Origin of the sequence: Flavobacterium sp. ZB4R12, from assembly GCF_048276375.1 — a bacterium.
Classification (GTDB): domain Bacteria; phylum Bacteroidota; class Bacteroidia; order Flavobacteriales; family Flavobacteriaceae; genus Flavobacterium; species Flavobacterium gawalongense.
In genome coordinates, this window is record NZ_JBLNKS010000003.1 from 1 (window position 1) to 230,686 (window position 230,686).

The 230,686-nt window shown below is 33.7% G+C and carries 200 protein-coding genes, 5 tRNA genes, 3 pseudogenes and 1 riboswitch (1 of these 209 cut by a window edge); of the genes and pseudogenes, 127 read left to right on the plus strand and 81 right to left on the minus strand.

Annotated features, from left to right (window positions below):
• The first annotated feature begins 374 nt into the window (after window positions 1-374).
• Window positions 375-629, plus strand: coding sequence for a helix-turn-helix domain-containing protein (locus ACNO7W_RS02525; protein ID WP_417936902.1), 255 nt, complete (start codon window positions 375-377; stop codon window positions 627-629).
• Between the two features lie 127 nt (window positions 630-756).
• Here the strand turns inward: ACNO7W_RS02525 and ahcY are convergent, their stop codons facing one another.
• Window positions 757-2,073 carry an adenosylhomocysteinase gene (ahcY, locus tag ACNO7W_RS02530; RefSeq protein ID WP_417936903.1) on the minus strand — a complete coding sequence of 439 codons (1,317 nt, stop codon included), beginning with the start codon at window positions 2,071-2,073 and terminating at the stop codon, window positions 757-759.
• A gap of 233 nt (window positions 2,074-2,306) precedes the next feature.
• Here ahcY and ACNO7W_RS02535 point away from each other — a divergent pair, with 233 nt between their 5' ends.
• The 6 genes from ACNO7W_RS02535 (at window position 2,307) to ACNO7W_RS02560 (ending at window position 9,590) form a co-directional block, all read left to right on the plus strand.
• A complete protein-coding gene (locus tag ACNO7W_RS02535; RefSeq protein WP_417936904.1) occupies window positions 2,307-2,978 on the plus strand; it encodes a 4'-phosphopantetheinyl transferase family protein in 672 nt (223 codons plus the stop codon).
• A 149-nt stretch (window positions 2,979-3,127) separates the two neighbouring features.
• On the plus strand, window positions 3,128-3,841 hold the full coding sequence (locus ACNO7W_RS02540; protein WP_417936905.1) for a geranylgeranylglyceryl/heptaprenylglyceryl phosphate synthase: 714 nt from the start codon (window positions 3,128-3,130) through the stop codon (window positions 3,839-3,841).
• Between the two features lie 131 nt (window positions 3,842-3,972).
• Window positions 3,973-4,608 carry a nicotinamide riboside transporter PnuC gene (gene pnuC, locus ACNO7W_RS02545; RefSeq protein ID WP_417936906.1) on the plus strand — a complete coding sequence of 212 codons (636 nt, stop codon included), beginning with the start codon at window positions 3,973-3,975 and terminating at the stop codon, window positions 4,606-4,608.
• Complete coding sequence (locus ACNO7W_RS02550) at window positions 4,557-6,683, plus strand: DUF4301 family protein (protein ID WP_417936907.1); 2,127 nt, start codon at window positions 4,557-4,559, stop codon at window positions 6,681-6,683. The genes pnuC and ACNO7W_RS02550 overlap by 52 nt, the downstream gene beginning before the upstream one ends.
• Window positions 6,684-6,685: 2 nt before the next feature.
• Window positions 6,686-7,090, plus strand: a complete 405-nt coding sequence (gene arfB / locus ACNO7W_RS02555) for an alternative ribosome rescue aminoacyl-tRNA hydrolase ArfB (protein WP_417936908.1) — start codon at window positions 6,686-6,688, stop codon at window positions 7,088-7,090.
• 298 nt (window positions 7,091-7,388) lie between these two features.
• Window positions 7,389-9,590 carry a TonB-dependent receptor gene (locus tag ACNO7W_RS02560; protein WP_417936909.1) on the plus strand — a complete coding sequence of 734 codons (2,202 nt, stop codon included), beginning with the start codon at window positions 7,389-7,391 and terminating at the stop codon, window positions 9,588-9,590.
• Window positions 9,591-9,650: 60 nt separating this feature from the next.
• Here the strand turns inward: ACNO7W_RS02560 and ACNO7W_RS02565 are convergent, their stop codons facing one another.
• Entirely contained in the window at window positions 9,651-10,064 is a 414-nt protein-coding gene (locus ACNO7W_RS02565; protein ID WP_143385916.1) for a Rieske (2Fe-2S) protein, read from the minus strand.
• A gap of 161 nt (window positions 10,065-10,225) precedes the next feature.
• Here ACNO7W_RS02565 and greA point away from each other — a divergent pair, with 161 nt between their 5' ends.
• From greA to ACNO7W_RS02580, 3 genes are all read left to right on the plus strand, one after another.
• Window positions 10,226-10,702, plus strand: a complete 477-nt coding sequence (greA, locus tag ACNO7W_RS02570) for a transcription elongation factor GreA (RefSeq protein WP_039108693.1) — start codon at window positions 10,226-10,228, stop codon at window positions 10,700-10,702.
• 107 nt (window positions 10,703-10,809) lie between these two features.
• A complete protein-coding gene (locus tag ACNO7W_RS02575) occupies window positions 10,810-11,199 on the plus strand; it encodes an HIT family protein (protein WP_144064461.1) in 390 nt (129 codons plus the stop codon).
• 95 nt (window positions 11,200-11,294) lie between these two features.
• Window positions 11,295-12,467: a transglutaminase domain-containing protein gene (locus ACNO7W_RS02580; RefSeq protein WP_417936910.1), complete on the plus strand. Its 1,173-nt coding sequence runs from the start codon at window positions 11,295-11,297 to the stop codon at window positions 12,465-12,467.
• Here the strand turns inward: ACNO7W_RS02580 and ACNO7W_RS02585 are convergent.
• Window positions 12,459-13,613, minus strand: a complete 1,155-nt coding sequence (locus ACNO7W_RS02585) for a HAMP domain-containing sensor histidine kinase (RefSeq protein WP_314896158.1) — start codon at window positions 13,611-13,613, stop codon at window positions 12,459-12,461. The genes ACNO7W_RS02580 and ACNO7W_RS02585 overlap by 9 nt on opposite strands.
• 187 nt (window positions 13,614-13,800) lie before the next feature.
• Here ACNO7W_RS02585 and ACNO7W_RS02590 point away from each other — a divergent pair, with 187 nt between their 5' ends.
• From ACNO7W_RS02590 to ACNO7W_RS02605, 4 genes are all read left to right on the plus strand, one after another.
• Complete coding sequence (locus ACNO7W_RS02590) at window positions 13,801-14,676, plus strand: flavin reductase family protein (protein ID WP_143385920.1); 876 nt, start codon at window positions 13,801-13,803, stop codon at window positions 14,674-14,676.
• 27 nt (window positions 14,677-14,703) lie between these two features.
• The gene (locus ACNO7W_RS02595; protein WP_143385921.1) at window positions 14,704-15,081 is read left to right on the plus strand and encodes a DUF3127 domain-containing protein; all 378 of its coding nucleotides are present in this window, start codon (window positions 14,704-14,706) and stop codon (window positions 15,079-15,081) included.
• Window positions 15,082-15,161: 80 nt separating this feature from the next.
• Window positions 15,162-15,806, plus strand: coding sequence for a leucyl/phenylalanyl-tRNA--protein transferase (aat, locus tag ACNO7W_RS02600; protein ID WP_143385922.1), 645 nt, complete (start codon window positions 15,162-15,164; stop codon window positions 15,804-15,806).
• 71 nt (window positions 15,807-15,877) lie between these two features.
• Entirely contained in the window at window positions 15,878-16,672 is a 795-nt protein-coding gene (locus ACNO7W_RS02605) for an MOSC domain-containing protein (RefSeq protein WP_417936911.1), read from the plus strand.
• Here the strand turns inward: ACNO7W_RS02605 and ACNO7W_RS02610 are convergent.
• The 10 genes from ACNO7W_RS02610 to ACNO7W_RS02655 form a co-directional block, all read right to left on the minus strand.
• Complete coding sequence (locus ACNO7W_RS02610; protein ID WP_417936912.1) at window positions 16,669-17,379, minus strand: HesA/MoeB/ThiF family protein; 711 nt, start codon at window positions 17,377-17,379, stop codon at window positions 16,669-16,671. The genes ACNO7W_RS02605 and ACNO7W_RS02610 overlap by 4 nt on opposite strands.
• An 18-nt stretch (window positions 17,380-17,397) precedes the next feature.
• The gene (thiH, locus tag ACNO7W_RS02615; protein ID WP_417936913.1) at window positions 17,398-18,519 is read right to left on the minus strand and encodes a 2-iminoacetate synthase ThiH; all 1,122 of its coding nucleotides are present in this window, start codon (window positions 18,517-18,519) and stop codon (window positions 17,398-17,400) included.
• A gap of 94 nt (window positions 18,520-18,613) precedes the next feature.
• Complete coding sequence (locus ACNO7W_RS02620; protein WP_417936914.1) at window positions 18,614-19,384, minus strand: thiazole synthase; 771 nt, start codon at window positions 19,382-19,384, stop codon at window positions 18,614-18,616.
• The gene (locus ACNO7W_RS02625) at window positions 19,371-20,003 is read right to left on the minus strand and encodes a thiamine phosphate synthase (protein ID WP_417936915.1); all 633 of its coding nucleotides are present in this window, start codon (window positions 20,001-20,003) and stop codon (window positions 19,371-19,373) included. Before ACNO7W_RS02625 ends, ACNO7W_RS02620 begins: the two co-directional genes overlap by 14 nt.
• On the minus strand, window positions 19,996-20,751 hold the full coding sequence (locus ACNO7W_RS02630; RefSeq protein ID WP_417936916.1) for a hydroxymethylpyrimidine/phosphomethylpyrimidine kinase: 756 nt from the start codon (window positions 20,749-20,751) through the stop codon (window positions 19,996-19,998). The genes ACNO7W_RS02625 and ACNO7W_RS02630 overlap by 8 nt, the downstream gene beginning before the upstream one ends.
• Window positions 20,724-21,323, minus strand: a complete 600-nt coding sequence (locus ACNO7W_RS02635) for a thiamine phosphate synthase (protein WP_144064463.1) — start codon at window positions 21,321-21,323, stop codon at window positions 20,724-20,726. The genes ACNO7W_RS02630 and ACNO7W_RS02635 overlap by 28 nt, the downstream gene beginning before the upstream one ends.
• Window positions 21,324-21,344: 21 nt before the next feature.
• Window positions 21,345-23,168 carry a phosphomethylpyrimidine synthase ThiC gene (gene thiC, locus ACNO7W_RS02640; protein ID WP_143385930.1) on the minus strand — a complete coding sequence of 608 codons (1,824 nt, stop codon included), beginning with the start codon at window positions 23,166-23,168 and terminating at the stop codon, window positions 21,345-21,347.
• A 155-nt stretch (window positions 23,169-23,323) separates the two neighbouring features.
• Window positions 23,324-23,530 carry a sulfur carrier protein ThiS gene (gene thiS / locus ACNO7W_RS02645; RefSeq protein ID WP_143385931.1) on the minus strand — a complete coding sequence of 69 codons (207 nt, stop codon included), beginning with the start codon at window positions 23,528-23,530 and terminating at the stop codon, window positions 23,324-23,326.
• Window positions 23,531-23,593: 63 nt separating this feature from the next.
• A riboswitch (TPP riboswitch) is annotated at window positions 23,594-23,689 on the minus strand.
• 120 nt (window positions 23,690-23,809) lie between these two features.
• Entirely contained in the window at window positions 23,810-24,370 is a 561-nt protein-coding gene (locus ACNO7W_RS02650) for a DNA-3-methyladenine glycosylase I (RefSeq protein ID WP_314896147.1), read from the minus strand.
• 2 nt (window positions 24,371-24,372) lie between these two features.
• Entirely contained in the window at window positions 24,373-25,020 is a 648-nt protein-coding gene (locus tag ACNO7W_RS02655) for a queuosine precursor transporter (RefSeq protein WP_314896146.1), read from the minus strand.
• Window positions 25,021-25,162: 142 nt separating this feature from the next.
• Between ACNO7W_RS02655 and ACNO7W_RS02660 the strand changes: the two genes are divergently transcribed.
• Entirely contained in the window at window positions 25,163-27,238 is a 2,076-nt protein-coding gene (locus ACNO7W_RS02660) for a M3 family metallopeptidase (RefSeq protein ID WP_417936917.1), read from the plus strand.
• A gap of 229 nt (window positions 27,239-27,467) precedes the next feature.
• On the opposite strand, the gene tsf is transcribed toward ACNO7W_RS02660, so the two are convergent.
• The 4 genes from tsf to rplM all read right to left on the minus strand — a co-directional run bounded on the left by tsf (window position 27,468) and on the right by rplM (window position 30,283).
• The gene (gene tsf / locus ACNO7W_RS02665) at window positions 27,468-28,292 is read right to left on the minus strand and encodes a translation elongation factor Ts (RefSeq protein ID WP_417936918.1); all 825 of its coding nucleotides are present in this window, start codon (window positions 28,290-28,292) and stop codon (window positions 27,468-27,470) included.
• A gap of 132 nt (window positions 28,293-28,424) precedes the next feature.
• A complete protein-coding gene (rpsB, locus tag ACNO7W_RS02670; protein WP_417936919.1) occupies window positions 28,425-29,222 on the minus strand; it encodes a 30S ribosomal protein S2 in 798 nt (265 codons plus the stop codon).
• A gap of 219 nt (window positions 29,223-29,441) precedes the next feature.
• On the minus strand, window positions 29,442-29,828 hold the full coding sequence (gene rpsI / locus ACNO7W_RS02675) for a 30S ribosomal protein S9 (RefSeq protein WP_035669712.1): 387 nt from the start codon (window positions 29,826-29,828) through the stop codon (window positions 29,442-29,444).
• Window positions 29,828-30,283 carry a 50S ribosomal protein L13 gene (gene rplM / locus ACNO7W_RS02680; RefSeq protein ID WP_035669714.1) on the minus strand — a complete coding sequence of 152 codons (456 nt, stop codon included), beginning with the start codon at window positions 30,281-30,283 and terminating at the stop codon, window positions 29,828-29,830. The genes rpsI and rplM overlap by 1 nt, the downstream gene beginning before the upstream one ends.
• Window positions 30,284-30,628: 345 nt before the next feature.
• On the opposite strand from rplM, the gene ACNO7W_RS02685 reads away from it, so the two are divergent.
• Window positions 30,629-31,654, plus strand: coding sequence for a LacI family DNA-binding transcriptional regulator (locus ACNO7W_RS02685; protein WP_417936920.1), 1,026 nt, complete (start codon window positions 30,629-30,631; stop codon window positions 31,652-31,654).
• Window positions 31,655-31,773: 119 nt separating this feature from the next.
• Here ACNO7W_RS02685 and polA read toward each other — a convergent pair whose 3' ends face one another.
• The gene (gene polA, locus ACNO7W_RS02690; RefSeq protein ID WP_417936921.1) at window positions 31,774-34,614 is read right to left on the minus strand and encodes a DNA polymerase I; all 2,841 of its coding nucleotides are present in this window, start codon (window positions 34,612-34,614) and stop codon (window positions 31,774-31,776) included.
• 257 nt (window positions 34,615-34,871) lie between these two features.
• Between polA and ACNO7W_RS02695 the strand changes: the two genes are divergently transcribed.
• Entirely contained in the window at window positions 34,872-36,107 is a 1,236-nt protein-coding gene (locus ACNO7W_RS02695) for a metallophosphoesterase (protein WP_417936922.1), read from the plus strand.
• Between the two features lie 73 nt (window positions 36,108-36,180).
• Window positions 36,181-36,477 carry a thioredoxin family protein gene (locus ACNO7W_RS02700; protein WP_143385951.1) on the plus strand — a complete coding sequence of 99 codons (297 nt, stop codon included), beginning with the start codon at window positions 36,181-36,183 and terminating at the stop codon, window positions 36,475-36,477.
• Between the two features lie 13 nt (window positions 36,478-36,490).
• Here the strand turns inward: ACNO7W_RS02700 and ACNO7W_RS02705 are convergent, their stop codons facing one another.
• Entirely contained in the window at window positions 36,491-37,132 is a 642-nt protein-coding gene (locus ACNO7W_RS02705; RefSeq protein WP_417936923.1) for a polysaccharide deacetylase family protein, read from the minus strand.
• A gap of 76 nt (window positions 37,133-37,208) precedes the next feature.
• Window positions 37,209-40,484, minus strand: coding sequence for a DUF2723 domain-containing protein (locus ACNO7W_RS02710; RefSeq protein ID WP_417936924.1), 3,276 nt, complete (start codon window positions 40,482-40,484; stop codon window positions 37,209-37,211).
• 246 nt (window positions 40,485-40,730) lie between these two features.
• On the opposite strand from ACNO7W_RS02710, the gene ACNO7W_RS02715 reads away from it, so the two are divergent.
• Window positions 40,731-40,801: transfer RNA gene (locus ACNO7W_RS02715), tRNA-Gln, on the plus strand.
• A gap of 118 nt (window positions 40,802-40,919) precedes the next feature.
• Here the strand turns inward: ACNO7W_RS02715 and ACNO7W_RS02720 are convergent.
• Entirely contained in the window at window positions 40,920-41,744 is an 825-nt protein-coding gene (locus tag ACNO7W_RS02720) for a universal stress protein (protein WP_417936925.1), read from the minus strand.
• Between the two features lie 175 nt (window positions 41,745-41,919).
• Between ACNO7W_RS02720 and rimP the strand changes: the two genes are divergently transcribed.
• From rimP to ACNO7W_RS02745, 5 genes are all read left to right on the plus strand, one after another.
• Entirely contained in the window at window positions 41,920-42,384 is a 465-nt protein-coding gene (rimP, locus tag ACNO7W_RS02725) for a ribosome assembly cofactor RimP (RefSeq protein WP_417936926.1), read from the plus strand.
• A gap of 13 nt (window positions 42,385-42,397) precedes the next feature.
• A complete protein-coding gene (gene nusA, locus ACNO7W_RS02730; RefSeq protein ID WP_143385956.1) occupies window positions 42,398-43,651 on the plus strand; it encodes a transcription termination factor NusA in 1,254 nt (417 codons plus the stop codon).
• 100 nt (window positions 43,652-43,751) lie between these two features.
• The gene (gene infB, locus ACNO7W_RS02735; RefSeq protein WP_143385957.1) at window positions 43,752-46,649 is read left to right on the plus strand and encodes a translation initiation factor IF-2; all 2,898 of its coding nucleotides are present in this window, start codon (window positions 43,752-43,754) and stop codon (window positions 46,647-46,649) included.
• Window positions 46,650-46,832: 183 nt separating this feature from the next.
• Window positions 46,833-47,114 (plus strand): hypothetical protein, encoded by a 282-nt coding sequence (locus tag ACNO7W_RS02740; RefSeq protein WP_417936927.1) that lies wholly within the window; start codon window positions 46,833-46,835, stop codon window positions 47,112-47,114.
• Window positions 47,115-47,237: 123 nt separating this feature from the next.
• Window positions 47,238-47,489, plus strand: a complete 252-nt coding sequence (locus tag ACNO7W_RS02745; RefSeq protein ID WP_417936928.1) for a hypothetical protein — start codon at window positions 47,238-47,240, stop codon at window positions 47,487-47,489.
• A gap of 376 nt (window positions 47,490-47,865) precedes the next feature.
• On the opposite strand, the gene ACNO7W_RS02750 is transcribed toward ACNO7W_RS02745, so the two are convergent.
• Window positions 47,866-48,255, minus strand: a complete 390-nt coding sequence (locus ACNO7W_RS02750) for an SPOR domain-containing protein (RefSeq protein ID WP_417936929.1) — start codon at window positions 48,253-48,255, stop codon at window positions 47,866-47,868.
• A gap of 219 nt (window positions 48,256-48,474) precedes the next feature.
• On the opposite strand from ACNO7W_RS02750, the gene ACNO7W_RS02755 reads away from it, so the two are divergent.
• The 10 genes from ACNO7W_RS02755 to queG all read left to right on the plus strand — a co-directional run bounded on the left by ACNO7W_RS02755 (window position 48,475) and on the right by queG (window position 62,063).
• Window positions 48,475-49,806: a cytochrome c3 family protein gene (locus tag ACNO7W_RS02755; protein ID WP_417936930.1), complete on the plus strand. Its 1,332-nt coding sequence runs from the start codon at window positions 48,475-48,477 to the stop codon at window positions 49,804-49,806.
• 29 nt (window positions 49,807-49,835) lie between these two features.
• Window positions 49,836-52,892, plus strand: a complete 3,057-nt coding sequence (locus tag ACNO7W_RS02760) for a TAT-variant-translocated molybdopterin oxidoreductase (protein WP_417936931.1) — start codon at window positions 49,836-49,838, stop codon at window positions 52,890-52,892.
• A 38-nt stretch (window positions 52,893-52,930) separates the two neighbouring features.
• The gene (nrfD, locus tag ACNO7W_RS02765) at window positions 52,931-54,334 is read left to right on the plus strand and encodes an NrfD/PsrC family molybdoenzyme membrane anchor subunit (protein WP_073204459.1); all 1,404 of its coding nucleotides are present in this window, start codon (window positions 52,931-52,933) and stop codon (window positions 54,332-54,334) included.
• Window positions 54,327-54,851, plus strand: a complete 525-nt coding sequence (locus tag ACNO7W_RS02770) for a DUF3341 domain-containing protein (RefSeq protein WP_417936932.1) — start codon at window positions 54,327-54,329, stop codon at window positions 54,849-54,851. Before nrfD ends, ACNO7W_RS02770 begins: the two co-directional genes overlap by 8 nt.
• A gap of 8 nt (window positions 54,852-54,859) precedes the next feature.
• The gene (locus ACNO7W_RS02775; RefSeq protein WP_143385964.1) at window positions 54,860-55,405 is read left to right on the plus strand and encodes a c-type cytochrome; all 546 of its coding nucleotides are present in this window, start codon (window positions 54,860-54,862) and stop codon (window positions 55,403-55,405) included.
• Between the two features lie 27 nt (window positions 55,406-55,432).
• A complete protein-coding gene (locus ACNO7W_RS02780; RefSeq protein WP_417936933.1) occupies window positions 55,433-56,785 on the plus strand; it encodes a quinol:cytochrome C oxidoreductase in 1,353 nt (450 codons plus the stop codon).
• 19 nt (window positions 56,786-56,804) lie between these two features.
• Window positions 56,805-57,959 carry a cytochrome c oxidase subunit II gene (locus tag ACNO7W_RS02785; protein WP_417936934.1) on the plus strand — a complete coding sequence of 385 codons (1,155 nt, stop codon included), beginning with the start codon at window positions 56,805-56,807 and terminating at the stop codon, window positions 57,957-57,959.
• A gap of 28 nt (window positions 57,960-57,987) precedes the next feature.
• Complete coding sequence (locus tag ACNO7W_RS02790) at window positions 57,988-59,784, plus strand: cytochrome c oxidase subunit I (RefSeq protein WP_143385967.1); 1,797 nt, start codon at window positions 57,988-57,990, stop codon at window positions 59,782-59,784.
• A 151-nt stretch (window positions 59,785-59,935) separates the two neighbouring features.
• Window positions 59,936-60,958 carry a Holliday junction branch migration DNA helicase RuvB gene (gene ruvB, locus ACNO7W_RS02795; RefSeq protein WP_417936935.1) on the plus strand — a complete coding sequence of 341 codons (1,023 nt, stop codon included), beginning with the start codon at window positions 59,936-59,938 and terminating at the stop codon, window positions 60,956-60,958.
• A 181-nt stretch (window positions 60,959-61,139) separates the two neighbouring features.
• Complete coding sequence (gene queG, locus ACNO7W_RS02800; protein ID WP_143385968.1) at window positions 61,140-62,063, plus strand: tRNA epoxyqueuosine(34) reductase QueG; 924 nt, start codon at window positions 61,140-61,142, stop codon at window positions 62,061-62,063.
• Between the two features lie 40 nt (window positions 62,064-62,103).
• Here the strand turns inward: queG and ACNO7W_RS02805 are convergent, their stop codons facing one another.
• From ACNO7W_RS02805 to ACNO7W_RS02830, 6 genes are all read right to left on the minus strand, one after another.
• Window positions 62,104-63,129, minus strand: a complete 1,026-nt coding sequence (locus ACNO7W_RS02805; RefSeq protein ID WP_417936936.1) for a LacI family DNA-binding transcriptional regulator — start codon at window positions 63,127-63,129, stop codon at window positions 62,104-62,106.
• A 240-nt stretch (window positions 63,130-63,369) separates the two neighbouring features.
• Window positions 63,370-64,389 carry a LacI family DNA-binding transcriptional regulator gene (locus ACNO7W_RS02810; protein ID WP_417936937.1) on the minus strand — a complete coding sequence of 340 codons (1,020 nt, stop codon included), beginning with the start codon at window positions 64,387-64,389 and terminating at the stop codon, window positions 63,370-63,372.
• A 141-nt stretch (window positions 64,390-64,530) separates the two neighbouring features.
• Window positions 64,531-66,279 (minus strand): glycoside hydrolase family 13 protein, encoded by a 1,749-nt coding sequence (locus tag ACNO7W_RS02815; RefSeq protein WP_417936938.1) that lies wholly within the window; start codon window positions 66,277-66,279, stop codon window positions 64,531-64,533.
• A 26-nt stretch (window positions 66,280-66,305) separates the two neighbouring features.
• Complete coding sequence (locus tag ACNO7W_RS02820; RefSeq protein WP_417936939.1) at window positions 66,306-67,223, minus strand: carbohydrate kinase family protein; 918 nt, start codon at window positions 67,221-67,223, stop codon at window positions 66,306-66,308.
• Entirely contained in the window at window positions 67,216-68,547 is a 1,332-nt protein-coding gene (locus ACNO7W_RS02825) for a sugar porter family MFS transporter (protein WP_417936940.1), read from the minus strand. The genes ACNO7W_RS02820 and ACNO7W_RS02825 overlap by 8 nt, the downstream gene beginning before the upstream one ends.
• Before the next feature lie 62 nt (window positions 68,548-68,609).
• Entirely contained in the window at window positions 68,610-70,199 is a 1,590-nt protein-coding gene (locus tag ACNO7W_RS02830; RefSeq protein ID WP_417936941.1) for a glycoside hydrolase family 32 protein, read from the minus strand.
• Between the two features lie 196 nt (window positions 70,200-70,395).
• Here ACNO7W_RS02830 and ACNO7W_RS02835 point away from each other — a divergent pair, with 196 nt between their 5' ends.
• The 20 genes from ACNO7W_RS02835 to ACNO7W_RS02930 all read left to right on the plus strand — a co-directional run bounded on the left by ACNO7W_RS02835 (window position 70,396) and on the right by ACNO7W_RS02930 (window position 108,468).
• Entirely contained in the window at window positions 70,396-72,402 is a 2,007-nt protein-coding gene (locus ACNO7W_RS02835; RefSeq protein WP_417936942.1) for a glycosyl hydrolase family 95 catalytic domain-containing protein, read from the plus strand.
• A 1,025-nt stretch (window positions 72,403-73,427) separates the two neighbouring features.
• Window positions 73,428-76,400, plus strand: a complete 2,973-nt coding sequence (locus tag ACNO7W_RS02840) for a SusC/RagA family TonB-linked outer membrane protein (RefSeq protein ID WP_417936943.1) — start codon at window positions 73,428-73,430, stop codon at window positions 76,398-76,400.
• 11 nt (window positions 76,401-76,411) lie between these two features.
• Entirely contained in the window at window positions 76,412-77,926 is a 1,515-nt protein-coding gene (locus ACNO7W_RS02845) for a RagB/SusD family nutrient uptake outer membrane protein (RefSeq protein WP_417936944.1), read from the plus strand.
• Between the two features lie 299 nt (window positions 77,927-78,225).
• Complete coding sequence (locus ACNO7W_RS02850; protein ID WP_417936945.1) at window positions 78,226-81,543, plus strand: VCBS repeat-containing protein; 3,318 nt, start codon at window positions 78,226-78,228, stop codon at window positions 81,541-81,543.
• Window positions 81,536-84,823 carry a VCBS repeat-containing protein gene (locus ACNO7W_RS02855; RefSeq protein ID WP_417936946.1) on the plus strand — a complete coding sequence of 1,096 codons (3,288 nt, stop codon included), beginning with the start codon at window positions 81,536-81,538 and terminating at the stop codon, window positions 84,821-84,823. Before ACNO7W_RS02850 ends, ACNO7W_RS02855 begins: the two co-directional genes overlap by 8 nt.
• Window positions 84,820-86,145: a vanadium-dependent haloperoxidase gene (locus ACNO7W_RS02860; protein WP_417936947.1), complete on the plus strand. Its 1,326-nt coding sequence runs from the start codon at window positions 84,820-84,822 to the stop codon at window positions 86,143-86,145. The genes ACNO7W_RS02855 and ACNO7W_RS02860 overlap by 4 nt, the downstream gene beginning before the upstream one ends.
• A 2-nt stretch (window positions 86,146-86,147) precedes the next feature.
• Window positions 86,148-87,065, plus strand: coding sequence for a hypothetical protein (locus ACNO7W_RS02865; RefSeq protein ID WP_417936948.1), 918 nt, complete (start codon window positions 86,148-86,150; stop codon window positions 87,063-87,065).
• A gap of 145 nt (window positions 87,066-87,210) precedes the next feature.
• Window positions 87,211-88,512 carry an MFS transporter gene (locus ACNO7W_RS02870; protein ID WP_417936949.1) on the plus strand — a complete coding sequence of 434 codons (1,302 nt, stop codon included), beginning with the start codon at window positions 87,211-87,213 and terminating at the stop codon, window positions 88,510-88,512.
• Window positions 88,513-88,518: 6 nt separating this feature from the next.
• Window positions 88,519-89,697, plus strand: coding sequence for a fructofuranosidase/invertase (locus ACNO7W_RS02875; protein WP_417936950.1), 1,179 nt, complete (start codon window positions 88,519-88,521; stop codon window positions 89,695-89,697).
• 1 nt (window position 89,698) lies between these two features.
• Window positions 89,699-90,673, plus strand: a complete 975-nt coding sequence (locus ACNO7W_RS02880) for a carbohydrate kinase family protein (protein ID WP_417936951.1) — start codon at window positions 89,699-89,701, stop codon at window positions 90,671-90,673.
• Between the two features lie 4 nt (window positions 90,674-90,677).
• Window positions 90,678-91,892: an MFS transporter gene (locus ACNO7W_RS02885; protein ID WP_417936952.1), complete on the plus strand. Its 1,215-nt coding sequence runs from the start codon at window positions 90,678-90,680 to the stop codon at window positions 91,890-91,892.
• Window positions 91,889-93,757, plus strand: a complete 1,869-nt coding sequence (locus ACNO7W_RS02890) for a trehalase family glycosidase (protein WP_417936953.1) — start codon at window positions 91,889-91,891, stop codon at window positions 93,755-93,757. Before ACNO7W_RS02885 ends, ACNO7W_RS02890 begins: the two co-directional genes overlap by 4 nt.
• Before the next feature lie 74 nt (window positions 93,758-93,831).
• Entirely contained in the window at window positions 93,832-94,257 is a 426-nt protein-coding gene (locus ACNO7W_RS02895) for a CBS domain-containing protein (RefSeq protein ID WP_417936954.1), read from the plus strand.
• Between the two features lie 160 nt (window positions 94,258-94,417).
• A complete protein-coding gene (locus tag ACNO7W_RS02900) occupies window positions 94,418-96,706 on the plus strand; it encodes an NADP-dependent malic enzyme (protein ID WP_417936955.1) in 2,289 nt (762 codons plus the stop codon).
• 91 nt (window positions 96,707-96,797) lie between these two features.
• Entirely contained in the window at window positions 96,798-97,379 is a 582-nt protein-coding gene (gene ruvA / locus ACNO7W_RS02905) for a Holliday junction branch migration protein RuvA (RefSeq protein WP_417936956.1), read from the plus strand.
• A gap of 23 nt (window positions 97,380-97,402) precedes the next feature.
• Window positions 97,403-104,545, plus strand: coding sequence for a cell surface protein SprA (gene sprA / locus ACNO7W_RS02910; protein ID WP_417936957.1), 7,143 nt, complete (start codon window positions 97,403-97,405; stop codon window positions 104,543-104,545).
• 93 nt (window positions 104,546-104,638) lie between these two features.
• Window positions 104,639-105,019, plus strand: coding sequence for a glycine cleavage system protein GcvH (gcvH, locus tag ACNO7W_RS02915; RefSeq protein ID WP_039108788.1), 381 nt, complete (start codon window positions 104,639-104,641; stop codon window positions 105,017-105,019).
• On the plus strand, window positions 105,012-105,395 hold the full coding sequence (locus ACNO7W_RS02920) for a VanZ family protein (protein ID WP_417936958.1): 384 nt from the start codon (window positions 105,012-105,014) through the stop codon (window positions 105,393-105,395). Before gcvH ends, ACNO7W_RS02920 begins: the two co-directional genes overlap by 8 nt.
• A gap of 187 nt (window positions 105,396-105,582) precedes the next feature.
• Window positions 105,583-106,326, plus strand: a complete 744-nt coding sequence (gene deoC / locus ACNO7W_RS02925) for a deoxyribose-phosphate aldolase (RefSeq protein ID WP_417936959.1) — start codon at window positions 105,583-105,585, stop codon at window positions 106,324-106,326.
• Between the two features lie 18 nt (window positions 106,327-106,344).
• Complete coding sequence (locus ACNO7W_RS02930; RefSeq protein WP_417936960.1) at window positions 106,345-108,468, plus strand: gliding motility protein RemB; 2,124 nt, start codon at window positions 106,345-106,347, stop codon at window positions 108,466-108,468.
• A gap of 148 nt (window positions 108,469-108,616) precedes the next feature.
• Here the strand turns inward: ACNO7W_RS02930 and ACNO7W_RS02935 are convergent, their stop codons facing one another.
• Together ACNO7W_RS02935 and ACNO7W_RS02940 are read right to left on the minus strand one after the other, a co-directional pair.
• Window positions 108,617-108,877 (minus strand): Txe/YoeB family addiction module toxin, encoded by a 261-nt coding sequence (locus tag ACNO7W_RS02935; RefSeq protein WP_417936961.1) that lies wholly within the window; start codon window positions 108,875-108,877, stop codon window positions 108,617-108,619.
• Window positions 108,868-109,083, minus strand: a complete 216-nt coding sequence (locus tag ACNO7W_RS02940; protein WP_417936962.1) for a DUF2683 family protein — start codon at window positions 109,081-109,083, stop codon at window positions 108,868-108,870. Before ACNO7W_RS02940 ends, ACNO7W_RS02935 begins: the two co-directional genes overlap by 10 nt.
• 147 nt (window positions 109,084-109,230) lie before the next feature.
• Between ACNO7W_RS02940 and cyoE the strand changes: the two genes are divergently transcribed.
• The 8 genes from cyoE (at window position 109,231) to ACNO7W_RS02980 (ending at window position 114,337) form a co-directional block, all read left to right on the plus strand.
• Window positions 109,231-110,133, plus strand: a complete 903-nt coding sequence (gene cyoE / locus ACNO7W_RS02945) for a heme o synthase (RefSeq protein WP_417936963.1) — start codon at window positions 109,231-109,233, stop codon at window positions 110,131-110,133.
• A gap of 2 nt (window positions 110,134-110,135) precedes the next feature.
• Complete coding sequence (locus ACNO7W_RS02950) at window positions 110,136-110,723, plus strand: cytochrome c oxidase subunit 3 (protein ID WP_417936964.1); 588 nt, start codon at window positions 110,136-110,138, stop codon at window positions 110,721-110,723.
• A 42-nt stretch (window positions 110,724-110,765) separates the two neighbouring features.
• Window positions 110,766-111,743 carry a cytochrome c oxidase subunit 3 gene (locus ACNO7W_RS02955; RefSeq protein WP_143385995.1) on the plus strand — a complete coding sequence of 326 codons (978 nt, stop codon included), beginning with the start codon at window positions 110,766-110,768 and terminating at the stop codon, window positions 111,741-111,743.
• 20 nt (window positions 111,744-111,763) lie between these two features.
• Window positions 111,764-112,114, plus strand: coding sequence for a cytochrome C oxidase subunit IV family protein (locus ACNO7W_RS02960; protein WP_143385996.1), 351 nt, complete (start codon window positions 111,764-111,766; stop codon window positions 112,112-112,114).
• 77 nt (window positions 112,115-112,191) lie between these two features.
• Window positions 112,192-112,833, plus strand: a complete 642-nt coding sequence (locus tag ACNO7W_RS02965; protein ID WP_143385997.1) for a hypothetical protein — start codon at window positions 112,192-112,194, stop codon at window positions 112,831-112,833.
• 10 nt (window positions 112,834-112,843) lie between these two features.
• The gene (locus ACNO7W_RS02970) at window positions 112,844-113,530 is read left to right on the plus strand and encodes an SCO family protein (protein ID WP_417936965.1); all 687 of its coding nucleotides are present in this window, start codon (window positions 112,844-112,846) and stop codon (window positions 113,528-113,530) included.
• Between the two features lie 2 nt (window positions 113,531-113,532).
• A complete protein-coding gene (locus tag ACNO7W_RS02975) occupies window positions 113,533-114,072 on the plus strand; it encodes a DUF420 domain-containing protein (protein WP_417936966.1) in 540 nt (179 codons plus the stop codon).
• A 52-nt stretch (window positions 114,073-114,124) separates the two neighbouring features.
• Window positions 114,125-114,337 carry a hypothetical protein gene (locus ACNO7W_RS02980; RefSeq protein ID WP_143386000.1) on the plus strand — a complete coding sequence of 71 codons (213 nt, stop codon included), beginning with the start codon at window positions 114,125-114,127 and terminating at the stop codon, window positions 114,335-114,337.
• A gap of 84 nt (window positions 114,338-114,421) precedes the next feature.
• Here ACNO7W_RS02980 and ACNO7W_RS02985 read toward each other — a convergent pair whose 3' ends face one another.
• Window positions 114,422-115,843 carry a DUF4403 family protein gene (locus ACNO7W_RS02985; RefSeq protein WP_417936967.1) on the minus strand — a complete coding sequence of 474 codons (1,422 nt, stop codon included), beginning with the start codon at window positions 115,841-115,843 and terminating at the stop codon, window positions 114,422-114,424.
• A 194-nt stretch (window positions 115,844-116,037) separates the two neighbouring features.
• Here ACNO7W_RS02985 and ACNO7W_RS02990 point away from each other — a divergent pair, with 194 nt between their 5' ends.
• From ACNO7W_RS02990 to tsaB, 3 genes are all read left to right on the plus strand, one after another.
• Window positions 116,038-117,411: a TolC family protein gene (locus ACNO7W_RS02990; RefSeq protein ID WP_417936968.1), complete on the plus strand. Its 1,374-nt coding sequence runs from the start codon at window positions 116,038-116,040 to the stop codon at window positions 117,409-117,411.
• A 6-nt stretch (window positions 117,412-117,417) separates the two neighbouring features.
• Window positions 117,418-118,722, plus strand: a complete 1,305-nt coding sequence (locus tag ACNO7W_RS02995; protein ID WP_417936969.1) for an efflux RND transporter periplasmic adaptor subunit — start codon at window positions 117,418-117,420, stop codon at window positions 118,720-118,722.
• Window positions 118,723-118,807: 85 nt separating this feature from the next.
• A complete protein-coding gene (gene tsaB / locus ACNO7W_RS03000; protein WP_417936970.1) occupies window positions 118,808-119,476 on the plus strand; it encodes a tRNA (adenosine(37)-N6)-threonylcarbamoyltransferase complex dimerization subunit type 1 TsaB in 669 nt (222 codons plus the stop codon).
• 10 nt (window positions 119,477-119,486) lie between these two features.
• Here tsaB and ACNO7W_RS03005 read toward each other — a convergent pair whose 3' ends face one another.
• The 4 genes from ACNO7W_RS03005 to ACNO7W_RS03020 form a co-directional block, all read right to left on the minus strand.
• Window positions 119,487-120,314 (minus strand): mechanosensitive ion channel family protein, encoded by an 828-nt coding sequence (locus ACNO7W_RS03005; RefSeq protein WP_417936971.1) that lies wholly within the window; start codon window positions 120,312-120,314, stop codon window positions 119,487-119,489.
• Between the two features lie 81 nt (window positions 120,315-120,395).
• Complete coding sequence (locus ACNO7W_RS03010; RefSeq protein ID WP_417936972.1) at window positions 120,396-120,992, minus strand: hypothetical protein; 597 nt, start codon at window positions 120,990-120,992, stop codon at window positions 120,396-120,398.
• Window positions 120,993-121,594: 602 nt separating this feature from the next.
• A complete protein-coding gene (locus tag ACNO7W_RS03015; RefSeq protein WP_143386006.1) occupies window positions 121,595-121,795 on the minus strand; it encodes a dodecin family protein in 201 nt (66 codons plus the stop codon).
• A gap of 114 nt (window positions 121,796-121,909) precedes the next feature.
• Window positions 121,910-122,809 carry a NifU family protein gene (locus ACNO7W_RS03020; RefSeq protein WP_143386007.1) on the minus strand — a complete coding sequence of 300 codons (900 nt, stop codon included), beginning with the start codon at window positions 122,807-122,809 and terminating at the stop codon, window positions 121,910-121,912.
• 153 nt (window positions 122,810-122,962) lie between these two features.
• On the opposite strand from ACNO7W_RS03020, the gene ACNO7W_RS03025 reads away from it, so the two are divergent.
• The 3 genes from ACNO7W_RS03025 to ACNO7W_RS03035 all read left to right on the plus strand — a co-directional run bounded on the left by ACNO7W_RS03025 (window position 122,963) and on the right by ACNO7W_RS03035 (window position 124,823).
• The gene (locus tag ACNO7W_RS03025) at window positions 122,963-123,961 is read left to right on the plus strand and encodes a type IX secretion system membrane protein PorP/SprF (protein WP_417936973.1); all 999 of its coding nucleotides are present in this window, start codon (window positions 122,963-122,965) and stop codon (window positions 123,959-123,961) included.
• 12 nt (window positions 123,962-123,973) lie between these two features.
• The gene (locus tag ACNO7W_RS03030) at window positions 123,974-124,489 is read left to right on the plus strand and encodes a gamma carbonic anhydrase family protein (protein WP_143386009.1); all 516 of its coding nucleotides are present in this window, start codon (window positions 123,974-123,976) and stop codon (window positions 124,487-124,489) included.
• Between the two features lie 154 nt (window positions 124,490-124,643).
• Window positions 124,644-124,823, plus strand: a complete 180-nt coding sequence (locus ACNO7W_RS03035; protein ID WP_417936974.1) for a hypothetical protein — start codon at window positions 124,644-124,646, stop codon at window positions 124,821-124,823.
• Between the two features lies 1 nt (window position 124,824).
• Here the strand turns inward: ACNO7W_RS03035 and murI are convergent, their stop codons facing one another.
• The 8 genes from murI to ACNO7W_RS03075 all read right to left on the minus strand — a co-directional run bounded on the left by murI (window position 124,825) and on the right by ACNO7W_RS03075 (window position 133,173).
• Window positions 124,825-125,601: a glutamate racemase gene (murI, locus tag ACNO7W_RS03040; protein ID WP_417936975.1), complete on the minus strand. Its 777-nt coding sequence runs from the start codon at window positions 125,599-125,601 to the stop codon at window positions 124,825-124,827.
• Window positions 125,602-125,715: 114 nt separating this feature from the next.
• Window positions 125,716-126,216 (minus strand): OmpH family outer membrane protein, encoded by a 501-nt coding sequence (locus ACNO7W_RS03045; RefSeq protein WP_143386011.1) that lies wholly within the window; start codon window positions 126,214-126,216, stop codon window positions 125,716-125,718.
• Window positions 126,217-126,236: 20 nt separating this feature from the next.
• Window positions 126,237-127,259 (minus strand): OmpH family outer membrane protein, encoded by a 1,023-nt coding sequence (locus tag ACNO7W_RS03050; RefSeq protein WP_143386012.1) that lies wholly within the window; start codon window positions 127,257-127,259, stop codon window positions 126,237-126,239.
• A 38-nt stretch (window positions 127,260-127,297) separates the two neighbouring features.
• Window positions 127,298-130,042: a BamA/OMP85 family outer membrane protein gene (locus ACNO7W_RS03055; RefSeq protein ID WP_417936976.1), complete on the minus strand. Its 2,745-nt coding sequence runs from the start codon at window positions 130,040-130,042 to the stop codon at window positions 127,298-127,300.
• Entirely contained in the window at window positions 129,975-130,715 is a 741-nt protein-coding gene (locus ACNO7W_RS03060; protein WP_417936977.1) for an isoprenyl transferase, read from the minus strand. The genes ACNO7W_RS03055 and ACNO7W_RS03060 overlap by 68 nt, the downstream gene beginning before the upstream one ends.
• 4 nt (window positions 130,716-130,719) lie before the next feature.
• Window positions 130,720-131,403: a DUF6089 family protein gene (locus ACNO7W_RS03065; protein ID WP_417936978.1), complete on the minus strand. Its 684-nt coding sequence runs from the start codon at window positions 131,401-131,403 to the stop codon at window positions 130,720-130,722.
• Between the two features lie 156 nt (window positions 131,404-131,559).
• Window positions 131,560-132,444, minus strand: a complete 885-nt coding sequence (locus ACNO7W_RS03070) for an NAD kinase (protein ID WP_417936979.1) — start codon at window positions 132,442-132,444, stop codon at window positions 131,560-131,562.
• Between the two features lie 69 nt (window positions 132,445-132,513).
• Window positions 132,514-133,173: a CBS domain-containing protein gene (locus ACNO7W_RS03075; RefSeq protein WP_143386016.1), complete on the minus strand. Its 660-nt coding sequence runs from the start codon at window positions 133,171-133,173 to the stop codon at window positions 132,514-132,516.
• Window positions 133,174-133,286: 113 nt separating this feature from the next.
• On the opposite strand from ACNO7W_RS03075, the gene ACNO7W_RS03080 reads away from it, so the two are divergent.
• The 12 genes from ACNO7W_RS03080 to ACNO7W_RS03135 all read left to right on the plus strand — a co-directional run bounded on the left by ACNO7W_RS03080 (window position 133,287) and on the right by ACNO7W_RS03135 (window position 143,362).
• On the plus strand, window positions 133,287-134,000 hold the full coding sequence (locus ACNO7W_RS03080) for a pyridoxine 5'-phosphate synthase (protein ID WP_144064471.1): 714 nt from the start codon (window positions 133,287-133,289) through the stop codon (window positions 133,998-134,000).
• A gap of 130 nt (window positions 134,001-134,130) precedes the next feature.
• Window positions 134,131-134,889: an alpha/beta fold hydrolase gene (locus tag ACNO7W_RS03085; protein WP_417936980.1), complete on the plus strand. Its 759-nt coding sequence runs from the start codon at window positions 134,131-134,133 to the stop codon at window positions 134,887-134,889.
• 54 nt (window positions 134,890-134,943) lie between these two features.
• Entirely contained in the window at window positions 134,944-135,288 is a 345-nt protein-coding gene (locus ACNO7W_RS03090; RefSeq protein ID WP_143386019.1) for a phage holin family protein, read from the plus strand.
• A 108-nt stretch (window positions 135,289-135,396) separates the two neighbouring features.
• Window positions 135,397-135,747, plus strand: coding sequence for a hypothetical protein (locus ACNO7W_RS03095; RefSeq protein ID WP_417936981.1), 351 nt, complete (start codon window positions 135,397-135,399; stop codon window positions 135,745-135,747).
• A 379-nt stretch (window positions 135,748-136,126) separates the two neighbouring features.
• Entirely contained in the window at window positions 136,127-137,029 is a 903-nt protein-coding gene (locus ACNO7W_RS03100) for a DUF3347 domain-containing protein (RefSeq protein WP_417936982.1), read from the plus strand.
• 148 nt (window positions 137,030-137,177) lie between these two features.
• Window positions 137,178-137,471 (plus strand): heavy metal-binding domain-containing protein, encoded by a 294-nt coding sequence (locus ACNO7W_RS03105; RefSeq protein WP_143386022.1) that lies wholly within the window; start codon window positions 137,178-137,180, stop codon window positions 137,469-137,471.
• 298 nt (window positions 137,472-137,769) lie between these two features.
• Window positions 137,770-138,288: a helix-turn-helix domain-containing protein gene (locus ACNO7W_RS03110; protein WP_417936983.1), complete on the plus strand. Its 519-nt coding sequence runs from the start codon at window positions 137,770-137,772 to the stop codon at window positions 138,286-138,288.
• A gap of 106 nt (window positions 138,289-138,394) precedes the next feature.
• On the plus strand, window positions 138,395-138,856 hold the full coding sequence (locus ACNO7W_RS03115) for a heavy metal-binding domain-containing protein (RefSeq protein ID WP_417936984.1): 462 nt from the start codon (window positions 138,395-138,397) through the stop codon (window positions 138,854-138,856).
• Window positions 138,857-138,915: 59 nt separating this feature from the next.
• Entirely contained in the window at window positions 138,916-141,450 is a 2,535-nt protein-coding gene (locus ACNO7W_RS03120; protein ID WP_417936985.1) for a heavy metal translocating P-type ATPase, read from the plus strand.
• 222 nt (window positions 141,451-141,672) lie between these two features.
• Window positions 141,673-142,074: a hypothetical protein gene (locus tag ACNO7W_RS03125; RefSeq protein ID WP_417936986.1), complete on the plus strand. Its 402-nt coding sequence runs from the start codon at window positions 141,673-141,675 to the stop codon at window positions 142,072-142,074.
• Window positions 142,075-142,842: 768 nt separating this feature from the next.
• Window positions 142,843-143,061, plus strand: a complete 219-nt coding sequence (locus ACNO7W_RS03130) for a hypothetical protein (protein WP_417936987.1) — start codon at window positions 142,843-142,845, stop codon at window positions 143,059-143,061.
• Window positions 143,062-143,065: 4 nt separating this feature from the next.
• Window positions 143,066-143,362 carry a type II toxin-antitoxin system RelE/ParE family toxin gene (locus ACNO7W_RS03135; RefSeq protein ID WP_417936988.1) on the plus strand — a complete coding sequence of 99 codons (297 nt, stop codon included), beginning with the start codon at window positions 143,066-143,068 and terminating at the stop codon, window positions 143,360-143,362.
• Between the two features lie 287 nt (window positions 143,363-143,649).
• Here ACNO7W_RS03135 and ACNO7W_RS03140 read toward each other — a convergent pair whose 3' ends face one another.
• Both ACNO7W_RS03140 and ACNO7W_RS03145 read right to left on the minus strand, forming a co-directional pair.
• Window positions 143,650-144,207 (minus strand): hypothetical protein, encoded by a 558-nt coding sequence (locus ACNO7W_RS03140; protein ID WP_417936989.1) that lies wholly within the window; start codon window positions 144,205-144,207, stop codon window positions 143,650-143,652.
• 117 nt (window positions 144,208-144,324) lie between these two features.
• On the minus strand, window positions 144,325-144,945 hold the full coding sequence (locus ACNO7W_RS03145; RefSeq protein WP_417936990.1) for a c-type cytochrome: 621 nt from the start codon (window positions 144,943-144,945) through the stop codon (window positions 144,325-144,327).
• Window positions 144,946-145,475: 530 nt separating this feature from the next.
• On the opposite strand from ACNO7W_RS03145, the pseudogene ACNO7W_RS03150 reads away from it, so the two are divergent.
• Window positions 145,476-145,709, plus strand: a pseudogene (locus ACNO7W_RS03150) (copper oxidase); the annotation flags it as partial.
• A gap of 485 nt (window positions 145,710-146,194) precedes the next feature.
• Here ACNO7W_RS03150 and ACNO7W_RS03155 read toward each other — a convergent pair.
• The gene (locus tag ACNO7W_RS03155) at window positions 146,195-146,986 is read right to left on the minus strand and encodes an APH(3') family aminoglycoside O-phosphotransferase (RefSeq protein WP_417936991.1); all 792 of its coding nucleotides are present in this window, start codon (window positions 146,984-146,986) and stop codon (window positions 146,195-146,197) included.
• 69 nt (window positions 146,987-147,055) lie between these two features.
• On the minus strand, window positions 147,056-147,223 hold the full coding sequence (locus ACNO7W_RS03160; RefSeq protein WP_417936992.1) for a hypothetical protein: 168 nt from the start codon (window positions 147,221-147,223) through the stop codon (window positions 147,056-147,058).
• 767 nt (window positions 147,224-147,990) lie between these two features.
• Between ACNO7W_RS03160 and ACNO7W_RS03165 the strand changes: the two genes are divergently transcribed.
• The 8 genes and pseudogenes from ACNO7W_RS03165 (at window position 147,991) to serB (ending at window position 154,691) form a co-directional block, all read left to right on the plus strand.
• Complete coding sequence (locus ACNO7W_RS03165; RefSeq protein ID WP_417936993.1) at window positions 147,991-149,316, plus strand: trigger factor; 1,326 nt, start codon at window positions 147,991-147,993, stop codon at window positions 149,314-149,316.
• Between the two features lie 128 nt (window positions 149,317-149,444).
• Complete coding sequence (gene clpP / locus ACNO7W_RS03170) at window positions 149,445-150,119, plus strand: ATP-dependent Clp endopeptidase proteolytic subunit ClpP (RefSeq protein ID WP_417936994.1); 675 nt, start codon at window positions 149,445-149,447, stop codon at window positions 150,117-150,119.
• A gap of 148 nt (window positions 150,120-150,267) precedes the next feature.
• Window positions 150,268-151,500 carry an ATP-dependent Clp protease ATP-binding subunit ClpX gene (clpX, locus tag ACNO7W_RS03175; RefSeq protein ID WP_073204209.1) on the plus strand — a complete coding sequence of 411 codons (1,233 nt, stop codon included), beginning with the start codon at window positions 150,268-150,270 and terminating at the stop codon, window positions 151,498-151,500.
• 200 nt (window positions 151,501-151,700) lie between these two features.
• On the plus strand, window positions 151,701-152,114 hold the full coding sequence (locus ACNO7W_RS03180; RefSeq protein WP_143386035.1) for a VOC family protein: 414 nt from the start codon (window positions 151,701-151,703) through the stop codon (window positions 152,112-152,114).
• Window positions 152,115-152,142: 28 nt separating this feature from the next.
• The gene (locus tag ACNO7W_RS03185; protein WP_417936995.1) at window positions 152,143-152,583 is read left to right on the plus strand and encodes an SRPBCC family protein; all 441 of its coding nucleotides are present in this window, start codon (window positions 152,143-152,145) and stop codon (window positions 152,581-152,583) included.
• Between the two features lie 24 nt (window positions 152,584-152,607).
• On the plus strand, window positions 152,608-153,042 hold the full coding sequence (locus tag ACNO7W_RS03190; protein WP_417936996.1) for a VOC family protein: 435 nt from the start codon (window positions 152,608-152,610) through the stop codon (window positions 153,040-153,042).
• Between the two features lie 25 nt (window positions 153,043-153,067).
• Window positions 153,068-153,219 (plus strand): annotated as a pseudogene (locus tag ACNO7W_RS03195) (ATP-dependent Clp protease ATP-binding subunit ClpX); the annotation flags it as partial.
• Window positions 153,220-153,452: 233 nt separating this feature from the next.
• A complete protein-coding gene (serB, locus tag ACNO7W_RS03200) occupies window positions 153,453-154,691 on the plus strand; it encodes a phosphoserine phosphatase SerB (RefSeq protein WP_417936997.1) in 1,239 nt (412 codons plus the stop codon).
• A gap of 60 nt (window positions 154,692-154,751) precedes the next feature.
• Here the strand turns inward: serB and ACNO7W_RS03205 are convergent, their stop codons facing one another.
• Entirely contained in the window at window positions 154,752-154,901 is a 150-nt protein-coding gene (locus ACNO7W_RS03205) for a hypothetical protein (protein WP_185963065.1), read from the minus strand.
• A 12-nt stretch (window positions 154,902-154,913) separates the two neighbouring features.
• On the minus strand, window positions 154,914-156,437 hold the full coding sequence (locus tag ACNO7W_RS03210) for a GH3 auxin-responsive promoter family protein (protein WP_417936998.1): 1,524 nt from the start codon (window positions 156,435-156,437) through the stop codon (window positions 154,914-154,916).
• A gap of 94 nt (window positions 156,438-156,531) precedes the next feature.
• Between ACNO7W_RS03210 and ACNO7W_RS03215 the strand changes: the two genes are divergently transcribed.
• Window positions 156,532-157,326, plus strand: a complete 795-nt coding sequence (locus tag ACNO7W_RS03215) for a DUF2797 domain-containing protein (RefSeq protein ID WP_417936999.1) — start codon at window positions 156,532-156,534, stop codon at window positions 157,324-157,326.
• Between the two features lie 55 nt (window positions 157,327-157,381).
• Here ACNO7W_RS03215 and ACNO7W_RS03220 read toward each other — a convergent pair whose 3' ends face one another.
• On the minus strand, window positions 157,382-159,997 hold the full coding sequence (locus ACNO7W_RS03220) for an AsmA-like C-terminal region-containing protein (protein WP_417937000.1): 2,616 nt from the start codon (window positions 159,995-159,997) through the stop codon (window positions 157,382-157,384).
• Window positions 159,998-160,184: 187 nt separating this feature from the next.
• Window positions 160,185-161,945, minus strand: a complete 1,761-nt coding sequence (sppA, locus tag ACNO7W_RS03225; protein WP_417937001.1) for a signal peptide peptidase SppA — start codon at window positions 161,943-161,945, stop codon at window positions 160,185-160,187.
• A gap of 136 nt (window positions 161,946-162,081) precedes the next feature.
• On the opposite strand from sppA, the gene folK reads away from it, so the two are divergent.
• Complete coding sequence (gene folK, locus ACNO7W_RS03230; RefSeq protein WP_417937002.1) at window positions 162,082-163,215, plus strand: 2-amino-4-hydroxy-6-hydroxymethyldihydropteridine diphosphokinase; 1,134 nt, start codon at window positions 162,082-162,084, stop codon at window positions 163,213-163,215.
• A 9-nt stretch (window positions 163,216-163,224) separates the two neighbouring features.
• Here folK and ACNO7W_RS03235 read toward each other — a convergent pair whose 3' ends face one another.
• The 3 genes from ACNO7W_RS03235 to ACNO7W_RS03245 form a co-directional block, all read right to left on the minus strand.
• Entirely contained in the window at window positions 163,225-165,363 is a 2,139-nt protein-coding gene (locus ACNO7W_RS03235) for a T9SS type B sorting domain-containing protein (RefSeq protein WP_417937003.1), read from the minus strand.
• A gap of 55 nt (window positions 165,364-165,418) precedes the next feature.
• On the minus strand, window positions 165,419-165,955 hold the full coding sequence (locus ACNO7W_RS03240) for an RNA methyltransferase (RefSeq protein ID WP_417937004.1): 537 nt from the start codon (window positions 165,953-165,955) through the stop codon (window positions 165,419-165,421).
• Between the two features lie 74 nt (window positions 165,956-166,029).
• Complete coding sequence (locus tag ACNO7W_RS03245; RefSeq protein ID WP_417937005.1) at window positions 166,030-166,467, minus strand: DUF1573 domain-containing protein; 438 nt, start codon at window positions 166,465-166,467, stop codon at window positions 166,030-166,032.
• Between the two features lie 151 nt (window positions 166,468-166,618).
• Here ACNO7W_RS03245 and mutS point away from each other — a divergent pair, with 151 nt between their 5' ends.
• From mutS to ACNO7W_RS03270, 5 genes are all read left to right on the plus strand, one after another.
• Entirely contained in the window at window positions 166,619-169,225 is a 2,607-nt protein-coding gene (gene mutS, locus ACNO7W_RS03250; RefSeq protein ID WP_417937006.1) for a DNA mismatch repair protein MutS, read from the plus strand.
• A gap of 148 nt (window positions 169,226-169,373) precedes the next feature.
• Window positions 169,374-169,449: transfer RNA gene (locus ACNO7W_RS03255), tRNA-Gly, on the plus strand.
• 12 nt (window positions 169,450-169,461) lie between these two features.
• Window positions 169,462-169,547, plus strand: a tRNA-Leu gene (locus ACNO7W_RS03260).
• A gap of 55 nt (window positions 169,548-169,602) precedes the next feature.
• Entirely contained in the window at window positions 169,603-169,884 is a 282-nt protein-coding gene (locus tag ACNO7W_RS03265) for a GIY-YIG nuclease family protein (protein ID WP_417937007.1), read from the plus strand.
• Between the two features lie 217 nt (window positions 169,885-170,101).
• A complete protein-coding gene (locus ACNO7W_RS03270) occupies window positions 170,102-170,449 on the plus strand; it encodes a DUF1508 domain-containing protein (protein WP_143386069.1) in 348 nt (115 codons plus the stop codon).
• A 168-nt stretch (window positions 170,450-170,617) separates the two neighbouring features.
• Here the strand turns inward: ACNO7W_RS03270 and ACNO7W_RS03275 are convergent, their stop codons facing one another.
• Together ACNO7W_RS03275 and ACNO7W_RS03280 are read right to left on the minus strand one after the other, a co-directional pair.
• On the minus strand, window positions 170,618-170,842 hold the full coding sequence (locus tag ACNO7W_RS03275) for a hypothetical protein (RefSeq protein ID WP_143386047.1): 225 nt from the start codon (window positions 170,840-170,842) through the stop codon (window positions 170,618-170,620).
• A 331-nt stretch (window positions 170,843-171,173) separates the two neighbouring features.
• Window positions 171,174-172,418: a 3-deoxy-D-manno-octulosonic acid transferase gene (locus tag ACNO7W_RS03280; protein WP_417937051.1), complete on the minus strand. Its 1,245-nt coding sequence runs from the start codon at window positions 172,416-172,418 to the stop codon at window positions 171,174-171,176.
• 232 nt (window positions 172,419-172,650) lie between these two features.
• Here ACNO7W_RS03280 and ACNO7W_RS03285 point away from each other — a divergent pair, with 232 nt between their 5' ends.
• Window positions 172,651-173,781, plus strand: coding sequence for a DegT/DnrJ/EryC1/StrS family aminotransferase (locus ACNO7W_RS03285; RefSeq protein ID WP_417937008.1), 1,131 nt, complete (start codon window positions 172,651-172,653; stop codon window positions 173,779-173,781).
• Window positions 173,782-173,854: 73 nt separating this feature from the next.
• Window positions 173,855-174,868 (plus strand): UDP-glucose 4-epimerase GalE, encoded by a 1,014-nt coding sequence (galE, locus tag ACNO7W_RS03290; protein WP_417937009.1) that lies wholly within the window; start codon window positions 173,855-173,857, stop codon window positions 174,866-174,868.
• Between the two features lie 33 nt (window positions 174,869-174,901).
• Here galE and ACNO7W_RS03295 read toward each other — a convergent pair whose 3' ends face one another.
• The 4 genes from ACNO7W_RS03295 to ACNO7W_RS03310 form a co-directional block, all read right to left on the minus strand.
• The gene (locus tag ACNO7W_RS03295; protein WP_143386050.1) at window positions 174,902-175,153 is read right to left on the minus strand and encodes a hypothetical protein; all 252 of its coding nucleotides are present in this window, start codon (window positions 175,151-175,153) and stop codon (window positions 174,902-174,904) included.
• A gap of 137 nt (window positions 175,154-175,290) precedes the next feature.
• Complete coding sequence (fabD, locus tag ACNO7W_RS03300) at window positions 175,291-176,166, minus strand: ACP S-malonyltransferase (RefSeq protein ID WP_143386051.1); 876 nt, start codon at window positions 176,164-176,166, stop codon at window positions 175,291-175,293.
• A 269-nt stretch (window positions 176,167-176,435) separates the two neighbouring features.
• Window positions 176,436-176,765 (minus strand): DUF6370 family protein, encoded by a 330-nt coding sequence (locus ACNO7W_RS03305; RefSeq protein ID WP_417937010.1) that lies wholly within the window; start codon window positions 176,763-176,765, stop codon window positions 176,436-176,438.
• A 57-nt stretch (window positions 176,766-176,822) separates the two neighbouring features.
• The gene (locus tag ACNO7W_RS03310; RefSeq protein WP_417937011.1) at window positions 176,823-177,185 is read right to left on the minus strand and encodes a DUF983 domain-containing protein; all 363 of its coding nucleotides are present in this window, start codon (window positions 177,183-177,185) and stop codon (window positions 176,823-176,825) included.
• Window positions 177,186-177,276: 91 nt separating this feature from the next.
• Between ACNO7W_RS03310 and ACNO7W_RS03315 the strand changes: the two genes are divergently transcribed.
• On the plus strand, window positions 177,277-178,140 hold the full coding sequence (locus ACNO7W_RS03315) for a helix-turn-helix domain-containing protein (RefSeq protein ID WP_143386054.1): 864 nt from the start codon (window positions 177,277-177,279) through the stop codon (window positions 178,138-178,140).
• A gap of 140 nt (window positions 178,141-178,280) precedes the next feature.
• Here the strand turns inward: ACNO7W_RS03315 and purT are convergent, their stop codons facing one another.
• A complete protein-coding gene (gene purT, locus ACNO7W_RS03320; protein ID WP_417937012.1) occupies window positions 178,281-179,441 on the minus strand; it encodes a formate-dependent phosphoribosylglycinamide formyltransferase in 1,161 nt (386 codons plus the stop codon).
• 259 nt (window positions 179,442-179,700) lie between these two features.
• Between purT and ACNO7W_RS03325 the strand changes: the two genes are divergently transcribed.
• A complete protein-coding gene (locus ACNO7W_RS03325; RefSeq protein WP_143386056.1) occupies window positions 179,701-180,831 on the plus strand; it encodes an ATP-binding protein in 1,131 nt (376 codons plus the stop codon).
• 208 nt (window positions 180,832-181,039) lie between these two features.
• Here the strand turns inward: ACNO7W_RS03325 and ACNO7W_RS03330 are convergent, their stop codons facing one another.
• Window positions 181,040-182,242, minus strand: a complete 1,203-nt coding sequence (locus tag ACNO7W_RS03330; RefSeq protein ID WP_417937013.1) for a pyridoxal phosphate-dependent aminotransferase — start codon at window positions 182,240-182,242, stop codon at window positions 181,040-181,042.
• A 62-nt stretch (window positions 182,243-182,304) separates the two neighbouring features.
• Entirely contained in the window at window positions 182,305-183,399 is a 1,095-nt protein-coding gene (locus ACNO7W_RS03335; protein ID WP_143386058.1) for a fatty acid desaturase family protein, read from the minus strand.
• 107 nt (window positions 183,400-183,506) lie between these two features.
• Between ACNO7W_RS03335 and rsmG the strand changes: the two genes are divergently transcribed.
• Complete coding sequence (gene rsmG / locus ACNO7W_RS03340; RefSeq protein ID WP_417937014.1) at window positions 183,507-184,136, plus strand: 16S rRNA (guanine(527)-N(7))-methyltransferase RsmG; 630 nt, start codon at window positions 183,507-183,509, stop codon at window positions 184,134-184,136.
• Between the two features lie 195 nt (window positions 184,137-184,331).
• Here rsmG and pruA read toward each other — a convergent pair whose 3' ends face one another.
• The 9 genes from pruA to ACNO7W_RS03385 form a co-directional block, all read right to left on the minus strand.
• Window positions 184,332-185,960, minus strand: coding sequence for an L-glutamate gamma-semialdehyde dehydrogenase (gene pruA, locus ACNO7W_RS03345; protein ID WP_417937015.1), 1,629 nt, complete (start codon window positions 185,958-185,960; stop codon window positions 184,332-184,334).
• A 324-nt stretch (window positions 185,961-186,284) separates the two neighbouring features.
• On the minus strand, window positions 186,285-186,671 hold the full coding sequence (gene apaG, locus ACNO7W_RS03350) for a Co2+/Mg2+ efflux protein ApaG (RefSeq protein WP_417937016.1): 387 nt from the start codon (window positions 186,669-186,671) through the stop codon (window positions 186,285-186,287).
• 80 nt (window positions 186,672-186,751) lie between these two features.
• On the minus strand, window positions 186,752-188,005 hold the full coding sequence (locus ACNO7W_RS03355) for a DUF5103 domain-containing protein (protein ID WP_417937017.1): 1,254 nt from the start codon (window positions 188,003-188,005) through the stop codon (window positions 186,752-186,754).
• 92 nt (window positions 188,006-188,097) lie between these two features.
• A complete protein-coding gene (locus ACNO7W_RS03360) occupies window positions 188,098-188,931 on the minus strand; it encodes a class I SAM-dependent methyltransferase (RefSeq protein ID WP_417937018.1) in 834 nt (277 codons plus the stop codon).
• 259 nt (window positions 188,932-189,190) lie between these two features.
• Window positions 189,191-189,556 (minus strand): GxxExxY protein, encoded by a 366-nt coding sequence (locus ACNO7W_RS03365; RefSeq protein ID WP_417937052.1) that lies wholly within the window; start codon window positions 189,554-189,556, stop codon window positions 189,191-189,193.
• 101 nt (window positions 189,557-189,657) lie between these two features.
• Entirely contained in the window at window positions 189,658-190,476 is an 819-nt protein-coding gene (gene map / locus ACNO7W_RS03370; RefSeq protein WP_417937019.1) for a type I methionyl aminopeptidase, read from the minus strand.
• 152 nt (window positions 190,477-190,628) lie between these two features.
• Complete coding sequence (gpmI, locus tag ACNO7W_RS03375; protein WP_417937020.1) at window positions 190,629-192,146, minus strand: 2,3-bisphosphoglycerate-independent phosphoglycerate mutase; 1,518 nt, start codon at window positions 192,144-192,146, stop codon at window positions 190,629-190,631.
• A gap of 141 nt (window positions 192,147-192,287) precedes the next feature.
• Window positions 192,288-194,705 (minus strand): DUF5916 domain-containing protein, encoded by a 2,418-nt coding sequence (locus tag ACNO7W_RS03380; protein ID WP_417937021.1) that lies wholly within the window; start codon window positions 194,703-194,705, stop codon window positions 192,288-192,290.
• Window positions 194,706-194,899: 194 nt separating this feature from the next.
• Window positions 194,900-197,293, minus strand: a complete 2,394-nt coding sequence (locus ACNO7W_RS03385; RefSeq protein WP_417937022.1) for a DUF5916 domain-containing protein — start codon at window positions 197,291-197,293, stop codon at window positions 194,900-194,902.
• Window positions 197,294-197,481: 188 nt separating this feature from the next.
• On the opposite strand from ACNO7W_RS03385, the gene ACNO7W_RS03390 reads away from it, so the two are divergent.
• The gene (locus ACNO7W_RS03390; RefSeq protein WP_417937023.1) at window positions 197,482-198,204 is read left to right on the plus strand and encodes a murein L,D-transpeptidase catalytic domain family protein; all 723 of its coding nucleotides are present in this window, start codon (window positions 197,482-197,484) and stop codon (window positions 198,202-198,204) included.
• On the opposite strand, the gene ACNO7W_RS03395 is transcribed toward ACNO7W_RS03390, so the two are convergent.
• Both ACNO7W_RS03395 and ACNO7W_RS03400 read right to left on the minus strand, forming a co-directional pair.
• A complete protein-coding gene (locus ACNO7W_RS03395) occupies window positions 198,193-199,779 on the minus strand; it encodes a L,D-transpeptidase family protein (RefSeq protein WP_417937024.1) in 1,587 nt (528 codons plus the stop codon). The genes ACNO7W_RS03390 and ACNO7W_RS03395 overlap by 12 nt on opposite strands.
• On the minus strand, window positions 199,772-200,218 hold the full coding sequence (locus ACNO7W_RS03400) for a GNAT family N-acetyltransferase (RefSeq protein WP_417937025.1): 447 nt from the start codon (window positions 200,216-200,218) through the stop codon (window positions 199,772-199,774). The genes ACNO7W_RS03395 and ACNO7W_RS03400 overlap by 8 nt, the downstream gene beginning before the upstream one ends.
• 173 nt (window positions 200,219-200,391) lie before the next feature.
• On the opposite strand from ACNO7W_RS03400, the gene ACNO7W_RS03405 reads away from it, so the two are divergent.
• Window positions 200,392-200,464, plus strand: a tRNA-Gly gene (locus tag ACNO7W_RS03405).
• A gap of 46 nt (window positions 200,465-200,510) precedes the next feature.
• A tRNA-Gly gene (locus ACNO7W_RS03410) sits at window positions 200,511-200,583 on the plus strand.
• A 59-nt stretch (window positions 200,584-200,642) separates the two neighbouring features.
• Here the strand turns inward: ACNO7W_RS03410 and pepE are convergent.
• On the minus strand, window positions 200,643-201,350 hold the full coding sequence (pepE, locus tag ACNO7W_RS03415; protein WP_417937026.1) for a dipeptidase PepE: 708 nt from the start codon (window positions 201,348-201,350) through the stop codon (window positions 200,643-200,645).
• 169 nt (window positions 201,351-201,519) lie between these two features.
• Here pepE and ACNO7W_RS03420 point away from each other — a divergent pair, with 169 nt between their 5' ends.
• From ACNO7W_RS03420 to ACNO7W_RS03450, 7 genes are all read left to right on the plus strand, one after another.
• Complete coding sequence (locus ACNO7W_RS03420) at window positions 201,520-202,287, plus strand: hypothetical protein (protein ID WP_417937027.1); 768 nt, start codon at window positions 201,520-201,522, stop codon at window positions 202,285-202,287.
• A 1-nt stretch (window position 202,288) separates the two neighbouring features.
• The gene (locus ACNO7W_RS03425; RefSeq protein ID WP_417937028.1) at window positions 202,289-203,002 is read left to right on the plus strand and encodes a carboxypeptidase-like regulatory domain-containing protein; all 714 of its coding nucleotides are present in this window, start codon (window positions 202,289-202,291) and stop codon (window positions 203,000-203,002) included.
• Complete coding sequence (locus ACNO7W_RS03430; RefSeq protein ID WP_417937029.1) at window positions 202,992-203,744, plus strand: hypothetical protein; 753 nt, start codon at window positions 202,992-202,994, stop codon at window positions 203,742-203,744. Before ACNO7W_RS03425 ends, ACNO7W_RS03430 begins: the two co-directional genes overlap by 11 nt.
• A gap of 126 nt (window positions 203,745-203,870) precedes the next feature.
• The gene (locus ACNO7W_RS03435) at window positions 203,871-204,374 is read left to right on the plus strand and encodes a DUF6702 family protein (RefSeq protein WP_417937030.1); all 504 of its coding nucleotides are present in this window, start codon (window positions 203,871-203,873) and stop codon (window positions 204,372-204,374) included.
• A 65-nt stretch (window positions 204,375-204,439) separates the two neighbouring features.
• Entirely contained in the window at window positions 204,440-206,683 is a 2,244-nt protein-coding gene (locus ACNO7W_RS03440) for a M1 family metallopeptidase (RefSeq protein ID WP_417937031.1), read from the plus strand.
• Window positions 206,684-206,791: 108 nt separating this feature from the next.
• On the plus strand, window positions 206,792-207,193 hold the full coding sequence (locus tag ACNO7W_RS03445; protein WP_417937032.1) for a Sec-independent protein translocase subunit TatA/TatB: 402 nt from the start codon (window positions 206,792-206,794) through the stop codon (window positions 207,191-207,193).
• Window positions 207,193-207,765, plus strand: a complete 573-nt coding sequence (locus tag ACNO7W_RS03450) for a phosphatase PAP2 family protein (protein ID WP_143388326.1) — start codon at window positions 207,193-207,195, stop codon at window positions 207,763-207,765. Before ACNO7W_RS03445 ends, ACNO7W_RS03450 begins: the two co-directional genes overlap by 1 nt.
• Before the next feature lie 210 nt (window positions 207,766-207,975).
• On the opposite strand, the gene ACNO7W_RS03455 is transcribed toward ACNO7W_RS03450, so the two are convergent.
• Window positions 207,976-208,617, minus strand: coding sequence for an O-methyltransferase (locus tag ACNO7W_RS03455; RefSeq protein WP_417937033.1), 642 nt, complete (start codon window positions 208,615-208,617; stop codon window positions 207,976-207,978).
• 81 nt (window positions 208,618-208,698) lie between these two features.
• Here ACNO7W_RS03455 and rlmN point away from each other — a divergent pair, with 81 nt between their 5' ends.
• Entirely contained in the window at window positions 208,699-209,742 is a 1,044-nt protein-coding gene (gene rlmN, locus ACNO7W_RS03460; RefSeq protein WP_417937034.1) for a 23S rRNA (adenine(2503)-C(2))-methyltransferase RlmN, read from the plus strand.
• 66 nt (window positions 209,743-209,808) lie between these two features.
• Here the strand turns inward: rlmN and ACNO7W_RS03465 are convergent, their stop codons facing one another.
• Window positions 209,809-210,690 (minus strand): hypothetical protein, encoded by an 882-nt coding sequence (locus ACNO7W_RS03465; RefSeq protein ID WP_417937035.1) that lies wholly within the window; start codon window positions 210,688-210,690, stop codon window positions 209,809-209,811.
• A 324-nt stretch (window positions 210,691-211,014) separates the two neighbouring features.
• Here ACNO7W_RS03465 and ACNO7W_RS03470 point away from each other — a divergent pair, with 324 nt between their 5' ends.
• The 3 genes and pseudogenes from ACNO7W_RS03470 (at window position 211,015) to dnaG (ending at window position 214,550) form a co-directional block, all read left to right on the plus strand.
• Complete coding sequence (locus ACNO7W_RS03470) at window positions 211,015-211,992, plus strand: polyprenyl synthetase family protein (protein WP_143388322.1); 978 nt, start codon at window positions 211,015-211,017, stop codon at window positions 211,990-211,992.
• Window positions 211,993-212,139: 147 nt separating this feature from the next.
• Window positions 212,140-212,439, plus strand: a pseudogene (locus ACNO7W_RS03475) (RNA polymerase sigma factor); the annotation flags it as partial.
• Window positions 212,440-212,573: 134 nt separating this feature from the next.
• The gene (gene dnaG / locus ACNO7W_RS03480) at window positions 212,574-214,550 is read left to right on the plus strand and encodes a DNA primase (protein WP_417937053.1); all 1,977 of its coding nucleotides are present in this window, start codon (window positions 212,574-212,576) and stop codon (window positions 214,548-214,550) included.
• On the opposite strand, the gene ACNO7W_RS03485 is transcribed toward dnaG, so the two are convergent.
• Complete coding sequence (locus ACNO7W_RS03485) at window positions 214,547-215,176, minus strand: response regulator transcription factor (protein WP_039108911.1); 630 nt, start codon at window positions 215,174-215,176, stop codon at window positions 214,547-214,549. The genes dnaG and ACNO7W_RS03485 overlap by 4 nt on opposite strands.
• Before the next feature lie 106 nt (window positions 215,177-215,282).
• Window positions 215,283-216,074: an NAD(+) synthase gene (gene nadE / locus ACNO7W_RS03490; RefSeq protein ID WP_417937036.1), complete on the minus strand. Its 792-nt coding sequence runs from the start codon at window positions 216,072-216,074 to the stop codon at window positions 215,283-215,285.
• A 100-nt stretch (window positions 216,075-216,174) separates the two neighbouring features.
• Between nadE and gldB the strand changes: the two genes are divergently transcribed.
• Both gldB and gldC read left to right on the plus strand, forming a co-directional pair.
• On the plus strand, window positions 216,175-217,131 hold the full coding sequence (gene gldB / locus ACNO7W_RS03495) for a gliding motility lipoprotein GldB (protein ID WP_417937037.1): 957 nt from the start codon (window positions 216,175-216,177) through the stop codon (window positions 217,129-217,131).
• Window positions 217,131-217,466: a gliding motility protein GldC gene (gldC, locus tag ACNO7W_RS03500; RefSeq protein ID WP_143388319.1), complete on the plus strand. Its 336-nt coding sequence runs from the start codon at window positions 217,131-217,133 to the stop codon at window positions 217,464-217,466. Before gldB ends, gldC begins: the two co-directional genes overlap by 1 nt.
• An 86-nt stretch (window positions 217,467-217,552) precedes the next feature.
• On the opposite strand, the gene yihA is transcribed toward gldC, so the two are convergent.
• Together yihA and ACNO7W_RS03510 are read right to left on the minus strand one after the other, a co-directional pair.
• A complete protein-coding gene (gene yihA, locus ACNO7W_RS03505; protein WP_143388318.1) occupies window positions 217,553-218,173 on the minus strand; it encodes a ribosome biogenesis GTP-binding protein YihA/YsxC in 621 nt (206 codons plus the stop codon).
• 32 nt (window positions 218,174-218,205) lie between these two features.
• Entirely contained in the window at window positions 218,206-218,979 is a 774-nt protein-coding gene (locus tag ACNO7W_RS03510; RefSeq protein WP_314896331.1) for an alpha/beta hydrolase, read from the minus strand.
• Between the two features lie 380 nt (window positions 218,980-219,359).
• On the opposite strand from ACNO7W_RS03510, the gene mraZ reads away from it, so the two are divergent.
• The 10 genes from mraZ to murC form a co-directional block, all read left to right on the plus strand.
• A complete protein-coding gene (mraZ, locus tag ACNO7W_RS03515; RefSeq protein WP_417937038.1) occupies window positions 219,360-219,833 on the plus strand; it encodes a division/cell wall cluster transcriptional repressor MraZ in 474 nt (157 codons plus the stop codon).
• Window positions 219,808-220,716, plus strand: coding sequence for a 16S rRNA (cytosine(1402)-N(4))-methyltransferase RsmH (gene rsmH, locus ACNO7W_RS03520; protein WP_417937039.1), 909 nt, complete (start codon window positions 219,808-219,810; stop codon window positions 220,714-220,716). Before mraZ ends, rsmH begins: the two co-directional genes overlap by 26 nt.
• A gap of 104 nt (window positions 220,717-220,820) precedes the next feature.
• A complete protein-coding gene (locus ACNO7W_RS03525; protein ID WP_417937040.1) occupies window positions 220,821-221,168 on the plus strand; it encodes an FtsL-like putative cell division protein in 348 nt (115 codons plus the stop codon).
• Complete coding sequence (locus ACNO7W_RS03530) at window positions 221,159-223,162, plus strand: penicillin-binding protein (protein ID WP_417937041.1); 2,004 nt, start codon at window positions 221,159-221,161, stop codon at window positions 223,160-223,162. Before ACNO7W_RS03525 ends, ACNO7W_RS03530 begins: the two co-directional genes overlap by 10 nt.
• On the plus strand, window positions 223,159-224,622 hold the full coding sequence (locus ACNO7W_RS03535; RefSeq protein ID WP_417937042.1) for a UDP-N-acetylmuramoyl-L-alanyl-D-glutamate--2,6-diaminopimelate ligase: 1,464 nt from the start codon (window positions 223,159-223,161) through the stop codon (window positions 224,620-224,622). The genes ACNO7W_RS03530 and ACNO7W_RS03535 overlap by 4 nt, the downstream gene beginning before the upstream one ends.
• Window positions 224,623-224,628: 6 nt before the next feature.
• On the plus strand, window positions 224,629-225,858 hold the full coding sequence (gene mraY, locus ACNO7W_RS03540; protein WP_144064759.1) for a phospho-N-acetylmuramoyl-pentapeptide-transferase: 1,230 nt from the start codon (window positions 224,629-224,631) through the stop codon (window positions 225,856-225,858).
• A 1-nt stretch (window position 225,859) separates the two neighbouring features.
• Window positions 225,860-227,191 (plus strand): UDP-N-acetylmuramoyl-L-alanine--D-glutamate ligase, encoded by a 1,332-nt coding sequence (gene murD, locus ACNO7W_RS03545; protein WP_417937043.1) that lies wholly within the window; start codon window positions 225,860-225,862, stop codon window positions 227,189-227,191.
• Between the two features lie 77 nt (window positions 227,192-227,268).
• The gene (locus ACNO7W_RS03550; RefSeq protein WP_417937044.1) at window positions 227,269-228,558 is read left to right on the plus strand and encodes an FtsW/RodA/SpoVE family cell cycle protein; all 1,290 of its coding nucleotides are present in this window, start codon (window positions 227,269-227,271) and stop codon (window positions 228,556-228,558) included.
• 58 nt (window positions 228,559-228,616) lie between these two features.
• Window positions 228,617-229,705, plus strand: coding sequence for an undecaprenyldiphospho-muramoylpentapeptide beta-N-acetylglucosaminyltransferase (gene murG, locus ACNO7W_RS03555; RefSeq protein ID WP_417937045.1), 1,089 nt, complete (start codon window positions 228,617-228,619; stop codon window positions 229,703-229,705).
• 142 nt (window positions 229,706-229,847) lie between these two features.
• Window positions 229,848-230,686 carry the 5' portion of a UDP-N-acetylmuramate--L-alanine ligase gene (gene murC / locus ACNO7W_RS03560; RefSeq protein ID WP_417937046.1) on the plus strand. The gene runs 511 nt beyond the window's last position, so 839 of the gene's 1,350 nt are visible here — the first part of the coding sequence; it begins with the start codon at window positions 229,848-229,850; its stop codon lies beyond the right edge, outside the window.

Here is a 230,686-nt window from a genome sequence, read left to right on the forward strand (position 1 = left end):
CGTAAAAAAATGAAAAAATAACTAAAAAAAATATCTAATTTTAACCACAGAAAACATCATTAAAAAAGTGGTACACTTTGTACCGGAATAGGTGGTACAGTTTCGCCGGAATACCTAGTAAATCTTGAATTTCAACATAAGAGGAAAAGGGGCTTCGATGTGGATTAAAAAACTTTTCTATTGCTTTGTTAATATATTCTTCAGATGTGCTTTTTGAAAATAAACCCATTATATTTTGTTTTATTCTAGATTGTAGGACGCATTATTCTACGTTATTTTCTTTTTTATTATTTTCAAATATAATAAAAATTCTATTATGTAGTGTACTTTATTTTAGAGTACCACAAAAAATACAAATTTTTGAGATTTGGGGTATGGAAAATTCTTTAGAAAATCTCAAATTACCTGAACTGGAAGCGATAGCATTACGATTGAAAGAATTGCGAAAATTGAAAGGTTATTCCAATTATGAACACATTGCCTTTGAGTTAGGAATGAGTAGATCTGCCTATTGGAGATTAGAAACAGGAGCAAATTTTGAGTTAAAAACCCTTGTTAAAATTTGTAGATTATTAGAAGTAAGTTTAGAAGATTTTTTTAAAGGAATAAATATTCCTAGTTCAAAATAATAGTTTATAAAGAATATAATGATGGTTTAAATATAAATTATTTGACTTTTTACCAAACAAAAAACCCTCGCATTTCTGCAAGGGTTCTAAATCTGAAATCATAAATCGCTAATCAGCAATCTAAAATCTAGTATCTGTAATATTCCGGTTTGAATGGACCTTCAACTGGAACACCAATATAATCAGCTTGATCAACACGTAACGTTTCCAATTCAACACCTAATTTAGCCAAGTGCAACATAGCCACTTTTTCATCAAGGTGTTTTGGTAACATATACACGTCATTATTGTATGCCGCGCTGTTTTTCCACAATTCGATTTGAGCTAAAGTTTGGTTAGTAAATGAGTTACTCATTACAAAACTTGGGTGACCTGTAGCGCAACCAAGGTTTACCAAACGACCTTCAGCAAGGATAAGAATGTCTTTTCCAGCGATAGTATATTTGTCAACTTGTGGCTTGATTTCGATTTTTGATGAACCGTGGTTTTCGTTCAACCAAGCCATATCAATTTCGTTGTCAAAATGTCCGATGTTACAAACGATAGTTTTATCTTTCATTTTTTCGAAATGAGAACCCAAAACGATATCTTTATTTCCAGTAGTAGTAATGATAATATCAGCAGTAGCAATAACCGTGTCTAATTTCTTCACTTCAAAACCGTCCATTGCAGCTTGAAGCGCACAAATTGGGTCAATTTCAGTAACAGTAACAATAGAACCAGCACCTCTAAAAGAAGCCGCAGTTCCTTTGCCTACATCACCGTATCCACAAACGATTACTCTTTTTCCGGCTAGCATCAAGTCAGTTGCACGACGAACAGCATCTACAGCAGATTCTTTACAACCGTATTTGTTATCAAATTTCGATTTAGTAACCGAGTCATTTACGTTAATTGCAGGCATTGGTAAGGTTCCCGCTTTTACTCTTTCGTACAATCTGTGAACACCAGTTGTAGTCTCTTCAGACAATCCTTTGATTCCAGCAACCAATTCCGGGTAACGGTCAATAACCATATTTGTTAAATCTCCACCGTCATCAAGAATCATGTTCAATGGTTTTCTGTCTTCACCAAAGAATAATGTTTGCTCAATACACCAGTCAAAATCCACTTCGTTCAAACCCTTCCAAGCATAAACTTGAATTCCTGCAGCAGCAATCGCAGCAGCAGCCTGATCTTGAGTAGAGAAAATGTTACAAGAACTCCAAGTCACCTCAGCACCAAGAGCGATTAAAGTTTCAATCAAAACCGCAGTCTGGATTGTCATGTGCAAACATCCGGCAATACGAGCACCAGCAAGTGGTTGTTCGTCTTTGTATTCCGCACGAAGCGCCATTAAGCCTGGCATTTCAGCTTCTGCTAGTTCAATTTCTTTTCTTCCCCAAGCCGCTAGAGAAATGTCTTTTACTTTGAAAGCCACAAAAGGCATAGTTGTAGTACTCATTTATAGTATATTTGTAATTGTAAAATTTTTTGCAAATTTACGGAATAACTTTAGAATTTAACTGTTTTCTAAAAGATTTATGAATTGTTTAATTGGCTAATCTTTTGAACATTAACGAAATAATTTTTTTTCTGGAGCTATTTCCCGCTTTTTGTTGCAATCTTTTTATTTTTAAAGAAAAAATAAAAAGGATTTCCACGACAATCGGGGCTAAAAATCAAGACCATAACACGATGCCACTTTACAAAACGATACATGTCAATTCAACTACCCAAATCATGGTTTGGAAAGTAACCGAAACCTTCCAGGAATTGTTCGGGCAAGTGGTCTTAAACGATACCAATCGCATCCGGCTCGACGGAATGAAATCTGAAATGCACCAACGCGCTTTCCTCAGTATTCGCAAATTATTGCAGGAAACGGGCCACACGGATTTGGATTTGTATTATGACGAATTCGGGAAACCGCATATCAATGGAGATAAACATATTTCGATAACGCATTCCCATGAGTTTTCGGCCATTATCATTAGTGACGAAACCGTAGGAATCGACATCGAATTGCAAAGAGAAAAAATCATCCGAATCGCAGATAAATTCTGTGACTCGGAATTTCAATTTTTATCCCGAAGCTTCGGGACTGAAAAAAAGGAGGAATATATTCGGAAACTGACCGTGATTTGGGGCGCCAAAGAAGCCATTTTCAAAATCCGAAACGAAAAAGGAATCAGTTTCAAAGACCATATTAAAGTCAATGCTTTCGATTTAGAAGTTAAACAAACTATTGCTGAACTTCACTTTGATAGTTTAGTAAAAGATTTCAAGGTTTATTTTGAAGAAATAGACCCGAGCGATAGCGAACAGGCGAAGCAAAATTTCACTTTGGTTTATGCCTTTGAAAATTAGTGTTTATTTGTTTCAACAATGCCCCCGCAAACTTGTCATTTCGACGAAGGAGAAAACCCACACTAAGAGATTCCTCCTTCGTCGGAATGACAAACAAGTATCAAGCCACAGTAGTCAGTTAAATAATCCGCGTCATCTGCGTGCCAAAAATGACAAACATTTATAACGAAATCATCCAATCGAAAGTCGAAAGTCAAAAACTGCTAGCCATTCTTCTCGATCCTGATAAAGTAGTTTGGGAGAATTTAGCCGTTTTAATTTCAAAAATCAATCAATCACCAGCCACCCATATTTTCATTGGCGGAAGCCTTGTTACAACTAATATTCTAGATGAATTAATTGTACAGATTAAACAAAATTGTGATTTGCCAATCGTTCTTTTTCCAGGAAACCCATCTCAGATTTCAGATAAAGCAAATGCGATTTTATTTCTGTCGCTAATCTCAGGAAGAAACCCAGATTATTTAATCGAACATCAGGTAAATGCGGTTCCAATTTTGAAACAAACAGATTTAGAAGTAATCTCGACCGGTTATATTTTAATCGAAAGTGGCAATGAAACCGCGGTTGAACGCGTTAGTAAAACCAAACCATTGGATCGGAATGATATTGATTATGTAATTCAAACCGCACAAGCCGGTGAAATGCTCGGTAATAAATTGATTTATCTTGAAGCGGGAAGTGGTGCAAAACAAGCTGTTCCTCTCGAAATGATTAAAAAAGTTGCTCAAAATATTGAAATTCCATTAGTTGTTGGAGGCGGAATTGTAAATTTGCAAGGGATTCAAAAGGCGTATCATGCAGGAGCTGATTTGGTAGTTATAGGAACTGCCTTTGAAAACGACATTAATTTTTTTGATTAATGAAGTTTTTTAAAAATCAAAAAAGAAAATGCATAAAACAAGAACTCCTATTTCTACGTCCAGGCTCCCTCTCCTCTGGAGAGGGTTGGGGAGAGGTTCTTTTAATTCTGAAATCAACAATCTAAAATTTAATGATAGAATACTTTTTTTCTCAATACAAAGATTACCCAACATTAGATATTGTTTTGGAAATTGTAGCAGTAATTTTTGGGCTATTCAGTGTTTGGTATGCTAAAAAAGACAATATTTTAGTTTTCCCAACAGGATTAGTAAGTACATTTATTTATGTTTACCTACTATGGAAATGGACTTTATGGGGCGATATGATGATTAATGGGTATTATTTTGTGATGAGTATTTATGGATGGTACCATTGGACAAGGAAAAAAGGCGACACCGTTGAATTTCCAATTTCAAAAATTTCCAATTATGAAAAACGAATTGCCATAATTATCTTTATATTTACGGTCACATTTGTGGTTTCGGTTTATCATTATTTCGGTAAATTCACTACTTGGTATGCTTATGTTGATACCTTTATAACAGGTATTTTCTTTATTGGAATGTGGTTAATGGCAAAAAGGAAAATTGAAAATTGGATATTTTGGATTATTGGAGATGTAATTTCCATTCCCTTGTATTTTATAAAAGGTTTTACTTTTACAAGTTTTCAGTATCTAGTATTTACAATTGTTGCCGTTTACGGCTATTTAGAATGGAAGAAAACCTTAGACAGTTCCCAAAAAATGGAACTACAGAAATCATAAAAATTGCTCTTTTTGGCCCCGAAAGTACGGGCAAAACTACATTAGCAAAACAACTCGCCGAATATTATAAAACGGAATGGGTTCCTGAGTTCGCACGAGATTATCTTCAAGAAAAATGGAATGAAAATCAACTTATTTGTGATGTTGATGACATGCTGCCTATTGCGTATGGTCAAACCCAATTGGAAAATAAAAGTGTTTTAATCGCTAATAAATATCTCTTTTGTGACACTAATTTAATGGTGACCAAGGTTTTTTCGGAAGTGTATTATAACTATTGTGATCCATTATTAGACCAAGCGGCTCTTGAACACGAATACGATTTATTTTTTCTGACTGATATTGACGTTCCTTGGGAAAAAGATGATTTAAGAGATAGCCCTGAAAAAAGAGAATCTATGTTTGCGGTTTTTAAGCAATCCTTAATTGATAATAAAAAACCATTTATAACGCTTTCGGGAGACAAGAATTTACGATTAAACAAAGCCATTTCTATCATTGATGATTTGACAGAAGCTAAGAAAATGGGTTTTTCTTCTGTTGATTTTGTACAAATTTATGAAAATGAAATTCCATTAGAAAACATCAAACAACAATTGAGTTTTTTTAGAAATGGAATAGCAAAGAGTAATCTGGTAGGATCCGCAACTTTGTTTAACGGCATTTTAAAATTATCTGAAAATGATTTTCAAGAAAAAGCGACGTTTTTTGATGAAAACAAATCAAATTTAAAATTGGAAAAATTCGTTCCTGCATCGGGAGCGGCAAGTAGAATGTTTAAGTTTTTGATTGCTTTTTTGAAAGACTTTGATGTTGAAAATGAAAGTATTAATGCTTATATAAACAGAAAAAAAGATACAGAACTATCTATTTTTATAGTGGGCTTAGAAAAATTCCCGTTTTTTAAGGCAATTGATGAAAAGTTGAGAGAAGAATTTCCTGACTTTGATTCGCTCAATAGAGATTATAAAAACTATTATTTTATAAAGTTACTTTTAGCTAAAGATTTCTTTGATTTTTCAAGCAAACCTAAGGGAGTACTTCCTTTTCATAAATACATGACCCATATCGCAACGGCTTTAGAAGAACATTTGTATGAATGTGCTTATTATTCGAGTTCAAATAATAATTCCCATTTGCATTTTACGGTTTCAGAAGTCCATCAAAATCAATTTGAAAGTATAATTGATACTATAAAAGGTTCGATTGAAAAACAATCTGGGACAACCATTACTACCAGTTATTCATATCAAAATAAGAATACAGATACTCTTGCAGTGGATTTTGAAAACAAACCATTTAGGGATGAAAATGGACGATTGTTTTTTAGACCGGGAGGTCATGGCGCTTTGATAGATAATTTGAATAATCAGGATGCCGATATTGTTTTTATAAAAAATATTGATAACGTAATTCAAAATCACATTCAAAAAATTGCTTTATATAAAAAAGCATTAGCAGGAATTTTAATAGAAGTACAACAACAATTATTTAAGTATTTGTACGCAATAGATGCTAAAGAAAACCAACAAGAAAATAGTGATGAGATCTTACTTTTTTTGGCCGAAAAATTAAACATTAAAATTTCAGACGATTTTTACAAACTGGATTTAGAAAATAAAATCAACAGACTTAGAGTTGTTTTAAACAAACCTATCAGAGTTTGTGGAATGGTCAAAAATGAAGGCGAACCCGGTGGTGGGCCATTCTGGGTAAAAGATGAAAAAGGCGCAGTTTCATTGCAAATTGTAGAAAGTTCTCAAGTGGATTTATCGAATGAAAATCAAAAGAAAATCCTTGATAGCGCTACTCATTTTAATCCTGTTGATTTAGTTTGTGGGCTTAAAAATTATAAAAAAGAGAAGTTTGACTTAACTCAGTTTGTTGATCGTAATAGTGGTTTTATAGTGGAGAAAACTACATTTGGAAGGGATATTAAATCATATGAACTACCTGGTTTATGGAATGGTGCTATGGCAAACTGGATTACCATTTTTGTTCAAGTACCTTTAATTACATTCAATCCGGTAAAAAGTGTAAATGATTTACTAAAATCGGCACACCAGCCTCAATAAAATTGGAAAAAGAAAAAATCATATCAGAGTTAAGTTTCAAAGCCGTTCGCAGTAGCGGTGCTGGCGGACAAAATGTAAACAAAGTTTCCTCTAAGGTAGTTTTGACTTTTGATTTGAAAAATTCTCAAGCCTTGACGGAAGAGGAAAAATTGTTGCTGGAAACCAAATTGTCTTCAAGGTTAACAACAGATTTAGTTTTGATTTTGAACTGTGACGAAGATCGAAGTCAACTTAAAAATAAAGAAATTGTAACTAAACGATTTTTAGAACTCATAAAAAATGGCTTAATTGTTCCAAAAGAGCGTAAACCCACCAAGATTCCGAAGTCAGTTATTCGAAAGCGAATAAAGGATAAAAAGAACGTATCTGAAATTAAGAAAGCCCGTAGGAAACCAGATTTAAATTAATTGTATTTTTTCGGTTCTAATTGTTTTTTTAAATCTAACGGTCAAACAGTCTAAATATCTAAAAATCTTTTCTAAATTTGTCTCGTCTCAAAGGGGTGCTTAAAATCTGAATTTATTTCAGATTCTGAATCAAGTTCAGAATAAAGCTGAGATTATACCCAAAGAACCTGGACAAGTAATGTTGTCAAGGGAAAAATGACAAAAAAACAGCGTACACACTGCTTTATTTGTCATGGAAAACAAGCTTTATTAATTAAACAAAGAATAATTCCCCCTTTTATTCGTAATCTTTTTACGGATGAATACTATTTCAGTCTCAAAGTCTCAAAGTTCCAAAGTCTCAAACTTCAAGAATCTGACATATTATATGTCTTTTGTCTTTCTTCTTGCATCTTTTATCTCTTTTTCTCAAGTCAAAGACACCACCAAAGTAAACCTACTCGATGAAGTCCTGGTTTCAGCTGTTCGAGTTACTTCAAAAACACCGGTTAGTTTTAGTAATTTGGATAAAAAAGAAATCAAGTTCAGAAACTTAGGTCAGGATATTCCTATTTTGATGAATTATTTACCGTCAGTTGTCACTACTTCTGATGCTGGAAATGGAGTAGGATATACCGGAATCCGCGTTCGTGGTAGCGATGCAACAAGAGTAAATGTCACTATCAATGGAATTCCTTATAATGATTCGGAAAGCCATGGGGCCTATTGGGTGGATATGCCAGATTTTGCCTCTTCGGTGGAGAGTTTGCAACTGCAACGCGGCGTAGGGACTTCAACCAATGGAGCAGGTGCTTTTGGAGCCAGTTTGAATATGTTGACGGATAGTTATGCTAAAGAAAGCAATGGCGAAATTTCTAATTCTTTTGGGAGTTTCAATACTAGAAAGCATACTGTAAAATTCAGCACGGGATTAATTAATGACCATTTTGAATTAGCTGGACGTTTGTCTGCTTTGAAATCAGATGGTTATATTGACAGAGCAAGTTCTGATTTGAAATCTTATTTTCTTCAAGGAACCTATGTTGGTAAAACCACATTAATCAAAGCTCTGGCTTTTGGTGGAAAAGAAAAAACGTATCAATCGTGGAATGGGATTGATGAAGCTACTTTAAATAGCGATAGAACGTTTAATTCAGCTGGAATTTTTACGGATGAGTTTGGTAATACTAGATATTATGACAATGAAACGGATAATTACCAACAAGATCATTATCAATTGCATTGGAATGAAAAAGTGTCCAAAAATTGGGATACTAATTTAGCTTTTCATTACACCAAAGGAAAAGGGTATTATGAAAATTATAAAGAAGATGCTGATTTTGCTGATTATGGATTACAGCCAGTTGGGGCAATAACTACAACCGATTTAATTCGTCAAAAATGGTTGGATAATGATTTTTACGGAACTACATTTTCTGCGAATTATGCAGATGAAAAACTGGATGTTATCTTTGGAGGCGGTTACAACAAATATGAAGGCGATCATTTTGGAAAAGTCATTTGGGCACGATATGCTTCTCAAAGTGAATTGGGAGATCATTATTATGATGATTTTGCAACCAAAACCGATGGAAATGTTTTTGCAAAAGCAAATTATCAAATAACAGAGAAAATAAGCTTATTTGGAGATTTGCAGTTTAGAAGTGTTCAGTACAAAGCTAATAGTTACGAAACAGGTTTAGTAAATGATACTTTTAATTTTTTCAATCCAAAAGCAGGATTGAATTTTGATATCAATGCTAAAAGCAAGTTGTATTTCTCGTATGCCAGAGCCAATCGTGAACCAAACAGAACCGATTATGAAAACGGAAGTCCAAGACCGGAAAAACTAGATGATTTTGAGTTAGGATTGCGTCACGCTTCTGCAAAAGTAAAATGGAACGCTAATATTTATTACATGGGGTACAAAGACCAATTGATTCTAACAGGGGAATTGGATGATGTAGGAAGTCCTATTAGAAAAAATAGTGGAGATAGTTACCGTTTAGGACTTGAGATTGATGCCGCTATTGCAGTTTTAGATAATTTAATTATTCGTCCTAATGTTACTATAAGTACAAATAAAAATAAAGATTTTTACTTTAAAAGAGATGGTGTTTTATCGTCTTTAGGAGATACAAACATCGCTTATTCTCCGAATTTTATTGCGGGTAATATTGTGACTTTTATGCCAATAAATAATCTTCAGGTATCTTTGTTGTCTAAGATTGTTGGAGATCAATATATGGGGAATATAGATTCTGAAGCGTCTAAATTAAAAGCCTATTATGTAAATGATATAAATGTTTCTTATGAATTTAAGCCTAAGGCAATTTTCAAATCAGTATTGTTGTCTGGCTTAGTAAATAATATTTTTGACTATAAGTATGTGTCTAATGGTTATTTCTATACCTATGATGATGATTATTCTAATCCACCGGCAATTACAACAATCGAAGGAGCTGGCTATTATCCTCAAGCTGGAATTAACTTTCTTGTAGGGTTAACATTGAAGTTTTAGATTATAAGAGTTCTCTATTTTTAAAGCCTGGAAGTTGAAAATTTTCAGGCTTTTTTTAATTTAATTATATACCCGCAATACGTTTCCGTTCACTTCCACACGGTATTGTTTTAAGGGATATTGTAAACTTCCTTGTCCCGTAAATAAACTATATTCTTTGCTGTCACAGGGACAAACTACATTTATTCCCTTTATAGTCATGGTAGAGCAGCTACTTAAGGCCTGATTGGGACAAGCGGCATCGAATGCATTATAGCCACTTCCTGTATTGAATACAAATATGCCTTTGGCGCCTACTCCCGAATAATAAATAGCATTACTTGGATACTGAAGATTAGAATAAGCGGGTAAATTCATGTTGATATCTAGAGTAAAACTATAATTTGGGAGGTATGGATTTTTATTGTCAAAACCATTGTCGCTACAACTAAATAAAAAAGAAATAATAAGGAAAAGTAGGATGTATTTTTTCATTTTAAAATATAGTAAAAGAATTAGCGAAACAAATTTAATTTATTTAACTTTGAATTATATATGATTAACATATATTTATAGGCTAAAAAAATTAATAGTATCTTTGTGGAAAGAAATCCCGTCCTGATGGGATTTTTTCTATTTATATAAATGACGAAATTATGAGCACAGTATCTTATTACACCGCAGAAGGATTAAAGAAGTTAAGAGAAGAATTAGATTATTTGAAAAGTGTAATGCGTCCAAAAGCATCTGCAGATATAGCTGAGGCAAGAGATAAAGGTGATTTGTCTGAAAATGCAGAATATGATGCAGCCAAAGAAGCACAAGGAATGCTGGAAATGCGAATTGCTAAACTGGAAGAAGTGCATTCTAATGCTCGATTAATCGATGAAACTCATCTTGATCTTTCTAAAGTGTTGGTTTTGTCCAATGTGAAAATCAAAAACCAAACCAATGGAATGGAAATGAAATACACGTTGGTTGCCGAAAGTGAAGCGGATTTGAAAACAGGAAAAATCTCTGTAACCTCGCCAATTGGTAAAGGTTTACTAGGGAAATCTGTTGGTGAATTTGCTGAGATTACAGTTCCTAATGGTGTTTTGAAATTCGAAATTCTAGAAATTTCCCGCGACTAAAGTCAGTATTCAGTGTTCAGTCACGGTGTTCAGTTTTTTAGTAAACGATTGACATCTGTCATCTAAATGTCGATTATCTTAAAATCTATTATCTAAAAGTCTTACTCATGAGTTCTATTTTTAAAAAAATCATAAACGGAGAAATCCCGTGTTATAAAATCGCTGAGGATGATAATTTTTTGGCGTTTTTGGATGTAAATCCAAATGCAAAAGGACATACCCTTTGTGTTCCGAAACAAGAAATCGATAAAATTTTTGATATTGATGATGATTTGTATATTGGACTAATGCAGTTCTCAAAAAAAATAGCCATAGCATTGGAAAAAACAATTCCTTGTAAAAGAATTGGAATGGCAGTTATTGGCCTTGAAGTGCCTCATGCACACGTTCATCTGATTCCTTTGAATGAAATGGATGAAATGCGTTTTCAAAATAAAGTCTCAATGTCTAAAGAAGAATTTGAAGCATTAGCAATACGTATTAAAACCAATTTATAATAGTTGCACAAATAAAATAAATTGGTACGGTTTTCGTTTAGAAAGGGAATAGGTGAAAACCCATTCCCTTTTAATTTTTGAGCCTACCCTGTAAGATGAAAAACATTTATTTAATTCTTTCTTTCTTTTTTACCCTTTTAAGTTTCGGTCAGGTTAATGCAGGATATGCTTTGATTGACAAGAAAATGTCTACTATTTCCACAAGTTCTACTAATTCTACGGAGGCGATTGCCAATTATATAAATGCTAATTTTAAAACAGATGCCGATAAAATTCGTGCTGTTTTTTATTGGATCGCATCAAATATCAGCTACGATGTTGCTAATATGTTTACTGTAAACTTTAATGAAACTCCGCAAGAACAAATAATGAAAACCTTAAAAACAAAGAAAGGTGTTTGTATTCATTATGCTGAGGTTTTTAATGATATTTCGAATAAAATTGGAATACAATCATACATAATAGAAGGCTATACAAAGCAATATGGGAAAGTGGCAAACTTGGCTCATGCCTGGTGTGCTGCAAAAATTGATGATAAGTGGTATTTGTTTGACCCTACTTGGGGTTCAGGTTATGTAAACAATGGGAAATTTTTAAAAAAATTAAATGAGAATTATTTTAAGGCAGAACCCACAAAATTGATTTCTTCTCATATTCCTTTTGATTATTTATGGCAGTTTCTAAATTATCCAATTACCAATAATGAGTTTTATGCAGGTATAACTCAAATTAATAAATCGAAAAAATATTTCAGTTTTGAGAGTGAAATTTCCAAATACAATACCTTATCAGAAATCGATAAATTATTTGAGTCTGCTGTAAGGATAGAAAAAAATGGAGTTAAAAATGCCATGATTTTAGAACGTCTGGAAGGTAAAAAGAAAGAGATGACTTATTTACGACAAAACTCGAAGGTTGAAAAATTGAATTCAATAGTCAACAATTACAATGAGGCTGTCGACTTATTAAACGACTTTGTTCATTATAGAAATAATAAGTTTAAACCCATTTTATCTGATGATGAAATTAGCAGCATGATTCAAGCACCAATTGAAAAATTAGCCAAATGCCAAGACGCTATTTACACCATCGGTTCGATTGGAACGGAGAATTCCTCTAATTTAACTTCGTTAAAAAAATCTGTCAATGATGTTTTGGGGCAAGCAAAAGAACATGAGTTATTTGTACAGGAATATTTGAGTAAGTCAAAAAACGTCAGAAAAACGATGTTTACTAAGGTTTTTTGGTTTGGAGTTCCGTTAAACTAAATTGCTTTTTTTAAAACTGACTTGCATTGTTGTTCCTTTTCCTATTTCGGAATTCAGTACTTTTATGGTTCCTTTGTGATATTCTTCCACAATTCTTTTGGTTAAAGAAAGACCTAAGCCCCAACCCCGTTTTTTAGTCGTAAATCCGGGTTCAAATATAGTTTTGAATTGTTTTTTTTGAATTCCGCCTCCAGAATCTATAATGTTTATATTAACAGTATTGCCTTCTTGCTCAATTTCTAAAGCTAATTTTCCTCTTCCTTTCATGGCATCGATAGCATTTTTGACCAGATTTTCTATCGTCCAGCTGTGTAGAGTTGGATTCAGAGAAACCATAATAGGTGACTTTGGTGCTTTGAATGAAAATTCAATTTGTTTTGAAAATCGAGATTGCAAATAATCATAAGACTGAAGCGTTTCTTTTACAATATCTTTGTTTTCTAATTTTGGTTCTGAACCTATTTTTGAAAAACGATCTGTTATGGTTTGTAAACGCTCAATGTCTTTTTCAATTTCGAAAGTAGTGCTTTCATCTACATTTTCGGATTTCAAGAGTTCTACCCAGCCTATCAAGGAAGAAAGCGGTGTTCCTATTTGGTGTGCGGTCTCTTTTGCCATTCCTGCCCAAAGTTTGTTTTGCGTGGCCATTTTGGTACTTCGATAGAAATTATAAACTAAGCCGCCAAATAGCACTATAATGAGCAATAAAGCAATCGGGTAATATTTTAGTTTGTTCAGTAATGCCGAATTACCATAATATAGTTTTTGAAATTTTCCCGGCACATATTCAATTACAATAGGCTCGTTTTCATTTTTTAAATCGTGTAAAAATGCATTAGCCTTAGGTTTATTTTTCACAATGGCATCATCAATATTTACGGTATTTATGATGCTGTCATTTTCTGTAAGTATTATGGGAATTGAGGTATTATTACTGAAAATTTGAAGCGGAAGTTCTACATCAGTATTCTCACCTGCATTGATGAGCGTCTTTTGTGCTTTTGCCCAAAGATTCATTTTTAATCGTTCTTCATTTTTGAAGATTTGAAAAAAAGTGTAGGTGTTCCAGAGAATTAATGAAATTATTAAAAAAGAAGCAAAAATAATAATCCAACGGGTTGTATTTTTTCTTTCTGAAAATTGCATAAATTAAAATTTGAGGTATAAATATAACGAAATATCAGCATTATTATTTTAGTTTTATGCAAAGAATTGTTTTAGTAAAAACTATTCAATTTATTTGTTCTTAAATCTTTGATCGTCCTTTTTAAATTTAAACCATTTACTTACTTTTGTGAGTTAAGAAACGTATTTATGTACAAAGAAGAAAAGCATGATTAGTATTGATCCTAAAAGTATTGAAACAGTAAAGTTGCAAGGCTATTTGCAAAGCTCTGTTGGGCCAAGGCCTATAGCTTTTGCAAGTACTATTGGAACTAATGGAATTCCTAATTTATCGCCTTTCAGTTTCTTTAATGTGTTCAGTGCCAATCCTCCAATTCTTATTTTTTCACCGGCAAGACGGGTTCGTGATAATTCGATTAAACACACTTTAATCAATGCCGAAGCAACTCGTGAAGTGGTAATTAATGTGGTGAATTATGATATGGTGCAACAAACTTCTCTAGCAAGTACGGAGTATGCAGATGGGGTAAATGAGTTTATAAAATCGGGTTTGACGCCGATTCCTTCTGATATTGTAAAACCCTTCAGAGTGAAAGAATCGCCAGTTCAATTTGAATGCAAAGTCACTCAGATTATTCCTTTGGGAAGTGAAGGAGGAGCGGGAAATTTAATACTTTGTGAAGTGTTGAGAATTCATATTGCTGAAGCAGTTTTAGACGAAAATGGAGCAATTGATCAGTATAAAATAGATTTAGTTTCAAGATTAGGCGGTAACTGGTATTCCAGATCAAACCAAGGACTTTTTGAAGTGCCAAAACCACTATCAACATTAGGAATTGGAGTAGATGCTGTTCCAAGTTTTATAAAAGAAAGCCCTGTTTTTGATGGAAATGATTTAGGTATGTTAGGTAATATTGAAGCCTTGCCTACAATGGAAGAAGTTAGTATATTTGTAAAACAGAATTTTGCTGTAAAAGGCGTTTTAAGTTCTGATGATCAGGAAAAAGTGCACTTAGAGGCTAAAAAATATTTGGATGACAATGATGTTTTATCTGCTTGGAAAGTGCTTTTAGCAAAAAAATAACTTAAATAACAATAAAAAATAACGAAGATGGAAGTTACAGGAAAAATTAAAATGCTTGGGGATGCTAAAAATGTAGGAAGCGGTAGTTTCTTAAAAAGAGAGCTTGTAGTAACAACAGAGGAACAATATCCACAACATATTTTAGTGGAATTTGTACAAGATAAATGTGATTTGTTGAATAGTTTTAAAGTGGGTGAAGCGGTAAAAGTTTCTATTAATTTAAGAGGACGCGAATGGGTTGATCCACAAGGAGTGACTAAATATTTCAATGCTATCCAAGGATGGAGAGTGGAAAGATTAGCTGCTGATGCACCTAATGCACAAACGCCTCCAATGCCAGCTGCTGAAGCATTTGCTCCAGCTACAAATTTAAACGAAGAAGAAGCAGACGATTTACCATTTTAATCATTTGATTTTCTATTGATATAGTGATTCAAACCCGACAGATATTCCAAATAACTGTCGGGTTTATTTTTTAATAAAGAATGTATTATTTATCAGCTCCTTTAATTTTTCCGCCTGTTTCCGAAGCGAATGCCGATGGGATTCTCGCTGTTGGAGGGGACTTATCGCCAGAGCGTTTGCAACTTGCTTACAAAAGTGGAATTTTTCCATGGTTTGAAGAAGGGGAGCCCATAATGTGGTGGTCACCTAATCCCAGAATGGTGTTGTTTCTGGATGAGTTGATTGTTTCCAAAAGTATGCGTAACATTCTTAATAGAAATATTTTCAAAGTTACCTTTAATCTGAATTTCAGAGCCGTAATTTCGAATTGTCAAAACATAAAGCGCGATGGACAAAACGGGACTTGGATTACCAATGATATGATTGAAGCTTATTGTAAATTGCACGAATTAGGAATTGCCAAATCAGTAGAAGTTTGGCAAGGTGATGAGTTGGTAGGCGGTTTGTATGGTGTCGATTTAGAGCATGTTTTCTGTGGAGAAAGTATGTTTTCTACAGTTTCAAATGCTTCAAAAGTGGCTTTTATTGCTTTGGTAAACCAATTAAAGGCAGCCAATTATAAATTGTTAGATTGTCAGGTTTATAATCCTCATCTCGAAAGTTTGGGCTGCAGGGAAATTGACAGAGAAGAATTCATGAGTATTTTGAATGTTTCTAAAAAGTAAGTCCCGCTATCTTTTTTGATTCTTGAATTTGAAAAACAAGTATTTTATAGCCAATTAAATTTTAAAATGTAATGGACAATACTCCTTTTATTAGCGAAATCTACATCTATCCCATCAAAAGCTTAGGAGGAATCAGTTGTCAAAGTGCAAGGGCTGAAGAAATGGGTTTTGAGAATGACAGACGATGGATGCTAATTGATGAAAATAATCAATTTATAAGCCAAAGAAAGCATCCTATTCTAAGTCAGTTTCAGCCTCAAATTTTAGAAGACAAAATTGAGATAACCTACCAAGATAAAAAACATACTTTTTTGATTAATGAAAGCATAAATAATCCAATTTTAGTGTCTGTTTGGGATGATCAAAGCGAAGTTTTCGAGGTTAATAAAACTACTTCAGATTGGTTTAGTGAATGCCTCGGTTTTGCCTGTAAATTGGTAAAAATTATTGAAATTGGAGATAGAAAACATAAGAGCAAGGCATTGAATGTCACTTTCAATGTTAGCTTAGCCGATGGTTATCCGTATTTATTAGTAGGTAGCGAAAGTTTAGACCACTTAAATGAAAAATTAGAAGAAAAGATTACCGTTGCAAGATTTAGACCCAATATTGTTATTAGCAGCAAGCGTGCCCATGAAGAGGATCACTTTGGGATTATCAAATTAGGGGATGTTACGTTCAAAAATGTAAAACCTTGTGCCAGATGCATAATGGTCAATAATGATCCAATGAAAAGTATTGTGCTAAAAGAACCATTAAAGACATTAAGTACTTACCGAAAAGTGGATAAGAATGTTCTTTTTGGAACCAATTTAGTGTGTGTCGAAAAAGGTGTTGTTAATGTTGGGGATGTTTTAAGTTTTTAAAATCTAAGTTTGTTAAAACTCCAATCTAAGCTATTAAATAGTACCAATTCATTTTCTAAAGTAGGTAAATCCATAATTAGTTTCAAAGTTTCATGTGCCATCATCGTGCCGATAATTCCGGGAAGCGTACCCAATACGCCATTCAAATTACAATTGGGAACATCTTTTGGATTCGGCGGTTCTGGGAATAAATCACGAAGATTTTTATTTCCATTGTGATTGAAAACTGCCATTTGCCCTTCAAATTTCAAAATGCTGCCGTAAATCAATGATTTTCCTAAGGCCACACAAGTATCATTTACTAAATAGCGGGTAGCAAAATTATCGCAACCGTCAACAATTACATCAAAATTCATGATGATTTGTGCGGCATTTTCAATAGTTAATTTTTCTTCAAAAGCGATAATATCAATCAATGGATTTAAAGTTTCCAAAACCGATTTTGCCGTAATTGCTTTTGATTTACCAACGTGTTCCTCCGTATATAAAATTTGGCGGTGAAGGTTGTGTAATTCTATTTTATCAAAATCTACAATTCCAATAGTTCCAATTCCAGCCGTTGCTATATATTGCAAAATAGGACAACCCAGTCCGCCAGCACCAATTACTAAAACTTTAGCTTTTTTGAGTTTTTCTTGTCCTGAATCACCTATTTCCGGTAACATCATTTGTCGGTTATACCGTAAAAAATCTTGAATAATACTCATATTCTTCAATCTAAAATGTTAATCTATATTTGTATAACTTCTATCCCAATCCTTCCAAACGGGTTCGTATCCTCTACTGGAAATAACTTTTGCAATCTCCGAAGCCGATCGTTCATCACTGATTTCAAATTGCTCCAATGATTGTGGATCAACGACATAACCGCCAGGGTTAGTTTTAGAACCAGCACTCATACTGGTAATGCCGATTGGAATAATATTATCACGAAATTTTTCGTTTTCACGGGTTGACATGGAGATTTCTAAATCTTCGTTCCACAAGCGGTAGGCGCAAATGAGTTGGGTCAAATCAGTATCATCCATGATAAAGTTGGGCTCAATAACTCCTTCTGCCGGTCTTAATCTGGGGAAAGAAACCGCATATTTAGTTTGCCAATACGTTTTTTGTAAATAATCCAAATGCAAGGCGTTGAAAAAACTGTCTGTGCGCCAATCTTCCAATCCTAATAAAACACCCAATCCAATTTTATGAATACCTGCAGTTCCTACTCGGTCCGGTGTTTCTAAACGAAAATCGAAATTGGATTTTTTTCCTTTTGTATGGTATTGTTTATAAACATCACGATGATACGTTTCCTGATATACTAAAATCGAATAGATTCCAGCGTTATGCAATTGTTCGTACTCTTCTGTTGACAATGGTTGCACTTCGGCTGAAATGGTGGAAAAGTCATTTTTTATTTGAGCAATTGTCTTTAGAAAATAATGAATGTTTACGGTATGATTTGCTTCGCCAGTCACCAGTAAAACATGATCAAACCCTGCTTTTTTTAATACTTCAATTTCTAGTGTAATTTCACTTTCGGTAAGTGTTTTTCGTTTGATTTTGTTATCCAAACTAAAACCGCAATAGGTGCAAATGTTTTGACATTCATTGCTTAAATACAAAGGAGCATACATTTGAATCGTTTTGCCAAATCTTTTTTTGGTTAATTCATGCGCCAGTTGTGCCATTTGCTCTAAATAGGGTTGGGCAGCAGGTGAAATTAATGCCAAAAAATCATCGAGATTGCGTTTGCTTTTGGCCAATGCATATTCGACTTCCAGTGCTGTTGTGCTGTATATTTTGGATTTAATGGTGTCCCAATCGTAGTTGTCAAAAACCGATTTAAATGTTTTCATCGTTTAAGTTGGTTGTTTAGTAATCGTCATTTTTATTATTCGGTTTCGGCTCCCTCTCCTTTGGAGAGTCCCGAGGCTTCGGGAGGGGAGAGGATTACTCATATAAAAACGCAGTCAAAGGACTTGAAGCCATTGCTCGGTTTGCCTTTTGTGCTAATTGTGCTTCATAGGCTTTTCGACCTGCAATGACAGCTTCTCTAAAAGCCTCTGCCATCAATTTTGGATTTCCCGCAACCGCAATGGCAGTGTTTACTAAAACCGCATCTGCGCCGAGTTCCATCGCTTTTGCAGCATCAGATGGAGCGCCAATTCCTGCATCGATAATTACAGGAACTCTACTTTGTTCGATAATGATTTCTAAAAAATCGATAGTTTTTAATCCTTTGTTGCTGCCAATGGGCGAGCCCAAAGGCATTACTGCTGAAGTTCCGGCATCTTCCAAACGTTTACATAAAACCGGATCTGCATGGATGTAAGGCAAAACGATAAATCCTAATTTGGCTAATGCTTCCGTTGCTTTCAGCGTTTCTATTGCATCAGGCATTAAATATTTTGGATCAGGATGAATTTCGAGTTTGAGCCAATTGGTTTCTAATGCTTCCCGAGCCAATTGTGCTGCAAAAATGGCTTCTTTGGCATTTCTTGCGCCAGAAGTATTGGGTAATAAATTAATTTGCGGATGTTTAAGATGTGATAAAATGGCATCCGTTTCGGTTTCCAAATCGACACGTTTTAGCGCTACGGTTACTAACTCGCTCCCGGATGCTAAAATGGCTTCTTCCATTTGTTGATTGGAACCGAATTTTCCTGTGCCTAAAAACAAGCGAGAGGCAAAGGTTTTATCTCCTATTTTAAATGGTAACATATAATTTGTCGTTAAGTTGAGTGATAAGTTGAGATGGATTTTCGCTTTGTGTAATCAAACCAGAAACGGCTATACCGTGAATTCCGGTTTCCATAAGGCTTTCGACATTTTCCAGTGTGATGCCACCAATGGCATAAATGGGAACTTTGATGTTTTTTATTTTCATTTGTTCGATAATCGAAAGATACCCTTCAAGTCCCAAAATCGGACTTAAATTTTGTTTGGTAGCTGTAAATTGGAATGGACCCAAACCAATATAATCACAATTTTCTTCTGTTCTTTGAAGTACATCATCAAAAGCATTTGCAGTGCCTCCAATGATTTTTGTTTTTCCTAAAATGGGTCTTGCTTCTTCAATGTTCATGTCACTCAAACCTAAATGGACTCCATCAGCATCCAATTGTTGTGCTAAATAGACGTTGTCATTGATGATAAAAGTGGCTAAATATTCTTTGCATAACATTTTTACGGCTTCCGCCAAAGTGAAAACTTCAAACGCATTTTGGTTTTTGAATCGCAATTGGATCCAATCGCAACCATTGTCCAGTGCTTTGTGAATGTTGTATAATTGTTCTTCGACTGTATTTCCCTGTGAAATGTACTGTAACTTGTTATACATGATGATATCCTAATTTAGTTTGGTTAGATTGTAAGTAGGTTTCTATATATTTTTTGGCATTACTGCAAGCTGTTTTCAGGTCCTGTTCCAAAGCTATATTCGCGGTAATGGCTGATGATAATACGCAACCGGAGCCATGCTTTTCGAAAATCAGAGTGTTATTTGGTGTAAGCTTGAAAATCTTATTTTCCAGATATAAATAATCAACACCTATTTTGTCTGGATTATGACCTCCTTTTAGTAAAATAGAACAATGTTTTGATAATTCTTGAGCAATTACATCTGGGTTTTTTTCTACTGAAGAGAATTGTAAAATCTCATTGTAATTGGGTGTTATCAAATCAATTTCTTCCAATATTTCAATCAAAATAGCTTGATTTTCGATGTTCATAAAATTGAATTCGGTAGTAGATTTCAAAACCGTATCCCAAACAATTTTTGTTTTTGGGGAAAGTCTTTTTACAGTAAAAACAATTTCTTTTAAATAATCCAATGAAGGAACAATTCCAATTTTTACTGCCTTGAGGGTATAGTTTTGAAACAATTTGTCCAATGATTTCAAAACAAAAGTCAAGTCTGTCCATTGCATTTCGTAGAATACATTTTCCGTTTGAATGGTGTTGCCAGTATTAATGGCAAAACCAGACACACGATGCTGTTCGAATGTTTTTGCATCTGCCAAAACTCCCGCACCTCCTGTGGGATCGAAACCGGCGATGGTTAATACAAATGGACGATTTGCTGACATAGTTTATAATTTTCTATAGTGTTACTGCTGTTCCAAATGGTACCTAAAAGCGCCACATCATCAAAGCCATATTCCAATGCAGCTTTGATTCTCTCAGATGTAATTCCTCCTAATGCAACCAATGCAGTTTTGTTGTTCTTCCTTTGTTTCAATTCCATTCTAAAATCAAGATTCGAAGCGTAATTTGGTTTAGAAATACTTTCGAAAACCGGCCCAAAAAAGGCATAATCAAATGCATCGGATAGTTTTTCAAAATCAGCCATACAGTGAATGGAAGTAGAGAGTTTAAATCCTTTTTCTTTCCATTTTTTCAGGCTTTCTTCTGATGTTTCAGTTCTCATTTTTTCTGTAAAATGAATGCGATGTATTCCGAATTCTTTTGCTAAATGATGATGACTGTGTAATGAAAGTTGGTTTCTAAACTCTAGTCCAATTGCAGAAACAAAAACTTCCATTTCGAATTCAGTAAATTCAGATTTTCGAATATGAAATAACTCCATCCCGTTCTCAAAAAGAGCATGGATAGTGTTGATTTCGTTTGTTATTGCAATTGGATTTGAGATTAGTATCATAATTTTTACTCTTCTCTCTTTTTAGCTATAAATCTCTTTCCCACTTTCTACAAATTCTTGTGATTTCTCTTTCATACCTTTTTCGGCTTCGGCAACATCACGAATTTCTTGTGAGATCTTCATAGAACAAAATTTTGGTCCACACATGGAACAAAAATGAGCCACTTTTGCACCATCAGCCGGTAATGTTTCATCGTGAAATTCACGAGCTGTATCTGGATCTAAAGACAAGTTGAATTGGTCTTCCCAACGGAATTCAAAGCGTGCTTTGCTCAAGGCATTGTCACGGTATTGTGATCCAGGATGACCTTTGGCCAAGTCAGCGGCATGAGCCGAAATCTTATAAGTGATAACACCGTCTTTAACGTCTTTTTTGTTGGGTAAGCCAAGGTGTTCTTTTGGTGTCACGTAGCATAACATCGCGCATCCGTACCAGCCAATCATCGCAGCGCCAATAGCGGAAGTGATGTGGTCATAACCCGGGGCAATATCTGTTGTTAATGGTCCTAAAGTATAAAAAGGAGCTTCATCACAATGTTCTAATTGTTTGTCCATGTTTTCTTTAATCATGTGCATTGGAACGTGACCAGGACCTTCAATAAATACTTGAACGTCGTGTTTCCAAGCTATTTTTGTGAGTTCGCCAAGTGTTTCCAATTCGGCAAACTGAGCGGCGTCATTCGCATCGGCAATAGAACCTGGGCGTAAACCATCTCCTAATGAGAAAGCTACGTCATACTGTTTCATGATTTCGCAAATCTCCTCGAAATGGGTGTAAAGGAAGTTTTCTTTGTGGTGAAACAAACACCATTTTGCCATGATAGAACCACCACGGGAAACGATTCCGGTAACGCGATTGGCAGTTAAATGGATGTAACGTAATAAAACGCCCGCATGGATTGTAAAATAAGATACCCCTTGTTCTGCTTGTTCAATCAACGTATCGCGAAACACTTCCCAAGTTAAATCTTCGGCAACGCCATTTACTTTTTCCAAAGCTTGGTAAATAGGCACGGTTCCGATTGGCACAGGAGAATTTCGGATGATCCATTCCCTGGTTTCGTGAATGTTTTTACCTGTTGATAAATCCATAATCGTATCAGCTCCCCAACGGCAAGCCCAAACTGCTTTTTCTACTTCTTCTTCTATAGTTGAAGTTACGGCGCTGTTCCCTATGTTAGCATTAATTTTTACCAAGAAGTTACGTCCCACAATCATCGGTTCGCTTTCTGGATGGTTGATGTTGTTTGGAATAATGGCACGACCTCTGGCTACTTCACTACGGACAAACTCCGGTGTGATTTTAGATTTTGGCGTATTAGCTCCAAAACTGTTTCCGCCATGTTGGCATTGCATCGCCTTGGTTTGTTCGTTTATTAACTCCAAGCGTTGGTTTTCACGAATGGCAATGTATTCCATTTCGGGCGTTATGATTCCTTGTTTTGCATAATACAATTGAGATACATTAGCTCCTTTTTTGGCACGCATGGGTTTGTGCAAATATTCAAAACGCAACTCGTTTAGTTTTTCGTCATTCAGACGTTTTTTTCCGTATTCAGAAGAGATTTCAGTCAGTTCTTCAACGTCATTACGGTCTAAAATCCATTGTTCGCGAATGCGGGGTAATCCTTTTCGAATGTCAATTTCGATATTTGGGTCGGTGAATGGACCTGAAGTATCATAAACAGTTACAGGTGGATTTTTTTCTATTCTTCCGTTGGATAATTTAGTATCTGCCAATGCAATTTCACGCATCGCTACTTTTATCGGGTGAATGGCTCCGTCTACGTAAATTTTTGTAGAGTTTGGAAACGGGGTTCTTGAGATTTTTTCTTCGTTATTCATTTGTTTGAATTTTTTCCTCTCCCCTCCCGAAACTTCGGGACTCTCCGAAGGAGAGGGAGACAAGATGGATATAGTTATTAGTTGTTTTTTATAATCTAAAATCTACTTCAGATAGCTATCGGAACTGAACACTAAGACTGAACACTGCAAACTAATCAACCTCCTTGAGTTGCAGAGATGATGAGAATGTCGTCGGTTTCTTTTATAGGATGGGAATTCCAGTTGGATTTTGGAATAACGGAATTGTTAATGGCTACGGCAATTCCATTTTGTTTGATGGGAATTTCCAAGTCAAGAAGTGCTTGAACAGTTAGACTGTCAGTTGCAAATTGTTTCGTTTGATTGTTGATTTTGAGCTCCATTCCTTTTGAATTTAGTATACAGTTATACTTTAGGAATGGCTACATGGGTACATAAATGTACTAGGGAGTCATCTTACTTTTCCCTACGCTAGTATGAACTAGATCAGGTTCAGAGGGTAATTCTCAGCCTACAATTTGTAGACACCCCTAAAGTGTGAAGCAAATGTAATTTATTATTTAATAGGTTGTATGTTAAATGTTTGAAATTTTTCAGTCACAGTTTGCAGTTGTCACTTGCGGTATTCTTGAAAACTGAACACTGCGACTGCAAACTGAATACTAATTCCTCTTCCAGCAATCTTCTACATGATCGTCAACCATTCCTGTCGCTTGCATATGCGCATAAACCACTGTAGAACCTACAAATTTGAATCCCCTTTTTTTTAAATCTTTGCTGATTTCATCCGAAAGCGGAGTAGTCGCAGGAACTTCTTTTAAGGACTGTCGGTTGTTTTGAATTGGTTTTCCATCGGTAAATTTCCAAATATATTTGCTAAAACTGCCAAATTCATCCTGTACTTTCATAAAGGCAACCGCATTGGAAACAGCGGCGCGAATTTTTAACTGATTCCGAATAATTCCTGCATCTTGTAGCAATTCCTGAATTTTATCTTCAGAATAGGATGCTACTTTTTTATAATCGAAATTATCAAAAGCTAATTTGAAGTTCTCTCTTTTCTTTAGGATAGTGTACCAGCTTAAACCCGCCTGAAAAGTTTCTAAAACCAGAAATTCAAACAATTTTTGATCTTCATACACGGGAACTCCCCATTCTTCGTCATGGTATTTTCGATATAAATCATCTTTTTCGCACCAAGCACATCGTTTTTTTTCTTCCATGATTATTTATTATGAATGTATTTTTCAATTAATGAATGCCCTAAATAAATTAACGGCGTTAGTAAAATAGCAATAATCAACTTTACAAAATATCCAGTAAATGCAGAAGCAATATAAACTTCGGCAGTCATTTTTCCGGTCATCCAGAAGGCAATCCCTAATACAATAAAACTATCAAATAATTGCGAAATAACAGTTGATCCGGTGCTTCGTAACCAAATCATTTTATTGCCGGTTTTGTTTTTAAAAAAGTGAAAAATACTTACGTCAATTAATTGTGAAACTAAAAAAGCTGTAATGCTGCCAACAATTATCCACATGCTTTGTCCAAATACACCATTGAATTGCGCATCGGTTACCAAATTTGTTCCTTTTACAGCGGGTATTTTTAAAGCAAAGAAAAGTAATATAAAACAATAAGCAATTAAACTTGCGGTTATCAATGACAATTTTTTAACCCCTTTTTCTCCAAAATATTCGTTGATTAAATCCGTTGTTACAAATACTATTGGCCATGGCAATATGCCAATACTCATCAAATAAGGACCTACGTAAATAAGTTTCCCTCCTATTAATTCAGCTACAACAGCATTGGTTATGAAAATTCCAGCCAGAATAACATAGACGGTGTCTTTTTTGGATTGAAACATAAAATAATTTTCAATAAAGATATAAATTTATGGTAAAAATCGTTTTAAGAATATCTTTTTCAACTTCAATAAAGCATTGTCAATTTCTGTATATTTGATATCGAATAATTTGAATATGTAAAATATTATAATTTTAATTTCTATGATTTCAATTATGCCAATTGCAGCTCAAAATAACAATCCATTACTCAAGGATTGGATTGGAGAAAACCATGGGGCGCCAGCTTTTAATGACTATAAAATTGTTGATTTTAAGCCAGCATTAGAATTTGCTATACAAGAAAAACTCAATGAGATTAATGCTATTGCAAATAATACTAAACCCGCCAGCTTTCAAAATACGATTGTAGCGATGGAACGTGCAGGAAAAAGACTTTCAAGAGTTATGGCGGTTTACGGGATTTATAGCTCTAATATGAATAGCCCGGAATTTGAACCTGTTGAAACAGAGTTTGAACCAAAATTGGCAAATCTTGCAGATAAAATAACTCAAAACACTAAACTCTTCAAGCGTATTGCTTTGGTTTACAATTCTAAAAACAAAACAAGATTAACCAAGGAACAACAACGTCTTGTAAAGGTTTATTATGAAGATTTTGTTCGTAAAGGAGCTAAATTAGACGCGAAAACTAAAGCTAAAGTGGCTGAAATCAATCAAAAATTAGCAGGATTTTTTACAAAATTCAATCAAAATTTGCTTTCAGAAGAAAATAATCAATATTTGGAACTAAAAAATGAATCTGATTTTGATGGTTTGTCTGCCGAATTAAAAAATGCAGCTATTGCGAAATCTAAAGAAAGAAAACTTACAAGTTTAGGTTGTATTGAAAATACGCGTTCCTCTGTAGAGCCTTTTTTAACTTATGCAGCGAATAGAGAATTAAGAGAAAAAGCTTGGGAAATGTTCATCAATAGAGGTGATAATGGAAATGCTCAGGATAATAATTCCTTAATTGTTGAAATTTTGAAACTTCGTTCTGAAAGAGCTAAACTTTTAGGATTTGCTTCTCATGCGAATTGGAAATTATCCAATACAATGGCAAAGACTCCTGAAAAGGCTATGGAACTAATGCTTGCTATTTGGAAACCAGCCGTTGCACAAGTAAAAATTGAAGTTGCCGATATGCAAAAAATTGTAGATTCAGAAGGAAGCAAGTTCAAAATTTCTCCTTGGGATTATCGTTGTTATGCCGAAAAAGTTAGAAAAGAAAAATACGATTTAGATCAAAATGAAGTTAAAGAATATTTGCAATTAGACAAACTAAGAGAAGGAATGTTTTGGGTTGCAGGCGAATTATTTGACTTAAAATTTGTTCCGGCTAATAACATACAAGTGTATCAACCAGATGTAAAAGTTTGGGAAGTGCTGAATAAAACAACAGGGAAACATGTTGGTCTATGGTATTTTGATCCTTATGCAAGAAAAGGAAAACGTTCTGGAGCTTGGATGAATGAGTACAGAAGCCAAGAAAAGTTTAATGGAGATATACCAACAATAGTTTCCAATAATGCCAATTTCATCAAAGGAAAAGTAGGGGAACCCGTTTTAATTTCTTGGGATGATGCCAGCACGCTTTTTCATGAATTCGGTCATGCTTTACACGGATTATGCTCTAATGTGAATTATCCGCTTTTGTCAGGAACTAATGTGGCAAGAGATTATGTTGAGTTTCCATCACAAATTTTAGAACGTTGGCTCTCTACTCCAGAAGTTCTGAAAACCTATGCTTTGAATTACAAAACGAATGAGCCAATACCAGAATCATTGTTGGCTAAAATTAATAAAGCGGACACATTTAATGAAGGATTTAAAACGGTAGAATTAATTTCAAGTGCTTTAATTGATATGAAACTGCACATGACTAATGATAAAGTTGACCCAGATGCTTTTGAAAAAACAACTTTGGCAGCATTAAATATGCCGGAAGAAATAGTTATGCGTCATCGAACTCCACAATTTGGACATATATTTTCAAGCGATGAATATTCAGCCGGTTATTATAGTTATTTATGGGCAGATGTTATTTGTGCCGATGCTTATGAAGCGTTTACAGAAGCAAAAGGACCTTATGACAAAGAAGTTGCTAAACGACTTTTGAAATATGTTTTCAGTTCAGGAAATACTACTGACCAAGGTGATGCCTATAGAGCATTTCGTGGTCGCGATGCCAAGGTTGATGCTTTAATGCGAACAAAAAATTTCCCTATGGTGAAGTAGTTTTTAAAATTTGATCCAATAAAAAACGGCATCTCGATTACGAGATGCCGTTTTTTATATCTTTATTCGTGATTCGTAAATCCAGATGGCGTTGAAGTGTAAGCCTTTAATATGCTTTTATATAGCACAGATTTTCAATTTATGTACACAATCAATTTTAAACAGATATAGAAAAAAATCCCATTTCAAATTACTTTGAAATGGGATTTTATATTGAGTTTAGAATAAATTATCCTAAAGCAGCTCTTTTGAAACCTGTAACGATAAGATCTTTATCTAAAGATTTAGCATAAGTAGCAACACTCATTTTATTATCTTTAATGTAATCTTGGTTTACTAAAGTGTTGTCTTTAAAGAAACGAGCCAATTTACCTTTAGCGATATTGTCTAACATTGCTTCTGGTTTTCCTTCTTGACGTAGGATATCTTTAGCAATTTCTATTTCTTTAGAGATAGTTTCAGCGTCAACACCACTTTCGTCTAATGCGATAGGTGACATAGCTGCAGCTTGCATGGCGATGTTTCTTGCTACTTCATCAGCACCTTCAATTTTTGCAGATAGACCAACTAAAGTAGCGATTTTGTTTCCAGAGTGAATGTAAGACCCGATGAAAGCACCTTCTAATTTTTCGAAAGTTCTTATTTCTAGTTTTTCACCGATAACTCCAGTTTGCTCTATTAATTTATCAGCAACAGTAACTCCGTTGAAATCAGCTGCTAAAAATGCTTCTTTATTGTCAAAATTCAATGCCAAATTAGCCATATCAGTAGCCATTTTTACAAAGTTTTCATTCATACCTACGAAGTCAGTCTCACAGTTCAATGTGATAACAACACCAGCAGTTTTGTCAGCATTTACAACAGCAATTGCAGCACCTTCAGTGGATTCTCTATCTGAACGGTTAGCAGCTACTTTTTGTCCTTTTTTACGTAAGTTTTCGATAGCTAAATCAAAATCTCCGTCTGCTTCAACCAAAGCTTTTTTGCAGTCCATCATTCCTGCACCAGTGATTGTTCTTAATTTATTTACGTCTGCAGCAGTAATTGTTGCCATGTTGTATTATTTTTTAAGGTTAAAAGTAAAAAATTCCAAGTTTCAAATCCAATTTCCAATTTTATTAAATTATCAACTTTAGGTTTCTAATTTTTTATGGAGAGGAATTAAAACTTGGAATTAAATGTTTATTTATTCTTCAGTTGCAGTTGGAGCAGCTGCTTCTACAGCAGGAGCTACTTCTGCAGCTTCAGCAGCAGGAGCAACAACTTCAGCAGTAGCTTCACCTTCTTTGTCAGAACCTCTATCAGAAAGTCCTTCAACAATTGCAGCTGTAACTAAAGATAAAATTTTATCAATTGATTTAGAAGCATCATCGTTAGATGGGATTACGTATTCAACCTCTCTTGGGTCAGAATTGGTATCCACCATTGCGAAAACTGGAATGTTTAATTTTTGAGCTTCTTTTATTGCGATGTGTTCCGCTTTGATATCAACTACGAACAATGCAGCTGGTAGTCTAGACATGTCAGCGATTGAACCTAAATTTTTCTCTAATTTAGCACGAAGACGATCCACTTGTAAACGCTCTTTCTTAGAAAGGGTCATGAATGTACCATCTTTCTTCATTTTATCAATAGTAGCCATTTTTTTAACAGCTTTACGGATAGTTACGAAGTTAGTTAGCATTCCACCAGGCCATCTTTCAGTGATGTAAGGCATGTTTGCAGCTTTTGCTTTTTCAGCAACGATATCTTTTGCTTGTTTTTTGGTAGCAACGAATAATATTTTTCTACCTGATGCAGCGATTTTTTTCAAAGCTTCATTAGCTTCTTCAATTTTTGCTGCAGTTTTATATAGATTGATAATGTGAATACCATTACGCTCCATATAAATGTAAGGAGCCATGTTTGGATCCCATTTTCTAGTCATGTGTCCGAAGTGAACACCTGCTTCTAGTAATTCTTTTACTTCTACTTTGTTTGCCATTTTGTTCTAGTTTACGTTCTGTTGATTAGCAATGCATAAATGGCGATTTCTCGGCTTTATACATTTAGATGCTAAACTATTTCCTACCTCAGTAGGAGAGCAACAACAACTTTGTTTTTTAAATTTTTATGCTGAATTCGTTTCAGCATCTTTTCAGTTTAAGCTGATAATAAAACCAGCGTATGAACATGAGAATCTGAAACAAGTTCAGATTGAATATTAACGTTTAGAGAATTGGAATCTCTTACGAGCTTTCTTCTGACCGAATTTCTTACGTTCAACCATTCTTGGATCTCTTGTCAATAAACCTTCTGGTTTCAATATCCCTCTGTTTTCAGCATTTACTTCACACATAACACGTGCTAATGCCATTCTTACAGCTTCTGCTTGACCAGTTGAACCACCACCGTAAACGTTAACTTTTACGTCAAAGTTGCTTACATTTTCTGTCATAGACATAGGTTGTAATACTTTGTATTGTAAAGTTGCAGTTGGGAAGTATGTTTCGAATGCTTTTTTGTTTACAGTGATTACTCCTGTTCCTTCCGAAACATAAACACGTGCAACAGCGGTTTTTCTTCTACCGATTTTGTGAATAACTCCCATTACTTAAGATCGTTAAGGTTAACTGTTTTAGGTTTTTGAGCGCCTTGTTTGTGCTCTGATCCTACAACAACATTTAAATTTCTAAAAAGTTCAGCACCTAATTTATTTTTAGGTAACATCCCTTTTATTGCTTTTTCAACTAGTAATGCAGGGTTTTTTGATTGCAATACTTTAGCAGTTAAAGTTCTTTGACCTCCTGGGTAACCAGTGTGACGGATGTATGTTTTTTCATCCATTTTGTTACCTGTAAGGTTAATTTTTTCTGAGTTGATAACGATTACGTTATCTCCGCAGTCCACGTGTGGTGTGTAACTTGGTTTGTACTTACCTCTCAAAATCATAGCGACTTTTGAAGCAAGACGACCTAAGTTGTGACCATCAGCATCTACAACAATCCACTCTTTTGTAACGGTGGCTTTGCTTGCTGATTGTGTCTTGTAGCTTAATGCGTCCATAATATTTTTTTAATTAAACATTCCATCCCCAATAAAGGGGTTGCAAAAGTACAATTAATTATTTTAAATACAAATACCTTAAATGATTATTTTTTCCTTGTTTTTACTCTGATAATCAAATGTATATTTAGATTAAATTTATGATATGTTTTTTTGAATTATACTTATAATAGGTCTTTCAATAATTGTATTACATTTGTTGTCAAATAAAATTTGTATATTACACTTTTGTAAACGCAGTTTTTACATAATAAAGTAACTGTTTTGTAAAAGAAACACAATTATAAATCTATTTTTAAATTGTCATGTTTTTTATAATCATTAAAAAGCAATAAATTCCGACCTATGAAAGCTAAAGCAACTCTAAAACAAATTGCAAAAGAACTGAATGTTTCTGTTTCTACAGTTTCAAAAGCACTTAATGATAGTCCTGAAATTAGTGAATTAACAAAAATTAAAATTAAAGAATACGCAAAACTCAAAAATTATAAACCAAACGTTATTGGTCTGAATCTTAAAAATAGAAAAACAAAAACTATTGGTGTTATAATTCCCAATATTCTGAATTCTTTTTTTGCAAAAGTATTTAGCGGAATTGAAAAAATTGCTGACAAAAAAGGATATAATGTAATAATGTGTATCTCTAATGAATCATTAGAAAAAGAAGCACATACTCTTGAAATGTTGAGTAATGGAACTATTGACGGATTTATTTTGTCTGTTTCAGAAGAAGCGCAAAAACTTCATGAATACAATCATTTCAAAGAAATTATTAATGATGGTACTCCTATAGTTATGTTCGATAGAATTGCTGAAGGCGTAGAATGTGATAAAGTTGTAGTTGATGATTTCGATTCGGCTTTAAATTCTACACAGCGTTTAATAGATTTAGGTTGCAAAAACATTGCTTTATTTTCTTCTGTAGATAATTTAAGTGTCGGTAAATTAAGAGCTGAAGGGTATCTTAAAGCATTAGAAAAAAATAATATTGCGGTGAATCCGAATTTAATTATTCGTACAGATTCCGAGGATGATTTGAAAGATAAAATTGAGAAGATTTTTGACAATAACACAATTGACGGAATCTTTGCTCTGGAAGAAAATGACTCAGTAGCGGCATTACGTATTGCTATTAAAAAAGGGTTTAAAGTGCCGGAAGAAATTTCTATTATAGGATTTGCAGATGGAATCCTTGCTTCCAGAAGATTGTCGCCAAGTTTAACCACTGTAAGTCAGCATGGTATAGAAATAGGGGAAGTCGCTGCCAAATTGCTTATTAACAGATTAGAATCAAAAGAGGAGAATCTCCCTTATGAAACAGTTGTAATCAAAACAAAATTGAAAGAAAGAGAGTCAACGAGGAAATTGTAATACCTTAAAATAAGTTGACGAATTTAAAAGCCATTCAAAATTTTGAATGGCTTTTTTTTGTCTTTTAAACTAATAGTTTTCAATCCAAATAGTTGTATTTGATTTTAAAAAAACAGATTCTAATGCGCTTCCAGCCAATCTTTACCGGCTCCTAAATCGACATCCAAAGGCACATCAAGTTTAAACGCATGTTCCATTTCGTATTTTATCATCGGCTGGATTTTTTCAAGTTCAGAATTATGAACATCGAAAACAAGCTCATCATGTACCTGTAATAGCATTTTACTTTTCCAGTTCTCGGAAGTTAGTTTTTTATGAATGCTAATCATCGCAATTTTGATGATATCAGCAGCACTTCCTTGTATTGGAGCGTTTACCGCATTTCTTTCGGAAGCACCACGGACCACAGCATTGGCTGAATTGATATCTTTTAAATAGCGACGACGGCCTAAAATGGTTTGTACAAAACCGTTTTCTCGGGCATATTCAATTTGTTCTTGAATATAGGATTTCAATCTAGGATACGTTTTGTAATAGGCTTCAATCAAAGCGGCACTTTCAGAACGGGAAAGTGAAGTTTGATTACTCAATCCAAAAGCCGAAACGCCATATATAATTCCAAAGTTTACCGTTTTGGCATGACTTCTTTGTTCGCGTGTCACTTCTTCCAACGGAACGTTAAATACTTTTGAAGCGGTCGATTTATGAATGTCTTCGTGATTCTGAAAGGCGGCAATCATGTTTTCTTCACCGCTCAATGCAGCAATAATTCGCAATTCTATTTGGGAATAATCGGCAGAAACGATAGTGTAATTTTCATCTCTTGCCACAAATGCTTTTCTGATTTGTCGGCCACGTTCAGTACGAATCGGAATGTTCTGTAAGTTTGGATTATTGGAACTCAAACGTCCGGTTGCGGCCACAGTTTGCATGTAATCGGTATGTATTCGATTCGTAATTTTGTCTACTTGGTTTGGCAAAGCATCAACATAGGTGTTTTGCAGTTTTATTAATTGACGCCAGTCGAGAATGTCTTTAACAATTGGATAGTCGGTAGCTAAATAGCTTAAAATTTCTTCTCCTGTGGCATATTGACCGGTTTTGGTTTTCTTTTGCTTTAATCCTCCAATTTTCAATTTATCGAATAAAACATCACCCAATTGTTTCGGAGAAGCCAGATTAAATTTCTCACCGGCAGTTTCGTAAATAGATGCTTCCAAAATCTTAATATCATCGTCTAATGTTTTGGATAAAGATTTTAAGAAATCGGTATCTACGCGAATTCCTTCCTTTTCCATGTCAGCCAAGACTTTTACCAGCGGAATTTCAATTTCTTCAAAAAGTTTCTTAGTCTCTGTTTTGTCTAATTCCAAAGTGAATATTTCTTTGAGTTGCAAAGTGACATCGGCATCTTCAACGGCATATTCTTTAATTTCTTCCAATTCAATGTCACGCATTGATTTCTGGTTTTTTCCTTTTTTTCCAATTAAAGTCTCGATGGATTTAGGAGAATATTTCAAATAGGTTTCCGCTAAAATATCCATGTTATGACGCATATCTGGATTGATCAGATAATGTGCAATCATCGTGTCAAATAATTTTCCTTTTACTGTTATATTGTAATTAGAAAGAATTTTTAAATCGTATTTTAAATTCTGTCCAATTTTTTCAATAGCTTCATTTTCGAAAAAAGGAATGAATTTTTCGATTAAAGTTTGTGCTTCTTCTTGGTTTTCCGGAAAAGGAACATAAAATCCTTTTCCTTTTTCATATGAAAATGAGATTCCAACCAATTCCGCATGCAAAGCATCTAATCCTGTTGTTTCGGTATCAAAACAAACTGAAGATTGGTTTTGTAAATTTTGTAACAATAATTTCAGTCCTAAATCGCCTTGAATAATCTGATAGGAATGTTCGGTGTTCTCTAACGAATTATAATATTGATGACGCGCTTCTTCTGAGGTGTCATCTGGTATAGCACTCCCAAAAAGATCAAATTGCTCTTCGTTTTTGGGTTGTGGTTTTTTATATAATTTAGCCTCATCAACTGGTTTATTTGCTGTTGCAGTCCCGCCTTTTTTAAATATCGCATCAAATTGTTCCGCCATTCTTCGAAATTCCAGTTCGTTGAAAAGGGCATCTGTTTTTTCGACATCAGGAGTCGATAATTCATAATCTGTTTCATCGAAAACAACTGGGCAGTCCAGTAAAATAGTCGCTAAAGTTTTAGATAATAATCCTTTCTCTTTATTGGCTTCAATGTTTTCTTTCATTTTTCCTTTTAACTTGTCAGTATTTGCCAAAAGGTTTTCCATGGTGCCGAATTCCTTTAATAATTTCTTGGCGGTAACTTCACCCACACCCGGTAAGCCTGGGATGTTATCGGCGGTGTCACCCATCATTCCTAAAAAATCAATTACCTGATCCGGTCTTTCGATTTCGAATTTTTCCAATACTTCAGGAACGCCCCAAATTTCTATTCCATTACCCATTCGGGCGGGTTTGTACATAAAAATATTTTCGGAGACCAGTTGCGCAAAATCCTTATCAGGTGTAACCATAAAGACTTTATAATTTTGTTTTTCAGCTTGTTTAGCAATCGTTCCTATTAAATCATCAGCTTCATAACCTTTCACTTCTATAATAGGAATATGCATCGCTTTGAGCAAATCTTGTATGTATGGAATAGCAATTTTTATAGCTTCGGGAGTTGCATCACGATGGGCCTTATATTCGGGGAATATGTCATTTCTCAATTGACTTCCGCCATTGTCAAAAGCAACTGCTAGATGATCTGGTTTTTCTCTTTTTATTACGTCCATCAATGAATTCATGAATCCCATGATGGCCGAGGTATCCATTCCTTTAGAATTGATTCGAGGATTTTTTATAAAAGCATAATAACCACGAAAGATTAAAGCATAAGCATCTAAAAGGAACAGGCGTTTTTGTTGTGACATGATTGAGATTTTGTATAGTTTTCAAAAGTACAAAACTTGTCAGATAAAGAATAGGCAGTTTGAAATATTTCTTATAATTCATGTCTGAACTTATTTTGTGAAGTCTAAAAATTGCATTCAAACAATTTACTATTATTACAATTGTGACGATCTTCTTGTAGATTAAAAAACAATGCCTGTTTTGAATCCGTTAAATTTTAATTAATACCAATCCGTTTTAACTAATTGTTTTGTTATTTTGTCTAAAACTTTACAAAATGATTCTTCGCATACTATTATTATGTTTTGTCCTTCTTATCATAGAACTTTATGCATTTCAAGCATTACGTACCTTAATAAAGATGAAATGGGTTTTGTTCTCTTACCAGATTATCAGTTTGCTGCTTTTAGTATTTATTATTTATTCTTTCATGCAATTTGACCGCTCTGTCGGACAAACCAAGATGACTATGTTTACAATGGGTTTGGTGCTATTAGTTTATGTTCCCAAAATGGTTTTGACCCTTGTATTGCTTGGAGAAGATGTTTTTAGAATTGGAGCTGGGTCAGTAAATTATTTTATGGAGAAGAATGACAATGTAACTTTCTTTGCTTCAAGAAGGAAGTTTGTCAGTCAGATTGGGTTAGGATTGGCAGCAGTTCCATTCTTATCATTAATATACGGAGTTACTGTAGGTAAATACAATTATAAAGTAATCAAACAACGAATCTTTTTTCCGGATTTACCCGATGCTTTTGATGGTTTTACAATTACTCAAATATCAGATGTTCATAGTGGAAGTTTCGATAATCCAGACAAAATAAATTATGCGATAGATTTAGTGAACGAACAAAATTCAGATATGATTTTGTTTACCGGAGATATTGTAAATACTGATGCAAAGGAAATGCATCCTTGGATAGAAACGTTCAACAGAATAAAAAAACATGAGTATGGGAAGTATTCGGTTTTAGGGAATCACGATTATGGGGAGTATATAACATGGCCTACAGAAAAGGATAAAGAGGATAATTTTCAAGCCATAAAAAATTTATATGGACAAATTGATTTTAAATTGTTGCTAAACGAACACACTTTTATTGAAAAAGGGGATGCTAAAATAGCATTAATTGGTGTAGAAAATTGGGGTCATAATTTTAAGAAAGCAGGAGATATAAACAAAGCTTCTCAACATGTGAAGAAAGAAGATTTTAAAATTTTGATGAGTCATGATCCTTCTCATTGGGAACATGAAGTGCAGCATCATGATAAACATTTTCACTTAACGCTTTCAGGCCATACACACGGAATGCAATTTGGTATAGAAATTCCAGGATATTTCAAATGGAGCTTAGCGCAATACGTTTATAAGCAATGGGCTGGTTTATATGAAAATGTAGGCCGGTATGTATATGTAAATAGAGGATTTGGCTTTCATGCTTATCCAGGAAGAGTCGGAATAATGCCTGAAATTACAGTCATCGAACTAAAAAAGGGTAAGGATGTGGCTTAATTCGTTTAAAATGTTACATTTGTATAATAATTATCTCTTTTTAGTAAATTTAGAAAATTAAATTTTTGGTTTTATGTCAAAATTTGGAGAACTTATAAATACACAAATCCCTGTGTTGATTGACTTTTATACAGATTGGAATGAATCTTCCGTTTCTATGCATCCTGTAATAAGAGATGTTGCGGCTGCTCTTGGCGATAAAGCAAAAGTAATAAAAATAGATGTTGATAAAAATCAGGAACTAGCCGAAGCTTTGCGAATAAAAGGTCTTCCTACCCTTATGATTTATAAAGAGGGCTTAATGATTTGGAGACAATCCGGAGAGTTAGATGCTAATACTATAATTAGCATAGTTCAGGAACAGTTGTAGTGATTGCTCTTTTTTATTCTATAACATCACAAATAAAGTTGTTTTCTTTTAGATAAGCTAAAGTTCTAGGGAGTACATATTCTAAGTTTTTGAAGGCTTTTATACTGTCATGAAAAACAATTATACTTCCTGATTCTATATTTGATAACACATTTTCCAAACAATCTTCTTTAGATAAGTTTTGATCAAAATCAGCGCTTAGGACATCCCACATTATTATTTTGTACCCTAATTTGCTTATTTCTTTAGCTTGGGTAGTTTTTATTTTTCCATAAGGTGGACGGAAGAATTTAGATTTTAGGTTGATACCAGATTGCTGAATGATTTCCTCACAGCGTTTGAAATTTTCCAAATAGGCTTCAGTTGTAGTTTTCCAGCCGTTCAGATGATTGAATGTGTGATTTCCAATCGCATGGCCTTCAGTGATTACTTTTTTAAATATTTTGTTATTTTTATTAATGTTATCTCCTATGCAGAAAAAAGTTGCTTTTGCGTTGTGTGTTTTTAATTGATCCAAAACCCATTCAGTGATTTCCGGTATTGGTCCGTCATCAAAGGTGAGGTATACTTTGTTTTCGGTATTGGGAATGTCCCAAGTATAATTTGAAAATATTTTTTTTATAATCCGATTTGTTTTTATCCAATAAAGGTTCATTTGTTTTTTTATTTAAAAGTAAAAAAAAATAGCGACATTTTTCAATATCGCTACATTTTCTGATTGTCAAATTAAATTACTCTTTTTCGCGACCAAAACGTTCAAACATTTTAATATACGTATTGAAAATTATTTTATTTTTATTGTAAAAAGTTGAATCACCACTTTCTTTCATTACTAGAAGCAAACCTCTGTAACGTTCTATATCTGTTATTATATCCACAGCAATATCAGTTTGATCTACAGCATTGAGATTAATGTAGTAATTTAAATTTTCTTTGTATTTAGTCATTAATTTTTCAAGAAGTTCCTGAGCTTTAGCTTTTTCTCCAATAGCATAATATCCTTTAGCAAATGGTTCAACCAAAGAATAATACCCAAATTTATCCAAAGGCATTTTTGTCATGGCCAAATCGATAATGTTTTTAGCTTTGTCTTTCTTTCCCTCAACGATTAACTGATTCATTAATCGGGCAAGATTCATTCGGTAAGTGATGCTGTTTCTTCTGGTTTCTGGGTCGTGATAAATCGTCGGGCTTTCACTATTTCCCCAATCCCATTTCATAACGTTTGAGTACATTTTGTCAGCATCAATCTGTCCCATTTCCATTTGGTTGTCGTCTTTGCCCATTTTGGTTTTTATAGGAACTAATTTATAAACCATTCCGTCTAACTGAAGATAATCTTTCATCCATAAATAATCTTCATTATCAAAGGCGCCACCACTAAAGTAAATAGGTCTTTTCCAGTTGTTATTAGCTACAATATCAAGCATCATCAATCTGTTTTTGTACAATGCATTTCCTTTGATATCGATATCTATATAAGGGACAATTGAATCATTGTATTTAGCAGAAACAACTTTGTTCTTGATGATAGTGTTTCTGTCAACAGGAATTCTCACTTTATTTGTTGGATAAAAATGAATGGTTTGTCCGTTTTGCATTTCAACAGTAGATTTTGGGTTTTTAATAAAACTTATAAAGTCTTTTACGTCCCATCTGCTTTCTACTTTTGGTATATGCGCTACATAATCCAGTTTGTCGCCTACATATTGATCGTGTGTGAATGAAATAGGCAAAGGATCTGATTCGTATGTTTTGGTTTTCATTTGATCGATATACCAATCGGTCATGAAAAGACTTGTATTTACGATTTTAACGTCAGTTCTTATTTTTTCAATTTCCTGAGCGTACCAAAGCGGGAAAGTGTCATTATCTCCAATGGTAAAAAGTATTGCATTTGGATCGCAAGAAGTAAGATATGCTTTTGCCATTGCAACAGCGGTATATTTATCAGAACGATCATGATCATCCCAGTTTTGAGAAGCCATAAGAACAGGAGCGGCTAATAAACTGGCTCCTATAAGTAGTGGTCCGGCTATTTTTGGAGCCAAATAGTTGCAGGCACTTTCGTACAGCGCATAAACCCCAAATCCTATCCAGATGGCAAATACATAGAAGGAGCCTACTAAAGCATAATCTCTTTCACGAGGTTCAAAAGGTCTTTCGTTTAAGTAAATTTTTAGTGCCAGGCCTGTGAATAAAAACAAGGCTAATAAAACATAAAAACTCTTTAAATCTTTATTGGCATGATACATCAAGCCAATAAGTCCGAGTATAAAAGGCAAAAAGAAATAGACATTTCGGCCTTTATTATTCAATACATCTGATGGTAAATTATCTTGTGAGCCTAAATGCAGGCTGTCAATAAATTTTATGCCGCTAATCCAATTTCCGTCTAAATTATCGTATTTCCCTTGTACATCGCTTTGGCGTCCAACAAAATTCCACATCAAATACCTCCAATACATATAACCAAATTGGTATTCGAACATAAAACTAAAATTGTCTACCGTTGTTGGCTTTTCTATGATGAGGTAATCCCCGTAACTTTTCAAGAAAGATACGTAACCGCCATGGTCTATTTGTTTTTGAGCGTAAGCTTGTCTAAATTCAGTCACTGTTTTTTCGACTTCATTTCTCAACTGCGCTATGGCCTTATTGTAATCCTCTTCGCTTAGTTGGCTTGGGTCAATGCCATATTTGCCCAAGTCATCTTCGTAAGGATAATCTGGATTTATTTTAAATTGTGGAGGATTTGTGAAATTCATATAGTTCTCTATATGCTCTGTACTCCACATTCTAGGCAAAATAGTTTTTTGATTGTCATCGCTATTTTGTTCCGCATTTTTGAAATTATTTACAATAACATATTTTCCTGTTTTGTAATCTCTTTCATAGTTTGGAGCTTTGTCTAAATAAGGATTTTCTTTATCTAAACCAGCAAAGGTTTCTGTATATTGAGGTCCATAGAACAACGGATTAACGCCATATTGTTCTCTGTTATAATAGGCTAAAACCTCACGTGCATCGGAAGGTTTGTTTTCATTTATTACGGTATTCGCATTTGCTCTAATAGGTAACATCATCCAAGTGGAGAAGCCAATTAAAATGAATAATATGCAAAGAATTATAGTATTGTAGAAAATCAAACCTTTTTGTTTGGTGTATTTTAAACCAAAGTAAAAGAAAGCGATGAAGAGTAGTGCAACAAAAATAGTCCCTGAGTCAAACGGTAATCCTAAATTGTTGACCATAAAAACTTCGGTTTTACCAAAGAAAGCCATTGTCAAAGGAAGCAATAGTTTGAATATAAACAATAAAATGGCGATAACTACAATATTTGCAATGATGAAACTTTTGACGGTAACAATTTTATAATGTTTGAAAAAATAAAGAAAACCAATGGCTGGGATTGTTAATAAAGCCATGAAATGCACTCCAAACGAAAGTCCTATAACTAGAGAAATGATCAATAACCATTTATTCCCTCTAGGGGTCTCCATGTCTTGTTCCCAACGTAAACCCAACCAAAAGAGCAACGCAATTAATAAAGAAGCCATGGCATAAACTTCGGCTTCAACGGCATTGAACCAAAAGCTATCAGAAAAAGTATAGGCCAATGTGCCTACAAATGAACTGCCTAAAATAACAATATCATTATTTTTATTTGTTTCGGAAAATCGAGAAATTAGTTTTTTTAATAAAATTGTTGAAGACCAATACATAAATAATATAGTAAAGGCACTAGAGAAAACGGACGTCATATTGACCATTAGGGCAACATGTTGGTCATCTGAAGCAAATATGGCAAAAAAGGCGCCAATCATTTGAAATAAAGGTGCTCCCGGGGGATGTCCTACCTCTAATTTTGCTGCTGTGGCAATATATTCTCCACAATCCCAGAAACTCATTGTGGGTTCAACTGTGAGTGTGTATGTTGTTAATGCGATTCCAAATGTAAACCAACCTATAATCGTATTCCATTTATTGAAATTGAATGTTGCCATATTTCAGTACTAAATTGTAGTTAAATTTTGAGTTACAAAGAAAATGTTTTTTTATGTAACGATGCGAGCATTAACAAAATTTTCTAAAAAACAAATGAAGTGAAGCAACAGCTTGGTTTTTAGTCTTTTCCTAAATTTTAAAGGGTGTTTGGAATCTTTAATGAATTTTTTTTGAATAAAAAGCGCTTAAAAATTTGTACAAATTAAAATTTGTATTAAATTTGCACTCGCTTAACAAAGCAATGCTGGTCTATGGTGTAATGGTAACACAACTGTTTTTGGTGCAGTCTTTCAAGGTTCGAGTCCTTGTAGACCAACGTAAAGCCTCTCAATTTTTGAGAGGCTTTTTTTATTTGAAAATTTTTGAAAGATTTTTTTTGAATTCTAAGAAGTGTTTTGGGAATTTAATTTGAGGTTGATTTTTGTAACTGAAAATTAAATTTTAAAAGTAATTACTGGTTTTACAGTATGATTTACTAAGTCCTCACTAATGCTTCCATTAAAAAAATGCGCTAATCCAGTTCTGCCATGTGTGCAAAGGCCTATTAAATCCGCATTAATTGTATTTGAAAAATTGAGTATTCCGTTTTCAATATTGACATCATTAAAAATATGGAAGGAGTAATTTTGAATGTCAAAATCAGCAATAAAATCATTCATGACCTTTTCGGCAACAAGGGTTGTTTTGAAGCTATTGGGAGTGCAAATCATTACTAAAAACAGATTCGCATCAAAGATTTTGGTAAATTCAATCATTTTTTTGAATGGTTTTTTTATTTCTTTCGAAAAGTCAGATGCAAAAACGAAATTTCTAGCTTCAAATTTGCCGATATCTTTTTTAATAACTAAAACGGGTATGTCTGAAAGGCGTACTACTTTTTCGGTATTGGAGCCAATTAGCATTTCTTCAATTCCAGAAGATCCGTGGGAGCCCATAATAATTAAATCAATTTTGTTTTTTTTGCAGAATGATAATATGCCATCCGAAGCTCTTTCAAATTGTACCGTTTCACTGACTGAAATCCCATTTAAATAGGGGCGTTCTTTGATTTTTTGAAAGGTTTCGTTTGCTTTTTTTATAAATAGCATTACTTCTGGAATACCGCTTCCGCCAGAAATAGCGTCGCTCATTTGGCCTGGGAGTTCCAACATGTGCAGTAAGAATATTTCGCAATTATTTTTTTTGGCAATTTGTGCGGCTACTTTCAAGGCATCTTCAGCATGTTCTGAAAAATCGGTTGGTACTAAAATTCGTTTCATAATTAAAAAGTTTAAATTATGTAAAAAACAGTTATTTTAATGCTAGATTAAAGATAAGAAATATTTTAACAGCAATCGATTATTTTAATTAATAAAAAAAAACACTATATTTGCACCGTTATTTATTAAAATCTAGATAATGAGGGGACTAAATGTCCCCTCTTTTTATAAAAATATGACATTTAAAGAAAAAGTAAATACGTTATTGACAGAATGCCTTTTGGAAAAGTCATCAATTTTTTTGATAGACCTTACTATCACTGATGCTTTCAAGGTTATTGTGACTTTAGATGGTGATAATGGAGTTGCACTTCAGGATTGCATCGATGTGAGTCGTTTTATAGATAATAATTTGGATCGCGAGGAACAAGATTATTCTTTAGAAGTAGCTTCGGTAGGAGTTGGGTCGCCATTGAAATTAGTAAGACAATACAAGAAAAATATAGGACGAACATTGATTGTAAAGACTGGGGCAGAAATAATTGAAGCGGAATTAGTGGAAGCTAATGATGATTTTGTAATTTTGTCATGGAAAGCAAGAGAGCCTAAAAAGATAGGAAAAGGAAAGGAAACAGTTCAAAAAGAACTTAAACTGCCTTACGGAGACATTAAAGAAGCAATTGTTACAGTAACATTTTAATTAAAGAATTCGCATGGAAAATTTAGCATTAATCGATTCATTCTCAGAGTTTAAAGATGATAAACTTATTGATCGTGTAACGCTTATGGCAATTTTAGAAGATGTATTTAGAAATGCATTGAAAAAAAAATACGGTTCAGACGATAATTTCGATATTATTATAAATCCTGACAAGGGAGATATGGAAATTTGGAGAAGAAGAGTAATCGTTGCAGACGAGGATCTAGATTTTGAAAACGAAGAGATTACTTTGACAGAAGCGAGAAAAATCGAAGCCGATTTTGAAATTGGTGAAGAAGTTTCTGAGGAAGTAAAATTGATTGATTTAGGAAGAAGAGCCATTTTGGCCTTGCGTCAAAACTTAATTTCAAAAATTCATGAGCATGACAATACGAATCTTTACAAGCAATTTAAAGATTTAATTGGTGATATTTACACCGCGGAAGTGCATCATGTACGACCTAGAGTTGTTATTTTGGTAGATGATGAAGGAAATGAAATTATTTTGCCAAAAGAAAAACAAATACCTTCTGATTTTTTCCGCAAAGGAGATAATGTTCGAGGTATAATAGAAAGCGTTGAATTGAAAGGAAATAAACCTCAAATTATTATGTCTAGAACTTCTGAGAAGTTTTTAGAAAAATTATTTGAACAAGAAATTCCTGAAGTATTTGACGGTTTGATTATGGTTAAAAAAGTGGTAAGAATACCAGGCGAAAAAGCAAAAGTAGCCGTAGATTCTTATGATGATAGAATTGATCCAGTTGGAGCTTGTGTAGGTATGAAAGGTTCTCGTATTCATGGAATTGTTCGTGAATTAGGAAATGAAAATATTGATGTTATCAATTATACCAGTAATATTCAATTGTACATCACAAGAGCGTTAAGTCCAGCAAAAGTTTCTTCGATTAAAATCAATGAAGACACTAAAAGAGCAGAGGTTTTCTTGAAGCTTGAAGAAGTTTCGAAAGCAATTGGTCGCGGTGGACACAATATTAAATTAGCAGGTTTATTGACGGGCTATGAATTAGATGTTATCCGTGAAGGGGATGTTGCAGGTGCAACTGCTGATGAGGATGATGTTGAATTAACTGAGTTTTCAGATGAAATTGAAGACTGGGTTATTGAAGAGTTTGCAAAAATTGGTTTAGATACTGCAAAAAGTATTTTAAAACAAGATGTTGAAGATTTAGTAAGAAGAACAGACCTAGAAGAGGAAACGATTCTGGATGTAATGAGAATATTGAAAGAAGAATTTGACAGTTAGTCATTTCTTCTGGCAAAATAAATATTCCACTTTCATATTCCTTTTCTTTGGAGAGGGTTAGAGTGAGGAACAACAAAAAAGGTAATAATAAAAAGGTTTTATGTCTGAAGAGAGAATTATTAGAATAAACAAAGTTTTAAGGGAATTGAATATTTCTTTGGAAAGAGCTGTGGATTATCTAAAAGATAAGGGAATTGCCATTGAAGCAAATCCAAACACAAAAATTTCTGATGATGTATACAATGTCTTGTGCGGTCAGTTTGCAGGTGACAAAGGGAATAAAGAAGCTTCGAAAGAAGTAGGGGAAGAGAAGAAAAAAGAAAAAGAAGCTTTGCGTTTAGAACGAGAGAAAGAAATTGAAGACAAACGTAAAATAGAGGAAGAGCGTCTAAAACAACAAGAAGTTATAAAAGCGAGAGCAGTTATAGCAGGTCCTGTTCAAGTTGGTAAGATTGATCTTAATCCAAAAAAAGCTATCGTTGTCCCGCCTGTAAAAGCTGTTGAAAAAATAGAGATTCCAGCGGCCAAAGTACCTGAGGTAAAATCTGTTCAAAAAGAAGTTTCAGCTGAAAAACCGTCACCAGAAAAACCTTTACAAGAAAAAGTTGTTTCAGACAAAAAAGAGGTAAAACCTGTTGTTGGGATAAAAGAGGTGAAAACAGAGGCTGTCAAAGAAGTCGCTGCTGAACCAAAAGTGGTTGTAAAAACCGAAGCAGTTAAAACGGATGAAGCGCCTGTTGATGAAACCATCACAACACAATATCAAAAACTATCTGGAACTACTTTAACGGGTCAAATAATTGATTTATCTCAATTCAACAAGCCGAAAAAGAAAAAGGAAGAACCTAAAATCACTCCGAATAAACCGGGTGCTCCAGGTTCGGCTGCAGCCAATGCAAATAAAAATAAACGTAAAAGGATTGCTCCTAAACCGGGTGCTCCTAGACCGCCTGCAACACCGGGAGTTCCTGGTGCGCCAAATCCTAACAAGATTACACCAAATGTAGGTGGCGGTGGATTCAACGCAAATAGAAGTGCAAGACCTGGTTTTGTAAAAGGAAACAGACCTGCAATTGTTGCAAAAGTGGAGCCTACAGAAGAGGAAGTTAAAAATCAAATTAGAGAGACTTTAGAAAAACTACAAGGAAAAGGTGGGAAATCTAAAGCAGCTAAATACAGAAGAGATAAAAGAGACACGCACCGTCAGAAATCTGATGATGAGCAAAGAGCTATTGATGAAGGAAGTAAAACCATTAAGGTTACTGAATTCGTAACAGTAGGTGAAATTGCTATCATGATGGATGTGCCAATTACTAAAGTTATCGGTACTTGTATGTCACTTGGAATCATGGTTACCATGAACCAACGTCTTGATGCAGAAACGTTGACTATTGTTGCCGATGAATTTGGTTATGAAGTAGAGTTTATTACTGTAGATATCGAAGAAGCAATTCAAGTTGTTGAAGATAGAGAAGAAGACTTAGTTTTTAGAGCACCTATTGTTACGGTAATGGGTCACGTCGATCACGGTAAAACATCGTTATTGGATTATATTCGTAAAGAAAACGTAATCGCAGGTGAATCTGGAGGAATAACACAACACATTGGTGCCTACGGAGTAACTTTAGATAACGGTCAAAAAATTGCATTCTTAGATACACCGGGTCACGAGGCATTTACAGCTATGCGTGCGCGTGGTGCTCAAGTTACGGATATTGCTATTATTGTGATTGCTGCTGATGATGACATCATGCCGCAAACTAAAGAAGCAATTAGCCATGCTCAAGCAGCTGGAGTCCCTATTATATTTGCTATCAATAAAATTGATAAGCCAAACGCTAATCCTGAAAAAGTAAAAGAAAGATTAGCGGGTATGAATTTACTTGTTGAAGATTGGGGTGGAAAAATTCAATCACATGATATTTCTGCAAAAGTAGGTACAGGGGTTAAAGAATTACTAGAAAAAGTATTGTTAGAAGCAGAACTTTTAGATTTGAAATCAAATCCAAATAAAGCGGCTTCCGGAACTGTTGTTGAAGCATTCCTAGATAAAGGAAAAGGATATGTTTCTACGATATTAGTTCAAAACGGAACTTTGAAAATTGGAGATTATATGTTGGCTGGTAAGCATCATGGTAAAATTAAAGCCATGCATGATGAAAGAGGGAATATAGTAACTGTTGCGGGTCCTTCGACTCCGGTTTCAGTTCTAGGTCTTGATGGAGCAGCAACGGCGGGGGATAAATTCAATATTTTTGAAGATGAAAAAGAAGCGAAACAAATTGCCTCGAAACGTTCTCAATTAATGCGTGAACAATCCGTACGTACACAACGTCATATTACATTGGATGAAATTGGACGTAGAATCGCATTGGGTCAATTTAAAGAATTGAATATTATCCTTAAAGGAGATGTTGATGGTTCTGTTGAAGCATTGTCGGATTCGTTCTCTAAATTATCTACTGAAGAAATTCAAATCAATATTATACATAAAGGTGTTGGTGCTATTACAGAAACTGACGTAATGTTGGCTTCTGCATCAGATGCAATTATCATCGGATTTAATGTTCGTCCTGCTGGAAATGCAAGACAATTAGCGGACAAAGAAGAAATCGATATCCGTTACTACTCTATCATTTATGCAGCTATCGATGACTTGAAAGATGCAATGGAAGGAATGTTGGCTCCGGAAATGAAAGAAGAAATTCTGGGTACTGCTGAGATTAGAGAGATATTCAAAATTTCTAAAGTTGGTTCAATTGCTGGAAGTATGGTTATGGATGGTAAAATTGTTAAAAACGCCAAAATGAGAATTATCAGAGAAGGTGTAGTTGTATTTACAGGAGAATTGTTAGCGTTGAAACGTTTCAAAGACGATGTGAAAGAAGTAGCTAAAGGATACGATTGTGGTATTCAAGTAAAAGGTTATAATGACATCGAGGAAAGAGATGTTATTGAATCGTACCATGAAGTAGCGGTTAAAAAGAAATTGAAATAATATTTTCAATATTTTATAATTAAAATCCCGATTTTGTCGGGTTTTTTTTATTTTTATAGCATACTAAAAATTAATTTCCATGAATAAACTAGTTACATTATTTTTTATTGCAGTTAGCGCTGTTGTGTTTTCTCAAAATAAAACGAATATCATAAAATATCTCTGAAAGATAAAAATGATAAAGTGTCAGGTTTTAATTTCTATGTAGAAAATGTTTACGATGGAAGACAGTTTAAGGAAAATATCGGAACTGTTCAAAAAAGTGGATTCAATAGAAAAGTCTTAGCGAATTTTGAAAAACCTTTGGTAGAAGAATTTTTTGATTACCTCTCCGTAATTTGTCCAAAACAGGAAAACAAACCTATAATTTCTATTCGAATTAATGACCTATATGTTTCGGAACTTACTCGTGCAATGTCTGAAACAGCATATGCGACTTTAGTAATTGATATTAATAGAATCTAAAGGGGGTGTTGATTATATTGTTGGAACATACACCGCTTCCACAGAAAGTGATGGTATGGATGTTACCAATAAACACGATGAGAGATTTAAAAAAAAGTTTTGCAGGAATGTTTAACTAATTACATGAAAACAAGTAATAATGATAAAATTGCCATGATTTTTGATACTAATCAAAATGCTAAAAGTAAAACGATCACCGTGTTTCCTTCAAAAGGCATTTATTTGACCTATGCAGATGTTTTAAATGGTAAGCCACTTGATGATAGTAATTTTGAAATTAAGAATATAAAGGAAAGATTTCATTTGCTTAATATAACCACTGATTCAGAAGAATTGAATTATTACGGATTCAGTGACGGTGAGGTTTTTATATAAATGTCTCAAAGTATTCTAGTGCAAAATATTATGCTAAAATCGAAATAATTGGAGGTAAATATTATGTAGAAAATGTAGTTTACAATCCTAATGATACCATTGCTATGGGGGCGATGTTTGGGTTAATTGGTGTTGCAATTGCTTCCGTAGCAAGTGACTCATCAGTGCCAATGCTTATTGATTGTTATTCGGGGCGGCCTTCTTTATTTATCAAATAATGAAATGAAAGTTATGTTGATGCCCTATCCAGTACTTTTAAAAGATTTTAAAAGCAGTAAGAAAAGCAGTGAAGATATAAAAGCTATTCTTAAAAGATATTACCAAGAAACGATAGTTCAATAAACAAAAAAGACACCTGATTGGGTGTCTTTTTTTGTTATTTGTTAGGTTTTATCAAATGCACGTTATTGTATTTTTTTCTAATCTCAATTAGATTTCTTTCTGCTTCAATACGCGTTTTAAAATTTCCAATCCAAACTTTATAATTAGGGGTGTTGAATAGAATTGTCCCGTCTATGTCGCTAAACTCTTGTTTGAATTCGGTCAATATGTTTTTTGCCTTTTCGCTTTCTCCGCTAAAAATTTGAACTTTATACAGGTCATTTACAGTGTTTGAAATGTTTGTTTTTCTTTTTTCATTTAACAATTGTTCAAATTTAGGGTCTTGACTTACCGTGATATTTCGATCTTGTGCATTTATATAGCTTGTCGTAAGGCATAAAGTAACAGCGTAAAAAAAGGCTTTTCGGGATGTTAAAATTCTCATAATGTGATAGTTTTTATGCAAAAGTACTATTTATGGAATGAAATGAAATAATAAATATTATTTAGAATTAGTATAAATTGAATTTAAGACTATTTTAAGGTTTTGAGAATAGTTCTTAAGTCGTATTTTTGTCGCAGTTTTTAAAATAAAGGTTCGGTTTTTTCTAAAGTGTTTGTAGAAAAAACTGTGCCAATTTTTAGTAGATAATCATTATACTATATGAAAAAGGTGGGTAACCATAATTCGATCTCGAGGAAATTATTTTTCAGCTTAGCTTTGATGCTAACGTTTTCCTTAACTTCATTTGCGCAAGTTGCGGCTCCGGCGGCAACTGAAGCTACTGCGGCTCCAGCTGCGACAACAGGTGGGGATCCTGTAAAAGGTAAAGAGCTATTTAATGCAAATTGTGCGGCATGTCATAAATTAGACGCCAGATCTACAGGGCCTGCTCTTAGAGGTGTGTCTGGTAAATATGAAATGTCTTGGATTTACAAATGGGTGAACAATAGTTCTGATTTGATAAAGTCTGGAGATGCTGATGCTGTGAAAGTTTTTGAAGAAAACAATAAGGCGGTAATGACTGCTTTTCCACAATTGTCAAATGGGGATGTTGATAACATTATTGCATATACTTCTGAACCAAAAGCGGAAGCTCCGGTAGCGGCAGGTGCTGTTGCGGCTCCGGGCACTGCAGGTACTGAAAGCGGCGGTATTTCAAATAATATTATTCTAGGTGCTCTTGCTCTTGTTATGGCAATGCTTGTTGTGATGTTGTTTTTGGTAAACAATGTTTTACGAAAAGTTGCTAAATCAAATGGTATAGAAGTTGCTCCGAAAGAACCTTCAACTCCTATCTGGAAAGCTTTTGTAAGAAATCAATTTTTAGTATTGGTTACTTCGATTTTCTTGTTGTTAGCGAGTGCTTATTTTGTATATGGATATTTAATGCAGATTGGTGTAGACCAGAATTATCAGCCTATTCAGCCTATACATTTCTCGCATAAAATTCATGCCGGTGATAATGAAATAAATTGTAAATATTGTCACTCTGCTGCACGTGTAAGTAAAAATGCTGGTATTCCTTCGTTGAATGTTTGTATGAACTGTCATAAAAATATTTCAGAAGTTGCTGAAACTACTGCTACTCCAGAATACAGCAAAGCATTCTATGATGAGCAAATCCAAAAATTATATACAGCAGTGGGATGGGATAAAACAAGTCAGACTTATACTGGAAAAACACAGCCTGTGAAATGGGTTCGAATTCATAATTTGCCTGATTTTGTTTATTTTAATCACTCACAACACGTTACGGTTGCTGGAATTGAATGTCAGACTTGTCACGGTCCTGTTCAGGAATATGAAATTCAAAAACAATTTGCTCCATTGACAATGGGTTGGTGTATAGATTGTCACAGAAAAACAGATGTTAAAATGGAAGGCAATGAGTATTATGCTAAAATCCATGAACAACTTTCTAAAAAATATGGTGTAGAAAAATTGACTGCTGCACAAATGGGAGGTTTAGAATGTGGTAAATGTCACTATTAATCAAATTATTAAGATTTTAATATTTATATATGTCATCAAACAAAAAATACTGGAAAAGTGTTGAAGAACTAGACGGAAATAGTTCTATTGTTGAGGCGCTTAAAAACAACGAATTTGTTGAAGAAATTCCAACTGATGAATTTTTAGGGAATAATGATGCATTGTCATCTTCTTCTACAACACGTCGTGATTTTTTAAAGTACGTTGGATTTAGTACTGCGGCAGCTACGCTTGCGGCTTGCGAAGGACCTGTGCACAAGTCAATACCTTACGTGTTACAACCAGAGCAAATTATTCCTGGAGTAGCAGATTATTACGCAACTTCTGTTTTTGACGGTTTTGATTTTGCAAACCTTTTAGTTAAAACACGTGAAGGGCGTCCTATTAAAATAGATAATAATACTATTACTGGAGCAAAATTTACTGCCAATGCAAGAATTCATGCGTCTATCTTATCATTATATGATAACATGCGTTTGAAGGAGCCGAAAATGGATGGTAAAGATGTAACTTGGTCTGTTGTTGATTCAAAAATTAAGTCAAGTATTGATGATGCCAAAGCAAAAGGCGGTCAAATTGTCTTATTAACAAATACATTAGCAAGTCCTTCAACTGAAAAGTTGATTACTGATTTTATTGCTAAAAATCCAAACTCAAAACATGTAGTTTATGATGCTGTTTCTTCGTCAGAAGCACTTGATGCATTTGAAGCTGTTTACGGTGAAAGAGCTTTGGTAGATTATGATTTTTCAAAAGCTTCTCTTATAGTTTCTATTGGTGCAGATTTTCTAGGAGATTGGCAAGGTGGAGGATATGATTCTGGTTATGCTCAAGGCAGAATTCCGAAAAACGGAAAAATGTCTCGTCATTTTCAATTAGAAGCTAACATGACTTTGTCTGGTGCTGCTGCTGATAAGCGAGTGCCTATGTCAACCGCTAATCAAAAACAAGCATTAGTACACATATATAATATTGTGACCGGTTCGTCTGCTGCGGTAAATTTAGATGGTAAATTTAAAGCAGAGGTAACAAAAGCAGCTCAACAATTAAAAGCTGCCGGTTCAAAAGGAGTATTGGTTTCTGGTATTCAGGATAAAAATGCTCAATTATTAGTTTTAGCTATCAACCAAGTGTTGGCAAGTGAAGCTTTTAGTACTTCTGGAGCAAGACAAATAAGAAAAGGGTCTAACGAAAAAGTGGCTCAATTAATTATGGATATGAAAGCGGGAAGTGTTCATACTTTAATTATGAGTGGAGTTAATCCAGTTTATACTTTATCTGATAGTACTTCTTTTGTTGAAGGACTTAAAAAAGTAAAAACATCGGTGTCATTTTCTTTAAAAGAAGATGAAACAGCTTTAGTAAGTACGATAGCAGCTGCAGTTCCTCATTATTTAGAATCATGGAATGATGTAAGTATCACAAAAGGAACTTACGGAATAACGCAACCTACAATTCGTCCTCTTTTCAAGACTAAACAATTTCAAGATGTTTTATTGTCTTTAAGTGGTATTTCAGGGACATTCTATGATTATATTAAAGCTAATGCTTCAACAATAATCTCGGGTTCTTCTTGGAATAAAGTATTGCATGATGGAGTTTTTGTTGGTGTTATACCAACAATATCTGCGGGTTCTGCGGATTATAGTGCCGCTGCAAGTGCTTTAGCGAAATCAAAAGCGACTGAAGGATTAGAACTTGTTTTGTATACTAAAACAGGTATGGGAGATGGACAGCAAGCTAATAACCCTTGGTTGCAAGAGTTTCCAGATCCAATTACAAGGGTTTCTTGGGATAATTATGTTACCGTTTCGAATGCTGATGCTAAGAAATACGAATTGTCTAATGAAATTGTTGCTAATGGTGGTTTAAACGGAAGTTATGCTACTATAACTACTGCAGATGGAGCTAAATTAGAAAATGTTCCAGTAATTGTTCAGCCAGGACAAGCTGTTGGGACTGTTGGTCTAGCTTTAGGGTATGGTCGTAAAGCGGCTTTGAAAGAAGAAATGATGGTAGGTTTAAATGCCTATTCTTTATATAAAGGGTTCAATAATGTACAGTCTGTTACATTGGTGAAAGCTGGAGGAGAACATGAGTTTGCTTGTGTTCAAGGTCAGAAAACATTGATGGGAAGAGGAGATATTATTAAAGAAACTTCTTTGGAGATATTCAATACAAAAGATGCTAAAGAGTGGAACGAACAACCAATGGTATCTTTAGATCACAAAGAAGTAGAAGCAACTAAAGTTGATTTATGGGATTCTTTTGATCGTTCTATTGGGCATCATTTTAATCTTTCTATCGATTTGAATGCTTGTACCGGTTGTGGTGCTTGTGTAATTGCTTGTCATGCAGAAAACAACGTTCCAGTTGTTGGAAAATCAGAAGTTAGAAGAAGTCGTGACATGCACTGGTTGCGTATCGATAGATATTATTCTTCTGAAAATACATTTGAAGGCGATAACGAAAGAAAAGAAAATATAGCTGGTTTATCAAGTTCATTATCTACATTTAATGAAATGGAAAAAGCGGGTGATAACCCACAAGTTTCTTTTCAACCTGTAATGTGTCAGCATTGTAATCATGCACCTTGTGAAACGGTTTGTCCGGTTGCTGCAACTTCACACGGTCGTCAAGGTCAAAATCACATGGCTTATAACAGATGTGTTGGTACACGTTACTGTGCAAACAACTGTCCTTACAAAGTGCGTCGTTTTAACTGGTTTTTGTACAACAAAAACAGTGAATTCGACTACCACATGAATGACGATTTAGGGCGTATGGTATTAAATCCGGATGTTAATGTTCGTTCTCGTGGAGTTATGGAAAAATGTTCTATGTGTATTCAAATGACACAGGCAACAATTTTAAAAGCAAAAAGAGAAGGAAGAGCAATCGTAGATGGTGAATTCCAAACTGCATGTTCAAATGCTTGTTCTACAGGAGCAATGATATTTGGGGATGTAAATGATGAAGAAGCAGAAGTAACTAAATTAGCTGCTGATGATAGAATGTATCATTTGTTGGAGCATGTTGGAACAAAACCAAATGTGATTTATCACGTTAAAGTTAGAAATACCTAGTACAAAAAATAATTAATTAAGAATCAATATAAAGGATTATGTCGTCTCACTACGAAGCAACCATTAGAAAACCTTTAGTTATAGGTGATAAATCTTATCACGATGTAACTGTAGATGTAGCTGCACCTGTTGAGGGTAAAGCAAACAAACATTGGTGGATTGTATTTTCAATCGCATTAATAGCCTTCCTTTGGGGATTAGGCTGTATAATTTACACCGTATCTACAGGTATTGGAACATGGGGATTAAATAAAACAGTTGGTTGGGCTTGGGATATCACGAACTTTGTTTGGTGGGTTGGTATTGGTCACGCAGGGACCCTAATTTCTGCCGTATTATTACTTTTCCGTCAACGCTGGAGAATGGCTATTAACCGTTCTGCAGAAGCAATGACAATTTTCTCGGTTATTCAAGCAGGTTTATTTCCAATTATTCACATGGGGCGTCCATGGTTAGCATATTGGGTTTTACCAATTCCGAATCAATTTGGTTCTCTTTGGGTAAACTTTAACTCGCCGTTACTTTGGGATGTATTTGCAATTTCAACTTACCTTTCTGTTTCATTAGTTTTCTGGTGGACTGGTTTGTTGCCTGATTTTGCCATGTTACGTGATAGAGCAATTACTCCTTTTAATAAAAGAGTTTATTCAATATTAAGTTTTGGGTGGAGCGGTAGAGCAAAAGACTGGCAACGTTTTGAAGAGGTTTCTTTGGTTCTTGCAGGTTTAGCGACTCCTCTTGTACTTTCTGTACACACGATTGTATCTATGGACTTTGCTACTTCAGTTATCCCTGGATGGCATACTACAATCTTTCCTCCATATTTTGTTGCTGGAGCCGTTTTCTCAGGATTCGCAATGGTAAATACCTTGCTTATCATTATGAGAAAAGTTTCTAATCTTGAAGCTTATATTACTATACAACACATAGAATTGATGAATATTGTAATTATGATTACAGGTTCTATCGTGGGGGTTGCTTATATTACAGAGCTTTTCATTGCTTGGTATTCTGGTGTAGAATACGAACAATATGCTTTCTTAAACAGAGCTACCGGACCTTATTGGTGGGCATATTGGTCAATGATGACTTGTAATGTATTTTCACCACAATTTATGTGGTTCAAAAAATTGAGAACAAGTATTATGTTTTCTTTTATAATTTCAATTGTTGTAAATATTGGAATGTGGTTTGAAAGATTTGTAATTATTGTAACTTCTTTACATAGAGATTACTTACCATCTTCTTGGACAATGTTTTCACCTACATTCGTTGATATCGGTATTTTTATTGGAACAATAGGTTTCTTCTTTGTTTTGTTTTTATTATATTCTAGAACATTCCCGGTAATTGCTCAAGCGGAAGTAAAAACAATATTAAAAGGGACTGGAGATAATTATAAAAGAGAAAGAGAAGCAAATAAAGATTTACATCATGAGTAATAAAGTAATATACGCCATATACAATGACGATGATATATTGATGGATGCCGTTAAAAAAACACGTGCAGCACATCATCATATTGAAGAAGTTTTTACTCCTTTTCCTGTTCACGGACTGGATAAAGCGATGGGACTTGCTCCTACAAGATTAGCCATTTGTGCTTTTATCTATGGATTGTTAGGGTTATCATTTGGAACTTGGATGATGAACTATATAATGATTCAAGATTGGCCTCAAGATATTGGTGGAAAACCGAGTTTTAGTTATATTGAAAATATGCCGGCATTCGTGCCAATTATGTTTGAAGAGACTGTTTTCTTTGCTGCGCATTTAATGGTTATTACTTTTTATATGAGAAGTAAGTTATGGCCATTTAAACAAGCTGAGAATCCAGATGTGAGAACAACAGATGATCATTTTTTGATGGAAGTTGCTATTAATGATAATGAAGAAGAGTTAGTTTCATTTTTCAAAAACACAGGAGCAGTAGAAGTTAAAGTAATAGAAAAGCAGTAATCATAGCTATGAAAAGGATATATAAAATAACACTTTTATTTGGTTTAACGATATTAGTTTCGTCTTGTCATAATAATGCAGCGCCAAACTATCAGTATTTTCCAAACATGTATGAGTCAGTTGGGTATGAAACTTATTCTGAATCGGATGCATTTAACAATGGTAAAGAAGGTCAACTTCCTGTATCAGGAACTATAAACAGAGGATTTGATGTTTATGAATATGAAAATTCTACTGCTGGTTACGAATTAGCAAAAGCTAATCTTAAGTCACCATTAGATTCATTGAGTAACAACTCTGAAGAAGGGAAAGCACTTTTTGAAATTTATTGTATAAGTTGTCACGGTGCAACTGGTAACGGTAAAGGTAAATTAGTTGAAAGAGAAAAATTCCTTGGAGTACCAAGCTATGCTGACAGGCCAATTACAGAAGGAAGTGTCTTTCACGTAATAACATATGGTTTAAATGCAATGGGATCACACGCTAATCAATTGAGTGCCCATGAACGATGGTTAGTTACTGACTATGTTCTAAAACTAAAAAGCGAATTATAATTGTTGAACAAACTGATCGTAATAGATATGTATACATTTTCAAGTAAATTAAAAACTTTTTCTTTCATCTTAATGGCTGTTGGTCTTTTAGGAATTGGATATGGTTTTTTAACTGCACCAAAAGATATTCAGGAAGTTGAAAATCTGCTTGCTGCTGATAGTCATGGAGGTCATGGTGAAGTTCAGCATGAAGTTTCAAATTCTTCTCACAAGGAAAATGAAGTGGCAGCGGAACACAAAGAAACTACTGATGCTAAAGAAGCTACTGAACACAAAGAGCATTTAACACATGTTTTACACCAACTGCAAAATAAGCCATGGGCCGCATTATATGTTGCTTGTATTTTCTTCTTGCTTATTTCAATGGGTGTGTTAGCTTTTTATGCTATACAACAAGTAGCCCAAGCTGGATGGTCTCCGGTTTTGTTTAGAGTAATGCAAGGTATAACTGCGTATTTACCGGTAGGTTCAGTTTTATTTTTTATTTTCTTGGTGTTATGTGGTTTGCATTTTAATCATTTGTTTATTTGGTTAGATCCTGAAGTTGTAGCACATGATAAAATAATTCAAACTAAATCTGGGTATTTAAATTTTCCTTTCTGGATTGTTAGAGCCGCTATATTTTTATTTGGTTGGAATCTATACCGTTATTATTCCAGAAAAAATTGTTTGGCACAAGATGAAGCTACAGATAATAATTTGTACAAAAAGAATTTTAAAATATCTGCAGGATTTTTAGTTTTCTTCATCGTGTCAGAATCTATTATGTCTTGGGATTGGATTATGTCGATTGATCCTCATTGGTTCAGTACATTATTTGGATGGTATGTTTTTGCCAGTTTTTTTGTCAGCGGTATCACTATGATTACTATGGTGACATTGTATTTAAAATCAAGAGGGTATTTAGATCATGTTAATACAAGTCATATTCATGATTTGGCTAAATTTATGTTTGGAATAAGTGTTTTTTGGACTTACTTGTGGTTTTCACAATTCATGTTAATATGGTATGCGAATATTCCAGAAGAGGTAACTTATTTTATAACAAGAATACAATTGTATAACCTTCCTTTCTTTGGTGCTGTTGTGATGAACTTCTTGTTTCCAATTTTGATTTTGATAAATACAGATTTCAAAAGAATTACATGGGTACTAGTTATGGCTGGTATTGTAATATTACTGGGGCATTATATAGATTTCTTTAATATGATAATGCCAGGGACAGTAGGAGACAGATGGTTTATCGGAATTTCAGAAATCGCATCCGTTCTTTTCTTTCTAGGATTATTTATTTATGTTGTTTTTACAGCATTGACTAAAGCTCCTTTGTTGCCAAAAAGAAATCCATTTATAGAAGAAAGTAAACATTTTCATTATTAATATTTAAAGAAAAAAACAGATGACAAGTTTGTTGGTAATTATAGTTTTAGTTTTATTAGCTGTTGCTTTGTGGCAATTGACGAAAATATTCGACCTTACGCAAGTAGGTTCAAGTTCGGACAGTTCTCAAGTAGCTACTGATAATGATAATAATGTACAAGGTTATTTAATGTTTGGTTTCTTGGCATTTATTTATATTTTTACAATCTATGGATTGTTTAAATGGAGTCCACTTGTTCTTCATACGCCTGCTTCTGAGCATGGAGCGCTTGTAGATAATCTTATGAACATTACTTGGGTTTTAATTTTTATTGTTCAAGCAATTACTCAAGTTCTTTTACATTATTTTGCGTTTAAATACAGAGGTAAAAAAGATCAAAAAGCATTATATTTCGCAGACAACAACAAACTAGAAGCAATCTGGAGTGTTATTCCGGCCGTTGTTCTTGCGGGTTTAATTCTTTATGGTTTGTATGCTTGGACAAACATAATGTTTGTTGATGAAGAAGAAGACACTGTAGTTATAGAATTGTATGCACAACAATTTAACTGGAAAGCCAGATACTCAGGTAATGATAATGTATTAGGTAAAGCGAATGTTAGGTTTATTGAAGGTGCCAATTCAGTTGGTGTTGATTTATCTGATCCATATTCACAAGACGACATTGTTGTAACGGAGTTGCATATCCCTAAAGGGAAAAAAGTTCATTTTAAAATGCGTTCTCAGGATGTTCTACATTCTGCTTATATGCCCCATTTTAGAGCGCAGATGAATTGTGTTCCTGGAATGGTTACTGAATTTGCTTTTACGCCAATTTACACAACAGCTGAATATAGAGAATTGCCTTTCATGGTAGAAAAAGTAGCTAAAATAAATACGCTAAGAGCAAAAAAAAGCACTGAATTGGTAGCCAAAGGAGAAACAGCACTTGATCCTTATACTTTTGACTACTTGTTGTTATGTAATAAAATTTGTGGTGCATCTCATTACAATATGCAAATGAAAATTATTGTAGATACTCCGGAGGATTATAAAAAATGGTTAAGTGATAAAGCAACTTTAGTGCAAGAAGTAAAAACTGCCAATGCACCGGCTCCCGTTGAAGGAGGAACAGGTAAAGATTCTACAAGTACCAAAGACACCGCAGCTGTTGCTAAAATAGCTATGAAATAATTATTAAGAAAAATTTAAAGTAACATATATGTCAGCAGAAGGTCACGATCACGGACACGATCACGAACACGAACACCACCATAAAGACACTTTCATTACTAAATATATCTTTAGTATTGATCACAAAATGATTGCCAAACAATACCTTTTAACGGGTATTATTATGGGGGTTATTGGTGTTGGGATGTCTATGCTTTTTAGAATGCAATTGGCATGGCCAGAAGAATCATTCAAAATATTTAATATATTACTAGGTGATAAATTTGCTCCAAATGGAGTTATGGCAAATGATATTTATTTGGCATTAGTTACAATTCATGGAACAATAATGGTTTTCTTCGTTCTTACCGCCGGATTGAGTGGAACTTTTAGTAATTTATTGATTCCTCTTCAGATTGGTGCACGAGATATGGCATCTGGTTTTATGAATATGATTTCTTATTGGTTATTCTTTTTATCAAGTGTAATCATGGTTTGTTCATTATTCGTAGAAGCTGGACCAGCATCAGCTGGTTGGACTATTTATCCGCCTTTGAGTGCCCTTCCACAAGCAATTCCTGGTTCAGGGATGGGTATGACATTATGGTTAGTTTCTATGGCTATATTTATTGCATCTTCATTAATGGGATCTTTAAACTATGTAGTTACAGTAATCAATCTTAGAACTAAAGGAATGTCTATGACAAGATTGCCTCTTACTATTTGGGCTTTCTTCGTGACTGCAATTATTGGTATTGTTTCTTTTCCAGTTTTATTGTCAGCTGCTTTATTATTGATTTTTGACAGAAGTTTTGGAACATCATTCTTCTTATCCGATATTTATATCGCTGGTGAAGTATTGCATTATCAGGGTGGTTCTCCAGTTTTGTTTGAACACTTATTTTGGTTCTTAGGACATCCTGAAGTTTATATTGTATTGTTACCTGCTTTAGGTATTACATCTGAAGTTATTGCTACTAATTCTCGTAAACCAATTTTTGGTTACAGAGCGATGATTATGTCAATTTTGGCAATCGCATTCTTATCAACAATTGTTTGGGGTCATCACATGTTCATCTCGGGTATGAATCCATTTTTAGGATCTGTATTTACATTTACAACTTTGTTAATTGCTATCCCTTCTGCAGTAAAAGCGTTTAATTATATTACAACACTTTGGAAAGGAAATTTACAATTGAACCCAGCGATGTTGTTTTCAATTGGTTTAGTTTCTACTTTTATAACAGGTGGTTTGACAGGTATTATCCTTGGAGATAGTACATTGGATATCAATGTTCACGATACGTATTTTGTTGTAGCTCACTTCCACTTAGTAATGGGTATTTCTGCTCTTTATGGTATGTTTGCTGGTATTTATCACTGGTTTCCAAAAATGTACGGTAGAATGCTTAATAAAAATCTGGGGTATGTTCACTTTTGGGTAACTGCAGTTTGTGCTTATGGTGTGTTTTTTCCAATGCACTTTATTGGATTAGCCGGTTTGCCAAGACGTTATTACACGAACACAAACTTTCCATTATTTGATGATTTGCAAAATGTAAATGTTCTGATAACTACATTTGCTTTGATTGGTGGAGCTTTTCAATTGGTATTTTTATACAACTTTTTCAGTAGTATTTTCTACGGTAAAAGAACGGTTCAAAATCCTTGGAAATCTAATACACTTGAATGGACCGCACCTGTAGAGCACATTCACGGTAACTGGCCAGGAGAAATTCCTGAAGTACACCGTTGGCCTTATGATTACAGTAATCCAGCACATGATGTTGATTTTGTACCTCAAAATGTTCCAATGAAAGAAGGTGAAGAAGTTTTACATCACTAATCTTAAATATAATATAAAGCCTTTGCGAAAGTAGAGGCTTTTTTTGTTTTCCAGAGATATGAAAATTATTAATTTATTTTTTCATTAATAATTTTGATAAAGTCTTCAGACGGAATTCCGCCAAACTAAATACTTTCTTTATCTTTGTTAAATGAATGAAAATTTAGATCCAACAACAAACGGTTATAATGCAGAAGAGCTTGATCTTGAGAAAAGATTAAGGCCGCTTTCATTCGATGATTTTGCCGGTCAAGACCAAATATTAGAAAATTTAAAGGTTTTTGTTCAGGCTGCAAATCAAAGAAATGAAGCACTTGATCACACCCTTTTTCATGGCCCTCCAGGTTTAGGAAAAACAACTTTAGCGAACATTCTTGCCAATGAGTTGCAAGTAGGCATAAAAATTACTTCAGGACCTGTTTTAGACAAACCGGGAGATTTAGCTGGCTTGTTGACCAATCTCGAAGAAAGAGATGTGTTATTCATTGACGAAATACATCGTTTAAGTCCCATAGTTGAAGAATATTTGTATTCTGCGATGGAAGACTTCAAGATTGATATAATGATTGAATCGGGGCCAAATGCAAGAACTGTTCAAATTAATCTAAATCCATTTACTTTAATTGGTGCGACAACTCGTTCTGGTCTGTTGACAGCGCCCATGAGAGCTCGTTTTGGAATATCATCGCGTCTGCAATATTATACAACAGAGTTGTTAACTACAATCGTGGAACGAAGTGCAACTATTTTTAAAATGCCTATCACAATGGAAGCTGCAATCGAAATTGCGGGTAGAAGTAGAGGAACACCACGTATTGCCAATGCATTATTGCGCCGTGTTCGTGATTTTGCGCAAATAAAAGGAAATGGTAAAATTGACATTGAAATTGCCCGTTATGCGTTAAAAGCACTTAATGTAGATGCCCATGGATTAGATGAAATGGACAATAAAATACTAACTACAATTATTGAAAAATTTAAAGGCGGACCAGTAGGCCTATCAACTTTGGCGACAGCCGTATCCGAAAGTAGCGAAACTATCGAAGAAGTATATGAGCCGTTCCTCATACAAGAAGGGTTTATCATGAGAACGCCTAGGGGAAGAGAAGTCACTGACAAAGCCTATAAACATCTAGGAAAATTAAATACAAATATTCAAGGCGGATTGTTTTAATTTTAGGAGCTATTTACTTCGTCAGTTCGCTACGCTCGTGTCCTGCTATTCGCTATATCTATCTCGTTAAAAAACGAGATAGGATGCCGCTTCAAACGAAGTTCACTGAACTCCTATAAAAATAGAAGCTAAGTGAAGTAATCAGGGCTAGTTTGAATAAACCATTAATTTCAACTTTTCTATCATAATTCAAAAATCTAAATACACCCAGTTCATCAAATCCGAAGCTAAACGCCTCGGTTTTTTGTCTTGTGGTATTTCTAAAGCCCAGTTTTTAGAGGAGGAAGCGCCACGGTTAGAAAATTGGCTTAATAAAAATAGAAATGGTGAAATGTCATACATGGAAAATCATTTTGATAAGCGATTAAACCCAACTTTACTGGTCGATGATGCTAAAAGTGTTGTTTCTCTTCTATTAAATTATTATCCGGAACAATTTCAAAATACGGATTCTTATAAAATTTCAAAATATGCTTATGGGCAGGATTACCATTTTGTAATTAAGGAAAAACTTAAAGAATTTTTATTTTCTATTCAATCAACTATCGGTGAAGTTTCTGGCCGTGCTTTTGTTGATTCGGCTCCAGTACTCGATAAAGCTTGGGCTGCAAAAAGTGGTTTGGGATGGATTGGTAAAAACAGTAATTTGTTGACTCAAAAAGTAGGTTCTTTTTACTTTATTGCCGAGCTAATTATCGACTTAGATTTAGAATATGATAATCCTACAACAGATCATTGCGGAACTTGTACTGCTTGTATTGACGCTTGCCCAACCGAAGCGATTGTAGGGCCGCATATTGTTGACGGCAGTAAATGCATTTCCTATTTTACTATAGAACTTAAAGAGAATATTCCTCAAGAAATGAAAGGTAGCTTTGATGATTGGGCTTTTGGGTGTGATGTATGTCAGGATGTTTGCCCATGGAATAAGTTTTCAAAAGTTCATAATGAGCCATTATTTAATCCAAATCCGGAATTGCTTTCCATGTCCAAAAAAGATTGGAGAGAAATTACTGAAGAAACATTTAGAGTTGTGTTTAAAAATTCGCCTCTTAAAAGAGCAAAATTTCAGGGAATTAAACGAAATATTGATTTTTTAGAATAATTTTTATGTTTTATAATCAGCTGATTTTAAGTTAAGCTAATTAAATTTTTATAGAAGATTCTCTAATAATAATGCTTGTGTCTAATTCAATAGTTCTTGGTGTAAATGGAATGCCTTCTTTATGACAATTCATTTCTTCCAATAATAAGTTGAAAGACTCGATTCCCATTTCATGGCTTGGCTGATCCACTGTACTTAATTTAGGGGTTAGTACTTGTGACATAAACCAATTGCTGAAACCGATTACTGCAACTTGCTGAGGAACTTTAATTTTGTTATCATTAAAGTAAGATAATACACCAACTGCAACCAAATCAGTAATTGCAAATATACCATCAACATCAGGATGGTCTTTTATGATTTGTTTTGCAAAATCGATTCCTTCTTGAAAAGTGACGGTTTCGCATGTGTAAACTAATTTAGCGTCAAAAGGGATATTGTTTTTTTCTAAAGCTTTTTTATATCCAATATAACGGTCAATAGCATTTTGAGGATTTAAAGGGCCGCGAATATGAACAATTTTTTTGCAGCCGTTATCAATCAAATGTTGAACAGCATTAAATGCTGCTTTTTGGTCATCGATGATTACTTTTGAACAGGTAATTAATTTGTTGATTTTATCAAACATGACAAAAGGAATGTTCCTGTTGATGATTTCTTTTAAATGATCGTCATTATTTGACTCATTTGAAAGTGAAATAATAATTCCATCAACTCTTTTTTTGATCAAAAGTTCTACCTGTTTTTTCTCTAAAGCTAATGATTCATTTGATTGTAAAATAATAACGAGATAGCCATTTTTTTCAGCTTCATCAATTATGGCATTTACCACATTAGAGAAAAAGTGATGCACTACTTCAGGAATAATTAAACCAATAGTTTTTGATTCTTTTGTTCTTAAATTTACGGCAAAACTGTTGGGAGTATAGTGTAGATTTTGGGCAAGATCAATTACAGCTTGTTTAGTTTTTGCACTAACATCTGGATAGTTTTTCAAAGCTTTTGAAACAGTTGTTATTGAAATCCCTAATTTCGTTGCAATTTCTTTAAGAGTAATGTCTTTCATGAATCGGATTTCTACGTATTTAATTTTAGAAAAATATTTTTTCAGAAACGGTTTCTCTTTAAGACTTGATGAGTCTTTATTTTAATTTATGTTTATGAAAAACGGCTATACTTTCATATATTCTTTACAAGATATTAATTTTTATCTTATTTCTATTTTTTTTACCAAAATAAACTAATTAATATTTATAAGTTAAATTAAATAAATTAGGGTTTACTGTTTTATTAAATAGTTGAAATTTTAAGTTGACTCTCTTTCAATTATGCTTGTTTCTAATTCAATTGACTGAAAAACTACAGGTGAATTATTCTTTTTTAAATTAATTTCATCGAATAAAACAGAAGCGGATTTTCTTCCAATTTCAAACCCAGGTTGGTCAATTGTTGAAAGTTTAGGACTTATTACACTTGACATAAACCAATTGCTGAAGCCAAAAACAGCAATTTGTTTTGGAATAGGAATACCGACGTCATTCAAATATTTAATAATTCCTATCGCAACTAAATCAGTAACTGCAAAAATCGCATCGATTTCCGGGTGTTCATTAACAACCTTTATGGCATTTTTATAACCATCTTCAAAATCCATATTGTTTTCACATACAAAAACCAAGGATGGATCATAGATAATGTTATTATCCTCCAATGCTTTTTTGTAACCTAAAAATCGGTCAATAGAATTTTGAGGTAAATAGGAGCCTCTAAAATGAGCAATTTTTTTATATCCCTTTTTTATAAGATAACAAACGGCATCGTAAGCTGCTTTCCTATCATTAATAGTTACTTTAGAACAGTTAACAAGCTTTGCAATTTTATCAAAAAGTACTAGTGGAGTATTGTGAGAAATGATAGTTTTTAAATGTTCAAAATCGCCGGTTTCATTAGATAAGGACATTAAAATCCCATCAACTCTTTTATTTAATAATAGATCAATTTGTTTCTTTTCAAGCTCAACTTTTTCGTTAGACTGTAAAATAATAACCATGTAATCTCTTTTCTCCGCTTCTTCAAGAATTCCGTCAATTACACTTGAAAAAAAATCATGAACAAGGGTAGGGATTATCAAACCTATAGTCTTAGACTCTTTAGTTCTTAAATTTACAGCAAAACTGTTTGGAGTATAATTTAGTTGGTTTGCTAAATCTATAACTGCCTTTTTTGTTTTTTCACTAACATCTGAGTACCCTTTCAAAGATTTTGAAACGGTTGTTATAGAAATTCCCAGTTGAGAGGCAATTTGTTTGAGAGTGGGATTATTCATATTTCGATACTCTAAATAGTAAAAGCCGAATAAAAAACTGTTTCTTGAAAAACGAATTTACAATTTATTTGTTGTAATTCAATTTTCAAGAAACAGTTTAATTAGAAATTATCTATTTTGGTCTAATTTGTTGTTTTTTAATTATTGTTTGAGCTCTATTATGATGGCTTCGTAAGGGCGTAAAATATTGTTTTCCAATTTTTTAATTCCAGTGTAATTGTCTAAAATTATTTTAGATTTAGCAGTGGAAATCCCAATGTTGTAAGTGCTGTTTTTATCCGTAAAATTTAATAATACCAATAATTTTTTACCATCTAGTTCTCTTGTATAGGCATATACATTTGGATTTTCTTTGTCTAATAACGTGTATTTCCCATAAACAAGCGTTGGCTCATTTTTGCGTAATTGCACTAATTTTCTAAAATAATTCAAGACTGAATTGGGGTCTTTTTCTTGCACTTCGGCATTAATGGTTTCGTAATTTGGGTTTACTTTCAACCATGGTGTTCCAGTGGTAAAACCTGCGTTTTGAGCTGTATCCCATTGAAAAGGCGTTCTTCCGTTTTCTCTGGATGTTTGTTTTTGACCTTCTAGAAAGGCTTGTAAATCGCCACCTCTATTTTTTAAACCAATGTATTTGTTGCGCGTATCCACATCGGTATAATCATCAATTGAATTGAAACGAATGTTAACCATTCCTAGTTCGTCGCCATAATAGTAATAAGGCGTTCCTCGCATTGTCATTATAAAGGTAGAAAGCATTTTTGAAGAAATTGCTCGGAATTTTGGGGTGTCATTGCCAAACTTACTGACCATTCTTGGTTGATCGTGATTGGCCAGAAAAATAGATAACCATCCTTTGTCTTTAAAGGTTTTGTCATATCGTGAAAAAATATCTTTGTATTTTACAAGACCAAAATCATTTAAATGTTTACCAATATCAACACTTTCAAAATGGTAGGCCATGTTTAATTCTTTTCGGTCCGGGTCTACAAATAGCAAAGCATCTTCAGGCGAACTTCCGGCACCTTCGGCAACGGTCATGATGTCATATTTGCTAAAAACTTCTCTATTCATTTCTTGTAAATAGTCATGTAAATGAGGCCCGACTCCATAGTATTTTATGATGTTTTTTTCATATCCTTTTGGTAATTCTGGCCAAGTTGTGTCTTTAGAAGCAAACTGAAAAGCGTCCATTCTAAATCCATCAATGCCTTTGTCTAACCAAAATCTCATGATATCATACACCTCATTTCTAACTTTTGGATTTTCCCAATTTAAATCGGGTTGCTTTTGAGAAAAATAATGAAGGTAATAAGAGTCAGTTTGCGCATCATATTTCCAAGCCTCACTATTTACATCAAAAAAGCTCCATCTATAAGGTGGTTTTCCTTTTTCGGCTGGCCACCAATGGTAATAGTCTCTATATTTATTATCTCTGGAACTTCTGGATTGTTTGAACCATTCATGTTCGTCACTACTGTGATTTACCACTAAATCCATGATGAGTTTGATATCTCGTTTGTGCATCTCTTTTAACAAAAGATCAAAATCTTCCATTGTTCCAAAATCCTTCATGATTTCACGATAATCGCTAATATCATAACCATTATCATCATTTGGAGATGTGTAAATGGGATTGAGCCAAACCGCATCTATCCCTAAGCTTTTTACATAATCCAGTTTAGAAATGATTCCTTTTAAATCTCCAATTCCATCGCCATCACTATCTTTGAAACTTCTAGGATATATTTGATATACAACGGCTTCTTTCCACCATTTGGGATCATTTTTTTGAGTTATTTTTACAGACATGTTTTGTGCGATTGTGCTTTCAGCTGCGAATAGCATCAGAGCTGAAAATAAGCATGATTTGATAATAGGGTTCATTGTTGTATGTGTTAATGGCATCTGGATTATTTGGTGTTATTTCTTACGGAATTCATGAATGCGCTAATCTCTTTTTCTGTTATTTTTGGGTTTGCACCCTCATTTTTTGCTACCAAAGCACCCATGGCACAAGCAAAATCAATAGCATTTTGGGGTTCGTCATTGCTTAACAATTTGCAAAGTAATGCGGCTAAAAAGGAATCTCCTGATCCCACAGTATCGACAACATCAATTTTATAACCACTATTGTAATACATTTTTTCATTGTAATACAAAACAGCTCCATGTCTTCCTTTGGTTACACAGATGTGTTTTGTATTTGTGTATTCAGCAATAAAAAGTATATTTTGTTCCAATGAATAATACGGTGAGTTAAGAAAAGCACTTATTTCATATAATTCATCATCATTAAATTTTATAAAATCAGATTGTAGCATTAATCTAATAAGTACTTCTTTTGTATAAAACGGTGCACGTAAATTGACATCAAATATTTTGTATTTCGCGTAATTTATTAACTCTAATAAAGTGTTGAACGAAATTAAATCTCTGCAAACAAGACTCCCATAAACAAATGCATCAGCTTTCTTTACTACACTTTCAACTTCTGGATTGCATTCTATTTTGTCCCAAGCCACAGGATAATTGATGGTGTAGGATGCAGAACCTTTTTTGTCTAATTGAACCAATACTTCACCGGTTGAAAAAGATTGGTCGATTTGAATGGTGTTTGTAGGCACACCATTTTCTTTGATAAAATTTAATAGCTCTTTGCCTATTTCATCATTACCGATGCGACTTATTATTTGAGCATTTACTCCTAGAGAAGCTAGGCGGAGCGCGACATTCAATGGTGCACCGCCAATTTTTTTATGTGTAGGAAAAACATCAAACAACACTTCTCCAAAACAAACAACACTGAGTTTTTTTTTGATATTATTCATGGTTAAGCATTTTATGTTCTAATTCTTCTAGTGATAATCCTTTGGTTTCGGGCATCATGAATAATACAAATACCAGTTGTAAAACCATCATAAAGGCAAAAAAGGCAAATATTGGCCAAGGATTTTCTTTGAACAAGTCAATCACAACGGGACCTGCTAGTGTAATCAAAGCCGCAAATATCCAGTGAATTCCTGTGCCAAATGATTGTCCGTTGGCACGAACATTATTGGGGAATATTTCTGAGATAAAAACCCAAATTACAGCTCCTTGTCCTATGGCATGTGAGGCAATAAACAATAAGATAGAGACCATTAAAATAATAGCACCTAAATTATTGTGAAATGCTAAAGCGACCATTCCTAAACTAACAATATATCCAATTGAACCTATTATCATTAGTTGTTTTCTTCCCAGAACATCTATTAAGCGCATGCCCACAATGGTAAAAATTAGATTTGTTAATCCAATTAGAATGGAATTAAGCAAAGATTCTTTGGAGGCTAATCCTGCCATTTCCAATATCTCAGGAGCATAATACAAGATGAAATTGATGCCTGATAATTGATTGAAAAAAGCAAGCAGAAAAGCTAATATTACCGGTAGTTTATATTTGTTTGAAAAAATAGTTTCTTTTACAGAAGCATCAACGACATCTTTTTTAATTTCATTAAAACTTTCTAATGCTTCCTCTTTTTCGTAGATCATTTCCAATACTTTCAAACCGGCGACATCATCTCTCTTTTTTAATATTAACCAACGCGGGCTGTCCGGAATTTGTAAAACTACAATGCTATAGATGAATGCAGGAACAGCTACAATTCCTATCATCCAACGCCAGTCATTTACTCCTCCAAAACCTTCGAACAAATAATTGGAGAAGAAAGCAATCAAGATTCCAAATACGATATTGAATTGAAATAAGGCGACTAGCTTTCCTCTGTTTTTTGCACTGGAAATTTCAGAAATATAAATTGGTGCCGCTACTGAAGAAGCTCCAACACCTATTCCCCCTATAAAGCGGAAGAATGAAAATGTATAAGGATCTGGTGCTAATGCAGAACCTAACGCCGATACTAAAAATAAGATGCCAATCCAAAAAAGGGTCTTTTTTCGGCCTAATTTATCACAAGGAATTCCACCGAATAAAGCGCCAAAAACGGTTCCCCATAATGCCATAGACATGATAAAAATTCCATGAAATAATGGCGTGGTGTGCCATAATTCTTTGATTGGCAAATTCGCACCGGATATTACTACGGTATCAAAGCCAAATAAAAATCCCGCTACAGCTACGGTAAGAGACCAATTTCGGACGTTATTCATTTTTTATAGTTTTTTGGTTATTTGTTTTGGTTGTTTTTGATTTTCTAGGAAAGGATATTAATTTACCAAATTCCTTTTATCTTGTTTATTGTAATGTTTTTAATTTCCTGCTCTTCATTTGATTGAATGCTTAAATTGGTATAAGGTTTTTTTGGAAAAATTTGTTCTGTAAAACTATAAATACCGCCATTTAAGAAAATTTCAATCGAGGACCAGTCTAAAAGAATACGATATTCTACAGTTTTCGAAATAATATTGGGAATTGAAGTTTTGTGAACCTCTTTTCCGAAATTTTCTTCGAAATTTACAAATCCAGAATGGCGTCTGTCGATGGAAAAAATGTTTTTTGTGGCATTGTAATCAATTACTAAAGAGTCTTTTACTGTATTTGAAAATATCAATTTTAGATTTTTTGACTTCGCCTTAAATTTTATCTCCGATTGATTAAGATTATCGTAAATTAAAGTGATAGTCTGATTTGCTGGGATGACCAATACATCTTTTGAGAATTCAGAAATCACTTGTTTTTTAAGTTGTTCAACTGCAGCGTTTTTTAGGACATAATCGCCTCTTAGCTTTTCAAGGGAAAGTTCTCTGGGTACCGTCATGGCACTTCTCCAGTTTTTTGTGGGCGTATTTCGAGCATAATGCCAATTACTCATCCATCCTATAAATATGCGTTTGTTTTTTGGTGCATCATTATAAGTTACTCCTGCATAATTATCTGCGCCGTAATCAACCCATTTAATCTCTTTTTGCTTGGTTTTAAAACTTTTCCCATCAAAATCACCAATGAAATATTGTGTTCCTGAACCGCCATTGGGTGCGCCAGGATTGATACTGATAAGTAAAACCCATTTTTCTTCATTGGAATTGGCTACTTTTAACTTGAAAATATCGGGACATTCCCAAACGCCGCCATGTGCTCCGATGCCTTTGCCAAATTCGCTCTCGAATGTCCAATTTATTAGGTTTTTTGAAGTGTAAAATTGAGCATGATCACCAGCTACTAAAACCAAATTCCAAAGATTTGTTACTGAGTTCCAAAAAACTTTGGGGTCTCTAAAATCTTTTATGCCAACATTTCCTATGATTGGATTTCCTTCATATTTCAACCAAGTATTTCCTTCGTCTAAACTGTAGGCTAATCCTTGTGTTTGAAAATTTGTTTTTCCTGATTTTTCGCCTTCCATATCATGATAGGTGAAAATAGCAATCATTGGCGGGTTTGCTAAAGTTCCTAAACCAGAAGTGTTTTTTAAGTCCACTACAGCACTTCCGGAAAATATCATTCCAAGTTTATCAGGGAATAAGGCAATGTTTTTTTGTTGCCAATGAATTAAATCGGTACTGGTTGCATGCCCCCAATGCATCGGTCCCCAAACAATGTCTTCCGGATAATATTGGTAAAACAAATGATAGACTCCTTTATAATATACCATGCCGTTAGGATCATTCATCCAGTTTTTTTCTGGAGAAAAATGAAATTGTGGACGAAAGGGCTCTTTATATATTTTTGAAGAATCAATTTCTATTTTTTCAGAAGAATGAATTGTAATGACATCATTACTTTCTTCTTTTTTACAAGAAAAAAAGGATAATACGATTGCGAGGGAAAGAAAGATAAATAGGATTTTACTTGCGAACTTCATTTAAAAAAGGATTTATTTTTATATTATCTCCATAAAAATAGAATTCTTTTTTTAATTATTCAGTCTGTAATAATTAAAAACGTTTTCGTTATATCGAAAACGTTTTCGATTTATATTTAATGTACTATGTCTAAATATTTAATTTTTTAAGGAATTAATTATATAAGTTTGAAAATATTATTAAAAAATTAAAATTATGATTTCAAATTTTAAAGGTTTGTTCTTGCTATTTTTAGTAGGTCCTGTTGTCTTCGGACAAACAAAATCAGATGAGTGGCATTTATATGCAAACTCCAGAGAAAATTATTATGGAGTTGCTATGGCAAATGGTCAAATAGGAATTGTTACGGATGACACGCCATTAAAAACAAAAGAAATTATCCTAAATGGAGTTTACGATGGCAGTCCTGAAAATGGAATTAGTAGAATTGTAAGAGGAATAGAATTTTTGAATCTTCATTTGACTATAAATAATCAAGAAATAAAATCAGATAATATAGATAACTGGAGCCAAGTGGTCTCCATGAAAGAAGGAACAAGTACAACTTCATTCAATTTCAAGGATTTTGCAAGCATTAATTATACGATTTTGGCCAATAGAGCAATTCCTTTTTCTGCAATGGCTATTGTTGAAATTATGCCTAATAAAGACATCGAAATAATGGCTAATAATTATATGATTGTTCCAGATGAATTGAAGGACGCTAAAAGTCAATTTCGAGTTTTAAAAGACAATCAGTATTTGATGCCTGTTTTTGGAACAACTGCCAGAACATTGACTGGGAAATATACTGTTGCGGCTTCGACGACTTTTCTTTTTGACGGGCAAAGTGAATCCCTGAAACAAACTGGTAACGAAGTTGGGTTTACCAAAAAATTATTGAAAGGAAAAAAATACCGATTTGCTGTAGCGGGAGGGATTTGCACGTCAAAAGATGTTACGGATCCTTTGAATGAATCCGAAAGACAACCTATATATGCATTGCAAGAGGGAATTGATAAATTACTGAATCGTCATAAACAAGCTTGGGCTGAATTATGGAATACGGGTGATATTCAAATCGAAGGGGATCTGGATGCACAGCAACGCGTTCGTTTTGCGTTGTATAATTTGTATTCCTACATCCGTCCGGAAACCAGACAAAGTATTGCGCCTATGGGATTGTCTTCACAAGGGTATAATGGTCATATTTTTTGGGACGCTGAACTTTGGATGTATCCAACACTTTTGGCCTTGCAACCTGATATGGCAAAATCATGTTTGGATTACCGTTCGGATAGATTACAAAAAGCGAAACAAAAAGCATTTATTTATGGCTACAAAGGAGCGATGTATCCTTGGGAATCTGATGATACAGGGGAAGAGGCGACACCTACTTGGGCGCTTACCGGGATTTTTGAGCAACATATTACGGCTGATGTTTCGATTGCGTTTTGGAATTATTATGCCTACACACAGGATAAATCATGGTTGAAAAAAGAATGGAACGTATTAAAAGAGACAGCTGATTTCTGGGTGAGTAGAGTGGTTAAAAATCAGGATGGAAGTTTTTCTATTTTAAATGTGGTAGGGGCTGATGAATATGCGCAACATATAGATGACAATGCCTTTACGAATGCCTCGGCTATTGAATCGCTGAAAAATACGATTAAGGCGGCAACAATATTAAATGAACCTGTCAATCCTAAATGGAAGGAAGTGTCTGATAAATTGGTAATTCATGTCGAAAATGGTATTACCCAAAATTATAAAGGATATCAAGGGCAAATTATTAAACAAGCGGATGTTAATTTACTGGCGTATCCTTTACACGTAATCACGGATAAAGATCAAATAAAAAGAGATTTGGAATACTATGCCGAAAAAATTGATAAAAAAGATGGCCCTGCAATGGCTTCAGGAGTTTTGTCAGTTTTATATGCGCGATTAGGAGATAAAGAAAAAGCCTACAGTTATTTTGTAAAATCGTATTTGCCAAATAGCCGTCCTCCTTTTGGTGTGTTTTCGGAATCAGCCAATAGTAATAATCCTTATTTTGCCACTGGTGCCGGTGCGATGCTTCAAGCTGTTATTTATGGTTTTGGTGGTGTGGAGCAAACTGATCTTGGATTGAAATACAATAAAGGGCTGCTGCCAAAAAAATGGAAGTCTTTAAAGATAATTGGTTTAGGATTAGACAATAAAACTATCACGATAGAATAATAACATAATATGGACAGTCCGCAATATGTTCCAAAGGATAAAATAGGACACACAGATTGTACAGATTGAACGGATTTTGCACAGATTTAAATAACAGTTTGATTCACCAAGTAAAAAAATCCGTGTAAATCGGTATAATCTGTACAATCTGTGGGCTAATATTTATCTTTATAAATGTACAAACGACGAAAATTGTATTCGAAATGATTTTAGTCCGCATTACGGATAGTCATATAACATAAAACTAATACTTTCTGCCATGAATACACTTTTTAATCTGTTTGAGATTATTAAAAGGGTTGTATTCGTGGCTTTTTTATAGAAATTACCCAAAAAACAGTTATCTCATTTTTTTACATAAAAATTATTATAAAAAATAGAGTAATACCATTTAGACTTTAAATTTACTGTGATAAATCAATTTAACTGTGCGCGTCAGTTCGAGTATTTTATTAAAAAATGCGATAGCTTTTTTTAATAAAATGTATCGAGAACCCTAACATTGTAAGCTTCTCGATACAATTTTGAATAGTAAAGCTGTCGCATTACTATTCAAAATCACTCGAAGAGACGTGGTGTTTTTTTATTCCAGTAAAATCAAAAGTAAAATGGTAAAATCCAAAAATGCTTAGATTTTAATAAAGTATTCCATAAAAGACAAGTTGAATCATGATATTTCAATTTAAGATTAGTTTGTTGAATAAGCACATAAAAGGCTCTTGAGTTAAAGAATCTTCAATGATTTTTGTCAAAATACATTTTTATTGATGAATACTCAAATCTTTAATCTGAGAAATTAATCCAAATTGCTGTAATGTGTTTTTTTCGCCTCTTTTTTTAAATTTTATATAATTTTTATATTAATATTTTAAAGTATTAATTTTTAAAATCGAAAACGTTTTCGGCTCAACGAAAACGTTATAGTTAGTAATTTTCTTAAAATTATCATAAAATTAGTATTATGTTTACGACATATTTTAAAACAAACCATTAAAACAAATTATTAACCAACTTATTTATTACGTATGAAAAATAGTCTACTAAAAGGCTTGATGGTGTTTCTAACGATACTATGTACTAGTTTGACCTACTCGCAAGATGTGTCCGGTACTGTATCTGATTCTAGCGGTCCGCTTCCAGGGGCTTCTATATTAGTTAAAGGAACAACAAATGGAGCACAAACAGATCTCGATGGAAATTTTACTATCAAAAATGTTGGCTCAAACGCAGTTTTGATTTTTAGTTACATTGGTCTTAAAAGTCAAGAAGTAAATGTAGCAGGAAAAAGCTCAGTTAAAGTAATCTTAAAAGAAGACTCAGCTGAATTAAAAGAAGTAGTAGTTATTGGCTACGGAACTGTTAGAAAGAAAGATGCAACTGGTGCCGTTGATCAAATTGGAGCGAAAGATTTTGATAACGTATCTTCTCCTTCTCCAGCTCAATTATTAAGAGGTAAAGTTGCAGGTGTACAAGTAACTCAGTCAAGTGGGGAGCCAGGAGCTGGCGTTGCTATTAGAGTTCGTGGAAATTCTTCTATTCGTTCAGGAAACGGTCCATTAATTGTTATTGATGGTGTGCCATTAGATGGTGGAAATGTTTCTGCTGGTGGGGATAACTTATTAGGTGCTTCTTCAGCAAAAAATCCATTAAACTTTGTAAATCAAAATGATATAGAAAGTATCAGTGTATTGAAAGATGCATCTTCTACAGCTATCTATGGTTCTCGTGGTGCAAATGGGGTTATTGTAATCACTACCAAAAAAGGAAAATCTAAAGAACCTCAATTAACTTACAGTTCGTCAGTTCAATTTAGTAAAATGTCAGGTAAATTTGACGTTATGAGCGCAGATGAATTTGTAGCAGCAGGTGGTGATGACAAGGGTTCAAGAGCTTACAATTGGAAAGATGCAGTTTTGCGCAATGGATTTTCAATGAACCATGATTTGTCTTTTAGTAAAACAACTGAAAATTCAAACACAAGAATCTCTTTTGGAGCTTCTAATACAGATGGTATTGTAAAAAATACAGGGCTGGATAAATATTCTGCCTCTTTTTACAATTCTAACGATTTCTTTGGTGGTGCTTTAAAAGTAGAGTCAAGAATTATATATGCTTCTTTGAAAGATGAAACTACTATTTTATCTAATGACGCAGGTTTTATTGGAAATATAATTGGTACTGCTTTGTATTGGAATCCTACGTTGCCTATTTATAATACTAATGGGACATATAATGTAATAAGCAATACCTATTTGAATCCGGTACAATTATTAAATTCGTATAAAGATTATACTAACACAAATAAATTGTTAGGGAGTATCAATACGACTTGGAAAATCAATAGTAAATTGAAATACCAATTCTTATTTGGTATAGAAAGTTCTACTTCGACTAGAAAAAGTCAATTATTGCCAACAATGCGTATTTTGGATGTAGCTACTGCAGCTGTTCCTGGCTCTACAGATGTAAAGTATGGTCAAGCTAATATCGCTAGTCAAAATAAGTTTAACAAAACTTTTGAGCATACTTTAAATTACAACAATGATTTTGGTGATAATTTTAACTTAGATGCATTAGTTGGGTATTCTTATTATGACTATACTGCTGATGGAAGTGGTGCTAGAGGAAAAGGATATGATAATGCGCAAATTAATCTTATCGACAATATTGAGGGTGGTCTTCAAAATGAATTTAGAGTTTCGTCTTATAGAAACAGAGTGGAATTGCAATCTTATTTTGGTAGAGTAAATGCTACTTTGTACAAGAAATTAATTCTTACGGGAACTTTACGTTCTGATGGATCTACTAAATTAGGGGTAAATAACAAATACGATTATTTCCCATCTGCCGGTATAGCTTATAAAGTTATAGACAACAAAGAGGGTTTGGTCAACAGTTTCAAAATTAGAGGTAATTATGGTATTACAGGAAATCAAGAATTTGCTCCAAACTCTGCAATTGCAAGAGGTTCTTATGGTATTAATGGTACTTTAGGTGTGGATAGCAATGCTAATGCTGATTTGAAATGGGAAACTACTAAATCATATGGTGTAGGAACTGATTTTGAGTTGTTGAACAATAAATTGACTGGGTCTTTAGATTATTTCCAAAGAGATACCAAGGATTTAATTTTCCCTGTACCGGCAGCTGCAACACAACCGGGTCCACCTTCACCACGTTTCAAAAACTTGCCAGGTAACTTAATCAATAAAGGTGTTGAGGTTGCTTTGAGCTACAAAGTGATTGATAAAGAAGATTTAACTTGGGATATCTCAGGAAATGCATCTTTCTTAGAAAATAAAATGACAAATTTTGCTGGGTTTGTATCTACTGGTGGATTAAATGGTCAAGGATTGTCAGGTGCTTATGCACAGGTTATTACTAATGATAAACCAATTTATTCTTATTATATGTATGAGTGGAGAGGATATGATTCTACTGGGAACTCTATTTATGCTGATGCAGCCGGTAATGATACTGGTTTAGGTACAGCGGCTAAAAAGATATTAGATAAACAACCATTACCAAAAATAAATGTTGGTTTCTCTACGAATCTTACTTTCAAAGGTTTTGATGCCAGTGCTTCTTTCTATGGTGCATTTGGTCATTATATTTATAACAATACAACTAATGCCTATTTCTTTAAAGGTGCTTTCCTTGGAGGTAGAAATGTAACTCAAGAAGCTGCTACGTCTGCACAAGCACAAGGTGATCCAAATTCACCTTCCACTAAATACTTAGAAAAAGGTGATTTCTTGAGAATGGGGAACCTAACTTTTGGTTATACAGTTAAAGGAGATGTTTTAGAGAGATTTAAAATTAAATCAGCTCGTTTTTATGTAAACGGTTCTAATTTATTTGTAATTACAAGTTATTCAGGATCAGATCCTGAGGTAGATACTGATAAATCATTAAATGGTGTGCCATCTGCAGGTATGGAATATTTATCATACCCAAGAGAGAAAAGTGTGGCTGTTGGACTTAACGTAACATTTTAATTAAAAAAACAATGAAAAGAATAAATATTATAAAAAGCATCTTGTTTGTCAGTACAGTTGTGCTAGGAGTAAGCTGTACCAATCTGGATGAGGAAGTATTAGATGGAGTTGTTATTTCTAATACTGGGGGTGGTACTGTAAATACTGCATCTTTATTAGTTAAAGCTTATGAAGGTTTACGAGAATTTCAAGGTCAGGGTCAAATGTTTGCTTTGGATGAAATGTCAACGGATGCTTTAGTTGGACCTACCCGTGGGGGTGACTGGGATGACAATGCAACATGGAGACAAATCCATACGCATACATGGGCACCAGATCACAATGAAGTTAGAGGAGCTTGGAACTCATTATTATCAAATGTTTACAACTGTAATTTAGTTGTAGAAAATGGTACGGCATCTGAGGTTGTTCAAGCCCGTTTTTTAAGAGCATTTTATTATTATAATGTGATAGATTTGTTTGGTCAGGCACCATATAGAGAAGCGGGTTCTTCATTAGAAGCAGATCCAAAAGTATGGACTAGACAAGAAGCAACTGCTTTTGTTATAAGTGAGTTAGAAGCTATTGTTGGTACTTTGCCAGCTCGTGTAGCTGGTGATGCAAGTATCGCAAACAAAGATGCCGCTAATTTTTTATTGGCTAAAATGTACTTAAACAAAGGAGTATTTAATGCGGCTGATCCAGCAGGTCCTTATGTTTTTGATGCTGCTGATATGACTAAAGTAGTAACTTATGTTAATGCAATAAGTAGCTCTTTGGCAACAGATTATTGGGATAATTTTAAGCCTGATAATAATACTTCTCCGGAAATACTATTTTCATCTAAGAATTTAAGAGGTGGACAAGGTGGAAATATACAATCAAGATGGAGAATGGGTATGCACTACAATCAAACTCCTGATGGATGGAATGGTTTCGCTACTGTTGCGGAATATTATAACAAATTTGATCCAAGTGATAAACGTATCAAAAATTCGGATCCTGCTATTATAGCTGCTTTTGGTAACCCAGTAGGATTTCAAATAGGTCAAATGTACAAACCAGGAGGAGTGACTCCATTGCAAGACAGAAATGCTAATCCTTTAGTTTATACCGCTGCTTTAACATTAATTACAAGTGGGGCTACTCTAGAAACTGCCGGTATTAGAGGTCAAAAATACGTTCCAGATGCTGCTAATTTAGGCACACCAGAAAACGATTATGAATTCATGCGTTATTCTGATGCTTTATTGATGAAAGCAGAAGCTATAGCTAGAGGTGGAGCAGGTAGTATCGGTACTATTATGGCTGATATTGCTGTTAGAACTGGTAAAGCTGCTTCAGCAGCGACTTTAGATGGAATCTATCTTGAAAGATCAAAAGAATTATGGTGGGAAGGATGGAGAAGAAATGATATGATTCGTTTTGGTAAATTCTTGGCAGCAAGAGAACTAAAACCATATGTGTCTGATAATAGATATTTATTGTATCCTATACCGGCTGATGCTTTGTTCAATGCAAATTTATCGCAAAATCCAGGTTACTAAGGATTGTTTACAATTAATTATGTTTTGAGTTAGTTATAAAGAGGGTATTTATTACCCTCTTTATTTTTTTACACGAGTCTATTTCCTTATTTGTTTATCATTTATTGATGAATAAAAATATTTTTAAATGACAAACAAAAGAAAGTTATAAGCCTTTTCTTACTCCTCTTAATTAGTAGTTGAAATTCGTTCTTTTTTAACGTATTTCTATTCGCTTTATTGGTTTATTTATTTTTTTATATAGTGAATATTACATAAATTGGCATCCTCTAATTACCTAATCAAATAGTATTTTAAATATGTTTAACCGTATTATTTTATTCTTCCCTTTTCTCCTTTTTTTTACTAATTGTTCCAAAGAAAACTTAGAAAATAAAGACTCTCTATTCTCCAAACTTGATGCTTCGCACACAGGAATTAATTTTGTTAATGAAGTTAAGAATGGTGTGGATATGAATGTATTCAAGTACAGGAATTTTTATAATGGAGGGGGAGTTGCTATAGGAGACATCAATAATGATGGACTTTCTGATGTATATTTCACTTCTAATCTTGGCACCAATAAACTCTATCTGAATAAAGGAAATTTTAAATTTCAGGATATTTCTAAAAAAGCAGGTATTGAAGGAACTAAATCCTGGTCAACAGGTGTGGTGATGGTCGATATTAATGCAGATGGTTTACTTGATATTTATGTGTGTAATGCCGGAAATAGTAAGGGTGATCAACAAAAAAATGAACTTTTTATCAATAATGGTAATGATACCTTTACTGAGAAAGCAGATGAATACAATCTTGCCGATACTGGTATAACTACGCATGCTGCTTTTTTTGATTATGATAAAGACGGTGATTTAGATTGTTATATTTTAAATAACAGTTTTATTCCGGTTAGTAGTCTTAATTATTCCAATAAAAGAGAATTACGGGATAAAGACTGGGATGTAGCCGATATCCTTAAAGGTGGAGGCGATAAACTCTTACGCAATGACAACGGAAAATTCGTTGACGTGAGTGCGGCATCCGGTATTTATGGAAGTCTTATAGGTTTTGGTTTAGGTGTTACCGTGGGAGATGTAAATGGCGATTTATATCCAGATATTTATATTTCAAATGATTTTTATGAAAGAGATTATTTATATATTAATAATAAAAACGGAACTTTTGCTGAGCAAATCCAAGGCTGGACATCTCATATCAGTCAGTCTTCTATGGGGGCAGATATGGCAGATATCAATAATGACGGTAAAGCTGATATATTTGTAACTGATATGTTGCCTGAACATGATGAACGTTTGAAAACTACCACAAATTTTGAAAACTATGATTTATATCTTAGAAAAATAAATTTGGATTTTTTCAATCAGTACATGCAAAACACTTTGCAACTCAATAATGGTAACAATCAATTCCTAGAAATAGCCAATCATGCCGGAGTTTCCAAAACCGACTGGAGTTGGGGAGCTTTGCTATTTGATATGGATAATGATGGATACAAAGATATATATGTGTGCAACGGAATTTACCATGATTTAACCAATCAGGATTTTGTTGATTTTTTTGCCAATGAATTCATGCAAAAAATGGTAGTTACAGGCAAGAAAGAAGAAATCGAAACGATTATCAACAAAATGCCAAGCACAGCAATTCCTAACTATGCTTTCAAAAATAATAAAAACCTGACATTTACTAATGAAGCCCAAAAATGGGGATTGGATACGCCAAGTTTTTCTAACGGTGCCGCTTATGGAGATTTGGATAATGATGGCGATTTAGATTTGATTGTCAATAATGTGAATATGGAAGCTTTTGTTTACCAAAATAATTCAGAGAAAAATAAAAAAAATCATTTCGTAAAAGTAAAATTAAAAGGAGACAAACAAAATAAATTCGGTGTGGGAAGTGTCGTTGAATTATTTTCGGGTAACGAAATTATTAGACAAGAGTTAATTCCTTCCAGAGGTTTTCAATCTTCTATTGATTATGTGATGACTTTTGGAATTGGAACCAAAAAAATTGATTCGCTACACGTAATTTGGCCAAATGATAAATTTCAGACTCTTAAAAAAATTGCTAACAATTGCACAATCAATTTGAATATTGCAGATGCTAAATTGAATTATGTGCCTAAAAAGGATATCTCAAAACCATTATTTTCTGAAAAGAAAACACCTTTTTTAGCACACAAAGAAAACGATTATATCGATTTTGATTATGAAGGGTTAATCTCAAAAATGCTTTCGCAGGAGGGTCCATCATTAGCTGTTGCTGATATAAATGGCGACGGAAATGAAGATGTTTTTATTGGCGGAGCCAAAGGGCAAGCCGGTAAAATATATTTAAATAAAGGGAATGGTAATTTTTCAGTTACTGACCAAAAAGACTTAGATGCAGATACTAATTTTGAAGATACTGCAGCCAGTTTTTTTGATGCTGATAATGATGGAGATCAAGATCTATTAGTCGGTTCAGGTGGAAATGAAAAATCCGATCAGGCGAATTATAAAAATCGCTTGTATTTGAACAACGGAAAAGGAGTTTTTGTAAAAAGCAAAACCAATATGCCAACAACTAATAATAACGTTTCTGTAATCGCGCCAAATGATTTTGATAATGATGGTGATATTGATGTGTTTATTGGAAGCCGAAGTGTTCCAGGTGTTTATGGAATTGATCCTAAACATTTGTTATTGGAAAATGACGGAAAAGGAAATTTCACAAACGTAACTGATAAAAAAGCATTCAAAATTAACTCGGTTGGAATGATAACCGATGCGGTTTGGGAAGATATTGATAATGATTCCAAAAAAGATTTAATCTTGGTAGGAGATTGGACAGCACCAATGATTTTCAAAAATACTGGAAGAAGATTGACAGAATTCAAATCGAATCTTACGGATTATCACGGTTTTTGGAATACTGTTAGTTGTGTGGATTTGAATAATGATGGTAAGAAAGATTTGGTTCTTGGAAATAAAGGAACGAATACATCGTACAAAGCAACAAATGCAAATCCAATGAAATTGTTTACCAATGATTTTGATAATAACGGAACCATTGAACAAATAGCAACCCGGTCCATTGATGGGAAGGATTTACCAATCAATCTGAAACAAGAATTGGCCAAACAAATTCCATCCATTAAGAAGAAAAATTTGAGTTATGCCGATTATTCCAAGAAAACATTTCAGGAATTATTTGCTAAGGAAGTGGTTGAAAATTCTATTCAAAAGACAGTGAATATTCAAGAAAGTGTAATTGCTATTAATAAAGGAAATGGCAAATTTGAAATAAAACTGCTTCCGAAAGAAGTTCAGTTTTCCTGTGTGAATACTATTTGTACTATGGATGTGAATAATGATGGGATTTTGGATTTAATCTTGGGTGGCAACCAATACGAATTCAAACCACAATTCTCCAGATTGGACGCGAATTATGGCAGTGTACTTTTAGGAAATAAAAAAGGTGCTTTTTCTTGGACACCTTACAACAAGTCAGGTTTCTTCATAAAGGGAGAGGTGAAACAGCTAAAAACAATAAAAGACAAGAATAAAACTGTTTCAATTATAGCCGTTGTAAATGATAATACCACTAAAATATTTAAACGCAATGAATAATTTTTTTAGAATAGGACTGGCTTCATTGCTGTTTATTGGTTGTTCCAAAAAACAAAACCAATTGTTTGAAAAGCTTTCTTCGGAGGAAAGCAATATTACGTTCAATAACCAATTATTAGAATCCAAAAACATCTCCATTTTAGATTATCTCTATTATTATAATGGAGGAGGTGTTGCTCTTGGCGACATCAATAATGATGGTTTGGTTGATGTTTATTTTACTTCAAATCAAGGTAAAAATAAATTGTATTTGAATAAAGGCAATAATAAGTTTGAGGATATAACCGCAAAAGCAGGAGTTGATGGTCAAAGTGATTGGAATACTGGAACCGTAATGGCCGATGTAAATGGGGATGGGTTTTTAGATATTTATGTGTGTGCAGTTGTTGGTATCAATGGTTTTGAGGGGCATAATGAATTATTTATCAATAATAAGGACAATACGTTTACAGAAAGTGCTGCAGAATATGGTTTAGATCTTGATAATTATAGTACTTCAGTTGCTTTTCTGGACTATGATTTAGATGGGGATTTAGATATGTATTTGTTAAATCACGCAGTGCACTCTGAGCTATCCTTTGGGGCAGCCAGTATCCGAAATAATAGAAACTATGAATGTGGTGACAAATTATTTAGAAACGATGACGGGAAATTTGTAGATGTTAGTGTGCAAGCAGGAATTTTTGGTGGAGCCAATGGATACGGTTTAGGTTTGGCGGTATCTGATTTTAATTTGGATGGTTACCCAGATATTTATGTGGGCAATGATTTTCATGAAGACGATTACTATTACCTAAATAATGGAGATGGCACTTTTACGGAAAGTTTAAAACAATACTTCGGGCATACAAGTAGATTCTCGATGGGTGTTGATGTTACCGATGTTAATCATGATGGGTTTCCGGATATCCTTAGCTTAGACATGCTTCCAGAAGACGAGAAAGTCTTGAAATCTTCATTGGGGGATGATAACGCTCAAATGCTAAAAATGAGAACCGAAAAATTAGGCTATCATTATCAGTACACCAGAAATACGTTGCAATTGAATCAAGCAGGAAATCATTTTACCGAAATCGCTTTGTTGAGTGGTGTAGCGGCAACAGATTGGAGTTGGAGTACCTTATTTGCGGATTATGATCAAGATGGGGAACAGGATATATTTGTTTGTAACGGAATTCCGAAGCGTCCAAATGATTTGGATTATGTGAAATACTATTCAAATGATCAAATAAAAAGCAAAATCAACACCACAAAGTTATTGGATAAAGAAGCTTTGAAGCGGATGCCAAAGGGAAGCGTGACGAATTATGTTTTTCAAGGTTCATCTGATTTGCAATTTAAAAACAGATCGAATGATTGGATAGAAAATGATTCCATTATTTCAAATGGAAGCGGGTATGCCGATATTGATAATGACGGAGATTTGGATGTTATTACCAATAATTTAAACAGCGTAGCATCAGTATATATAAATGCAACCAATAAAAATTCTAATTATTTAAAATTGAAATTGCAGTTTGCTGGAAAAAATACTTTCGGAATTGGTGCCAAAGTAATTTCGTATGCCAAAGGTAAAAAACAATTCAAAGAACTACAAACCACAAGAGGATTTGAATCCTCATCAGAGCCGATGATTCATTTTGGTTATGGAAAAATTGGCAAAGTAGATTCTTTAGTAGTTATTTGGCCTGACAAAACATACCAAACATTGAAGAATGTTAAAACGTGTCAAACGCTTACCATAAAAGCGAACAAGGACAGGAAAGCTTTTGATTACAAAAAATTACATCCTGCCGTTTTACCAATTTTCAAAAAAGTGGAAACGGGATTAGGAATTGATTTTACACATCAGGAAAATGATTATATTGATTTTGTTTTCCAAAAATTAATTCCATACCAACGTTCTGATCGTGGACCTGCAACTGCAATTGGGGATTTGAATGGCGATGGAAAAGAGGATGTTTTCTTTGGGGGTTCCAAAGGTAAAAAAGCTGCAATTTACTTTCAAAATCAAAGTGGATTTGCTAAAAAAGAATTTGCTGAAATCGAAAAGGATTCCGTTTTTGAAGACGCTTCGGCTGTAATAGGAGATTTCAATAATGACAAAATCAATGATTTATATGTAGCTTCCGGTGGAGGTGAAAACGCATCTAATTTACAAGACCGACTCTATTTAAATAAAAACAATCAATTTCTAAAAACAACTTTACCAAAACTGACCCAAAACGCATCGGCTGTCAAGACTTTCGATTATGATAAAGATGGTGATTTAGATATTTTCGTTGCAAATAATTCTGTGAATAACAGATTTGGAAGTATGCCGGATTGCTATTTATTGAACAACAATAAAGGAACATTCACTATCGCTGAAAGTAAAACGTTTTCAAAAATCGGAATGGTTACGGATGCAGTTTTTACTGATTTTAACAAAGATGGAAAAACAGATTTAATAGTGGTTGGAGAATGGATGAAACCTACTTTTTTTGCGAATAAAAACGGTAAATTCACGAATGTAACCGAAACTATTTTTCCGGAAAAAAGCAATGGATTATGGCAGTCAGTAATTCCTTTTGACATTGACCATGATGGAGATGCCGATTATTTGGTTGGAAACTGGGGAATGAATTCCAAATTTAAAGCGTCGCGGGATTTTCCGATGAAGATGTATTATGATGATTTTGATGCCAACGGATCTTATGAAACCATTGTGGCAATAGAAAAAAAAGGACAATATTACACCACATTAGGTCTTGACGAATTAGCAGAGCAATTCAGTGGGATGCTAAAAAAGAAATTCAACAGTTATAAATCTTTTGCAGGAAAAACACTTGAAGAAGTTTTTGATCCAAAAATGCTTGAGAAAGGAAAATTGTTTGAAGTTCACAATTTAAAATCTGGTTATTTAAGAAATGATAATGGAAAATTTACTTTTGTTCCTTTTTCGAATAAAATGCAAGTGGCTCCAATTACTTGTTTTGTGAAATCCAATTTTGATTCAGATGCCAAGGAGGAAGTTTTTGCAGCAGGTAATTATTTTGGAGTTTCCCCTTATCACAGTAGATTTGACGGATTTTCAGGTGCTTTAATCAAAAATGAAAAAACAATATTTTTAGGAAATCAAATCGGGATTGATTTGACTCAAAAAGCAGTCAGACATTTGGATCTAATCAATTTCAATGGTAAAAAATATGTATTGATTACCATAAATAATAAAAAGGCGGAGTTGTATGAAATGCCTTCAATAAAGAAAAAAGGAACCTACAAATTAATAAAAAAATGAAAACGAAAATTTTAAGTATTGCGGTGATTTGCCTTCTTTTTATTTCTTGTAAAAAGGATAAATCTATTATAGTTACTACCAATGAATATCATGCGGCAATAGATAATGTGACTCAAATTATGATTCACGATATATTTTCGCCTCCGGTTGCGAGTAGAATTTTTGTCTACCCGAATATTGCGGCTTATGAAGTAATAGCCCAAAACAGTAAAACCTATGCAAGTCTCCAAAATCAACTGAACGGATTGGATTCTATACCAAAATTAGATTCAAAGAGTGGTGTGAATCAACCAATAGCTGCATTGATTGCACACATGGAAGTAACCAAGCAATTGGTTTTTTCTGAAGAATTAGTGGAAAAATTCAGAGATAGTTTGTATCAAAAATGGAGTGATGAAAATGAAGTAGAGTTTGAAGCTTCCAAAGAATATGGACTTAAAGTGGCTGAACGTATCAAAAAATGGATGGGAAAGGATAATTACAAACAAACCCGAACCATGTCTAAATTTTCTGTTTACGCAAATCAACCGGGAAGATGGCAGCCAACTCCTCCAGCCTATATGGATGCCGTAGAGCCGCATTGGGGAGAAATCAGGACTTTGGTTTTGGATTCGGCTTCGCAGTTTAAGCCAGTGCCTGCTTTGTCATTTTCTTTAGAAAAAAAATCACCGTTTTTTAAAGAAGTACAAGAAGTGTATGACATAAGCAAAGAGATGATTAAAAAAGGAGACAATTCAGAGGAAATTAAAATTGCCCAATTCTGGGATTGTAATCCCTATGTGTCAGTGAGTCAGGGTCACATGATGTTTGCCAAAAAGAAAATCACACCAGGAGGGCATTGGATGGGAATTGTACAAATTGCCTGTAGAAAATCGAATGCCGATTTTGCAAAAACAGTTTTTGCCTACACCAAAACGTCGATTGGAATTTTTGAAGGGTTTATTAGTTGTTGGGATGAAAAATTTAGAAGTAATGTGGTGCGTCCGGAAACCGTAATCAACCAAAATATTGATGAAAACTGGAAGCCTTTATTACAAACACCACCATTTCCTGAATATTCTAGTGGTCACTCTGTAGTTTCTAATAGTTCTGCAACTGTTTTGACATCTGTTTTTGGCGATAATTTTGCTTTTGTAGACGATACTGAGCTGCAATTTGGATTGCCGAAAAGAACATTCACTTCTTTTGATGCTGCAGCTAAAGAGGCGGCAATGAGCCGTTTTTACGGTGGAATTCATTACAAAGCAGCAATTATTAATGGAATTGGTCAAGGAAAGAATATAGGCGATTTTATTGTAAAAAAATTAAAGATGATTAAATAACAATGACAGTTAGAAAAAAAATTATAATAGGATTTGGTGTGTTTTTCTCATTGTTTTTAGTTTGGTATTTACTTATAAAAGAGAGTGACTATGTTATTTCATTTGAAGTTAAAACTGCTACAGGAACCGTTTTTCAAGGTGTTCAAGAATGGTCTTCAATACAACTGAAAAATAATAAAGAAAATTATGTCATTCTTGAGAAGAGAAATTTTGATTTCATTAAACAAGAAATGAAAAAGGGGAATGCTCATATGGAATATACTTGGGATATTCAATCGATAAACGACTCGGTTACAAAAGTAAGTGTTGGAATAAAAGATTTGAATCATAGTTTGTACAATAAAATTACAGCACCTTTTTTAAATACACCTTTCAAAGAAGAACAAATTAAAAAAATAACAGATTTTAAGGATGGATTGAATAATCATCTGAAAAATTTTAAGGTCAAAATTGATGGAGAGGGGATTTCAGAAGAGACATTTGTAGCTTACCTAAGTTTAAAAAGCGTATTGCAGGAAAAAGCACAAACGATGATTGCAAATGATGCAATTATAACCGGTTTTTTACAACAAAATAATATTAAGATAATAGGAAGACCTTATTTAGAAATTCAAAGTTGGGATCTTGATACAGAAACAATCAATTTTAATTATTGTTTTCCAATTGATAAGAGCACCAAAATTATCGAAAATGAGATTGTTAAATTCAAAACATTGCCGTCTATTAAAGGCTTGGAAGCTACCTGTTATGGGGATTTTAGAACTTCGGACAGAGCATGGTTTGCATTACGAGATTATGCAAAAAAACATGATTATAAATTAGAGAATAAAATATTGGAACATTTTCTGGCAAACCCTTTTAATGGAGGGGATGAATTGGAATGGGAAACCAAAATAATTATTCCTTTTTCATCAAAATAAATAATTTTTTACATCTGTTATTTTAACATTTCGAAAACGTTTTCGGTTATTCCGAAAACGTTTTTGTTTTAATTCCTTTCTGAATTGGGAATTTAAAAATTAAATTTAAAAAAAATTAACAAACCACCAATGCATCAACCAAAGAATGGGAAGTAAAATAAAATTAAATTTTTGGCAAATATGGAATATGAATGTCGGTTTTTTTGGCATTCAATATAGTTTTGGATTACAACAAAGTGCTGTAAATCCAATATATGATTTTTTAGGGGCAAGTCCTGACCAAATTCCAATACTTAATCTTGCGGGTCCTGTTACAGGATTATTAATACAACCTTTGATTGGGGCATTAAGCGACAAGACGTGGCACCCAAGATGGGGAAGACGCAAGCCCTATTTTTTCATAGGTGCTTTATTGTGTAGTATTTGTTTGTTATTATTCCCTTTCAGTAGTTCGTTATGGATGGCAGCGGGTTTACTTTGGATTCTAGACGCCGGTAATAATACTGCAATGGAACCTTACAGAGCTTTTATTGCTGATAAATTAGATGATGAACAACAACCTGTTGGTTTCCAGATGCAAAGTTTTTTTACCGGTTTGGGACAAACATTGGCTAATTTATCATTGTTTATTTTTCCAATGATTTTTATAGGAAAAACGGGTTCATTGCCCACATGGGTTTATGCTTCGTTTTTTTTAGGAGCATTTTGCTCCATAGGTTCTATATGGTGGAGCATCAGAACTACAAGTGAAATACCCCCGTCAGAAGAAGAATTAGCTCATTTAAGAGCTGAAAAACGAGGTTTGTTTGAGCCAATTGTAGAAATATTTTCAGCAATCGGGGATATGCCAAAAGTGATGTGGCAATTAGCTTTGGTTTATTTATTTCAGTGGTATGCTTTATTTTGTTATTGGCAAAACTCTTCTAAAAGTATTGCTTTGTCTGTTTGGAACGCTACACCTAAAAGCGACCCGGCGGCATATGAAACAGCGGTTGGATGGACAGGATTAGTTAATGGATGGTACAATATTGTAACTTTTTTGACCGCATTTGCATTAGTAGGGTTTGCCAGAAAATACAGTGCGAAAAATGTTCATGCTTTTTGTTTATTATTAGCGGCAATTGGTTTTTTGACGTTTCCGCATATACAAGATAAAAATTTGTTGTTTTTTGCAATAACAGGTTTTGGTATTGGTTGGGCAAGTATGATGGGGATACCTTATCTGATGGTTGTTTCGGATATACCAAAAGAACGATATGGCGTTTATATGGGAATCATTAACATGATGATTGTTATTCCAATGATCATCCAAAATTTATCATTTGGTTATATTCTTAAACATTTTTTAAATAATGATCCTCGATTAGCAATAAGCTTTGCTGGTGTTCTCTTACTCATCAGTGCCTTTTTTACACTCTTGATTAAAAGTAAAAAAGCTACAAATTAATACAATATGAATAGTGATTTAAATTACACAAAGGCAATAGAATTGCTTCAAAAAGTATCTTCCTCAGAAGGGTTTCTGGCAAGTGCTCAAAATATTTCCAATTACAAAAGAGTCTGGGCACGTGATGGTGTGATTTGTGGATTAGCTGCTTTAGCTTCCGGAGAGGATGATTTGATTGAGACTTTTCGGAAGACATTAGAAACATTGGCTAATAATCAACATTATAATGGAACTATTCCATCAAATGTAATGACGAATGGTGACATTGTTGAAGTGAGTTATGGAGGTTTAGCAGGAAGAGTGGATGCCGTAACTTGGTTTATTATTGGGATTTGCCAATATGCTTTTTATCAAAAGGATTCCACTTTCGTTAAAAAATACGAAAACAATATCTTGAAATGTTTGCAACTTTTGGAAGCTTGGGAATTCAATAATAAAGGACTTTTATACGTTCCGCTTTCAGGAAACTGGGCGGATGAATACATTACCGACGGTTATGTTTTATACGATCAATTGCTTCGAATTTGGGCGTTGAAAAGTTATAATCATTTTGCAAAAGACAATTCGATTGCGGCTAAAATTGAAAAAATAACCGAACAGATCGAAATTAATTTTACTCCAAATTCAATTGGAGAGAAATACCACGAAAGAGCGTACAATGAAGTGAACATTCAAAAATACATGCCTTGTTCTTTTTCGCCTGCAGGATACAAAATACAGTTTGATGCTTTTGCGAATTCGCTGGCTTTGTATTTGAATATTGGCGGTCAAAATTTTCAAAAAAGTATTTTAGAACACGCCATAAATCTTTCAAATGAAAGGCCTTTAAAATTAATTCCCGCTTTTTGGCCACCAATAAAAGAAAGTGATTTAGATTGGAATCTGCTTAGAAATAATTGTAAATACGAATTTAGGAATTATCCAAATGAGTTTCACAATGGCGGAAGCTGGTCTATGGTCAATGGATTTTTCGGATTGGCTTTGCTTTCCAAAGAAAAAGGAAATGAAGCTTCACAACTATTGAATGCCATAAATGAGGCCAATGCTATTGAAAATTTCAGTTTTTACGAAAATTTCAATAGTGAAACCAAAGCGCCAAATGGAGTCCCATTTTGTGCTTGGAGTGGTGCTGCGACAGTGATGTTGCATCAAAGTATACATACAAACTTTAAATTTTTAGTTTAAATTGGAAAAAACAATAGACATAATATGCGCAGGAGAAGTATTGATTGATTTCATTGGCCATGAAGTAAATACTTCGATAAATAGAACGAAAGATTACCACCGTTTTCTGGGTGGCTCACCTACAAATGTAGCGGTGAATGCCACAAGATTGGGATTGAAATCCGTATTAGTAGCCACTTGCGGTCAGGATGGTTTGGGAGAATATATTGTTCGGAAATTAAAATTAAATAATGTAATTACTTCCCAAATCAGAAGATCAGATACGGAACCAACCTCCGTTATTTTTGTGTCGAAATCTACTGGTACGCCAGATTTTATTCCTTACAGAGAAGCAGATTATCAAATAAAACAAAGTCAAATTCCAGAGGAGTTACTGGAAAGTGCCAAGATTTTTCACACCACTTGTTTTGCTTTAAGCAAAAATCCGGCTCGAACAACGATTTTGGAAAGTGCCAAAAAAGCAAAAGCATTGGGATTACAAACGAGTATAGATATTAATTTTTCGGAAAGAATATGGCCTGATAGAGAAGAAGCGAAACAAGTTTTAAGAGAATATTTGTCAACTGATCCTCTTGTCAAACTGAGTGAGGATGATTGCTATAGACTTTTTTCGGAATCCAAAACTGAAGATTTCATCTTTGAATATTTCCATGAATTAGGGGCTTCAACAATTTGTCTGACAAAAGGGAAAGATGGCGTAGTGTTATCTGATAAAAATTTTGGAATGTTTCATCAAAAAGCCACACATATTGAGGATATAAAAGATACAACTGGAGCTGGAGATGCTTTTTGGACCGGTTTTTTATATGCGCAATTATTGCATAAAGATTTTGAAGAAACCATTACGATAGCTCAAAAATTAGCGGTACTGAAACTTCAGAATGTGGGAAGATTACCGGAAGGAATAAATATTCAAGAATATTTAAAAACTGATTATAATTCAAACCGAATCAAATTAACAGATTCTAAGAGCTAGAAAAATGAAAAAAAATGCCGTCAAAATTGCGATGTATCTGAATTATTTTGTGTTTGCAATATTATTAAATAGTGTTGGGATTGTTATACTAAAATCGCAAACAAATTATGGGGTAGATGAATTGCAAGCCAGTGTTTTGGAAGCATTCAAGGATTTGCCTATTGCGATAGTTTCTTTTTTGATAGCGTCATTTTTGCCAAGAATAGGGTACAAAAGAGCCATGTTGATTGGATTGGCATTGGTTTCAGTAGCTTGTGTAAACATGTATTTTGGTAATTCGTTTGATACCGCAAAAATACTTTTTGCAACTGTTGGTGTTTCCTTTGCTTTGATAAAAGTCTCCATTTATTCCCTAATTGGAACAGTTACAGAAAATCAGCAGGAGCATAATAGCTTGATGAGTAGTATTGAAGGGGTTTTTATGATAGGAATTGCGTTGGCTTACTTTTTATTTCCCGCTTTCAATTCAGAAACAAATCCTGATTCATGGTTAAATGTGTATTGGCTGTTGGCTGGAATTTCAGTAGTATCATTTGGATTTTTGTTTTTCACCAAATTTGAAAACCAAACTGAAATTCCCGGAGTTGACTTAGCGGATGATTTCAAACAAATGTTCAAATTATTTGCCAAGTTTCTTACTATCGTTTTTGTAATAAGTGCTTTCTTGTTTGTAATGATTGAGCAAGGGATCATGTCTTGGCTGCCAACTTTTAATAGTAAAGTATTGCATCTTCCTGAGAATATCAGCATCATGATGGCGAGTATATTGGCAATTACTTTAGCTGTTGGAAGACTTTTAGCGGGTGTGATTACTAAAAAAATAAATTGGATTTGGGTACTCAGTTTTTGTATCGTAATGGCTATGTTAATTGTTGTTTTTCTACTTCCAAAAACAGTTGGATTAGAGGTGAAAGAAATCAATTCTCTTAGTGATATTCCATTGATAGGATTTGCATTTCCATTAGTTGGACTTTTTATAGCACCTATTTATCCACTTTTAAATTCGGTTGTTTTAAGCGCTTTGCCCAAAAAAATGCACAGTTCAATGACGGGTTTAATAGTCGTTTTTTCCGCTCTTGGCGGTACAATTGGTTCAAGAATAATTGGTTATCTGTTCAAAAATGAAGGGCCTGAAAATGCATTTTTCTATACTTTAATTCCAATGTCGTTACTGCTTGTTTCATTCTTTATTCTAAAAAAACTTACTTCTAAAATATGAATTTCTTAATTAACATAGACAAGGTATTCCATGAACTACTGCTTCAGGAAGATACCGATAAGGATAAAAAAATCACTAAGGATGATAATGGACCTAAAAAGTTTGCTTTAGTTGATCAAAACACAAAACAAGAAATTGTTATTGAGGGAACGTATCATTTGTCAAACTTGCTTCAAGAATTGGCTTTATTAAAAGAAAATAAAGTGGATAAAGGTGAGATTGATTTAAGTCGTATCCAAGAAAATCCTGTAGAACGAATTTCAAGAAAAATTAGAGATGATTATTGGGATGAACTGACCAGAACTATTGATAAAAAAGGTTTAGAACAAATTCTTAAGGACGAAAAAACTACTAACGAAGTTCCTACTCTTTATGTTTCAGCTAAAGATAAACAGGGTGTTGCCTATTTTCAGGAATTGGAAAAAGAACTTCAAAATTTTAAAGTAGGGATTTTGCCGGAAAATTTTTCGATGGAATATGTGGATACATTAAATACAAAGCCGGGTATTTTGGCTTTAGCCTTAGAGCAAAAAATTTACAGCTTGCAAGGAGTACCTTTTGTAGTTCCCGGCGGAAGATTTAACGAAATGTATGGCTGGGATAGTTATTTTATTGGAGTTGGTTTGATTATAGATAATCAACTGGATAAAGCTATGGCTATTGCCGAAAACTTTAAATATCAAATCATACATTACGGTAAAATTCTAAATGCAAATAGAAGTTATTATTTAACAAGAACGCAGCCACCTTTATATTCTTCATTATTAATTGAAATTGTAAAAAAGAAAGTAGTACCTAGTTTAGAATGGTTGAGAAGTCATTTAGAAACAGTTATTTTGGAATATAATACGGTTTGGATGGTTCAAGGAAACCGATTAACGCCAACGGGTTTAAATCGATACAAAGCCGATGGAGTTGGAATGCCCTTCGAAGTGGAGCCTGGACATTTTGATGATGTTTTAGAGCCGTATGCTAAAAAATACAATTTGCCAATCCGAGAGTTTGAAAAACAATATTTAAACCGAACTCTTGTTGATGCGGAGCTTGACGTCTATTTTGTTCATGATCGTAGCTTGAGAGAAAGTGGTCATGACACAACCGATAGACTTATAAATACGTGTGCCAATTTAAACTCGGTGGATGTCAATAGTTTTCTTTATAAATACGAAAAGGACATTGCGTATTTGATAAAGGAGTATTTTAATAATAATTTCCAAGTTGGAGATGTAACCTATACGTCGGAAGAATGGGACCAGAAAGCACTTTTTAGAAAAGAGAAAATTGATGAATTGTGTTGGAATGAAGAATTAAGCATGTATTTTGATTATGATTTTGTGAATAAGAGACAATTCCCATTTGAAGCAGCAACTACATTTTTTCCTTTATGGGCTGGGTTGTGTAATGAACACCAAGCTAAAAAATTAATAGAAATAGCATTGCCGCAATTTATAAAAACGGGTGGAATTACAGGAAGTACAAAAGCCAGTACTGACAGTTTTTCAAAAGATGCACCACAACGACAATGGGATTATCCATTTGGTTGGGCGCCACATCAAATGTTATTGTGGGAGGGTTTAATTAACTATAAATTTTTCAATAAGGCTCAGGAAATGGTCTACAGATGGCTATGGTTAATCACTAAAAATGCGGTGGAATATAATGGAACTATTCCTGAAAAATTTGATTTAGAAATTAGTTCGCACAAAGTTTTTGCGGAATATGGCAACGTAGGAACTGAATTTGATTATATAGCCAAGGAAGGGTTTGGTTGGGTAAACGCATCGTATCAATATGGTTTGCAAATATTGAGTGATAATTTAAAACAAGAACTAAATAAGCTGACTTCGCCTGATGAATTGTTTTAATGTAAAATAAATAAATAAATTTACCATTTGAATACTATTTTTTTTAACTTTATGGTAAATTAAACTTATCTATTATGACTGTTAATCAAATATTAAGCACAAAAGGAAAGGAAGTTTATTCCATACTTTCCACTAACACTGTATACGAAGCATTGACAGTGATGAGCGAAAAAAACATTGGGGCGATTCTTATCATCGAAGATGGAATTTTAAAAGGAGTTTTGTCTGAGAGAGATTATGCCAGAAAAATTGTTTTGAAGGCCAAATCTTCAAAGAAAGCTTTGGTTCATGAAATTATGGAAACAGATGTAGTTACAGTAAAGCCTTCCGATAATTTAGATTATTGTATGGAATTAATGAGTACTAAAAGAGTGAGACATTTACCTGTTTTAGAAAACGATACAGTTATAGGAATTATTTCTATAAGTGATGTTGTGAAAGCCATAATCGAAATCCAAAAAGATACGATTCAACATTTAAACTCTTACATTACACAATAAAGTTAAATTGTCCAACAAATAAAAATAGCTGCGAATTTTTGCAGCTATTTTTATTTGTATCTGCTGGGACTAGTCTATTTTTTATAAAAGAAGTAGGATAAAAGCTGACTTTTTAAACCAAGTCTTCTATCTTTGCAAACTAGAATAAAATCTAAAAACAATGGACAAAAATAGCAAAAGAAGAGAAGCATTATTATACCACGCAAAGCCAACTCCAGGTAAAATTCAAGTAGTTCCCACTAAGAAATATGCAACACAAAGAGATTTGTCTTTGGCCTATTCTCCAGGTGTGGCTGAACCATGTTTAGAAATTGCAAAAGATGTAAACAATGTTTATAAGTATACAGCAAAAGGGAATTTAGTAGCAGTAATTACGAACGGTACCGCGGTATTAGGACTTGGTGATATTGGTCCTGAAGCATCTAAACCAGTAATGGAAGGTAAAGGATTATTATTTAAGATTTTTGCCGATATTGATGTATTTGACATCGAAATTGGAACTAAAGATATTGAGGAATTTATCCAGACAGTTAAAAATATAGCACCAACTTTTGGTGGAATTAATTTAGAAGATATTAAAGCGCCGGAGTCTTTCGAGATAGAAAGAAGATTAGTGGAAGAATTGAATATTCCAGTAATGCATGATGATCAACATGGAACTGCCATTATATCATCGGCCGCTTTATTGAATGCATTAGAACTGGCTGATAAAAAATCAGAGGATGTAAAAATGGTGGTTTCCGGAGCGGGTTCTGCCGCTCTTGCCTGTGCCGATTTGTATGTTTTGTTAGGAGTAAAAGTTGAAAATATATTGATGTTTAACAGTAAAGGAGTTTTGACGAAAGACAATCCTTCTCTTTCTGCTTTGCAACAAAAATATGCCAAAGACATAAAGCCAATGAGTCTTGAGGAAGCGTTAGTTGGTGCGGATATCTTTTTAGGTCTTTCAACTGGAGGGATTATGTCTCCACAAATGTTGATGGGAATGGCAGAAAATCCAATCGTTTTTGCAATGGCAAATCCAGATCCGGAAATAGATTATAATCTTGCTACTGCAACTCGAAAAGATGTTATCATGGCCACAGGACGTTCTGATTTTCCTAATCAGGTAAATAATGTTCTTGGATTTCCATATATCTTTAGAGGGGCGCTTGATGTTCGTGCAACCAAAATAAATGAAGCTATGAAGATGGCTGCTGTGAAAGCACTAGCTTTATTGACAAAAGAATCCGTTCCTGAACAAGTAAATGTTGCTTATGGAGCAACTAAATTGGTTTTTGGAAAAGAATATATTATTCCTAAACCATTCGATCCAAGATTGATAACTATTGTGGCACCTGCTGTTGCAAAAGCGGCTATGGATTCAGGAGTAGCGTTAAATCCTATCACTGATTGGAAAAAGTATGAAGAGGAACTTTTAGACCGATTGGGGAATGACAACAAGATGGTTCGATTGATTACCAATAGAGCTAAAATGGATCCAAAAAGAATCGTTTTTGCGGAAGCAGATCATTTAGATGTTCTTAAAGCAGCTCAAATTGTATTGGAAGAAGGGATTGGTTTTCCAATTTTATTGGGAAATAAAGAAATTATTTTGGAATTAAAAGAAGAATTAGGTTTTGATGCCGATGTTCAAATTATAGATCCAAAAATTAAAGAAGAGGAGCCTAGAAGAAATAAGTTTGCCAAAACCTATTGGAAATCCAGACAAAGACGTGGGATTTCTTTATTGGATGCTCAGAAATTAATGCGTGAAAGAAACTATTTTGCCGCCATGATGGTCAATGAAGGTGAAGCAGATGCGCTTGTCACAGGACATTCCAGAAGTTACCCATCTGTTGTAAAACCAATGTTGCAACTTATTGAAAAAGCTCATGGCGCTTCTCTAGTTGCCACTACAAATATGATGATGACCAGTCGTGGTCCCATGTTTTTATCGGATACCGCCATAAATATAAATCCTTCTGCAGATGATTTAGCTAAAATTGCTATTATGACTGCAAAAACTGCCAGAATGTTCGGAGTGGAGCCAGTAATTGCGATGATATCGTATTCTAATTTTGGTTCTTCTACAAATGAAAGTGCCGCTAAGGTGAGAGAAGCGGTGGCTTATTTGCATAAAAATCATCCTGATATGGTGATTGACGGAGAAATTCAAGCTGATTTTGCTTTGAATCCAGAGATGTTGAAGGCAAAGTTTCCGTTTTCTAAACTAGCAGGTAAAAAAGTAAATACCTTGATTTTTCCTAATCTGGAATCGGCTAATATTACCTATAAACTTTTGAAAGAATTGAATAAGGTAGATTCAATAGGACCTATCATGTTAGGAATGGGGAAACCAGTTCACATATTTCAACTTGGCGCAAGCGTAGAAGAAATGGTAAATATGGCCGCTATTGCAGTGATTGATGCACAAGAAAAAGAGAAGAAAAAGAATAATGTAAATTAGATAGTTCTTTGACGAAAAGAGCATTTAAACAGATGATTTTAGCAAAATTATGTGCTAATTTTATTATATTTGGTGACATATATTATAAAAAATGATTGCACATATACAGGGGAAATTAGTAGAAAAGACACCAACACAGGTAGTTATTGATTGTGGAGGTGTAGGATATCATGTAAATATATCCTTACATACCTACTCTTTACTCCCCAATGCTGACTTTATAAAATTGTATACGCATCTTCAAATAAAAGAAGATGCGCATACTTTATTTGGTTTTGTAGAAAAATCAGAAAGGGAGATTTTTAAATTATTATTATCAGTTTCTGGTATTGGGGCTAGCATTGCCAGAACTATGTTGTCATCATTAGACCCAAAGCAAATTACAAATGCTATCGCATCAGGGGATGTTGTTACGATTCAATCTATAAAAGGAATTGGTAGCAAAACGGCGCAAAGAGTACTACTTGATTTGAAAGAGAAAGTGTTGAAATTGTATGATTTAGATGAAGTTTCTATGTCGCAAAGCAATACAAATCGAGATGAAGCGTTATCTGCTTTGGAGGTACTAGGTTTTGTTCGAAAAACTTCAGAACGAATCGTAGAAAAAATTGTAAAAGAGGATCCAGATGCTTCTGTTGAATCGATTATTAAGAAAGCTTTAAAGAACTTATAAAAGGTACTCAAAACACAGATTATATGCATAAAATTTGTATTTTTTTGCTAGTCATATTTTGTGGTTTTGTATCGCAAGCTCAGGTAACACCAGCCGTTCAGGATACAATTGTAACTGGTTTCTCTACAGGGAAAGTCCAGTTAAAAGATCCTCAAAGTGTTCTCTCCGCTTACACATATGACCCTGTTACCGATAGGTATATTTATACCAATTCTGTAGATGGGTTTTCTATTAACTATCCTATTATTTTAACTCCAAAAGAGTATGAAAGCTTGGTCTTGAAAGAATCTATGCGAGATTATTTCAAGAAGAAAGTAGATGCCATAGACGGGAAAAAAGAAGGTAGTGAAGCAGCTAAAAAAGATTTATTGCCAAGATATTATGTAAAATCAGGACTTTTCGAGTCCATTTTTGGAAGTAATACCATCGATGTAAAACCAACTGGATCTATAGAACTGGATTTGGGAATGCGCTACACAAAACAAGACAATCCTTCATTCTCACCCAGAAACAGATCTAATCTCTCATTTGATTTTAATCAAAGGATAAGCATGAGTTTGATGGGGAAAGTGGGAACACGACTCAATGTAAATGCTAATTACGATACCCAGTCAACATTTGCTTTTCAAAATCTTATGAAGTTAGAATACGCACCTTCAGAAGATGATATTATTCGAAAAATTGAAGTGGGGAATGTAAGCATGCCTTTGAATAGCTCGCTGATTAGGGGAGCACAGAGTTTATTTGGTGTAAAAACACAATTACAATTTGGTAAAACTACTGTCACAGGTATATTTTCGGAACAAAAATCCCAAACCAAAAGTTTAATTGCTCAAGGAGGCGGAACAATTCAGGACTTCGATATGTATGCGCTGGATTATGATAATGACAGACACTTTTTCTTGTCTCAATATTTTAGAAACAAATATGATGCGTCTTTAAAAAATTATCCTTTTATTGATAGTAGAGTTCAGATTTCAAGATTGGAGATTTGGGTTACCAACAAGCAAAATCGTGTAAATACGACCAATAATAATCTAAGAAATATTATTGCGCTTCAGGATTTAGGGGAGGGGCAATTAACAGGTTTAGCAGATAATGAAGTAGTTGTGTTAGATCCTATACCGGGAGATTTTTTTAAAGATCAAATGAAGGATTATCCATCTGATAATTCAAATAACAGATATGATCCAAAATTAATTGATAATGGAGGTTTGCTGAATAATAATATCCGTGAAATTGTAACTTCAAGTTCAGGTTTTACTGGAGTTACCGTAAATGAAGGACAGGACTATTCTAAATTGGAAAATGCCAGAAAATTGAACCCTAATGAATATACTTTTAATAGTCAATTAGGGTATATTTCATTGCAACAACGACTAGCTAATGATGAGGTTTTAGCCGTTGCGTATCAATATACAATTGGAGATAAAGTGTATCAAGTGGGTGAATTTGGTAATGACGGAGTAGATGCAACCGTTGTAACGGGGACTAATCAATCAAATCAGGCAATTATTACACAGAGTTTGATATTGAAAATGCTGAAAAGCAATTTGACCAATGTCAAAAATCCTGTTTGGAACCTGATGATGAAAAATATTTATCAGATTCCAGGTGCTTATCAAGTGAAACAAGAAGACTTCAGATTTAATATTTTATATACGGATCCATCACCTCTAAATTATATTAATATTGTCGCACCGTTACCACAACCGGAAGATTTGGTAACCAGTACCCCTTTGCTGAAAGTGTTTAATTTGGATAAACTCAATTATAATAATGACCCTCAGGCAGGTGGTGATGGTTTTTTTGATTTTATGCAAGGCTTAACCATAGACGCTCAAAATGGGAGAATTATATTTACCACCAAAGAGCCATTTGGAGAACTCTTGTTTGAAAAATTAAGAAGTGATCAGACTGAGAGATATAATGGCGACCCTATTGCAGATTATAATGAGAACCAAAAGAAATACGTGTTCAGAAACATGTATCGTAACACACAATCTGGTGCGTTACAAGACAGTGAAAAGAATAAATTCTTATTAAGGGGGAAATACAAATCCACGGGTGGTGACGGAATACCAATTGGTGCTTTCAATGTTCCCAGGGGTTCAGTTGTGGTTACAGCTGGAGGTCGGGTTTTAGTAGAAGGAGTCGATTATAGTGTGAATTATCAATTGGGGAGAGTTCAAATTCTCGATCCATCTCTTCAGGCTTCAAATACACCTATTGAAGTTTCTTTAGAAAACAATTCTATTTTTGGTCAGCAAACCAGAAGGTTTATGGGTGTAAATGTAGAACATAAAATTTCTGATAATTTTTTGGTTGGAGCGACTTTTTTAAAAATGACTGAAAGACCATTTACCCAAAAATCCAGTTTTGGTCAGGAATCTGTAAATAATACTATTTTTGGATTTAATTCCAATTTTTCTACTGAAGTTCCCTTCTTAACCCGATTAGTAAATAAATTGCCTAATCTAGATACTGATGTGCCTTCTAATCTTTCAGTAAGAGGAGAAATTGCATTTTTGAAACCGGATTCTCCAAAAGCAGATCGTTTTGAAGGGGAATCAACTATATACGTAGATGATTTTGAAGGTTCACAATCGACCATCGACATGCGTTCTCCGTATTCTTGGAGTTTGTCATCGACTCCGGAGAAAAATGCCAGAAGCACTTATGATTTTAATGCCAGTGCTAACGATTTGAGTTATGGTTTTAAAAGAGCCAAGTTGGCATGGTACTCCATAGATCCTGTATTTTATACTCAAAAACCATCTGGAATTTCAAATGAAGAATTATCTTTCAATACTACCAGAAGAATTTTCAGCGAAGAATTATATCCCTTAACGGATATTGCACAAGGACAATCTCAAGTTGTTAATACATTGGATTTAAGTTATTATCCTTCTGATAGAGGTCCGTATAATAATAGTTTGAATGTGTTTACAAACCCGACAGATAATTTTGGAGGGATTATGAGATCTTTAAATTCTACTAATTTCGAACAAGGAAATGTAGAATATATTCAATTTTGGATATTAGATCCTTATGTTGGAAGCGGTGAAATACCCCAATCCAACACAGGTAAAATTTACTTCAATTTAGGTGAAGTGTCTGAAGATGTTTTGAAAGATGGTAGAAAACAATATGAAAATGGACTTGGTCCGGATCAAATACTGGCAAATCCACAGTCGATATGGGGAGATGTACCCGCATCACAATCCTTAATTTATGCTTTTGATACCAATGCAGATAATAGAACCAATCAGGATGTAGGTTTAGATGGTTTGGCTAATGCCAAAGAAGGTGCGATTTACAGTAATTTTGCGTCTGAATCGGATCCAGCGGCAGATGATTATACCTATTATTTGAATGCTTCAGGAAATGTTTTGGACCGATATAAAATGTACAATGGTATAGATGGAAATTCTGCCGTTGATATTAATGATCCCAATAGAGGGGCTTCTACCGTTCCTGATGTGGAAGATATTAATAGAGATAATACTATGAATACGATCAATGCGTATTATGAATACAGTATTGATGTTAAACCTAATATGAGTATTGGACAAAATTACATTACTGATATAAGAAGTACTCAAGTCACATTGGCAAACGGGGCGATTACTGACGCTAGATGGATTCAGTTTAAAATACCTGTTTCGCAACCCGAAAATACTATTGGAAATATTTCCGATTTTAGATCAATTCGTTTCATGAGAATGTTTATGACGGGTTTTAATGATCAGGTAACGGTTCGTTTTGGAGCTTTAGATTTAGTAAGAGGAGAATGGAGAAGATATGCCAATACACTTGATTTTAATGATACAAATATTGCTGATGACAAAACTACTTTAGATGTATTAGCAGTAAATGTTCAGGAAAATAATGAGAGATGTCCTGTGAATTATATCACTCCACCAGGAGTGGTTAGGGAACAATTGTATAACAATAATACCGTTATTAATCAGAATGAACAATCGCTTTCTTTAAGAGTATCAGGAGACGGATTGGAACCGGAAGATTCAAGAGCTGTTTTTAAAAATGTGAATATAGACATGCGTCAGTTCAAAAAATTAAAAATGTTCTTACACGCGGAATCTTTGCCAAATGAGATTGCGCTTCGTGATAATCAAATGGTAGGTTTTATTCGTTTTGGAAATGATTTTACACAAAATTTTTATCAAATAGAGATTCCCTTAAAAGTTACTGTTCCTTCTTCTGGATCTAGTTCTGATTGTGCTGCTTTAAGTGCCGAAGCTGTTTGGCCTGAAGATAATGAAATAGATTTGTCATTGGCATTATTGACCAAATTGAAGATTCTGGCTATGAGCATTGATCCAAGTACACTTCCACTGGATGGAATTTATTATCAAAATGAAGAAGAGCTTGATCCGTCTTTGGCAAACAAAAATAATAAGTTGAGATTAGGTATAAAAGGAAATCCTAATTTTGGTTTAGCACGAACATTAATGGTTGGTGTAAAAAGTAATGAAACCCATCAAGACATTAAAGGTGAAGTATGGTTCAATGAGCTACGTTTAGCTGATATGGATAATCAGGGCGGGATGGCAGCCGTGTTGAATGTAGATTCGAATTTCGCTGATTTTGCCACGGTTTCTGCCACAGGTAAAAAAAGTACGATTGGTTTTGGAGCATTAGAAGAAGGTCCAAATGAAAGAAATCGTGAGGACACTAAACAATATAATATAGTAACTAATGTCAATTTAGGGAAATTATTGCCTCCAAAATGGGGGGTTAATTTACCGTTCAATTATGCCATTGGTGAAGAAACAATTACTCCGGAATATGACCCTTTTAATCAAGACATCAAATTAAAACAGTTATTGGATAATACGACTGACCAAGCCGAAAAAGATAATATTGAAAGGAGAGCGATTGATTATACGAAACGTCAAAGCATCAATTTTATCGGGGTTAGAAAAGAAAGAAGTCCAGAGCAAAAACAACGTGTTTATGATCCGGAAAATTTCACTTTTTCGCAGTCTTTTAATCAGGTAGAACGTCATGATTTTGAAATAGAGGATTATGTAGATCAACAGGCAAATTCATCTGTTGATTATGCGTATAGTTTTCAGCCAAAACCTGTCGAGCCGTTCAAGAAAACAGCTTTCATGAAGAAAAGTGATTATTGGAAATTACTGAGTGATTTCAACTTTAATTATCTGCCTTCCAATATTTCTTTTAATGCCAATATTATCAGACAGTACAACCGTCAGCAATTTAGACAAGTTGATGTGGAAGGAATAGGTCTTGATCCATTATACAGAAGAAATTTTGCGTTTAATTACCAGTATGGGTTTAATTATAATTTGACAAAATCGTTAAAATTAAATTATACAGCTTCTTCCAGTAATATTGTGAAAAGCTATTTGAACGAAAACAATGAACCTATTGATAGTTTCACAATATGGGATAGTTATTGGGATATGGGAGATCCTAATCAACACATGCAGCAATTGGTTGTGAATTATGAAATACCCATTAATAAAATTCCGCTGTTTAGTTTTATAAAAGCGAATTATTCTTATACAGGTGATTACAGCTGGCAACGTGCGTCTAATGCATTGTCTCAAATAGAAATTGAAGGGAATAGCTATAATTTAGGGAATACTGTTCAAAATGCAAGCTCAAATAATTTGAATGCAACATTTAATATGGATGCACTTTATAAGTATTTGGGGCTAACAAAAAACACAAACAAATCTGCACCTAAACCTAAGGCACCCGCTCCAAAACCTGGGGAAAAAGTTGTGAATACTAATACACAACAAATTGTAAAAAGCAATGAATTTGTAGATGGGTTGAGAGGTATTTTAACCAGCATTAAGAATGTCCAAATGAATTACACTGAAAATAGTGGTACAATTTTGCCAGGATATACACCGGGTGTAGGATTCTTGGGTTCATCAAGACCTTCTTTAGGATTTATTTTTGGAAGCCAAGATGACGTTCGATATGAAGCGGCTAAGAACGGATGGCTTACCAATTATCCTGATTTTAATCAAAATTACTCACAAGTTACCAATAGGTTATTTAAAGCTACAGCTAATGTGGATTTGTTACCTGATTTAAAAATTGATTTGTCATTGGACAGAGCCTATTCCAAAAATTTTTCTGAGCAATATGATGTTACTAATGGGGAATATAATCCACGATCTCCATACAGTTATGGTCTTTTCTCAATTTCTACAGTTTTAATTAAAACATCTTTCTCAACAAGTGATGAAAATGAATCTGTTGCTTTTGAGGATTTTAGAAATAATAGACTTGCAGTTGCTAATCGATTGGCAACACAACGCGGGATAGATATCAACAATCCTGCAAATCTTGATGCTGAAGGTTATCCTTTAGGTTATGGTAAAAATAACCAAGCGGTATTGCTGCCTGCTTTTTTAGCAGCTTATTCAGGAACTAATGCATCGGATGTTTCACTTGGAATTTTTAGAAATTTTCCAATACCAAACTGGGCTGTAAAATATAATGGATTGATGCGTTATGCTTTTTTCAAAAAGAATTTCAAACGCTTTTCCATGCAACACAATTATAGAGCTTCCTATACGATTAATGCGTTTAGGTCTAATTTTGAATATGATAAAACACCAAACGGCGTGGATGCAAGCGGTAATTTTTTCAACAGAACGATTATGTCAAACATCAATTTAGTGGAGCAATTCAGTCCGCTTATAAGAATGGATTTCGAATTAAAAAGTTCATTAAAAGTGCTTACCGAAATAAAGAAAGACAGAGCGTTATCGATGAGTTTTGACAATAATTTATTGACGGAAGTAAAAGGAATCGAATATGTTGTAGGACTCGGTTACCGATTTAAAGATGTGATTTTCTCTTCTAGATTGGCGGATAATCCAACAGGAATTATAAAAAGTGACATTAACTTGAAGGGAGATCTTTCGTATCGAAATAATCAAACGATTGTTCGGTATTTAGATTATGATAACAATCAGTTGGCGGGAGGACAAAATATTTGGTCTTTAAAAATTACTGCGGATTATGCATTCAGTAAAAATTTGACAGCAATTTTCTATTATGATCATTCATTTTCGAAAGCGGTAATATCAACTTCTTTTCCTTTAACAAATATTAGATCTGGATTTACGCTACGTTATAATTTTGGGAATTAATTTTTTTAAAATCTAAACAAGATTTGAATTGAGATTGTTACATTTGTCACCTAAAATTCAATTATCAATTAATAATTATCAATTAGTATTTATATGAACATACCAGCAAATTTAAAGTACACTAAAGATCACGAATGGGTTAGTATTGAAGGCGATATCGCAACAGTAGGAATTACTGATTTTGCACAAAAAGAATTAGGGGATATCGTGTATGTTGAGGTGGAAACTTTAGACCAGACTTTAGAAAAAGATGAAGTTTTTGGAACTGTTGAAGCGGTTAAAACTGTTTCTGATTTGTTTCTTCCATTGTCAGGTGAGATTGTCGAGTTTAATGATGCATTAGAAAACACACCGGAAAGTGTAAATTCAGACCCTTATGGAGCGGGATGGATGATAAAAATAAAGATTGCAAACGAAGCTGAAATAGATTCGTTGCTTTCGAGTGAATCTTACAAAGAGCTTATTGGTGCATAAACAATTCTATTTTTGGGCAGCTTTATCTTGGACAGGATTAATAGTCTTTTTTTGTTTAATTAAATCAAGCGATATTCCTGCTATTCAGATTACGAATTTAGATAAAGTTGTTCATTCCTCTTTTCATTTGGTGTTTACATCGCTTTGGTTTTTATTTTTTAAGAAGCAAATGAATAGTTCAGATGTCTTTAAGCCTTTGATAATATCATTTATGTTTTCCATTTTTTTTGGAATAGCAATTGAAATAGCACAAGCATTATTTACTACAACTAGAAAAGGAGATTTGTTTGATGTTTTAGCAAATTTATCTGGAGCGATTCTCGCTGTTTGTATAATTTTGTTTCTTAATAAATACACTAGCTTAAATAAAGCATGATACAGATTATGGTCCCACTTCGGTGGGATTTTTTATATATAAAAAATGATTTTATTTTTTTTACATTCAAGAATTTATAAAATAAGATTGCATCTTTACGAAGTAGTTATTAATAGTAATTTAAATGTGAATTTAAAATGTATTTTTGCTAATTGGACTTTAATGGTATCATAAAATCACAAGAAAAATGAATATTAAGCAATATTTAGATTCTACTTATTTAAAAACAGCAACACAAGCAGGTCTAAGTGAAGCTGACAATATTATTGTTACTAAAAAATTCATTCAGGAAGCCATCGATGAGCATTTTAAACTTATTATGATTCGGTCTGACATGGTTTCTACAGCAAAAAAAATGATTGTTGATGCCAATTCGAATTTACAAATAGGGACAGTGATTGATTTTCCTGAAGGGAAGTCTAGTGTAGATGAAAAAATTGCTGAAGCAATTCAAGCGATTGAAGACGGAGCTGATGATTTGGATTTCGTTTGTAATTACGAAGCATTCAAAAACGGGGATGTTGATTTGGTTAAAGATGAAGTGCTAAAATGCACGCTATTAGGACTTGAAAATAATAAGGTTGTAAAATGGATTATTGAAGTGGCAGCACTCGATGATAAACAGATTATACAATTGTCTGCTTTGATAAAAAACAGTGTTATTTCAAATTTCACCGAAGAATCGTACCAGTCGGTTTTTGTAAAGTCATCAACAGGGTTTTATAAAACAGAGGATAATTTACCAAATGGCGCTACTATTCCAACCATTATTATGATGTTGGAAAATGCTTCGCCACTTCCGGTAAAAGCAGCTGGAGGAGTAAGGACTTATGAAGAAGCTGTGGAGATGATTCGATTGGGTGTAAAACGTATTGGAACTTCGGGAGCAAAAGCAATTGCGAATGGGCAAAATTCACAAACTGATTACTAAATTCACAAAGAAAACAGCATGAAAAAAGGTTTGTCAACGTTACTTTTATCATTTTATTCATTTTTTATTTATTCGCAAGGAATAAATAATAGTACAGTACAATCGGGTATGTCAGCCGAACGATTTCCTGTTTTTTTGAATTGTGAAAACTTACAATCTAAAGAATTAGAAAATTGTTTTTATTATCAAGTGCAAAATTTTGTATTTCAAAATTTTGAAGTTCCTGAAAACCTTAAGCAAAACAACTTCAAAGGAAGTGTAGAGGTGCTTTTTGAAGTAGATAGTAATGGTGTTTTCAAAGTGATTTATGTAAATGCCATCGATGAGGATTTATTAAAAGAAACTAAACGAGTTTTTGGTGTTTTCCCTAAAATTAAACCAGCAACTTATAATGGGAAACCAACGTATTCTAAATACACAATTGCAATTGCTATTCCATTGAAAAGTCCGGAGCAATTGGCTTCGGAAGCCAATGCTCGAGCAGAAATTTTGCCAAATGAAACAAAACAGCTTACGGAATTAGATAGTATAGTCTATAAAAAGTTCAACAATCCGCAGTTTGAAAGTCATTTGAATATTCCTTTTTCGCACAGTTACTATGCTCAGTTTGACGCTTCTTTAAATCAAGTGGGCAGCAACAATCATACGGCATCAAAACCGTATACTTATGTAGAAGTTTCAAAGTATTACGACCTTAAAGCTGTAAATGATAAACTTAAGAAGCATGTTTCCGGCTGGTGGACCAGAAAATTATGGAATGAAAATACGGTTGAAATTCAAGGTGATGGATATTGGTTTACTTTGAATCCTATATTGGATTTACAAGTTGGTAAAGCATCTCAAACGGAAGCAAATTACACTTATATAAATACGCGTGCAATCAATTTTCGTGGTGGATTAGGAAAGCAGCTTAATTTTACGACTACAGTTTTTGAAAGTCAGGGAAGATTTGCGGATTATTTTAATCGTTATGCAGAATCGATAAAGCCTGCAGGTGGAAATCCTGCGATTATTCCGGGTATGGGAATTGCCAAAGATTTTAAAACGGATGGGTATGATTTCCCTTTGGCGGAAGCTAATATAACTTTTGCACCTAGTAAATACGTCGATTTACAATTGGGTTATGGAAGAAATTTTATTGGGGATGGATACCGTTCTTTATTAGAAAGTGATGGGGCTAGTCCGTATCCCTATTTTAAATTGAATACTAATTTTTGGAAAATAAAATATACCAATACTTACATGTGGCTGAAAGATGTTCGACCTGAGGTTACACTCGAAAGAACCTATGCTACAAAGTTTATGGCAAACCATTATTTGAGCTGGAATGTGTCAAATAAATTGAATCTTGGTTTCTTTGAATCGGTAATTTGGACTAATACGAATGATAGAGGATTTGATGTGAGTTTTGTAAATCCAATTATTTTTTATCGTTCGGTTGAATTTGCTTCTTCTGCAAGAACTGGAAATGCGGTTTTAGGCTTGGCGTATAAATACAAATGGAATAATCAGATAAACCTATACGGACAATTTATACTTGATGAATTTTCTCTTGGAGACATTAAAGAAAGGGATAATAGTTGGAAAAATAAATATGGTTATCAGTTAGGAGTTAAGTATTACAATGCTTTCAAAGTGGATAATTTAGTATTGCAGTTAGAATATAATCATGTGCGTCCTTATGTATATTCTCATAGTGTTCCCATCACAAATTACGGTCATAACAACCAAAGTATAGGGCATCAATGGGGAGGAAATTTCAAGGAGTTCATCGCGATAGCCCGTTATCATAAAGACAGGTATTTTGCTGATGCAAAAATAACTGTGGGTACTCGTGGATTGGATTTTGATACTACAGAAGACAGTTTTAACTATGGAGGGAATATTTATAAGGATTATGATGAAAAGAGAGCGTTAAACAGCGGTGTAAAAGTAGGTCAAGGAAATAAAACGGCTGTTTTTATTACAGATATACAGGCAGGATATTTGATAAATCCAGCAACCAATCTAAAACTTTTCGGAAGCTATATTTATAGAAATTTTGATCCAACAAAGAACACGGCAACTACTTTTACAGAAAGCACTAATTGGTTTACTTTAGGAATACGTTCCGATGTTTTTAACTGGTATTTTGATTATTAGCATCAGTTTTATTTCTAAAAGAACTTTCTTATGAATTGTTTTTTGACAAATACAAAGTAAAGGCAGATTTGCAATCTAAAGACCCACAAAGTTGAGCCAAACATAATCAAACAAAAAAGCAACTCGTAAAAAGAGTTGCTTTTGTTGTTTAGTAATAATGGTCTTTTAGGGAATAAACTTTTAGAATATTGTTTTCAATTTGATAAACGTAACGGTGTTCTTCGGTAATTCTGCGAGACCATTTGCCGGAAAGATGAAATTTTAAAGCTTCGGGCTTTCCGATTCCTTTTTCAGGGTTTCGCAAAATAGCTTCCGTAAGTTTGGCAATCTTTTTTAAATTTTGTTTGTTACCTGTTTTAATCCAAAAGGCTAAATCTTCTTGGGCTTTCGGCAGATGGACTATTTCCATAGACTGTTCAATTCTTCCATTGTCACCTTTTTGCCTTTTCCAGCTTTGTAATCGATGTCTCCTTGTATAATTTTTTCGACAAACTCAGGATTATAGGGTTTTTCTTTAGAAATTTCAAACTTGATTTTTAAAGCTTTCATAATGGCTTTTATGGCTTCAATTTGTGAAGCATCTTCAGTATATGCCGTGATATTAATTGTTTGCATAATTTCAAATTTTAAGATGCATAAACTTATTTTACAATACAAAGATAAACAAAAGCCGTGGTTTTTTTGCACATTATTTTTATTTGCCAAATCCCTTTTGATAAGTTACTTTTGCAAAAGTTTTTACAGAGCAAATAAACAGTAGCATTGGACGCAACACAAAATACCCTTTCATTAAAATCTATTTACATTGATTTCCGCGAAATAACCAAAGCGCGCCTCGCTGTTAGCGTTGTGTTTTCGTCTGTTGCGGGTTTTATGCTTGGGATTTATGATATTCATTCTTTTAGTTGGATGACATTGTTGAAACTAGCGATTGGGGGGTATTGTATGGTGGGTGCTTCTAATGCTTTTAATCAGGTTATCGAAAAAGATTTAGATGCTTTGATGGATCGAACGAAAAATCGTCCCGTTCCAGCAGGTAGAATGTCTCGAAGTACGGCTTTGATTATCGCAAGTCTTCTTACCATTATTGGGATCGTCTTGCTTTATACGATTAACCCAAAAACGGCGATGTTTGGTGCGATTTCAATATTTCTTTATACGAGTGTTTACACACCTTTAAAAACCATGACATCCTTGTCTGTTTTTGTAGGTGCCTTTCCGGGAGCAATCCCTTTTATGTTAGGTTGGGTTGCGGCAACAGGAGAGTTTGGGATAGAGGCAGGGACGTTGTTTTTGATACAGTTTTTTTGGCAATTCCCTCATTTTTGGGCTATTGGATGGTTTTTGTATGAAGATTATGAAAAAGCTGGTTTCTTTATGTTGCCTACCGGAAAAAAAGATAAAGGAACAGCTTTACAAATTATTTTATATACAGTTTGGCTTATTATAGCTTCGCTGATACCGGTTTTGGGTTATACAGGTCGTTTATATATTACCCCGGTAACAGCAATAGTTGTGTTTTTGCTAGGTGTTTGGATGCTTTATTATGCAGTGCAATTATACAAATTAAGAACCGCAAAAGCAGCAAGAACCTTGATGCTGGTAAGCGTTTCTTATATTACATTGTTGCAATTAGTTTATATATTTGATAAATTTTTAAGATAGTTATGGAAATGACAATGACAACAGACGAACATGAATCTAGAACAGCGCGATCATATAAATTGATATTGCTGTTTGCCATGGCCAGTATGACCATGATGTTTGCAGGACTTACAAGTGCATTCGTAGTAAGTAAATCCAGAGCCGATTGGTTAAAGGATTTTCAATTACCGACAGCATTTTATTATAGTACTTTAGCAATCATAGGATGCAGTGTGACGTTTCATTTGGCTAAAAAAGCCATTCAAAAAAACAATCAAAATGCAACTACTAAATTTCTTTTTGCTACTTTAGCATTGGGAATATTGTTTATAATTTTGCAATTTGTAGGTTTTGGACAAATAGTGGAAAATGGCTATTATTTCACAGGAAGCGGAAGCTCAATCACGACTACTTTTTTATACGTTGTAACGGTTGTGCACATGATTCACCTTGCTGGGGGCGTAATTTCACTTCTAATTGTAATTTATAATCATTTTAAACAAAAATACAATTCAACTCAAACCCTTGGAATTGAACTAGGTGCGATGTACTGGCACTTTCTTGATATATTATGGGTTTATTTGTTTTTGTTTTTATATTTCTTTAAATAAGAAAAAAACGTAAATTTGGGAACTTTTTAACGAATAACTTTTATGGAAGCGACAGTTACTACTGCAAATAGTGAAGAAAAAACTTGGGGAGGCGGCAATGAGCCAATGGGAGCAAGTTATGGCAAATTGATGATGTGGTTTTTTATCGTATCAGATGCCTTAACGTTCTCTGGATTTCTAGCGGCGTATGGTTTTTCTAGATTTAAATTTATTGAAACATGGCCTTTGGCCGATGAAGTGTTTACTCACTTTCCATTTATGCATGGCGTGTCCGCTCCAATGTATTATGTGGCATTAATGACTTTTATTTTGATTTTTTCATCTGTAACAATGGTTTTGGCTGTTGATGCAGGTCATCAAATGAAAAAAAATAAAGTTGTTATTTATATGTTTTTAACCATTATCGGAGGTTTGATTTTCGTAGGATCTCAAGCTTGGGAATGGAAAAATTTCATAAAAGGTGAATATGGTGCAATTGAAACAAAAGGAGGTAGTTTACTTCAGTTTGTTGATAAGGAAGGACACCGAGTGGCTCTTGCTGATTTTGCGGCTACTTTGCCGGAAGAAAGAGAACAATTGACTCGAAATAAAGGGAAATGGTTTATGAATGAGTCTAGTTTGCCTTCTTATTCTGTAGCCGAAGTTCAGGCAGGTTTCAAAGCTCATCCTGATCTTTTGATCAGAACTGAGGTGATAACGAAAGAAAAACATAAAACAATTCTTTCTAGAGAAGAATCTGAATTGAGGTTAAGCCAAGCCAGCTATGTAGTGGAAGGTGCGAACTTAACCAGAAACGAATACGGAAGTAAATTATTCGCAGATTTCTTTTTCTTTATAACAGGATTCCACGGTTTTCACGTATTTTCAGGAGTAATAATAAATATTATTATATTTTTTAATGTATTAATTGGAACTTACGAAAAAAGAAAAAGCTATGAAATGGTAGAAAAAGTGGGGCTTTACTGGCACTTTGTCGATTTAGTTTGGGTATTTGTATTTACAGTTTTCTATCTCGTTTAATTTTCAAAAAAGTAATTATCATGTCACACGAACACGTATCTAATACAGGTAGAATCTGGAAAGTTTTCGGAATATTATCTGCCGTAACAATAATAGAAGTTTATCTTGGTATTTTGAAACCAGATTTTCTCCACATGAACAGTTTTTTAAGTATGAATTTACTTAATTGGATATTTTATGCTCTTACCATTTTTAAGGCATACTATATTGTATGGGCTTTTATGCACATGGAAGGTGAAAAAAGTACTTTAAGAAGTGCAGTTGTTTTTCCCGTAATTTTTCTGATATTATATTTGCTCTTCATTCTTTTGACCGAAGGGAATTATATTTATGAGGTTTTTAAAAATTCTACTATTAAATGGAATTTTTAACAAGATATTAATTCAAAAAAAGGGTACGCATTGCGTACCTTTTTTTTTATTTTTGTACTTTAAATTTTATCATTACAATGAAAAAAAATATTGTTCTATTTGTCCTTTTCATTTTGCCTATAGTTGCTTATCTTTTTTTTGCTTCGGGTGTAAATAGTTTTACAAAATTACCTGTTATAACTCCAAAAACTGCTGATTTTGGTAAATGGAAATCTCTAGACGGAAAAAAAATCAGTTTAGACGGAAAAGTCACTATTCTTGGTTTTTCAGGTACTGAACTTTTGAAAAACAGAGGAAATTTTTTCAATCTAAATCAAAAAATTTATCAAAGGTATCATGACTTCAAAGATTTGCAATTTGTTGTAATTTGCCCTGTCGGAACTGAAAATGATGCTAAAAAAGTGATTGATGCTTTAGCTGCTTTTACCGATGTTTCTCAATGGCATTTTCTTTTCACCTCTCCTCAGGAGATTAATACTTATTATGATCAATTAAAACTGGTAGGGGAACTTGATGGGAATTTAGGTACACCAAACGTATATATAATTGATAAAGAAAGAAATCTTAGAGGAAGAAAACTGGTGAAGGATTATAAAGAAGGTTATAATACGTTTCATCCGGCAGAGTTAAGTAACGAAATGTTAGATGATTTTAAAGTTATTCTTTATGAATATCGTGCTGCTCTTAAAAAAAATAATAATGCCACCAGAAAAATTTAATTTTTAATTTATGCTTAAAAATAAATCATACATAGGAATTTCATTTATTGTATTAATTTTCGGAATTTATGCTGTACCTAAAATAATAGATAAAATTCAAAATAACGAAGTTGTAAGGGGGGATCGACTGGATAAAGTCAATCCGACAACTAAGGGAGATGAGAAATTAGTCAAAATTGGTCCGGCACCAAAATTCGAATTAGTAAACCAGGATAATAAAAAGATAACTAATGAGACTTACAAAGGAAAAGTGTATGTTTTGGAGTTTTTCTTTTCAACGTGCCCGACAATTTGCCCAAAAATGAATGCAAGTATGTTGGCTATTGAAAAGAGTTTTTTTGGGAATCCTAATTTTGGAATTGTTTCTATTACAATAGATCCTTTAAATGACACGCCGGAAGTGTTGAAAAAGCATGCTGCTCTTTTAGGTGTTAAATCTTCAAATTGGAATTTTTTGACCGGAGATAAAGCCTATATTTTTGATTTAGCCAATAAGGGGTTTAACCTTTATGCGGGTGAAAACGCTAAGGTGACGGGGGGGGTTGAGCATTCGGGATTATTTGCCTTAATTGATAAAAATGGTAATATTCGTTGCCGAAAAGATGATTTTGGAAACCCGATTTTATATTACGATGGTTTAGATAAAAAAGGAGTAAGAAACATTCAGCAGGATATCAATATATTATTAGAAGAATAAAAATGGAAGATAATTCATTAGAACAAAAATTTAGTAAGTTTATAATCATTGTATCAATTGTGATTCCGGTTGTAGTCGCGATTCTTTTTGGAGTGAAACTAAAAGATTTTGGCTACAATGTTGAGCCGCTTTCTTTTTTACCTCCAATTTACGCTACTATCAATGGAATGACGGCTCTTGTTTTAATTGCCGCTGTACTTGCCATTAAAAACGGAAAAAGAATACTTCATGAAAGATTGATGACTTCAGCAATTGCTTTATCTATAGCTTTTCTTGTTATGTATGTTGCGTACCACATGACTGCTGATTCTACAAAATTTGGTGGTGAAGGGACAATTCGATATGTTTATTTTTTCATTTTAATCACGCACATCATTTTATCCATTGCTATTATTCCAATGGTTTTAATAACTTATGTTAGAGCATTATCGCAAAAATTTGATACCCATAAAAAGATTGCCAAAATCACTTTTCCAATCTGGTTGTATGTTGCTGTTACCGGAGTAGTTGTTTACTTAATGATTTCACCATATTATGTATAGAAAAGAAAGTGTTCAGTGTTCAGTTTTTAGTGTTCAGTATTCAGTGCTAAACATGAAAAATTTACTTTTTGTTTTTTGTTTTTTGTTTTTTGAAGTTGCTTCCTATGCACAATGTGCTATGTGTCGTGCAGCATTGGCTAGTGAAGGCAATACAGCGAAAGCGGCAGCTGTCAATGACGGAATCGTTTACTTAATGGTAATTCCTTATATTCTAGTTGGGGCTATTGGTTATGCTATCTATAGAATGAAAAAGAAGAAAGCCTAAGGGTTAAAAATTTAAAAAAACAACCCAAATTCCATTTTATCTGAATGGCTCCCTCCCCTTCGGGGAGGGTTGGGGAGGGGATCTCTATTTTAAACCATCTACCGATACATTTACAGTTCCTTTTACTTGTATAAAGGCAATGATAGCCTGATTTGTTAGTTCAATTTTTTGAAATTGAATATCTTCCATTTTTCCATTTACATAAACACCTGGCATGGGCGAATAATTCTTCAAATAATTTACCATGCTTTGTTTTCCTTCGTCTAAATTTGGTTTTATAGAGTAGCGACAACTTTGCTGAATTTTTTTTAAAATTAATCCTTGAGCAAGCCAGTTAGCAGTGCGCATTAATTTATTCTTTGTGTCTAAGGCATAATCCAATTTGTCAAAAAATACTTCTTTGGTTTGTTCGTTGTATTGTGGAAATCCAGCCAGATAAATAGTTCCGTCAACAGATCCCAATACATCCAAAGCAATTATCATTTTGCCGTTTTTATGCCAAATAGCTACGTTTTGCGCTTTAATTTTCTTACTTCCTGAGCCAAATTCCTGTCCAGAGAAATTTTTGGTCATTATTTTTGAAGCTTCTTGATAGGTAGAAACTGCAACAATATTTGCTGTCATTTCTTCCGGGATTTTTGTGACGGGTTTCAGAACGATTTTGTTTTTGTTAAATTTAGATTCTGGTTGTCGTCCTATCAATGTTTCCATGTTGCATTTCATTCCCATTCCCAGTATGAAAGTGTCGTTTTTTAGTTTGGCGCTGGTAGAATAAATTTCAATAGGAACAATTCGAAGCCAACTTTCATACGTATTACTCATTTGAAAAGGAGTGCAAATTTTTTCTAATGCGGAAAGAACATTAGGTTTAAAGTCCATAGATTTTGCTATAGCATCATCAATCTTTTTTTCGATTTTCGATTTAAAAAGTTTTATACCAGGATTAATTAAATAAGTGACGGGCATATTTTTTCCAAAAACGGTCATTGTTGGACTTTCATTCCAATCTAATGATTTTAATTCGGTTTTTGTGTTTAATTTCCAATTGATTAAATCCACATCACTTATCAAAGTCACAACGCCATCAAGGTTAAATTCTTTAGTGTTGTATAATTCCACACCCAATTTTTTTGCGCCGATTCTATATTTTATTATAGCCTTCAATGGCAAAATCGTTTTTATTTTTTCTCCTGCCCCGAAGCTTCGGGATCCGTTATCATTCGTGATAGTGATTGGTGCTTGTTTCCAAACTTTCATTTCAATATCATCATCTTCAATGTTGTTATCCTCATAGATTAATCCGTTTAAGAGTGAATTAGTTTGGTTCTCAATATCCTTTAATTTTATGCTAATTGGTAAATTAATAAAAGAAGGTATGTTTTCGTAAACTAAGGGAATAGCATCATCTGGTTCGGGTTTTAATGTAGCTATTTTTTGAGATGTGGAACAACCGGAAGTCAACACAATAAGAAGGGTAATCAGTAAGACTGAAAAGGATTTTAGCATTTTATTTTAGTTTAAAAGAGCAAAATTAACAAAAGAAATATATTTTTAGGATTTTTTGTAACAAATGGTAATTTTCAAAGTCTAATTGTTTTTATAACTGATTTATGGGTGAAATATTTCATATTATTCCATGGCTCTTTATTAGAAAAAGTTAAATTTGTTTAGCAGTGATACTGCACTTTTATTCAAAATATATGAAAAAAAGAAGTTTTTTTAGTTTAATTCTAATGTTAGTTTGTAGCATAACAATTCAGGCGCAATCTAAAAATTGGGCCTTGGAAGAATGCATAAAATATGCCATACAAAACAACATTTCAATCAAACAAACCGAATTAGATTCTAAAACGGCAGCTATTGATAAAAAAGGCGCGATAGGAAATTTTCTTCCATCTTTAAATGTCAATGCTTCTCACTCTTGGAATATTGGTTTGAATCAGGATATTACAACAGGACTTCTGCGCAATCAAACTACTCAGTTTACCTCCGCTGGTGCAAATGTCGGTGTAGATATTTACAAAGGTTTGCAAAATCAAAACAACCTTCGTAAAGCCAATCTTTCGATAGTTGCAGCGAAATATCAATTGCTTAAAATGCAGGAAGATGTCGCACTGAATGTTGCTAATTCTTTTTTGCAAGTGCTGTTTAATAAGGAAAATCTAAAAGTACAAAAAGAACAATTGGCTATTAATGAAAAACAGTATGCCCGTTCGCAAGAATTAGTAAACGCAGGATCTATTCCGCGTGGAGATTTATTAGATATAAAAGCCACAGTAGCTTCAAACAACCAAAATGTTATTGCTGCAGATAATGCTGTATTAATTTCAAAATTGAGTCTAGCCCAATTATTACAATTAAAAGATTTTGAGAATTTTGATATAATTGATGGGACTTCCGCTAAAGATGAAAATAATATTTTGGCTCAAACCCCAACTGTTATTTATGATAAGGCTAAAGAAGGTAGAACAGAATTAAAAATTGCCAAAACCAATTTGGAAATTGCCGAGAAAAATGTTGCTATTGCAAAAGGGGCTTTTCAACCGACACTTCAAGGGTTTTATAGTTTCAATAGCCGTGTATCGTATGCAGACGTTCCTCAATATGACCCTATTACAGGAACTATAATTGGAGCTCAAAAGCCTGATCCTTTTTGGACTCAATTTAGTGACAACAAGGGACAATCTTTTGGTGCTCAATTGTCAATTCCAATATTTAATGGATTTTCAGCAAAAAATAATGTAGAGCGTTCCAAAGTGAGTTTAGAAAAATCAAAAATCGCATTAGAACAACAAGAATTGGATTTGCAGAGAAATGTTTATACTGCTTTCACGGATGCTAAAGGGGCGCTAAATGCTCATGAATCTTCAGTTGTAGCATTAGAGTCAAGACAAGAAGCCTATAATTATGCCAAAGAAAAATATGCAGTGGGGTTGATGAATTCTTTTGATTTCAACCAATCACAAACCTTACTCACTAATGCACAATCAGAGGTTCTTAGAACGAAATACGATTATATTTTTAAAATCAAAATTTTAGAATTCTATTTTGGAATTCCAATCATTAAAAACTAGATTATTATGTCAAAAAAAACAATTTATATCTTAATTGGTAGTGCTGTGGTACTTATTGCATTATTGATAGTGCTTTCAAAAAAAGGAATTATAGGAAATAAAGATAAAGGGAAAGAAGTAGAAATAGCCCAAGTTGATGCAACTACAATTGTTGAAACCGTTTCGGCTACAGGAAAAATTCAACCTGAAATTGAAGTTAAAATATCTTCTATGGTTTCTGGTGAAATTATTTCATTACCTGTGAAAGAAGGACAAGTAGTAAAAAAAGGAGATTTATTGGTAAAGATAAATCCTGATTTGTATACTTCGGGATTAAATAGAACAGTTGCTAATTTGTCTGGAACTAAAGCAGGTTTGAGTCAGGCAGATGCCTCTTTTAAAGAAGCCAAAGCAAGTTATGACAGAAATAAAACTTTGTTCGATAAAGGAATTATTTCCAGATCAGATTGGGATAAATCTATCGCTTCTTTTGAGGTTGCAAAAGCGGCCAAGCAAACGGCTTATTTTAATGTAAGAAGTGCTTCTGCTTCAGTAAATGAAGCTCAAGATAATCTTGGGCGAACAATTATTTATGCACCTGCTGACGGGACTGTTTCGGTACTTAATGTTGAGTTAGGTGAACGTGTATTGGGAACCCAGCAAATGGCTGGAACCGAAATATTGAGAGTTGCGAATCTAAATAACATGGAAGTTGAAGTTGATGTAAATGAAAATGATATTGTAAAAATAAAAGTAGGTGACGAAGCAAAAGTTGAAGTTGACGCTTATTTGAAAAAACAATTTAAAGGGATTGTGACAAGCATTTCTAATTCGGCGAGTTCTTCTTTGACCGCTGACCAAGTAACTAATTTTAAAGTTAAAGTAAGAATACTTAAAGAATCATATCAAGATTTATTAAAAGGAAAACCAGATGCATATTCTCCTTTTAGACCAGGAATGACGGCAACAGTTGATGTTATTACCAAAACAAAAAAGAATGTATTGTCTGTGCCAATAAGTTCAGTTGTAGTAAAATCAGATACAGCTGCAGTTAAGGAAATAAAAATTGAGGATCCTAAATCCGATGAGAAAAAAGCAGCACCTAAAAGTGATAAGAAATTTGAATGTGTTTTTGTAAAAGTAGGTGATAAAGCTAAAATAAGAATCATTAAAACCGGAATTCAGGATGATACTAATATTGAAGTTTTAACTGGACTTAAAAAAGGAGATGTCGTTATTACGGGTCCTTACACTACAGTTTCTAAGGAGCTTAATTCTGGAGATAAAGTAACATTAAAAACAGAAAAAGATAAAGAAGAAAGCAAGAAGTAATACATAAAGTACATATATTTGAAAATCACAATCATAAATTTTATTTTATGATTGTGATTTTCACATTAAAAATAAAAATATAAAATTGGATTATATACTTAACATCGAAACCGCAACTAAAAACTGTTCTGTTGCTCTTGCAAAAGAAGGAAAAACGATTCTGTGCAAAGAAATTGCTGAAGAAGGGTATTCTCACGCCGAACGATTACATGTTTTTATTGAAGAAATTATACAAGAAGCAGGAATTACTTTTAAAGATTTAGTCGCTGTTGCGGTAAGTCAAGGTCCCGGGTCTTATACGGGATTGCGAATAGGAGTTTCTGCCGCAAAAGGGCTGTGTTTCGCTTTAGGCATACCTTTGATAGCTATTGATACCTTGAAAACATTAGCTTCTCAGGTTAAAGTTTCAAATGGCTTGATTATTCCAATGATTGATGCCAGAAGAATGGAAGTGTACAGCGCTGTTTTTACCCCTAATTTTGAAAATAGGAGAGCAACTTTGGCCGAAATCATTACTGAAAATTCATTTGAAGATTTTCAGGAAATACTTTATTTTGTGGGAGATTGCGCAGAGAAGTGCAAAACAGTTCTGACTAAAGAAACTTTTGTTTTTTTAGATGAAATCAAGTTTCCTTCGGCAAAGGAAATGAGCTTGTTAAGTTTTGAAAAATACAAAATAAGCGACACGGTAGATGTCGCTTATTTTGAACCGTATTATTTGAAAGATTTTATGATTACTACCTCAAAGAAATAAGATACTTAAATTAAGAATTAGCCTTGGATGATTCTCTTACATAAGGTTGAATGACAATTCCGGCAGTATCAAATGCTAGTTTACAGCTTTCTAAAGTTTCAGAAAAAACAACACCAAAATCTTCGTTATTTGCCCATGGTCTAACTGCAAGTTGGATGGCGTTATCAGTCAAATTCTTTACAGAAACTTCAGCACTTGGAGTTTTTAGTATTTTGGGGTTACTGTTTAAAACGGTAGTAATTATATCTTTTGCTTTTTTAATATTGGTATCGTAGGAAATGGCAATTGTCAAATCGGCTCTCCTGTATCCTTGTAAGGAGTAATTGATAATAGTGCCATTTGATAAAGATCCATTTGGGACAAAAATAGTTTGATTGTTAGCCGTAATTAATTTGGTTACAAATATTTGTATTTCGCTTACTGTTCCAATAACGCCTTGCGCCTCAATTGTATGACCAGCCTTAAATGGTTTGAAGAGAATAATCAGCATTCCCCCTGCAAAATTAGATAAAGAACCTTGAAGCGATAAACCTACTGCAAGTCCCATTGCGCCAAGAATAGCTACAAAAGAAGAAGTTTCTATTCCTAGTTTTGAGATAAAAGTCACAAATAATAATACTCTTAAAATCCAAAGCAATATATCGGCAAGAAATTTTGTTAATGTAGGGTCTAAATCCCTTTTTATCATTATTTTTCTAATGAATCTATTGATAAGTCGAATCGTGTAAAGGCCTGCAAATAAAATTACAAAGGCAGAAATTATTTTTGGGGAATAATCAATTAATGCTTTTACAAAAGTATTGGCATAATCAGTAAGTTGATTAGGATTTAAGTTCATTTTTTGAGTAATAAAAAACCCTCTCAAAAGAGAAGGTTAAATTTGAAGTGCAAAAATATAAATAAATTATTTTTATATCAATTAATCGGCGTCTTCTTCTATTTTATTTATGGTTTTCTTGGCAATTTCTTTTGCTTCAGCATCTGCATCACTTGCAAATGCACTCGCTTTTTCAGAAATAGTTTCAGTAGTTTCCGAAACTGCAGTTTTTGTTTCAGTTGCTAAATCTTCAGCTTTCTCTGCAGTTACGCCAGCTTTTTCTTTTATGGTTTCCATAGTTTCCGAAGCTACTGCTTTGGTTTCAGTTGCTACCTCTTCAACTTTATCTGCAGTTACGCCAGTTTTTTCTTTTACAGTTTCTACCATTTTTCCTAAAACATCACTTGCTGTTTCCTTAGCCTGACCAGTAAAATCCTCTACTTTCGCTATGATTGGTGCAGCTGTTTCTTTTACTTTGTCAAATGTCTCTTCCGCAAAAGTTTCTGCTTTTTCTAGATATGGGGATGTGGTTTCTTTTACTTTCTCAAATGTTTCTTCGGCAAATGTTTCCGCTTTTTCAATATAAGGTGCAGCAGTTTCTTTTGCTTGTTCAAAAGTTGTTTCCGCTTTGTCTGCTAATTCGCTGGCTGTTTCTTTGGCTGAGCCAAACAAATTTTTAAAAAATGAAGATAGTCCCATGGTGTTTATGTTTAATTAGACTTACAATATTAAGCAATTTTTTCTAAGAATGCTTTATTAAACCATTAATAATTTGCTGAAAATCAGTGTTTGATGCTGAATATATTTGTTTTTGACAAGCATAAAATAGTGTTTCGTCGTTTTTAAACGGTGAAGCTAAAAATAGAAGATTTGATGTTTTTTGGGTTACTGCCAAAACAATATTCGGGATATACATGCTGTTTATTTTTGCACAATACTCTGAAGCTAATGCTCCACAAAGGGTCAATTCTTTTTTTTGCCAAATAATTTGAAGCTAAATCTAAGCTTTCCAATTAACAGGATTGTTGGCGTTGTAATAAATAGAGGCAGGTTTTTAAATTTAGTTCGTTCATTGGGATTGTTTTAGCCCAGATTACTTCACTTAATCCACATTTTCATCGGAGTTCAGTGAACTTCGTTTGAAGTGGAAATCCTTTCTAGTCCAGAACTTGTTTCAGGATACTGAAACAAGTTCTGGACTAGAAAGATTGTAACGTATAGCTGGAAATAGCTCCTAAAATAAATTATAAATAAAAAAAGCGTCTCAAATGAAACGCTTAAATTAATTGGGTCAAATTAAGCTATTCGAGTTCGAAAGTTAATTTTAAATTTACTCTATATTCTGTGATTTCTCCTCCACTTACGGCTGCACTATGGTCTTTAATGTATACCGAACGGATGTGTTTTACGGATTTTGCCGCCTTCGCAACTCCTTTTCGAGCTGCATCTTCCCAACTTATATCTGAGCTGGAAAGTATTTCAATTACTTTTAATACTGACATAATTTCTATTTGTTAAGTTAAAGATTAAATGTACCTATTTTATTTAAAATTTCAATTTAAAATGGCAATTATTTTCATCTAACTATAACATTATCAGTTAAGTGTGTGTTTTGTTTATGCATTTATCGCTTCCACTTTAATTCCTTCGTCGTTCAGCATACTTTTCAGCATATTTTCTATACCACTTTTCAAAGTGAATGTTGATGACGGGCAACCACTACAAGCGCCTTGCAAAATTACTTTTACGGTTTTATCAGTTTCGTTATAAGAGTCAAATGCAATATTACCTCCGTCAGCTTGTACGGCTGGTTTTACATATTCCTCTAATATGTTGATGATTTGTTGTGAAGTGACATCCAGATTGTCAAATTCTTTTGCTTTAGTATTTTCTTCAGCTGTTACGGCTTCAATAAAATTTTCATCTAAAACGGTTCCTCCGTTTTCGATATATTGTTTAATGAAACTTCTTATTTCTAAGGTGATTTCCTGCCAGTCATTGATTTCATATTTGGTTACGGAGATGTAGTTTTCGTCAATGAAAATTTCTTTTACGTAAGGAAATTTGAAGAGTTCTTTTGCCAATGGCGAAGCACCAGTTTGATCAATATTTTTGAATTCAATAGCATTTTTGGTCAACATTTTGCTCACCACAAATTTCAAAGCAGCTGGATTTGGAGTTGTTTCTCCATAAACCGTAATGGGCTGTTTTTTAGTTTTGTTTTCATCTATTGTTATGATTGTTCCGCCATCATTTACAAATTTCTCTATTTGTTCTGCCACTGCATCTTTTACATCTTCCCATTCTACAATGCTATATTTCTCGATAGCAATGAAGTTTCCCGAGATATAAATTGTTTTTACGAATGGCAAGTAAAACAATTGTTGTGCAAGAGGGGAAGATTTAGCCTCATCTATATTTTTGAATTCGAAACTCTCATTTTGAGTAATGAAATCCTGAAATTCAAATTTTAATATAGTAGGGTTTTGTGTTTCTTTTATGGTAACTTTTGTCATGATCTTTGTAAATTTTTACAAATTTAGTAAAGTTATTTTCTACGAATAGCTATATTTGAATTTTAATAAAATAAATTAACAGAAATTTAGTTATTAACTAGGTATTTATACCTTTCATTGAGTCAGCAATCATCTTTATATAATAGTATTTCTATGTATAACAAAATTAAATTTTTTGCGGTCCTATTTTTTGTGTATCAATATTCTTTTTCACAAGAAGGAGTTGCAGTTTATTCTGATTACTTATCAGATAATTATTATTTAATCCATCCTTCAATGGCTGGAGCTGCAAATTGTGCAAAAATTAGACTTACTGCACGGAAACAATGGTTTAGTCAAGAGGATGCACCAGAACTTCAGACGTTAAGTTTTAATGGAAGAGTGGGGGAAAAAGCAGGAGCGGGGATTATTCTTTTTAATGATAAAAATGGGTATCACTCTCAAAAAGGGATAAAACTTACGTATGCGTATCATCTTATGTTTTCCAGAGATGAAATTGATTTGAATCAATTGTCTTTTGGTATTAGTGCTGGATTGATTCAAAGCCAACTGGATGAAACGGAGTTTAGGCAGTCTGGGGATTTCGATCCAATTATTAATGGAACTATTGTGCAAAAAGATTCTTACTTTAATTTTGATATTGGAGCATCCTATAATTATTTAGATTTTTATGTTCATGGGACGGTTAAAAATGCGATTGAAACCAGAAGAGATATTTACACTGAATATGAAAGTGATAATTTAAGAAAATATTTATTGAGCGCTGGTTATGTTTTTGGAAACAGAGAAAAAATATTATGGGAACCATCGATTTTATTTCAACTTGTAGATAAGACGAAAGAAAAATCGATTGACTTTAATGTTAAAGCATATAAAAGTATGGATTTCGGAAAACTTTGGGGAGGTTTGTCTTACCGTCGAAGTTTAGACGGAGCTGAATATACTGATGGAGCTGGAGTTTCTAAACAAAAACTTCAATATATTACTCCTATAGTTGGAGTCAATTTTAATAATTTTATGCTCGCTTATACGTATTCAAATGTATCGGGCCCTGTAAAATTTGATAATGGAGGATTCCATCAAATTACTTTGGGAATCAATTTATTTTGCAAGGCTGAAAAATACGAATGTTACTGTCCAGCAATCAATTAATTTACTCTATCCATGTTGATTAAATCTGTTAACGGAAAATCGCCTTCAATACCTGAAGATTGTTATGTAGCCGAGAATGCCACTATTGTTGGTGATGTTAGCTTTGGTACTTCATGCAGTGTTTGGTTTAATACCGTAATAAGAGGTGATGTGAATTTCATAAAAATAGGTAATAAAGTAAACATTCAGGATGGTGCAGTAATTCATTGTACCTATAAAAAACATCCAACAATTATAGGAAATAATGTTTCTATTGGCCATAATGCCATTGTTCATGGTTGTACGGTTCATGACAATGTATTGATTGGAATGGGAGCTATAGTAATGGATAATTGTGTTATCGAAAGCAATTCTATTGTTGCTGCCGGAGCTGTTATTACTCAAAATACTGTTGTTGCTTCAGGTTCGATTTGGGCCGGTGTTCCTGCCAAAAAAGTAAAAGACATTAATCAATCTGATTTTGCAGGTGAAATCGAACGCATTTCGAATAATTATGTAATGTATTCCAGTTGGTTTAAAGAGGAATAGGATTTAGATTTTTTTTTGGGTAATTGTTTCTTTATGAATTTCTAAATAAAAATGGGCAAAAAAGATAAGAAGTTATTCTGATAGGATTAAATATTCAACAGAACTAAATTATGATACGGGTTATCTGGAGGTTGATAATAAAAGAATTAATTCGATGTCATTTTCTCTTGGGGTTTCACTTCCTATCGAAAACACATTTTCAGCGCTGAATATCACCTATTCCTACGGGCAAAAGGGTAGAATCAGCGATGGACTTATCAAAGAAAATTATCACAAATTGTCACTTAATTTATGTTTAGATGGAATTTGGTTTGTCAAAAGAAAGTTTGAATAGACTAAAAATCGATTTTTTTAACAAAATATTTATGCTCTAAAATCTCAGATAATACTTTCGGATTGGTATTGGTAAAGAAAACAGGATTGCTTTTTTCGGTCGAGGAAAAACCTATTTTTTCGCCTAATAGTTTTTGAGTTTGTTTAGCTACAGCTTCACCAGAATCGATAATTTTTACATGTTCTGGAAGTATTTTTTTTATTTGAGGAATCAGATACGGATAGTGGCTACAGCCTAATACTAAATAATCGATGTTGGCTTCAATCATGGGTGTGAGATAGGAGTGAAGCAGTTTTGTCATTTCTGGGGAATTGACATCACCATTTTCAATTAGTTGCACTAATCCATGCCCTACTTGTTCAATTATTTTTGTGTCTTGATACATTTCAGTAGTCTTATTAAAAAGCTCACTGTTCAATGTGCCTTGTGTAGCAAGAATTCCTATGATTTGTGTTTTAGAATGAGTCGCTGCGGGTTTTATGGCAGGCTCAATGCCGATGAAAGGAACATCATACTTTTCGCGTAATTCTCGAATGGCATTTGTAGTTGCAGTATTACAAGCTACAACAATTAGTTTACAGTTCATTTTAAGCAGAAAATCGGTGTTTTTCATGCTTAAAGCAACAATCTCTTCTTTTGATTTTTGGCCATAGGGGGCATTTTTACTATCGGCTAAATAGATTGTTTTTTCATTAGGGAGTAAATCATGAATGGCTCTCCAAATTGAAGTGCCACCAATGCCTGAGTCAAAAATTCCTATTGGTTGATTGTTATTCATAAAAACAAAGTTAAGTGCTAGCATTTAAATTTCCTAAAATTTATTTTAACAAAAAAAAAACTGCTCAAGACCAAATTTTGGGTGAGCAGTTTTTTGAACTATTAGAGCGGTTTTTTAGAAACCTAAATCTTTTTTTACATCAGCAGTCAAGTTTGGACCATCTGCAAGTAAAAGTGTAGAACCATCTAACACATATTGAAACCCTTTTGCTTTACCAACTTTTTGGATAGAAGTTCTTACTTTTTCCATTAAAGGTTTTACAATATCAGATTCTTTTTGTTGCAATTCTTTTTGAGCATTGTCTCTAAAATCAACAATTCTTTTTTGCATATCTTGAACTTCTTTAGAACGTTCTCCATTTACAGCTTCAGTTACTGTTGCAGATTCTGCTTCATATTTTTTTAATTTTGCTTGGTATTCTTCAACCATTTTTTTGTAATCAGCATCATAAGTACCACTCAATTTCTCCAATTGTTTTTGAGCGTCTAACATTGCTGGCATTTTTGACATGATTTCACTCACGTCAACATGAGCAGTTTTTGCTTGTGCGTTAATAGTTTGGTTTGCACCAAAGAAAAGTATTCCGGCAATTAGTAAAGTTTTGATTTGTTTCATCGTTTTTAAAATATTTAGTATTAATTTTTGTTTGTATTTTCTTTTAATTTTTCGGCTGCAGCTTTTTTAATAGCTTCTCTTTCTTCCAGTATTTTTTTTCTTTTTTCTTCTAAAGCTTTTTTACGGTCCTCCAAGACTTTTTTACGATCTTCTAAAATTTTTGCTTTTTGTTCCGCTTGTTTCAGTTTAGCATCTTCTACTGCTTTTTTTGAAGCCACTTCAGTCGAATCATTAACTATCGTTTTTGTTTTTAAATCTTCTGTTTTAGCAGAGACAGAAACCGTGCCATTTTTTTTTGCTTCTCTCTCAGATAGAAGTTGTTTTCTTCTTTCGTCAAATTGTTTTTTCTTTTCTTCCTGGATTAATTTTCTGTCAGCTATAATTTTGTCTCTCGCTGCTTTTTTCTCATCCAGTGCTTTTTGTCTGTCAGCCAAAACTGGATTCTCATCCATTGCATCCTCTTTGTTTTCCTTAGCCTCTTCTTCTTTAAGCTGTTTCTTGGTTAACTGTTCTCTCTTTTCAGTTCGATTCAATACACGTAAAACCTGATCGCTGATATCAAATCTTTTTGCTGCAAAAAGCATTGTCAAATCAGATGATTTATCAAAAATGAAATCATATTTTTTTGCTTCTGCAATGTCTTGTATAGCTGTAAAAACCTGATCTTGTATTGGTTTTGCCAGTACTGATTTTTGTTGAATCAAATCACCATTAGCTCCAAATCGTTTCTGTTGGTAATCCAAATTCTCATTTTCAAGGAACTTAATTTCGGTTTCTCTTTCGTCAATAAGTTCTTTTGTCAGCAAAGCTTGTTCTGCTTTTAGCGCATTTTTGAGCTTATCAATTTCATTTTTTTTAACTTCGACCTCTTGCTTCCATTTTTGAGCTTTTTGCTCTAATTGATTTTTGGCTTCCGTATAATCTTGTACATTCTGAAGAATATACTCCATGTCAATATAACCAACTTTGGTTCCTCTGGTTTGGGCTACAACTGTATTTGCAGCTATCAGGGCTAAAAATAGAAATAAAAATTGTTTTCTCATAACTTCAAAGTATTAGAAAAATTTTTAACTAATTTTTTTTAAAATTGTTGTCCAATGATAAAATGGGTTTCCCATCCATTTGCTTTTGCTGTTCCAGGTAAGGCATCAAATCCATATCCAAAATCAATTCCCAGTAATCCAAATGCCGGCATAAATACACGTAGACCAGCTCCTGCAGAACGACTTAATGCAAAAGGGTTATAGCTCTTGAAATTAGCATAAGATGAACCTGCTTCTAAAAACGTTAATGCATAAATAGATGCCGATGATTTTAATGTTATTGGATAACGCATTTCTAATGAAAATTTATTATAAACCGTTGCTCCAATTTGTTCACCAGCACTGTTTACCGGAGTCAATGAGTTGTTTGGATATCCTCTCAATTGTATGGTTTCTCTACCATCCATGGAATAATTGGCTAATCCATCACCACCTACATAGAATCTTTCAAATGGTACAGCACCTCTTTCTTGGTTGTATGCTCCAAGGAATCCAAATTCAGTTAACGTTCGGAGTACTAATTTACCATAAATTTTTGTGTACCAGTCTGCTTTGAACTTAATTTTATAATATTCTAACCAATTAAATTTCTTCTGATCCACTTTTGCAGGGTCAGCAGCAGCATCTTGATAATTGGAAACTTTATTTGGAGTAAGATTTGTTGAACTAGGAATAGCCTCAACATAATCCCCCTCGTTTACTTGTATTCCGTTTGAACCTGTATAGGTTGTACCTGTATATTTGTATTTGTATTCCTGTTGATCACCTAATGTTGCATAATCAACGCCATTTATCAACGAATAAGGAGGAGTCAATTTTGCTGAAATACTAAACTCTGAACCATACATTGGAAAAATTGGATTCACCCCTTTATTACTTCGTGTTAATCCTACGGTATAGGCTAAGTTTCTTGACGTTCCGTTTCCAAATGTAAATAATCCTGTGTTGTAGTTTTGTAAATCGTAATGTTGGTAACTTATCGATTGTGATAAAACGAAGAAATCATCCGGTACAGTCAGTCTTTTTGCTAAACCAACAGACAAAGTCATGATATTAAAACTTTTAGTTTTATCTACTCTTTGTGTTATGTAATTATTTAAAAATTGTTTGCTGTACGATAGTGACGTACTAAATTGAACTGGTTTTTTTCCTCCAAACCATGGTTCAGAAAATGACATACTATAGGTTTGAAAGTAAGTACTTCCTTGTAATCTCAACGAAACTTTTTGACCGTCACCCATTGGTAAAGGTTTGTAGGCCTCTTTTTTAAAAATGTTTCTCGCCGAAAAATTGTTAAAGGACAGTCCCAGAGTACCAATAAAACCGCCTCCGCCATAACCACCTTGTAGTTCTATCTGGCTTGATCCTTTTTCAACAAGGTTATATTCTATATCAACAGTCCCAGCTCCAGAATCTACATTTTTGAATTTTGGATCAATTGCTTCCGGATCAAAAAATCCTAATTGTCCTATCTCACGAATGGTTCTCACCAGTTCTTCTTTGCTGTATTTTTCTCCTGGTTTAGTTCTTAATTCTCTATAAATAACACGGTCATTTGTTTTGTCATTTCCTACAACCGTAATTTTATTAAAATAAGCCAAAGGTCCTTCAGTAACTCTTATCTCAAAATCGATAGTGTCGTTTGCTGTTTTTACTTCTACGGCATTTATATTTGAAAATAAATACCCGCTGTTTTGATATAAATTGGTAATATCTTCTCCATCTGGTTTAGATTTATCTGCAATTCTTTTTTCGAGAAGTACACCATTATAGGTTTCTCCTTTTTTAACACTTAATATTCTGCTCAATAATTGGTCTGGATAAACCGTATTTCCTAAAAATTTAATGTTTCCAAAATAGTATTTGTTTCCCTCTTCTACATTTATTTTAATCGACAATGCATTTTTGTCTTTGTTGTAAGTAACAGAATCCGAAAGTATTCGGGCATCACGATATCCTTTTTCTTTATAAGCGGCAATTACCTTTTCTAAATCGGTTTTGTATTTTGCTTGTATAAATTTAGATGCTTTCAAGACTCGAATAGGATTTTTCTGTTTCGTATCTTTCATTGCCTTACGCAAAACTTTATCTGATAATTTTGTATTGCCTACAAAATCAATTTTGTCAATTTTTATTTTTTCACCTTTATCAATTTTTACAAGCATGTTTACTTGATTTACTGTTGCAGTGTCTTTGGTGGTTGTTATAGTTACTTTGGTATTGTAAAAACCGTCTTTTTTGTATTTATTTTCAATGTAGTTTTTAGTGGTGGTAATTAGATTTTCGTTTACAATTTTATTTTTAGTAAGACTGTTATCTTTAATTAAAGCTTCAGTTTTGTTTTTCTTAATACCAACAAATTTTACCTCGTTTAACTTGGGTAATTCTGCAATATTTAAGTCAAGATAAATACTGTCGTTTTGGATTCTGTTAACGTAAAACGAAATTTCATCAAAAAGTCCTAGTTTTCCAAGTTTTTTAATAGCGCTGCTTATTTCTTCACCCGGAATTGTTATTTCCTGTCCTTTTTGAAGTCCTGCAAAAGTTACTACTGTCTGAGAATTGAAACTTATTTTTCCAATTACTGCAACATCGGCTAGAATGTATTTTTTTCCTTGGTCAAAAGGAACTCTTTCTTGAGCTTTAATTTGAGTAAAACTACCAAAAATCAAAATTGTAAGGACTGTTTTTATGCTTTTATGTAACACTAAAAAATTATTTAATTTGTTCACTTGTTTTTCCAAATCTACGTTCTCTTTTTTGATAACTAATAATAGCCTCATATAAATCTTGTTCTTTAAAGTCTGGCCAAAGGATGTCGGTAAAATATAATTCGGCATAGGCTATTTGCCACAACAAAAAATTACTTATTCTATGTTCTCCGCTGGTTCGTATTAATAAATCTACATCAGGTAAATTTTGCGTGTAAAGATGCTCATTTATAATTGAATCGTCAATAGTGTCTATTGAAATTATATTATTTTTAACTTTACTACAAATGTTTTTAACTGCATTGACTAATTCTTCTCTGGAGCCATAGCTTAATGCCAGTGTTAACGTCATTTGCGTATTGTCTTTTGTTTTATTTATTACATCGAGAAGTTCCTTTTGCGCAGATTTTGGTAATTTTCCCAGGTTACCAATAGCATTCAGTTTGATGTTATTTTTTTGGAGTGTTATCAGTTCTTTTTTTAATGAATTGATTAACACCCTCATTAAAGTTTCTACCTCCAGTTTTGGTCTGTTCCAATTTTCGGTAGAGAAGGCATATAGCGTAAGATATTCTATTCCTAATTTGGCACTAGCTTGAATTATTTTTTTAACTGATTTTGTTCCGCTTTCATGCCCTAAAGCTCTTAAAAGCCCTTTTTGTTTTGCCCAACGGCCGTTGCCATCCATTATAATGGCTAAATGTTTGGGTAAATTTGTTGCGTCTATTGTAGGTAGTAAATCCATTTCTTTATTCTGCACAGTAACAAGGTTTGTTTCCAAAGGTATAAGTAAGGGTTAATCCCGAAAAAACATACCAATCATTATTATTTAAATTTCCAAATCGTAACGTTTCCAAATTCTCATTCTTCGGATTACTCCCATCCAGGTTATCCGTAAGCGTATATCGAGCTCCAACTTCTACAGCCAATATGAAATTAGGTGTAATGTTTGATTTTATTCCTAAGTTAATTGGAATTGCAAAAGAGCCGGAACCTTTATCTTTCCTGGTTTCACCTGCTAAAATATATAACTCGTCATATCTAAAATAGCTTATTCCGGAATATACATAAGGAGAGATTTTATTCCTCAATTCATGAAGATTAAAATCGAAAAAATTGAATTCAAGGCCTAAAGATACTTCTTTTATACTATTTGCAAAACGATATCCTCTTTGGTTTCTACCACCTTCTTCAGAATCCAAATCGTTAGAAACAATTTTTGATTGCGTATACGAAAATCGGTAGGCATGTCTTGGGCTTTTATTCCATTTATAAAGCAATCCCAATGCAGGTTCATTTGGAGATATATAGGTCGTGGGGCCAACATCTCCAACGTAGTTACTGCCTCCTACAAAAATACCAACTTCATGAATTTGTGCATGAATTGCTAAAAATGGAAATAGGCATAACAAAAAATTAAAAATTTTGTTCATTTAGTTAAAATTGCGTGCAAATATAATAATTATCAATACGATTCAATACCTATTAAGTTAATTGTCCTCTCTTTTGAGTAATTAACAATAAATAGGCGTTAGATAAATCCAAACGTGAAAAACAGATAGAATCGTATAGTGTTTAATTAAAATGGATTAATTCCTTCTGTCTTCTCCCCAAAGCAGTTTGGTGCGTAATGTTTTTAGAAAGGTTTCTTCTGGGATTTCTACCATGTTTATTTGAAAAGGAGTTTTCTTAATGGTTAGAATCGATTCGTTTTTTACAGATGCAATTCGGGAATCTAAGGATACTAAATATTGATCCTCTCTGCCGGAAACTTTCAATCTAATTTCTGTTTCGTCTGGGACAACGAGCGGTCTGGCGTTTAGATTATGAGGAGCAATTGGGGTAATAACTAAGCTTTTTACATCTGGGGTTAAAATAGGACCTCCGCAACTTAAATTATATCCTGTTGATCCTGTTGGAGTGGCAATAATTAAACCGTCTGCCCAATAGGAATTTAAAAACTCATGATTCAAGTACGTTTCTACGGTAATCATCGAGGTGGAATCTTTTCGGCTAACTGAAATTTCATTCATAGCAAAATTGATGTCTAATAGGGATTCGTTTTCGGGAGTGCAGGACAAACTTAATAATGTTCTTTTTGAAATAGTGTATTTTTTATCAATGACAAACTGCATAAATGCGGCAATATTCTCTTTTTGAACCGTTGCCAAAAAACCTAACCGGCCTGCATTTATCCCTAATATTGGAACTCCAGAATTCCGGACTAATGTAACAGCTCTTAAAATAGTTCCATCACCACCAATGCTGATTAGCATATTAAAACTTTGGTCTAATTCTGTATGTGATGAAAAAGTTTTGTATTCTTTTTGTATGATTTTCTTTTCATAAAGCATTTTAAGGAATTCTGCTTCAATAACCATTTCAACATTGTTTTTGTTAAAAAAAACAAAAATATCTTTTATGATTGGTTCTGTGCTTACAAGATAGTATTGTCCGTATATAGCTACTTTCATCTGTTGTTTAATCGTTATTTAGTTAAATCTGTTAATTTGTTGAAGTAAATAAACAAATTAAAGAGTAAACTATATATTAAGGTATTTGTCTAAATAATCAGAACGTTCCTTTAAATTATTAATGTAATTGTCTTCTTGATGCTCCGATATAATTTCATAATTATACCTTCTGAAAGTTTGTATTATTTCATTCATGGCTCCTAAACTTATTTTCATAGTTACCTGAACACTATCAACATCAGCGTCAGAGATGAATAAACCCAAAAGCTTTCCGTTATTGCTTTCAACAATTTGAGTAATTTGACTCATCGAATAATCCAAAATCGGTTTTTTGACAACAATGATTCCGCCAGGTTCCTTTAAAAATGGCGTCTCATGAAAAAACTTCATGATGTCCTCTATTTCATAATAACCAACATATTTGTTATTTTCATCTAATACAGGAACTAAATTGGTATGGTTTTTTGCGAAAATTTCTAAAACATCCAGCCAAATTGTATTTGTTCTGGTAAAAAATCCTTCAAGTGTGAATCTATAATCAATTACTTTTTTATCCCTGTCAAATGTTTCTATATCATCGGATACAATACTGCCAATATAAATTCCCTCTTCGACTACCGGAAAGTGTGAAAAGTGTAATTCATTGAAAAAGTCTTGAACAACCGCAATAGTTTCTTGGCTGTCAATCGCTTTAAAATCATTGGTAATATAGTTTGTAATTTCTGTCATAAATCAATCGGAAATATTTCATGCAAAATAATCAAAAATAAGCAAAAACTCCTACCTTTTACTTTGTATTTTTGCGTCAATAAATACTATTAACATAATCAAAAAGTGTTCCAATGACAAAGTTAAGTGTAAACATCAATAAAATAGCTACTTTACGAAATGCTCGCGGTGGAAATGTTCCCGATTTATTAAAAGTGGCAACCGACATTCAAAAGTTTGGAGCGGAAGGGATCACGATTCATCCGCGTCCTGATGAGCGTCACATTCGTTATCAAGATGCTCGCGATTTGAAATCTATTGTTTATACCGAATATAATATTGAAGGAAATCCTGAGAAAACCTTTATTGATCTCGTTCTGGAGATAAAACCTACCCAAGTCACTTTGGTTCCTGATGCTATAGATGCCATAACTTCCAATGCAGGTTGGGATACCATAAAACATGCTGATTATCTCAAAGAGATTGTTCAGGAATTTCAGCGAAATGGGATAAGAACTTCCATTTTTGTCGATCCAGTTCTCGAAATGATCGAAGGCGCGAAAAAAATTGGAACCGAAAGAATCGAATTATACACCGAAGCATTCGCACACGAATACAGTTTGGGTAACGAAAGAGGCATACAGCCGTATATGGAATCAGCGATTTTGGCCAATCAAATAGGTTTAGGAATCAACGCAGGTCATGATTTAAGCTTGGATAACATTCAATTTTTCAAAGAAAATATTCCGGGATTACTCGAAGTTTCTATAGGTCATGCTTTAATTTCCGAAGCCATTTATCTGGGATTGGATAATGTGATCAATATGTACTTGCAAAAATTAAAATAAAATAATTTGGGCGTGACCCGCTGAAAAACGGGTCGGGCTATACGTTACAAGTCCTCACAAAACTCCATTTCATTTCGTTTTGTTCCGGGCTTTCACTGCTATCCCTCACGCGCTCCCCAAACCCCATACTATGCTCTACTCAAAAACAGAAGGCTCAGGAAAACCACTTTTAATCTTGCACGGATTTCTTGGAATGTCTGACAATTGGAAAACACTAGGAACACAATTCGCTTCCGACTTTCAAGTTCACATTCTTGATTTACGCAATCACGGCCGAAGCTTACATTCCGAAGAATTCAGTTATGAAATAATGGTTCGGGATGTTTTCGAATATTGTCGAGCACATAATTTAGAAAACATAAATATCATCGGACATTCTATGGGCGGAAAAGTAGCCATGCTTTTGGCAACGACTCATCCGGAATTGGTTGATAAATTGATTGTTGCTGATATCGGACCAAAATTTTATCCGCAACACCATCAGGATATTCTGGCGGGATTAAATGCCGTTGATTTTTCGAAAAAACCAAGCCGAAACGAAGTCGAGGAAATTATGGCAAAATATATCCCTGATTTTGGAACAAGACAATTCCTGATGAAAAATTTGTATTGGCAAGAGCCAGGACAATTAGCATTCCGATTTAATTTGGCGGTTTTCAATACAAAAATGGATGAAATAGGAGTTTCATTGCAAGAAAATTTAGTTTTTGAGAAACCAACGTTGTTTATACGCGGCGGAAATTCCAATTATATTCTGGACAGTGATTTCGAAAATATAAAGCATCATTTTCCTAATTCAAGCATCGAAACTATCTCTAATGTTGGACATTGGCTTCATGCCGAAAACCCAACCGAATTTTATCAAAAAGTGAGTTCTTTTTTGAAATAAATTAAATGATTTTAAATTTTCACTACATTTATTAAAATTTTAAAACAAAAATTTATGAATTTACTAATCAGAATTCTTATTACATCAGGCTTAGTATTGCTAATCGCTAATTTTATGCCGGGTGTTCACGTGGCTGGATTTACTACAGCATTAGTTGTAGCCGTTGTTCTTGGCTTACTTAATATATTTATTAAACCAATTTTGGTAATACTAACTTTGCCAGTTACCATTATTACATTGGGATTGTTTTTATTGGTCATTAATGCATTGATTATTTTATTGTGTACTAAAATTGTGGGTGGATTTAGTGTCGACACGTTTTGGACAGCCTTGTTTTTTAGTATCATATTGTCATTATTGCAATCTATAATGAATGGGATATTAGGAGAAGGAAAATAATCAATTATTTTTAACAAGTATTTGGGAGTGAATAAATTCACTTTGACTGCTGATTTAATACCTTTGTACTTCACTATAGGATACACAATGTCAAAAAAGTTTTATATAATGTTATTAGTTGTGTTTGGTTTCTTTATGGCACCAAGCATAGCTTTTGCATGTAAAACTAAATCCGAGAAAGCGTGTTGCAAAAAAGAGGTTTCTTCAAAAACAGAGAAGGCCGACTGTTGCAACAAAGAAAAAGCCTCTAAAAATAAAAATCATGAGGGTTGTAATGGAGCTTGTAAGGATATTTCTTGTAGTAACTCAACCGTTTATTTGGGTTTGACTTCATTGTTTTACACTGATTTAAACAATAAAATCTTCCATTTTTCTTCAGAAAAACAAAATTATTATTATTCGGAAATCTTCATTTCTTCTGATTTTCGTTCCATTTGGCTTCCACCTAAAATAAGCTAAATTCCTTTTTAGACAGCCATAAATGGGCTTAATTCAAAGTGTAATACTTTAAAATCATTAAATTTTATGACAGTCCGCAATATGTTCCAAAGGATAAAATAGGACACACAGATAACACGGATTGAACGGATTTTGTACAGATTTAAATAACAGTTTGATTCACCAAGTAAAAAAATCCGTGTAAATCGGTATAATCTGTACAATCTGTGGGCTACTATTTATGCTTTATAAATGTACAAACGACGAAAATTGTATTCGAAATGATTTTAGTCCGCATTACGGATAGTCATATTAAATTTATAGTCAAATTCAATTTTTAGCAATACATGCTATTGTTTCAATATTGCTTTTGACTAATTCACCTCAATATTATTAGAAAATGAACTCAATAAAAAAAATAGTGATGGCAATTACAGTATTGCTTTCAATCACAGGGGCTAATGCGCAAATTAAAAATACCAAAACCGAAACGGTAAAAATCTACGGGAATTGCGGAATGTGTAAAACAACTATAGAGAAAGCTGGGAACTTGAAAAAAGTGACTCAGGTAGATTGGAATGAAGATACCCAAATGGCTACACTAACGTATGATTCACAAAAAACAAATCAAGAGGAAATATTAAAACGTATTGCTTTGGCGGGTTATGACAGCAACAGCTTTCTTGCTCCTGATGCAGCCTATGATAACCTTCCGGGATGTTGTCAATACGAAAGAGAAGCTAAAGTGGCTGTGGTATCCGAAACTAAAACTGACCCGAGCGATAGCGAACAGGCGAAGCAAATGGGAACTATGAAAAATCATGAAGATCACGATAAAAATTTGGATACTCTAAATCAAGAACAGGCAACCAATAATCAATTAAAACCAGTTTTTGATAATTACTTTTCGTTGAAAGATGCCTTGGTCAAAACGGATGGTAAAATGGCTTCTTCTGTAGCAAAAGATTTATTAGCGTCATTAAACGCCGTGAAAATGGATGAACTTGCTATGGATGTTCACTTGGTTTGGATGAAAGTCATGAAAGATTTGACAACTGGAGCCAAAAGCATTTCCGAAACACAAGATATTAAAAAACAAAGAACGCTGTTTATGTCTTTATCAAAAAACATGCACGATTTGATAAAAGTCGCTAAGTATGAAACGCCTGTTTTTTACCAGTTTTGCCCAATGGCAAATGATGGAAAAGGTGCTAATTGGTTGAGCAAAGATGACACGATTAAGAACCCTTATTATGGTTCTCAAATGTTGAGTTGTGGAAAAACAATTGAAGAGATTAAGTGATTATTTTGTGTTAATTATATAAGTAAAATAATTAGTTTTATAACTGTGTAAATACCATTGTATTGTACTATTATAAGGCAGAAATTTAATGGCATCTTTTATAGAAAAGAGCTGGAGACTTCAAAATGTATTATTAAAATAAATTAAAATGAAAAAATCTATTTTTTTAGGCCTGCTAATGGCTTTTGTAATGCTTTCTTGCAATGATAAAAATAAAGGAAAAGCAACTGATGAGACTCATATGATGAATGATGATTCTACAATGATGGATAATGACACAACAATGATGGGAAAAAACTCAAAAATGATGAACAATACTAAAAAAATGTATGCCTGTCCGATGCATCCGGAAGTTCAAGGTAATTTGAATGATAAATGCTCAAAATGCGGAATGAAGTTAACCGAGCCAGTTACTGAATTATCCATAAAAAACGATAAATAAAAGCTTAATTTTTTCGTATTCAAACCAAACCAACCTTGCTGTAAAATTGACAAGGTTGGTTTATATGATCAATAAATTTATGAAACATAAAATACTATTAAAAATGTTTAGCAAGAGTAAGTAATAAGCATTATATAATGCCGTATTTTGTTTTTTCAAAGTTGGTTACAACTAGTATTGATACTGCGAATTAATCAATTTTATCATGCGACAACAAATCATTCCGATTACTTATATGCCAAAATAATCACGTAAAATGAGACTCTTTATTAAAAATATGGTATGCAATCGATGTATTATGGTTGTAAAGTTCGAGCTGGAAAAATTGGGGCTTACTCCAATTTCAGTTGAATTAGGCGAAGTTGAATTATTAGAAGATTTCAAAGAGAATCAGAAGCAAGATTTAGAAATAAAATTGCAATCACTCGGATTTGAATTATTAGAGGATAAAACAACTATAACTATTGAGAGGATTAAATGCCTAATTGTTGATTTGGTTCACCATCAAAATAATGAATTAAAAACTAATTTGTCAAGCTATTTGTCGGAACAATTAGGACAAGATTACAACACATTGAGTAATTTGTTTTCTGAAGTTCAAGGGACAACGATTGAGCATTATTTTATTGCTCAAAAGATTGAAAAAGTAAAGGAGTTATTAATGTATAAAGAATTAACAGTAAGCGAAATTGCTATTAAATTGAATTATAGCGATGTAGCACATTTGAGTAATCAGTTTAAAAAAATAACAGGTTTTACACCAACTCATTTTAAACAATTAAAAGAAAACAACAGATTACAAATTGATAATTTGTAAAATTTACAAATCATTTCCAAAATTCTACAACAAGTCAAAATACAGGTCATGTACCTTTGAGTAGTAGAAATGAATCTTTAGTTTAATATTTTAAAATAATAAAAAAATGAAAACATTAATTACCGTACTAAGCCTATTCTTAGCAGTAAATTCAATGGCATCAGCTCAAGAAGTTGCAAAGCCTTCGCAAAAGGAAGCTCAAAAAACATCCTACACCTGTCCAATGCATCCGGAAGAAATGAGTGACAAAGAAGGAGAATGCAGTAAATGTGGAATGGAACTGGTAAAAACAAAGGTCCTAAAACACGACACCTCGGGTAAAGGAAAAAAAACAACTACTGAAATTGTGACAAAATACGTTTGCAAAATGGATGGTACAACTTCTGACAAACCAGGAAAATGTTCAAAATGTGGAATGAAAATGACTCCTGAAGAAGTTCAAAAAACAATGTACACTTGTCCCATGCATCCGAAAGAAATGAGTGATAAATCTGGGAAATGTCCTAAATGCGGAATGCAAATGATTCCAAAAAAGAGTGATAAAAAAGAAGAAAATCATCAACATTAAAATTCTTTCAAATCGGTTCTATAATTTTTTATGGGATCGATTTTTTTTAATTCAAAATTATGAAACATACTTATATTATCACTGGAATGAGTTGTGACGGTTGTCGTTCCAAAGTCGAAAAAACATTGAATGCTATAGATGGGATTCAAGCAACAGTTACTTTGGATCCGCCAATAGCAACAATAACAATGGAAAGCCATATTCCAACAGCCCAATTACAAGAAACGCTTTCCAAAGCTGGTAAATATTCCATTTCTATGGAATCCCCAACCAATATCACCTCAAAAATAGCAACAGAACCAGTAAAATCGTGTTGCGAATCCAATAAAATACAAGATAAAAAGATTGTGGCTTTACCAAGTAATGCACATGGCAAATATTATTGTCCGATGCATTGTGAAGGAGAGAAAGTGTACGATAAACCAGGAAGTTGTCCGGTTTGTGGAATGAATTTAGAAAAAATTCCAGAATTGAGTTCGGCAAAAATAATGTATACCTGTCCAATGCATCCTGAAGTAATCAAAGACGGTCCCGGTTCCTGTCCCATTTGTGGAATGGATTTAGTGCCAATGGAACCAACCGAAAGTGAAGAAAACAAAGTGTATAATGACTTAGTGCGCAAAATGAAAATTGCTGTACTATGTACCGTTCCGGTGTTCTTAATTGCCATGTCAGATATGATTCCTGACAATCCATTAATGAGAATTATGGATGCTTCCAAGTGGAATTGGGTACAGTTTGGATTGTCTCTTCCTGTAGTTTTTTATGCGTGTTGGATGTTTTTTGTACGTGCTTGGAAGTCGATTGTTACTTGGAATCTCAATATGTTTACCCTTATTGGAATTGGTACTGGAGTAGCCTTTTTGTTTAGTTTAGCTGGGATGTTTTTTCCAGATATTTTTCCAAATGAATTTAGAACGGAAGATGGGGCCGTATTGCTTTATTTTGAGGCGACGACAGTCATATTAACATTAGTCTTATTAGGACAATTACTCGAAGCCAGAGCACATAGTCGAACTAGTGGTGCGATAAAAGAACTCTTGAAATTAGCACCAACCGAAGCTACTTTGGTAATCGATGGAAAAGACCAAATAATCTCGATTCACGACATCAAAAAAGGAGACTTATTGCGCGTGAAACCAGGAGATAAAATTCCGGTGGACGGAAAAATAACCGATGGAGAAAGTGCAATCGACGAATCGATGATTACGGGCGAACCCATTCCTGTTGATAAAATAATAGGAGATAGCGTTAGTTCAGGAACTATCAACGGAAATAAATCCTTTGTGATGATTGCCGAGAAAGTGGGTTCGGAAACCTTACTTTCACAAATTGTACAAATGGTAAATAATGCCAGCCGTTCTAAAGCACCGATTCAGAAACTAGCAGATAAAATAGCTAAATATTTTGTACCCATTGTTGTCTTTGTTTCGGTAATCACTTTTTTTGTTTGGGCAAAATTCGGACCTGAACCGGCAATGGTTTATGGATTTATCAATGCCATTGCGGTATTGATTATTGCCTGTCCTTGTGCTTTGGGATTAGCGACGCCTATGTCGGTCATGGTGGGTGTTGGAAAAGGAGCACAATCTGGGGTGTTGATAAAAAACGCCGAAGCTTTGGAAAGAATGAATAAAGTAAATGTTTTGATAACCGATAAAACGGGAACAATTACCGAAGGAAAACCTTCTGTTGAAAAAGTGTTTTCATTAGAGAGTGATGAAAATACTTTATTGCAAAGTATTGCTTCCTTAAACCAGTACAGCGAGCATCCTTTGGCGCAAGCCGTAGTTAATTTTGCGAAAGCGAAAAATGCTTCATTAATCGAAGTAAAGGATTTTGAAGCGATTTCAGGGAAAGGAGTTATTGGGACGGTAACCAATAAAAAAGTGGCACTCGGAAATAAAAAATTAATGGAGCAAGTGAATGCTACAGTTTTGGATGAATTGGAAAATAAAATTATTGCAGAACAGAAACTAGGGAAAACAGTTTCTTATATTTCAGTTGATGGAATAGCTGTGGGATTCGTATCAATTACTGATGCCATAAAAGCTACAAGTGTCGAAGCCATAAAAGAATTAATGCGTCAAGGCGTTGAAGTGATAATGCTTACCGGAGATAATGAGAATACGGCAAAAGCAGTTGCATCAACATTGAATTTAAGCTCTTATAAAGCAGGCTGTTTACCCGAAGACAAGCTCAAGGAAATTAAACGATTACAATCCGAAGGAAAAATTGTTGCAATGGCAGGTGACGGAATTAACGATGCTCCGGCTTTGGCGCAAGCCGATATCGGAATTGCTATGGGAACCGGAACTGATGTTGCTATTGAAAGTGCTAAAATTACCTTGGTAAAAGGAGACTTGCAAGGGATAGTCAAAGCCAAAAATTTAAGTCATGCAGTAATGCGAAATATCAAGCAAAATTTATTTTTTGCCTTTTTCTACAATGTATTAGGAATTCCAATTGCAGCGGGTGTTTTGTATCCCTTTTTTGGAGTCTTGCTTTCGCCAATGATAGCCGCTTTGGCAATGAGTTTTAGTTCTGTTTCAGTAATTGCAAATGCCTTACGATTAAGGAATTTAAAACTTTAAATAATTGGTAATTAAAGGTTAATGTTAAATTATAGAATAATTTTTGTTTTAATAGTTTTGATTTTATGTTGAGAAAATAAATTCACTTTAAGTATAACAATTAAAATTTACAGTCATGAAAACACTAAAAAAATTACACTTGTACTGGCTTTAAGTACTTTGATTTATTCCTGTCAATCCAGTAAACAGGTTCTTTCACAATCCGATAAAAGAATGGAAATCATGAACACAATCGCTGACAGCAAAAGTATGTCAAAAGAAATGATGGATGTTATGATGAAAAGTGAAAATGGAAAAATGATGATGCAGGAAATGATGAAAGAAAATCATGCTAAAATGATGGCAATGATGAAAGAGAACCCAGAAATGATGCAAAATATGATGTCAGATATGATGAAAATGATGAAGGATAATCCAGAAATGATGAAAAGTATGATGTCAAAAATGATGGAAGCATCAAAAGGGGATGACGCTATGCTGTCTGGAATGTGTAAATCTATGATGGAAAATAAGCCAATGATGGATATGATGGAGAAAATGAAAAAAGATAAAATGGACATGAATAAAAAGAAAGGAATGGATAAAAAACCGGAAAAGAAAGAAGATCATAAAGCACATCATTAATAATTATTTAATCCTAAAGCTATGTTTAATAACGGTAATGGAGAAATGCATATGGAATCGTACTCATTTATGGGAATACATGTTTTTTGGTGGTTTTCAATAGTCGTTTTAGGACTGGCATTATTAGTGGCAGCTCACAAGTACCGGAGAAGAAAGTGATTTGCAATAGACTGGATAGTTTGTTTTGCAAATCTAAAGCCTCGCTCGTGACCGCTGTGCAAAGTCAGAGACGTTTGCGTAGCTTATATGACAAATTTATTCTTTGAAAAACACTTTGCGGAGCTGAGTGTTTTAAAAAATCAAAAAAGCTAAGATTTTACTCTTAGCTTTTTTGATTTACTGTTGTGCAACGTATTCATAGCAATCAAATCAATCTTTTTTATGTTGTTGTTCAATGTGATTTTGATTTCCGTTAATCGTATTATCCCCGCTGTGCGAAGTCTCCCGACTTCGTATCCATGTCTATATGCCGTTAACACTTTACTCTCACTATATTATTTGCTCATTATTGTGGGCGCAAAGTCAGAGACGTTTGCGCAACTTACACGACAAATTTATTCTTTGAATGAACACTTTGCGGAGCTGGTTTTGGATTGAGCTTGAATTATTAAAAACACAGGCGGAAGCGTTTATCTAGAATACGCTAATGGGTTATAACTTGCTTTTTTGTATTCAAAACAATGAGATAAAAATCATAATCAAACCATTTAAAACAAATTAATTATAAAACAAAAATAGTATCTTTGGTATAATAAAACACAAAATGTTATGAACTTAGAAGCAACAAAAATGGAGCTGATTGAAATGCTGTTAAGCACAAAAAAAGCGACCGTGTTAAAGAAAGTAAAAGCCATTTTAGAAGAAGACCAAGCTCAATTAACAAAAGAAGATTATGCCATTATAGATGCTCGAAGAGACAGCCACCTAAAAGGGGAAAGCAAATCTTTTTCATGGGAGCAAACCAAAAAACAGATACTCAAATCATAGTTTTATGAAGTATGTGTTAGAAATTAAAGAAGAAGCAGTTTTTGACATCAAAGAAACGTATCTTTATTATGAAGAACAAAAAATTGGTTTAGGAAATCGTTTTTTAGATACCTTAGAAACCTATTTAGAAAGGGTTCAAAAAAATCCCGAACATTATCAAGTCAAAAGAAAACCCTATCGAGAAGCTTTTATAAAAGATTTTCCTTATTTGATTATCTACGAAATAGAAGCCAACAAAGTAGTTGTTTATGCTGTTTTTAATACGTGGAAAGATCCAAATAAAAAACCGGCAAAGAAATAAAATAACACTTTTTTTAAGTTGCCCTAGAATATAACTGCAACTTCACTGTGCAAAATCTCCCTACTTCGTAACCATGTCTATATGTCGTTAACACTTTAGATTCATTATATTATTTGCGCGGTATTGTGGGCGAAAAGTCAGAGACGTTTGCGCAGCTTAAACGACAAATTTATTCTTTGAAAGAACACTTAGCGGAGCTGGGAATAATTTTTTATGTGTTTTCATTTTTCTGTTTTTTATGCAACACTTTTTTCAGTAAAGCTGTTATTATTTGATTTGAATGGATTTCACTGATTTGATTTCTTAAGCACTGCCTGAAAAATTTGTATCGTTATCTCATTGTTCCATCCTTTTGCCAAATCGACCCCAAAATCACTCAACCGCAATTTAAAATTGAGTGTAAGCAAACAGGAAAAGGTTTCGTTGCTTGCAATGTGTTTAAGTAATCCGTTTACATATATTGTTTTCACTATTCCATTCAAATGCAGCTCTGCTTCAAAATTTAGTTTGTGATCTGGATGTTCTAATGTCTTCACGTAGGGAATGTTCAGTTTTCCTTTCAGGATTATCGGCTTTATGGATGTGTTAATAAGTTTTACATTCAGTGAATCTATTGTAGTGCGTAAAGTAGTTGGACTAAGTGTTAACCCGATTTCAGCAGTTTCATAATTGATCAAAACAAACAAATGATTGCCATTGGCTGTTATTATGGAATCTCTGTATGAGGCAATAACCTCAATACTTCCTTCCCTGGTTTGGTATCTTTGTTGTGCCTTAACTGAAAAGCTCCATAGGAGTAATGCTATAATGGTGCATACCCATACTTTTGTTAGAATTTTCACCATTACTTTATACATAATTACGATATATATATGTTTGCAATTGCTTTTCTGAATTTGAAATATTCTCCATTCCTTTTAAAAGCACTTCGGTTATTATCATTTGAATTATTTATGTTTTTTTTATTCATTTTCCTGATGATTTTGCCCTTGGTGTTCCATCATTCCGTCTGAATTTTTCAGAGAATTTACATAAACATAAACCGAAAGGATTTCTTCTTCGCTCAAAATGTTTTCCCATGCTGCCATTGCAGTTCCCTTCATTCCTTTTTTTATGAGGTATATTCGTCCTTGATTTGAATAAAATGATGAATGCTCAGGGTCAGTAAAATCGGCTGGCTTTGGTTGTAATGTTGTTGCTCCTGGACCATCACCTTTACCACCACTACCATGACAAGTAACACAATATTTTGTGAATATGTCTTTACCTTGTGCAAGTTGTTCCTCAGTACCGGGAGATACGGGCTGATTGTATTTTTCGCCCAATTCCTGTTTTAACCATTTGCGCGTTTCATTCATTTGTTGTGAATGCCCACTATGGTCATAGTTGTCATTTTCTTCTCCCTTTTGTTGAGGGTGGTTCTGTTCAACTTGTTCTTGGTTTTTTTCTGAATTTCGGCAGGAAGTAAGCATCAGCAGTGCATACATCAATGCGGTAATGATTACAAATCCGATTTTTATGGTTCGCCGGAGTTTACCCTGGGCTTGGCCGAAAGACTCCCCACATTGTTTCGATTTTTTCATAGTTGTCGTTTTTAGTTTTTAAATCAATTCACAAACCAGACGCAAATATTCAGATAACTGTGTAGTGATTGAATGATAGTCGTCAATTGATAATATGATTTTTGCAATCCAAAACTTATGATATAACGTCACTGCAGTAACACTTTCAATATATTTGTATCTTATGCATTCTCGAGAACAATGCTTATTGATCCCAATATACTTTTCATGACCACAATGGCTACATGTATAGCCATTCTTTCTCTTTTCTTGTGTAATAAATCCTCAATGCTTTTCATTACTAAAAAAGCGACTTAATGAACTATAAAATGCTGTTTGTCAGAATTATACATTATTTATTTTCATTTTAATATAAATTTACGGCTTATTTAAATATGGAATTCGGTTTTTTTAAAATTTTTATTTCATTTTTTATTTTGCACAAATGAATAATATACATCATGCTGTAGGAATGATTATCTTCATAAAACTATTACGGGTTTTTATATTCTTTTCATCCCTCCTATATCGCCACCGCCTTTCCTAATAACACCCTACCAACGCTTATAATGGCACAAGCTGAAGTATTTACCGATGGAAATTTCAGATTGCAATTTGAGCGAATGGATATTCCGGTTTCTAAAAGATTACGAATGGATTTAATGTGGAATACTGACAAAGAATATATGGCAGGGTTACGTTATATTGTCAAAAGAAACTTTAGTTTTAGAACCCATTATGACAGTGATATGGGATTTGGTTTTGGATTAAATCTGAATTATTAAAGAATTGAAAATTAAAATTTTAATACCGTAACTCGCACGAGCACAATGTTATTACGTTAAGGATTTAATTGTCATTCCGACGAAGGAGGAATCTCTGTTAGTGAATCTCGTTGTTGAGATTCCTTCTTCCTCGGAATGGCATATTACTTTTAGGTAAACTTCAAACAAATCTAAATAATTGTTAAACGGATATTATAAAAATAACAAAAGCTATGATTTATGCATAGCTTTTGTGCTTTGTTGTTGTGGACACGGATTGCAAATCCGCCTTTACTTTGTATTTGTATCACATTATAAAATTGCGCAAAGTCAGAGACGTTTGCGCAGCTTAAACGACAAATTTATTCTTTGAAAGAACACTTAGCGGAGCAGGGGGATTTAAGGTATTATTATAATCCCATAATGTATCATCAAGATCAAAAAATATATTTTTATATGTTTTTTCATTTTAGTTATTTAAAAATTTAAGACACATCTTATAATATTTATTTTTTAATTGAAGATCTCATCATAACAAATTGATCTAGCAGCAAAAAGAAACGCAACTTATTTTTATTTGGGACGATACCATATGATTCGAAAAATGGGGAAACCCATTCTTCACCAAGGTTGTACTTGATACTACGTGAAGCAATAGATAAATCTACATAGCGGTCTCCTATTCCCGCCAAACCAAAATCAACAAAACCAATTTCTTTTTTATTCGTTATAATATTAGGCATACTATAATCCCCATGAATGAACACGTTGTCTTCTACAGTTGGCTGAAGAGATGATAGTTCGTCAAGTAATTCTTTAAAAGATTTTAATTTATACTCACTACTTAAAGCACTATGGTCAAGTTGATTATTAGTTATTATTTTTTCTGCTTTTTTTATTAAAACATCAGTTGTTGAGTCAAAAGGGCATTTAGTACGTGATAAATTATGAATGATTTTTAATCCATTTGCATATATTTTTATAATGCTATTTGGATCAAGTTTCAAATTAGTATCAATTAAATTTTCACCTGGGATTTCAGATAAAAGCAGATAATCTTTATTCCCATTTTGAAAAAAAGCAATTACTTTTGGCACATTTAATTTTTCTTGTAGCCAGATTAATCGGTCTTTTTCTGGTTTTAATGAACTATCAATCTTCAAAAAATATGTAGGATAACTATTATTCTTAGTAGCTTTATAAACAATTGAAGGTTGGTTTTTATAAAGAATGATTTTAGTTAAAGAATAATTCTTTAAAATAATATTAATCTCTTTCGGTAAATTAGTTTCTTCCATTATCTTCGTTGTTTAAATAAAGTAATTGAATTATTCATTAAGTGTATATTTTGACTTTTAATTTATAAATCAAAAGCCTAAATCATTATTTAATAAATCTATTTTTCCTTCTCCCAGTCCTGTATTTATAGGTTCACATCCTAAACATTCATTCGAGCCATTTTTAGACAGCCATTTTCTTACGGCAGTGAGTTTTTTTGAACCAACTTCGGATAAAGTACATTCCTCACCTAACAAAAAATCATTGGTTCTGTGTGGTACACAATTACAGGGGTAAATAAACTTGTCTTTTGGAGAAAAATACAAACCCCGCTCCACAAAGTCTTCTCGAAAACGACAATATTATTTAGTTGGATGCTGTGCGAAGTCTCCCGACTTCGTACCCATTCCTATATGCAGTTCCAACTTTGTTAAACTCAATATTCATTATATCTGATAAAATTATTCAAATTCAAAACATCAACAATAGGAATGTCTGCTTTTTTGTTCAAATGTAATGGTTTTTACCACAAATAAATACTTGATTTGTGTTTGTTGCCTATTGGAAAGCGTACAAATTCGGGAGACTTCGCACAGTAATCCTCTTCTGCCGATTTGTTAATAGATCTAATAAAACGATCCCAATCCATCCTTTTTTCGATAGATAGCTCTGATAAATACCATTCTCTTTGTTTTGCTAAAGTAGGAATAAATTCTTATAAATTATCAAATGAGTCTATGTTCAATAGCAATTATCCATTTTAAACTCCGAACGTTTATTTGTAGTTCGAGCTGCGTGAAGGATGGCAGTGAAAATCCTTTTATGAAGCGAAGCGCAATAAAAGATTGTAACGAACAGCCTGACCCGTAGTTTTTACGGAGGGACACGCCCAAAATATTTTCCTTTTCTAACCTCTGATTTTGTCAAATAACTACCTAAAATTCAAAATGGTAAAATACTTGTTTGGGTTGGAAAAATTTTATAATTTTGCAACCCAATTTTATTATGTAAATTAAAGAAGAAGATGGATATTAAAAGAGTAGCAATAGACGCTGTAACTGAGACAATTGTAATGACAGTTGTTCACATGGATTACAAAGGGCAAGTAGCAAAAAGAATAAACGAAAAAATGCCTTTGGCAACTGTTAAAGGATTTAGAAAAGGGGCTGTGCCTAAAGATCTTGTTGAAAAACAATATGGTAAAGGGATTAAACAAGAAGAAGTTCAAAAAGTGGTAGATTTAGCTCTAGAGCGTTTCGTACAATCGGAAAGATTAAACCTTCTTGGGACGCCACTTGCTAAAGTAAACGAAGTTTTTTCTTGGGATACTGAAGAATTGGTTTTTGAATATGAAATTGGTTTAGTGCCAAACTTCGAATTGGATTTAGATGCAAAAAATGACATTGTAAAATATGTGGTTTCTGCTGATGATAAATTAATCGAAGGTCAAGTAGAACGTATCCAAAAACAATTTGGAAAAGCAATTCCTCAAGATGTGGTTGAAGCTGGTTCTGATTTAACTGGAACTTTCACAAATGAAGAAAAAGGAATCAATAACACAACAACTATTTCTTTGGATATTTTCAAAGATAAAGCTACTGCTGATAAATTTATCGGTAAAAAAGTAGGTGATGTGGTAACTGTAAACACAAAAGGTTTATTCGAAGACGATCATCAATTGATGGATGTTATGAAAGTAAATCATGATGACGTTCACGGGTTGGAAGTTGATGTAGATTTCACAATCGAAGCAATCAATACAGCTGAATTGGCTGAATTGAACCAAGAATTGTTTGATAAACTTTTTGGAGCAGGAGCTGTTTCTTCACTGGAAGAATTGAAAGCAAAAATCAAGGAAGATGCTGAAAATCAATTTGCACAACAAGCAGATCAAAAATTATTAGGTGATGTAACTGAGTTTTTAATCGAAAGCACAAAATTCGATTTACCAGCTGAATTTCTTAAAAAATGGTTGCAAACTGTAGGAGAGAAAAAATTGTCTCCTGAAGAAGCTGAAGTAGAATATGCAAGATCAGAAAGAGGGTTGCGTTTTCAACTAATCGAAGGTAGAGCAATGGCTCAAAGTGATATTAAGATTACTTTCGAAGATTTGAAATCATTTACTACAAAATCAATCAGACAACAAATGGCTCAATTCGGACAAACAAATCCTACTGACGAAGAAGTTCAGGGAATTGTTGCAAGAGTTTTGTCAAACCAAGACGAAGTAAAAAGACTTTCTGACCAAGTTGTTGCTGAGAAATTATTGGAATTGTTCAAAGAAAAAGCAAATCCTACTACTAAAGAAGTAACTTACGAAGAATTTATTGCCGCTTCATACGGAGAATAATTTCTAAAAAATTAAGTATATTTGAGCGTCAAAAGGATATTTTTTTTTGACGCTCTTTATTTTTATTGGTTTAAGGTTTAAAGTTCAAAGTTGAGCAACCTTAAACTTTAAACTTTAAACTTTTAAACATGAATTACGGTAAAGAATTTAAAAAATTTGCTACAAAGCACCAAGGAGTAAACTCAATGTATTACGATAAAATCGTAAGTGCCATGACACCTAAAAACATGACTCCATATATCATCGAAGAACGTCAGTTGAATATTTCACAATTAGACGTTTTCTCAAGGCTGATGATGGACAGAATTATATTCCTTGGAACAGGAATTGATGACCAAATTGCAAATATTGTTCAGGCACAGTTATTGTTCCTTGAAAGTGCTGATGCTTCAAAAGATATTCAAATTTACTTGAATTCTCCAGGAGGAAGCGTTTATGCAGGATTGGGGATTTATGATACCATGCAATACATCAAACCAGATGTGGCAACTATTTGTACAGGAATGGCAGCTTCTATGGGAGCAGTTCTGTTATGTGCAGGAGCAGCTGGAAAACGTTCGGCATTGCCACATTCAAGAGTAATGATTCACCAACCATCAGGCGGAGCTCAAGGAGTTGCTACTGATATGGAAATCAACTTACGTGAAATGTTGAAACTAAAAGATGAGTTGTACAAAATCATCTCTCATCATTCAGGACAAACTTTCGAGAAAGTGCATGGTGATAGCGAACGTGATTATTGGATGATCGCTGAAGAAGCAAAAGTATACGGAATGATTGATGAAGTTTTAGTAAGAGGATAAATTTAGTGTTCAGTGTTCAGTATTCAGTAATCAGTTTCAGTTAGATAGTTTTCAGTTTTCAGTTTTTTATTATAATGCTGATTGCCGAACTACGATGACTGACCGCTGTCACTGACTACTGACCACTGACCACTGCTAACTGAAGAAGATGGCAAAAGTAGTATTAGAGTGTTCGTTTTGTGGAAGAAAGAAGCCAGAAACCAATTTGTTGATTGCTGGTATCAATGCACATATTTGTGATAAATGTATCGAACAAGCACACGGAATTGTTTTAGAAGAATTAAAATCCAGCGGAAGTTCAAAACTGGTTGGAGATTTGATTTTAAAAAAACCAAAAGAGATCAGAGCGTTTCTGGATCAATATGTAATTGGACAGGACCAAACTAAAAAAGTAATGTCGGTTGCGGTTTACAATCACTACAAACGTTTGATGCAACAGCAATTAGACGATGAGGTAGAGATTGAAAAAAGCAACATCATCATGGTGGGTCAAACCGGAACAGGAAAAACTTTGGTTGCCAAAACCATTGCGAAAATGTTGGATGTACCTTTAGCCATTGTTGACGCTACGGTTCTGACAGAAGCAGGTTATGTGGGAGAAGATGTCGAAAGTATTTTGACACGTCTTTTACAAGCTGCTGATTACGACGTAGCTAAAGCCGAACGTGGAATTGTTTTCATCGATGAAATAGATAAAATTGCGCGTAAAAGTGACAATCCGTCTATTACGCGTGATGTTTCTGGTGAAGGAGTGCAACAAGCATTGTTGAAATTATTGGAAGGAACCGTTGTAAATGTACCACCAAAAGGAGGACGTAAACACCCAGACCAAAAATTTGTTGAGGTAAATACACAAAACATTTTGTTTATTGCCGGTGGCGCTTTTGATGGAATCGAACGTATTATTTCAAAACGATTGAATCGTCAAGCCGTTGGTTATAGTACTTCTAAAAATGTGGACAATATTGACAAAGACAATTTGTTGCAATACATTATCCCAAAGGACATCAAAGATTTTGGATTGATTCCGGAGATTATTGGTCGTTTGCCAGTATTGACACACATGGATCCTTTAGACAGAGAAACTTTGCGTGCGATTTTGACACAACCTAAAAATGCGTTAATCAAACAATACGAGAAATTGTTTTTGATGGACGATGTTGAATTCACGATTACAAATGAAGCATTGGATTTTATTGTTGATAAAGCTTTAGAGTACAAATTAGGAGCTCGTGGATTGCGTTCGTTATGCGAAGCAGTCTTAACTGATGCCATGTATGAATTGCCAAGTTCTGATACTAAAATTTTAGAAATCGACATGGATTATGCAAAAGAAACCTTGAATAAAAACTTATTGAAGCGATTGGAGATTGCTTCTTAAAGTTTTAAGATAATACCTTTGTCAAAGTTTAAAACTTTGACAAAGGGTAATACTAAACCTGTTCATTTTATTTGAGCAGGTTTTTTTTATGAATTATTTTCTGCTAATTCTTCAAAGTCCTTTTTTGATTATAAAATCAAAACGAAGTTTAAATATTTTTGTAAATTTATAATTGAAAATTTGACCCTAAAAATAATATTATGACAAAGCAAATATGGCTTAATTTGCCGGTAAAAGAGGTGGCGAAATCAAAAGAGTTTTTCGCTAAAATAGGTTTTTCTTTTAATGAACAATACGCTACTCCGCAATCAACATGTCTGTCAGTTGGAGCTACTAATTTTGCGGTCATGCTTTTTGAGGAATCGATGTTTGAAGGTTTTGTGCAAAATAAAATTACAGATACTAAGTCAAGCTCAGAAATTCTAATTTCTATTGATGCAGAAAGTAGAGAAGAAGTGGATGAATTCGCAAAGAAAGTAGAAGAAGCCGGAGGTACAGTTTTCGACAAACCAGCCGAAATTCAAGGTTGGATGTACGGTTGTGGCTTTGCGGACTTAGACGGACATCGCTGGAATATGTTATATATGGATTTTAGTAAAGTACCAAAACAGTAGGTTGCAAGTTAATCTAAAAAAACACAAAATGACAACACTGGAATTTAAAATCGAGATAAATGCTCCAAAAGAAAAAGTTTGGAACGTTTTATGGAATGAAGAAACATACAAACAATGGACATCCGTTTTTTGTGAAGGGAGTTATGCAGTAAGCGATTGGAAAGAAGGCAGTAAAATTCATTTTTTATCTCCAAACGGGGACGGAATGAACAGCATTATTTACAAGAAAATGGATAATGAATACATCGCTTTTAAACATTTGAGTGAAATCAAAAACTTTCAGGAAATGCCTGTTGATGATGCTACTCAAGAATGGGCAGGCGCTATGGAAACGTACCGATTAACAGAAAATAATGGTCTGACTGTTTTAGAAGCTAAAATGGATTCAGTCGAAAAATATGTCGATTATTTCAAAACGACATTGCCAAAAGGCTTAGATTTGGTAAAGAAACTTTCAGAGGAAAAATAAAATATTTAATCTTAAAATAGAATTATGGCATCAATTAATCCGTACTTAGTTTTTAATGGAAACTGCGAAGAGGCATTCCTATTTTATAAATCTGTATTTGGTGGGGAGTTCCCTTATATTGGAAAATTTAAAGACATGCCACCGGCAGAAGGGAATCCCGTGCTTTCTGAAGCAGAGGGAAATAAAATTATGCATGTTACTTTGCCAATCGGTGATGGATCAATCCTGATGGGAAGCGACAGTAATTCGGCAAGTGGAGAAGTTGCTTTTGGACAAAACGTTTCACTTTCAATCAATGCTAAGAGTAAAGAAGAAGCAGATAAATTGTTTAACGGACTTTCGGCAGGAGGAACGGTAACCATGCCAATGAATCAAACCTTTTGGGGCGCTTATTTTGGAATGTTTGTAGATAAATTTGGAATCAATTGGATGGTGAATTTTGATGAAAATGAAAAATAATTATCGTTAAAACAAATTTTAGTTTGCTCTGGGATTGCATTCTTTATGCGAAGCGATCTTAACGGATGCGATGTTTGAATTGCGAAGTTCTGATGCTACAATAGTAGAAATCAACGTGGATTATGTAAAAAAAACCTTGAATAAAATTTATTGAAGCGATTGGAGATTGCATCTTAAAGTTTTAAGAAAAATACCTTTGTCAAAGTTTAAAACTTTGACAAAGGGTAATACTAAACCTGTTCATTTATTGGAGCAGTTTTTTTTTTTGTAGCTAATGATTAATTTAGAGAATTAAAAATGACATAAGAAATTCAAACTTCCATTTTCTCTTTGTGAAAAAACACGGGATATTCTTTTTTATAAGCAATAGATTGCCGATTTTTGCCTTTTGAAAATCAATATTAATAAAAATGGCAGTAGAAGATAAAGAGATTATTTTGTTAAAAGTTTCTGGTCAGGATAAACCTGGAGTAACAGCTGGTTTAACATCCATATTAGCGACTTATGATGCCATTATTTTAGATATTGGTCAAGCCGATATTCATGATACGCTGTCTTTGGGGATTTTATTTGAAATACAAGCAGGGTCAAGTTCGGCGCCTGTTTTGAAAGATTTATTGTTCAAAGCCTATGAATTGGGGATTAAGGTTAACTTTAGTCCAATTTCTATTCCGGATTACGAAATTTGGGTAAAAGCACAACGCAAACAACGCTATATCATCAATGTTTTGGGAGAAACGTTGACAGCTGTACAATTGGCGGCTGTGACCAAAATAATGTCGGACCAAAATTTGAATATAGATTCTATAATAAGATTAACCGGTAGAATTTCTGTGGTTGAAAAAGAAGAATATCCTCGTTCTTGCGTACAATTATCGGTAACGGGTAATATTGTGGATAAAACGTCGATGACTGCCAGTTTTATGGAAATTTCGAGAACTTTAGATGTAGATATCTCTTTTCAAGAAGATAATATGTATAGAAGAAACAGACGTTTGGTGTGTTTTGATATGGATTCTACCTTAATTCAAACCGAAGTAATTGATGAATTAGCTGAATTAGCGGGTGTAGGTAAGCAAGTAAGAGCCATTACTGAATCGGCTATGAATGGCGAAATTGATTTTAGTGAAAGTTTTAAACAACGTATGGCTTTGTTAGAAGGCTTAAGTGAAGATGTGCTACAAACAGTCGCTGAAAATCTGCCCATAACACAAGGAGCACATCGCTTGATGAAGGCCTTAAAATATTACGGATATAAAACCGCTATTTTATCAGGAGGATTTACCTACTTTGGTAATTATTTACAAAAGGAATTAGGGATTGATTACGTTCACGCTAATGAATTGGAGATTAAAGACGGTAAATTGACAGGTAAATATTTGGGTGAAATTGTTGATGGACAAAAGAAAGCTGAATATCTAAAAGCTATTGCGGAAAAAGAAGGTATAAATATCAATCAAACCATTGCTGTGGGTGATGGTGCAAATGATTTACCTATGTTGAATCTGGCCGGTTTAGGAATTGCTTTTCATGCCAAACCAACAGTCAAAGAAAATGCAGCTACTTCAATCTCTAGCCTGGGTCTCGACGGTGTTTTATACCTATTAGGCTACCACGACAGGCATATTGATATGATGGATGAGGAGTAAATAGTGCAAATGGTAATACAAAAAGAGGCTGTCTAAAATTACTTTTCGGACAGTCTTTTTTTATACCTTAATGGTAGATACTTTTTCAGGATTTTCCAATGTTTGTTTTTCGGGAGATTTACAAATTCCTCTGGCTCCGCAACGCATTCTGTGTGGTCCGCAGGAACTCAGAAAAACTAGCGTTATCAAGATGTAGAAGGTGTTTTTCATCTTCCTGTTTTTTTATACTGTTTGAAACTGCATGCTTTTCAATTGTTCCAGATAATCTCTTTGGTTTGATAATCTTGGGATTTTATGTTGTCCACCCAGTTTGTTTTTTCCTTTTAACCAGTCATAAAACAAATTTTTTCGGGCTACATTAATTACTAACGGATTTAACGTCATGTTATTGTACCGTTTCGCTTCGTAATCAGAATTTAGGGATTGTATGGATTCATCCAATGCTTTTTGAAATTGGGATACATCAGCAGGATTGTCTTTAAATTCAATCATCCATTCGTGAGCGCCTTTTTCTTTTCCATTCATAAATACAGGAGCAACGGTATATTCAACGACTTCCATTTGAGTCATTTTACAGGCTTTGGCAATAGCCTGATCCGTATTTTCGACCATTAATTCTTCTCCAAAAACATTAATGTGATGTTTGGTTCTACCCGTAACCCGAATTCGATATGGATTCAATGAGGTGAAACGAACCGTGTCTCCTATCAAATAACGCCATAAACCGGAATTTGTAGTAATCACTAATGCATAATTTTTGAAAAGCTCCACATCTGCTAAACGAATTATTTTTTGATCTGGTGTTCCAAAAGTATCCATTGGGATAAATTCATAGAAAATTCCATAATCCAGCATCAATAATAAATCGCTCGAATTATTGAGGTCTTGAATAGCAAAAAAACCTTCGGAGGCATTGTATATTTCGTAATATTTAAAATCTTTTTTGGGTAGTATTTTTTTATATTGGTCTCGATAGGGTTCAAAATTTACACCGCCGTGAAAGTACACTTCCAAATTAGGCCAAATTTCCAATAAATTTCCTTTTCCGGTTTCCTCCAGCATTTTATTCATTAAAACTAACATCCACGAAGGAACTCCTGCAAAACTGGTTACATTTTCGTTTTTTGTTTCATTTATAATAGCAGTAATTTTTGTTTCCCATTCACTCATTAGTGAAATTTTATTGCTTGGCGTACTGCTGAATTCAGCCCAAATGGGCATGTTTTCGATTAATATCGCAGATAAATCTCCAAAAAAAGTATTGTTATCCTCATATATTTGAGAGCTTCCGCCAAGACGTAGACTTTTTCCAAGAAATAGTTCGGAGTCTTCGTTGTTATTTAAATACAAACACAACAAATCCTTACTTCCTTTATAATGGCAATCTTCCAGCGCTTCGTTGCTTACCGGAATAAATTTACTTTTGGCATTCGTGGTACCGCTTGATTTAGCAAACCATTTTATGGGTGCTTCCCAAAAAACATTCTGTTCACCTTTACGAGTTCTTTCAATCAATGGTTGTAATTCTTCGTAAGTCGAGATAGGAATTCTCTCTGCGAAGGTGACATAAGAATTTATCGAAGCATAATCATATTGCTTGCCCAAAGCAGTATTTTTGGATAGCTGAATTAGATTCATAAGCAATTCTTCCTGAACTTCATTTGGATATTTAAGGAAAAGTTCGATCTGATGGATTCGTTGTTTCAGAACCCATGAGGCAAACGAATTGATTATGGTTAGTGGCATTTTTAAATTATGAATTATGAATTACGAGTTATAACTTTACCAAAAATAACAAAATTTGTTTAACTTGAAACGTTAATCCGAAACTTTAAATAGAATGACTTACGAAGGTGTACTAGCAAAAATGCAAACTGAATTTGGAAACCCAATTCAATATTATCTGGTTTTTGAGAATAGTTTTTTGAATGTGAATCAGTTGTTGAATAAAAATATCGAAATTAATTTTGTCGGATATCAATGTTTGAATTGCGGAAAGAAGAAAAAAATATTCCGACAAGGATTTTGCTATGATTGTTTTTATTCCAGTCCGGCAGTTGGAGATTGGATTATGAAACCCGAATTAAGTACCGCTCATCTTGGAATTCAGGATAGAGATTTGGTTTATGAAGAAAAGGTTCAGTTGCAGCCGCATATTGTGTACTTAGCTTTGTCTAGTGAAGTAAAAGTGGGAGTGACCAGAAAAACACAAGTGCCAACTCGTTGGATAGATCAAGGCGCAACACAAGCCATTTCTATTGTGGAAGTTCCGAATCGGTATTTAGCCGGAATTACCGAAGTTGCTTTGAAAAATCACTATGCCGATAAAACCAATTGGCGAAAAATGTTGACCAACAACATAGAACAAATTGATTTAGTTGCTGAAAGATTGAAAGCAGAAAATTTAATTCCGACAGAAGTTCAGGAATATTTCTATTTGCAAAAGAATGACTTATACGAGATGCATTATCCCGTTTTACAATATCCAAATAAAGTAAATAGTTTGAGTTTAGATAAAACACCACAGTTTCAAGGAAAACTTACCGGAATAAAAGGACAATATCTGCTTTTTGATGACGGAACGGTTTTCAATATAAGAGGTTCCGAAGGATATGTGGTTAAGATTAATGTATAAAAAGAAAGCCTAAAAGGATTTGAAACTTTTAGGCTTTCTTAGTCTGGAAAACAGTTTAAGGTGTTGTCTTAGGTTCTTCCACTTTTTTCTTTTTGTTAAACAAGCCATTTAATAAATCAGCGGCTTTTGTTTTCACTGCAGTTGTAGTTTCTTCCTTGGTTGTAGGAGTAGTGGTTTTTGTGGTATCGCTTGGTTTCTTATTTTTATTGATATAATCAGTTAAAGCCGAAGTTCCTTGTTTTTCCAATCGTTCTTTTTGTTGTTTTACTAATTGAGTAGTCAGATTGTTAACAGCACTTTTTATATCAGTTGTGATTTTTGGATTAGTAAAGTTTCCGGTTAAAATGGCATTTATAGGGAGATTTTCCAATTTTGCAGCATCAGCTGGAGATAATTTTGCAATTAGTGCATTCGCTTCTGAACCAAGGTATTTAGTGGGAACATCAAATTTGATATTGTAATTCATACTTTGGTCAAAACCATGAGAACCGCCAATTGTTGCTTTAATGTTTTGGTATTTGATGTTAAATGGTTTTACATTCACTTTTCCGTCCTTGAAGGTCACCGCTGCTTTTAAATCATTCAGATTGATTTTGCTTACATCGATGAACTTCAAGTTGGAACCCAATGCAGTCAGCAAAGTCGAATTACTGGAGTTTATAGTGGTTGAAAGCAGTTGTCCCAATAAATCTCCCGTAAGTGTTTTCAAGTCAGGAGTTAGTTCTGTTGCATCAAGATTTCCGTTTAATTTGATGGTTGAATTCAATTTTCCATTAATGATTCCGGCTATTGGCGCAATTTTTTTCAACATGTCGAGTTGTGTAAAAGACTGTGCAATATCCACTTGATTTAAATTTAAATCCATATTGAAAACGGGCGTTTTTCCTTTTGTGGAAACAGCTCCGTTTACTCCAATTGTTCCGCCAAAAATAGAGGTTTTTACATTTTGCAAAGTCACTTTTTGGTCTTTCACAATCAGTTTTCCCGAAACGTCTTTCAGTATTAAATTATCATATAATACCGTATTCGCTTTTGCGGTTAGCGTACAATTTAAGAAAGCAGGAATCTTCATGGCTTCCGCTTTTTTAGTTTGCGTTTTAGTGGCTTCCCCGGTTGTCATAAAATCATCTACGGCCAATTGATTTGAATTCATGTTGAAATTTCCTTTCAATTCTTGGTTTCTAAACATAAAACCGTAAAAATTCTCTAAAACTCCCGTTACACTAATGTCACTTTTTCCAGTGGTCGCATTTAGTTGTTTCAAATTGACTTGACTTGGATTAAACTGAACTAAGGCAGTGCTAATATTCATCGTTTTACCATTTTCATCCACATAGTTGAAACCGGACAAACTCATTGTTCCCGCATTGTTAATGTTCTCGTATTGATTTTTCTCCACGGATTGCATGTCAAATTTAGTGGTCACATCTGCTTTTAAAATCCCGGATAGCGGCTTGTCTAACTTTATAGGATAAGCTTTGGAAAGATTGGCCAAGTTGATAGTTCCTTTTAAAGCTGCATCGACGATTGCATTTTGTGTAATGTTTCTAATGTTGGCTTTGGCATTGAAAACATCCTGATCTATTTTGAAGGACAATTTGTCTAAGTTGACATAAGTATCGTTCAGAATCCCTGTTTCATTTATGATTTTAGTATCAATAATGATATTTTGTACCGATTTTGGTAAGTTAGGATATTGAAATGAAGCATTGTTTGAAGCAATTTCAATATTAAATTTGGGAACGGTTGTATCCGAATACAATCCTTTTGCAAAACCTACAACGGTAAAATCGCCGGTTGTTTTTACGTCATTTAAGCTGGCGACATAAGCTGCCGGAATAACACCCAAGAAATTTTTGAAGGAGGAAGTGGGAGTTTTAAATTTTAAATCGTATTCCTGACCCGCTTCAACCATTTGAATAAATCCATCAAATTCTAGTGGCAATTGATTGATTAACGCTTTGTTTTGTTTGAAAGTGTATTTACTTTTTTCTAAATCAATGCCTAAAACTGCATCTAAAGTCAAAGCGATATCTTTCATATAATTGACTTTATCCATGTCGAGAGATACTTTTGCAGTTGACTTGGTAACCAAATCCAGTTTTTTTGCTGCAAAATCTCCAGTTCCTTCATGATTTAAGCTGTCGATTACCATTTTGATTTTTGATTTTTCGTCAAAGTAGCGGAACTTGAAATTCTCGATTTTATAATCTTGGATTTTTAATGACAACGGACTGCTTTTTCCATCGTCTTTGGTTTTGTCATCTTTCAAAGCAATGTCATAATTTCCTATTCCGTCTTTATTGAAGATGATATTGATTAATCCATTTTTAGATGTGATACCTTCAATATTCATAGCTTTATTTTTGCCTTTAAAAAGTTCTTTGATGGACATTTTTAAATTTAATTCACCTAATGAAATTAAAGTATCTCCTTCAAAAGGGGCTTTGTTTATAATGACTAATTTATCCAGCGTTACATTCGCATTTGGAAAATTTTTGAATAAACTTAAATCGGCATCTGCAAAAGAGACTTTGGCATCTACTTTTTCATTGATAGCTTCTGTAATTTTGGCTTTTATTTGGTCTTTAAATAAATAAGGAGCTGCAAATAAAGTTCCTACGAGTAGGATAATCAGAATTCCAATGATTTTTAAAATTTTCTTTATCATAATTTAATTTCTTTAGATTCTATAAACGGAGCAAAAATGGTGCCTTGTATTTTTTTAAAAAAATAGTGTTTTTATAATGTAGTGGTTTTCTGAGTGTTTTTTATAAACAATAATTTAACTTTATAGGATAAAAAAATCCGTTTAATCAATTGATTAAACGGATTTTTTAGTGAACTATGATTGTATTCTAATGGATATTAATTTCAAAAGGCATCATTGCTTGAGTTCCTGTCTGCGCTTGCAATCTTTTTATTCCTTCCATGATTTTATAGTTTTCTGCACCTATTTCTTCTTTAATAAACGTTTCTTTGGATTTTGCAAATGGTAGACGGGCTAAAACATCATTAAAATCTTTTTCGTATTCAGGATAGTTTTGAGTACTGTATGTTTTAGTTTTTGCCAAAGCAGCAGCTTCATGTATAGCATCATCCAAGCCGCCAATTTTATCTACAAGCCCAATTTTTAAAGCTTCGGAACCAGCCCAAACTCTTCCTTGTGCGATAGCATCGACTTGTGCAAATGTCATTTTTCGTCCTTCGGCAACGTGAGTAACAAAAGTTTTGTAGATTTTTTCAACCTCTTCCAGAGTAACTGCTTTTAATTTTTGATCCAATGGAACAAAAGGGCTATATTTTGCAGCGTTTTCATGAGTTTTTACTTGCTCTACATTTATCCCGATTTTTTTTATCAATTGACTAAAATTAGGCAATATTCCAAAAACACCAATAGAACCTGTAATGGTATTGTTTTCCGCAAAAATTTTATTCGCGTTACATGCAATATAATACCCGCCTGAAGCTGCATAATTACCCATAGAAACGACCACAGGTTTTACTTTTTTAGTTAATTCAATTTCTCTCCAAATCAAATCTGAAGTCAAAGCATTTCCGCCCGGACTGTTAATTCTAAGCACAATTGCTTTTACATTCTTATCTTTTCTGGCTTCCTGAAGTGAACGGCGCATAGAGCCTTCGCCAATAACGTTTACATCACCTTCACCGCTATGAATTTCACCTTGAGCATATATGATGGCAATTTTGTCATTAGCATCAGTAATTTTTGAAGTAGTAGCTACTTTTTTGGCATAATCCAAAATAGTTATTTTATTATAATCTTCGTCTTTGGCTACTTTTAACAGGTTTTTAATTGCATTATGATACACATCTTCGTAGGCCACAATATCAACTAATCCTTGTTTTTTTGCCATCTCAGGAGTTCTGGCTAGAAGCCCGTTTGCAATTTCGTTTAGTTTTGCTATTGATACGTTTCTGCTTTTAGAAATATCGGTTGTAACGGAGTTCCACACGGCATTCAATAATGCTGAGATTTGTTCTCTATTAGCATCACTCATTTTGTTTTCTAAAAAAGGTTCTACGGCACTTTTGTATTTTCCGTGGCGTATCACCTCCATTTTTACTCCAGATTTTTCCTGAAAATCTTTAAAAAACATAATTTCTGAAGACAATCCTTTAAAATCCATTTCTCCAACCGGGTTCAAATAAATGGGATTAGCAACGGAGTTTAAATAATATTCTTTTTGCGAATATGAATTGGCATAAGCCATTACAAATTTTCCTGATTTTTTAAAGCTTTCTAATGCATCTCGTAATGCTTTGCTTTGTGCCATTCCCAGTGAAGAATCGGTATTCAAAATCGAGATTCCTTTGATGTCATCGTCAGTTTTTGCTTCTTCAATTGCATTGATAATGTCAGAAAGACCTATGTTTTTGCCATCGGAAAATAACTCCATCCAAGGGTCTTTGTATTTACCGGCGTAGTCGTTTTTTATGTTTTCTAAGTCCAGTTCGATAACTGAATTGTTCTTTACGGTTACACCTTCGGATTCGCCTCCAAAAATGGCTCCAATAATTAGTATCCCAAAAAAGAATAACATAAAAAAGATGAAAATACCTATAATGGTTGCCAACACATTTCCTAAAAACTTCATAATTGTATTTTTTTAATAAGTCTAAAAAGAGGTTGAATTGTTACAGATTTAATTTTGTAAAATCTAAATTTAGTTATCAACACTCTTTGCAAAGATACTTCTATTCTAAAATTCTTTTAGTTAATTTGTGCTTAATATGAAATCACAACATCAAGTTATTTTAGCGATAGGAAGTAACCAAGGAAACCGATTGGAAAACATCGAGCGTTGCTTGCAATTGATACACCAAGAAGTGGGAACGGTAATCAAAGTTTCAAAACTATATGAAACGCCGTCTTGGGGTTTTGACAGTAGTGCATTTTATAATTGCGCATTGGTAATTCACACTTTTAGCTCGGCAAATAAAATTCTGTCTCAGGTTTTGAAAATTGAAAAAAGATTGGGGCGTATTCGCAGTGAAGAATTAGGATACCAATCTCGAATTATAGACATTGACTTAATCACTTTCGATTCAGCAATTATTAATTCTGAAAAACTCCAAATTCCTCATCCATTAATGCAAAACAGAAAATTTGTTTTGTTGCCAATACAAGATTTGAATTTAGACTGGAAGCATCCTGTTTTAAAAAAAACAATTTCGGAGTTGCTTGAAGCCTCTCCGGATCAAAGCATTTGTGAAGTTGTACAAGATTTAGAAAATCCTCTTCAAAGTATTGCTTTGGAGCAATTTAATTATGTCGCTTTTGAGGGGAATATTGGAGCAGGAAAGACAACTTTGACTATGAAAATTGCTGAGGATTTTAATGCTAAAACCGTATTGGAACGTTTTGCAGACAATCCTTTTTTACCTAAATTTTATAAAGATCAAAACCGTTATGCGTTTCCATTGGAAATGTCATTTCTCGCCGACAGATACCAGCAATTATCAGATGATTTAGCGCAATTTGATTTATTTAAAGATTTTTTAGTGGCTGATTATCATATTTTTAAATCTTTAATTTTTGCCAAAATAACACTCGCTGAAGACGAATACCGTTTGTATCGAAATTTGTTTGATATCATTTATAGAGAAATGTCAAAACCGGATTTGTATATCTATTTATATCAAAATTCAGAGCGTTTGTTGCAAAATATAAAGAAACGCGGTAGAAGCTACGAACAAAAAATCCCGGCAGAATATTTAGATAAAATTAATAACGGTTACCTTGATTACATTAAATCACAAACGGAACTGAATGTTCTGATTATTGATGTCTCTAATCGGGATTTTGTAAAAAACCAGGAAGATTATCTGTATGTTTTAAATGAAATTCAGCAGAAAATCAGGTAATTTACAAAACTATCTTTTAAGTGAAAAATGACCTCTTACTTCGGGTTTGGTATTGTCTATTTTTAAGATATACCAATAATCGGATGCGGGCAATAGATTTTTATTCAATGTTCCGTCCCAAGTTAGTTTTGATGCATTTAATTGGGTAATCATTTTTCCATATCGGTCAAATATGGTCACTTCAGCTTCAGGGTAATTAATTAATCCTTTTACTTCCCAAAAATCATTATAAGTATCGTTGTTTGGGGTGAAAAATTTAGGAATAATAAGAACAATAAAATTTTCTGTATCATAACTGCAGTAATTTATTTCTCTTACATAAGCAGTTTGCAATCCACTTGGCACATTAAAAAACACATTTGAACTTTGGTAATTGATTCCGTCAACGGAATATTCAAAATAAATCTCAGGATTTTTTATATAGATTACAACGGTAGTTTCATTGACGTCAATACGATCTATTTCGGGGGTGTTGTGTTCAATAACAGTGATTTTTTTTGTACTAGTGCAGTTTTCGGGAGCTGGGCTTGTTACATTTATAGTATAGGTTCCTAGCGTAGAAACGACAATTTTTTGAGTTGTTTCACCAGTGGACCATAAATAAGTCATATTAGGAATTTGTGCATCAAGTGTTAGTGTACTGGATTTGCATAGTGTTAATTCCTGATCCATAACAACTGGTGGAGTATAAACATTAACTTCAACCGAAATCCGATTACCATTAGTGCATCCGTTATTTATGGCTTCTCCGTAAAATGTTGTGTTTTGAGTAACATTGGGTAGAGTCAGACTTGTCCCAGTTCCTATGATAGTGCTGCCGGTTAGACTAGAATACCAGTTTATATTTCCAGTCGAAGCGATTGCTTCTAGTGTTACGGTTCCTGCTCCACATCTGGAAACGGGGGAATTGGTAGCTATTATAGTTGGAATTGTGTATATGGTTGCTGTAACTGCAGTTCTTGATGTTGTGCATCCGGCATCAACATAATAAGTTGTTGTGGCTGTTAATAATGGTGTTGTATAAGTGTTTCCAGTTGTTAATGAAGTTCCACCACTTGCCGCACCATACCAGTTTACGCTACCATTAGAAGCGGTTGCTTGAAGCGTAACTGTGCCTGAATCACATCTTGAAGCTGGTGTAGTAGAAGTAATTTGAGGAATTATTATAGTTGTACTAGCTGAAATTTGAAGATTTTCAACATCATTTGGCACCATTCCGCCATATTCTACAATATATCCCTTTGATTGATAATCTCCAGTTGAATCTCCATTTAATTGCAGATCGTTCCATGATCCTGGAATTCCAGATACTCCAGGTGCTTTAACGTGTGCATAATGTTCATTACCATTACTGTTGTTTGGTTCACCAGCATTCCAATTTGTATAAGACATTACCATTCCTGTCTCCGGTCCTGTAGCCCATTTCCAGACGCCTTCTGTTTCGGTATCACTGCCTCCAATCCAGCCGTTTCCAGCCGCCTGAGCTCCTGCCAATTGGGCTTCATCAGCCGCTGTCAGAGTGGCTAAATAACCTTTTAACCCATAATAAATCTTTGTTTCCGTAGCTAATTTTGCTTCTGTCCAACTGATTCCTGGGTTATAAATATATTCGTAAAAATGTTTGTTTCTAGGTAAATAATTTGCTTGTCCTATTGTGATTGAGAAATTTCGAATGCCTGAAGGAGAAGCTGATGAATTACTAAATTCAACTTCTTTTATGGCATTTACAAAGTCGCTATATAAAACATCTGCTCCTGTTGGACTGGATAATTTTAATTTTCCTGAGGCAATATCCCAACTTGAAATAATTGTTGGATGAGAACCAGTAAGTGTTAATTGATCCTGTCCATTTACATAACCTGAAGAAATTTGAATATAAATGGCATCAGTACTAGGTTCAATTGGATCGTTTGCTATTGTTATATTTTCTACAATTTTTATTGAAGAACCGGGGCAATATATTTGATTTCCAGTAGCTTTAATTACGGGCGGTGTAATAGCTATGGCAAACTTGTTTTTAGTTTCCGAATGAAACAATAAATAAATAACTTGATTAGGTGCTGTTATGGTGTCTTTTTTTATAGGATAAAATAGAATTGTTGCGTAAGTCACATTCGAAATAAATAAAAAAGCTAAAGTTATTTTCAAAAAATGATAAATTCTCATGCGATAAAAGTATTGCTATTCTTATTTTAAAAAAAAATTATTTTGGCCAGTTTAATTTTTGAAACAAATCCCAGACTACAATGCCTGCACTTACTGAGATATTTAAAGAATGTTTGGTTCCTAATTGTGGAATTTCGATACAGCCATCGCACAATGCAACTGCTTCTTGAGAAACGCCATACACTTCGTTTCCAAAAACTAAAGCATATTTTTTCTCCTTTTCAACTTCAAAATTTTGAAGAAAAACAGCGCTTTCTACTTGTTCAATAGCAAGTGTGGTAATATTTTCTTTTTTTAATTTTTCAATAACTTCAAGAACGTTTTCATTATGTTCCCAAGCTACGGTTTCAGTTGCGCCAAGTGCTGTTTTATGAATTTCTTTGTTTGGAGGTGTTGCAGTGATACCGCACAAATATATTTTTTCTATTAAAAAAGCATCGGCAGTTCTAAATACGGAACCAATATTATGCAAACTACGAATATCATCTAACACCAAAATGAGGGGTGTTTTTTCGGATTCTTTAAAAGCGTCAATGGATTTTCTTTCGAGTTCGCTGTTTTCCAGTTTTCTCATGTTTTTTTAGGTTTGTTTTAATAAAAAAAGCTTCCGAAATTAGGGAAGCTTTTTTGTTATAATTAATTTAGAATTTAGCTCTTTGCGTTATCTGCTAAAACAGTTCCTTTTATTGTAAGTACTTTAGTAGGTTGTCCTTCAGCATTTGAAGTAATTGTTACCGTTTTTGTAAATGCACCAACTCTATCAGTAGCGTATTTTACACCAATAACTCCTCTTGCGCCAGGTGCAATTGGTTCTTTTGGGCTCGTTGGTACTGTGCAACCACAAGAACCTTGGGCATTTGTAATAATTAATGGTTTGGTACCATTATTAGTAAAAACAAACTCACGTTTTCCATCTGCATTATGTGCAATAGTCCCGTAATCAATAACTTCGTTTACAAAAACCATTCCAGCGCCACTTACTTTAGTAGTTGTAGCTTTTTTTTTTGTAACCTTTGATGTTTCTTGTGCATTAGAAGCTGTAACCCCTAATACTAATAATAACGCTAGTGTAACTATTTTTTTCATGTCAGTTTTAATTTAAGAATTAAACACAAATCTATAGAAAAAATAGAAATTACATCTTAAATTTTCCTTAAAAATATTTTAATTTTTGAAGTGATAGTTATTCGCTATAAAATATATAAATTCGCTGACACATTTTTAAATATAAAATAACTTGGCATCTAAAGATAAAACGGTTAAGGAAACGCCATTAATGAAGCAGTACAACGAGATCAAAAGGAAATATCCTGATGCGTGTTTGTTGTTTCGAGTAGGAGATTTTTATGAAACTTTTGGAGAGGATGCTGTAAGGGCTTCAAAAATTTTAGGAATTGTATTAACCAAACGTGGAGCAGGTTCTGAGACCGAAACAGCTCTTGCAGGTTTTCCGCATCATTCTTTGAATACCTATTTGCCAAAACTGGTCAAAGCAGGGCTTCGAGTGGCGATTTGCGATCAACTCGAAGATCCAAAAATGACAAAAACGATTGTGAAACGGGGTGTTACTGAACTTGTAACTCCGGGTGTTTCTATGAACGATGAGGTTTTACAATCTAAAACCAATAATTTTTTAGCTTCTGTTTTCTTTGCAAATAAATCAATAGGGATTTCGTTCTTGGATGTTTCAACAGGAGAATTTTTAACAGCGCAAGGGAATGCAGAATATATTGATAAGTTGTTACAGAATTTTAATCCAAGTGAGGTTCTGATTCCAAAAAATAATAAAAATGATTTTCGAGAAATTTTCGGGGATGACTATCATAGCTTTTATCTGGAAGACTGGATTTACAAAGAAGATTATGCATTCGAAACCTTAACCAAGCATTTTCAAACTATTTCCTTGAAAGGATTTGGAATCGAAGAATTGAAAGAAGGAATTATTGCTTCGGGAGCCATTTTGTATTATTTATCCGAAACGCAACACAATAGAGTTCAACATATCACCGCAATTCAGCGTATCGCCGAAGATGCTTACGTTTGGATGGATCGATTTACGATTCGTAACTTGGAATTGTACCATAGTTATAATCCAAATGCGGTTACGCTTCTCGATGTTATTGACAAAACGCTTTCGCCAATGGGCGGACGATTGTTAAAACGATGGTTGGCGCTTCCTTTGAAAGACAGTACTAAAATAAAAAGCCGTCATCAGGTAGTTTCTTACTTGAAAGACAATCAAGACGTTTTAAAAAATATTCAAAAGCAAATCAAACAGATTTCGGATTTAGAACGTTTGATTTCGAAAATTGCTGCCGGAAAAGTATCGCCTCGGGAAGTAGTTTATTTGAAAGAATCATTGGATGCTATTATTCCAATAAAAACGCTGGCCTTGGAAAGTCCGCAAGAGGCAGTAAAAGTGATTGGTGACAGTTTGCATAGCTGCGAATTATTGCGGGAAAAAATAAAAACGGTTTTAAATCAGGATGCTCCCGTGGCTATTGCCAAAGGAAATGCTATTGCTAAAGGAATCAATGCAGAATTAGATGATCTGCGAGCAATATCAACTTCTGGTAAAGAATTTTTGGAAGGAATTGAAAAACGGGAATCACAATTGACAGGTATTTCTTCTTTGAAAATATCTTTTAATAATGTTTTTGGATATTACATCGAAGTTAGAAACTTGCATAAAGATAAAGTTCCTTCGGAATGGATTCGAAAGCAAACCTTGGTCAATGCGGAACGTTATATTACTGAGGAATTAAAAGAATATGAAACCAAAATCCTTGGTGCCGAAGAAAAAATTCATAAAATAGAAGTAGAGTTATTCGAACAATTAGTCAGTTGGATTGCCACTTATATCAAACCGGTTCAAATGAATGCTAATTTGGTTGCACAACTGGATTGTTTGTGCTCTTTCACTCAATTGGCTATCGAAAATAAATATGTTTGTCCAGAATTAGACGAGACATTCGAACTGGAAATTAAAAACGGAAGACATCCTGTTATCGAAAAACAACTGCCGGTTGGTATGCCTTATATTGCCAATGATGTTTTCTTGGATAGAGAAACGCAACAGTTGATAATGATTACTGGACCCAATATGTCCGGTAAATCGGCTATTTTGCGTCAAACTGCTTTAATTGTACTCTTGGCTCAAATGGGAAGTTTTGTTCCCGCAGATAGCGTGAGAATGGGTATTATTGATAAAATATTCACAAGAGTAGGAGCTAGCGATAATATTTCGATGGGTGAATCCACTTTTATGGTCGAAATGAATGAAACAGCTTCCATTTTGAATAATATTTCTGATAGGAGTTTAGTGCTCTTAGATGAAATTGGGAGAGGAACCAGCACGTATGATGGGATTTCAATCGCATGGGCTATTGCAGAGTTCTTACACGAACATCCTTCTAAGCCTAAAACATTATTTGCAACGCATTATCATGAGTTGAATGAAATGAGTGAATCACTGTCTAGAATTCAGAATTATAATGTGGCTGTCAAAGAATTGAAAGATACGGTGCTTTTCATTCGAAAACTGGTAAAAGGCGGAAGTGCGCATAGTTTTGGAATACACGTGGCGAAAATGGCTGGAATGCCACAAATCGTAATTCTGAAAGCACAAAAGCTTTTGAAAAAATTAGAAAAGAATCATTCTAGCGATGCGCTGAACGGAATAAAAGCTGCGAAAGACGAAATGCAAATGAGTTTTTTCAATCTGGATGATCCTTTGTTAGAAGAAATCAAAGAAGAGATTATTAGTTTGGATATAAATACCATTACGCCTATGGAAGCATTGATGAAACTTAATGAGATTAAAAGAATGTTGACCAGAAAATAATTTATTTTGTTTTAAAGTTTACGTTATCAGAAAGTTAACTTTTATCTGTGATTTTTTTATAAAAAAGGCTTGTTTAATTCAATAAATGTCCTAAATTTGCATCCGCAATACAGAACAAGTATCGCGGTTCTTTTTAAGAATTGATAATGCGAAAATAGCTCAGTTGGTAGAGCGCGACCTTGCCAAGGTCGAGGTCGCGGGTTCGAGCCCCGTTTTTCGCTCCAACACCACATAATGCTCGGATGGTGAAATTGGTAGACACGCTGGACTTAAAATCCAGTGAACAGCAATGTTCGTGCGGGTTCAAGTCCCGCTCTGAGTACTAAAAAAGCTTCAAACTATGTTTGGAGCTTTTTTTTATTAAACAATTTTTTTAAATGTATTTTATTTATATAATTTATTCTAAAAAATTAGACAGGTATTATGTAGAAACTACAGATGATGTCGAAAAAAGATTGGGAGAGCATAATTCCGGATTTTATAGCGAAGTGTTTACAGTAAAAGGAGCTCCTTGGGAATTGAATTTAAGTTTCGAGTGTGAATCGAGTGGAAAAGCTTATGGATTAGAGAAGTTTTTGAAAAGAATGAAGTCTAGAATTTTTTTGGAGAAAGTGATAGTTAACCTGGATATCTTATTAGATATTCAAAATAAATTATAATATACGGGTTCAACTCCGAAGCTTCGGAGCCGCTCTGAGTACTAAAAAAGCTTCAAACTATGTTTGGAGCTTTTTTTATTTTAAAATAAATCCATTTAGATTTTTATAGTGTTAATTACAAGTACTTAAAAGTGCAGTGCTTTTAGTGTTTATGTAATTTAAAAATATAATCATTTCAGTTTTAACTTTAATGATGCAATTCATTTCAAGGTATAGTATGGGAGCTTTTGTAATAAGTAAAAGATATAATGAAGAGTATAAATTTGTTTTTACTTCAAGAAAGGGGAAAATTATTTTTACAAGTTTAAGTTATGAACTTAAGTTTGAATGTGAAGAAGATATTGAAAAGTTAAAAGCAGGTATTGGATCGGCTGACTTTTTAAAGTTTAAGTCTTCCAATGGGAAGTACTTTTTTAAATTGATGTTAGGAGGTAATCATTTTGCAACAAGTAGAAAATACACCACTTCATTAAGACTTCAAAAAGGAATTGATGAAATTGTACGATATGGATCAATGTCGGAAACATTAGATTTCTCTGCAAATGATTTCGTTTTCAGTGATTAAGATTGAAAAAAACTGATTTGTATAAAAAAAGAGAGCAATTGTACCTACCTACAATTGCTCTCTTTTTTTTATTTGTAATTCCGTTTCTTGAAAGATGGGGATGTTATAAATTAAAAAAGCCATCTCGCATAGCGGATGGCTTTAAAATTTTTAGAATTTAAATTCTAATTATTTTTTTGCAGCTTCAGTAGCAGTAGCAGCAGCATCAGTAGCAACAGCAGCAGCAGAATCAACAACAACAGCAGCAGAATCAACTACAGCAGCAGCAGAATCAACAACAGCAGCAGCAGAATCAACTACAGCAGCAGCGTCCTCAGCAGGAGCATCAGCTTTTTTACATGATACAACAGTCAAAACAGCAACAACAGCTAAACTTAAAAATACTTTTTTCATCTTAATTTAATATAAAAGGTTAATTATTAATTCGTGGCAAAGATATAAATTTTTTAATATGTAAAATATTTTTTTATTTTTTTTTTAAAAAAATAATATTTAAGTCCAACATTCTCATTTGCAACAACTATTATGCCACAAGAACAATTATGTAAAAAATATAGTGCAAATTTAATGGATAATACTCTTACAGACTTTTTAAGTAATCCGATTTTAACTAATAGTTGTCCAGTTTTGGTCCTGTTAAAAAAAATAATTAACGATGGAATATTGGTGTAAATTGATTTTTTTAATTGTTAGCTTACTTCTTTATAGCGTAAATACTGAAAGGTTAATGCGTTTCAAATTTTGAAATGGTATTCATAATCATATTTGTTGCGCCTTTATTCATTTGTACAAAAGTGCTGCAAATATGCCCTTTTTCCTGTCTTTCCACCTCATTTAGAATTAAGTTTGTAAAAGCAGCATCCAGCTCCCTTTTATTGGAAACAGAAGTACAGCCTTCCAGATTCACTAAAGCAGTTGCTTCGGCAAAATGAGAATAGTTTGGCCCTATCACTATTGGAACACCAAAAGTCGCAGGTTCAAGGATGTTATGTACTCCAGGATTTCCAAAACCGCCTCCAACATAGGCAATATCTGCATAACTGTAGATTTTGGTCAGGATACCAATGGTGTTAATGATCAGAACATCATATTCGGCAAGAGCTGCATTTTCCTTTTCAGAAAAAAGTATCGTTTTTCTAGTAATGCTGTTTTTCAGCTGTTGAATCTGTTCTTCTTTTATATTATGAGGCGCAATTATAAATTTGACATTATAATTGTTGGAGTTAATAAAATCAACTATTAAATGTTCGTCTTTTGGCCAAGAACTGCCAATAACGATTGTTAAAGTATCGTTTTTAAAATTGGCGATAAAATCCAAAGCATTGTTTTTTTCTAAAATAGCAGCAACCCTGTCAAAACGCGTATCTCCAGAAACGGCTACATTGGTTTTGCCTAATTGGAGTAATAATTTTTTAGAGTTTTCATTTTGTACAAAAAAATAAGTGAAAGCATCTAAAGCTTTTCTGTAAAATCCTCCGTACCATTTGAAGAACATCTGATTTTCTCTTAAAATTCCGGATATTAAATAAGTAGGCGTATTTTGATTCTTAAGCTCGCTTAAATAATTCAGCCAATATTCATATTTGATAAAAAACACTAAATCGGGATGAACGAGTTTCAAAAACTCCTGTGCATTTTTTTTTGTGTCTAAAGGCAAATAAACCGTGACATCAGCAGCGGTATTATTTTTACGAACTTCGTAACCCGAAGGGGAGAAAAATGTAACCACGATTTTGTGTAAAGGAAATTTTTCTTTGATTTTTTCAATTACAGGCAAGCCTTGCTCGTATTCGCCTAATGAGGCAGCGTGAAACCAAATCGTTTTATCAAAAGGTTTTATTTTTTGTTCCAAAGTAGGAAAAACAACTTTCCGGCCTTCAACAAAAAGTTTGATTTTTGGACTGTAAAAGGCTATGATTTTTAATAAAAAACCTGCAATTCGAACAATTAGATTATAAAGAAAAAGCATCATTGAAATTTTGTGGCTAAAATACGTTTTCTTTATATTAATTTCTTCCGAAAGAAATATTTAAATTTTGGTTGTCAGGAACCCACTTTTTTATTTCATCGGAATAATATCTTTTTTAATGTGGGTTTCATTGGTTTAAACTCATTAAATAACTATTTTTGTTCTTCGTTTTAAGAAAGTGTTTGTTGTTTCCAGAAACGGTAATCTTTCGAACTTTAAACAAAAAATTTCAATGAAAAAAATCCAAATGGTTGACTTAAAAAGTCAATATGATAAAATTGCAGCCGTTGTAAACGCATCTATTCAGGAAGTTTTAGACACAAATACTTATATCAACGGACCTCAAGTTCATCAATTCCAAAAATCTTTAGAAGAATATCTGGATGTAAAACATGTAATTCCATGTGCCAATGGAACCGATGCCTTACAAATTGCGATGATGGGATTGGATTTAAAGCCTGGCGATGAGGTAATTACTGCCGATTTTACTTTTGCAGCAACCGTTGAAGTGATTGCTTTACTGCAATTGACGCCGGTTTTGGTTGATGTGGATATGCATAATATGAATATTTCTATCGAAGGAATTAAAAAAGCAATTACGCCAAAAACCAGAGCGATTGTTCCGGTGCATTTGTTTGGTCGTACCGCCAATATGGAAGCAATTATGGCTATTGCCGCAGCACACAATCTATACGTTATCGAAGATAATGCACAAGCCACTGGTGGTAATTGTAAATTTTCGAATGGGACCAAAAAGAAAGCTGGAACTATTGGGCACGTAGGGGCAACTTCGTTTTTTCCTTCAAAAAATCTTGGATGCTATGGAGATGGCGGTGCTATTTTTACGAATGATGATGCTTTGGCGCACAAACTTCGCGGAATTGTAAATCACGGAATGTACGAACGCTACCACCATGATGTTGTAGGAGTGAACTCTCGTTTAGACAGTATTCAGGCAGCAGTTTTGAATGTTAAGTTGCCTTTATTGGATCAATATAACAATGCTCGTCGGAGTGCTGCTGTAAAATATAACGCCGCATTTTTGGGTCATTCGAATATAATTGTTCCTTTTTTTGATGAAAATGAAGACGATTATGTTTTTCATCAATATACATTACGAATCATTGATGCAGATAGAAATGGGTTGATGCAACATTTACTTGATAAAGGTATTCCATGTGCAATTTATTATCCAATTCCTTTGCATTCGCAAAAAGCATACGTAGACGCTCGTTACAAAGAAGAAGATTTTCCGGTAACGAATCAGTTGGTAAAAGAAGTAATTTCGTTGCCAATGCACACGGAACTTGATGATGAGCAAATAAAATTCATTACGGAAAGCGTTTTAGAGTTTTTAAAATAATGTAGAGACGCGATTTATCGCGTCTTTTTTATAAAATGAGATGTGATAAATCGCGTCTGTACAAAAAAATAAAATGAAAATACTAGTAACAGGAGGTTTAGGTTTTATTGGTTCTCATACCGTTGTTGAATTGCAAAATGAAGGTTTTGAGGTGATAGTTGTAGATGATTTGTCAAATACATCATTGAATGTATTAGATGGAATCCAAAATATTACTGGAAAAGTTACTGCTTTCGAAAAGCTAGATTTGCGCGACAAAGATAAAGTACAGGATTTTTTCAAAAGACATCACGATATTTCAGGTGTGATACACTTTGCGGCTTCAAAAGCAGTTGGTGAAAGTGTAGGGAATCCATTGTTGTATTATGAAAATAATATTAATACGTTAGTTTACTTACTTCAAGAATTGCAACAAAAACCAGAAGCCAGTTTTATTTTTAGCTCATCTTGTACCGTTTATGGTCAAGCTGAAAAAATGCCAATTACTGAAGATGCTTCGATTCAAACTGCCATGTCTCCTTATGGAAATACAAAACAAATTGGGGAGGAAATTATCACTGATACTGCCAAAGTAACCAATATTAATGCGATTTTATTGCGTTATTTTAACCCGATTGGATCTCATCCCTCGGCTGAAATTGGTGAATTACCTATTGGAGTGCCGCAAAATTTAGTGCCATTTATTACTCAAACTGGGATGGGTTTGAGAAATGAACTATCAGTTTATGGGGATGATTACCCAACTCTGGACGGAACTTGTATTCGAGATTATATTCATGTAGTTGATTTGGCAAAAGCCCACGTTATTGCCTTACAACGATTATTAAATAAAAAAAATACAGCTAAAGTAGAGACTTTCAATCTGGGAACCGGAACTGGTAGTTCCGTTTTAGAAGTCATTTATGCGTTCGAAAAAGTAAGCGGTAAAAAATTACCTTACAAAATAGTTGCCCGTAGAGAAGGTGATGTTGTAGAGGCTTATGCCAATACTGATAAAGCGAATAATGTTTTAGGCTGGAAAGCACAATCCACTTTAGAAGAAGCTATGACAAGTGCCTGGAAGTGGGAACAGAAAATCAGGAAATAAAAAAAAGCTGTCAACGACAGCCTTTTTTTTGGATTATTTTTTTGCTGCTTCTTTTAGTTTTTCCGCGGCTTGATTCATTTTATCAGCCCCTTTTTCAAGAACTTCCCCTGCTTTAACCTTAGTAGAATCAGCTGCAGCATCAACTTTTACAGCTGCCGTATCTATCGCTTCCTCCATTTCATTTCCAATAGCTTCAGTAGCCTCTTTTACTTCATCTTTTGTTTCTTTTTTACAAGAAGTTATTAAAGTTGCAACAAATGCTAATCCTAAAAGTGCTTTTTTCATTTTTTTCATTTTAAAAAATTAATAATTGAGTGAACTTATCCTATAAAGATAAAAAAAATCCTCACAAACTTTCATTTATGAGGATTCTATTTGTAAACGATTTTATGACTGAACACTGCGATGCGACTGAACACTAATTACGCGTTAGCAGTAGCCGCTTCTTTATCAATTTTTCCAATCAATCCGGCTAATACTTTTCCTGGGCCCACTTCAGTAAACAAAGTCGCGCCATCGGCAATCATTTGTTGTACAGATTGTGTCCATTTTACGGGAGCAGTTAATTGGATGATTAAGTTTTTCTTTATTTCGGCAGGATCTGAAACCGCAGTTGCCGTTACGTTTTGATACACCGGACAGATAGGAGTCGAGAAAGTCGTTGCTTCAATAGCAGCAGCCAGTTCTTCTCTTGCCGGTTCCATCATTGGAGAGTGAAAAGCACCGCCAACAGGCAGCAATAAAGCGCGTTTTGCACCCGCCGTTTTCATCGCTTCGCAGGCTTTTTCCACTGCTGATGTTTCTCCAGAAATCACTAATTGCCCCGGACAGTTGTAATTGGCAGCCACTACAATTCCGTCAATCGAAGCGCAAACTTCTTCCACAATATTGTCAGCTAATCCTAAAACTGCTGCCATAGTCGAAGGTTTTATTTCGCAGGCTTTTTGCATGGCCAAAGCACGTTGTGAAACCAATCGCAATCCGTCTTCAAAAGACAAAGCGCCATTCGCAACCAATGCTGAAAATTCACCTAATGAATGTCCTGCTACCATTTCTGGTTTGAAATCTTTACCTAAAGTTTTTGCCAAAATCACCGAATGCAAGAAAACTGCCGGTTGGGTTACTTTGGTTTCTTTCAATTCTTCGGCTGTACCTTCAAACATGATGTCAGTGATGCGGAAACCTAAAATTTCATTGGCTTTCTCGAATAATTCCTTTGCTAATGGAGAGTTTTCATATAAGTCTTTGCCCATTCCTGTAAATTGTGCGCCCTGACCCGGAAATACGTATGCTTTCATCTGTAGTTTTTTTATTGTTTTTTATTTGTCAGATGGAATGCCAAAAGGCATTTCATATATTTTTGTTTAAAGTTTAAAGTTCTGCAATGTTGCGGAAAAAATTAAATTAAGCTACAAAAATACTACTTTTTTAGGATTTATAGGGATGACTTTTAGGAGCAGGTGTTTTTATGTTTTTTCATCATGAGTCGTCCCGCTATCGCCTTTATCTCTTCGCTACGCTACGAGGATATCGGCTCTATCGGGGCTATTTTAGAACTTTTGGCTTCCTATTTACTTTCTGATTTTTCGGGAAGTAGTTTAAATGAAGTCACTTTGAATCGATCGTTCTCTACTTTTCCTGCCACTTCGGCTTTTCTTACAGCTGAGCAAAAACCATCATCAGCATGCGCATCACCATGAGAATCAATAGAAGTGCCATCTACAAAATAGGCTTTTCCATCTATTCGAACGGCTAATTCACAGCCGTGTCCTTCCATTCCAAACTGGCATTGACCGCAAGAAGCTTCTACAATTTGTGATTTTGGTAGTTCTTTTTTATCTTGTGCGCTAACTAAAGCTGTAGAAAATAAAAAGATTAGAATTGCTAACTGTTTCATAGTTTATGAATTTACACTAGCTAAGATAACAGTTTTTTATATTTTAAGTGTTACTATTTAGCTTGAATAATTTTTAAACATATAAATCCATAATAATCTGGAAAAACGAATATTAAAAGAAGCCATTGTAATAATAACAACAGCAATAATAGGAATGATTCTTAAATCGAAAGTTTCCTTAAAAAAAAATTGGGCAATAACATAGGTGGCAATTCCTTGAGCTACTGTCAGGCCATAATTAACATACATAGCACCAAAGAAATAGCCAGGTTCCTTTTCGAATTTAAATTGACAATGCGAACAATAGGGATTCATTTTAGGGAATCCAATATTGAAAAAAATGTTTTTTTCTTTAAATACCTTGCCTTCAAGACAATGAGGGCAATCATTATTTAGGATGTGAGCAATAGCGTATGACATTTTTATTATTTTTATCAAAGGTATTTCTTATCCACGTCAAGGATGTTTTCTATATTCGCTAATTATAGCACAATAAAGACATTGGGTAATCATGAAAAAATATCCTATTTATAACATTCAGCGGTTTAACTGTAATTCTGTGAATAGTGATTTGTACATTAATACATTCAAAAATCACTTAATCGACCATAGTTTTGTTGAGGAACCGCATCGGCATAATTCGTATGTTTTGGTTTTTTTTACCAAAGGTTCGGGAACACATGAAATCGATTTTGATGTGTTTTCGATTCAGCGGGGAAGTATGTTTTTTTTGCAGCCCGGACAAATGCACCATTGGGATTTATCGGATGATGTGGAAGGGTTTGTGATTTTTTATTCACAGGAAATGTATAATCTCTATTTTGGACAAAAAATAATTGGCGACTATCCTTTTTATTCTTCGGTGAATAATACCCCTGAAATGGTGTTTGATGCAGTCGAGTCCAAAGCAATTTTGCCTTATTTTGATAATATAATTTCGGAAACCCAGGGAAACCAAATGCTGAAGCAAGATAAGATCATGAATCTGCTAGATAGTATACATATTGAAATTGCCAGAAAATATAGTGAAACTCTTCTCCATGAAGCGCATTCATATAATGTGAAAATTAAAAATTTTGAAGTGCTTTTGGAAAAGAATTTTAAGACAGAAAGAACGCCTTCTTTCTATGCATCACAACTCCACATTACATTAAAACATTTGAATAGGATATGCAACGAAATCCTGAAAAAGACCACTACCGAAGTAATTACGGATAGAATTATTCTCGAAGCAAAACGAATGTTGATGGATAAAAAAATGACTGTCAACGAAATTGCAACGGAATTAGGGTTCGATGACTATTCCTATTTTACACGATTATTTAAAAAACATACTGCAATGACACCGACTGCTTTCCGTATTTTTAAAAGGTGAGGTTTACTACGTGTTGAGTGTGACCTAAATTGAGTAAAAAAAGTTAGCCACGAATTCTCGCTAATTTCTTTAAAATTATAATGAATTAATTCGTGGCGAAAAAACACAATGCGCACAATTCGTGGTAGAGTCAAAGGTAACTACGAATTCACAGTAACTAAACTGGCGGCTTTTTTTGCTCTTTCTACAATTTCTTCAATCGATGTTTCTAAAGTGTCATTGACTAAAGCTACTCCCATTCTTCTATACGATCTTGAAGTTGGTTTGCCAAAGATTCTGAAATCAGTTTTAGGTAAAGAAGCAATTTTTTCGATGCCCGTGTAAGTTGGATTTGTTGAATTTTCCGAAGCCAAAATCACGGCACTGGCTCCAGCTTTTTCTAATGTGATTTCGAAGATAGGCAGACTAAGAATAGCTCGTAAATGCAATTCGAATTCATTGAAATTTTGTGTTCCAGCCAAAGTTACCATTCCGGTATCATGAGGCCTTGGCGATAATTCCGAGAAATAAACACCGTCATCAGCAAGGAAAAATTCGACACCGAAAAGACCTGCTCCGCCCAAAGCTTCTGTCACTTTTTCGGCCATATCTTGCGCTTCGTATAAAGCTGCATCGGAAATTCTGGCGGGTTGCCAGCTTTCCTGATAATCGCCACGTTCTTGTCTATGACCAATTGGAGCACAAAATAAAGTAGGATTATTATTTTGAACTACGGTCAATAAAGTGATCTCCGAATTGAATTTTACAAAGGCTTCAACAATCACTTCTACAACATCTCCACGGGAACCTTCAACGGCATAATTCCAGGCTTTTTCGATATCGGATTCCGTTTTTATAGTCGATTGTCCTTTTCCAGAAGAAGACATTAATGGTTTTACCACGCAGGGCATTCCAACAGCTTCTACACCTTTTTGTAATTCATCGGCAGTTGTGGCGTAGCGATAATTAGCCGTTTTTAAACCTAATTCTTTGGATGCCAAGTCGCGGATCGCTTTTCTGTTCATGGTGAAGTTTGCCGCTTTTGCCGAAGGAACAACAGTAATACCCTGCTTTTCGTAATCATAAAAACGTTCCGTACGAATAGCTTCTATTTCAGGGACAATAAAATCAGGTTGATGTTTGGCAACAATTCGATCTAAGGCTTCGCCGTCGAGCATATTGATAACTTCAAAATCATGAGCCACTTGCATAGCAGGAGCATTTTCGTAACTGTCAACTGCGATTACGATTTGTCCGATGCGTTGTGCTGCGATTACAAATTCTTTTCCTAATTCGCCTGAGCCGAGAAGTAGTATTTTCATGAAAAAAGTTTAATGTTTGAAGTTTAATGTTTAAAGTTGCGTAAGGTTATGAATGCAATTTATAACTAAAGCAAAAATACTGTTTTTTTGAAAGTATTTCTTTTTGAATTCTATTATATTTTTACTTTTAGGATTCTTCATAATCCTATTTTTATATGTAAATAATAGAATGTAATCACGTATTTATATATAAAAAATAGATTATAATTTCATATTTATATTTTTTTTTTATATTTGTATTAATGTATAGGAGTGAATTATGTTAGAAATAGCCAGAAAATTAAAGGATAATTTACTTGAAAAATGGAATTCAGGCAAAGTTTTGATTGTTATCGGTCCAAGACAAGTTGGTAAAACTACCTTGATAAAATCACTCTGCGAAGCGGAGGGTAATTATCTTTTTATCAATGGGGATGATCCGGAAGACAGGCTGCTTTTAGAAAATGCAGGCGAAAATAAACTACGAAGTATTATTGGAAACTACAAAACGATATTTTTTGATGAGGCACAGCGAATAAGAAATATTGGTATGGTGCTCAAAATTATTAATGATCAAATTAAAGGAATTCGTTTGGTAGTAAGTGGATCTTCTGCTTTGGATATTACCAATGAAATTAATGAACCACTAACGGGTAGAAAATGGGAGTTTAATTTATTTCCTTTTTCATGGCATGAATTGCAAAATCATTTTGGATATATGCAAAATGCTAAAAATCTTCCTCGTTATATGATTTATGGTATGTATCCTGAAGTGATTACTAATTTTAATGATGCCGAAAGTGTTGTGAAACAAATCGCAGGAAGTTATCTCTACAAGGATTTGTTACAATATCAAGGAATTCGTAAACCCGAAGTTTTGGATAAATTGTTGCTTGCGTTGGCTTTGCAATTGGGGTCGGAAGTGAATTATAACGAGCTTTCCAGAACGGTTGGCGTTGATAGAGCTACTGTAGAACAGTATATTTCATTATTAGAAAAGGCTTTTGTTGTTTTTAGATTACAACCTTTGAGTAGAAATGTACGCAATGAAATGAATACTTCTAGAAAGATTTATTTTTATGATAACGGAATTAGAAACGCTATTATTGGAAATTTTAAATCTTTAGAATTTAGACAAGATATAGGCGCTTTATGGGAAAATTTTATTATTTCAGAAAGAATAAAATTTTTGAATTACAATAATTGGTATGGTCGTTTTTATTTTTGGAGGACGTATCAACAACAAGAAATAGATTGGATAGAAGAAATAGATGGTGCTTTTTCAGCATTTGAATTCAAATGGAATACTAAAAAATCAAATAAAGCTTTTCCGAAAACATTTATTGATAATTATGCAATAAATAAAACTTTGGTGGTTACGCCAGAGAATATAGATGATTTTTTGGTTTAATGATTAGTGGTTGTCAGGCATTTTTTGCGTGAGGGATAGAAGAGGAAAGCCCACAGCAAGACGGAATGAAATGGAGTTTTGCGAGGACTTGCAACGAATAGCCCGACCCGCTTTTTCAGCGGGTCACGCCCATAAAAAAATAGTTTAAAATTTAAAGCGGTAAAACTTTAAACCTTAAACTATTTTGAAACTTTAAACAAATTTTATATTATGCTGGAACTTCGGTTAATGATACCGCTTCTTTTATTCTGCGTAACGCTTCTTTCAATAAATCTTCGCTTGTCGCATAAGAAAAACGAATACAGTCCGGGTTTCCAAATGCATCACCTGTTACGGTTGCCACATTAGCTTCGCCCAAAAGATACATAGAGAAATCATTGGCATCTTTGATGAAAGTTCCTTTCAATGTTTTTCCGAAGAAAGAAGAAACGTCTGGGAATACGTAAAAAGCACCTTCTGGAACGTTGATTTTTATTCCTGGAATGTTTTTCAATAATCCAACCACTAAATCTCTACGGCTATGAAAAGCTTGAACCATGTGTTTTAAAACGCTTGGATCAGCATCTACAGCAGTAATGGTAGCACGTTGTGCAATACTGTTGGCACCGCTTGTTACTTGACCTTGTATTTTTGTACACGCTTTAGCAATGAATTCAGGAGCTCCAATATATCCAATTCTCCATCCTGTCATGGCGAAAGCTTTTGCTACTCCATTTACGGTAATCGTTCTTTCTAACATTCCTGGGATTGAAGCGATGCTACAAAAAGTTCCTGAGAAATTGATGTGCTCGTAGATTTCATCGGCAACAACATAAACGTTTGGATATTTCTCCAACACTTTTGCTAATGCAGTTAATTCTTCTCTGTTGTACACAGATCCACTTGGATTACAAGGAGAGCTGAACCACATCATTTTTGTTTTTGGTGTGATGGCTGCTTCTAATTGTTCTGGTGTGATTTTGAAATCAGTATCTACAGAAGTTGGTACTTCTACAGGAACTCCACCTGATAATTTTACGATTTCGAAATAGGAAACCCAATACGGTGCGGGTAAAATTACTTCGTCACCATCGTTTAACATTACTTGAGCAATGTTGTATAAAGATTGTTTTGCTCCTGTTGAAACTACAATTTGAGATGGTTTGTACTCTAAATTATTGTCTCTTTTGAATTTTCTACAGATTGCTTCTTTTAAATCAGCATATCCTTCTACTGGAGAATACGTACTGTAGTTTTCGTCAATCGCTTTTTTGGCAGCTTCTTTAATGAAGTCTGGGGTATTGAAATCAGGTTCGCCTAAACTTAAGCTGATGATATCTTTTCCTTGTGCTTTTAATTCTCTGGCCAAAGCGGCCATTGCTAGTGTTTGTGATGTAGCTAGATTGTTAATTCTGTCTGAAAGTGGATTCATTTTTAGTTAATTGTAATTAGTTTTTTAGTTTTTTATTGTGACGCACCAAAGCTCTAGTGTGATTATATAAGTTCCGGTTTCATTCCTAATTCTTTCAAATGCTTAAAGTGAGCGATAACGGCACTTCGCATCGTTTTATATTCGTAATAAGGCAAGTTACATTCTTGAGCAGTTTCTTTTACGATTTTTGCAATTTTACCGTAATGTACATGACTAATGTTTGGAAAAATATGGTGTTCTATTTGGTGATTTAATCCTCCAGTGTACCAATTTACGATGCTGTTTTTTGGAGCAAAATTGGTTGTGGTGAATAATTGGTGAATCGCCCAAGTATTGTCCATTTCTCCTAATTCATTTGGAGAAGGATTAGTGGTTTCTTCAACTACGTGTGCCAATTGAAAAACAACACTTAGTATTAATCCTGCAGTATAATGCATTACAAAAAAGCCAATAAGTACTTTCCACCATGTAATTCCTATAAAAATAGGTAATACAATCCAAATGGAAACATAAATTACTTTTGTAATGATTAAAGTAGTCCAAAGTATTTTTGGGCTTTTGGCTTCACCATAGGATAATTTTCTTTTTAGGTAACTTCTCATTTGTTTAAAATCAGTTGTTATAGCCCAATTGAAAGTTAGTAATCCATATAAGAAAACAGAATAATATTGTTGAAAACGGTGAAAATTATACCATTTAGCTTCTTTTGTAAAACGGATGACGCGTCCGGCATCTAAATCTTCATCATGACCGGGAATGTTAGTATAGGTGTGGTGTAAAACATTGTGTTGTACTTGCCAGTTATATACATTTCCTGCAAGAACATAAATAGTTCCACCCATGAATTTATTTACCCAATTTTTATTAGAATAAGAGCCGTGGTTTCCATCATGCATCACATTCATTCCCACTCCAGCCATACCTATTCCCATGACAATAGTCAATAATACATGGGCCCAAAATGGCATATCCAGGGTTAGTATCAAAAAATAGGGCGCAAGAAAAACGGTAAACAGAATTATGGTTTTCAAATAAAGTTTCCAATTTCCTGTTTTTTGGATGTTATTTTCCTTGAAGTAATTGTTTACCCGCGAGTTAAGCGTTCTGAAAAATTTCAGATTGTCTTGCTTTGCAAATGTAGGAGCGGTCTTGTTCATATAATTTTATAATAATCCCCAAAGATAATTATTATAAATTTTCAATATGCAAAATTGAGTTAAATATTTACAATCTAAAAATAGTACTTTTGTTAAAAAATTAGAGCATGGACGAGATTCTTAAGTATTTTCCTTATTTAACCGATATTCAAAAAGAGCAATTTGAAAAATTGGATTTTCTATACCACGATTGGAACGAAAAAATCAATGTCATTTCGAGAAAAGATATTGATGCTTTATACACCAAACATATTTTGCATTCGTTGGGAATTGCGAAAATTATAAAATTTGAACCGGGAGCTTATGTTTTGGATGTTGGAACTGGTGGTGGATTTCCTGGAATTCCATTGGCGATTCTTTTTCCGGAAACCCGTTTTTTTCTAATAGATATTATTGCCAAAAAAATCAAAGTGGTTCAGGCTGTGGCCGAAGCATTAGAACTGAAAAACGTAAAAGCAGAACAACTTCGCGCCGAGAATGTAAAAGGCGATTTTGATTTTATTGTGAGTCGTGCTGTCACTAATATGCCGGATTTTGTTTCTTGGGTGAAAACCAAAATCAAGAAAAATAACAAACACGAATTGAAAAATGGAATTCTCTATCTAAAAGGTGGCGATTTAACCGAAGAGTTAAAAGATTTTCCAAAAGCCACAGAATACAATTTAGCCGATTTCTTTGAAGATGAATTCTTCGAAACGAAGAAAGTAGTGCATGTGCCGTTGAAGTTTACAAGTTAAGAGTTTACTCATAAAGTTGTCATTTCGACGAAGGAGAAATCTCCTATAATCAATAGTATAGTCTAGAGATTGCTTCGTTCCTCGCAATGACAATATTGCACAAAAAAACAAACCCCACAAGGATTCAAAATTATTTTGAATCCTTGTGGGGTTTTTAAATATTTAGATAAGATTGCGTCGTTCCTCGCAATGACTTTATTCTCCTAAAAACGCGTATCTGTAATCTTCTGGAGTGATAAATGTCTCTTTAATCGTTCTTGGTGAAGCCCAACGCAATAAGTTCAATGCTGAGCCCGCTTTGTCATTCGTTCCTGATGCTCTTGCGCCACCAAAAGGTTGCATTCCTACAACTGCTCCAGTTGGTTTGTCATTGATGTAGAAGTTACCGGCGGCATTTTGCAATTTGGTAGTCGCTTGTTCAATAGCATAACGGTCTTGACTGAAAACAGCACCTGTTAAAGCATATTCTGAAGTCGTGTCAACCAATTCTAAAGTTTCTTCCCATTTTGCATCTTCGTAAACGAAAATCGTCATAACAGGTCCGAATAATTCGGTTTCCATTGTAGTGTAATGTGGGTTTGTTGTTACTATTATTGTTGGTTCAATAAAATAACCAACAGATTTATCATAATTTCCACCAACGATAATTTCGGCATCTGCATCTTTTTTGGCTTGGTCAATAAAACTAACCAATTTATCGAATGAACCTTCGTGAATAACAGCGGTGATAAAGTTACTAAAATCTTCTGGCGAACCCATTTTCATTGATTTGGTATCTGCGATTAATTTTTCTTTAATCGCTGGCCACAAACTTCTAGGAACATAAGCTCTAGAGGCTGCAGAACATTTTTGTCCTTGGAATTCGAAAGCCCCACGAACAATTCCTGTTGCAACTTGTTTGGCTTTCGCACTTGGATGAGCAATAATAAAATCTTTCCCACCAGTTTCACCTACAATTCTTGGGTAAGTTTTATAATGGTGAATGTTTGTTCCAATTTTTGCCCAAATGTCTTTGAATACATGAGTTGAACCTGTAAAGTGAATTCCTGCGAAATCACGACTGGCCAAAACGGTATCAGTAATCATCAAAGCGTCTCCAAAAACTACGTTGATAACGCCATCAGGAACACCTGCTTCTTTGAAAACATCGATAATGATTTTTGCAGAGAAAATTTGGCTGTCACTTGGTTTCCAAATAACAACATTACCCATCATAGCAGCACTTGCAGGAAGATTTCCAGCAATGGCAGTGAAGTTAAAAGGAGTGATGGCATACACAAAGCCTTCTAGTGGTCTGTATTCTAATCGGTTCCACATATCTGAATTCGATTTTGGCTGATCACCATAAATTTGAGTCATGAATTCTACGTTGAAACGTAAAAAATCAATCAATTCACAGGAAGCATCAATTTCGGCTTGATGAATATTTTTAGACTGCGCAATCATTGTTGCGGCATTTATTCTTGCTCTGTAAGGACCTGCAATTAGTTCGGCAGCTTTTAGGAATATAGCTGCTCTTTGTTCCCACGCCATGTTAGCCCATTCGGTTTTTGCTTCCAGTGCATTGGCAATGGCTTTTTCTATATGCAATTTTTCGGCAAGATGGTATGTTCCTACTATATGTTTATGATCGTGTGGAGCTGTCATGTTTTTGGTATTGCCAGTTCTAATTTCTTCGCTTCCAATGTATAATGGAACGTCAATTTTAGATTGCCACATTTGGCGGTATGCTTCTAGTACTTTTGCTTTTTCTGGCGAATTGGGAGCATACGATTTTACAGGTTCGTTTACCGCTTTTGGTACATGAAAAAATCCTTTTAACATATTTGTAAAATTATAAAATTAGAAATCCTTGTAGTGTGTTTTTAAATAATGCACAAAAGTACGAAGGATTGTTTGAAAAATAGACATTTTTTGCTGTAAACTAAAAGTGATGCGTTTAGATTGTAGAGTTTTAGCCCGGATAGAAATAGAAAGCTTTTTGTAGTTTCGTTGTATTTTTTCTTCTGAAATAAGTGCGACTTTAGAAGTTCCTTATTTTACTTAGAAAAAAATAAATGAGGCAATGAAAACTTGAAATGAATTGCTTCGCCTATTCGCACTTTCAGGCTCGGGTGCTGTGAGCTACTAAAAAAATGAATTTATATCTTAATTCAAGGCAAATGGAGCGCAAAGTCTAAAAGTAGGCACGATCACTTTGAAGTTTTTTGTGGAAGTAAAATTGATCATGTTAAAATAGCCTTTCATGGCGCCGTAAGGAGACGACAATAAGCAACCAGAGCTGTAAGTATGAAATTCGCCTGGTTTTAGAACTGGTTTTTTGCCAATTATTCCTTCGCCATCTACGATTTCAAGATCATTTAGTGAGTCAAAAATTTCCCAATGACGAGAGGTTAATTGTACGGAATCTTTACTGTGGTTTTCGATTGTAATTTCATAACTAAAGGCAAAGTGAATCTTATAGTTTTTGAAGTAGGTGCCTTCAAAACTAGTCAATACCGTTATCTTTATGCCTCTTGTTATTTGAGAAACCATACTAAATATGTGAATAGGTGCTTAATACCGACAAATTTACAAAAAATTGATTTTGTATAGTCGTTTTTCGAAAAGTTTTTTTAGTTGATGATATTTAATGAATTTGCTGTTCCTTTTCCTATGGCTCTATCATATCGATCGGTATTTTCTCGGTAATAGACCATTATGGAGTAATCATTTTCTGTTTGATAAAAATTCCCGTCAATTGCATTTTCATGATCGATAATACCTTTGCTGTCAGCAACTGTATATTGAAAATTAGTAAATCCTTGCTTTATTAAAATTGCTTTTTCATAAATACTCTTCTTTTCATTATAATCCATTTTATATTCTGGAGTTAAATTATAATTATTGAACATGCCGGTGATATAAATGTCTTTATTCATTCTAAAAGTTGGAGCCGAAAGACTAAAATATGCCCAGGCATAATCAGCTTCGATTTCACTGTCGGTCGCATTTATGTTCTTAACAACAAAATTTCCGTTTACGTCTTGTGTTACGGAATACGGATAATTTGTTCGGGCATTATTAGTATATAAATAAGAACTATAGATCTCATTATTAGAATCTACACGGGCTACATTATTATTAGCAGCTCTAATGTCTTTGTTTTCAAAATACAAAAACTCGTTTCCTGCCCAAAATTGGGTTTGAGTATCATATTTATAAATTAAATCATTTCCAATCGTGTATTGAGGGGTAATGTTTGTAATTGCGTCATTGAATTGTCCATTTTGGAATAAAACTACTTTTACATTTTTAATAGGATTTTGAAAAGTAATGGTACTTGATTTAATGGTAAATTCTAAGTTGTGTTTAGAATCTAAATTGCTGACAGTTCTCGCTCTTTTTACTTGGATAGGAACGGTGACAACATCTTCATAAAGAACGAATTTTCTGGAAAAAACAATTTCTTTGTCGTTGTTTAAAATTTTCAGCATGTAATTACCGCTGATTAATAATTGTGTAAACTGATTTGGAATAGCCAGTCTATAATGGGAATAGATTTGTAACGTGTTGAAAGAATTAGTGTAATCTGAAATTCTTTGGTTGTCAAAACCTCTTAAATATTCACTTTTAGGGATGTCTGTTGGATTCCAATTATAGTTGCAATGTGTTATTTCGTAGTAATAATCTGCTTCATTGCCAAATAGATCATCAAATTGCAACTGAAATCCTTCTCCTAATTTAAAAATCGGAATTACATTTTGTTCACTTTGTACAAAAGAAATCGTCTTAATATTGTAGGGCGGAGCAACCTCTTTTTCTACTTGTGCAGTAGCCGAAGTGATTATAAAAAGCAGAACTGTTTTTTGAAAAAGAGCTTTAAGCATATATCTTGAATTGCTGAAATGTAAATATAACAAATTAAGCAATACTATTATTATGCCAATTATAGGGTAGTCCTATTTTGATTTGTCCAAATCTATTTAAAACAAACAGGGATAATTTCGCCTTTGGCCAAGCAATATTTTTCTACTAATTCCGGTGCTATTTTATTAGTATAATCTTCTTCAACGACTTTGAAACCGATACTTCTTAATTTATCAAAATAATCGCGGCCATAAATACGAACGTGATCGTATTGCCCGAAGATTTTAGCGCGTTCTTTCTGGTCAGTAATGGTATCATCTGCAAAAGTAGTGGCTCTGGATAAATCTTGTGGAATTTGTAAAATCGCCATTCCGCCTGGTTTTAAAACTCGATATAATTCCTGCATCGCTTTCGTATCATCCGGAATATGTTCCAAAACGTGATTGCAAAGAATAACATCATATTGATTGTCTTCGAAGGGTAAATCACAAATATCCGCTTTTACATCTGCCAAAGGCGAAAATAAATCGGTTGTGGTATACTCTAAATTTTTCTGATTTCGAAACAATTTATAAAAGGCTTGTTCAGGTGCAAAATGCAACACTTTTAGTGCTGAATTCGTTTCAGCATCTCTTAATTTTATTCTTTTGGTATTTGTAACCGAAGAATCTGAAACGAGTTCAGATTGAAAAAAATCAGTTTCTTCATTCAAATACAACCACAACAAACGGTGTCTTTCCAATGAAAGTGTGCTTGGTGAAAGCACATTATTTCTTTGCGTTCCATAACCGTAAGGCAGGAACATTTTGAAACTTTTCCCATCAATAGGATCAGTAAATGTATTTCCTTTTAATGCCAATGCAAGAATTGGACGGACCACATAACTTAAGCGAATAAGTAATGGACGTGGTATGGTGTTGAGTATAAGTTTGAAAAGTTTTTTCACGGAATTGAATTGGATTAAAAAAAGTTAAACACGAATTTCACGAATTTACACGAATTATTGCTGTGTTAAAAAAATTGCACGAACTTTAAATGGTCCTAAAGTTGAGTATAAGTTTGAAACTTTTTTCATGGGATTAAAATATATTTGGATATGAATTGTATTAAAAAAAATAAACACTCCCGATAGCTCTATCGGGATTCACGAATTTACACGAATTTATATAATGTAAAATAGGATTTTCACGAATCTTAGATTATTGTTAAAGGATTATTCTTCGGTATTTAAGGCTGTCTTCTCCAAAATTCACTAATAATCCAAGTTTGTTCTGCGAAGCTGCTAAATAGTTTAATGTTTGTTTTATTTCGCCATTAGAAAGACTTTCAATTGCTTTTATCTCTAAAATAATTTTATTGAAAACTACAAAATCAGCAAAATAATAACTGGATAATATGATGTCTTTATATTCTATATGATATTTTGATTCTCGATTGTAAGGAATTTCATTTTTCTTGAATTCATATTCTAATGCATCGCCGTAAACTTTTTCACTATGACCTTTTCCTAGAATTTTATGAACTTCCATGCAAAGCCCGATGATTTGATAAGATTCTTCTTTTAGATAAATTTCATTCGTTTTTTATAGTGTTAACGAAATTTTTAACACAGTAATAATTCGTGTAAATTCGTGTAAATTCGTGAAATTCGTGTTAAACTTTTAAATCAGTTTTAGATTTTTAAAGGCTCTCTTCTAAACTCGTCTTCTTCATTACTCACAATTCCTAACGCTTTGTATATATATCCAAAAGTCGATAAAATCTCAGGTTTTCCATCAATAATAGCAACATCATGCTCAAAATGGGCACTTGGTTTTCCATCGGCAGTAAGGATTGTCCAACCGTCTTTTAATTGTTTGATGTTTCTGGTTCCCAAATTAATCATAGGTTCAATGGCCACAACCATTCCTTCAACAAAAAGTTTTCCTCTTCCTTTTTTACCATAATTAGGCATTTCAGGATCTTCGTGCATTTTTTGTCCTACTCCGTGTCCGACTAATTCACGAACGACACCATAACCATGTGCTTCAGTGTATCTTTGAATAGCATTTCCCACATCTTCCACACGATTTCCTAATTTTAATTCTCGGATTCCTACGTATAAAGACTCTTTGGTTATTTGCAATAATTTTTTAGTTTCGGGAGTTACTTCACCAATTTCAAAAGAATAAGCGTGATCACCATGGTATCCATTTTTATAAGCGCCACAATCTACAGAGATTACATCGCCACTTTTTAAAGGAGTATTATTTGGAATTCCATGAACGACTTGTGCGTTTGGACTCATACAAAGTGAATTTGGAAAACCATACAAACCAAGAAAACTTGGTTCGGCTCCATGATCACGAATAAATTCCTCTGCTAATTTATCTAAATATAAAGTGGTGACACCTTCTTTTATTTCAGAAGCAATCATTCCTAATGTTTTTGATACGATCAATGCGCTTTCTCGCATTAATTCTATTTCTTCACGTGATTTTACAATAATCATAATTTCGAATTTTCAGTTTGCAAAAGTACAATTTTATGAGAACTTTTGATGTCAAATTTTTGATAATAAAAAAGCTGTTCCGATTAGAACAGCTTTTTTGAATTATATTTAAATCGGATTTAAAATATTTTGATTCAAATTACTTCTAAGTTTTACAGCAAAGAATGACACGTCATAACTGCCGGTTTTTCAATGCCCATCAATTGTAAAATAGTTGGAGCAATATCACCCAAAACTCCATCATGAATAACCCTTAAGTCTTTATCCACTAAAATAATTGGAACTGGATTTGTTGTGTGTGCTGTATTAGGGCTTCCATCAGGATTTATCATAGTTTCGCAGTTTCCGTGATCTGCAATTACAATGGTAGTGTAATTATGAGCTAATGCGGCTGTAATTACTTTTTCAACACATTTATCAACAGCTTCACAAGCTTTTATCGCAGCACTCATAATTCCAGTATGACCTACCATGTCGCCATTGGCAAAATTTAGACATACAAAATCCACTTCTTCTTTTTCAAGTTCAGGAACTAAAGCATCAGTAAGTTCAAATGCGCTCATTTCTGGTTGCAAATCATAAGTGGCTACTTTTGGAGAATTTTTCAAGATGCGACTTTCGCCAGCAAAAGGTAATTCTCTTCCACCGGAAAAGAAGAAAGTCACGTGTGGATATTTCTCCGTTTCGGCAATACGAATTTGTTTTTTATGTGCTTTTTCTAAAACTTCGCCAAGGGTTTCGGTAATGTTGTCTTTGTTGTAAACAACTTTTACGTTTTTATACGTTTCGTCATAATTGGTGAGGGTTACATAATACAAATTCAATTTGTGCATGTTCTCCTCATGGAAATCTTGTTGCGAAAGCGCTTCAGTCAATTCTCTACCTCTATCTGTTCTGAAATTGAAGAAAATAACTACATCATCTTCCTCAATAGTCGCAAGGGGTTTGTCGTTATCATCAACCACAACCATTGGATGAATAAATTCATCGGTTACGTTAACTTCATAACTTTCTACTATCGATGCAACTGGATTTTTAGTGCGGGTACCGGTTCCGTTTACTAATAAATCGTAAGCTAGTTTTACTCTTTCCCAACGTTTATCACGATCCATTGCGTAATAACGTCCAATTACAGAAGCTAGTTGCACGGTAGTATTTGCGATATAATCTTCTAGATCCTGAATGTAATTTTTACCTGATTTTGGATCAACGTCACGACCATCAGTGAAGGCGTGAATGAAAACTTTTTGCAATCCGTATTGTTGTGTTGCATCAATTAAACCACGTAAATGAGAAGTATGCGAGTGAACACCACCATCAGAAACTAAACCTAAGAAGTGTACTTTTTTATTATTTTCCTTGGCATAAGTAAAAGCATCAACCAATACTTGTTCTTTTGCCAAAGTATTATGTGCTACGGCAAGATTTATCTTGGCTAAATCCTGATATACTATTCGTCCAGCGCCAAGATTCATGTGTCCTACTTCACTATTTCCCATTTGTCCTTCTGGCAAACCTACATTTAAACCATCGGTTCTAAGTTGAGCACTTGGGTAATTTTTATAAAGGCTATTTATAAATGGTATATTGGCATTATCAATTGCAGACACCTTAGGGTCAGGAGATTTTCCCCAACCGTCCAAAATCATAAGAATTACTTTTTTGTTCATTGTAATATATTTTGAGCAAAGATAAAGCATTTCTAAAAATGTTCGAAGAAATCCAAATCACTATTATTCATTCGTAACATAACAATAACAAATAATGATAATTTTGTTGCAGAAACCGTAGTTTTTTAAAATTAATGCAACTTAGAATTTATTTTTTACGGCGTTATAGTCTATAAAATAACGAATACTTATAGAAAAAACATGTTTTAGTTGATCGTTGGTTAGTAAAGTAGTAACTTTTTTTCCAAAGTCTTTATCGATTTCTCTTTGAAAATTGGCGGCGTTGTTTCTATATAAAATAGAAATTTCACTTCCTGGGGCAAACCACCAAGAATAAGATATATCACCATTCCAAGAGAAAAAACTTGAGTTTCTATTTTCAGTATAATTCATATAATCCGTTAGTCTTCCGTTTTGTTCTAATGATAAAAAATTCTTGTTTTCGGCAAAAGACCAATAATGGCGCAAGGAAAGATTAAAAGTCATTTTACTGTTGATAGAGTATTTTCCGGAAAGAGAGTTGGAGTACGTAAGAACATTTCGATTGGCAAAAATGATAGTGTTTGGTGTTGTAGCATTTAAATCGTCATCTATACTATCTATATATCCTTTATTGTTGTTTTGCCTGAAAAAATGAAAGTTGTAATTCAATGAAAATTTATCATTGAAACGGTATCTTGGGCCTATATCGAAACCATATGAATTTCTTCCAGGTTCACTCAAAACAGCAAATGATGGATTGATATCAATCGCAAATTTATTATTGTAATTAGAAGAAAACATAAACCAACCTCCCATTCGTTTTGGAAAAATTAAATACCTGTTTTCTGTCCTAGGTTCATAATAATCATGGGATTCGATTGGATTGGCATTTATTCCTAATCCAAAATAATGGTTTTGTTTATTGTTTGAATTAATATTAAAGTTGATATTATTGCCTTGAATTTTTCCTGTTTCTTTTTGAAACTGGGTGTACATATTGATATTAGTATTGAACGAATTGAAATATTTGGTCGGATTTAATATTCTATAATTTGCATTTCCATAAATTGCATAATAGTTGGTTTCAAAATTAATTCCTAAATCATTGTTGTCGAAATCTTTTGATAGTATTTCTGTTCCTATACTATATCTGTATTTTCCAGAAGTTTCACCGAAGTTTAACGATGTCGCAGTTCCTTTTTTGTCTTCAATATCGTTTATGTAACTGTATTTGAAATTTCCAGAAAGATTATAGGTGTTTTTCTTCGTATTTAAGTCCCAAACTAATGCTGAAACATTTCCATCACGAAAACTTCCGTTTCGGGTAACATTCGTATTGATAAATGAAATAGAAGAATTTTTGCGAAAGCGTTGATCCAAAACCAAAACATTATAATTTGCCAATGGTTCCACTAATTCTCTTCTTATTTCTTTAGTGTCATTGTTCTGTATTGATGCATACGTTTTTTCAGTAACAGCATTTAGTATTCCTATTCCCAAACCATCTTTTGTTCTACCGGATACTTTTAAAGCATTGATAAGATTAACACTTGAAGGATTGTCAATAATTTCTTCATTACTTGCAGTTGTCGGGTAATTTGAAGGCCTACCGCCAATTCTTCTTGAATAGAGTAAATTCCCTTTGCTGAATAAATCGGTCCCTTCGGTGAAAAAAGATCTATTTTCATTAAATTGTTGCTCAAAAGGACCTAAATTTAAAATCTGATCATCGTATTTTGTTTGTCCAAAATCGGGAATAAGAATAGCGTCAAGTGTAAAAGCATCGTTTATGCCATATTTTATATCCAGACCACCTTTGATTGTTCCGTACGTTTTTTGCTGTGAATTTGCATTTACATAAAAAGAAGAATAGGGTAAAAGAAAAAGTCGGGTAGGAGTTTTTATATTTTCAATTCCTTCCAAAACTCCAGTTTGTTGTGTGAAAGTTCCAATTTTTGAATCAATAAAGTTCCAGCTGTATTTATGTTTATCACGCTTTATTTCTCTAAAGAAATTAAGGCCCCATGTCTGTTTGTTTTCGCCTGAGAATCTCAAAGCAGCATATGGAATTCGCATTTCAACAACCCAACCAAAATTGGTAATAGTAGCTTTGCTTTTCCAAACAGCATCCCATGAATAATCTTCTCCATTGGTGTCTGTTCCTATGCAGTCAGCTTGTCCATCTGATGCAGAAACAATAAAACGAAAATCTTGTTGTCCATCATTAAAACCATTTACAAAAACTCCAAAAATGTCTGAAGCACCAAAATTATCTCTTTGGACTATTTCTCTCAGGATTTTCTTAGGCTCATCATCATACATTGCTGCAGCAATATAGATGGCATCATTGTCATATAAAACTTTTACTTCGGTTTTTTTATTTTCTGGAATAAGTTTACCGTTGTCTGGCTGAAACATGATGAAATCCTTCGCTACTGGAACAGATTTCCATATGTTTTCATCCAGTTTTCCATCTATGATTATATTGTCTAAAATGAATTTAGTTTGTAATACTTTTTTTTGGCTGTAGCCAAAGAATGAAAACATGAGGACACTTATGAAAAGTATTTTTCTCATAATTTTTTTGATTGATGGGATGACTGATAAAAAGGAAGTTCCAAAAAATATAATTTTAATAATAGACTATGCTTTTAACAAATTGTTACAGTTTTTAGAAGAAAAATAATAATTACATTATTAAGCCTAATTCATAGATTTGAAAAACGATTGTTTTTGAATTTTATTTTAACAGAGTGGTAGTTATAATAGCTTTAGAATTTATTTTTTACCACATTATAATCAATAAAGTAGCGAAGACTAATTGAAAAAATATTAGTCAGGTTACTGTCAAAAACATTTTTAAAGTTTGTGGATAAATTTTTCTCTACATCACTTGTACTTTCTTGTGCATAATTGCGATATAAAATAGATATTTCACTACCAGGAGCAAACCACCAGGAATAGGATAAATCAAAATTCCAAGAGTTAAAATTTCTGTTTTTATTCATGGAATAATTGTTGTTTTGAACTAGATGACCATTATCCTGTAAAGTAAAAAAATCATGATTTTCAGAATAGGACCAGTAATAACGCGCCGTTAAATTGATGGTCATCTTATTGTTTAGTGCATATTTACCTGTAATATCATTTTGTAGTATTTCCCTATTGCGTTCTGCAAAAATAATTCCCATATTGTCAAATGCCACCCAACCTCTGTCATTTTTTTTACGGGTATAATCTAATACGTAAAATAGCGAAAATTTATCATTAAACCTGTATTTTGGGCCTAAAGCGAGACCGTAAGTAATTCTATCATCTTGGTCATATATTGTGAAACTTGGGGTGAAGTCAAAAGTAAAAGCATTATTGCTATTGAATTCAGTTCCAAAATAAGATGTTATTTTTCTGGGGATTTGTAGATATCTGCCGTTTTTACGTGGCTCATAAAAATCGAACGTTTCTAATGGATTTATTATCAAAGCTAATTCAAAATAATCATTGTTTCGTGATGTAGCCTTTATGACAGATTTATACCAACCTTCTTGTAATTTCCCAGTAGTATTTTGTATTTCTAAATTGACTTCCTGCTCTATCTTGAAGGTGTTGAAAACTTTTGTTGGGTTTAAAATTCTATAACTGGCATTCGCATAGGCATTGTGATAATTGGTGTAAAAAATGATTCCTAAATCATTTATGTCATAATCCTTAGATAGGTATTTTCCAGAAAGTATATAGCGGTATTTCCCACTTGTTTTCTCAAAGTTTAATGAAGTTTTAAAACCATCATAATCTTCAATTGCATTGATAGAACTGTATTTAAAATCCCCGTATAAATTATACGTGTTTTCTTTTGTGCTTAAATCAAATAATAATGCGGAAACGTTGGCATCTCTAAAGCCGCCATTACGAGTGGTATTTGTATTTACAAAAGAAACCGATGAATTCTGATTAAAACGCTGATCAAAAACCAAAACATTATAATTAGTCAATGGTTCGATGACTTCTTTTCGTGTTTCATTCGTGTCATTATCCCGAATAGTAGCGTAGGTTTTTTCAGTAACAGCATTCAAAAAACCAATTCCTAAACCTTTCTCTGTTCTTCCGGAAACTTTCACAGCATTCAGCAAATCAACAGTACTTGGATAATTTATGATTTCTTCGTTAGCTGCAATTATAGGTTCTGTGCTAGGTGCTCCACCAATTCTTCTGGAATAAAATAGTCCTCCTTTATTGAATAAATCGGTTCCTTCTGTAAAAAAAGGTCGGTTCTCATCTAGCTTTTGCTCGAAAGGTTCAAGGTTTAAAATAGCATTGTCAAATTTTGTCTGTCCAAAATCGGGTACCAAAATAGCATCGAGTGTAAAAGAATCATTTATGCCGTATTTAATGTCCAGTCCTGCTTTGAAAGTGGTTCCTGAGCCAATATCATTTTCTTGGTAATAGGCGGATGAGTAAGGGATTAAGAAAAGCCTGGTAGGCGTTTTTATGTTTTTAATTCCTTCGAGAATTCCCGCTTGCGGAATTACTGCACCAATTTTTGTATCTACACGATTCCAAGTGTATTTTTGAACATCTCGTTTTATCTCACGCATAAAATTTAAACCCCAGGTTTGTTTATCAGCATTTGAAAATCGTAAAGCTGCATAGGGAATTTTCATTTCGACTACCCAACCAAAGTCAGTTAGTGTCACTTCACTATCCCAAATGGCATCCCATGTAAAATCTTCACTGTCTTCAGTTGCTAAACAATCCATTTGGACTCCTGCTGAACTCACAAAAAATCGGAAGTCTTGTTGCCCATCGTTGAAGCCGTTGATGTAAACTGAAAAGTTATCGGAAACCCCAAAAACATCACGGTTTGTTATTTCTTTTTTAATTTTATCGGGTTCATTATCATATAACAAAGCAGCTATATAGATGGCGTTATTGTCATATAGTACTTTAACTTCGGTTTTCTTATTGGTGTTTATCGGCTTTCCATTGTCAGGTTGAAACATGACAAAATCGGTAGCTACTGATTCTGTTTTCCAAATTTCCTCGTTAATTTTGCCATCGATAGTGATATTTTCTGTAGTAGATTTTGCTAAAAGAACCTTTTTTTGACTATAGGTATTGAAACTATAGAATATTAAAAAAATTAGTGCTGCAGACTGAAATTTGGACATAAATTAGGATTGTATCAAAACAAAAATAACAAAATTAACATAGAAAGTGATTTTTTTATGATTTTTTACTCAATATTTCCCTTCATTGTTCGTTATAGTTGGACTAAAGTTTTGTTAAATTTTTTTTAATTGTTATTTTTTGCTGTACGTTTGCAACCCTAAATTAATTTATAACTTAAAGATAATCAATGATTTATAAGATATTTCCTGCAATTTTGTTTGTACTTGTTTCCTTCTCTCTGAGTAAAACAAGCTTTTCTGAGCCAAAGAATGCTAAACCAGTGGTTTATGCCAAAACGCTAGAATCTAGTGTTGAGACTAAAATTGAAATGGTATATAATAATTTACATTCCAACAAATTCACTTTGCCTAAATTAGAAAGCTTCGCTGTCGCTTTGAAAGGGTATTACCTGTTGAAAGAAAAAGGATTGATAAAGAAAGACATCTTAACCTTAGTTGATTTTAGTTTGTCTTCCAATACTAAAAGACTTTGGGTGATTGATTTGATTACTGGTGACGTATTGTTTCATTCTCTTGTTGCTCATGGAAGAAATACTGGAGAAGAATTTGCTTCTAATTTTTCAAACTCAGCTGAATCGTATAAAAGCAGTTTAGGATTTTATGCTACAGGTGAAATTTACAATGGAAAACATGGAATGTCCCTTAAATTAGATGGTTTAGAAAAAGGAGTTAACGACAATGCGAGAGCAAGAGGTGTAGTTATGCATGCGGCCGAATATGTTTCTAATTCGTTTATTAAAAATAACCACAGATTAGGAAGAAGTCAAGGCTGTCCTGCTGTACCGGTAGAGTTATCTAAAGAAATTATCAGTGCAATAAAAAACAAATCGTGTTTCTTTATTTATCATCCTTCAAGAGTTTCTAAATTAGCAGCTGCATCAATTTCGTAATTTATTGTATAAATTGGCGTCAAGGGCATAAATATCATCTCTAAAAATCAATTTGTTGTTTTCGCTCCAAGCAGTCCAATATAATAAATGGAACGAAACCTCTTTTTTGATTTTGATAAATTTTGTTTTTTCGCTTTGTAATATTTTTGTAATTTTCTCTAGATTCCAATTGACAGCGTCGTCCAGTAAATACTCTGTTAGTTCTAATGGATTGTCAACCCTGACGCAACCGGAACTCAACGAACGATCTATTTTGTCAAAATAATCCCTGTGATTTGTATCGTGTAAATAAACAGAGAAGCGATTTGGAAAAATAATTTTTACCATACCAAGCGAGTTAAAAGTTCCCGGACTTTGAACATATCGATACGTTTCGGCTTGGGATAATTGCCACTCATAAGGACTTACTATTCTGCCATTGCTATCATATACCTTAATGTTTGAATTTGTTAAATAGCTTCGGCTTTTTAAAATAGCCGGAATTACATCTTCTCTCAAAATAGTTGGAGGAACAGTCCATGTTGGATTAAAAACCACCTGGGTTAATTTTGAACTTAGGATTGGTGTTTTTCTTTTGGCTCTTCCTACTATTACTCTATGAGTTCTCAAAGTGTCCTGGTCTTTAATTAAGGTCAATCTGTAATCAGGAATATTAATGATTATATATTCTTTTCCCATTTCTTTTGGATACCATTTCCAGCGCTCTAAATTGGCAATAATTTGATGGATACGTTGTTGTTTTGAAAAATTGAGGGAGGCAATCGTTCCTTCATCAATAATCGCGTTCGGACCTAAACCGTGACGGACTTGAAATTTTTTTATGGCAATTACTGTTTCTTCGTCGTAAACGGGAGTCAAACTATCTTTTGGTTGTAATTCTTTCCAATAAATCAATCTTTTTTTGATGTCAACTATAGAAGGATTAGTGTCATTTGGAGTAATTTTTTCAGTAATTTTTATCGGTTTGAAATTATCTTTTGGTAGAGTGTTAATTAATTTTAGTGCTTTTTTCAATCTTTTGTAAACAATATGATTGGGTTTTAATTGTTCTATTTTATCTGTTAAGGAATCGCTGTCTAATAAATGTGTCATTGTCTCATTTATATCAATGTAATTTTCTCTCAAGTCCCAATTTTTATACAATTTTCTCGGGTTCAGTGTTCCGTTAGTCAAATGTGAAATGTATTTTTGAAAACTGGCGGTCAGTAAAACATCATATTTTGCTAAATCAGAATCGTTTAGTGTTGCTGATTTTTTTTCAAAATTACTTAATGCTTTTACTTTGTAATCTTCTGGATTTAATCCTTCCTCATCAGATTTAAGGAGTTCTGCTAAAATGATTTTTCTATTTTCTTCAGATTGCCAAACCGTTCTGTATTTAGTAGATTTGTAAAAATCGGTGAGTGCTTTATCGTTAAAAGAAATTAGTAAAGTAGGGCCAATTTTAATTGATTTGCATTCAGGTTGAATACGAGGTTTAGGAGCCTCATTTTTTAAGACTGCCTCGCTTTTTAGTTCTTCTCTTTTACAACTGGTTACGATGCACAGTAATAGTATTAGGAATAATTTATTCATCACTCATTTTTTTAAACATGACAACGTGTTCACCGACTCCTAGTATTTCAAAAGGCAATCCTTTAACTTGGTATCCCATTTTTTCATAGAAACCAATTGCCTTTTTTCTGGCATTAAACCAAATTAAATTTGCCTTTTGGTCCATGCAATGTTTCTCTGAATTGAGAATGAGCTTTTCGCCAAAACCCTTTTTTTGATACTGTTTTAAAACCGCCATGCCCCGAATTTGATACTGTTTTTCTGCAGCAAATAAATTATTTTTTGCTTCGAATATTGAAATAACACCAATGATATTGTTCTTGTCAAACAAACCAAAATGGGAGGTGGTTTCTAAATTATCGCCATCAAAATGACAACTGTCTATCGATTTGTCGGCTCGAAGGACAGGATGTCTTACCGGAAATGTCTCCAGTGCAGCTATTTTTTTGATGTTTTGCATTATTTTTTTGAAATGTTTTTTCAGCTTAATAAAGGTATAATATTTTCATATTAAATTCTTTATGATTTGTACGCGCTTTAATAAAAAGGGCTGTGGGGGTAAGTTTGCAATTTTTTAAGAAAAAAAACTTGCATTGAAGCAAACTTATTAATTATATTTGCACCGTTGTTAATGCGAAAGTAGCTCAGTTGGTAGAGCTCCAGCCTTCCAAGCTGGTTGTCGCGAGTTCGAGCCTCGTCTTTCGCTCTAAGCCTCAAATTTAGGTTTGAGGTTTTTTATTTAAAATTTTTATGCGAAAGTAGCTCAGTTGGTAGAGCTCCAGCCTTCCAAGCTGGTTGTCGCGAGTTCGAGCCTCGTCTTTCGCTCTTCAAAGCCGAAACGTAATTGTTTCGGCTTTTTTATTTAGTATGAATTCATTTCAGAATCATTTTATAAAACTCAAGTCGGTTCCGCTTTCTAATTCTTCAGGATCTTGATTTTGTCTAAAAAGTCTCGCCGATAAGTTTCCTCTTAAAGTTATTTTTTCGCCTTTAACATCTAACCAGCTTCCTTCTCGTAATCCTAAAACCGGAATAGCATTAAAAGCGTGAAATTCTTTTATTCTTGTTTCGCGCGTTTCGCCCATGTGTTTTGATTGTTCATCAGCATCTAAATAATGCGGATTCAAATTAAAAGGAATTAATCCTAAAGTTTGAAAGCTTGGCGGATAAATAATAGGCATATCATTGGTGGTTTGCATCGTCAGTCCGCAAATATTACTTCCGGCACTTGTTCCTAAATAAGGCGTTCCTTTTTTAACGGCATCGGCAAGAACGGTCATTATTTTGTTTTTATACAATTGTGAAACCAATAAAAAAGTATTACCGCCTCCTGTAAATATACCTTCTGCATTTTGGATTGCTTCAGCTGCATCTTCAAATTCATGAATTCCTTTTATTGTTTTATTTATTTTGGCAAAAGCCAAAGCAACTTTTGAAGTATATTCCTCATGTGAAACACCTCCTGAACGTGCATAAGGAATAAAAAGTATCGTTTTGCAATTTAAAAAATGCAAGCTTAATTTAGGTAATAAATATTCTAAATAGTCCCCGCCATGAAGGGTAGATGTACTGGCGATAAGTATGTTTTTCATTGTGTTTTCTTGTAAAGAATAGTTTGGGTTAAAGATATAAAATTGTGTTTTTTTATGTTGTGATTCCGTTTTTTAATTAACATATTTTTACCAAGTCGTTAATAATTAATTTGGAAGAGAGTAAGATACTTTTACAACATACCAATAATCGAAATTTGATTATCATCTAGTGAGTAGAGTTGTATGCATTTTTTTTATTTTAATTGCTTCAAAGGCTTTTGCGCAAGAATCTATTCCTGTTAAATTGGACGGAAAAATAATTGCTGACATGTCGAATTTAGAAGGGATTTATGTGATAAATTTAAAAACTGAAAAAGCAGTTATTACTGAAAAATCCGGATATTTTTCGATACCTGCAGTTGTAGGAGACACACTTATGTTTTCTGCGGTGCAATTTAGAGGAATTCGTATTGTTTTGACCCAAAAACATTTTGAAAATGATTTCCTTTTTGTAAAAATGGAGCCAATCATGAATCAATTAGAAGAAGTTATCGTTAAAAGAGGATACGATAATATTAATGCAGTTGCACTTGGTATAATTCCAAAAGGACAGAAATCCTATACAGTGGCAGAACGTAAATTATATACCGCAACAGATCTTAATGCATCTGCAAGTTTATCGGGAATGGCTGGCGGTTCAATTTCAGCCGATCCATTGCTCAATTTTATTTCTGGCAGAACGGGTATGCTCAAAAAACAACTGGAAGTAGAGAAAAAAGAGTCTTATTTAAAACAATTGGAGAAACTGTTTGATATTGACCATTTTGTAAATAAAGGAAAAATTCCTTCTGAATACGTAAAAGGATTCGAATATTTTGCCGTTGAGAATACTAAATTCACAAAAATTTTGGATTCAAAGAATAGAACAACAATTGAATTTTTATTGGGCGAATTAGCCACAAAATATAACGAAATAATAGCCAGTGAAAATAAATAATATGCTACTGCTTGTTTTGTTTTTCATAGCTACTGTCTCTTTTGGTCAAACCAGTATTGAAAAAGAAATTCGTGGGAAAATTAGTGCCGATACAATCGCTGTTGAAGGCATAAAAATCGTCAATTCATCTACTGAAAAAGTAACTGTAACAGATAAGAATGGATTCTTCTCGCTATTCGCAAAAGAAGGAGATGTTTTGGTTTTTTCTGCTGTAAATCTTGTAACTTTACATAGAAGAATAAGTAAACAGGATTTGATACCGGAGGTTCTTAAGATTCAAATGTCGCCAAAAAGCATTGTGCTCAAAGAAGTTATTGTCAATGAAAATCCACAAATAACTGCGGAAAACTTAGGGATTATTCCTTATGGTCAAAAGAAATATACGCCAGCGGAAAGAAAATTATACACCGCAACTTCTGGTGGTGGTATAGATGGTTTGCTAAATGTTATTTCAGGTCGTAAAGCGATGCTTAAAAAAGAAATAGCGGTAGAGAATAAAGAACAGTCGTTGAACCGGCTTGCACCGCTTTTTGAAGATAAATATTATACAGAAATCCTAAAAATTTCTGCTGATTATATTAAAGATTTTCAATATTATTGTGTTGATGATGCCAGTTTTACCGTGGCATTGAAATCTAAAAATAAAACATTGATCATGTTTTTAATTGCTGGCTTGTCTGAAAACTATAATAAAATCATTACAAATGAAAAATAAAATCGTAATACTGGTTTTGTGTTTGTGTTGTCAATTTTGTTTTAGTCAATTGACAAGAAAAACATTGTATGGTCAAGTGGTAAATGATTCCATTAAGTTAGAAAATGGGATTGTTTTTAATGTTAATTCCAAAACAGGAACGGTTATAAACCAACAAGGTTTTTTTAGTATTCTGGCAAAAGTCAAAGATACATTGGTTTTTTCTGGCTTAACTTTTAAATCAAAAAAAATAGTTCTCACCCAAAAAGAAATTTCAACCCCATTATTAAGAGTGAAACTGGTTGCATTTGTCAATTTGTTGCCAGAAGTGGTGGTTTATGGGGACAAAAAAATAAATCCGATTTCAGGAAATTCACAAAAGTATGTCGATATGCAATATTTTGATGATGAGAAGTCTTCTCCAAAAAATAGGACGATGCCATCCGATGGAAGTATTGAAAAAGGAATGGATTTTGTGCGAATTTACAAAGATGTATTAAAAGCTTTGAGAAAAAACAATCCTGAAAAAACAGATTTTACAAGTGATAAAAGTTTTACTGAACTGGTCATGAAAAAAGTTAGTTACTCCTTTTTTACAAATACATTAAAGTTAAATGATGATGAAATTGGTCTTTTTCTTATTTTTTGTGAGAATGATTCCAAGTCAAAAATAGTCATGAAACCTGGCAATGAATTCCAAGTGATGGATTTCCTTGTTACAAAAAACAAAGAATTTAAAAGAATTACTACTTTTGAAAAATGAAATCGCCATGATTCCAAAACGCAATTGAAAATCATCGAACACAAATAAAAATAAAAAATTGTGAGATAAATAAGATTGAAGAAAGGCGATACCCATATTCCATTAAAAAACAAATAGAATCTTCGTATGAAAAAAACAATCTTATATGCCTTTATTGGAATTTCATTCCTGAGTTTAACCGCTTTCAGTGTTCATAAATTTTATGTTGCAGTATATCAGATCAATTATGCTGCCGAAAAGAAAATGCTCCAAATTACCTCTCGCATTTTTGTTGATGATTTGAATAATGCTTTAGAAAAAAAGTACAACAAAAAAGTGTATTTAGGAACCGAAAAAGAATCACCTGAAGAAATGCTTTTACTAAAGAAGTATTTTTTAGAGAAATTTTCTGTAAAAGTAAATGGGCAAACAAAGCCTGTTAATTTTTTAAGCAAAGAGCTGGAAGGGGATATCCTTATTTGTTATTGCAACGTAAAGGAAATTGCCAAAATTAATTCGCTTGAAATTTTCAATACGGTTTTGATAGATTGGAATACCGAACAGCAAAATATTACCCATGTTAATGTATTAGGAGAGAAAAAAAGTATACTCTTTACAAATTCTAATAGGAGTGAAATGTTAAAATACTAATAAAATGCAAGTAATTTGTTAAAAATTATTATTTTCACACGCTTAAATAATCGGCATTCTATAACATGAAAAAAATCACATTATTATTTATTTTTCCAGTAATTCTATTTGCTCAAGAAAAAACCACCACATTAACCCCAAAGCAATCAGGAAAGTACGACACTAACAAGTTTAGTCAAATGTATGACTTATTAGCAACGCCTAATATGTTTCGTACCGCTTCCGGAGCTCCAGGACCAGCTTATTATCAACAACAAGCTGATTATAAGATAGACGTGGAGGTGGACGATAAAAACGCCAAATTAAGTGGCTCTGAAACGGTAACGTATTATAACAATTCTCCAGATAGTTTAGAGTATTTATGGTTGCAGTTAGATCAAAATCAAGCAGCTAAAAACTCAGAATCTCCTTTAGTTGAAAGTAAAATAATAGAACAAGTATTACCTGCTGAAAAGTTTGCAAATCAATATTTTAAACAAGGATTGGATCGTGGATTTAAAATTGAATATGTAAAAGATGCAAAAGGAAATCCTTTGTCTTATACTATAAATCAAACCATGATGCGTATTAATCTGGTTACTCCTCTTAAACCAGGAGAAAAATTTATATTTTCAACTAAATGGTGGTACAATATCAATAACTACATTCAGGATGGCGGTCGTTCCGGTTATGAACCATTCGAAAAAGAAGGAAATAGATTGTATGTAATTGCTCAATTCTATCCAAGAATGGCGGTTTATAATGATGTGGAAGGATGGCAGAATATGCAATTTTGGGGAGGAGGAGAGTTTGCTTTACCTTTTGGAAATTTTGATGTAAATATTACGGTTCCTGCAGATCACGTTATGGATGCAACAGGAGAATTGATGAATAGAAGCGAAGTGTTTACACCAGCTCAGGTAAAAAGATATGAATTGGCACAAAAAACATTCGATAAACCGGTTGTTGTTGTAACGCAAGCAGAGGCTGAAGCCAATGAAAAAGGATTTTCAGACAAGAAAAAAACATGGAAATTTAGTGCTAAAAACGTAAGAGATTTTGGTATTGCCACTTCAAGAAAGTTTATTTATGATGCTATGGCGGTACAATTAAGCACTAAAGTTGTAATGGCTGAGTCACTTTATCCTAAAGAAGCGAACCCGCTTTGGGGAGAAACTTCAACACAAATGGTAGCGCATACTTTAAAAAGTTATTCTTCTCATACTTTTGACTATCCTTATCCAAAAGCAGTCTCAGTATCTGCGGAAGATCAAGGAATGGAATACCCTATGATTTGTTGGAATTTTGGTCGCCCTGATGCAAATGGTGTAACTAGTGAACAAGTGAAAAATGGAATGATAGGAGTGGTGATCCATGAAGTAGGACATAACTTTTTTCCAATGATTGTTAATTCTGATGAGCGTCAATGGACTTGGATGGATGAAGGGTTAAACTCTTTTATGGAATTTATGGCAGAACAGGAATTAGGAACTAATTTTCCTTCAAGACGTGGACCTGCAAAAAATATTGTTCCTTATATGAGTGGAGATCAAAAGTTTCTGGAACCTATCATGTCAAACTCTGAGAGCATTATTCAGTTTGGGAATAATGCCTACGGAAAACCAGCTACGGGTTTAAATATTCTTAGGGAAACCATTATGGGAAGAGAATTATTTGATCATGCTTTTAAGGTGTATGCAAATAGATGGAAATTCAAACACCCTACACCTGAAGATTTCTTTAGAACTATGGAAGATGCTTCGGCAGTAGATTTAGATTGGTTTTTCAGAGGCTGGTTTTATTCAACTGATTTTGTTGATATTGGTATAAATGAAGTGAAACAATATTATGTTTCTGAAACTCCTACAGCAGCGTTGAAAGATGCTAAGATAAGAAAAGGACGTTTTGGTTTAGATAAAGGCCCATTCGTATATTTAATTTCAGAGAAAAGCGAAGAATTAAATCCTTCGGACAAGAAACCATTGAAAATAGAGGAAGTGAAATTGCTTTCAGAATATGTAGACCAAAAACTTACAGCCGAAGAAAAAGCAACGATGAAGACGCCTAAATATTTCTATGAAATAGAGTTCAATAAACCAGGGGGAATGTTGATGCCAATTATTGTTGAAATTACTTATGAGGATGATACCAAAGAAACTTTCAAGTATCCGGCACAAATTTGGAGAAAAAATAATGAAACGACCAAGAAAGTGTATGCCACTGAAAAAGTAATAAAAAAGATTCAGATTGACCCGAAATTGGAAACTGCTGATATAGATGTTACTAATAACACTTGGCCAAAATCAGAAGTGAAATCAAAATTTGACTAATAAGAACAGTATAAAAGAGGCTCCAATTGGAGTCTCTTTTTTTATGAAAAAATTAAAATACTGAGATTCAAAAAATGATATCTTTGTATTCAAGAAAAATCTAAAAATATGTTTGGTATAGGAGGAGGCGAATTAATTTTTATAATGTTTATTGTACTCATGCTTTTTGGCTCGGATAAAGTGCCTGAAATAGCACGTACTATGGGAAAAGCGATGGCGCAGATAAAAAATGCGACCAACGATATAAAAAGTGAAATTCAAAAAGGGGCTGAAGCCAATGGTTTTGATACAAAATCATTGAACGATATTAGGGGTAGTATTACATCGGAAATCAATAAAGCAAAGGACAATCTGTTAGGAGACACTTCGTCATTCAGCGATATGACGGGAAATATTACGTCAGAAATAAATAAGGCCAAAGACAATCTTTTGGGGGATACAACAACTGAAACAGAAAAAGCAAAAGAAGAAATTGACGACATTACTGGTCCCATAAAACGCCAGATGTAATGTTGGAAAAAATACTTTCTCTCGATTCCGAATTATTTATTTACCTGAACAGTTTGGGGTCTGAAACTTATGATGGATTATGGCTGTTTATTACCAGACAGAGTAATTGGATTCCGTTATTTTTGCTGTTAGCGTACCTGCTTTATAAAAAATTGGGAGCAAAACAAACCCTATACTTACTTTTATTTATAGCGGTGTTGTTAACAATTACAGATCAAACAACCAATTTATTCAAAAATGGATTTCAAAGATTGCGACCGTGTAATAATCCAGAAATAAATTCATTTATTCGAGTTGTACAATTTCGTAATTCCTATAGTTTTTTCTCTGGACATGCCGCTAATTCAATGGCCGTATCTACTTTTTTATATTTCAATTTTAAAAACAAAATCAAATATTTCGGCTTTCTGTTTTTATGGCCGTTGATATTTGCATACAGCAGAATATATCTAGGGTTACATTATCCAATAGATATTCTTGCTGGATTTTTGTTTGGATTTATTTTTGGCTTCTTAATGTTTAAGATATACAAAGCAGCACAATTAAAATATTTTCCTCGAAAAGACAGTTAGAAGGTTTTGGAGCTATTTACTTCGTCAGTTCGCTTCGCTCGTGTCCTGCTTTTCACTTCAATCTTTTTATTTTTAAAAAAAAAATAAAAAGGATTTTCGTTTTAATCAGGGCTAGGGCATTGGTTTTTAAAAGCTTATTTTTTTTTTAAAATTAATACTGCCAGAAACCGGAAACCTGAATTCTGCTATCTAAAATTTACAACCTGAAATCTAAAGAACCCGACTCACGGTCAATCCATCGCGAATAGGCAATAAAACTGTTTCTACTCGGGGATCATTTGCTAATAGATTATTGTATTCCAATAATATTTTTGTGCTCAAATCTTTAGGATTCAATGGTTCGAGAACTTTACCGCTCCACAACACATTATCCGATAAGATAATTCCGCCTTTATTCATTTTTGGAACAATCAACTCAAAATAGTTGAGGTAATTTTCTTTGTCGGCATCAATGAAAACCAAATCAAATTTCATATCAAGCGTTGGAATGATGTTAATAGCTTCTCCAAGATATTGGGAAATTTGTTTCCCCCAAGGTGATTTGTCAAAATGCTTGCGCTGAAAATCAACCAATTCTTCTTTGATGTCAATCGTATGAAGCGTTCCGTTTTCCTGCATTCCTTCACACAAACACAAGGCAGAATAACCCGTATAAGTCCCAATTTCAAGAATATTCACCGGCCGAATCAACTTAGATAACATACTCAAAACACGACCTTGAAAATGACCGCTCAACATTCTTGGCAGTAGAATTTTTTGGTAGGTTTCTTTATTCAAAGCAGCCAATAAAGCTGGCTCTTTTTCAGAATGTTGCTCGATATAATCTTTTAATTCTTGTGAAATGAAATGCATTTTTTGATTTTTTTTCAATAGAAGGCAAAGTTATCAAATTATCAAATCAACAAATCAACAAATTGTCATTAAATTTGCACCATGCAAATCGATAAAAAAGACATACGAGCCTTATCAAAAGAACAATTACGTGATTTTTTTGTGGCTAATAACGACAAAGCCTTTCGTGGAAATCAAGTCTATGAATGGTTGTGGAGCAAAGGCGCGCATAGTTTTGAGGATATGACAAATGTTTCCAAGGGAACACGAACTATGCTTGAGGTTAACTTTGTTATCAATCATATCAAAGTAGATACCATGCAACGCAGTGAAGACGGAACCGTGAAAAATGCTGTTCGTTTGCATGATGGTTTGGTGGTGGAATCTGTTTTGATTCCAACAAATACTAGAACAACAGCTTGTGTTTCCAGTCAGGTGGGATGTAGTCTGGATTGCAATTTTTGTGCTACAGCTCGATTGAAAAGAATGCGTAATCTCGAACCTGCCGAAATTTATGATCAAGTAATTGCCATCGACAAAGAAAGTCGTTTGTATTACAATCATCCCTTGTCGAATATTGTTTTTATGGGAATGGGTGAGCCGCTGATGAATTACAACAATGTTTTGAAAGCGATCGAAATGATTACTTCCCCGGAAGGTTTGGGAATGTCACCCAAACGGATTATGGTTTCTACTTCAGGAGTGCCAAAAATGATTAAAAAATTAGCCGATGATGAGGTGAAATTCAAATTGGCGGTTTCGTTACACTCTGCAATCGATGAGATTCGTTCCCGAATTATGCCTTTCAGTGAAAATTTTCCTTTGGCTGATTTGCGGGAGGCTTTAGAATATTGGTACAGAAAAACCAAAAGTAAGATATCCTATGAATATGTAGTTTGGAAAGATATCAATGATAATAAAGCCTCAATAGATGCTTTGGTGAAATTCTGTAAATATGTTCCTTGTAAAGTCAATTTGATTGAATACAACCCAATCGATGACGGAGAATTCCAGCAAGCCTCAGAAGAATCTATTAATGCCTACATAAAAGCACTTGAAGCCAGCGGTATTGTTGTGAAAGTACGACGTAGCCGCGGAAAAGATATAGATGCTGCTTGTGGTCAATTAGCCAATAAAGAAGCATAAAAAAAGGAGTTCAATTTTGAACTCCTTTTTTTGTCTTGAACGAATATGAAAATATTGGTAAACCTATTAGTTACCCAAAGTAATTTGAGTTGCTGTACCACCATCTATGGATAGCATGGCTAAATTATCACAATCACCTGTTCCGTAGTCAATTGTTGCATGGTGTGAATTTTTTGAAAGTTTTACTATTCCAGATACAGGAAATGGCATAGGAACTGGTATTAAACTACAAGCGGTTTTATGAACTAATGGTGTTGCTGATTCTATTAAAGTAGTAAAAACAGTTCCATTTGGATGATTTGTAGTAAATGTGCCATAAGTTGAATATACATCATCTGTTGGGCTTAAACGGGTTGAAAACCCTGCAGTCATTTCTCTTACACGATCCCCATTACGGGTGTAAACTCCTGTTGACGCGGTTAGTGTCATGCCAGTCATGGTAAATGTGGTTTTTGGATGTAAAGTGTCTCCACTGCCCAGTATTTCTCTTTTCCAAGTTGATGTGCCTTCTAGTTTGTTGTCATTTACATAAAAATTATGGTAGGTAACAGTCATGATTTTAGGAAAAGTGGTTCCAATAGTGCGAGTTAAAATAATTTGTCCTTTTAGAGAATGTCCTCTAAATATACAGGCAGAAGTTTCAGTTCCAAAAGTAATGGTCAAGACTCTAACGGAAGTTGTTGACCCTAAATCACTAACGGATGCGCAGTTAGGCAACAATGAATGGTAATTTTCAGTGCTTTTTCCAGTTGTGGAACCTTCACTTACTTCGTACTGATTATCAACGATAAGTGAAATATCGTCTATGGCATTATCCATTTTCTGAGTAGCAGCAACATCGTTACTGGTTACAGTTGCATCTGCAGTAGCAGAATTAGGGTCTGACGAACAACTTGTAAATGCAAGAATGTTCAAAATCATTCCAAATAATAAGATTTTTGTTTTCATGATAAATGGGGTTAAGGTTTTTCTTTTGATAAATAAATTATAAAAAGGTTTAATTGGGGCTCAATTAAGTCATAAATATATAGAAAAAATCGATTCGAATAAATTATTTTTCAGGAGTTTAGTCCTATGTTTGTGCAATTTATAGTTTTGTGAAAATATAATAATGATGTCAATATATAAATCCTGACTGAGGTTGTGTTCAATTTTTCTTATGAAACAGAATTGAGTTTGATCATTGATTTCAAATAGGAAATGCACAAAAAAATATATACTTACAGGAAATAGACAAAGGTTTTTATTTAAAATAGTATATTTGAAATCTAAATGAATATTACTTCACAAATAAAACAGCCGATTTTCGATGAAATGGAACTTTTTGAAAAAAAGTTCTATGAATCGATGACTTCCAAAGTGGCTTTGTTAAATAGAATCACTTATTATATCGTAAACAGAAAGGGAAAGCAAATGCGTCCCATGTTTGTTTTTTTAACTGCTAAAATGGTTTCGGGAGGTATTGTAAATGAACGAACCTATCGCGGTGCCTGCGTTATCGAGCTGATTCATACAGCGACATTAGTTCACGATGATGTAGTGGATGACAGCAATCGGCGAAGAGGTTTTTTCTCTATCAATGCGCTTTGGAAAAATAAAATTGCAGTTTTGGTTGGTGATTATTTGTTATCCAAAGGATTGTTGCTTTCTATTGATAATGGCGATTTTGATTTGCTTCGAATTATTTCTGTCGCTGTTCGCGAAATGAGTGAAGGCGAGTTACTACAAATAGAAAAAGCCCGAAGACTTGACATCACGGAAGATGTTTACTACGAAATCATTCGAAAAAAGACAGCAACACTTATTGCTGCCTGTTGCGCTCTTGGTGCAAAATCAGTTGTCGAGGATGAAGTTCAGGTGGAGAATATGCGGAAATTTGGTGAACTTATTGGAATGGCTTTTCAAATAAAAGATGATTTATTCGATTATACGGATGAAGCCATTGGAAAACCAACAGGAATTGACATCAAAGAACAGAAAATGACTTTGCCTCTTATTCATGTTTTGAATACGTGTACTTCAAAAGAAAAAAGTTGGTTGATTAACTCCATTAAAAACCATAATAAAGATAAAAAACGGGTGAAAGAGGTTATTGCTTTTGTAAAAAGCAATAATGGATTGCTTTATGCGGAACAAAAAATGGTAGAATTTCAGCAAGAAGCACTTTTGCTTTTAGATAATTATCCCGATTCTGAGTTTAAAGATGCGTTGATTTTGATGGTAAACTATGTTATTGAAAGAAAAAAATAATTTTTTTTAAATAATTTTATTTCGTAAGCCATTGATTTTATTGGCTTTTTTTATTTTCGAACTATGAATTCGAAAAATTCCCAAGTTAGGATGCAACCTTTTCGCATTGCTAATCGTCTATGCTAATAGAAACACTTTATAAAGATTTTGAAAGTAATCAACTTACATCAGGAGGAAAATGAATTGATCCAGTTAGCTGTCGAAAGTAATCGGCAGGCGCAACAGAAAATTTACACCCAGTTTTCTCCAAAAATGTTAAGTGTTTGTCGCCAATACATAAAAGACATTCATCAAGCCGAAGATATCATGATTACTGCTTTTATGAAAGTTTTTACCAATCTGAAAAATTTTCAGCACAAGGGAAGTTTCGAAGGTTGGATTAGAAGAATTATGGTGAACGAAAGCATTTCTTTTATTAGAGTCCAAAAAAAGATAAGGTATGTCGAAGTTGGGTTGAATTAGTTTTTATACTTTGGAAAGCGCTTCGAAAAAAACGCTTTTTTTTGTTTTTAGAAATTGAATTATCAAGTTTGATTTGTGTATTTTTGCAAACTTTTCAAGTATTAAATATTTCATACAATTTGATTTCAAAAGCCACCATAGATACTGTTTTCGAAACTGCTCGTGTAGAGGAGGTTATTGGTGATTTTGTGCAATTAAAACGCGCTGGAAGTAACTTCAAAGGGCTCAGCCCATTTTCTGAAGAACGCTCACCATCGTTTATGGTTTCTCCTGTAAAACAAATTTGGAAGGATTTTAGTTCTGGAAAAGGGGGTAATTCTGTGGCTTTCTTGATGGAACACGAACATTTCACATATCCGGAAGCCATTCGCTATTTAGCCAAAAAATACAATATTGAAATTGAGGAAACGGAACAAACTGATGAAGAGAAAGCCAATACTGATGTTCGTGAAAGTATGTATTTGGTTTCGGAATTTGCAAAAACCTATTTTCATAATACACTTTTAAACTCTGAGGAAGGCAAAGCTATTGGGTATTCTTATTTCAAAGAGCGAGGTTTTACTAATGAGACCATAAAGAAATTTGGTTTAGGATATTCTCCAGAAACCTGGGATGCTTTTACAAAAGAAGCTTTAGGAAAAGGATATAAAATAGAGTTTCTTGAAAGTACGGGCTTGACAATTGCTAGAGAAGACAGACCATTTGACCGTTTCAAAGGACGCGTTATGTTCCCGATACAAAGTATGTCAGGAAGAGTACTCGGTTTTGGAGGTCGTATTCTTACGAATGATAAAAAAGCGGCAAAATACCTGAATTCTCCAGAAAGTGACATTTACCATAAAAGTAAAGTCCTTTATGGAATTTTTCAAGCCAAACAATCAATCGCGAAGCTGAACAATTGTTATTTGGTTGAAGGATATACAGATGTGATTCAGTTCAACCAAGCTGGAATTGAGAACGTAGTTGCTTCTTCTGGAACGGCTCTGACACCAGACCAAATCCGTTTAATAAACAGATTAACAAAGAATATTACCGTTCTTTTTGATGGAGATGCAGCGGGTTTGCGTGCGTCAATTCGAGGAATCGATTTGATTCTCGAGGAAGGAATGAATGTGAAAGTGTGTACTTTTCCTGATGGAGAGGATCCGGACAGTTTTGCCAAAAAAACATCCTATGATGATTTAGTTTTATATCTCGAAAATAATGCAAAAGATTTCATTCAGTTCAAAGCCTCACTTTTAATGGATGAAGCCAAGAATGATCCTATAAAAAAAGCGGATTTGATTCGGGATATGGTATTGAGTATTTCTAAAATTCCAGATAGAATTCAGAGAGAAGTTTACATTCAGGAATGTTCCCGAATCATGGATATTTCGGAACAAGTCCTAATAAGTACCTTAGCACAATTAGTTCAAAAAGATGTTTCTGAGGTTGGGAAAAAACAAAAACAGGAGCAAAAAGCTTTTGAGGTTGTAAAAGATGAGAATCCGGTTGAAGCTGAAAAAGTCGATATTCTATATCGTTTAGAAAGAAAAATTATCGAGATTCTTTTATTGTACGGAAATAAAACAGAAGAGTTTGAAGATGCTTTTTTGAAAACAAATGAAGATGGTGAAATTGAGAATGTTTTAGAAAAGAAAGAATATAAAGTGTATCAGCGAATCTATCTGAGTTTACAGGAAGATGAGGTCGAATTAGCCAATCCATTGTTTAGAGAAATATTCAATGATTTGATAAACTTCTACCATCAGAATGAAAATTTCAGTTTAGAGCAATATTTGATGCATTTACAGTCAGATTTTGCACAAGAGGTAACTGATATTTTGATGGAAGATGAAAGGGTTGTTTTGCACAATTGGGAAGGGCAGAATATTTTTCCAAAGTCGAAAAATGATACAATAGTTCAGAATGTTTCCGAGACTATATTAACCTTAAGATGGTATTTAGTGGGTAAAATCATCGAAGAATTAAAAAGCTCCATATTATCAGAAGTGAATTCAGATAATACAGAGCCCATATCTATGATTATGGATTACAATATGTTAATCCATTCGTTTTCAAAAAAATTAGGAAGAGTGATGTCTAGATATTACTAAACAATTTCTAATGTTTTTGCTTTGTTTACCAAATCTACTAAATTGGTAACATTTAGTTTTGTTAATAATCTTAATTTGTAAGTACTAATTGTTTTTTCGTTGAGTTTTAGAATTTCTGCTATTTCATGATTCTTTTTTCCATCACTTAAATAGCGTAATACTTCTACCTCACGGTTAGAAAGCTTTCGATACAATCGTTCGCTCTTGCTTTGTTTTGCAATTAATGCTAGATTTTTCTTAACGGTTTCGTTAATAATTATCTTTCCTTGATGTACTTTGATAATAGAAATCCCTAAAGTTTCTAGTTTTTCTTTTTTGTGAATAAACCCTGAAACCCCGGCTTTTATAGCATTTGGTGCATAAATTTGTTCAGAAAGACCACTGAATATAATAATTTTTGTTTTTGGAAAGTTTTTCAAAACTGATTTTACTTCGAAAATGCTTGAAAGCCCCTCTAATTCCAAATCCAATATTAATACATCAATCTCTTTGGTAAGCAGTATATCTCGTACCATCAAAAAATTACCAACATTGGCAACTATTGAAATTTCGGCATGGTCTTTAAAGTAAGATTTTACTCCAAAATGCACTACGGGATAATTGTCGGCTAAACATACTTTAATCATGGTATTTAATTTTATTTAAGTGTTGTTTATCTTTTGGATAGTAAATTTAATAAAAAAATTCTGTAATTAATTGAAAATCAATATAAAATATGATTTTTTTAGGATTTTATATTAAACAAACGGGTATTGCATTCATTTTGTGTTTGTTGGCAGCGTTTAATCGTTTGTAAATTTCAAAAATCACCTTTTCTCTGCCAGTAAAATCATTTGCTGATTTTCCTGCTTGATCTTCATTCATTGCCCATTCGAGCTCGTCATAACTGGCTCCTAACTGATCTTCATCAGTTCTTTCATCGCCAAACAATCCGTCAGACGGAGATGCCTTTAAAATCGAATCAGGAACTTCTAAATAAGCCCCCAGGCTATAAACTTCAGATTTCAATAAATCAGCAATAGGACTCAGATCGACTCCGCCATCACCGTATTTAGTGTAAAATCCAACACCAAAATCTTCTACTTTATTTCCCGTGCCAGCAACTAATAATCCATAAATACCAGCGAAGTAATACAATGTGGTCATTCGTAAACGTGCACGAGTATTGGCTTGAGTCAAGTGAAGTTTATGTGTGTCAACATTCTCCGGGACTATTTTTTTGAAACTTTCAAAAACGTACGTTAAATCAGCTTCAACACTTGTTACATTTGGGAATCTATTTTTTAATTGTTCGATATGTTCACGACCACGAGTTACATGGCTGTGTGGCTGGTGGATTGGCATTTCAACACATAAAACTTGTAATCCGGTTTGTGCACATAATGTTGAGGTCACTGCTGAATCTACTCCTCCTGAAATCCCGATGACAAATCCGTTAACTTTTGCGTTTTCTGCATAAGTTTTTAACCAATTTACTATATGAGCATTTATTTTTTCAACTTGGATTGTACTTTTTTTAGTCATAATAGTTTACGTTTTAAAAAGCAGGAATGTATATTTGCAAATTAAATTAGTTGCGCATTCGTTTCCTTATATTCTTAGGATACAAATTTAATTAATAAATATGAAAAAAAATCTGTTTTTTGTAGTCTTTTGTCTCTTTTTTTTGTCTTGTGAGAAAAAAAATAAGATAGAAAATGCCGTTTCAGTAATTCCTTTAGAAGTAGAAGTAGAGCGCTTTGACAAAATATTTTTTGAAACTTCCCCGAAAGATTTAGAAAAAGTAAAGGCAGCCTTTCCTTTCTTTTTTCCTCCGGGAAGCGACAATAGTGTTTGGTTGAATAAAATGCAGGATCCAATCTGGAGAGAATTATATACTGAAGTTCAAAAAAAGTATGCTAATTTTGAACCTGTAAAAGTAGAATTGGAGTCGCTTTTTAAACACATTAAATATTATTTTCCTCAAACGAAAACGCCAAAAGTTATTACTATAATCTCAGAAATGGATTACAATAATAAGACTATTTATGCGGATAGTCTGGTGATTATTTCGCTTGAATTATATTTAGGAAAAAATCATAAATTTTATCAATTTCCTAACTATATAAAGCAAAATTTTGAGCAAAGACAAATCATGCCAGATGTAGTTTCGAGTTTTTCAACGCGTAAAATTACTCCTGTTACTGATAAAAAAATGCTTAGTCAAATGATCTATTTTGGCAAACAATTATATTTAAAAGACTTACTTTTGCCAAATTATAGTGATGCAGAAAAAATGGGCTACACACCGGAACAAATAACGTGGTGTCAAGAAAATGAAAGTTACATGTGGCGTTATTTTATTGAAAATGAAATGCTCTACAGCGATGATCAAAAGTTAATACCACGATTTATTAATCCAGCTCCATTTTCTAAATTTTATCTGGAAATTGATAATGAATCGCCAGGACAAGTTGGTGCCTGGATAGGTTGGCAAATGGTGCGATCTTATATGAAAAATAATGAAGTGCCTATTGCTGATTTGTTGAAAATCGATGCGAAAGAAATATTTGTGAAATCAAAATACAAACCTAAAAAGTAATGTCAAACAAAAATACATCAGAAATTAAGTTTCTAATAGAATTAGACGATAACCGCGTTCCGGAAAAATTAATGTGGTCTGCAAAAGACGGTGGAGTAGAACAGGAAGAGGCTAAAGCTATAATGTTGTCTATCTGGGACAGCAAAGCAAAAGAGAGTATGCGAATTGATTTATGGACGAAAGATATGCCAGTAGATGAAATGAAAATTTTCTTTCATCAAACATTAGTTGCTATGTCTGAAACTTTCAAACGTGCCACCGATGACGAAAAAATGGCTGATACCATGAAAGATTTTTGTGATTATTTTGCAGAAAAATTGGAGTTGACAAAATAAATTAGGCTTGTTCCAAAAAAATCCCAAAACTTAAATTTAAGTTTTGGGATTTTTTATTTGATTTTTAAAAGAAAACGGAGTGTTTTTTAAAACTGACTATTGTTTTTGAAAACTTCTTGATTTACTTCGTCAATATAGCTCAATAATTCTTCTTTTCCTGTAGATTCAGTAGCTGAAGTAACAAAATAGTGCGGCATTTCCGCCCAGTTATTAGCAAACATTTTCTTTTTGTACGCCGCAATATGAGAATCGATTTTTACTTTGCTTATCTTATCTGCTTTGGTGAAAACGATACAAAAAGGAATTTCGCTTTCGCCCATATAAGACATGAATTCGATATCTATGGTTTGTGCTTCATGACGAATGTCAATCAAAACAAAAGCACAAACCAGTTGCTCTCTGGTTTCAAAATAATCAGTAATAAATTCCTGAAAAATAGATTTTGTTTTTTTAGAAACTTTCGCATAACCATAACCGGGTAAATCAACTAAAAACCAATTGCTGTTGATCAAAAAATGATTAATCAACTGTGTTTTTCCAGGTCTTCCAGATGTTTTAGCTAATTTTTTTTGATTAGTTAGCATGTTAATCAATGAAGATTTACCAACATTTGATCGGCCTATAAAAGCATATTCCGGCAAAAAGTCTTTCGGACATTTGGCTACATCGGAGTTACTAATAATAAATTCGGCGGTATTAATTTTCATTTTTTCTAGGTGTAAAATTCTCCTTTTTAAGATTAGTGCGCTGCTAAATGGGTATGGGTTAGCCAATCCTCTAACAAACGATTAAACTCATCGGGATGTTCCATCATGGCAGCATGACCACATTTGTCTATCCAGTATAAAGTGGAATTAGGTAATAATTTATGAAACTCCTCTGCAACATCTGGCGGAGTAACTTTGTCATTTTTCCCCCAAATAATACAGGTTTGAACATGCATTTTTGGTAAATCTTTTGCCATATTATGACGAATAGCACTTTTAGCAATCGTCAATGTTTTTATCAATTTTATTCTGTCATTTACGGATTCGTAAACTTCATCGATAAGTTCTTTGGTGGCTACTTTTGGATCATAAAATACATCTTCAGCTTTTTTCTTGATATATTCATAGTCACCTCTTTTTGGGTAACTATCACCCATTGCACTTTCGTAGAGTCCTGAGCTTCCGGTTATTACAAGTCCGGCCACTTTTTCAGGATACATTTTGGTATGGTACAAAGCGATGTGACCGCCTAACGAATTTCCTAAAAGTATTACTCTTTCTAATCCTTTGAATGTGATGAAATCCTTAACGTATTTCGCAAAACTTTTTACATTCGTTTTTAAAATGTTCTGGGTGTATATCGGTAAATCTGGGATTATTATTTTATATCCTTTTGTAGAGAAGTAACTTGCAACAGCGTCAAAGTTGCTAAGTCCACCCATAAGTCCGTGTAAAATGACAATTGGAGTTCCTTCGCCAGCTTCATAATAGCTGTATCTACCTTCTTTTTTATAGTGTTTTTCCATTTTTTTTGAATGCGGATTTTCAATTTTGACAAATATAGGATTTAATAAATAAAAATGAATTTTTACAACAATTTTTAATTGTAAAATTATACGAGTTGATGTAAAAATGTTTCTCTATTTTTTACTTTTTTTAGTTCTAAATTTTAATTATTTCACTTTTCTTCTTGGCATTTTGAATTAAAATTTCATTGTATTTAGCAGTCTTTTTTTATAACATTATCTTTCTTACAAATAAAACGAAATGAAGGTAACGTTCTGATTGTCCAAAAATTAAGGGTTTTTGCTCGAAAGTGGCTAAACTTATTAACAAAGTGGTATATAGTGGTAAATAGTGGTAATATTTTTTATATTTTTGCTCAACATCATTTAAAACTTTTTACTTGGATACAATTATAGGAACATATGAATGTAAAGTCGATGCTAAAGGAAGGTTGCTGTTGCCAGCGCCTTTAAAAAAGCAATTGGCTTCTTCACTTCAAAACGGTTTTGTTTTGAAGCGTTCCGTTTTTCAGCCTTGTCTAGAGCTATATCCTATGCAGGAGTGGGATTTGATGATGCAAAAAATCAATAAGCTAAATCGATTTGTAAAGAAAAACAATGACTTTATCCGCAGGTTTACTGCTGGAGTGAAAGTGGTGGAAATTGATGCTTTAGGACGGTTATTAGTCCCGAAAGATTTAGTGATTTTTGCGAGTATTGCCAAAGAGGTTGTATTCTCATCAGCAGTCAATATTGTTGAGATTTGGGATAAAGATTTATACGAAAAATCAATAAATGGCGAAGATGTTGATTTTGCAGATTTGGCAGAAGAAGTAATGGGAAATGTAAATGACGACGACAATGGAATATCATAATCCGGTTTTGCTTCAGGCATCAGTAGATGGTTTAAATATTAAGCCTGAAGGCATTTATGTTGATGTGACTTTTGGTGGTGGTGGGCATTCAAAAGAAATTTTGAAAAGACTGGGTCCAAACGGGAAGTTATTTGCTTTTGATCAGGATGAAGATGCTTTGGCGAATGCCTTGCCAGATGAAAGATTTGTTCTTATTAATGAAAATTTCAGATTCATAAAACGGTTTTTGCGTTTTTATGGCGTGAAAAGTGTTGATGGAATTTTGGCAGATTTAGGGGTTTCATCACATCAATTTGATGTTGCTGAAAGAGGTTTTTCTACTCGCTTTGATGCCGAATTGGATATGAGAATGAGTCAGAAAAATGATTTGAATGCGTATCGAGTTGTTAATGAATATGATGAAACAAATCTTAGAAGAGTATTCTTGGATTATGGCGAATTAAAAAATGCACCCGCTATAGCAAGAGTGATTCTTGAAGCAAGAGAAACGGAACCTATTAAAAATACGGAGCAATTGAAAATGGTTTTAGGTCGCTTTTTACCGGCTCATAAAAGCCATAAAATTTTGGCTCAAATGTATCAGGCCATTCGAATTGAAGTAAATCAGGAAATGGATGTTTTGAAAGAGTTTTTGGAGCAATCCTTAGAGATATTAAATCCTGGCGGCAGATTAAGCGTGATTTCGTACCATTCTTTAGAAGATAGATTAGTGAAAAGATTTGTGAAAAATGGGATGTTTGAAGGGGAGCCTGAACGTGACTTTTTTGGTAATTTTTCTGTTCCATTTAAAACAATTGGAAAATTAATAGTGCCGGATAATACTGAGATAAAAGAAAACAACAGAGCGAGAAGTGCCAAATTAAGAATAGCTGAAAAGATTTAATCACCACCCCGCCTTCCCAAAAGGAGGAGTTAAAGTGGAAAAATAAATATTAACTTTTAATATCTCGGCTCCCTCTCCTTTGGAGAGGGTCGGGGAGAGGACAAATGAAAAACGGAGTTTACAGCCTATTAAAAGCGCGGTTTCTTATAGATGATGATGCTGTTAAAAATTGGCGTTTTATCGTTTTTGTGATTATTTTGGCTATTGTCATGATTGCGAATACACAACGATTTGAGCAAAAAGTATTTAAGATTGCCGAGTTGACAAATCAGGTTAAAGAGTTGCGTTCGGAATTTGTAGACAGACGTTCGGAATTGATGAAATTGAAAATGGAATCTACCGTTTCTGAAAAAATGATGGAAAAACAAATTTTTCCGTCAACAGTTCCTCCAGTTAAAATTAAAGTTAAAAAAGAAGAAGAAAAAAGCTTTTTCAAAAAAATATGGCAGTAGAAGATAAACACATATCGTACAGAATTTATCTGGTTGCATTCGCTATCTTTTTGATGGCCATTGCGATTGCTGTAAAATTGACAAATATTCAATGGGTCGAGGGTGATTATTATAGAAAATTAGCCAAAGAAAGAACCGTTAGAAATTTTGTGATTCCTGCTAATAAAGGGAATATTTACTCGGCTGATGGTAGCCTTTTGGCAACTTCTATTCCAAATTATGAAATACGTTTTGATGCTGTTGCTCCAAAAGCAGAAGCATTCGAAAAAAATGTTAAGTCATTGTCAGATTCGCTGGCATTAGTTTTAGGAAAACCATCGAATTTTTTCCAAAACGAATTAAGAAAAGCCAGAGCAAATAAAAATAGATATTATTTGATAGCCCGTAATTTGAGTTACACGCAGTATTTTAAAATTAAAGGCTTCCCATTGTTTAATTTGGGTGCTTACAAGGGCGGAATTATTATTGAACAAGAAACGGTAAGAGAACATCCGATAGGAAAAATTGCTGAACGAACTGTTGGTTACGAAAGAACTTCTCATGGTGCATCACTCGATGGAAAAGGAATTGAATGGGCTTTTAGAAAATATCTGAACGGTAAAGACGGCAAGATTTTAAAACAAAAAATTGCAAAAGGGCAGTGGAAACCGATACGCGATATCAATGAAGTTGATCCTCAGGATGGATACGATGTTATATCAACAATTGATGTCTATGTTCAGGATATAGCGCATCACGCTTTACTAAAACAGTTGGAATTGTATCAGGCAGATCACGGCTGTGTGGTAGTTATGGAAACTAAAACGGGTCATGTAAAAGCAATTTCAAATTTAGGAAGAGCGAAAGACGGTACATACTATGAAACAACAAATTATGCAGTAGCAGAATCCCATGAGCCAGGTTCTACTTATAAATTAGCGGATTTAATGGCGCTTCTGGAAGATAAAAAAGTGGATACCAGTGCAGTTTATGACAGCAATGGTGGAGTTATCGTTTATTCTGGGAAAAAAGTTCGCGACTCGCATGAAGGCGGTTACGGTAAAATTTCTTTAGCAAGAGGTTTTGAACTTTCGTCGAATACTGTAATGGTTCAAGCCGTTTATAATAGTTATAAAAATGAGCCTTCGAAATTTGTAAATCACCTTAATAATTTTGGATTAAACAGACCATTAGGACTTTCGATTAAAGGAGAAGGTCGTCCCTATGTTCCACAGCCAAGTGATAAACACTGGTCAAATATTTCACTTCCTTGGATGGCTTTTGGGTATGGAGTTTCTATTACGCCTATGCAAACATTAGCTTTTTATAATGCTGTTGCTAATAATGGAGAAATGGTTAAACCCCAGTTTGTTTCTGAAATTAAAGAATGGAACAGAACCATCAAAAAATACGATAAAGAAGTTTTGAATCCAAGAATTTGCTCGCAAGGAACTATTTTGAAATTGAAAGCGGTTTTGGAAAATGTTGTCAAAAAAGGAACCGGTTCAAAATTGTATTCTAAAGATTTTTCTATGGCGGGGAAAACAGGAACAGCACAAGTGAATTATGGTAAAGATGGAGGTTCTGGGAAATATTATGCTTCTTCATTTGTTGGTTATTTTCCAGCAGATAAACCTATGTATTCATGTATCGTTGTGGTGCATAAACCAAGTACAGCGCTAAATAATTATTATGGTGCCGATGTGGCAGGTCCAGTTTTTAAACGTATCGCGCAAAAGATTTTTACCGATGCTCCTTCTACAAATGAAATTAAGAACTTAGATAGAAAAATACCAAAACAAGAAAATAATTACGATTCTTATTTTGTTAAATCACAAAAGAAGCAACAATTAATTCCTAATGTAAAAGGAATGTCAGGAATGGACGCAGTAGCTTTATTGGAGAATTTAGGTATAAAAGTAAAGGCTGTTGGAGTTGGGAAAGTGAAAAAACAATCGCTTCAAGCAGGACAAAACATAATAAGAAACACAACTATATTATTAGAATTATCGTGAAAATCTTAAAAGACATATTATATAAAGTAGCTATCGAAGCCGTAAAAGGTTCGACGGATATCGCTATAAACAAAATGGATTTCGATTCTAGAAAAATCGAGGGCAATGATGTTTTTATTGCTATTCGTGGTTCAATTTCTGAGGGTCATGATTTTATAGAAAAAGCGATTCAACAAGGTGCTATTGCAGTTATTTGTGATACGTTTCCTGAAACTCTTGAAAAAGGAATTACCTATGTTCAGGTAAAAGATACTAATTCAGCCTTAGCATTTATGGCCGCAAATTATTTTGGAGACCCGTCTCAAAACTTAAAATTAGTTGGAATTACAGGAACAAACGGTAAAACTACCATTGCTTCTTTGTTGTATCAATTATTCAAAAAAGCAGGTTTCAAAGTTGGATTGTTGTCTACAGTTAAAATTTTAGTTGACGATGTCGAATACAAAGCGACTCACACAACTCCGGATTCAATTACAATAAACCATTATCTAAAAGAAATGGTGGAGAACGGTGTTGAATATTGTTTTATGGAAGTGAGTTCGCATGGAATTCATCAAAAAAGAACAGAAGCATTGCATTTTGTTGGAGGTATTTTTACCAATTTGTCTCACGACCATTTGGATTATCATCCTACGTTTGCTGAATACAGAGATGTGAAAAAATCTTTTTTCGATAATTTGCCTAAAACTGCATTTGTATTATCAAATATTGATGATAAAAATGGACAAGTGATGTTGCAGAATACGGCAGCAAAAAAACTTACTTATGCCTTAAAATCCTATGCGGATTATAAAGCACAAATATTAGAAAATCAATTGTCAGGTTTGTTGTTGAAAATAAACGGAAATGAGGTTTGGGTAAAACTGATTGGAACTTTTAATGCGTATAATTTATTGGCTATTTATGGAACTGCGGTTGAATTAGGGATGGAAAGTCTTGAAGTACTTCGGTTATTATCAGATTTAGAAAGTGTTTCGGGACGTTTTCAATTTATTGTCTCGAATTCAAATATTACGGCGATTGTAGATTATGCCCACACGCCAGATGCATTAGAAAATGTGCTGAAAACAATCAATGACATTCGTACAAAAAACGAGCAATTAATTACGGTTGTAGGCTGTGGAGGTAATAGAGATAAAACCAAGCGCCCTATTATGGCTGGGATTGCATCTGAATTGAGTGATAAAGCAATTTTTACTTCGGATAATCCAAGAAATGAAGATCCAGAAATGATTATTACTGAAATGGAGCAAGGCGTAGCACCTCAAAATTATAAAAAAACATTGACTATAACTGATAGAAAGCAGGCTATAAAAACAGCTTGTCAATTGGCTCAGCCAAATGATATTATTTTGATTGCAGGAAAAGGGCATGAGACGTATCAGGAAATTAATGGCGTCCGTCATGATTTTGACGACATGAAAATAGTTAAAGAAATATTAGACCAACTCCATAAATAGAAAAATATGCTGTATTACTTATTTGAATATTTAGACAAAACATTAGATGTTCCTGGGACAGGCGTTTTTCAGTACATTACTTTTAGATCTGCATTGGCATTGATGCTTTCGTTGTTATTGTCTACAATTTATGGAAAAAGAATAATCCGTTTCCTGCAAAGACAACAAGTAGGAGAAACCGTTCGAGAGCTTGGTTTGGCAGGCCAAAATGAAAAAGCAGGTACACCAACTATGGGAGGTTTAATCATCATTTTTGCCACGCTGGTTCCAGTTATGCTTTTCGCAAAACTGCATAATATTTACATCGTTTTGTTGATTGTCACCACACTTTGGATGGGAACTATTGGTTTTATAGATGATTATATTAAAATTTTCAAGAAAGACAAAGAAGGTTTAAAAGGAATATTTAAGGTTTTTGGACAAGTAGGTCTGGGTTTAATAGTAGGGACGGTTCTTTATTTTAGTCCTGCAGTTACCGTTCGTACCGATACGGCAAAATCGGATATTTTTAAAGTGCCAACAGAAACGGTTATTACGCCTGCTCCAATTGAAGAAAAATCTACCGCGACTACCATTCCTTTCTTTAAAAATAACGAATTTGATTATGCTGAATTATTAGCATGGACAGGTGAAGGGTATGAAAAATGGGCTTGGTTGATTTTTATTCCAGTGGTTATTTTTATTATTACTGCGGTTTCTAACGGTGCTAATTTAACGGATGGTATTGATGGGCTGGCTGCAGGAACTTCCGCTATTTCGGTCCTCGCATTAGGAATATTTACGTTCGTTTCGGGGAATATTATTTTTTCTAATTATTTGAATATTATGTATATTCCTAATTCGGGGGAAATGACGGTTTTTATTGCTGCATTTGTTGGGTCATTGATCGGATTTCTTTGGTATAACTCCTATCCGGCATCTGTTTTTATGGGTGATACAGGAAGTTTGACAATAGGCGGTATTATTGCCGTTCTGGCAATTGCTGTTCGAAAAGAAATGTTGATTCCATTATTATGTGGAATTTTTCTTGTCGAAAATCTATCAGTTGTTTTACAAGTAAGTTATTTCAAGTATACCAAGAAACGCTTTGGCGAAGGCCGAAGAATATTTCTAATGTCACCTTTACATCATCATTATCAGAAAAAAGGCTATCACGAAAGTAAAATCGTAACCCGATTTTGGATTGTTGCGATCATGCTGGCCATATTATCAATTGTTACTTTAAAATTAAGATAATATGAGGCTAGTGATCTTAGGCGGAGGAGAAAGTGGTATAGGTACTGCTATTCTGGGTAAGAAAAAAGGATACGATGTTTTTGTATCTGATTTTGGAAAAATAAAAGAAAATTACAAAGAGATTCTTGTCATTAATGGAATCACTTGGGAAGAGAAAACGCATACTGAAGATTTGATTTTGAATGCCGATGTGGTGATGAAAAGTCCTGGAATTTCTGATAAATCTCCAATAGTAAAAAAGCTTATTGCAAAAGGAATTCCGGTAATTTCAGAAATTGAGTTTGCCGCCCCTTTTACAGATGCAACTATAATAGGCATAACGGGAAGCAATGGAAAGACCACCACTACAATGTTGACGCATCATTTGTTAAAATCAGCGGGATTGAATGTGGGATTGGGAGGGAATATTGGGAAGAGTTTTGCTTGGCAAATAGCGGACAATAAATATGATTCTTATGTGCTGGAGTTGAGTAGTTTTCAATTGGATGGGATTGTAAATTTTAAACCACATATTGCGATTATTACGAATATAAGTCCGGATCATTTAGATCGTTACGATTACAAATATGAAAATTACATTGATTCAAAATTTAGAATTACGATGAATCAAACCGAGGAAGATTACCTCATTTATGATGCAGATGATGAAGCCATTGCAGAATGGTTTAAAACACATACAACTAAAGCCAAATTAATTCCTTTTTCATTGACAAAAACTTTCAGCGAAGGAGCTTATATAAAAAACAACAAAATGGAAATTTCAATCAATCAAGAAGAGTTTACAATGGACACGGAACATATTGCCTTGGAAGGGAAACATAACATGAAAAACGCGATGGCAGCAACCTCTGTGGCAAAATTAATGCAAATAAGAAAGGCTACTATACGTGAGAGTCTGTCTAATTTTCAAGGAGTAGAACACCGTTTAGAGAAAGTATTGAAAATTCAAAACGTACAATACATTAATGATTCTAAAGCAACCAATGTAAATGCCACTTTTTTTGCATTAGATAGTATGAATACGCCTACGGTTTGGATTGTGGGCGGTGTTGATAAAGGGAATGATTATAATGAGTTGATGTCATTAGTTCGTGAAAAAGTGAAAGCTATTATTTGCCTTGGTGTAGATAATAAAAAAATTATAGATGTATTTGGAAATGTGGTTGACATGATGATTGAAGTAGATAACATGAATGATGCAGTGAGAATGGCGCAACGATTATCAGAAAAAGGTGATACCGTATTATTATCGCCAGCTTGTGCTAGTTTTGATTTGTTCGAAAACTATGAAGACAGAGGGAATCAGTTCAAACAAGCCGTTAAAAATTTATAAAAAAAGTTTTATTTGTTTAGATTTTGAGCCTTCCCAGCCTTAAAGTTTAAATGAGAAAACTGTAAACAAAACCTAAAATGAAACAACTAGTTAACAGTTTAAAAGGAGATAAAGGAATTTGGTCATTCGTGGCCTTATTAGCCTTGTTTTCGTTTATGCCTGTTTTTAGTGCGAGTAGTAATTTGGCCTACTTAGGTCAGGGAAACGGAAATACATTAGGTTATTTGGTAAAACATTTGGCGCATATTTGTATTGGTTTTTCTATTATTTATTGGGTACATAAAGTGCCTTATCATTATTTTCGGGCTATTTCTAAAGTTGGGTTGCCTGTTGTATGGATATTATTGGCTTACACATTAATCAAAGGAACAGTTATCGCTGGTGCTAATGCCAGTCGATGGATTCAAGTACCTTTTATTGGAATTACATTTCAAACATCAACATTAGCATCCATGGTGCTATTTATATTTGTAGCACGTTATTTGTCGAAAACCAGAGAAGAACCAGTGACATTCAAATCTTCTTTGTGGGAACTTTGGGTTCCGGTGTTTATAACTTTGATGTTTATTTTACCAGCCAATTTTTCTACAACTGCATTGATTTTTTCCATGATTCTTATGCTGACTTTTATTGGAAAATATCCGTTAAAATATATTGCTGTTATAATAGGCTCAGGAATAGTATTTCTTGCTTTTTTTATTCTGGTTGCCAAAGCTTTTCCTGATTCCAGGTTTTTTAGTAGAGTAGGGACTTGGGGAAATAGAATTGAAAATTTTACTACTGACAAACCTGATGAAGATGATTACCAAATCGAAAAAGCTAAAATCGCTATAGCATCTGGTAAAATTTACGGATTAGGTCCTGGTAAAAGTGTTCAAAAGAATTTCTTGCCACAATCCTCATCTGATTTTATTTATGCCATTATTGTTGAAGAATACGGGCTTTTAGGAGGTTTGGGAGTGCTTTCGTTATATTTATTATTACTATTTCGATTTGTCATTGCTTCACATAAAGCCAATACATTGTTTGGGAAATTAGTGGTTATAGGATTAGGTTTTCCCATGATATTTCAGGCGATGATTAATATGGCTGTTGCGGTTGAATTATTACCCGTTACGGGACAAACATTGCCCTTGATAAGTAGTGGGGGAAGTTCCATCTGGATGACCTGTTTTGCACTTGGAATTATCATTAGTGTAACAAAAAAAGAGGAAGAAATTGCACAGGAATTAAAAGACGCAGCTAAAAGAGAAGAAGCACTTCAAAAACTAATCGACCGGGAATTGGAAGAGGAAGTTGTGATAGAAGGAGATTATTCTATTGAAGATAAAGCTACGAATCCAATGCATGCAGTTTTGAATAAGTAATCGTTTTTCAGAGAAAAAGTAATTTATAAAAACTTAGGAACTCAGTAACTTTAAAATAATGAAACAGTACAAATTCATATTAAGCGGAGGCGGAACAGGAGGACATGTCTATCCGGCAATTGCGATTGCCAATGAATTAAAATCTCGTTTTCCTAATGCCGAATTTCTTTTTGTAGGTGCCAATGATAAAATGGAAATGCAAAAAGTACCTCAGGCAGGGTACAAAATTAAAGGACTTTGGATTTCAGGATTACAGCGAAGACTAACATTTGACAATGCACTTTTTCCAATCAAATTAATCTCAAGTTTATTAAAATCCAGAACAATAATCAAAGAGTTCAAACCGGATGTAGTTATAGGAACTGGTGGTTTTGCAAGTGGCCCGTTATTGCAAGTAGCTGCGATTGCAGGGATTCCAACAGTGATTCAAGAGCAAAATTCCTATCCAGGAATCACCAATAAATTGTTGAGTAAAAAAGCAAACAAAATTTGTGTTGCTTATGAAAATCTGGAACGATTTTTTCCAAAAGGAAAAATGATTTTGACCGGAAATCCGGTGCGTCAGGATTTGATAGATATTGAAAGCAAAAGAGAAGGAGCGATTCAATATTTTAATTTAGACTCTGAAAAGAAAACATTGTTGGTACTTGGAGGAAGTCTTGGTGCGAGAAGAGTCAATCAATTAATCGAAAAAGAGTTGGAAAATATTCTTTCTCAAAATGTTCAGGTGATTTGGCAATGCGGAAAATTATATTTAGAAGATTATAAAAAATATAATAAAGAAAATGTTCAGGTAATCGCTTTTGTTGAAAGAATGGATTTAGTTTATGCTGCTGCCGATATTGTTATTTCTCGTGCAGGTGCGTCATCAGTTTCGGAGTTGTGTATCGTAGGGAAACCAGTGATTTTTATTCCGTCTCCCAATGTTGCTGAAGATCATCAAACTAAAAATGCGCAAGCCATAGTGGATAAAAAGGGAGCGCTAATGCTTAAAGAATCGGAGCTTGATTCAGAATTCAGTCTTGTTTTTGAGGCCTTGTTGAAAGATAAAGGAAAACAAAACCAACTGAGTGAAAACATAAAACAATTGGCTATGCCAGAAGCAACAAAACAAATTGTTGACGAAATTGTGAAATTGATTAAATAGGAAAGACGAAGAGATAATAGACTTTTAGATAATAGATTAAAAAAACAATAATTTTAAGAATAAGTATTATAATAAATTTATTCCGTTTCTTCTCCCTCTCCTTTGGAGAGGGCTGGGGTGAGGAAGAACAAAGACTGAAAACATGAACTTAAATCAAATACATAACGTCTATTTTATAGGAATCGGAGGCATCGGGATGAGTAATTTGGCTCGTTATTTCAAGAATCTTGGAAAACAAGTCTCAGGTTACGATAAAACGCCTTCTGCTCTTACTAATGAGTTAATAGAAAGTGGAATTTCAATTCATTTTGAAGATAGTATTGATTTAATTCCAAAGGATTTTTATGTAGAAAATACTTTGGTAATTATTACACCAGCAGTTCCAAAAGCACATTCGGAGTGGAATTATTTCTTGGAAAGAGATTTTCAGGTTAAAAAAAGAGCGGAGGTTTTAGGGATAATCACAAAAGATACTTTTTGTTTTGCTGTAGCGGGAACACATGGAAAAACCACTACTTCAAGTATTTTAGGCCATGTTTTATACGAAAGTGGTGCTGATGTTACTGCTTTTATTGGTGGAATAGTAGAAAATTATAATTCAAATTTAATAGGAAGCGGAAAAACAGTTACTGTTGTTGAAGCAGATGAATTTGATCGTTCGTTCCTGCATTTGTATCCTAATATTGCTTGCATTACATCAATGGATGCGGATCATTTGGATATTTATGGAACCAGTGAAGCGATAGAAGAATCCTTTATTGAATTTGCATCAAAAATAGAAGATAAGAGCAAACTTTTCATTACAAAAGAACTACCAATAGAAGGCGTAACCTGTGCTGTAAATGAAGATGCTGTTTTTAAAGCTTTTAATATTAGAATAGAAAATGGCAGCTATGTTTTTGACGTACAAACGCCTAATGAGATAATTAAAGATTTACATTTTGGATTACCGGGAAAACACAATTTAATGAATGCTTTAAT

What these genes read in the sequence shown, in the direction of transcription:
- ACNO7W_RS03085 (WP_417936980.1), top strand. Translation starts at nt 134,131, where the DNA reads ATGCTCTACTCAAAAACAGAAGGCTCAGGAAAACCACTTTTAATCTTG.
- ACNO7W_RS03140 (WP_417936989.1), bottom strand. Translation starts at nt 144,207, where the DNA reads ATGGTGAAAATTCTAACAAAAGTATGGGTATGCACCATTATAGCATTA.
- purT (WP_417937012.1), bottom strand. Translation starts at nt 179,441, where the DNA reads ATGAAAATACTACTTCTCGGCTCAGGCGAATTAGGAAAAGAATTTGTA.
- greA (WP_039108693.1), top strand. Translation starts at nt 10,226, where the DNA reads ATGAGCACAGTATCTTATTACACCGCAGAAGGATTAAAGAAGTTAAGA.
- ACNO7W_RS03015 (WP_143386006.1), bottom strand. Translation starts at nt 121,795, where the DNA reads ATGTCAGTATTAAAAGTAATTGAAATACTTTCCAGCTCAGATATAAGT.
- thiH (WP_417936913.1), bottom strand. Translation starts at nt 18,519, where the DNA reads ATGAAAACATTTAAATCGGTTTTTGACAACTACGATTGGGACACCATT.
- rplM (WP_035669714.1), bottom strand. Translation starts at nt 30,283, where the DNA reads ATGGACGCATTAAGCTACAAGACACAATCAGCAAGCAAAGCCACCGTT.
- ACNO7W_RS02760 (WP_417936931.1), top strand. Translation starts at nt 49,836, where the DNA reads ATGTCATCAAACAAAAAATACTGGAAAAGTGTTGAAGAACTAGACGGA.
- serB (WP_417936997.1), top strand. Translation starts at nt 153,453, where the DNA reads ATGGCAGTAGAAGATAAAGAGATTATTTTGTTAAAAGTTTCTGGTCAG.
- sprA (WP_417936957.1), top strand. Translation starts at nt 97,403, where the DNA reads ATGCATAAAATTTGTATTTTTTTGCTAGTCATATTTTGTGGTTTTGTA.
- ACNO7W_RS03220 (WP_417937000.1), bottom strand. Translation starts at nt 159,997, where the DNA reads ATGATAAAGAAAATTTTAAAAATCATTGGAATTCTGATTATCCTACTC.
- ACNO7W_RS03295 (WP_143386050.1), bottom strand. Translation starts at nt 175,153, where the DNA reads ATGAAAAAAGCACTTTTAGGATTAGCATTTGTTGCAACTTTAATAACT.
- ACNO7W_RS03020 (WP_143386007.1), bottom strand. Translation starts at nt 122,809, where the DNA reads ATGACAAAAGTTACCATAAAAGAAACACAAAACCCTACTATATTAAAA.
- ACNO7W_RS02535 (WP_417936904.1), top strand. Translation starts at nt 2,307, where the DNA reads ATGCCACTTTACAAAACGATACATGTCAATTCAACTACCCAAATCATG.
- ACNO7W_RS03095 (WP_417936981.1), top strand. Translation starts at nt 135,397, where the DNA reads ATGTTATTAGTTGTGTTTGGTTTCTTTATGGCACCAAGCATAGCTTTT.
- ACNO7W_RS03395 (WP_417937024.1), bottom strand. Translation starts at nt 199,779, where the DNA reads ATGAATAAATTATTCCTAATACTATTACTGTGCATCGTAACCAGTTGT.
- ACNO7W_RS02810 (WP_417936937.1), bottom strand. Translation starts at nt 64,389, where the DNA reads ATGAATAATCCCACTCTCAAACAAATTGCCTCTCAACTGGGAATTTCT.
- ACNO7W_RS03090 (WP_143386019.1), top strand. Translation starts at nt 134,944, where the DNA reads ATGAATTTACTAATCAGAATTCTTATTACATCAGGCTTAGTATTGCTA.
- sppA (WP_417937001.1), bottom strand. Translation starts at nt 161,945, where the DNA reads ATGAAGTTTTTAGGAAATGTGTTGGCAACCATTATAGGTATTTTCATC.
- ACNO7W_RS02575 (WP_144064461.1), top strand. Translation starts at nt 10,810, where the DNA reads ATGAGTTCTATTTTTAAAAAAATCATAAACGGAGAAATCCCGTGTTAT.
- ACNO7W_RS03400 (WP_417937025.1), bottom strand. Translation starts at nt 200,218, where the DNA reads ATGCAAAACATCAAAAAAATAGCTGCACTGGAGACATTTCCGGTAAGA.
- ACNO7W_RS02705 (WP_417936923.1), bottom strand. Translation starts at nt 37,132, where the DNA reads ATGAACCTTTATTGGATAAAAACAAATCGGATTATAAAAAAAATATTT.
- ACNO7W_RS03135 (WP_417936988.1), top strand. Translation starts at nt 143,066, where the DNA reads ATGAAGTATGTGTTAGAAATTAAAGAAGAAGCAGTTTTTGACATCAAA.
- ACNO7W_RS03110 (WP_417936983.1), top strand. Translation starts at nt 137,770, where the DNA reads ATGGTTGTAAAGTTCGAGCTGGAAAAATTGGGGCTTACTCCAATTTCA.
- ACNO7W_RS03385 (WP_417937022.1), bottom strand. Translation starts at nt 197,293, where the DNA reads ATGTCCAAATTTCAGTCTGCAGCACTAATTTTTTTAATATTCTATAGT.
- ahcY (WP_417936903.1), bottom strand. Translation starts at nt 2,073, where the DNA reads ATGAGTACTACAACTATGCCTTTTGTGGCTTTCAAAGTAAAAGACATT.
- ACNO7W_RS02830 (WP_417936941.1), bottom strand. Translation starts at nt 70,199, where the DNA reads ATGAAGTTCGCAAGTAAAATCCTATTTATCTTTCTTTCCCTCGCAATC.
- ACNO7W_RS02525 (WP_417936902.1), top strand. Translation starts at nt 375, where the DNA reads ATGGAAAATTCTTTAGAAAATCTCAAATTACCTGAACTGGAAGCGATA.
- ACNO7W_RS02885 (WP_417936952.1), top strand. Translation starts at nt 90,678, where the DNA reads ATGAAAAAAAATGCCGTCAAAATTGCGATGTATCTGAATTATTTTGTG.
- ACNO7W_RS02980 (WP_143386000.1), top strand. Translation starts at nt 114,125, where the DNA reads ATGAAAAATTTACTTTTTGTTTTTTGTTTTTTGTTTTTTGAAGTTGCT.
- ACNO7W_RS02985 (WP_417936967.1), bottom strand. Translation starts at nt 115,843, where the DNA reads ATGCTAAAATCCTTTTCAGTCTTACTGATTACCCTTCTTATTGTGTTG.
- ACNO7W_RS03335 (WP_143386058.1), bottom strand. Translation starts at nt 183,399, where the DNA reads ATGAACAAGACCGCTCCTACATTTGCAAAGCAAGACAATCTGAAATTT.
- ACNO7W_RS02710 (WP_417936924.1), bottom strand. Translation starts at nt 40,484, where the DNA reads ATGGCAACATTCAATTTCAATAAATGGAATACGATTATAGGTTGGTTT.
- ACNO7W_RS03005 (WP_417936971.1), bottom strand. Translation starts at nt 120,314, where the DNA reads ATGAACTTAAATCCTAATCAACTTACTGATTATGCCAATACTTTTGTA.
- ACNO7W_RS03120 (WP_417936985.1), top strand. Translation starts at nt 138,916, where the DNA reads ATGAAACATACTTATATTATCACTGGAATGAGTTGTGACGGTTGTCGT.
- ACNO7W_RS03430 (WP_417937029.1), top strand. Translation starts at nt 202,992, where the DNA reads ATGAAAAATAAAATCGTAATACTGGTTTTGTGTTTGTGTTGTCAATTT.
- ACNO7W_RS03285 (WP_417937008.1), top strand. Translation starts at nt 172,651, where the DNA reads ATGAAAAAAATCCAAATGGTTGACTTAAAAAGTCAATATGATAAAATT.
- ACNO7W_RS02635 (WP_144064463.1), bottom strand. Translation starts at nt 21,323, where the DNA reads ATGATACTAATCTCAAATCCAATTGCAATAACAAACGAAATCAACACT.
- nrfD (WP_073204459.1), top strand. Translation starts at nt 52,931, where the DNA reads ATGTCGTCTCACTACGAAGCAACCATTAGAAAACCTTTAGTTATAGGT.
- ACNO7W_RS02865 (WP_417936948.1), top strand. Translation starts at nt 86,148, where the DNA reads ATGACAGTTAGAAAAAAAATTATAATAGGATTTGGTGTGTTTTTCTCA.
- ACNO7W_RS02855 (WP_417936946.1), top strand. Translation starts at nt 81,536, where the DNA reads ATGAATAATTTTTTTAGAATAGGACTGGCTTCATTGCTGTTTATTGGT.
- ACNO7W_RS02975 (WP_417936966.1), top strand. Translation starts at nt 113,533, where the DNA reads ATGGAAGATAATTCATTAGAACAAAAATTTAGTAAGTTTATAATCATT.
- ACNO7W_RS03045 (WP_143386011.1), bottom strand. Translation starts at nt 126,216, where the DNA reads ATGAAACAAATCAAAACTTTACTAATTGCCGGAATACTTTTCTTTGGT.
- yihA (WP_143388318.1), bottom strand. Translation starts at nt 218,173, where the DNA reads ATGAAAATTAATACCGCCGAATTTATTATTAGTAACTCCGATGTAGCC.
- ACNO7W_RS03510 (WP_314896331.1), bottom strand. Translation starts at nt 218,979, where the DNA reads ATGGAAAAACACTATAAAAAAGAAGGTAGATACAGCTATTATGAAGCT.
- ACNO7W_RS02870 (WP_417936949.1), top strand. Translation starts at nt 87,211, where the DNA reads ATGGGAAGTAAAATAAAATTAAATTTTTGGCAAATATGGAATATGAAT.
- ACNO7W_RS02745 (WP_417936928.1), top strand. Translation starts at nt 47,238, where the DNA reads ATGAAAACAAGTAATAATGATAAAATTGCCATGATTTTTGATACTAAT.
- ACNO7W_RS03530 (WP_417937041.1), top strand. Translation starts at nt 221,159, where the DNA reads ATGGCAGTAGAAGATAAACACATATCGTACAGAATTTATCTGGTTGCA.
- ACNO7W_RS02595 (WP_143385921.1), top strand. Translation starts at nt 14,704, where the DNA reads ATGGAAGTTACAGGAAAAATTAAAATGCTTGGGGATGCTAAAAATGTA.
- ACNO7W_RS02890 (WP_417936953.1), top strand. Translation starts at nt 91,889, where the DNA reads ATGAATTTCTTAATTAACATAGACAAGGTATTCCATGAACTACTGCTT.
- clpX (WP_073204209.1), top strand. Translation starts at nt 150,268, where the DNA reads ATGGCAAAAGTAGTATTAGAGTGTTCGTTTTGTGGAAGAAAGAAGCCA.
- clpP (WP_417936994.1), top strand. Translation starts at nt 149,445, where the DNA reads ATGAATTACGGTAAAGAATTTAAAAAATTTGCTACAAAGCACCAAGGA.
- infB (WP_143385957.1), top strand. Translation starts at nt 43,752, where the DNA reads ATGTCTGAAGAGAGAATTATTAGAATAAACAAAGTTTTAAGGGAATTG.
- ACNO7W_RS02625 (WP_417936915.1), bottom strand. Translation starts at nt 20,003, where the DNA reads ATGTATAACAAGTTACAGTACATTTCACAGGGAAATACAGTCGAAGAA.
- ACNO7W_RS03030 (WP_143386009.1), top strand. Translation starts at nt 123,974, where the DNA reads ATGTTGATTAAATCTGTTAACGGAAAATCGCCTTCAATACCTGAAGAT.
- ACNO7W_RS02900 (WP_417936955.1), top strand. Translation starts at nt 94,418, where the DNA reads ATGGACAAAAATAGCAAAAGAAGAGAAGCATTATTATACCACGCAAAG.
- ACNO7W_RS03445 (WP_417937032.1), top strand. Translation starts at nt 206,792, where the DNA reads ATGTTTGGTATAGGAGGAGGCGAATTAATTTTTATAATGTTTATTGTA.
- ACNO7W_RS03525 (WP_417937040.1), top strand. Translation starts at nt 220,821, where the DNA reads ATGAAAAACGGAGTTTACAGCCTATTAAAAGCGCGGTTTCTTATAGAT.
- ACNO7W_RS02815 (WP_417936938.1), bottom strand. Translation starts at nt 66,279, where the DNA reads ATGAACCCTATTATCAAATCATGCTTATTTTCAGCTCTGATGCTATTC.
- rpsB (WP_417936919.1), bottom strand. Translation starts at nt 29,222, where the DNA reads ATGGCAAACAAAGTAGAAGTAAAAGAATTACTAGAAGCAGGTGTTCAC.
- murI (WP_417936975.1), bottom strand. Translation starts at nt 125,601, where the DNA reads ATGAATAACAATCAACCAATAGGAATTTTTGACTCAGGCATTGGTGGC.
- ACNO7W_RS02835 (WP_417936942.1), top strand. Translation starts at nt 70,396, where the DNA reads ATGATTTCAAATTTTAAAGGTTTGTTCTTGCTATTTTTAGTAGGTCCT.
- ACNO7W_RS03125 (WP_417936986.1), top strand. Translation starts at nt 141,673, where the DNA reads ATGAACACAATCGCTGACAGCAAAAGTATGTCAAAAGAAATGATGGAT.
- ACNO7W_RS02860 (WP_417936947.1), top strand. Translation starts at nt 84,820, where the DNA reads ATGAAAACGAAAATTTTAAGTATTGCGGTGATTTGCCTTCTTTTTATT.
- map (WP_417937019.1), bottom strand. Translation starts at nt 190,476, where the DNA reads ATGATTATTGTAAAATCACGTGAAGAAATAGAATTAATGCGAGAAAGC.
- ACNO7W_RS02970 (WP_417936965.1), top strand. Translation starts at nt 112,844, where the DNA reads ATGCTTAAAAATAAATCATACATAGGAATTTCATTTATTGTATTAATT.
- aat (WP_143385922.1), top strand. Translation starts at nt 15,162, where the DNA reads ATGTATTATTTATCAGCTCCTTTAATTTTTCCGCCTGTTTCCGAAGCG.
- mraY (WP_144064759.1), top strand. Translation starts at nt 224,629, where the DNA reads ATGCTGTATTACTTATTTGAATATTTAGACAAAACATTAGATGTTCCT.
- ACNO7W_RS02540 (WP_417936905.1), top strand. Translation starts at nt 3,128, where the DNA reads ATGACAAACATTTATAACGAAATCATCCAATCGAAAGTCGAAAGTCAA.
- ACNO7W_RS03265 (WP_417937007.1), top strand. Translation starts at nt 169,603, where the DNA reads ATGTATTTTATTTATATAATTTATTCTAAAAAATTAGACAGGTATTAT.
- ACNO7W_RS02565 (WP_143385916.1), bottom strand. Translation starts at nt 10,064, where the DNA reads ATGAAAAAATACATCCTACTTTTCCTTATTATTTCTTTTTTATTTAGT.
- ACNO7W_RS02990 (WP_417936968.1), top strand. Translation starts at nt 116,038, where the DNA reads ATGAAAAAAAGAAGTTTTTTTAGTTTAATTCTAATGTTAGTTTGTAGC.
- ACNO7W_RS03155 (WP_417936991.1), bottom strand. Translation starts at nt 146,986, where the DNA reads ATGGAAGAAACTAATTTACCGAAAGAGATTAATATTATTTTAAAGAAT.
- ACNO7W_RS02660 (WP_417936917.1), top strand. Translation starts at nt 25,163, where the DNA reads ATGATTTCAATTATGCCAATTGCAGCTCAAAATAACAATCCATTACTC.
- ACNO7W_RS02580 (WP_417936910.1), top strand. Translation starts at nt 11,295, where the DNA reads ATGAAAAACATTTATTTAATTCTTTCTTTCTTTTTTACCCTTTTAAGT.
- ACNO7W_RS02685 (WP_417936920.1), top strand. Translation starts at nt 30,629, where the DNA reads ATGAAAGCTAAAGCAACTCTAAAACAAATTGCAAAAGAACTGAATGTT.
- ACNO7W_RS03330 (WP_417937013.1), bottom strand. Translation starts at nt 182,242, where the DNA reads ATGAATCCACTTTCAGACAGAATTAACAATCTAGCTACATCACAAACA.
- murG (WP_417937045.1), top strand. Translation starts at nt 228,617, where the DNA reads ATGAAACAGTACAAATTCATATTAAGCGGAGGCGGAACAGGAGGACAT.
- ACNO7W_RS02825 (WP_417936940.1), bottom strand. Translation starts at nt 68,547, where the DNA reads ATGAATAACGTCCGAAATTGGTCTCTTACCGTAGCTGTAGCGGGATTT.
- nadE (WP_417937036.1), bottom strand. Translation starts at nt 216,074, where the DNA reads ATGACTAAAAAAAGTACAATCCAAGTTGAAAAAATAAATGCTCATATA.
- fabD (WP_143386051.1), bottom strand. Translation starts at nt 176,166, where the DNA reads ATGAAAGCATACGTATTTCCGGGTCAGGGCGCACAATTTACAGGAATG.
- gldB (WP_417937037.1), top strand. Translation starts at nt 216,175, where the DNA reads ATGAAAAAAAATCTGTTTTTTGTAGTCTTTTGTCTCTTTTTTTTGTCT.
- ACNO7W_RS03050 (WP_143386012.1), bottom strand. Translation starts at nt 127,259, where the DNA reads ATGAGAAAACAATTTTTATTTCTATTTTTAGCCCTGATAGCTGCAAAT.
- ACNO7W_RS02785 (WP_417936934.1), top strand. Translation starts at nt 56,805, where the DNA reads ATGACAAGTTTGTTGGTAATTATAGTTTTAGTTTTATTAGCTGTTGCT.
- murD (WP_417937043.1), top strand. Translation starts at nt 225,860, where the DNA reads ATGAGGCTAGTGATCTTAGGCGGAGGAGAAAGTGGTATAGGTACTGCT.
- ACNO7W_RS03245 (WP_417937005.1), bottom strand. Translation starts at nt 166,467, where the DNA reads ATGAAAAAAATAGTTACACTAGCGTTATTATTAGTATTAGGGGTTACA.
- ACNO7W_RS02790 (WP_143385967.1), top strand. Translation starts at nt 57,988, where the DNA reads ATGTCAGCAGAAGGTCACGATCACGGACACGATCACGAACACGAACAC.
- ACNO7W_RS03465 (WP_417937035.1), bottom strand. Translation starts at nt 210,690, where the DNA reads ATGAAAACAAAAATCTTATTATTTGGAATGATTTTGAACATTCTTGCA.
- rpsI (WP_035669712.1), bottom strand. Translation starts at nt 29,828, where the DNA reads ATGGGAGTTATTCACAAAATCGGTAGAAGAAAAACCGCTGTTGCACGT.
- ACNO7W_RS03325 (WP_143386056.1), top strand. Translation starts at nt 179,701, where the DNA reads ATGTTAGAAATAGCCAGAAAATTAAAGGATAATTTACTTGAAAAATGG.
- ACNO7W_RS03105 (WP_143386022.1), top strand. Translation starts at nt 137,178, where the DNA reads ATGAAAAAATCTATTTTTTTAGGCCTGCTAATGGCTTTTGTAATGCTT.
- galE (WP_417937009.1), top strand. Translation starts at nt 173,855, where the DNA reads ATGAAAATACTAGTAACAGGAGGTTTAGGTTTTATTGGTTCTCATACC.
- ACNO7W_RS03115 (WP_417936984.1), top strand. Translation starts at nt 138,395, where the DNA reads ATGAAAACATTAATTACCGTACTAAGCCTATTCTTAGCAGTAAATTCA.
- ACNO7W_RS02820 (WP_417936939.1), bottom strand. Translation starts at nt 67,223, where the DNA reads ATGAATAATATCAAAAAAAAACTCAGTGTTGTTTGTTTTGGAGAAGTG.
- ACNO7W_RS02780 (WP_417936933.1), top strand. Translation starts at nt 55,433, where the DNA reads ATGTATACATTTTCAAGTAAATTAAAAACTTTTTCTTTCATCTTAATG.
- ACNO7W_RS02695 (WP_417936922.1), top strand. Translation starts at nt 34,872, where the DNA reads ATGATTCTTCGCATACTATTATTATGTTTTGTCCTTCTTATCATAGAA.
- ACNO7W_RS03035 (WP_417936974.1), top strand. Translation starts at nt 124,644, where the DNA reads ATGTCATTTTCTCTTGGGGTTTCACTTCCTATCGAAAACACATTTTCA.
- ACNO7W_RS03485 (WP_039108911.1), bottom strand. Translation starts at nt 215,176, where the DNA reads ATGATTAAAGTATGTTTAGCCGACAATTATCCCGTAGTGCATTTTGGA.
- pnuC (WP_417936906.1), top strand. Translation starts at nt 3,973, where the DNA reads ATGATAGAATACTTTTTTTCTCAATACAAAGATTACCCAACATTAGAT.
- ACNO7W_RS02770 (WP_417936932.1), top strand. Translation starts at nt 54,327, where the DNA reads ATGAGTAATAAAGTAATATACGCCATATACAATGACGATGATATATTG.
- ACNO7W_RS02655 (WP_314896146.1), bottom strand. Translation starts at nt 25,020, where the DNA reads ATGTTTCAATCCAAAAAAGACACCGTCTATGTTATTCTGGCTGGAATT.
- ACNO7W_RS03185 (WP_417936995.1), top strand. Translation starts at nt 152,143, where the DNA reads ATGACAACACTGGAATTTAAAATCGAGATAAATGCTCCAAAAGAAAAA.
- ACNO7W_RS02950 (WP_417936964.1), top strand. Translation starts at nt 110,136, where the DNA reads ATGGAAATGACAATGACAACAGACGAACATGAATCTAGAACAGCGCGA.
- ACNO7W_RS02610 (WP_417936912.1), bottom strand. Translation starts at nt 17,379, where the DNA reads ATGAGTATTATTCAAGATTTTTTACGGTATAACCGACAAATGATGTTA.
- ACNO7W_RS03165 (WP_417936993.1), top strand. Translation starts at nt 147,991, where the DNA reads ATGGATATTAAAAGAGTAGCAATAGACGCTGTAACTGAGACAATTGTA.
- ACNO7W_RS03145 (WP_417936990.1), bottom strand. Translation starts at nt 144,945, where the DNA reads ATGAAAAAATCGAAACAATGTGGGGAGTCTTTCGGCCAAGCCCAGGGT.
- ACNO7W_RS02960 (WP_143385996.1), top strand. Translation starts at nt 111,764, where the DNA reads ATGTCACACGAACACGTATCTAATACAGGTAGAATCTGGAAAGTTTTC.
- ruvA (WP_417936956.1), top strand. Translation starts at nt 96,798, where the DNA reads ATGATTGCACATATACAGGGGAAATTAGTAGAAAAGACACCAACACAG.
- ACNO7W_RS03440 (WP_417937031.1), top strand. Translation starts at nt 204,440, where the DNA reads ATGAAAAAAATCACATTATTATTTATTTTTCCAGTAATTCTATTTGCT.
- ACNO7W_RS03355 (WP_417937017.1), bottom strand. Translation starts at nt 188,005, where the DNA reads ATGCTTAAAGCTCTTTTTCAAAAAACAGTTCTGCTTTTTATAATCACT.
- ACNO7W_RS02955 (WP_143385995.1), top strand. Translation starts at nt 110,766, where the DNA reads ATGGAAGCGACAGTTACTACTGCAAATAGTGAAGAAAAAACTTGGGGA.
- tsf (WP_417936918.1), bottom strand. Translation starts at nt 28,292, where the DNA reads ATGGCAACAATTACTGCTGCAGACGTAAATAAATTAAGAACAATCACT.
- ACNO7W_RS03070 (WP_417936979.1), bottom strand. Translation starts at nt 132,444, where the DNA reads ATGAAAGTAGCTATATACGGACAATACTATCTTGTAAGCACAGAACCA.
- gldC (WP_143388319.1), top strand. Translation starts at nt 217,131, where the DNA reads ATGTCAAACAAAAATACATCAGAAATTAAGTTTCTAATAGAATTAGAC.
- ACNO7W_RS02935 (WP_417936961.1), bottom strand. Translation starts at nt 108,877, where the DNA reads ATGGAAATAGTCCATCTGCCGAAAGCCCAAGAAGATTTAGCCTTTTGG.
- ACNO7W_RS02895 (WP_417936954.1), top strand. Translation starts at nt 93,832, where the DNA reads ATGACTGTTAATCAAATATTAAGCACAAAAGGAAAGGAAGTTTATTCC.
- ACNO7W_RS03010 (WP_417936972.1), bottom strand. Translation starts at nt 120,992, where the DNA reads ATGGGACTATCTTCATTTTTTAAAAATTTGTTTGGCTCAGCCAAAGAA.
- ACNO7W_RS03240 (WP_417937004.1), bottom strand. Translation starts at nt 165,955, where the DNA reads ATGAGAAAACTGGAAAACAGCGAACTCGAAAGAAAATCCATTGACGCT.
- ACNO7W_RS03310 (WP_417937011.1), bottom strand. Translation starts at nt 177,185, where the DNA reads ATGTCATACGCTATTGCTCACATCCTAAATAATGATTGCCCTCATTGT.
- gcvH (WP_039108788.1), top strand. Translation starts at nt 104,639, where the DNA reads ATGAACATACCAGCAAATTTAAAGTACACTAAAGATCACGAATGGGTT.
- ACNO7W_RS03380 (WP_417937021.1), bottom strand. Translation starts at nt 194,705, where the DNA reads ATGAGAAAAATACTTTTCATAAGTGTCCTCATGTTTTCATTCTTTGGC.
- ACNO7W_RS03275 (WP_143386047.1), bottom strand. Translation starts at nt 170,842, where the DNA reads ATGAAAAAAGTATTTTTAAGTTTAGCTGTTGTTGCTGTTTTGACTGTT.
- ACNO7W_RS03130 (WP_417936987.1), top strand. Translation starts at nt 142,843, where the DNA reads ATGAACTTAGAAGCAACAAAAATGGAGCTGATTGAAATGCTGTTAAGC.
- ACNO7W_RS03315 (WP_143386054.1), top strand. Translation starts at nt 177,277, where the DNA reads ATGAAAAAATATCCTATTTATAACATTCAGCGGTTTAACTGTAATTCT.
- ACNO7W_RS03205 (WP_185963065.1), bottom strand. Translation starts at nt 154,901, where the DNA reads ATGAAAAACACCTTCTACATCTTGATAACGCTAGTTTTTCTGAGTTCC.
- ACNO7W_RS03100 (WP_417936982.1), top strand. Translation starts at nt 136,127, where the DNA reads ATGAACTCAATAAAAAAAATAGTGATGGCAATTACAGTATTGCTTTCA.
- thiC (WP_143385930.1), bottom strand. Translation starts at nt 23,168, where the DNA reads ATGAATAACGAAGAAAAAATCTCAAGAACCCCGTTTCCAAACTCTACA.
- ACNO7W_RS02630 (WP_417936916.1), bottom strand. Translation starts at nt 20,751, where the DNA reads ATGTCAGCAAATCGTCCATTTGTATTAACCATCGCCGGTTTCGATCCC.
- ACNO7W_RS02805 (WP_417936936.1), bottom strand. Translation starts at nt 63,129, where the DNA reads ATGAAAGACATTACTCTTAAAGAAATTGCAACGAAATTAGGGATTTCA.
- ACNO7W_RS02560 (WP_417936909.1), top strand. Translation starts at nt 7,389, where the DNA reads ATGAATACTATTTCAGTCTCAAAGTCTCAAAGTTCCAAAGTCTCAAAC.
- gpmI (WP_417937020.1), bottom strand. Translation starts at nt 192,146, where the DNA reads ATGAACAAAAAAGTAATTCTTATGATTTTGGACGGTTGGGGAAAATCT.
- ACNO7W_RS03065 (WP_417936978.1), bottom strand. Translation starts at nt 131,403, where the DNA reads ATGAACAAAATTTTTAATTTTTTGTTATGCCTATTTCCATTTTTAGCA.
- ACNO7W_RS03435 (WP_417937030.1), top strand. Translation starts at nt 203,871, where the DNA reads ATGAAAAAAACAATCTTATATGCCTTTATTGGAATTTCATTCCTGAGT.
- ACNO7W_RS02650 (WP_314896147.1), bottom strand. Translation starts at nt 24,370, where the DNA reads ATGGAAGAAAAAAAACGATGTGCTTGGTGCGAAAAAGATGATTTATAT.
- folK (WP_417937002.1), top strand. Translation starts at nt 162,082, where the DNA reads ATGAAATCACAACATCAAGTTATTTTAGCGATAGGAAGTAACCAAGGA.
- ACNO7W_RS03390 (WP_417937023.1), top strand. Translation starts at nt 197,482, where the DNA reads ATGATTTATAAGATATTTCCTGCAATTTTGTTTGTACTTGTTTCCTTC.
- ACNO7W_RS02750 (WP_417936929.1), bottom strand. Translation starts at nt 48,255, where the DNA reads ATGAGAATTTTAACATCCCGAAAAGCCTTTTTTTACGCTGTTACTTTA.
- ACNO7W_RS03080 (WP_144064471.1), top strand. Translation starts at nt 133,287, where the DNA reads ATGACAAAGTTAAGTGTAAACATCAATAAAATAGCTACTTTACGAAAT.
- ACNO7W_RS03305 (WP_417937010.1), bottom strand. Translation starts at nt 176,765, where the DNA reads ATGAAACAGTTAGCAATTCTAATCTTTTTATTTTCTACAGCTTTAGTT.
- ACNO7W_RS02620 (WP_417936914.1), bottom strand. Translation starts at nt 19,384, where the DNA reads ATGTTACCATTTAAAATAGGAGATAAAACCTTTGCCTCTCGCTTGTTT.
- ACNO7W_RS03425 (WP_417937028.1), top strand. Translation starts at nt 202,289, where the DNA reads ATGCTACTGCTTGTTTTGTTTTTCATAGCTACTGTCTCTTTTGGTCAA.
- pruA (WP_417937015.1), bottom strand. Translation starts at nt 185,960, where the DNA reads ATGTTAAAAGGATTTTTTCATGTACCAAAAGCGGTAAACGAACCTGTA.
- ACNO7W_RS02700 (WP_143385951.1), top strand. Translation starts at nt 36,181, where the DNA reads ATGTCAAAATTTGGAGAACTTATAAATACACAAATCCCTGTGTTGATT.
- ACNO7W_RS03280 (WP_417937051.1), bottom strand. Translation starts at nt 172,418, where the DNA reads ATGCTTTTTCTTTATAATCTAATTGTTCGAATTGCAGGTTTTTTATTA.
- ACNO7W_RS03210 (WP_417936998.1), bottom strand. Translation starts at nt 156,437, where the DNA reads ATGCCACTAACCATAATCAATTCGTTTGCCTCATGGGTTCTGAAACAA.
- ACNO7W_RS02720 (WP_417936925.1), bottom strand. Translation starts at nt 41,744, where the DNA reads ATGAAACGAATTTTAGTACCAACCGATTTTTCAGAACATGCTGAAGAT.
- ACNO7W_RS02585 (WP_314896158.1), bottom strand. Translation starts at nt 13,613, where the DNA reads ATGCAATTTTCAGAAAGAAAAAATACAACCCGTTGGATTATTATTTTT.
- ACNO7W_RS02840 (WP_417936943.1), top strand. Translation starts at nt 73,428, where the DNA reads ATGAAAAATAGTCTACTAAAAGGCTTGATGGTGTTTCTAACGATACTA.
- ACNO7W_RS02875 (WP_417936950.1), top strand. Translation starts at nt 88,519, where the DNA reads ATGAATAGTGATTTAAATTACACAAAGGCAATAGAATTGCTTCAAAAA.
- ACNO7W_RS03190 (WP_417936996.1), top strand. Translation starts at nt 152,608, where the DNA reads ATGGCATCAATTAATCCGTACTTAGTTTTTAATGGAAACTGCGAAGAG.
- ACNO7W_RS03550 (WP_417937044.1), top strand. Translation starts at nt 227,269, where the DNA reads ATGAAACAACTAGTTAACAGTTTAAAAGGAGATAAAGGAATTTGGTCA.
- ACNO7W_RS03270 (WP_143386069.1), top strand. Translation starts at nt 170,102, where the DNA reads ATGGGAGCTTTTGTAATAAGTAAAAGATATAATGAAGAGTATAAATTT.
- ACNO7W_RS03450 (WP_143388326.1), top strand. Translation starts at nt 207,193, where the DNA reads ATGTTGGAAAAAATACTTTCTCTCGATTCCGAATTATTTATTTACCTG.
- ACNO7W_RS02845 (WP_417936944.1), top strand. Translation starts at nt 76,412, where the DNA reads ATGAAAAGAATAAATATTATAAAAAGCATCTTGTTTGTCAGTACAGTT.
- ACNO7W_RS03215 (WP_417936999.1), top strand. Translation starts at nt 156,532, where the DNA reads ATGACTTACGAAGGTGTACTAGCAAAAATGCAAACTGAATTTGGAAAC.
- ACNO7W_RS02605 (WP_417936911.1), top strand. Translation starts at nt 15,878, where the DNA reads ATGGACAATACTCCTTTTATTAGCGAAATCTACATCTATCCCATCAAA.
- ACNO7W_RS03025 (WP_417936973.1), top strand. Translation starts at nt 122,963, where the DNA reads ATGTATAACAAAATTAAATTTTTTGCGGTCCTATTTTTTGTGTATCAA.
- rimP (WP_417936926.1), top strand. Translation starts at nt 41,920, where the DNA reads ATGACATTTAAAGAAAAAGTAAATACGTTATTGACAGAATGCCTTTTG.
- ACNO7W_RS02995 (WP_417936969.1), top strand. Translation starts at nt 117,418, where the DNA reads ATGTCAAAAAAAACAATTTATATCTTAATTGGTAGTGCTGTGGTACTT.
- ACNO7W_RS03055 (WP_417936976.1), bottom strand. Translation starts at nt 130,042, where the DNA reads ATGAGGCTATTATTAGTTATCAAAAAAGAGAACGTAGATTTGGAAAAA.
- rsmH (WP_417937039.1), top strand. Translation starts at nt 219,808, where the DNA reads ATGACGACGACAATGGAATATCATAATCCGGTTTTGCTTCAGGCATCA.
- ACNO7W_RS03060 (WP_417936977.1), bottom strand. Translation starts at nt 130,715, where the DNA reads ATGGATTTACTACCTACAATAGACGCAACAAATTTACCCAAACATTTA.
- pepE (WP_417937026.1), bottom strand. Translation starts at nt 201,350, where the DNA reads ATGAAAAACATACTTATCGCCAGTACATCTACCCTTCATGGCGGGGAC.
- apaG (WP_417937016.1), bottom strand. Translation starts at nt 186,671, where the DNA reads ATGGTTTCTCAAATAACAAGAGGCATAAAGATAACGGTATTGACTAGT.
- ACNO7W_RS02850 (WP_417936945.1), top strand. Translation starts at nt 78,226, where the DNA reads ATGTTTAACCGTATTATTTTATTCTTCCCTTTTCTCCTTTTTTTTACT.
- ruvB (WP_417936935.1), top strand. Translation starts at nt 59,936, where the DNA reads ATGAATGAAAATTTAGATCCAACAACAAACGGTTATAATGCAGAAGAG.
- rsmG (WP_417937014.1), top strand. Translation starts at nt 183,507, where the DNA reads ATGGACGAGATTCTTAAGTATTTTCCTTATTTAACCGATATTCAAAAA.
- ACNO7W_RS02550 (WP_417936907.1), top strand. Translation starts at nt 4,557, where the DNA reads ATGGAAGAAAACCTTAGACAGTTCCCAAAAAATGGAACTACAGAAATC.
- ACNO7W_RS03180 (WP_143386035.1), top strand. Translation starts at nt 151,701, where the DNA reads ATGACAAAGCAAATATGGCTTAATTTGCCGGTAAAAGAGGTGGCGAAA.
- deoC (WP_417936959.1), top strand. Translation starts at nt 105,583, where the DNA reads ATGAATATTAAGCAATATTTAGATTCTACTTATTTAAAAACAGCAACA.
- ACNO7W_RS02930 (WP_417936960.1), top strand. Translation starts at nt 106,345, where the DNA reads ATGAAAAAAGGTTTGTCAACGTTACTTTTATCATTTTATTCATTTTTT.
- nusA (WP_143385956.1), top strand. Translation starts at nt 42,398, where the DNA reads ATGGAAAATTTAGCATTAATCGATTCATTCTCAGAGTTTAAAGATGAT.
- polA (WP_417936921.1), bottom strand. Translation starts at nt 34,614, where the DNA reads ATGTCACAACAAAAACGCCTGTTCCTTTTAGATGCTTATGCTTTAATC.
- ACNO7W_RS03470 (WP_143388322.1), top strand. Translation starts at nt 211,015, where the DNA reads ATGAATATTACTTCACAAATAAAACAGCCGATTTTCGATGAAATGGAA.
- thiS (WP_143385931.1), bottom strand. Translation starts at nt 23,530, where the DNA reads ATGGAGCTCAAAATCAACAATCAAACGAAACAATTTGCAACTGACAGT.
- ACNO7W_RS02775 (WP_143385964.1), top strand. Translation starts at nt 54,860, where the DNA reads ATGAAAAGGATATATAAAATAACACTTTTATTTGGTTTAACGATATTA.
- ACNO7W_RS02940 (WP_417936962.1), bottom strand. Translation starts at nt 109,083, where the DNA reads ATGCAAACAATTAATATCACGGCATATACTGAAGATGCTTCACAAATT.
- ACNO7W_RS03455 (WP_417937033.1), bottom strand. Translation starts at nt 208,617, where the DNA reads ATGCATTTCATTTCACAAGAATTAAAAGATTATATCGAGCAACATTCT.
- ACNO7W_RS02965 (WP_143385997.1), top strand. Translation starts at nt 112,192, where the DNA reads ATGAAAAAAAATATTGTTCTATTTGTCCTTTTCATTTTGCCTATAGTT.
- rlmN (WP_417937034.1), top strand. Translation starts at nt 208,699, where the DNA reads ATGCAAATCGATAAAAAAGACATACGAGCCTTATCAAAAGAACAATTA.
- ACNO7W_RS03075 (WP_143386016.1), bottom strand. Translation starts at nt 133,173, where the DNA reads ATGACAGAAATTACAAACTATATTACCAATGATTTTAAAGCGATTGAC.
- ACNO7W_RS02755 (WP_417936930.1), top strand. Translation starts at nt 48,475, where the DNA reads ATGAAAAAGGTGGGTAACCATAATTCGATCTCGAGGAAATTATTTTTC.
- ACNO7W_RS02590 (WP_143385920.1), top strand. Translation starts at nt 13,801, where the DNA reads ATGATTAGTATTGATCCTAAAAGTATTGAAACAGTAAAGTTGCAAGGC.